The following is a 227255-nucleotide window of genomic DNA, read 5'->3' on the forward strand; positions in this document are numbered from 1 at the left end:
CTCGGGGCACCCGGTCCCGGCGAACTGCTGGTCCGCATCGAGGCCGCCGGGCTGTGCCACTCCGACCTGTCGGTGGTCGACGGCAATCGCGTGCGGCCGGTGCCGATGCTGCTCGGCCACGAGGCGGCGGGCCGCGTGGAGCAGGCCGGTTCGGGAACCGACCTGGAGATCGGGCAGCGGGTGGTGATGACCTTCCTGCCCCGATGCGGGAACTGCGCGGGCTGCGCGACCGGCGGCCGCACCCCGTGCGTGCCGGGCAGCGCCGCCAACAACAGCGGTGAACTGCTCACCGGCGGCCGCCGACTGCGGCGGCGCGGCGAACCGGTACACCACCACCTCGGCGTCTCCGGATTCGCGACACACGCGGTCGTCGACCGGCGTTCGGTCGTGCCCGTCGACGACGACGTGCCGCCCGAGGTGGCGGCCGTGCTCGGCTGCGCGGTGCTGACCGGCGGCGGGGCGCTGCTGAACTCGGCGCGGCCGGGTCCGGGTGATCGCATCATGGTCGTCGGCCTGGGCGGGGTCGGCATGGCGGCGCTGCTCGTCGCGGCGTCGCTGCGCGAGGAACTGGGCAGCACGGTGATCGCCGTCGACACGCTGCCCGAAAAGCTTGCGCTGGCAACGGATCTCGGTGCGGACCAGGTATTCACTCCCGCCGAACTGGCCGAACGGGACGTGCGGGCCGATGTCGTGGTCGAGGCGGCCGGCAATGTGCGGGCGTTCGAGACCGCCGTCGCCGCCACTGCGCCGGGGGGCGCCACCGTCACCGTCGGCCTGCCCAATCCCGAGGCGCGAGCGAGCATTTCACCGCTGGGATTGGTGGCGCAGGGCCGGTCGATCGTCGGCAGCTACCTCGGTTCGGCCGTGCCGGAACGCGACATTCCGGAATACATCGGGATGTGGCGCGAGGGGCGGCTGCCCGTCGAGCGCCTCGTATCCGCGCGGATCCGGCTCGAGGACATCAACGCGGCCATGGACGAGCTGGCCGCCGGGCACGGCCTGCGCCAGGTCATCGTGTTCGACTGAGCGGCTGTCGAGGGGACGGCTCCCGGCTCCCGATGCTGCGGCGGCTAGGCTCGGCTGCGCAGCAGAAGTCGACGCATGTGAGGAGTTCAGGGTGACTGCGAACCGGATCCGGGTGGGTGTGCTCGGCGCGCGCGGCAAGGTCGGGCAGGCGATCTGCGCGGCGGTCGAGGCGGCCGGTGATCTGGAACTGGTCGCGCAGGTCGACAAGGACGACTCGCTGGCGGCGTTCACCGACGCGGGTGCTCAGGTCGTGGTCGATTTCACCCATCCCGACGTGGTGATGCCCAACCTGCGCACTCTGGTGGAGAACGGCATTCACACCGTGGTCGGCACCACCGGGTTCGACGAAGGCCGGTTGGCGGAGGTCCGCGGCTGGCTGTCCGCCGCGCCGGGGGTAGGGGTGCTGATCGCCCCGAACTTCGCGATCGGCGCGGTGCTGTCCATGCGGTTCGCCGAGCAGGCGGCGCGCTGGTTTGACTCGGTCGAGGTGATCGAACTGCACCACCCGAACAAGGCCGACGCGCCCTCGGGCACGGCGTACCGGACGGCGGGCATCATCGCCGAGGCGCGCAAGTCGGCGGGTGTGGGCCCCAGCCCCGATGCCACCACCACCGAACTCGACGGCGCCCGCGGCGCGAACGTGGACGGCGTGCGCGTGCACTCGGTGCGGCTCGCCGGCTTGGTCGCTCACCAGGAAGTGCTGTTCGGCACCCAGGGCGAGACACTGACCATCCGCCACGACTCCCTGGACCGCTCCTCCTTCGCACCGGGTGTGCTGCTCGGCGTGCGGCAGATCGCCACCCGTCCCGGCCTCACCGTCGGCCTCGACTCCTTCCTGGACCTGTGAGCGGCATGGAGTTCGGCGGAGGGACATCGTGAGGGGCGGGGACGCCCGCCAGGTGTCGGTGAAGCTCGCCTTTCTCGCGTTTCTGGTGCTGGCGCTGGCCTTCTACTTCGTGCTGCTGGGGCGGATCGCGGTGGAGTTGATCCGGTCGGGCGGGGTGGCGGCGGTTGCCATCGGGGTCGGCGTGCTGATCCTGCCGATCCTGGGTGTCTGGATTGTCGCGACCAGTATTCGCGCCGCCCTCGCACACCAGCGGCTCGCTCGGCGCATGCATGAGGAGGGCGGCGAACTCGATGTTACCGACCTGCCGCGCCGACCTTCCGGACGGATCGAAAAGGCCGCCGCCGACGCCCTTTTCGAGCAGGTGCGGGGCGAATGGGAAGCCGACCCGGAGAACTGGCGCACGAACTATCGAGCCGCCCGCGCCTACGACTACGCCGGTGACCGCACCCGGGCCCGCGAGACCATGCGCCGCGCGGTCGCATTGGAACGTCTCGAGCGCGAAAGTGAGCGCTAGCGTTGCGTGACCACGCCGTTATTCCGCCCTAACGATTCGAAACCGTTGCGTGGCACGATCAGCGGAGCCGGTCGATCGCATCGGCGAGGCTGTACACGGGGGTCACCGAATCCGGTAGCAGCGCCTCGTCCCAGCCGGGGCCGCCGACGTACACCCGGGCGCGCCCGGCAAGGCAGGCCCGGACCGCCGATGTCAGCGCGGTCGATTCCTGCTGTGACCACAACACGATGGAGACCGGCCGGGGATGGCGGTCGAGGGTGTCGGTCAGAGCGCTCGTCGGCACGTTCGCGCCCAGCATGAGCGCGCCGATCCCGAGTTCGGCGAGTGCGGCGCGCAGCACCTCGAGCGGAAGCGCGTGGGTCTCGCCGCTGGTGCACGCGAGGACCACGGCCCCCGGATCCGCCGGCGGCGGAGCGACCCGGTGCAGCACCGCGGTGATGCACCACGACAGCAGATGCTCCACGTCGATACAACCCACGCCGTCTTTCTGCTGCGCGACAACCTCGGCGAATGTGGGGCGGCACAAGGCATTCCATGTGTCGGCCACGCCGAACGCCCGGAAATGAGCGGTCAGCAACGCGGTGGTCCGAGTGGCGTCCAGAGCGAACGCGGCCGTGAGCAGGGTCGCGCTGTCGCCGTGCTCTGCCACCGGAGCCCGTACCGAGGCGGCGGCGCCGGCGGGACTGGCGCCGCCACGGATCAAATCGACCATCCGCTCCAGCTGCGTGATGTCGGCCTCGGTGTAGAGGCGGTGCCGCCCGGGCCGATCGCGTGGCGGCCCGATGTCGTAGCGGTGGTTCCAACTTCGCAGCGTGGCCGTCGGGATACCGAGCCGTTCGGCGACCGCGCGCACGGTGTATCCCGCGTCCGAGTGGGGGCCGGAACCAGCGGGCATGGAAGACATTCTGCCTCCAGGCTTGGCGCGGGCCCGGCACGGTCCGGCGGTTCCGGGAGGTTTCGACGACGTGCAACGCTTATGCAACGTTTGTGCGTAGGATGGACGGCAATCGACTCAGGAGGTGCTCGTGACCGCTCGCAGTCCACACCGTTTCCGCTGGGGTGCCGCCGTGACCGCCCTGCTCGGTGCGGTATCGCTACTGTTCACGGCGGCGCCGATGGCGGTTGCCGCGCCGGCTCCGGTACCGCGACTCGACCTCCAGCGGTATCTCGGCACGTGGCATCAGCTGGCCGCGGTTCCGCAGTACTTCAATCTCGCCTGCGCACGGGACACTCGCGCCGAGTATGCCCTCGACCCGGCGGGCGACGTATCAGTGCACAACAGCTGCGTCACCTGGGCCGGCACAAGCAACGAGATCACCGGCACGGCCACAGTGACCGATTCGGTGACGGGCGCGCAGCTGCATGTCACTTTCCCGGGTGTGCCTACTCTCCAACAGCGATACGGTCAGCCGAACTATGTCGTTACCGGCCTCGCGTCGGACTATTCCTGGGCAGTGGTAACCGACCCCGCTTCGGTCTCCGGATTCGTGCTGTCACGTGGCCCGAGGCTGGACATGCCTCAATGGCAGGCCGTGCGAGACGCGATCGTGGCCGCCGGTCAGGACACCTGCCGTTACCTGACTTCGCCTACATCGGGCGGGGACACCGCGATCCGTCCCCTCTGCTCGATCTGATCCAGCCGATGGCGGCTGCCGCGAGGGTCGCGCCGGCGGTAGGTGGGTTTGAGCCGCCCGGCCACTGCCGACGCCACCCTCGTGGCAGCCGCCGACCGCGACAATCGATCGGAGGTCTCCGATGACCGTGACGGTCGCCCTGTTCACCCGTGATCTGCGCGTACACGACAACCCCACGCTGACCGCCGCGCAGCGAGAAGGCCACGCGGTGGTGCCGCTGTTCGTCGTCGACGACGGAATCGTCGCCGCGCGGGCGTCGGCGAACCGGGCGCGCTTTCTCGCCGCCGCCCTCGCCGAACTGGACGCCGAACTGCGGGCGGTTGCGGGACGCCTGGTGATTCGGCACGGGGACGTCGTGTCGGCGGTGGACCGGGTCGTCGGCGAGGTCGGTGCGACGAGCGTGCACATCGCCGCGGACGTGAGCTGGTACAGCCGCCGGCGAGCGGATGCGCTGCGGGAGCGGCTCGCCCGGCGCGATTGCGAACTGCGCGAACACGGCGGGTCGATCACCGCGGTCGACCCGTCCGAGCTGTCACCGGCGACCGGGCGCGACCACTTCGCCGTCTTCACTCCGTATTACCGGCGTTGGCTGGAGGTGCCGCTGCGGCGCCCGCTGCCGAAGCCCGCGCGGCTGTGTGTGCCGACGCTCGACAGCGAACCGCTGCCCGGCTCCGAGGCCGCGGCGGGTTCGCCACAACTGTCCGTCGGCGGCGAGACCACCGCGCGGAAGTTGTTGCGGCGCTGGCTGTCCGGGCCGATCGGTGACTACGCCTCGGCGGCCGACAGCCTGTGTGCCGAAGCCACCTCGCGGCTGTCGCCCCATCTGCACTTCGGGTGCCTGTCGCCGACGGAAGTGCTCGCCCGCGCCGACGTGTCGAGTGCGGGCGGCGCGGCGTTCGCCCGGCAACTCGCCTGGCGGGACTTCCACCACCAGGTGCTGGCCGCGCGCCCCGACGCCGCGTGGCGCGACTACCGGCCGGGTCCGCGCGCGTGGCGGGACGACCCACACGCGTCGGACGCCTGGCGGAGCGGGCGGACCGGCTATCCGATCGTCGACGCGGCCATGCGGCAACTGCGTGCCGAGGGCTGGATGCACGGCCGTGCCCGGCTGATCGTGGCCAGTTTCCTGACCAAGAGCCTGCGGCTGGATTGGCGCATCGGCGCCGACCACTTCCTGCGCTGGCTGGTCGACGCCGATATCGCCAACAACCAGCTGAACTGGCAGTGGGCGGCGGGCACCGGCACCGACACCCGGCCCAACCGGGTGCTCAATCCGCTGCGCCAGGCCGACCGGCACGATCCCGAGGGCGAGTTCGTGCGTCGCTGGGTACCGGAGCTCGCGGGCCTGCCGGGCGCCGCGGTGCACCGGCCGTGGCGTGCCGGCGTACCGGCCGAGCTCTATCCGCCGCCGATCGTCGAATGTCACGGGATGTGAGCAGCTCGCCGCGGGGAAGTCATTGCGGCGGATGCACTTTCGCCCAATGCTCGGCGATGTCGATGCGCCGCGCCAGCCATACCTTGTCATGTGACTGGACGTAGTCGAGGAAGCGGCCGAGGGCCGCCGCTCGTGCCGGGCGGCCCGCCAATCGGCAGTGCAGGCCGACCGACAACATCTTCGGCGCGCCGGCCGCGCCCTCGGCGTAGAGCACGTCGAAGGCGTCCTTCAGATACGTGAAGAACTCCTCGCCGTTGGCGAATCCCGCCGGGGAGGAGAACCGCATGTCGTTGGCCTCCAACGTGTACGGCACCACCAGGTGGTCCTGCCCGTGGACCCGAACCCAGTACGGCAGATCGTCGGCGTAGGAGTCGGAGTCGTAGGTGAAACCGCCGTGCTCGACCACCAGTTCGCGGGTCTGTGGCGAGTCGCGCCCGGTGTACCAGCCGCGCGGCGGCGCGCCGAACAGGTCGGTGAAGATGCGCACCGCCTCGGCCAGGTGCTCGCGCTCGATCTCCGGATCCACCAGCTGGTAGGAGATCCAGCGCAGCCCGTGGCAGGCCACCTCGTAGTCCAGCCGCCGGAAGGCCGCCACCGCCTCCGGATTTCGTTCCAGCGCACGAGCGACACCGAAGATCGTCAGCGGAATGCCGCGGCTCTCGAACGCCCGCAGCACCCGCCACAACCCCGCGCGCGAACCGTACTCGTAGAGCGTCTCCATGCTCAGATGACGGTTGGGAAAGGCTTGTGCCGGAACGATATCCGACAGGAACGTCTCCGATCCCTCGTCCCCGTCGAGGACGCAGTTCTCACCACCCTCCTCGTAGTTGAGCACGAACTGCACGGCCACATTGGCTTCGCCGGGCCAGTGCGGATGCGGCGGGTTGGGGCCGTACCCGACCATGTCACGGCCGTAATCGCTCATGCCGCAGCCTCTTTCGCCGCTCGCGGAGCACGGCATCGAACGCCGCCCGTCACGACGGGTCCTCGCGCAACCGGTCGAGCGCGTCGTCGGCCAGGTGCCCGAGCACCGGCTCCGCGGCCAAGCGCGTGCGGGCCGACTCGGTGAGCGTGCCGAACACGCGCAGCCGCGCGAAACCGCCGTCCGGATAGACGTCCAGGCGTACCTCGGTGACCGGGTCGGCCGTCTCGATCGGGAAGCGGTGCCGGGTGTCGGGCAGCAGGCTCGTGCGCGCGAGCAGTTCCACCTCGGTGCCGTCGGCGCGGATTCCGGTGAGGCGGGCGGCGCCCGGGCTGTTGAACAGGAAGTAGGAGGTGTCGATCTCGACGGCGTCCAGCACGCCCTCGCCCGTCAGCCGCACCCGCACCCAGTCGTTGCCGCCGCCGCGTCGCCGGGCGGTCTCCCAGCCTTCGCCCATGATCCGGGCCCGGTCGGGGAGCAGCAGGTTCTGCGGCGAGGAGTAGAAGCGGTCGGAGCAGTCCACCACGCGCCCGCCGTTCTCCAGCCCGGCCAGGTCGAACCGGCCCGAACCCAGCCAGCGCAGGTCGGGTTTCGCCTCCCCGTGCACACGCAGCCGCGCCACGCCGCCGTCGGGATACATCCGCAACCGCACGTGAGTGAAGCGCTGTTCGGAGTCGACGGTGAAACTGTTGGCGGTGTCGCCCTCGACCTTGGCGCGCGGGACGAGGGTGGTCCAGCCCGGCCGGGCCGCGATCTCGTCGGCGGGCGGGTAACCCTCGATCGCGATCGCCTCCACCGAGATCTCCGGCGGATAGTTGCCCTTGAACCACGCGGTGTCGACGACCACGCCGCGGATGACGCCGGGCACGCCGAGCCGCACGACGGCCTCGTCGCAGTCGTCGGCGGCCGGTGCGTCACCGCCCGGCCGTCGCCGCCGCCGGGTCTCCCAGCCGTCGTACACCTTGCCCTTGTGCCCGAAGCTCTCCGTGGAGAAGGTGGCGGGCTCGGGCCGGATGAGGTTCTCCTTCTCCGCGAACGACTCGTCGTTGGCCCAGACGACCGCGCCGCCGAGCGAGCGCAGTGCCAGGTCCGGCAGCAGGGTGAAATCGTGTGGCGCACCGCTCATGTGAGTGGCAGTTTCCTTTCTCGCAACTGGTGGAGGACGTCGACGGTGGCGGCCGGGGCCTGCGCCGTGACGTCGCCGGGTCCGAAGGCGCCGCAGTCGAGCCCGCGCAGCACGACCGTGGCCAGCGCCTGCGCGGTCGCCGGTTCGTCGACGACGGCGCCACCGCGGCGCTGGAGGTATCGGTCGATGCGCGGCGCCGCGGCTCGCAGCGCGCCCCGGAAGAAGGTGTAGGTCGCCAGCCAGCGGGTGACCAGATGGCCGGGGTGCATGTCCCAGCCTTGGTAGTAGCCGCGCTCGAGTGACCGGGTGACCAGGCGGAAGTGCCGCGACACCGCCGCCGCGACCTCTTCGTCGGTGCCGATCGGGGCCACTTGGGTGGAGCCGTCGCACACCCACACGCCCGTCTGCGCGGCCGCCGCCTGCATGACCGCCTTGGCGTGATCGGCGACCGGATGCTCGAGGGATTGGAATTGTGCGGAGATCCCGCAGGCGGCGCTGTAATCGTAAGTGCCGTAGTGCAGTCCGCTGCACCGTCCGGCGCTGCGATGGATCGCGCGGGCGACCGTGGCGGTGCCGTCGGGGGCGACGATGGCCTGTGGGCTCTCGATCTGCAGCTCGAAACGCAAAGCGCCCGAAGGCAAGCCGTGCGCCGACTCCAGCGCCTCGCACAGCCGCACGGCGATGTCGGCCTGTTCGGCCGCGCGGATCTTCGGCACGGTGAACACGAACCCGTCCGGCACGCCGCCCGCACCGTCGAGCACCCGCTCCAGCGTGCCGATCGCCCGGCGGTACTCCGCCCCGGTCAGCCCCTTGATTCGAATGCCGCGGGAGAACACCGACGCGGGCAGCGTCGCCAGGATCTGCCCGGCGCGCACCGCATCCCGGTCCTCGACGTCGTCACCGCGCGTACCGTAGCCGTCTTCGAAATCCAGCCGAATATCCTGAATGGGCCGCTGCGCCAAGGTTTCTCGCACACGGGACAGGACTTCTTCCCCGCCCAGTTCGGTCAGCGGCCCGGCCTGTCGTTCCGCTAGTTCCGTTGCCGCCATACCCCATTCGTACGGCAGCTCCTCGGTCGCCTCGGCGGCGGACACGTAGGCCGTGTGGACGGGTTGCCCGGGGCGGTCTCCGGGATAGCACCGGGCCAACTCGGCGTCCACGTCGCGCAAGCGGGTCGCGACGGCCGACAGGAAGTCCGGCGGCAGGGTCATGCTCGCCCCTCTCCGGCCGCGGCCCCCGCCAGGTGCGTACGTGGCCGGGCGGAGCCCGCGTGCCCGTGCCGAGCACGCGGGCATCGGCGGGTCGGTGCGGGGCGCACGGCGCGCGGTCGGCCCGCGCGGGTGTCCGGCGGCAGGGTCATTCGCGCACCTCCGCGCCGCGCCGGGGAGCGGTGGGCGGTGCCGCTGGCCCGTCGGTCCCGAATTCCGCCAGCAGCCCCGTGTAGTGCTTGGGAAGTGGGGCGGCGAATTCGCCGCGGCCGGACTTGCGCAGGCCGAGGGTCACCAGCGACTGCACCGCGAGGGTGGCCGCGGCGACCCCGTCGACCACCGGGACCCCGGCCTCCGCGGTCAGGTATTCGGACAGGTCGGCCATGCCCGCGCAGCCGAGCACGATCGCGTCGGAGCCGTCCGCCGCGACCGCGGCGCGGCAGGCGTCGGCGATCACGCGCCGCACCTGCGGATCCTCGAGTTCGAGCACGGGGATGTCGGTGGCGTGGATGCCACGGCAGAACCGTTGCATCCCATAGCGTTCGGTGAGATCCTCGGCCTGTCCGACGGTGCGGGCCAGGGTGGTGACCACGCTGAACCCGCGGCCCAGGTGGCTCGCGGCCTGCATGGCCGCCTCGGCGATGCCGATCACCGGTCCACGCGCCCGTTCCCGCGCGGCGTACAGCCCCGGATCGCCGAAACAGGCGATCACGTAGCCGTCGACGCCCTCGGCCTCGCCGCGCGCGATCTCGGCCAGCAGCCCGGGCACCGCGAGCGCCTCGTCGTAGTGGCTCTCGATGGAGGCCGGGCCCATGGCCGAGGTGACCGACTCGACCACCGTGCCGGGCGTGGCGACCGCTCGCGCGCACTCGTCGATGAGCGCCGTCATGGCAGCCGTCGTGTTGGGATTGACTACACGAATTCTCATGTTCCTCAACGGGTCTCGGAAGGGACTGGGACGGGTAGCCGGAACCGGCCGCGGGTGGCGAGCACCCCGTAGGCGAGCAGGCCCAGCCCGCAGCCGATGAACCAGCTGTACTGCGCGGCGGTGTACATCCCGGTGAGCCGGCCGGAGGCCAGGACCGGGAACATCGCGGCGACGGCGCCGATGGCGGTCGCGATGATCGCCGCCGGGTTGTAGCCCTTGCGGTACCAGTATGTGCCGCGCGTGGCCATGGTGAACAGGTCGTCGACCACGACGTGCTGCTTGCGCACCAGGTAGTAGTCGGCGATGAGCACCCCGAACAGCGGGCCGATGAACGCGCCCAGCGTTTCCAGCGTGTAGTGGATGACATCGGGGTTGTTGTAGAGATTCCACGGCGTGATGAGCAGCGAGCCGACCGCCGCGATCATGCCGCCCGCCCGCCAGCTGATCCGCTGCGGGCTCACGTTGGAGAAGTCGAACGCCGGGGAGACGAAGTTCGCGACGATATTGATGCCGATGGTGGCGATGGTGAAAGTGAGCGCGCCGAGCACGATGGCGAAGGTGTTGTCGATGCGGGCCACCGTCGCCACCGGATCGGTGACGAGTTCGCCGTACACGGGCACCGTCAGCGACGCGGTCACCACCACGAGCAGCGAGAACACCAGGAAGTTCACCGGCAGCCCGAGCAGATTGGCACGCCGCACCGCGGTGAACGACCGGCCGTACCGGGAGAAGTCGCCGAAGTTCAGCATCGGGCCGGAGAAATACGACACCACCAGCGCGATCGCGCCCAGCATCACCGGCAGCGCCGACCAGCCGTGATGGGTGACCGTGGACAGGTTCAGATCGATCGCGCCCCACCCGGCCTTCGCGATGAGATACCCGCACAGCGCGAACATCACGACGTAGACGGCGGGACCGCAGAAGTCGATGAACTTCCGGATGGATTCCATGCCGCGCCAGAACACGCACGCCTGCAGCACCCACAGCGCCAGATAGCTGCCCCAGCCCAGCGCCGACAGTCCGAGGAAGCCGTAATCGGCGGTCACCGCGTACGGAGCCAGCCCGGGAAACAGCTTGACCAGCACGACGTCCAGCGCCGCCGAGGCCAGGAAGGTCTGGATGCCGTACCAGGCCACCGCGATGAGCCCCCGGATGACGGCCGGGATGTTGGCGCCCAGCACGCCGAACGCGCTGCGGCAGATCACCGGGTACGGCACGCCCGTGCGCTGGCTCGGCTTGGCGACCAGATTGCAGAACACATTGACGATCACGATGCCGACCACGAGCGCGATCAGCACCTGCCAGCTCGCCAGACCGAGCGCGAACAGACTGCCCGCGGTGACATAGCCGCCCACGCTGTGCACGTCCGACATCCAGAACGCGAAGATGTTGTAGACGCCCCAGGTCTGTTCGCGCAGCGGGGCCAGATCCTCGTTGGTGAGGCGGGGGTCGTAGTCGGGACGGGAAGCGGTGCCCGGGATCGCAGGAGCTGCCGCCTCCTGGGTGGTCGCGAGCGCCGGTGCGGCGGTCTCGGTCATGTCGCACATCCGATCGATCTGTCCCGCGGCAGCGGGTGAAACGTGATTCGGACGACGTTAACCAGCCGGTATTGCCTGCTTGTTGCGGAAACTATATATCTTCCGGCGTGGTCGGCTCGGCGAACAGACCGGTGTCGGTCGGCAACCCCGACACCACGTGGTTGAGCCGGGCGTGATGCTGCTCGGTGGCCGCCAGCAGCGCCTCGGCGTCCCCGGCCAGGAACGCCGCCAGCTGGCGGCTGTGGTCGGCGTGCAGCACGACCCGCTCGCCGGTGCTGACGTGCACCATCGGCTGCACCGGTTCGGTGATGTTCCAGGCGTATTCGAGCATGTGCACCAGCCGGGCCATACCCGACGGGCGGGTCAGCGCCAGATGGAACACGCGGGTCTCGCGGTGATAGGCGGCCGGGTCGTCATCGAGCACCGCGCGCTCGAGCCGGGCGTGCGATTCGCTGGCGAGGCGATGATCCTCCGCGCCGGCTCGCCGCACCGCCGCGGCCAGCGCCGCCGACTCCAGCCGCTCCCGCACCACATACAACTCCCGCAACTCCGCGGCGGTCAGCCGGGTCACGGTGTAACCGAAGTTGGGCCGATGCTCCACCAGCCCTTCCCCGATCAACGTCTGCAACGACTCCCGCACCGGAATAGCGCTCACCTCGAACCGCTGCGCGAACTCCCGCAACGGCAACCCCGTCCCCGGCGGCAGATTCCCCGCCAGAATCAACCTCCGCAACTCCTCCAGAATCTCCTGCTGCGAGTATCCCCGGCGAGGGTCGGCCGCCGGGGTCAGCTCCGGCAGTCTGGGGAGACGGGAACGGGAAGGCACGCCAGTACGGTAACCGCCGGAACACCTGGAACGGCGCGAACACGACACTAGGCTCCCTGGTGTGCCCACGCTGCTGATCATTCACCACACGCCATCACCGTTCATGCAAGCGATGTTCGAGGCCGTACTGTCCGGCGCGACCGATCCGGAGATCGAGGGTGTAGAGGTCGTGCGGCGGGCAGCCTTGTCCGTATCGCCCACGGACGTACTGGAAGCGGATGGCTACCTCCTCGGCACCCCGGCCAACCTCGGCTACATGAGCGGCGCCCTCAAACACGCCTTCGACCTCATCTACTACCCCTGCCTCGACTCCACCCGAGGCCGCCCCTTCGGCCTCTACCTCCACGGCAACGAGGGCACCGAGGGAGCGGAGAAGGGCATCACTTCGATCACGACGGGGCTGGGGTGGGTGAAGGCATCCGAGTATGTGGTGGTGTCGGGCAAACCGTCCAAAGAAGACATCGAAGCGTGCTGGGAACTCGGCGCAACCGTGGCGGCCCAGTTGATGCGATAGGCGCCTCGGGATCGTCGTCGGTCTGGGCGATAACCTCTCCGATCTCTCCTTGCTCTTCCGCGCAGCGGGCGGTTCAGAACACCAGGTCGGACCACGGGATATTGATGGGAACGGATGATCCGACATCCCGGTGTGTCCGAAGAACACGTTGGTTTCTGTGCTTACCCGCCAGCACTTCTCGGGGTCCTGCGTCATAGCGGTTCCAGCGCAGGCACGCAGTCCGTTCCGGATGAGGTTGGTGAATTCCTGATGTTCGTGTGGACCGCGTCGCAGCCACACCACCCGACCGTCCCAGAGCTCGATCTGCTCGGCGATCTCCTCGGGAAGCGCCGACAGTTCTTCCCAAGTCATGCGCTCCGGGAGTTCGGGTCGCTTCGTCTCTGGACGGCCATACGGTCATGGTAATTCAGCCGCGCACAGCGGTAATCCAAGGTCGGACGACGGTCAGCCAGGCCGCTGCGGAACGGTGGTGGGAGACGCGACCGACCCCGCCCCCCGATTTCTTGTGGCTGACTCCCGACCACCCCTACCGGCATACTCGACGCAAGTAATCTCCGGTGCCTGGGCGGTATCTGTGCGCGGGGGTCGGTTGCCGGGCCAGGGTGTTCGGGATTCTGAGAAGGGGTGAGTGGCCGTGGACGCGATACAGCAGGGGACGCCGGAGCAGCCGGCGACGTCGCAGCCGCGCCGGATCGGGCTGGTGGAGGACCACGAGTCCGTGGCGCTCGGGCTGGCCTCGATGCTGGCGGGGGAGGCCGATCTCGAACTCGTGCTGACCGCCGGGACCGTGGGTGAACTGCTCGCGGCGGAACCGCGGCTGGATCTGGTGGTGCTGGATCTGCGGCTGGCCGACGGGTCCACGCCGCAGGACAATGTGCGCGCGCTGCGCGACCGTGGTCTGGAGGTGCTGGTGTTCACCGGCGCGGACAACCCGTTCCTGGTGCGTTCGGCCGCGCGCGCCGGGGTGCTGGGCGTGGTGCGCAAGTCCGAGGACGTGCAGACCGTCGTGTCGGCGGTGCGCGCGGCCGCCTCGGGGGAGCAGGTGGTGACCACCGACTGGGCCGCCGCCATCGACGGCGATCCGCAGCTCTCCGACGTCGGGCTCAGCCCGCGCCAGCAGGAAGTGCTCACGCTGTACGCCTCGGGGGAGAAGGCGTCGCGGGTGGCGCGGCTGACGGGCCTGTCGGAGCAGACCGTCAACGATTACCTCGGGCGCATCCGCCAGAAATACGCCGATGCCGGTCGGCCCGCCCCCACCAAGACCGACCTGTACAAGCGTGCGGTGGAGGACGGCTGGCTACCCGTGCCCGAACGCCACCCCCGGGCATGATCGCTGTCGGCACTACGGAGGCACCGATCGTCCGGGCGGGTCCGCTGGTGCGGGCGGGAACGTGGTGGCGCGGCCATTCGGTGAGCGAGGACGCCGGCGCGGTGGCCTTCGACCGGATCGTCCGGCGGCTGGGCCTGTCGATGGGTCTCGGCGGGGTGATCATGGGCCTGGTCGATCTGCCCGAGATTCTGGCGCAGAGCCGCCACGCGGCGGACTGGTGGGCGCCGGTGGCGGCGGCGCTGGTGTTCGGCGGATTCCCGGTGCTGGCGGCGGTATCGATCCGCATGCGGCCCTGGGTGATTCGCACGGTCGCCGGCGTCATCGCGGTGGGCTACCTGGCCGGCTTGGCGACGTTGCCGTTCGCCCTGCACACCCACACCGTGGACGCGGCCTCGATGTGGGTGTACCGGATGTTGCCGCTGGGCATGCTGACCGCCGCGCTGGCCTGGCCGGTGCTGCTGTCGGCCGGATATCTGCTGATCGGCTCGGTGGCGGTGGCCGCGAGCAACGTCTATCTGGTCGAGGACCTCACGGCGATGTCGGCGGTCAGCGCGTTCGCCCGCGCCTTCGGGCTGTCCACGCTGCTGCTGTGGTGCGTGGCCAGCGCGCTGGGCGCCACCGCGCGAGTGGACCGGGAGTCGGCGCGGGCCAGTCGGCAGGCGGCGTCGTCGGCCGCGGCCTCGGCCCGCGACCACGAGCGGTCGCGCTTCGCCGCGCTGATCCACGACGCCGTGCTGTCCACCCTGCTCGACGCCTCACGCGGCAACGAGCAGTCGGCTGTGCTGCGTCGCCAGGCCGAACGCACCCTCGAACAACTCGACGAGATCCGCGTCGCCGCCCGCGAACCCGACGTACTCGACGCCCGCGCGGCGGTCATCTTCCTGCGCTCGGCCGTGCACGAGATCAATCCGGGCATCCGCTTCGCCACCCGGACCTGGCCCGGCTTCGACGATCTGCGCATGCCGGTGCACGCGGCCACCACGCTGGCCTCGGCGCTGGGCGAGGCCGTGCGCAACAGCCTGCGGCACGCCGGGGTACCCGGACGAACCGTGCATCGCACCGTCACCTGCACCATCAGCGCGGGCAGTATCCGCTTGGTCTTCACCGACGACGGCGCCGGTTTCGATGTGCGGCGGGTGCCGTCGGACCGGCTCGGCATCTCGGTGAGCATTCTGGGCCGGATGCGGCAGCTCGCCGGCGGCGCGGGGTTCGTGGAGTCGCAGCCGGGGGAGGGGACGACGGTGACGCTGGTGTGGGGCGGCGATGGTTCGCACTGACTTCCCCGATCCCGAGGTCGCCGCGGGATTCGGGTTGCGGGAGTTGCTCGGCCTGCGCGGCGGTGCGGCCTGGCTGTTCCTGCTGATCCTGGAACTGACGATCGTGCTGTACATGCTGCGCAACCTGTCGGCCTCGCCGCTGTGGGCGGTGCTGGTCGCACTGGCGATCCAGGTGGTCGCGGGGGCGCTGGTGCTGGTGGTGCCGACCGATCCGCTGCCCTGGCCGGTGACGGCGTACGTGGTCGCGGCCGGGCCGGTCGCCACGGTGCTGACGGTCGCCCACCTGGGTGCCGACCACGCCGGGCACATGGTGTGGACGACGTTCGTCACCTCCTACGTGCTGGCGGTGCTGGTGCTGCGCGGCCGGTTGCGGGCGGCCTGGCTCGGCGTCGCCGGGGTGGTGGTGGTCGACGGTCTGGCCGCCGCCCGGATCGGCAGCGCCGACGGCGCGATCTCCGCGGCCCTGGTACCGGTCGGGACGGTCACGGCCATCTCGGTGTTCGCGGTGATCATGCGCCCGACCCAGCGCACGCTGCGCATCCTGCACGAGGACGTGACGATCCGGGCCGCGGCGGAGGCCACCATGGCCGCCGCCGACGGTGAACGCATCCGGCAGCTGGCCCGGCTGGACCGGGTGGCGCGGCCGATCCTGGAGCGCATCGCCGACGGCGCCGAACTCACCCCCGCCGAACGCGAGGAATGCCGGTTGCTGGAGGCGGAACTGCGCGACGGCCTGCGCGCGCCGAAGCTGGTGACCGAGGAGCTCAGCGGCGCGGCCCGCGGCGCCCGCTCCCGCGGCGTCGAGGTGGTGCTGCTCGACGACGGCGGCTTCGCCGGTGCGCCGCAGTGGGTGCGCCAGCGCGTGATCGATTCGGCGACAAAGGAATTGGACGCCGCCAATGGGGGTTCGATTACGGTGCGGGTGCTGCCGACCGGCCGCCGCGTGCTGGCGACCGTGCTCGCGCACGCCCCGGATCACGACCGCCGCACCGAGATCGACACCGCCGGGAACATCTCGGTGTCGACGTGAGAGCTTGCGGGCCCGCCGCTTTCGTCGGCTCAGTCGTCGCAGCGCCCGGGCCCGCCCCGGCGCATCTGGTCGCGCAGCGCGTCCTGCACCGTGCTGGACAGCCACGAATTCAATGACATCCCGCTTTGCGCGGCGGCCTGCTCGGCGCGCGACTTGATCTGGTCGACCAGGCGCAGCGTGACCCGGCTGATGTCGCCGGTCAGGTCCTCGAATGTGGGTGTCTCGTCCGGACGCTCGGCGGGCCGTACGTCGACGCGGGCATCGGTGCCGTCCATCGACACGCGCACCGTGCGATCGCCGAGCGCCGCGCTGATCTCGGCGGCCAGGTCCGACAGCGCCGCGAGCAGCGTCAACCGCGCGGAGTTCTCGGTGGCCGCGGCGAGAGCGGCGGCGGTGGCCTGCGTCTTCTCGTCGCCGAGAGCCGCCGCCGCGACCAGATCCTCGCGCAACCGCGCGGTATAAGTGTTCAAATCCATGACACCAGCATGACGTCAACAGTGATGTCATTCAAGCGGCAAAATGATGTCAATGTTGCTGTCGTGATGCTGGTGTGACGAGTGTCCCCGCTTCCAGGTGGACGACGGGTGCGATGTCGGTTCCCCTAACCGGGTAGCCTTGCTGACCATGACGAACGGTGATTCGACGCGGACAGAGCTGCGCGCGTCCGGCACGGTCGGAGTCGCGATGGTGACCCCCTTCACCGCGGAGGGCAAGCTCGACGTCGACGCCGGCGTCGCGCTGGCGAGTCGCCTGGTCGACCGGGGTGTCGACCTGCTCGCCGTGTCCGGCACCACCGGCGAATCGCCGACCACCACCGAGTCGGAGAAATTCGATCTGCTGCACGCCGTCGTCGAGACCGTCGGCTCGCGCGCCACGGTGATCGCCGGGGCCGGTACCTACGACACCGCGCACAGCATCGAACTGGCGCGCAGCGCCCAGCGGGCCGGTGCGCACGGACTGCTGCTGGTGACCCCGTACTACTCGCGCCCGGCGCAGGAGGGGCTGCTGGCCCACTTCCTCACCGTCGCCGACGCCACCGATCTGCCGGTGACGCTGTACGACATCCCGCCGCGTTCGGTGGTGCCGATCCTGCCGGAGACGATCCGCCGCCTCGCCGAGCATCCGCGCATCGTCGCGGTGAAGGACGCCAAGGGCGACCTCGGCGTCGGCGCGGAACTGATCGCCGAGACCGGCCTGGACTGGTACTCCGGCGACGACGTATTGAATCTGCCGTGGTTGTCGGTCGGCGCGGTCGGCTACATCAGCGTCATCGGGCATCTCGTCCCGGAGCGGCTGGTGTCGTTGCGCGACGCCTACCTGTCCGGGGATGTCGCGGGCGCCCGTGAGATCCACGTGAGCATGCTGCCGCTGATGCGGGCGATGGCCCGGGTCGGCGGTGTCGCCATGGTGAAGGCGTCGCTGCGGCTGCTCGGCGTGGAGGTGGGTGAGCCGCGGTTGCCGCAGCTGATGCCCGAGGGCGAGGTGCTGCATCTGATCGCTGCCGAACTGGAAGCCGGAGGAGTCTACGCATGAGTGATCCCGAAGGCCGTCGTCCTCGCCGCCGAGCCGCCAGCCGGGCCGCCGGGGCGCCCGAGCCCAAGCCCGTACAGACGTCACCGCAGTCCGGGTCGACCCCGCAGTCCGAGACGACCCCGCGGGCCGAGCCGACGCCCCGGGCCGAGCCGACGCCGCAGGTCGATTCGGTCGCCCAGGAGGCGAAGGCCGCAGCCCGCGAGGAACGACAGCTGGCCAAGGCCGCGGAGCAGGATCTGCGCTCCGCGGAAAAGGCCGCGCCGCAAGGTGTTCCGGCCGAATCCGGAAGGTCGGAGCGGCCCGACCGGCAGCGCCGCGGCCGGGGCAGGCAGGGCGGACGTGGCCGCGCGGAGCAAGCCCGCGGGCGTGCCGAGCAACTGCGTGCCGAGCAATCCGAACCCGCGCCCGGCCCGGCCCCGCTGGGCCTGCCCGAAGCGCCGCCGCGGCACGGCCTGCGCGTGTTCGCGCTCGGGGGCATCGGCGAAATCGGCCGCAACATGACCGTGTTCGAATTCGACGGCAAGCTGCTGATCGTCGACTGCGGCGTGCTGTTCCCGGAGGATCAGCAGCCCGGTGTCGATCTGATCCTCCCCGATTTCCGGCCCATCGAGGACCGGATCGAGGACGTGGTGGCCGTGGTGCTCACCCACGGCCACGAGGACCACATCGGCGCGGTGCCGTTCCTGCTGCGCCTGCGCCCCGACATCCCGGTCGTCGGCTCCAAGTTCACCCTCGCGCTGGTCGCCGCGAAGTGCCGCGAGCACCGGCTGCAGCCGAAGCTGCTCGAGGTCACCGAGGGCGAGAAGACCACTCACGGCCCGTTCGAATGCGAGTACTTCGCCGTCAACCACTCCATCCCGGATGCCATCGCGGTCGCGCTGCGCACCCCGGCCGGGCTGGTGCTGCACACCGGCGACATCAAGCTCGACCAGTTGCCGCTGGACGGCCGGCTCACCGATCTGGCCGGTTTCTCCCGCCTCGGCGACGAAGGGGTGGACCTGTTCCTGGTCGACTCCACCAACGCCGAGGTGCCCGGCTTCGTGACGCCGGAGCGTGAGATCGGCCCGGTGCTCGACAGCGTCATCGGCAAGGCCAGGGGCCGGGTGATCGTGGCCTCCTTCGCCAGTCACGTGCACCGCATCCAGCAGGTGGTCGACGTCGCCCAGCGCTACGACCGGCGGGTGTGTTTCGTCGGCCGGTCCATGGTCCGCAATATGCAGATCGCCCAGGACCTCGGCTATCTCGAACTGCCCGACGGGCTGGTGGTGGATCTGGACCAGGCCGCCAACCTGCCGGTGCACAAGCTGGTGCTCATCTCGACCGGTTCGCAGGGCGAGCCGCTGTCCGCGCTGTCGCGGATGGCCCGCGGCGACCACCGTCAGATCAACATCCGCGCCGACGATCTGGTGGTGCTGGCGTCCTCGCTCATCCCGGGCAACGAGAACGCGGTGTTCGGGGTGGTCAACGGCCTGGCCCGGCTCGGCGCGACCGTGGTGACCCAGCAGAGCGCGAAGGTGCACGTCTCCGGCCACGCCTCGGCGGGTGAGCTGCTGTACCTGTACAACGCGGTGCGCCCGACCAATGCGATGCCCGTGCACGGCGAATGGCGGCATCTGCGGGCCAACGCCGCGCTCGCGGTCGCCACCGGCGTTCCGGAGGACCGCGTCATGCTCGCCGAGAACGGCGTCGTGGTGGATCTGGTGGACGGCATCGCCGCGATCACCGGCCGCTTCCCGGTCGGCCAGGTGTACGTCGACGGCCTGTCGGTCGGCGACGTGGGCGAGTCGACGCTGTCGGATCGCTTGATCCTGGGCGAGGGCGGGTTCATCGCGATCACCGTCGCCGTCGACCAGACCACCGGCAAGGCGGTCAGCGCGCCGGAGGTCAGCGGTCGCGGCTTCTCCGACGATCCGGAGGCGCTGGTCGCGGCGCAGGAACTGGTCGAGGCCGAATTGCTGCGGCTGGCCGGTGAGGGCGTCACCGATACCCATCGCATCGCGCAGAGCGTGCGGCGGGTGGTCGGCCGCTGGGTCGCCGACGCCTACCGGCGGCGGCCGATGATCGTGCCGACCGTCCTCGGCGTGTAGGGGTTGTGTCGGCGGCCACAGTCCCGGTGGCCGCGAGTCGTTTAGGCTCGCACGTATGAGTATGGCCCAACGGGAGCGGCGCGCCCTGGTCGTGACCATGACCGCCGCGGGCCCGGACGCACCGACGCTGTGCGGCACGTGGACCGTGCGCGACCTGGCCGCGCACCTGGTGGTGCGGGAGCGCCGCCCCGACGCCGCACCCGGCATCATGCTGAAACCCCTTGCGGGCCACCTGGAATCGGTGCAGGAGCGTGCCGCCCGGCGGCCGTTCACCGCGTTGCTGGAGCAGATCCGCACCGGCCCGCCGTGGTGGTCGCCGCTGTATCCGGTGGACGCGGTGGTCAACCTCACCGAGATGTTCGTCCACCACGAGGACGTGCGCCGCGGCGAACCCGGTTGGGAGCCACGGACATTGAGCGGGTCCGACGAGGCCAAGCTGTGGAACGCGGTGCGCCGGATGGCCCGCATGGCCTACCGCAAGTCCCCCGTGACGGTGGTACTGACCACGCCGCAGGGCGAGCGCGTCACCGCCCACAACGCGGGGGGCGACGCGGTGATCCTCACCGGCCCACCCTCCGAACTCCTGCTGCACGCCTTCGGCCGCAACGAGGTACGCCTCGAAACCAGCGGCCCGGACGACGACGTCAAGGCGGTCTTCGCCACCGATCGCAGCGTCTGACCCAGCGCCCCGAAGGTCCACCCGCGAAGAACGCTTCCCATCCGACCTGGCCCGGGGTCGCTGATGCGACCGACACACAGCGACCGACCGCTGAAACGGCGTCTCGAATGCCCCCCGCGCCGACCTGGACGGTCTGCCCGTCGTGAGGCTTCACTGCCGGATACGACGTGGTCCGGGATGTCGGCGAGGCGGCCCACCGGCGCGAAAACGGGCTGTGAGCGGCGGGGGTCGACCATGTGATGTTCGTGGTGTGGGTGTTGCGGATGGTCTGGATGGGGCGATTGCGGCTAGCCTGAGGCTATGGCAGGTAAGTCCCGCGGCACCACGACCTCACGTGCGCGGGCGGGATCGACCCGGGGGAGGGCTCCGGCGCGGTCTCGTTCCGCCGGATCACGAACGGGGTCGACGCCACGCGGGTCGACCACGCGCGGGCGCACCTCCGCGACGCGGCGCCCGGCGCCGCGGGCGCGGTCGAATACGGCCCCGCTGGCCGTACTCGGGCGCGGGATCGGCAACGGCTGGTCGATGCTCGCCCGCGGGGTCGGCGCCACCACCCGCACACTGAGCCGGGCGGGGGAGATCGAGCACGGGCACCGGCGCGACGGAATCGCGCTGGTGCTCATCGCGTTCAGCGTGATCATCGCGGCCGCGGTATGGCTGGCGGCGGGCGGTCCGGTCGGGCACGCGGTCGATACCGCGATCCGCTGGATCACCGGATCCGCCTCGGCGGCGCTGCCGTTCGTGGCGGTGGCCGTCGCGGTCATCATGATGCGCACCGAACCGCGGCCCGAGATCCGGCCGCGGCTGGTGCTGGGCGGTCTGCTGGTCGGACTCCCCGCGCTGGGCCTGTGGCATATCGCCGCGGGCGCGCCCACCGACCCGCACGGGCGCGCGCACGCCGCGGGCTTCGCCGGATTCGTGGTCGGCGGCCCGCTGCGCGACGGCCTGACGGCCTGGCTCGCGGTGCCGCTGTTGTTGATCGCCATGGTGTTCGGCGTGCTGCTGCTGACCGGGACCACCGTGCGCGAGGTGCCCAACCGGCTGCGCGAACTGTTCGGCACCGGCAGCCGCGGCGACGAATACGACTCCTACGACGGCCGATACGGACTCTACGACCCGGAAAACTATGACGCCGACGGCTTCCCGCTGCACGAGGGCAGGTCCCGGCGGCGCGGCCGCACCCCCGCGGAGAACTACCCGACCGACGAATTCGGCGGCCCCGACGCGATCACCGAGGTCATCGGGGAGCCGCCGCTGCGCGACGCCAAGGACATCGCCGCCGAGACCACCGAGGCGGCCGCGGCCGAAAAGCCCGCCGCCAAGCCGAAATCCAAGAAAACCCCCAAGGTCGTCGACCAGACCCCGGAGCCGCCCGCCCCGCAGCAACTGGAATTCGTGACCGAGCGGCAGGTCGAAGGCGACTACCAGTTGCCGCCGATGTCGCTGCTGATCGACGGTGATCCGCCGAAACGCCGCAGCGCCGCCAACGAATCGATGATCGAGGCGATCACCGAGGTGCTGGTGCAGTTCAAGATCGACGCCGCGGTCACCGGATTCGTGCGCGGCCCGACGGTCACTCGCTACGAGGTCGAACTCGGTCCGGGCGTGAAGGTCGAGAAGATCACCGCCCTCGCCCGCAATATCGCCTACGCCGTGGCGACGGAGAACGTCCGGCTGCTGGCGCCGATACCGGGCAAGTCCGCCGTCGGCATCGAGGTGCCCAACTCCGACCGCGAGCTGGTGCGGCTGGCCGACGTGCTCAAGGCGCCCTCGACGCGAAACGACCACCACCCCTTGCTGATCGGCCTCGGCAAGAACATCGAGGGCGAATTCCTCGCCGCGAACCTGGCGAAGATGCCGCATCTGCTGGTGGCCGGTTCCACCGGTTCGGGTAAGTCCAGCTTCGTGAACTCGATGCTGGTGTCGCTGCTGCAGCGCGCGACGCCCGACGAGGTGCGGATGATCCTCATCGACCCGAAGATGGTGGAACTGACGCCCTACGAAGGCATTCCGCACCTGATCACCCCCATCATCACGCAGCCGAAGAAGGCCGCCGCCGCGCTGGCCTGGCTGGTGGAGGAGATGGAGCAGCGCTATCAGGACATGCAGGCCAGCAAGGTCCGCCACATCGACGACTTCAACAAGAAGGTGAAGTCGGGCCAGATCACCACGCCGCTGGGCAGCGAGCGGGTGTACCGGCCCTACCCGTACATCCTCGCCATCGTCGACGAGCTGGCCGACCTGATGATGACCGCGCCGCGCGACGTCGAGGACGCGATCGTGCGCATCACCCAGAAGGCCCGCGCCGCGGGCATCCACCTGGTGCTGGCGACGCAGCGGCCCTCGGTGGACGTGGTCACCGGCCTGATCAAGACCAACGTGCCGTCCCGGCTGGCCTTCGCCACCTCCTCGCTGACCGACTCGCGGGTCATCCTCGACCAGCCCGGCGCGGAGAAGCTGATCGGCATGGGCGACGGCCTGTTCCTGCCGATGGGCGCCAACAAGCCGACCCGCCTGCAGGGCGCGTTCATCTCCGACGAGGAGATCCAGGGCGTCGTCGACTTCGCCAAGAACCAGGCCGAGCCCGAGTATCAGGAGGGCGTCACCAGCGCCAAGACCGGCGAGAAGAAGGACGTCGACCCGGACATCGGCGACGACTTGGATCTGTTCGTGCAGGCCGTCGAGCTGGTGGTCACCTCCCAGTTCGGCTCCACCTCCATGCTGCAGCGCAAGCTGCGCGTCGGATTCGCCAAGGCGGGCCGCCTGATGGACCTGATGGAGACCCGCGGTGTCGTCGGTCCCAGCGAGGGGTCCAAGGCCCGCGACGTGCTGATCAAGCCCGACGAGCTGGAGGGCCTGCTGTACACGATCAAGGGTGGTGGCGAACTGCCCGCCGAGGAGCCCGCGGACGAGCCTTAGCGTCGCCGGAAGGTGTTGCGGTGAAGGCAGATCACCGCGCGGATACCACCGTTCGACGCTTCCTAACGCGCCGACGCCTTGTGAGTAGGTTCACCCACGTCCCCGGCTGCGTGCTCGCGGCGCCGCCGCGGTCCGCCGAAACCGCTGGGAGCGAAGGGGTTCGCCGGGCTCGCCGTCGGTGCGGCCGACCGTCGAGCCGACCGCGATCCGCGATCGCGGGGTTGCCTCGGGCCCCCGATCCGTAGGTAGCGTGGCTGGGAGGCACACCTGAACACCGCGCAAGGAGTTGGACGCCTTGGATGAAGTACTACGCCCGCTCATCGTTTTCGGCGGCACGCTCGCGGTCACGGTAGCGGTCGGCGTACTGATCGACCGGCTGCTGTGCTACGCCGCGACCAAGCACCCGCGGACCCGACTGCCCGGCCTGCTGCGCCGGGTGCAGCTGCCACTGCAGCTCCTACTGGCAACGGCCGGACTGCAATTCACCTATCCGATGGCGGAACTGCACCTGCGCCAGGACGCCGTGATACGCAATCTGCTGGCCACCGCGGCGATCCTGGCCGCCGCCTGGCTCACCATCCGTGCCGTCGACGCCGTCGCCGAGAACACTCTGGACAAGTACGCCGGCCGCACCGCCGACACCGCGCGGGTGCGCCGCCTGCACACCCAGCTCACCCTGGTGCGCCGCATCGTCACCACGGTCTTGGCGTTGACCAGCGCGGCCGTGGTGATGCTGCTGCTGTTCCCGAATCTGCGCACGCTGGGGACCTCGCTGCTGGCGTCGGCCGGCATCATCGGCATCATCGCCGGTGTCGCGGCACAGTCGACGCTCGGCAACCTGATGGCCGGGCTGCAGATCGCCTTCGGCGATTCGGTGAAGATCGGCGACACCGTGGTGGTCGAGGGGGAGTGGGGCACCGTCGAGGAGATCACCCTGTCGTTTCTGACCGTGCGGATCTGGGACGATCGCCGACTGACCATGCCCGTCTCCTACTTCAACAACAAGCCCTACGAGAACTGGTCCAAGGGCGGCCCGCAGCTCACCGGCACGGTCTTCCTGCACCTCGACCACAGCACCCCGGTCGCCGAATTACGCGAGCATCTGCACGACTATCTGCGGCAGCGCCCGGACTGGGACGGCCGCGACTGGAATCTGCTGGTCACCGACAGCACGCCGACCAGCATCGTGGTGCGCGCGTCCATGTCGGCCCGCAACGCCGACGATGTGTGGACGCTGCGCTGCGCGGTCCGCGAGGAGCTGGTGGCGTGGCTGGGCGCCTACCACCCGTACGCGCTGCCCAAGATCTCGACGGCCGTGGCGGCACCGGCGCACGCGCTGGCGGACTGAACCGAGCTGGACGCCCGCACAGTAGAACTCGTTGATTCGTCAGCGAATCTGCCTGCGCGACTGGGCGATCCGGAGGCGAAGACCACACTCGGATTCGATCGAAACGGACACCGCCGCAGTGGCCGGGCGGTATGGTGATAACGGTTGTCGATCGCGTTCTGGCACTCATGTTTTCGCGGCAGGTAGAGCGGTTTACCGAATCCGAAAGGTCACTGCATGATTCTCGCAGCCGTTCACGACACCCTTCTCGCTCAGATCGGAAATCCCACACCGGAGACCCCGCCCGCCGCCGACAAGCTGATGAAGCTGGTCCGGTACTTCACGTGGTTCGTGATCCTGGCCGGTGTCCTCGGAATCACCTACGCGGGTGGGCGTTTCGCCTGGGACAAATCGATCGGCGCGGGCCCGTCGCCGAAGATGGTCATCGGCGCCATGATCGGCGGCATCGTCGCCACCAGCGCGGGCACCATCATGAATGCCGCGATCGGAACCTGAGCCGCCCGCGTCCGCTGTGCTCCGGACTCAGTTCCGGCCCGAGGTGATGTAGTAGTACATCGGGTCGACCATGTCCAGCAGATGCTGAACTTCGCTGTCGGTGAAGCGGTTTCGGCGGCTCACGGTGATCAGGACCAGGTCGTTGATGGCCCGCACGATGCGGTCGAACTCGCCCTCGGCGGCTTCTTCGGTCTCGTGCGAGTCCGTGCCGAGAGGGTTCGTCTCGCGCAGGTCCGCTCCGGCCCGCGCGGCCTGTGCGCGCAGCACGCCGTCGGCGCCTCGGGTGCTGGTCACCTTGGCGGCGTGGTCGTAGTACCGGATCGCGGCCGCGATCAGCCCCTCCGGTTTCGGGCGCACCAGTGAGTCGTCCGCGCTCGCCGGTCGTTCCGGATCGCCTTGACCCAGAGCGAGGGCGCGGGCCTTGGCGGTGAGGTAGCGGGCGACGAGAATGTCACGGACGGTACCGAATTCGGTGGTCCGAAGGATGTCCACCGATGCCCGCTCGTAATTCTCGACGGCCGCGATCACCGCAGCCGGTTCGGTATCGTCGGCCATCTCGGCGAACCGGCGAGTGCGGTCGTCCAGCCGCAACAGCGCTCGCACATTGCCCTCGTGCCGTCGCCGCCCGCCGGTGCTGGCCGGGAAACACGCCAGCAGGGCCCGGGTCGTCCCGGCGACGTCCGCACCGAAGACGTCGCCGAACAGGTCGCGGTACTCCGGATGCGCGGCGTAGGCCATCTCCAGGCGGCGCAACTCGACGATGATTCCGCCGAGTTCTTCCGCGCGCAGCGCGTCCTGCGGATCGCGGCCCGGGGCCGCGTCGGGCCCGCACATCTCGAGCAGTGCCATCGTGACGGCCCGCATCGCCCGCATCTCGCGCTCGGGATCCGCCTCGGCCAGCGCGCGGGCGTGCTCGGCGTGGAACCGGGCGAGTTCCCGGTGCAACCGCCAGCCGAGAGTTTCGGCCAGTTCCAGCTCGGTCTCCTTGATCGAGCGGATCCGGCTGAGCCCGGTCGGCTCGTACTGCGCGTGCCGCGACAACACGGACTCGGCCTCGGCCGCCGCGCGGGCACAGCGGATGCCGATCATGCAGTCCAGCCGGGAGGTGACGTCGATCAGGCGCAGGCCCCGGCGCGCCCAGTCCCGGGCCGCCTCGATCGGCTCCCGATCGCCGCGGCGGCGCTGCCGCAGTCGGCGCTCGGCCAGTTCGGCGGACCAGTACAGCATGTCGGAGCGGTCGTCGCGGGCGGCGGCGTGCGCGAATTGTTCCTCTAGTTGCCCGATCTCGTAGTTGCGGCTGGAGTATCGTGCCTCCAGCCGTTTCATGTCGACAGTGGCGGGGCGGCGTTCGGTGTGTCCCGCGCTCGCGGCCAGCTCGATGACGGGGCCCGGCACGGGACGGTTCTCGGCGGTCAGCTTGTCGACGACCGCGGCCGCGAGGTCCGCGATCGTCTTGAAGTGCTTCCACATGGTGGCCTTCGGGATCGGCCCCTCCGTACCGTCGCGCCGGACGTAGCCGCGCGCCGCCGCGCAGATATCGGCGGTCGTGAGGCGGGCGATCGAATCGCCCGCGTCCGGCGCCGTCATCACCTGCTCCGCCGCGGCGACGATCATCGCCTTGGTGCGTTCCTCGAGCGCTCGCCCGGCTCGTCGCTGATAGGACGCGTCCGCGCCGCGATGCATAGCTGTAGACGACACGGTCGAGAGTCTATTGCAGTGCACATAGTTGTGAACGCGTCTCTTCCGGCTACTGTCGGAGGGACAGCGAACCGAGGGTTATCGAGGGAGGACGCATCGTTGGAGACGACCGCCGCGAAACTGAAGCTGCTGCAACACAGTCTGGAGATGGCGCGGGAACCGGCCGGGGCCGCCGGGATCGCCAAGCGGGCCGCGAAGGGGATACCCAGCCCGCGGGAGCGCATCGGCATGCTGCTCGACGCCGGGAGCTTCGTGGAGATCGGAGCGCTGGTGAAGCAGCCCGGCTCCCGCGACGCCCTGTACGGTGACGGCGTAGTGACCGGCCACGGTACCGTCGACGGCCGCCCGGTCGTGGTGATCGCCCACGACCAGACGGTGTTCGGCGGTTCGGTCGGGGAGATGTTCGGGCGCAAGGTCGCCGCGGCAATGGATTTCGCCGCCGAGATCGGCTGCCCGTTCGTGGCGATCAACGACTCCGGCGGCGCGCGGGTGCAGGACGCGGTCACCTCGCTGGCCTGGTACGCGGCGATGAGCCGCCGTCAGCTCGGGCTGTCCGGTGTGGTGCCGCAGGTCTCGCTGATGCTGGGCAAATGCGCCGCGGGCGCGGTGTACGCGCCGATCAACACCGACGTCCTGATCGCGACCGAGTCGGCCTACATGTTCGTGACCGGTCCCGACATCATCCGCGAGACCACGGGCGAGGAGGTCACCCTCGAGGAGCTCGGCGGCGCGTTCACCCAGGCCGAGAACGGCAACATCCATCATGTCGCGCCGGACGAAGCCGCGGCGTTCGCGTGGGCGCGGACGTATCTGAGCTATATGCCGTCGAATTGCTTCGAGCAGCCGCCGGTGGTCAACCCGGGGCTCGAACCCGAGATCACCGACTCCGACCGCGAACTCGACACGATCATTCCCGACTCCGACCGCGCCGGGTACGACATGTACGACGTGCTGCTGCGGATCTTCGACGACGGCGAGTTCCACGAGGTCGGTGACGCCTCCGCCCGCAATATGATCACCGGTTTCGCCCGTGTGGACGGCCGCAGCGTCGGCGTGGTGGCCAATCAGCCGCTGGTGTCCAGTGGCGCGATCGATGCTCGCAGTTCGGACAAGGCGGCGCATTTCATCCGGCTCTGTGACGCGTTCGGGTTGCCGCTGGTGTTCGTGGTCGACACGCCGGGCGTGCTGCCCGGTGTCGAGGAGGAGAAGATCGGCGTCATCAAGCGCGGCGGGCGGTTCTTCTACGCCGTGGTCGAGGCCACCGTCCCGATCGTCACCGTGGTGGTGCGCAAGGCATACGGCGGCGGCTACGCGGTGATGGGCTGCAAACAGCTCGGCGGCGACATCAATCTGGCCTGGCCCACCGCCCGCATCGCCGTGATGGGTGGTGAGGCGGCCGTCGGTCTCACCCAGCGCCGTCAGCTCGCCGCGGTCTCCGACGCGGAGCGCCCCGCAGTGCGGCAGCAGATGATCGACTTCTACAACGCCACCGTCGCCACCCCCTGGATCGCCGCCGAACGCGGCTACATCGATGCCGTCATCGAACCCAGCAGCACCCGCCTCGAGATCCGCAAGGCACTGCGCCTACTCCGCGACAAACGGGTCACCCACGGTCCGCGCAAACATCACCTGATGCCCCTCTAGCGCTGGGTGCTGGGCAGCAGCATCGCCTGATGTCGCAGTGCCGCGTCGAGCCCACGGTGCTCCCAGGGTGCGCAGTCGCCTCACCGATCTCGGCCTGTCCCCGGAAACGCCGCGGGCTCGGGCCGCGGAGCGCATGGCGGCAATCGACGCCGCTACCAGCGCAGATTGATGCCGCGCGTGAACAGGAATCCGTGGCCCGTGGCGTTGTTGGTGCAGGTGGCCCGCTGGTCTCGGGCGGCGCAGGTGAAATCGCCGACCGTGAGCGCGGTGTCGTCGGGGAGGATATAGGCGGGGCGGGCGCCGCTGAAGAGGCCCTCTTTCAGGCAGATCAGTTCGGCGGCGGCGTAGCCGAGCGTCATGGTGGGTTCGGTCGGCTGGTCCGTCTCGTTCGACTCGCAGCCGGTGCGGCTGCGCCCGTGTGTGGCGAGCTGCTGGCAACCCGCTGTCGCGGGGAGCTCGGACGACGGGGTGTCCTGGATACCGCAGCCGACGCTACCGTCCGCCGTGGTGAAGAAGTACCCGTCGGCGTGGCGGTAGCGGCCGGGGTCGACGGCCGCGACGGCGGCCGCCGAGCCGGCGAAAAACGTTGTGCTGATGAACATTCCGAGACCGGACAGTGCAACGGCACCGGCCAGAACGTGTGCGCGCAATGGAACCCCTCGAATTCGGCCCTGCTCCGGCATTGGCGGCCACCATACCTGCCACCGGCCGCGGACGGCGAATTACGAAGGGGTGAGTGCTAACAGCTAGTTACTCCAGGTTCGAACCGGACGGTCGCATGACGGAGCCGGGGTCGGTGGGGTCGAGATCGCCTCCGTCGCTGTAGGACCAGCCACGCACGGTTTCGGCGTCGATTCGAATCACCGGTCCCTGTGGCCGGTTGCCTTGGTACTGCGGGTATTTGGCGGTGAGCCAGGCGATCGGCTCCGCGCGATCGGCGGGCTCGGTGAGAATGCGCGCGGCACCGTCCAGCCGCACCCACCACAGTCGGGTCCAGTCCTCGTCGTACTCGTCGGCCAGCACGGACGCCCGGTCGCGGGCCGCGATATTGGACAGTCGCCGCAGCTTCGTCGTCGTTTTCGGTTTGTGGTCCACCGCGATCACGACGACCGGTGCGTCCGGGGCGACCGCGAAGGTGACCGGCACCAGATGTGGTTGCCCGGCGGCGCTCACCGTGGCCAGGCGCGCCACCCGGGCCGCCCGGAAACGCCGCAGGGCCTCCCGTTCGTCCAGTCGCACCCGTCCAGGTTAGGCGCCGGCCGCCTCGCGCTCGAGTTGCTCGGCCGCCTCGCGCTGGATCCGGTCGAATTGCGCGCCCATCGCCTCCGCGAGCGCGGTCGCCGCCGAGAGCGGGCGCACCATCACCATCAGGTCCGCTACCTTGCCCGCATCGTTCACTCGCACGAAGTCGCAGCCGGTGAGCCGCTTGCCCCGCACGGTCGCCTCGAACATCAGCGCCGCCTCGCGCCCGTCCGCATCGGCGATCTCACGGACGTAGCGGAAGTCCTCGAACACCCGCATCACACCGCGAATGATCGCCGCCGTGATGGCCTTACCCGGATACGGCTTGAATGCCACGGGGCTGGTGAACACCACGTCGTCGGCCAGCAGCGCCTCGATGGCCGCCGCGTCGTGGGATTCCACCGCTTGCCGGAACGGATGCATCTGGACCTCGCATATGCAACTGGTTGAATAGGTTTCGTCGCCATACTAACGAACGTCGTGTGCCCCGAGAGGACTCGAACCTCCAACCTGATCCGGAGTCAGGTGCTCTCTCCGCTGAGCTACGGGCACATGGCCTCTCGGTTCCCTCGGCGAGATCGAACTCGCACCGGCCGGTACCTGAGACCGGTGCCTCTACCATTTGGGCTACGAGGGAGGGACACGGAATCGAATTTCCCGGCTCTCAGTCGGCGAAGGCGCCCATGACCGGCTGCCACTGCACGAATCGCTTGGCGTCGATCACTCCCTGGCGCGCGAACGGATCCTCGGCCAGCAGCTTCTCCATGGCCGCGGCGTCGGCGGCGCGGAACAGGATCAGCGCGCCCGAGCCGTCCGGGTAGGGACCCGTCGACAGCACCACGCCCTGATCCACCAGCCCGGACAGCCACGCCCGATGTGCGGGCCGGTGCTCGTCGCGGGCGGGCGCGGTGGCCGCGGAGTAGGTGTAGTGGACGGCGAAGATCGGCACGGAGAACTCCCGGACGGCTAGAGGGTCAACAACATTCGAGTATTGCCGAGGGTGTTCGGCTTGACGTAGCTGAGATCGAGGAACTCGGCCACACCGGTGTCGTAGGAGCGGCACATCTCGGCGAACACCTCGGCGGTGACGGGTGTGCCATCGATCTCGGCGAACCCGTGCCGCTCGAAGAAGTCCACCTCGAAGGTGAGCACGAACAGCCGCCGCAACTCCAGCTCACGCGCCGTCGCGATCAGCTTGTCGACGATCAGGCGGCCGATGCCCTTGCCCTTGACACTCGGGTGCACCGCCACCGTGCGCACCTCGCCCAGGTCCGCCCACAACACGTGCAAGGCGCCGCAGCCGACCACCCGGCCGTCCACCTCGGCCACCCAGAACTCCTGCACCGCCTCGTACAGCGTGACGAGATTCTTCTCCAGCAGGATCTTGCCGGCGTAGACGTCGACCAGGGTCTTGATGTCGGGCACATCCGAGGTCCGGGCGCGTCGCACGATCGGGTCGCCCGCCCCGGCCCTCGAAGCCGGCTCGGGGGCCCGCGCGGTCACGGCGGGCTGGGGAGCGCGGTCGTCGGGCACGGCGTCGCCGATCGAATCACTGTGCGAGGCCCGTGTCGTCATGGGGTGCACAGTAGTCGGCTGGACAACCGATAGTCTGGTGGAGTGCCGCACCGCCAGCCCGTCTCCGAGCCCCCACATTCCGGGGTCCGGCATGGCGTGATCGGGCGGGGGTGCCGGTGAGCGTGCAGAGCGACGACATGGACAGTGCCTGGGTCGACGCGGGCCGAGTGCGGGCGAATCTGGTCTCCCCCACGCCTCGCACCGTCGAGCCGTCGGCGGTGCCGCTGATGAACATCGCCAACGTCCTGACCGTGCTGCGGATCCTGATCGTGCCGCTGTTCCTGCTGGCGTTGTTCGCCGCGGGCGGGCACGACACCGGCTGGCGGATCGCGGCCACGGCCCTGTTCGGGATCGCGGCCGTCACCGACCGCATCGACGGGCAGCTGGCCCGCAAATACGGCCTGGTCACCGACTTCGGCAAACTGGCCGACCCGATCGCCGACAAGGCGCTGATCGGCTCGGCGCTGATCGGGCTGTCGGCCCTCGGCGATCTGGCCTGGTGGATCACGCTGGTGATCTGCGCGCGCGAGATCGGGGTCACGCTGCTGCGGCTGGCGGTGGTCCGGCGCGGCGTGATCCCGGCCGGTCGCGGCGGCAAACTGAAGACGCTGGTGCAGTCGCTGGCGATCGGCGTGATGCTGCTGCCGCTGTCGGGCGCGTTCCAGACCGCCGGACTGCTGCTGATGTATGTCGCGGTGGCGCTGACCGTGGTCACCGGCCTGGACTATGTGGTGCAGGCCGCCCGGCTCCGATTCGGCCCGGTCCGGCGGTCGTGACCGCGGTGCTGCCGCCGAACAGCGATCCGCTGGTCGCGGCGATTCCCGCCACCGAACTGGTCCGGTCGCTGCGCCGGGCCGAGCTGACCCTGGCCACCGCGGAATCGCTCACCGCGGGCCTGCTCGCGGCCACCGTCGCCGGAGTGCCCGGAGCCAGCACGGTGCTGCGCGGCGGACTGATCGTCTACGCCACGGATCTGAAGCACACCCTCGCCGGAGTGAGCGAACACACGTTGGTCACCGACGGACCGGTCGCCGCGAGCACCGCCGAACAGCTGGCCGTGGGCGCGCGCACCGCCTGCGGCGCCGACTGGGGCGTGGGCCTCACCGGTGTCGCCGGACCGGATGCGCAGGACGGACACCCGGTGGGCACGGTGTTCCTCGGCCTGGCCGGGCCGGAGAGCACCGAGGTGTTGCGGTTGAAACTGTCCGGCGACCGGTGGACGATCAGGATGGAAGCGGTGCGTGCGGCCGTGCGCGAACTCGTCCGGAGTCTGGGATCGCCGGCACCCGGGAACCAACCGGGTGGCGGGTGACGTTGTCACTGCAGGAACTCGGGTCCGGCGAGTAATGAACGTGAGGAGAACGAGATGACGCTGCTGCGAGAGGCCATCGGGGAAAGTCTGCGGCGCGCTCGGATCGCGCAGCGCCGGACCCTGCGCGAGGTATCCACGTCCGCGCGGGTCAGTCTCGGTTACCTGTCCGAGGTGGAGCGTGGCCGCAAGGAGGCCTCCAGCGAACTGCTGGCGGCCATCTGCCAGGCGCTGGACCTGCCGTTGTCGCGGGTGCTGTCGGATGTGAGTGCGGCGATGGCCGAGGCGGACGGGGTGCCCGCGCAGCCGGTGCCCGCCGTCGTGCCCGCGGCTCCGGCCGCCGCGCCCGCCGACGCCGCGGTCGCGACCGTGTCGGTTCCGCTCGGCGCCATCGCCGAGGACACCCGCATCGTGATCCCGGCGCCCAGGGCGGAAAAGCTGGTACTGGTACAGGCGAAGTGAGCAGGAGTTGCCGGCGCCGACACCGTTCGGCGCCGGCAACGCTGTACGACGGAGCGGAAACGGATAGATTCTCTATAAGCGTTCGGTAACCGGCGGGGTCCTGCCCATACCGGTGCCGCGCGGTGGAGGATAGGGACAACGGGGTGCGTGACGGTCGCGCACTACAGTCGCGCGGGAGCGCGGCGTGTCAGATGGAGGCGGGATCAATCGATGGCTAATCCGTTCGTCAAGGCCTGGAAGTACCTCATGGCCCTCTTCGATTCCAAGATCGAGGAGCACGCGGATCCGAAGGTCCAGATTCAGCAGGCTATCGAGGAAGCTCAGCGCCAGCACCAGGCCCTGTCGCAGCAGGCCGCGTCGGTCATCGGCAACCAGCGCCAGCTGGAGATGAAGCTGAACCGCCAGCTCGACGAGGTGGAGAAGCTCAACGCCAACGCCCGGCAGGCGGTCATGCTCGCCGACCAGGCGCAGGCCGCCGGCGACTCCGAGAAGGCGATCCAGTACACCAACGCGGCCGAGGCGTTCGCCGCGCAGCTGGTCACCGCCGAGCAGTCCATCGAGGACCTCAAGGTGCTGCACGACCAGTCGCTGCAGGCGGCCGCGCAGGCCAAGAAGGCGGTCGAGCAGAACGCGATGACGCTGCAGCAGAAGGTCGCCGAGCGCACCAAGCTGCTCAGCCAGCTCGAGCAGGCGAAGATGCAGGAGCAGGTCAGCGCCTCGCTGCAGTCCATGGACTCCACGCTGTCCGCGCCCGGCAGCACCCCCAGCCTGGACGCCGTGCGCGAGAAGATCGAGCGCCGGTACGCCAACGCGCTGGGCGCCGCCGAACTCGCGGGCAACTCGGTGCAGGGTCGGATGCTCGAGGTGCAGCAGGCCAGCGTCCAGATGGCCGGGCACAACCGGCTCGAGCAGATTCGCGCCTCCATGCGCGGTGACTCGCTGCCCGCCGGTGACTCCGCCACCCCGCAGGCCGTCCCGAATCCGGCCGCACAGCCGCAGATCGACAAGGGCCAGACCGCGCAGCAGTAACGCTCGCCCGCCGGAGAGGTACGAGGTGATGGGTAGATCGCGGGCCCGCCACGAGCCCGCGGTCGACCGCGCCCGCGGACCGGAACGCGGTCGTCGGGCAGGCGGCAGTGCGGGCGGCGAGCCTCGTGGTCCCGGCCGTCCCGTGGTCGAGGAGTCCGCCGAGCCCGCTTGGAAGGGCTTGTTCCCCTCCGTGTTTCGGCGTTCCCCGGGCGAGCGCAGCGATGCCGCGACTACCGTCGAGAAAGGTCCCGCCTTCGAATCGGTTGCGAGACCGGGCAACCACGCAGTCGAAGACAGGGATGTCTTGCCGCCCAACCCTTCCCGTACCGACCCAGATCCCACCCTCGGCTGGATCCCCACGGGACCCTCGTCATCCAGCGGGGCCTCGCACGCCGATTCGCCCGGCACGAGAGCACCTTCCGACCCGCCTCGCCCATCCGGGCAGCGGCCGCCACACCCGGAACCGCCCGGCGGGGCCTGCCCCGACACACCTGGCGGGAGCGCGGGTTCGTCGGATCGCGAGCGGTCCGTCCGGTTCGGCGACGCCGGTGCTGTCCAGGGGACTACCGCTGTCGGAGCACACGCCGGACGGCATGACCGCGTGGTGCTCGACGACCAGCGAGTTCGCGGCGCGGCCGGAATCGGTACGGCCGCAGCAGACGCGAGCACCTCCGGCCGTAAGCGGTTCGGGCGTGGCAGTGGAGCGACCAACCGCGAGCGCATCCAGGACCCTTCTGCCACGGCCGCTCGACGCAACGAGAATAGTGCCGCCGACCGCGAGCGCAGCCATGGGAGTGCGGGGCGCGAGGAGGGGACTGTCGCGGGCCGCGAGCGCATCCAGGACCCGGCTGCCACGGCCGCTCGACGCAACGAGAGAAGTGCCGCCGACCGCGGACACAACCATGGGGGTACGGCGGCGGCCGGTCGGCGCCGGGAGGGGAGCGTCGCCGACCGCGAGCGCAACCGCAGAGGTGCGGCGGCTGATCGGAAGGCGGCCGAGCGCGCGGGGAATCGGAAACGGACTGCGCGCGAGAGGTTCGTGCGCGAGGTGCTGGCGCAGTCCGGTGTGGCGGAGGAACAGGTCGACCAGGCGCGGCGGTTGCCGGATACGTTGCGGGAGGTCGGGGAGACCGCTCTACACGCGGTGCGGAAGTGGGCCGATCCGCGAGAACGGGAATTGCGGCGGCGTCGGCGGGTGCGGCGGCGGAGTCTGCGGCTGAGTGCCGCCTCCGGGCTGACGGCGCTGGGCACGGCGGGACTGGTGGTCGTCTCGGCTCCGGCGTGGGCCGTCATCGTCGTCGGCAGCGGTGCCGCCGCCCTGGTGACGGGCGCGGCCGTGACCACCAAGCGATACTTCGAACTCCGGCGAAACCCGTTGCCGCCCGCGGCATTCGTACCGCGCAAGCTGCCGCCGATCCGCTCGGCCGCGCGGGACCCCATCGCCCGGCTGGTCCGGGCCGAGCGCGCGTTCTACGCCGTGGGCAGGCAGATCGCCCACGGCGGCCGACTGCCCGAGGACGATCTCACCGACACCGTCGAAACCGCCGATTCCGCCGCTGCCGCCCTGCACGCGCTGGCCGCCGACATCGTCGCCATGGAGCACGCCGCCGGGCTGGTGGCACAGTGGCAAACCCGGTCCGGATCGTCGCCGTCCGACCCTGTCCGCGCTACCGTGGCCCGGTTGCTGGACGGTGTCGCGGAGTACGAGGAACTGGTCGCGTCCGCGAGCCGGGTGCTCGCCGTTCCCGAAAGTCCGGCGTTCCCCGACGATCTGGGCTGGGCGATGGCCGACCTGCGCGACGCCGCCGATCGCCTCGACGGCTGGGCCCAGGCCCTCACCGAACTTGCCGACCGGCACTGACCGCGGTCTAAGGGACAACCCTGATCTTTCCCCGATATCGGTTGTGACCTGGTGATTTTCGGGCCTCGGCTTGCCAGTATGGAGGAGTCGGATCGCGCTGACGGCGGTTCGGAAACCTTCGGGAGGAAGTGGACATGTTCTGGAAGATCCTGGGCGTCGTCGCGCTCGTCTGGCTGGCGCTGATCGTGATCGGTGCGCTGGTCAAGGCGCTGTTCCCGATTCTGATTATCAGCCTCGTGGTGTTCGGGCTGTACCTGCTGTACAAGGCGATGTCGGGGTCGAACAAGTCGACGGTCAACAAACTGTAGACGTCCCTGTGCCAGGGGCCGCGGGCCGTTCGGTGTCGTCACCGGACGGCCCGTCGTCATGTGTGCCGGACCCTTCGTGAACCACGGGTTGTGGCGGGCGGGCGCGGGGAATGTGGCACCCTGGGGCGCATGCGAGTGGCTGTCATCGCGGGGCCGGACCCTGGTCATGCGTTCCCGGCGATCGCGCTGTGCCTGCGGTTTCTCGCGGCGGGCGACGAGCCGGTGCTGTTCACCTCGCCCGTCTGGTTCGATGCCGCCCGGGCGGCGGGTGTCGGGGTGCGGCGGCTGAAAGGACTCGCCCCGCGCCCGCAGGACGATCCGGGCGACGCCGGGCAGCGCATCCACCAGCGCGCCGCGCACATCTCCTCCGAGATCCTGCCCGAACTGAGCGCGATGCTGCCCGAACTCGTGGTATCGGACGTGCTCACCGCGGGCGGGGGCATGGCCGCCGAACGACTGCGGGTGCCGTGGGTGGAACTGTCGCCGCATCCGCTCTATCTACCGTCGAAAGCGTTGCCCCCCATCGGAAGTGGGCTCGCCCCCGGCGAGGGACTGCGGGGCCGGGCCCGGGACGCGGTGCTGCGCGGTCTGTCCGCCCGGGCGATCCACCGCGGCGAACAGCAGCGCTCCGCGGCCAGGGTGAGCGTCGGCCTGCCTCCGGGCGATCCCGGACCGCGGGCGCGACTGATCGCGAGCCTGCCCGCGCTGGAGGTTCCCCGGCCCGATTGGCCCGATCACGCGCACCTGGTCGGCCCGCTGCTGTGGGAACCGACCGACGATGTGCTGCCGCTGCCACCCGGCGACGATCCGCTGGTCATGGTGGCGCCCTCGACGGCACATACGGGCGTGGCGAACATGGCCGAGAGAGTGCTCGACGCCCTCGACGGCGCCGGTGTGCGGGTGGCGGTCTCGACCATCCACACCCCGCCCGCGCACCTTCCGCCCTGGGCCACAGCGGGTTTGGGCCGCCAGGACGAACTGCTCCGGCACGCCGACGTGGTGGTCGGCGGCGGCGGGCACGGCCTACTGGCGAAATCCCTGCTCGCAGGCGTCCCGATCGTGACGGTGCCCGGCGGCGGCGACCAGTGGGAACTGGCGAATCGCGCCGCCCGCCAAGGCAGTTCGACAGTCGTCCGCCCGTTCACCGACGAGGCGATCCGCTCGGCGGTCCGGCACCTGATAGACAACCCGTCGTACCGGCACGCCGCCGAAGCCGCCGCGGCCACCGCCACCGCCGTCACCGACCCGATCGAAATCTGCCACCGAGTCCTCCACACCGCCCGCGCCCACTGACCCCCGCTCCGGCTCGACACGCTGCCTCGGTTCGGGTGCGGGAGGTGGGGTGGGGCGGGGCGGGTACCCTCGGCACGGTGCGATTGACTGATTTTCGGGAACTGTTGCACGCGGAGTTCGGGGTGGTTCGCGGCGATTCGCTGCTGAACGACCATGTGCTGCTGTCCATGGGTGGGCGGACCGGTGCTCAGGCCATCGAGGCCGGGGTGGATCCGCGCGACGTGTGGCGCGCGCTGTGTGCGGAGTTCGACGTGCCGCGCTCCCACTGGTGAGCCCGCCGAGCCGGCCTCGAGGCCCGGCCGCGTACCGGCCGGACCCCGAGGCGTGAGCGCAGGTCAGGCGACCGGCACCCCGGTGTCGCGCACCGGGGCCTCCGGCACCCGGACTCGCCGGTGGAACAAGGCGAAGGCGGCGATTCCGAGCACCAGTCCCACTCCGCTCGCCACCACGACCGCCGCGTCCAGTCCGTCGACGAACCGGGGCAGGTCGGGCCGCCCGCCGCCGGCGACGCTGCGAAAGACCGTGCCCAGTATCGCGACTCCCAGCGCCATACCCAGCTGCCGGGCGGTATTCACCGCGCCCGCGGCGGTCCCGCTCAGCTGCGGCGGCACCGCCGCCATCCCGACCGCCACCAGCGACGGCGCCACCGACCCGACCCCGACACCGATCACGATGAATCCGGGAATCAATGCGGCCCAAGAGGATTCGGCGTCGATGCACCCGAGCAGCCCGGCGCCCGCACCGATCACGATCAACCCGCCGCCGATCGTCCACTTGGGCGCCAGATCATGCAGCAGCCGACCGAGCGCGCCCGACACCACGAACGCGGTGATCGCCATGGGCAGCATCGACAGCCCGGCATGCAGCGGCGAGAGCCGCAGCTGCTGCTGCAGCCACAGCGACAGCAGCGGACTGGCCGCGAACGCCGCGAAGTTGAGTCCTGCCGCCGCGAGCAGGGTCGCACCGAATTCGCCGTTGCGCAGCAGTGCCAACGGGAATATCGGTGCCGCACTCCGTGTTTCGACCACCGCGAACAATACGGCCGCGAGCACCCCCACGACCAGTGCGACCAGCGCCCGCGGATCGGCCCAACCGTGCTCGCCCCCGCGAATGATGCCGAAGGTCACCGCCGTCGCCGCCACCGCGAACGCCGCCATCCCGGCCACGTCGACACCGCGGTCGGTGTGCCGCGCCGAAGGCCCGAACACCAAGGCGGACAAGACGATCGCCACCGCCGCGATAGGCAGGTTCACGAAGAAGATCCACCGCCACGACAACAGATCGGTCAGCACGCCGCCCAGCACCACCCCGATGCCGGCCGCCGCACCCGCCACCGCACCCCAGGCGCCGAAGGCGACGCCACGATCGCGCCCGGTATAGGTGGCGTGCAGCAGCGACAGCGTCGTCGCGAACATGGCCGCGCCGCCGACGCCCTGAAAAGCCCGCGCCGCCACCAGGATCGCGGAGGACTGCGCGGTCCCGCAGGCCAGCGAGGCGGCGGTGAACACGACCAGTCCGGCCAGATAGGTGGGTTTGGCGCCGAGCCGGTCGGCCAGCGCACCGAGCACCAGCAGCAGCGCCGCCAGCGCCAGCGCGTAGCCGTCGATGACCCACGCCAAACCGGACAACCCCGTACCCAGATCGTCGGCGATGTCGGGCAGCGCGATATTCACGATGGTGACGTCGATGAGCAGCATCAGCGTGCCGAGGCACGCCGCGAACAAGGGGAGCCATTTCCGCATGGCGACCTCCGGAACCTCGAACGAACGATATCGACGCCCAGCGTGCGGCATGCTTGAATATCCACCTACTAATCCGCCACATCACGTTGGATTCCGCACATGCCCCTCGAAGATGACGAAGAAACCTCCGTGCTGGATCTGCTCGACAAACAGATCGTGCACGGACTGGTCACCGACCCGCGCATCCCGTTCGCCCGCCTCGCCGCGATTCTCGGCGTCTCCGAGCAGACGGTGGCGCGGCGCTACCGGTCGATGCGGCAGCGCGGCATGGTCCATATCGCCGGTCTGGTCAATGCCGTGCCGCTGGGAAGTACCCGCTGGATGGTGCGGGTGCGATCCACCCCGGACAAGGCGCTGCGGCTGGCCGAGTCGCTGGCCCGGCTGCCCGATGTGAGCTGGGTGTCGCTGCTGTCGACCGGATCCGAGGTGACCTGCATGAGCCGCCCGCGCACGCTCGAACACCGAGACCGGTTGCTGCTCGACACACTTCCGCGCACCAGCCAGGTGGTCGGGCTGGCCGCGTACGAGATCATGCACCGCTTCCCGCTGGACGAGGAGTGGCCGCGCTACGGACGGCTGCTGACCGAGCCGCAGCGGCGTGAGCTGGGCCCGCCGCGGCGGCGGAGCTACGACGCCGGTCCTGGGGAGGCGATGGATCTCTCGCCCGGCGACGAGGCGATGCTGGCGCTGCTGGCCCGGGACGGCCGGGCGTCCTACGCGCAGTTGGCCGCCGAAACCGATTGGAGCGCAACCAGAGTCGCGCGTCGAATGGCCGAACTCGAGCAGGCGGGAGTGTTGTATTTCGATCTCGACTTCGCCCTCGAGCGGATGGGCTACGCGACGCGCGGCATGTTGTGGCTGCGGGTGCGTCCCGCCGCGCTGGACATGGTGGGCCGGGCGTTGGTGACCTGCCCGGAGGTGACGTTCGTCGCGGCCACGACGGGTGCGACGAACCTGGTGGTATCGGTGGTCTGCCGCCACATCGCGCACCTGTACCGCTTCGTCACCGAGCGCCTGGGCCGGCTGGACGGCATCACCGACATCGAGATCACCCCGGCGCTGCGCGTGTTCAAACAGGCTCAGGCGCTGCTGCACACGGGCCACGTCACCCTGGTGCCGCAGGCGAAACGCGGATAGGCGGTCGCGTGTCGGGCGCGTCGCTTGCCTCGAACACGTGTTCGTCTAAGCTGTGCGGCAGAACTTGTCGGTGCCGCCCTCTAACGTGGGCGCCAACCACAGCACGAGACCCACCCGTCGAGAAGGGGACCAGACGATGGCACCACAGGCTTACGACCGCGACAAGGCGCTCGAACTGGCGCTGGCACAGGTCGAGAAGAGCTTCGGCAAGGGCGCCGTGATGCGCCTGGGCGAGGAGGCGCGCCAACCCATCTCGGTGATCCCGACGGGTTCCATCGCGCTGGACGTGGCCCTGGGCCTCGGTGGCCTGCCGCGCGGCCGCATCGTCGAGATCTACGGCCCGGAGTCCTCGGGTAAGACCACCGTCGCCCTGCACGCGGTCGCCAATGCGCAGGCCGCCGGCGGTGTCGCGGCGTTCATCGACGCCGAGCACGCGCTGGACCCCGAATACGCCCGCAAGCTCGGTGTCGACACCGACGCGCTGCTGGTCTCCCAGCCCGATACCGGCGAGCAGGCGCTCGAGATCGCCGACATGCTGGTCCGCTCGGGCGCCATCGACATCATCGTCATCGACTCGGTGGCCGCGCTGGTACCGCGCGCCGAGATCGAGGGCGAGATGGGCGACAGCCACGTCGGCCTGCAGGCCCGCTTGATGAGCCAGGCGTTGCGCAAGATGACGAGCGCGCTCAACAATTCGGGCACCACCGCCATCTTCATCAACCAGCTGCGCGAGAAGATCGGCGTCATGTTCGGCTCGCCCGAGACCACCACGGGTGGTAAGGCGCTGAAGTTCTACGCCTCGGTCCGCTTGGACGTGCGCCGCATCGAGACACTCAAGGACGGCAGCGACGCGGTCGGCAACCGCACCCGCGTCAAGGTCGTCAAGAACAAGGTCTCGCCGCCGTTCAAGCAGGCCGAGTTCGACATCCTCTACGGCCACGGCATCTCCAAGGAGGGCTCGCTCATCGATATGGGTGTCGAGCACGGCTTCGTCCGCAAGTCGGGCTCCTGGTACACCTACGAGGGCGACCAGCTCGGCCAGGGCAAGGAGAACGCGCGCAAGTTCCTGCTGGAGAACACCGACGTGCGCGACGAGATCGAGAAGAAGATCAAGGAGAAGCTCGGCATCGGGGCAGATGTCACCGCAGACGCGGGCGCCGAGGCGCCCGTCGACTTCTAGCCGATGCCCGACCGGGAAGCGTCGGGGTCTCGGGATGACCAAGACCCCGGCGCGACTCGGCTCGAAGCGGTAGAGCGGCTGCGCCGCCGGACGGAGCAGTCGGAGCGCGGGAGAGCCGGGGGCGCGGCTTCGGTGGGTGGCCAGGTGCTGGGGCGGGCCAAGGCGGTGTGCTTGCGGCTCTTGATCGATCAGCGAGGGGTCGATCGGGCGAGGTTGGCGGAGGCTTTGGCGGCCGAGGGATATGCGGACCAGGTGATCCGGCAGGCCCTCGACCAACTGGTCGAGGCTGGTCTGCTCGACGGCTGTGAAGTACCGCGTTTGGAAGTACCGCGTTTGCCACCTGCCGAGGGGCAGCGTCGGCGTGGTAGCGGTCGGTCCGTCCCGCGGAACCTCTCCGCTGCACCCGTGGCGGGAGATATTGCGCCACAACCAGTTCCGGATGCTTCGGCGGCTGGATCACCGGAGGTGGAGGAGCGGCGGCGTGGCAGGGCGAGGCATGGCCGGGAAAGGCGCAGTCAGGAAAGGCGCGGCGCCGATGAACAGGGGGCCGGGGGTGGGACCGAGGCTCAGGCCAAGGAGTTGTGCCTGCGGTTGTTGACCGATCGGGCGCGGAGTCGGGCCGAACTGGCTGAGAAGTTGGCGGGCAAGGGGTTCGCGACCGAGGTCGGGGAGCGGGTGTTGGATCGGCTCGCCGAGGTGGGGCTTGTTAACGACGCGGCATTCGCCGAGCAGTGGGTGCATTCTCGGCACACCTATGCGGGCAAGGGGAAGAAGGCCATCGCGCTCGAGTTGCGCCGCAAGGGCGTGGACCCGGCCGACGCGGAACCGGCGCTCGCGGGCGTCACCGCGGAGTCGGAGATCGACCGTGCCGCTGAACTCGTGCGCCGGAAACTCAATTCCCTGCCACCGGATCTGGACCGCGACAAGGCGACCCGCCGCCTGGTCGGCATGCTGGCCCGGCGCGGCTACAGCCAGTCGACGGCCTACGCCGTGGTGAAGGAGGAACTGTCCACCGTCGAGTTCGCGCCCACCCCGAGTGCTCCGGCCTCCCGGCCCGCAAGTACACCGCGACCAACTTCGGCCCCACCTCCGGGCGAAGATCCCAGCGAGAATCACGAACCCGAGGCCAGCGGAACAGTTACTCGCCGCACGGCCCGTAGCGGCGGCCTCGCCCGCGACATCCCGATGCAGCGCGGCAGCGGCGACGACGCTGAGGACGAGCACCGGTCCGCCACCGAGCTGGTACGTCGGAAGCTGCGCACCCTCTCGCCGAACCTGGAGCAGGACAAGGCGATACGCCGTCTGGTCGGCATGCTGGCCCGGCGCGGCTACAGCCGGTCGACGGCCTACACCGTGGTCCAGGCGGAGCTGTCCGCACGCGAGTCCGAGCGCTGATTCCGACTACCTGCGGGCACGCCACCTTCCCTGCCCGGCATCACCGCCGCGACAAACTGCCCGCGCTGGCCATGGGCCCCGGCGGCACTCGGTCCGCACCCCAGCTGCGATGCACGTAGCCGACCACACGGTCCAGTTCCTCGCGCCCCACCGCCGCCGACTCGCCCGGCTCCAGCGGATCGAAATGGAAGATATAGAGCCGCGACGCGAACTGCTCGAACGGCAGCGACGCCTCGCCGAACCGTTCCCCGTGTCCGGCGGTGCCGACGACCACACCGTCGCCCCAGTCCTGACCGCTGTCGTTGTTCGGGTTGTAGAAGTAGACCCGCATCGTGTCCTGCGGGTCGAGGCTCACCCGCAACACGGTGATCGCGTGCCAGCCGATGAACCGGGCCGCGCTGTCGGTGACGGCGACACCGGCCGGCTGTGGGTGGATCAACGGCTGATTGCCGTTGTAGAAGGGGTGATAGGCGGCGTAGAAGTGGCGGAGGAACTCCTCGAGATCGGTCAGATTACCCGTCGCCACATCGACATTGATGCGGAAGCCGCGCCCGGACCACCAGCCGTGGAACTCCGGATTGACCCAGCGGTGCGGATCGCCCTCGCGGTCGACGCAGCGCCGCCCCATCTCGGTATAGATCCGGTCCAGATGCGGAACCACCAGCAGTGACACCGGATCCAGGTCGGACGGCAGCCCGGCGGCCATGCCCGCACCACTTTCCCGCGACGAGATCGGCTGCCCTTCGAAATGCATGACGATCTCGTCGTCACGCGCCGCCCAGGCGACCGTCTGCAGCAGGTAATCCGGATCGTTGTACGCCCACATCGACAAGGCTCGCGCCGATTGACAGGTCGGATTGTCGCCCTGCCCGACCCCGAGCGGCTGACCCAGAATGGACAGCACGCCCGCCAGCAGCCACGCCCGCGGCTCGGGCGCGGGGCCGAACACCGCTGTCAACCGCTGCCGCGCGTGCGGCGACAGCTGCAATCCCAGCTGCCGCCACATCCCCGGCGCCACGGGCGGCTGGTACAGGATGCCGCGCTCCAGCAGCAGCGCCAGCCCGTAGATGCACTGCGCCGTCTCGACATGCACGACATCGTCGATGAGCTTGCGCACCAGTTCGTGATAGCAGAGCAGGCAATCGCGCCCGGTGTTGGACAATCCCAGCGCCTCGGCGAGCAGGTATTCGCCCTTCCCGAGCAGGAAACGCAGCAGCACAGCGTGATACGGCGAGACCAGTCCGGTGTCGTGCATGGACCGCGCGAAACCGGCCGCCTCGAACTGCAGCGTGCCGTCGTCCATCGTTTCCAGCCGGGCGCGGTACACCTCCACGCCCGGATCCTCCCGGCAGGCGTCGGTGGTGCCGTAGAGGCTGCTGATCAACCGGTCGGCGCCGAGTCCGGTGGCGCCCAGATCGATGTCCGGATTGCTGCGGGCCACGGCGATCTGGGTGATCATCCGCTTCACCGCGTCGACCTGGATCGGGCGCTGCCGCAGTATCCGCCAGATCTCGTCCACCAGGTGCTCGAGCACCTTCTCGTACCCGACCTCCTCGACCAGGTAGCCGAGCAGACTGCGCGACACCTGGGCCATCCGCCCCTGCTGCGTCCGCTCGACCTCCGTGGGCGGCGTCAGCAGCAGGGTCAGGTTGGCCGCCAGCACCTGCGAAAGATGCTGCTGCGCCTGCTCTGCGGTGATCAGGGGATGCGCGTAGGCGCCCTTGGCCACGGCCAGCAGGCGCAGGTCGCTCACCGTCTCCAGCACCACCGTGTCGGCGTTCGGACTCCGCAGTGACCCGGTGCTCAACGCCGGAATCAGAATCTGCGGAGACGCCCAGTCCGTGCCGAGGAACAGCCCGGAGTCCTCGATCTGCTCGGCGCGGTGCCGAATCGCGGCGCATCCGCCCGGGATGAGCAGCACTCGGCGCAGGGCGGCCAGCATCCGGGACAGTCTGGTCTGCTTGCCGAGATCGCTGGCGTCCGCGAGGGATCGCGTCGCGTCGTCGAGCTGGGCGAGCCGCCGGTCCAGGGTCGCGCTGTCGCTGCTGGGTGAACTCAATTACAGGACCCTCCCGTGATCCGATGCTGCCGCGGATCAGATGTAGAAATCGAGTTCTTCCTGCCGCTTCAGCAGATCCCGCAGAGTGTACGGATCGTCACCGAAGAAGTACAGTAGCCCCCAATGGTTTCCGAACGCGGTGCGCTTGGTGACCTTGTCGGTCAGGGGAGCGGTGAGCTCGTGTGATTCGAAGTAATCGTGATCCTCGGTCTCTTCCGGCATGGACAAATGGCTGACCACACGTCGACGTGGATACACGCCGAAACAGCCGGCGTGGCCTCGTGCGTCCACCACTTCCTTGGGGAAGAACGCGTCTATTTCCGCCTCGGTCGTTTTCGGATCGAAGGCCAGGACCAGCGCGTGATACGCGTTGAAACCGTAGGCCCGCTCCAGCAATTCGAACACCTTGAAACCCGGCGGCCGGTAGGCGACCTCGCCGAAGTACATCTCGCCGTCGCTGGTGACGAAGTACTCGGGATGGACGAAGCCGAACTCGATGTCGAACGTCTTGATCAGTTTCTCGACCTGCCGGGTGATCTCCGGCCGGTACCGTTCGAGTTCCGGTGTCGCCGGGACGAATACCGAGTAACCGAGCGTGACGTACTCGGAGATGTTGAGAAAACGGATGCGCCCCTTGTGGATCCAGGCCTCCACCGCGAATTCCCAGCCGTCCAGATGGGACTCCATCAGCAGCGGGAACTCGTCGTCGGGAATGGTGTCGATCTCGTCCGGGGTGCGGATGACCCGGTGCCCGAGGCAGCCGGCCTTGTCGAAGGCCTTGATGTGGATGGGATCGTTGGGGTCGCCGTCCAGCTTCAGCAGGGTCTGGTTGACCCGCTTGAGGAAACGGATGACGTCGTCGCGCTCGTGGGCCTCCTCGAAGATGCCCACGCGGATGCCGCCGAGCTGGGCTCGCCGCTTCATCAGCGACTTGTCCCGCAGCAGCATGGCCTGGCCCAGCAGGCGGGGGTTGTCGAGCAGTACGGAGTTGATCGCCCCGGCCCACTCCACGGTTTCCTCGTAGATCGGGATGGCGACGTCCACCCCGAGTTCCTGCAGTGTCTCCGCGATCTCCATCGAACGATCGTTGAGCCGCTCGAAATTCCATGGGATGTAGGGGATATCGTGTTCGACACAATATTCCTCGGCCCACTCGGGAGCGACCACGATATAGCGTCGGTCGAAGCGATCGACCGCCTCGACGGCGTTCAAACTCCAGCCCAGCAGGGCCACATAACCTTTGTCCGGATTCTTGGTCTTCGACCGTGGTGTTGAAGTCGGCAAAACCTGTCCCCTCTCGACCTCTGGTGTCGGTTCTTCTCGAGGCCGCCAGTTCGTCCACCGCGATATCATCGAGGCGTCGCGCGGTAATTCATGCTCTGGTCGTTCGTCTCGCAGCTCCTACTCGTGTGGCCGGTAAACGGGCGCGCGCGATCGGATGCCGAGACGATCGGAAGTCGACAAGCAAGCGCCGGCTACGCCGACATATTTCGAGGCGCCGGCGCAGAGCCCTGCTCGCCGTGGGCATTCGGCTCGGATCTCCGTGGCGCCGTCATTGTTCGCGAATACCCGGTACGTCGCTTCTTCAAACAGCGCCGCCGCGGCCGGCCCGCCGAATCCCCTGTTGGAGGCCACATTTGGACACCCGCTCCCCGGCCGCGGGCAGTGGCGTGACCCGACGAGCCAGGGAGCGGTGCACCTACAGAATGCTGTCCGCCCGCACCGTATCCGAGACTTGCGCTCAGCGAGATTTGGTCAGATCCATCCCGGGCGCCGCATCGGTGAGCGCCGCGGCGGCCGGGACCACCGTACGGCCCTTGCGCCGCGATCGCAGCCGCTTCTCCAGCCAGGTGGCGAATCTGGTCAGCGACCAGTTCAGCGCGATCATGATGACCGCCACGACGATCAGCGACGGGACGGTGTTCTGCTCCGCCGCACCGAGTTGCTGGCCTTGGCGCACGATCTCCTGATAGGTGATCTGATAGCCCAGCGCCGTGTCCTTCAACGCCACCACCATCTGCGACACGATGGCGGGCAGCATGGCCGTAATCGCCTGCGGCAGCAGAATGATCCGCATCATCTGGCCCTTGCGCAGGCCCAGCGCGACGGCCGCTTCGGTTTGGCCCTTGGGCAGCGATCGGATGCCCGAGCGGACGATCTCGGCGATGACCGAGCCGTTGTAGACGGTCAGCGCGATCACGACCGCGGTCAGCGCGTACTGGCTGGAGTCGGTGAGGTCGTACTTCGAGATCACCGCGTACAGGAAGATCATGAGAATCAGCACGGGGATGGCCCGGGCGAATTCGACGATCGCGCCCGCCACGATGCGTACGCTGCGGTGGTCCGACAATCGCAGCAGGCCGAAGATCATCCCGATCGCCAGCGCGAAGACGATCGACAGCGCCGCGGCCACGACGGTGCCGCGCAGGCCGGGCAGGATGTAGGTCTCCCACACTTCGCCGTCGATGAACGGCTTCCATTTCGCCGCGGTGAGCTGCCCTTTGTCGGAGAGCTTCGCGATCACGAGCCAGAGAAGTGCGGCGATCACCGCGGCGACCAGCACCGAGTAGACGGCGTGCCGCACCCGCGCCCTGGGGCCGGGCGCGTCGAACAGGACCGAGGCGCCTGAGCTCATCGCTTCACCTCATATTTTCTTGCCAGCCAACCGAACAGCAGGCCGACAGGCAGGGTCAGGATGACGAAGGCCAGGGCGAAGATCGCGCCCACGACGATGATGTCGGCTTCGTTCTCGATCATTACCGACATCAACCTCGCGGCCTCGGCGACACCGATCACCGCCGCGATGGTGGAGTTCTTGGTCAGCGCGATCAGCACGCTGCCCAGCGGTGCGATGACCGACCGAAACGCCTGCGGAAGGACGATATACCGCAAGTTCTGGCCGAACGTCAGCCCGAGCGAGCGACCCGCCTCCGACTGCCCCAGCGGCACCGTGTTGATGCCCGAGCGCAACGACTCGCACACGAAAGCCGCGGTGTAGATGGACAAACCGACTATGGCGAAGCGAAAGTTGTTGGTGGCCAGGAAGTTCAGATTGTTACTGTCGCCGGACAACTGAACGCCGAGGGTGGTGTAGACGCCCAGCGAGCAGAAGACGAGGATCAGGGTCAGGGGTGTGTTGCGGAAGAGGGTCACGTAGGCGGTGCCCACCCAGCGCGCCACCGGCACCGGCGATACCCGCATCGCGGCCACGATGACACCGAGGATCAATGCGCCGACCGTCGACAACAGGGTCAACTTGATGGTCATCCAGAAGGCGTCGAGCAGTTGGTCTTGGTATCGGGAGATCAAGTCGAACACGGCGGACGTGTCCCTCCGATCGTCATGGGTGAAACTTGTTGGGCGAGGGGCGATCCCGGTCGGAGACCGCCCCGCACGCGAAAGGTTCAGTACCGGTCGACCTGCGGCGGGGCCGAGGGCTGGAACCCGGTGCTACCGAAGTTCTTGTCCAGCGAGGCCTTCCAGGCGCCGTCGTTGATCATCGCCTCGATGGCGTCGTTGATCCTGCCGCGCGACTCGGTGTCGCCCTTCTTCACGCCGATGCCGTACTTCTCGGTGGTGAACGGCTTACCGGCCAGCTTCAGTTGACCCGGGTTCTGCGCGGCGAAGCCGGCCAGGATGATGTCGTCGGTGGTCAGCGCGTCCACCGCGCCCGCCTTCAGGGCCTCGACACACAGCGAATAGGTGTCGTACTCCTGCAGCTGCACGTCGTTGGCGTAATTCTTCTGAATGTTCTGTGCCGGAGTGGAACCACGCACCGAGCAGAGCTTCTTTCCGCCGTTGAGCGACTCCGGGCCGGTAATGGCGGTGTTGTCCGCGCGAATGAGCAGGCTCTGGCCGGCCAGGTAGTACGGCCCGGCGAAGTCGACCTTCTCCTTGCGCTGGTCGGTGATCGAGTACGTACCGACCACGAAATCCACCTGCCGGTTCTGGATCAACGTCTCCCGCTGCGCCGACGGCGCCTCCTTGAACGTGATCTCGTCCTCCGCCACACCCAGCTTGCCGGCGACATACTTGGCGACGTCGATATCGAAGCCGGAGAACGAGCCGTCCTTGTTGCGCAGGCTCAGGCCGGGCTGGTCGAACTTCACGCCGATGGTCAGTTTGCCGTCGGCGGCGTTCTCGACGGCGGTTTTGGAACTGCCTCCGCCACAACCTGTTGCGGCGACCGCCACGGCGAGGGCGCCTATTCCGATTTGCAATGCACGGGTGATCCTCATCGATTTCCTTTTCTCTCGTGCAGTACTAGGTTTCGGTCACCGGTCAGTGACTCAAGATCTTGCCGAGAAAATCCTTGGCACGGTCGGAACGCGGTGCGGTGAAGAACGCCTCCGGTGCGGCGTCCTCCATGATCCGACCGTCCGCCATGAACAACACCCGGTCGCCGGCACGGCGAGCGAAGCCCATCTCGTGGGTGACCACCAGCATGGTCATCCCTTCCTTGGCCAAGGACACCATCACCTCGAGCACCTCGTTGACCATCTCCGGATCCAATGCGGAGGTGGGCTCGTCGAACAGCATCACCTTGGGGTTCATCGCCAGCGCGCGTGCGATGGCGACGCGCTGCTGCTGCCCGCCGGACAGCTGGGCCGGGTACTTCTCCGCCTGGTCGGCGATGTCTACCCGTTCCAGCAGTTCCATCGCCTTCTCGCGGGCCTGCTTCTTGTCGACGCGGCGCACCTTGATCGGCGCGAGCATCACATTCTCGAGAATCGTCTTGTGCGCGAACAGATTGAACGACTGGAACACCATGCCGACGTCGGCGCGCAGCTTGGCCAGGGCCCGGCCCTCGGCGGGCAGTTCCACACCGTCGACGGCGATGGTGCCGGAATCGATGGGTTCGAGGCGGTTGATGGTGCGGCACAGCGTCGACTTCCCGGACCCCGACGGGCCCAGCACGATCACGACCTGCCCCTTGGGCACCTCGAGGTTGATGTCCTGCAGCACGTGCAGAGCGCCGAAATGCTTTTGCACATCACGCATCGAGATCATCGGTGGCGCGGCGGCGTCGGCGGGAGTCGGCTCGGCGGCAGTGCCGGGTGTTGCGTCGGCAGCGTCGGTCATGAAAACAGACCCTAGAGCGAAGGCGCTGGAAATGCGCAGTATTCGGGCATGCGTCGCGCGGTCGCCTCCTGGCTTTAACCCGAGCTTGACATCGGTGACCGGTATCACGCCCGCTCAGCGGCGGGTGGACGGGCCGATTCCGAATTTCCGTGAGCCGATACCCTGGACGGGTGAATTCGCAGCAGCGGACCTACGAGGTGCGCACGCACGGCTGTCAGATGAACGTGCACGACTCCGAACGCCTGTCGGGCCTGCTCGAGGACGCCGGATACGTCCGGGCCATGCCCGGCGCGACGGCGGATCTCGTCGTGTTCAACACCTGTGCGGTGCGCGAGAACGCCGACAACAAGCTCTACGGCACGCTGGGCCACCTGGCGCCGGTCAAGGCCGAGCGGCCGGGCATGCAGATCGCGGTCGGCGGCTGCCTGGCGCAGAAGGACCGCGACACGGTCGTGCGCAAGGCGCCGTGGGTCGACGTCGTGTTCGGTACGCACAACATCGGCTCGCTGCCGGTACTGCTGGAGCGCGCCCGGCACAACGAACAGGCGCAGGTCGAGATCCTCGAATCGCTCGAGGCGTTTCCCTCGACCCTGCCCGCCAAGCGGGAGTCCGCCTATGCCGGGTGGGTGTCGATCTCGGTGGGCTGCAACAACACCTGCACCTTCTGCATCGTGCCCTCGCTGCGCGGCAAGGAGGTCGACCGTCGTCCGGGTGACGTGCTCGCCGAGGTGCAGGCGCTGGTCGAGCAGGGTGTGCTGGAGGTGACGCTGCTGGGTCAGAACGTGAACTCCTACGGGATCAACTTCGCCGACCCCGACGAGCACCGCGACCGTGGGGCGTTCGCGAAACTGCTGCGCGCCTGCGGGCACATCGAGGGGCTGGAGCGGGTGCGCTTCACCTCGCCGCATCCGGCGGAATTCACCGACGACGTCATCGAGGCGATGGCGCAGACGCCGAACGTGTGCCCGCAGTTGCACATGCCGTTGCAGTCGGGCTCCGATCGCGTGCTGAAGGCCATGCGGCGGTCCTACCGCAAGGCGCGGTACCTCGGGATCATCGAGAAGGTGCGTGCCGCCATGCCGCACGCGGCCATCACCACCGACATCATCGTCGGCTTCCCGGGCGAGACCGAGGAGGACTTCCAGCAGACCCTGGATGTGGTGCGGCAGGCGCGGTTCACCAGCGCCTTCACCTTCCAGTACTCGATCCGCCCCGGCACGCCCGCCGCCACCATGGCCGACCAGGTGCCCAAGGCGGTGGTGCAGGAGCGCTACGACCGGCTCGTCGCGCTGCAGGAGCAGGTGTCGCTGGAGTCGAATCAGGCGCTGATCGGTACCGAGGTCGAGTTGCTGGTCGCCGCGGGCGCGGGCAAGAAGAACGCCGCCACCGCACGGATGAGCGGGCGGGCTCGCGACGGGCGGCTGGTGCACTTCCGGCCGCCCGCCGGCGACACCGGCCGCCCGGGTGACATCGTCACAGTCGACATCACCGGTGCGGCCCCGCATCATCTGATCGCCGACGGCGTACTCCACAGCCATCGCCGCACCCGCGCCGGTGACGCTCACGAACGCGGCATCCTGCCCAAGACCGCGCCCATCGGCGTCGGCCTGGGCATTCCGCGCATCGGCGCGCCCGAACCGGTGGCCGCGAGCGCGGGCTGCGACGCGGGCTGCGGGGTCTGAGCAATGGCCGATCGCGGCGAGGACGAGGCGAAGGACGACGCGGACGCCAACGACGGAGATCGTGCCCGGTCTACCGGCGATGCCCGGCCGGACGGGGATACGACGGCCGGTAGTATCTCGTCGGATGCCGATTCCGGAGCCGCGGGCGACGCGGCGGAGCGGCGAACCTCCGAGCCGAACGAGGAGCAGATGAATCCGGCCGAGTCCCAGGTGTTCGAGGAATTCCGCGACGATCTGGAAGCGGTGGAACGCAAGATCGCGGGGGAGATCGACCCGGGGGCGCGCGCCATGGTGGTGGCGGTGGCGGTCTTCGTGCTGCTGCTGTCACTGGTGCTGCCGCACGCGGGCAGCGCGCGCGGGCTCGACGTGATCCTCTACGACGCCACCGCCGAGACCGAGCACATCGGCCTGCCGTCGCGGGTGTTCGAGTGGTTCGTGGTGGTCTTCGGGATCTGCTTCTCGTCGCTGGCGCTGGTGACCCGCCGGTGGGTGCTGGCCTGGATCGCGGTGGCCGGGTCGGCCGTCGGCAGCGTGTTCGGCGTGCTGTCGATCTGGCATCGGCAGACCCCGGGACTGGGCAACTACGAGGGCGCCGGGCCGGGCATCGGCCTCATCCTGGCCCTCCTCGCGATCGTCGTGCTGACCTTCCACTGGGTGAAGGTGGTGTGGAGCCGCACCGCCCTGCACCTGGAAGCCGAGGAGAAGCGCCGCCAGGCCGCCGCCGCGCGGGAGAAGCAGGAACGCACGTGGTTGCTCGGCGACCAGGAAGACCGCAAGAACGACGAATAGCCCACGCGGCCTTCCTCACGGCATGCGGCGCAGCGCGACCACCGGGATCGTGCGACCGGCCTGCTTCTCGTGGTCGGCGAAGAATGGGTAGCGCCGGGTGATGTCGGCCCAGACTCGGTCGTAGTCCTCGTCCCGCAGCGGTTGCGCTGTGGCCGAATAGGTTTCGTCGCCGAGTTCCACCGTGACGGCCGGGTCGGCGGACAGGTTCAGGTACCACTCCGGGTGGCGGGGCGCGCCCTGGTTGGAGGCGATCACCAGTACCCGGTCGCCGTCGCGGTGGAACATCATCGGCGTCGTGTGTGGCGCGCCCGAGCGGCGGCCGGTCGTGGTGAGCAGCAGCAACCGGTCCCGGCGCATGCCCTCGATCTCGGCGCCCGCGCGGTACTGCGCGATCACCCGCTTGTTGATCTCCCGCACATCCATCCGGTCGGCCTCCTCAGCGCTGGCTGACCGCCCCCTCAGCGGCCTCCGCCCATTCTCGCCACTGCTTGGCTTGTTCGAGGGCCTTCTCCTCGTCGCGCGCGCGGCCGGCGGCACGCGCCTTGGCGGCCTGCTCCTCGAACTGCGCCACCCGCTCGCGGAACTGCGCGGCCCGGGCCACCGCCTCCGGATCGGTGCGTCGCCACTGCTGGTCGACCGCGTCGCGCACCCGCCGCTCGATTCCGCGCAGCTTGCCCTCCAGGTCCTGCATGCGCTCGCGCGGGACCTTGCCGATCGCGTCCCACTTCTCCTGCAGTTCGCGCAGGGCCGCGCGGGCGTTGTCGAGGGCCGCGGATCCGGCGTCCAGGTCGGCGGGGATCCGTTCCTCATAGGTGCGCAGCAGTTCTTCCTTGGCGGCCGCGTTCTCCTCGAATTCCGCGTCGCGCTCGGAGGCCGCGGCGTTGCGGGCGGCGAAGAACACGTCCTGCGCGCTCTTGAACCGGCGCCACAGCTGCTCGTCGGCCTCGCGCGGGGCGCGGCCCGCCGATTTCCATTCGGTCAGCAGCTCGCGGAAGACCGCGGCGGTACCGGCCCAGTCGGTCGAGCCGGACAGCTCCTCGGCCCGCCCGCACAGCTCCTCCTTGCGTGCCTTGGCCGCCGCCCGTTCCCGGTCCAGTTCGGCGAAGTGCGCGCCGCGCCGGCGATTGAACGCCTCGCGGGCCTTGGAGAACCGCCGCCACAGCGCGTCGTCGACCTTGCGGTCCACGCCGCGGATGGTCTTCCACTCGTCGAGGATCTCGCGCAGCCGGTCACCCGCGGCCTTCCACTGGGTGGAGTCGGTGGCGATCTGCTCGGCCTCCGCGCACAGCGCCTCCTTGCGCTCGGTCTGCTCGTGGCGGGTGCGCTCCTTCTCCTCCTTGGCGTGGGCGGCCGCCTCGTCGGAGTGCTCGATGATCGCCTGCAGGCGGCGGGCCAGACCGTCGATATCACCGATGACCGCCGCGGTCGGCAACGTTTCGGCAAGCGCGAGGGCGGCCGTCTTGGTCTTGCGGGCGTCGGTACCGGCCGCCAGCCGCGCCTCCAGTAGCGCCACCTCGGTGGCGAGGTCGTCGAACCGGCGGCCGAAGTGGGCCAGGCCCTCGGCCGCGTCGCCGGCCTGCCAGGAGCCCACGACGCGTTCGCCGTCGGCGGTGCGCACCCAGGCGGTGCCGTCCTCGTCGACCCGGCCCCACCTGCTGGGATCGCTGACGGTCGGCACCACGACGGGATGCGGATGCTCCTGCGCGGGGCCCGGGGCGGGTTTGATCGCATGCGGCTTGGGGGACTCCGGTTTCCGCGATCCCGGCTTCGGCACGCCCGGCCGGCGGGGGGTGGCGCCGGGCTTGGCCGCGTCGGCGGGCGTGGGCCGTTTCGCGACGGAGTCGCTGGACCGCTGCGCCGTGCCCGCGTCCGGATGGGTAGCCTTCTCGGTTCCGCTGTTCTCGGTCATCGCTCCTCGTCCCTGCCGCGCGTCACGGCTGCCTGGTTACGCCCTAGCTCATCCCATTCAACCAGGCAGCCGGAGGATTCGCCGTGTCTTGTCGGCGGTGGCGCGACTCGAACGGTTGCCGTGCGCCCCGACCCGCGTTACGGTGTGTGGCTTCGCCCGCCCGTCGGCCGCGCCCGGGCAACACCTTCGCCCCGCTCGGGGCACCTACCGCGCGGTCCGGCACATCTCCGTGACGACCGATCACCCGGCATGCGGATTGTTCGCGGCCTCTCCGAAACCGGCCACGCGGCGTCCATGGGGATAGGCGGCGTCCGCCGGGATAGCCGACGACGCGTCAGGCCGGATGAGGCGGCGTCCGCGGGGGATGGCCGACGATGTACTCCGGTCGGGCGAAGTAGGGACGGTGTCGTGGAAGGACGGTGCCGCGGCGTGGCGGACGGGGTGGTGTCTGCTGGGGTGGGCGACGAGGTGCTCCTGTAGGGCGAGGCGGAGGGGCGGTGTCGTGGAAGGGCGGCGTGGCGGACGGGGCGGTGTCTGCCCGGGATGGGCGACGAGGTGCCCCGGTGGAGTGAGGGAGGGCGGTGTCGCGGCGTGGGGCCCGGGGCGGTCGCTACGGTGGACGCGTGTTTCGCGTCGCGGTGTTGATTCCCTCGCCTCCTGTGCTGGTTCCCGAATTGTGCGGGGGACGGCCGGTGGGCGATGCCGGGCACGTGGCCGCGCAGGTGCCGCGGTTGCGGGCGGAGGTGCTGGCGGCGGGGCGCGCGCTGGCGGAGTTCGCGCGGCGCTGGACCGTGGTGGGAACGGGCGCGGCGGACGCGGTCGTCGAACCCGACGCCGCCGGGACCTTCGTCGGATTCGGCGCGGACGTGCGGGTCGGGTTGTCGGAGGCGGCGCTGTCGGGCGCGGCCGACCCGGAGCTGCCGCTGCCCGCACTGATCGGGGGCTGGCTGCGCGGGGAGGTGGCGCGCGACGCGGTGGCCGAGGCGCGGATCGTGGACGCGCGCGCCGATCCGCGGTACTGCGCCGAGGCCGGTGCGAAACTGCGCCGTGAACTGGACGCGAGCCCGGAGGACCGCGGGGTGCTGGTGGTCGCCGACGGCGCGGCCACATTGTCGACGCGGGCGCCCGGCTACCTGGACCCGCGCGCCGAGGGTGTGCAGGAGCGCATCGACCGCGCCTTGGCGGCGGGGGATCGGTCCGCGTTGGCCGCCCTGGACGATCGCCTGTGCGCGGAACTCGACGTGTCCGGGCGCGCGGCATTCCAGGTCCTGGCCGGGCTGTTCGATGTGGACGACACCGCGCCCTGTGTCGAAAGTCGTTACCGCGCGGCACCTTTCGGCGTGGGATACCAGGTGTCTGTATGGCGGCCGGGACCCCGGTCGTGACCACCCCGATCGCCGTGGTCGGCCCCACCGCCACCGGCAAGTCCGAGCTGGCGCTGGACCTGGCACAGCGTCTGGACGGCGAGATCGTCAACATCGACGCCATGCAGCTCTACCGCGGCATGGACATCGGTACCGCGAAACTTCCGGTGGCCGGGCGCCGCGGCATCCCGCATCACCAGCTCGATGTCCTGGAGGTGACCGAAACCGCCACGGTCGCAACGTATCAGGCCGCCGCGGCCGCGGACGTGGAGGCGATCCGGGCGCGCGGCCGGACTCCGGTGATCGTGGGCGGCTCGATGATGTACGTGCAGGCGTTGCTGGACCAGTGGGAATTTCCCGCGACCGACCCGCAGGTGCGCGCGAAATGGGAGGCACTGCTGGCCGACGGCGGCGTCGAGGCGGTGCACGCCGCGCTGCGCACCGCCGACCCGGCGGCGGCCGCGACCATCCTGCCCACCGACGCCCGCCGCATGGTGCGGGCGCTGGAGGTGGTGGAGCTGACCGGGCGCCCGTTCGCCGCGTCCCAGCCGCGCATCGGCGAACCACGCTGGGGCACAATCATTCTCGGCATCGACCGGGAGACCGCGGAACTCGACGCCCGCATCGCCGCCCGGACGGCGACGATGTTCGGCCTCGGCCTGGTCGACGAGGTACGCGGCCTCATCGAGCGCGGCCTACGGGAAGGCCGGACCGCGCGGCGCGCCCTGGGGTACGCGCAGGTGCTGGCCTATCTCGACGGTGAGTACGACCTCGAACAGGCCCGGGAGCGAACCCATTTCGGCACCCGCCGCTACGTCCGCCGCCAGCGCTCCTGGTTTCGCCGCGACCCCCGGGTCCACTGGCTGGACGGCGCCGACCCGGGCCTGACGACCACGGCACTGGCTCGCGTGCACGCCGAGACGCGCGGCTGCAGTACGGCGCCCGGCAGCCCTAATGGCAACCCCCGATAGCCGCCGGCTCCCGATCCTCGGCAGCCGGGAACGCCCGGGGCGGGCCGCGCCCATGCCACCTCGCCGAGCACCGGTCACGGCGCGGTATCGTGCGCGGGATCGATCGCCCCGTTACGAAATGTTCCGGTGTTGCCGGACGTTGGCGTGAGGACCATGGAGATGAGCGAGCAGACCGAATCGCGCGACGGCCGCACCGGCGTCGCGTTCGCGAAGGGGCACGGCACCCAGAACGATTTCGTCGTGCTACCCGACCCGGACGCCCGGCTGGACCTGCCGGCGCAGCGCGTGGCCGCCCTGTGCGATAGGCAGCGCGGTATCGGCGCCGACGGTGTGCTGCGGGTCGCGCGCGCCGGAGCGCTGGTCGCGAACGGCGTGCTGGCCGAACTGCCCGAGAACGTCACCGCCGACGACTGGTTCATGGATTACCGCAACGCAGACGGCTCCATCGCCGAGATGTGCGGTAACGGCGTGCGGGTCTTCGCGCACTACGTGGTGTCGACCGGATTGGACGCCCGCACCGAGTTCGTCGTCGGCAGCCGCGCCGGTGCGCGCCCGGTCACCGTGCACGCGGCGGGCCCCGTGCACGGCGAGGTCACCGTCGCCATGGGCCCGGTGCGAGTGCTGGGCGAATCCACCGCCACGATCGGTGGCCACGCGCTGCGAGGGCTCGGCATCGACGTCGGCAACCCCCATCTGGCCTGCGTGGACGCTGAGTCGACGGCCGACGGGCTGGCCAAGCTGGACCTGGGCGTGCCGCCCGGTTTCGACCCCGAACTGTTCCCGCACGGCGTGAACATCGAGATCCTCACCGCGCTGGACGCCGCGGGCGCGGTGGACATGCGGGTCTACGAGCGCGGAGTCGGCGAGACCCGCTCGTGCGGCACGGGGACCGTCGCGGCGGCGGCCGCCGCCCTGGCGCGCCAGGGCTTCGCGCTCGACAGCGATCGCGGCGAGGTGCGGGTGCGAGTGCCCGGCGGCGCCGTGGTCGTCACCTTCGACGGCGGTTCGGCGTGGCTGCGCGGTCCGTCGGAACTCGTCGCCTCCGGCCACCTGGCCGCGGACTGGTGGTACGGGGCCTGACCGATAGGCCCGCGGAATAACTCGGGTGCGCGGGCCCGTTGAGTCGTGGGACCATGGAGGCGTATGAGTAAACCAGAAACGTACGAGTTCACCCCGATCGAGGAGCTCGACGACACCGCAGCGGACCGCGACGGCTGGACTTCCGATCCGACCGTCGGCGAACTGCAACTCGAGGACCGCAGCGCCTTGCGCCGCGTCGCCGGGCTGTCCACCGAACTCGCCGACATCACCGAGGTCGAGTACCGGCAGCTGCGCTTGGAGCGCGTCGTGCTGGTCGGTGTCTGGACCGAGGGCACCGCGGCGCAGGCCGATGCCAGCATGAGCGAACTCGCCGCACTCGCCGAGACCGCGGGTTCGGAGGTGCTGGAGGCGCTCATCCAGCGTCGCGACAAGCCCGACCCGGCAACCTACATCGGCTCCGGCAAGGCCGAGGAGCTGCGCGCCGTCGTGCTCGACACCGGCGCCGACACCGTGATCTGCGACGGTGAGCTGACCCCCGCGCAGCTGACCGCGCTGGAGAAGGTCGTCAAGGTCAAGGTCATCGACCGGACCGCGCTGATCCTGGACATCTTCGCCCAGCACGCCACCTCCCGCGAGGGCAAGGCGCAGGTGTCGCTGGCGCAGATGGAATACATGCTGCCGCGGCTGCGCGGCTGGGGTGAGTCGATGTCCCGGCAGGCCGGTGGCCGCGCCGGTGGCGCCGGTGGCGGCGTGGGTACCCGCGGTCCCGGTGAGACCAAGATCGAAACCGATCGCCGTCGCATCCGCGAGCGCATGTCCAAGCTGCGCCGCGAGATCAAGGAGATGAAGACCGCCCGCGACACCAAGCGCGCGCGGCGAAGCTCCAGCGGGGTCCCGGCGGTCGCGATCGTCGGCTACACCAACGCCGGGAAATCCAGTCTGATGAACGCGCTCACCGGCGCGGGCATCCTGGTCCAGGACGCGCTGTTCGCCACCCTCGATCCGACCACGCGCCGCGCCGCCCTCGAGGACGGCCGCGAAGTGGTGTTCACCGACACCGTCGGTTTCGTCCGGCACCTGCCCACCCAGCTGGTGGAGGCGTTCCGCTCGACGCTGGAAGAGGTGACGGGCGCCGATCTGCTGCTGCATGTGGTCGACGGTTCCGATCCGCTGCCGGCCGGTCAGATCAAGGCCGTGCGCGAGGTGATCACCGAGGTGCTGCGGGAGTCGAACGCGACCAGCCCGCCGGAACTGTTGGTGGTCAACAAGATCGACGCCTTGACGCCGGGCGAACTGGCGCAACTGCGGGCCCAGCTGCCCCAGGCCGTGTTCGTGTCGGCACGCACCGGCGCGGGGCTCACGGACCTGCGCGACCGGCTGGCCGAGGTGCTCGGCGCGCTGGACGTGGAGGTGAGCGTGCTGTTGCCGTACACCCGCGGCGACCTGCTCGCCCGCATCCATGCCGACGGCCGGCTGCTCGACTCCCAGCACGAGGAGGGCGGCACCCGCATCCGAGCCCGCGTCCCCGCCTCCTTGGCGGCGGTGCTGTCGGAATACGCCCACGCGGGAACGGCGCACCTGCCGGGCTGAGCGGCCGTGCCCCTCGCCCCTGGTGGGCCGGCCCTCCTGGGTTATCGCAACCGCAAGCTGGCCGTCACCAGCGCGGTACCCGGTCGGCCGCCGTCCCGAGGTTTCGCGCCCGTCCGGTCGCGGTGCCAGGCCGCGCGCCTGTCTGATTGCGGTGCCGGGTTTCGCGCAGTCCCGATCCGCGTGCTGGGGCTTGCATTGTCCGGTTGCAGTTCGGGACATCCGCACCCGCCTGGCCAGCCGTCTTCGCCCGGCTGCCCCGTGCCCGAGGGGCACGCTCGTTTTCGTTACGATTCATAATCGAGAACGAGTGACAGGGAGGGTTCTCTTGGCCGACGATCCGTGCCATCAGCCGGGTCGCGCGGGTGCGTTGTCCGACGGCGCTCCGTTGCGAATACCGTTGCGTGACAGCGATATCCGCGCCTTCGAGGCACTGGTCGCGCCGATGCGGGCCTGGGTGAGCCCGGTGTTCCGCGGCTTGGACAACATTCCCGCCGACGGGCCGGTGCTGTTGGTGGGGAATCACAATTTCCTGGGTATCGACACCCCGCTGCTGTGGCCGGAGATAGCGCGCACCCGCGGGCGGCTGGTGCGCGGGCTGGCGGAGAACGTCCTGATCACCGTCCCCGGCGTGCGGCACGTACTGCACCGCATCGGATGCGTGCGCGGCAATCGGGACAATTGCCGGACGCTGCTCGAACAGGGCGAGATCCTGCTGGTGTTCCCCGGCGGTGGCCGGGAAGCCGCGCGCCGCAAGGGCGAGAAGTACGTACTGAAATGGGCCGGCCGCACCGGATTCGCCCGGATGGCGATCGAGACGGGTACGCCGATCGTCCCGCTGGCCATGATCGGCGCCGACGACGCCTACGACATCCTCCTCGACGGACAGGACGCCGCGCTGCGTCCGTTACGGGCCCTGGTGCAGGCCGTCGGCCTGCGGCCGAATCTCACCCCACCGCTGGTGACGGGCTTCGGGCCGACGTGGATCCCGAAGCCGGAACGGTTCTACTACTCCGCCGGTACGCCGATCGAGACCACGCCCTGGGCCGACGCCGACGATCTCGACGCGGCCGCCGAGGAGCTGGCCGCGGTGGTGCGCAAGGCGCTGGAGGAGGAGCTGACCTTCCTGCTCGCCGAGCGCGACAAGGATCGCGGCCGCACGCTGTTGGGCCGGGCCCGTGGTGCGCTCGGACTTTAGCCAGGTTTACCGGGGTTCAGGACTTCCGCGTCGGTCGCCTTCCCGCTGGTAGTGCAGTTCCGACCCGTTTTACCGGGTTCGAAGTGAACGGTGATTCGACTTCCGGGTACCGTATGGAGTGAGGCGATGACGCCGATGTGGCACTAGGAGGTTGGCGGTGGAGCGCACCCTTTTCGAACCGGAGCACGATCTGTTCCGGGAGTCGTACCGAAAGTTTCTCGACCAGCATGTCGCGCCGAATCATGCGAAATGGGAAGAGCAGGGCGTCGTCGACCGCGAGGTCTGGCTGGAGGCCGGCAAACAGGGATTCCTCGGCATGGCGGTACCGGAGGAGTTCGGCGGCGGGGGTGTGAAGGACTTCCGCTACAACGCCATCATCACCGAGGAGACCACCCGCGGTCAGTACTCGGGCCTGGGTTTCACCCTGCACAACGATGTGATCGCACCGTACCTGCTGGAGCTCGCCGACGACGAGCAGAAGCAGCGGTGGCTCCCGGGCTTCTGCTCCGGTGAGATCATCACCGCCATCGCGATGACCGAGCCCGGTACCGGTTCGGACCTGCAGGGCATCAAGACACGCGCGGTCCGCGACGGCGACGACTGGATCCTCAACGGCGCCAAGACCTTCATCACCAACGGCATCAACTCCGACATCGTGATCGTGGTCGCGCAGACCGATCCGGAGAAGGGAGCGATGGGCTTCTCGCTGCTGGTGGTCGAACGCGGCATGCCCGGCTTCGAGCGCGGCCGCAACCTCGACAAGATCGGCCTGAAGGCGCAGGACACCGCCGAACTCAGCTTCACCGACGTCCGGGTGCCCGGCAAGAACCTGCTCGGCACCGAGGGCCAGGGCTTCATTCACCTGATGCAGAACCTGCCCCAGGAGCGCCTGTCCATCGCCGTCATGGCCGCCGCCGCGATGGAAGGCGTACTGGACCTCACCTGTCAGTACGTCCGCGACCGCAAGGCCTTCGGCAAACCCATCGGCGCGCAACAGAATACGCGTTTCGTCCTGGCGGAGCTGGCCACCAAGACCACCGCGGTCCGGGTGTTCGTCGACCGCTGCATAGACCTGCTCAACCAGGAGAAGCTGACCGTCGAGGAAGCCGCCATGGCCAAATGGTGGAGCACCGAGGAGCAACTCGACCTCATCAGCAAATGCCTGCAACTACACGGCGGCTACGGCTACATGCGCGAATACCCGGTCGCCAAGGCATACATGGACGCCCGCGTCCAGACCATCTACGGCGGCACCACCGAGATCATGAAGGAAATCATCGGCCGCAGCCTGAAACTGGCCTGACACAAGGCGGTTCTCGGCTTCAGGACGACACGACCGCGCGGGATCACCTGCTGTGCACCGGATTATTGCCGGGTGTTGTCGGCTTGCTTCGGATTCCGCGACCGGTCAGCGGGGAGGGGGCCGCAGCACGCGAGCCCGCTGAATGTGGGCTGGGAGTTCGCTGAGGGCCAGTCCCTCGCCATGTGCCGTTGACCTGAACTTCGGTTCGGGTTCTACCGTCGTGCGGACCAGTAGTTCGAGTGGAGGTGGCACATGCAAGCCGGACCGATTCGGGTCGCGCTGATCTGCGGGAGCGTGCGGGAGGGGCGGTTCGGGCCGGTGGTGACGTCGTGGTTGCGGGAGCGGATCGAACGGCGTGACGACATCGACCTGGACGTGGTGGACCTCGCCGACCTGCCGCTGCCGCTGGCGCAGCAGGCGAAACCGGTGCCGTACGGCGACTACGACGCGCCGCAGGTGCGCGACTGGGCCGCCCGCGTGGACGCGGCGGACGCGTTCGTGGTCGTGACGCCGGAGTACAACCGCGGATACCCGGCCGGGTTGAAGCTGGCGATCGATTCGGTCCATCCGGAGTGGCGGGCGAAGGCCGTCGGTTTCGTGAGCTACGGAGGCGTCTCCGGCGGCCTGCGCGCGGTCGAGCAACTGCGGCCCGTCTTCGCCGAGCTGCGCGCGGTGACCATCCGGGAGACCGTCGGCATCGCGCAGTTCTGGGAGCAGTTCGACGACGCCGGACGGCCGCGAGACCGGGCGGTGAACCGCGCGGCGGATGTGCTGCTGGACGAATTGCTCTGGTGGGCAAGGGCATTGCGCTCCGCTCGGGCCGAGATGGCTTATCCGAACGTGTGATCGGTCACCGGTGTGACTCGAAGGTCCGGTGCCGCGGGGTCGTCAGTGTCTCGACGGCGATATTCTCGCGCAGCCGGGGCGAGGAGGAGGTTCCACTGCCGTTCTGCTCGGCGGCGGCCGACACTCGGTCAGGATCCGGCTAGAGCCGTTCCCACGTGGCGATGTCCATCAGTCGGCTCGCCAATTCCGTGTAGGCCGAGGCTGTTTCGGCATTCGCGATCTGCGCGTTGACGTCCGAGTCGAGGATGAGCTGTTCGCGCCAGTGCAGCACCGGTTCCATCGGGGTGGCGCCGAGCAGCGCCGTGGTGCCGAGCCGGTATGCGATGGCGAGGCGGCGCAGCGCGGCGTCCTGTTCCTGCAACCACGCCGATTGGGCGGCCCGCTGCGCGGCGACGGGGGAGTTGGTGACCGAGACGGCGGTGCGGACGTACCGGAGCGAGCCGAGTAGGTCGTCTCGATCGTGTCCGCAGTGGGTGCCCGTCCGCAGCAGTCCGTGCGGACCGTGCACCAGCCCGGCCGCCGCCATGATGTGCTGGCGGGTCCAGCGATGGAAGATCAACCAGCGTGCGGTCCGCTGCCGCAGCTGCCGCAGCGCCGTCGCCCGCAGCGCGATGTCGAGGGCGGCCGACCGTCCGGCGCTCAGATCCACCAGCACCACATGGAACTCCTGCTCGAGCGTGAGCAACAGCTCGGCGCACCGGCCGACCACCGCGTCGTCGTATCCGAGGAACTCACCGCCGCCCTCGTCACCGGGCAGCAGCACCAGGCGGCCGGCGCGAGATCCTTTGCGGCGCAACTGAGCCCGGTCGGTCGCGGTGCCGACATCGATCCGGGCGACGGTGCCGTGCGCACCGAGCAGGTACGAGTGCAGCCCGCCGTCGGGCACGCCGTTCCCGGCGGCGCCGATCTCGAAGACCGCGCCGGCGGTGGGTGAGCCGAAGTCGAAGTCGACATAGGCCACGTCGTGCCCGGCCAGGGTCAGCCGATAGGCGATATTGCAGCTGGTCACCGAGCGTCCGGTACCACCCTTGTCGGAAGTGGAGAACACCAGCACGACGCCTCCTCACCGCGTGGCGTCCTGGCGCGCGTACACCAGTTCGTCCAGCTGGATCAGTGCCTGGGTGGCCAGGCTGCACGCGGTGCCGGGCCGGTCGCGCAGCACCTGGCGCGCCCGGTCCAGCGATTGACGGATGCGGTCGACGGCGGTGCGGGCGGGGGACAGGTCGTCACCCTCGACCTCGAGTTCCTCCTGGTTCAGCAGACGCTCGGCCTCGCTCAGCAGATCCACCGCGCGCGCGATCATCGTCGGCGAGGACAGCGGCGGTTCCTGGTAGGCACGGTAGGCGAGCACCAGGCATTCCATCACCCGCTCGGTGAGAAACCAGGAGGGACCGTCGGCGACGATCGCCGCGGAGTCCAGCAGCCGGCCGGGGTCGTCCCACAGCCCGGTCGCGGGACCACGGCGCAGCGCTCGCCCGTCGAGGTTGTCCATGGCCGATTCGGCCAGCGCCATCAGCCGGTCCCGGGTGTCGACATCGGTGCGCAGGTGCGCAGCCTGCAGGCAGCGCTTCAGCATCATCGTGACGAAATCCGGTACATACCAATACAACCCGGGTCCGTCGCAGATGTCCTCGCTGCCGGTGAGCCGCAACCGGACGCCGGGATGGTGCAGGGTCGCCGCGGGGTCGGCGGTGGTGACCCGGCTGGTGATGCGGCCGCGCCGGGCGAGCTGGTCGAATACCGCCACCGCGCGAGTCAGGTCCTCGGTGCTGTCGCGGTAGATCAGGTCCTGGATCAGCATGGCGGTGACCACCAGGCTCGAGTACTCCGACTCCTCGCCGTCGGTGGTGCGCCAGGGAATGTCCTCCAGCGGCCAGCGACCGCTGTCGAAACGCGCCACCGTGGACCAGTACTTCCGGCTCAGCTCGAAGCGCAGTTGCAGCGCGTCGGCGAGTTTGCGCTGCGTGTCGGTCAGCAGGTCCAGTTCCCGGATGCGCTGCGACGACAGGTCGATGATGCCGTCCAGCGCCACCGCGGTGAAGTAGAGGTAGGGGCGCGGCTCGGCGTAGCCGGTCACCGTGCCGATCCGGCCGGGGACGAAGGTGACCGCTTCGGCGCCGCGGACGATGCCCCAGCTCCAGCCGCATTCGAACAGCCGCGCGTCGTCCGCGACATCGATGTCGGTGGTCCGGCCCAGCCTGACCTCGTTGGCGGCCTGCACGCGCAGCCGCTCCAGCCGGGCGGACAGTTGCCTGATGACCTCGTCGTCGGGCGCGGCACTCTGATTGATCATCTCCAGGATCGTCTGCCCCGCATCCGATTTCGGATCGGGCGTGTGAATGACGAAACTTCGCACCAGCCCCGCCATCGCGCCGGTGAGTCGCGCGCCGACCTGTTCGATCACCACCGGGATGCGCTGCCGCAGCCGACGCGCCTCCGCCTGGACCTCGGCGCTGACGGACCGCTCGAAGCCCCGCAGGAAGCGCAGCGCCGCGATGCACAGGCTCAGCGACATCGAGTACGAGTCGACGACTTCGATGTCCAACTGGGCAGCGGTGGGCGGCATTTCGTCCGCGCCGCGCAGGTAGCCGCCGGCGGCGAAGATCGGTTGACCGTCGGTGTCGGTATAGCGAGCGAGATAATCCTCGAGCAGGCCGACCAGGACGCCGCCGATGCGTCCCTCCGCGCCGAAGGGAGCGAGCGCGGCCCGGACGTCATCGGCGATGTCGTCGGGCTGGTCCAGCGCGAAGGCCTCGATCTCGGTCGCCGGATACAGCAGGCACAGGAGCTGTTCGGCGTCGCTGACCGAGTTGGCGCCGTCGCGCCCGCCCCAGGTCCACTTCTCGTCGCGATACGAGCAGTCGAGCACCGCCCGCCACAGATCCAGCAGCTGTTGCCGCGGGCGAATTCTCATAGTCCCCTGTCCCTCGCCCCGCATCCGGCCGTCGCCACCGGACGTCACCTGAAGTGTGCTCCGCCCCGACCGCGCCGGTCCAGGAAATGATCGAACCCGGGCCCGAGACACGCTGCGCACCACCACCTTCCGACGCCCGTACCTCCCGAGAAGTCCGGGTGGCGCGGCGCGGCTGCGGGTGATCGACGAGTCCGGGCGTACGGGGAGTCCGGAGATGGCGCAGGTGGTACGGGAGTCCGGGGAGGGCGCGCTAGGGTTGCTGGGGTCGGAGTGTCGGTGTGATGGCAGGGAGGCAGTGGTGGATTCCAAGTCGGTGCTGGGCAGGGTGGTGCGGGGGTTCAACGCCGGAGTCGTGGCGTTGACCGAGGCGCCCGTCGTCGGTCCGTTGCTGGGGAAGAGCTTCGTGACCATTACCTATGTGGGGCGCAAGTCGGGGAAGACGTTCAGTACGCCGGTGAACTACCGGCGGAAGGGGGACGAGTACGTCATCGGGGTCGCCATGCCGGACAAGAAGAACTGGTGGCGGAACTTCCTGGGCGAGGGCGGCCCGATCACCCTGCACCTCGCCGGCGCCGACCGGCACGGTCACGCCGTGGCCGACCGCGACGAACGCGGCCGCGTCACCGTGCGCGTGCGCCTGGACGAACCGAGCTGATCGAGGCGCCGCGAGCCGTCACGCGCGGATTGCCTTGTGACAGCGCCCCAACCGCGGGCCCGGCGATTCGTGAGTTGTCCATCCGGGGATGCGGCGGTCGACATCCGGGCTTAATGTTGTTGGTGCGCAAGGTTGTTGCTTCTACGGTCGCAGGGGGACCGGGCACAGTGCCCGCGCGGGGCGGGCACCAGCCGTGGATACGCGTGATCCCTGATACGAGCGTGGACGGTTTTCGGTCGCGTCAGGCGTGGTCGAATTCGTGGTTGCGCACCCCGTGGTGGAAGGCGTCGAGTTCGTCCTGGTCGAAGACGAGCTCGACGCCGTCCACCGGTTGCGGTGTGGCGGCGCGGAAGACGTACCGCCCGTCGGCGCGATGGGTGACCGTGAGCGGCGAGCGTGTGCCGTTGCCGCGCACGGTGTCCTGCAGGGCGTCGAACTGTTCATCGGTGAACAACAGCAACTCCTCGACCGGCAGCGCCGTGGCCGGGGTGGTGTGGTCGGTGGCGCGCTTGTCGTCCCAGACCGCGGTCCAGCCCTGCTTGCGCGCGACACGCACACAGTTCTGATTGGGTGAGCTCGCGCTCGCCTTGCGGAACTCGCCCGCGGTGAAGGTAGGTAGCAGCGTCATTGGTGGTGCCCTTTCTACAGAGTAAAGCTGCAGACGCGCGAAGCTGACGCCCGTGCGACTGCGGGTATACCTATGGCTTATAGCCAACCGCCGCGAAATTACACGGCCGTGCCGGATCCTGCGGATCCACCGGCCGCTCGGGCCGCCAGTCCGGCGCGTAGACGAGGCCGGGCTCGACGAGTTCGAGGCCGTCGAAGAAGGCGGCGAAATCGTCGCGGTTGCGGGGGATCGCCGGATCGGAGGTGTTGCGGTACAACTCCACGAGTTCGCCGATGCGCTCCTGAAGTTCCGGATCGGCGTCCTGCAGCGAGCTGTGACTCATGGCCACATAGCTGCCCGCCGGAATGCGTTGGCGCAGTTGCCGCATCAGCTCGTAGGGTCCGTCGCTGTCGGGGACGAACGGCCAGACGCTGACGATGAGCAGGCCCAGCGGCTCGTCGAAGTCGAGTAGACGGCGGGTCTCCGGATGATCGAAAATGATGTCGGGACAACGCAGATCGGCCTCGACGATGGCGGTACGATCCAGCACCTGCTGCCGTAGTAGCAGGTCGTGGGCGCGGTTGACCGCCTCCATGTCGTTGTCGACGTACACCACCCGGGCATCGGGCACGGTCGTGCCGACCACCTCGTGGGTGTTGCCGACCGTCGGCAGCCCGGAGCCGATATCGAGGAACTGCCGAATACCTTGGGACACCATGAATTTGACGGCGCGCTGCAGGAATTCGCGGTTGTGGTGGGCCCAGGTGTCGGCGTACGGGAACACCTGGAAGATGCGTTCGCCGAAGATCTTGTCGACATCGAACACGGCCTCGCCGGACAGGTAGTAGTGGTACATCCGGGCGGCCGACGGCCGGCTGGCGTCGATCTCGCGGGATTCGAAGTCGCTCATGACAACCCCCATTACTCGTTGATTACGGACGATTCGTCACGTGGTGAATGTCTTGCGGCGGAACGACCGGGCGATGTGCTCGATGAAGGTGCGGGAATCCTCGGCGCTCAACGCCGCCGCGGACAGCCGCGTCCACACCGTCTCCCGGGCCGTGACGGCCGGCTTGTCATCGATGTAGCGGATATCGCCCTGGCTCTCCGCGATCGCCATGTCCAGATCGCCTGCCGCGCCCGGTGACGGGACCCGCACCAGCGTGAAGCGGTCCTCCATGCCGGCGCCGTGTGTGGTCACGGTGAACGGCAGCACCTGGATGAGGATGTTGGACCGTTTGGACAGCGCGAGCAGATGCTCGAGCTGCTCCAACATCACTGTGCGGCCGCCGTATTCGCGGCGCAGGCACGATTCGGACAGGATCGCCCGGAACTGCGGCGGCTGCGGCCCGAGCAGGATCTCCTGCCGCGCCAGGCGCGCCTGCACCGAGTCCTCGATGGTGATCTGCTCGGCGCCGGGCTCGCCGGGCTGCTCGGGCTCGTGCAGGGCGCGGATGTAGGACTCGCACTGGACCAGTCCGGGCATGATCTCCGCCTCGGCGACGCGCAGCAGGCTGGCGTGCGCCTCCAGGTCGACCAGCAGCCGGAGGTCTTCGATGTAGGCGCGGCGGTATCCGGAGTTCCAGAAACCGCGCTTGTGATTGTCGCGGCGCAGTTCTTTGAGGGCCTCGAGATAACCGGGATCGGTGAAACCCAATTCGGTGGCAAGCCGCTCCAGATCGCCGACCGTGATCGACCCGACGCCGTTGGTGAGCATGGCGATTCGGCTCTGGCTGGTCTCGATGATCTTCGCGGCCTCGCTCTGACTGACCTCCGCCGTATTGATCATGTGCTCGATCTCGCGGCCCAGCAATAGTTTTCGCGCCGTGCGTAATCGTGTACCCATGCCGGTCGGCGTGCCGGCGAACCGAGACGCCTGAACCCCTTCCGCCCCAACCTCTTTCGCTATTGTGATAATCACGCTAGCATCTATCACGTTCAGAGTATCACAATGCAAGTATTTAGCGGGCGTCGTCGGCTGGGTTCGACAGCGTCTCGGTGGAGGGGAAGTCGCATGCCGACTACCACGCGAAGGTGTTCGGCGCCTTGCTGTTCGGATGAGGAACCGGCCTGTCGTGAGCCGGATGGGGAACTGACCGACGCGCTGGCGCGCCGGATCCTGTATGCCGAGCACGCGGTGACCTGTGGGCAGTGGCTGGCCGCGGTGGCATTCCTGTCCGCCGGGCTGGACGACGACTGACCGTGCGCGAGTACAGGAGTCCGTGGTGACGGCGGTGGTGACGGTGGCGATGGTGTGCGCGTCGCTGCTGGCGTTGTCGGCCGCCGCGCTGTGGCAGGGCCGGTGGCCGTGGCGCGCCGGTGACACCGAATTCGACGATGCGCCGGCGACACCCGTTCCCGGAGGAGACACAATGGACGTGTCCGTATGGCCGATCGGCTGGCCGCACGAGGCCCCGGACGAGCCGATGTCGGTGAGCGACGCGCATCTGGCCATGCAGCGGCACCGTTCCTGCCGGCGCGAGGAATGTCCGCGCAAGCGCGCCGCCTATCGAACTCTGGTGGCGGCCGGTCGCATGAAACCCGATTCCGGTCGGGTGCAATAACGAGTCCCATTGGGATTTGTCACAACGACGGCCCGCTGTCGTTCGGAGGTTTGTGTCAAGCCGTCGGGAGTGCTCGTAAACCCCGCCTGTCCCAGTTACTTTCGGTGCTGCCAAAGCGATTCGGTGGGGCGGAAGGAGCGCGATGCGAGGCAACGATTCCGGCGACGCCGACCTCCCGGAAAATGTCTGGGCCACAGTCGAATCCGAATCGGCCGCGGTGATGCGGCTGGGATTGGAATTGGCTCTGGTGCTGCTCGACGCGACGGAAGCGGCGGCCACCCAGGCCCTGCATCGACTCGAGGACGCGGTCGGGGACTGGGCACGAGACGGTGTCCCGATCGACACCGTGCAGCACGCGATTCACCGCGGCGTCAAGGTGAGCCTGGATCGGATCGATCCCACGGGTGCGTACGGCTACACCGATCCGGTGTCCGACCGCGCCTTCCTCGTCGACATGCTCGATCTGCTGACCTCGACCGTCTCGCGGGCCTACGTCGCCGCGATCCAGGCCCGGCCGAGCTGGTAGCCGATCGTCAGTCGCCGTAACTGCGGGCGACGAGGGCGGAGCGGAGATACCACAGACCGCTGGCCTGGGTCGGGTCGAAGCCGGTGAGTTGGGCGACGCGTTTGAGGCGGTAGTCGACGGTGTTGGTGTGGACGTGCAGCAGCCGGGCGGTCTTCTGGCGATTGAGGTTGTGCGCGATGTGGGTTCGGAGGGTCTGGAGGAGTTCGGGGTGGTGGTCGAGCGGGGTGAGCAGCGAGCCGAGGTATTCGCGGCCGGGGCCCGGGCGGGTGAGCTGGTATTCGAGGGCGAGGTCGTCGAATCGGTAGAGTCCCGGCTCGGAGTGGAGGCGGGTGACCATGTCGAGTAGCTGATGCGCTTGGTCGGCGGCGGTCGGGATTTCGTGCGTGGGGGTGGTGATCACGGTGGCCGTGACCGGGACGCGGGCGGCTTGGGAGAGGGTGGTGATGAGGTGGTGGAGGGTGTCGGTGGGTGTGGTGTGGGGGAGGAGGAGGGTGCCGCCGTCGGTGGAGAGGAGGTGCAGGGGTGTGGTGTGGGTGGTGGTGGCGAGTTGGGCTTGGAGGCGGCGGAGTTTGCGGCGGGCGACGATTTTGGTGTCGAGGAGGGGGTTGTGTTCGTCGGGGTGTGGGGGGATGTGGAGGGCGAGGGTGTGGTAGGTGTCGGTGATGTCGATGCCGCATTCGCGGGCCATGGTGGTGGTGGGGTGTCCGCCGAGGAGGGCGGAGGTGAGGGTGTGGACGGCGGTGTGGTGTTCGGTGACGACGGTTTTGAGTTCGCGGACGTAGGCGGTGGAGACGGTGGTGGTCATGGTGTCGAGCATGTCGACGATGAGTTTGGCGCCGTGGATGAGGTTGTGGTAGTCGGTGTGGGTGAGGGTGGTGTGGGGGGTGCCGGTGGTGGTTGTGGTGGTGTGGTTGGTGGTGTGGTTGATGACGAGGTCGAAGCCGATTTTGAAGCCTTCGTGGATGGCGTGGTGGATGGTGTCGATGGGGACGCCTTCGCGGGCCCAGGTGGCGGCGGCGTCGTGGAGGCGTTCGGTTTGCTGGGGGAGGTTGTGGCCGTCGAGGATGTTGATGGCGAGTTCGAGGCAGGTGCGGGTGATGGTGGTGATGTCGCCGTGGATGGCGTCGCCGGGGAGGGTGCCGCAGGGGGCGATGTTTTCGACGAAGTGGCCGACCATGTGTCGGGCGAGGGTGCGGACGTCTTTGAGGGGTGAGGATATGGGGTGTCCGGATACGGTGAGGCCCGGTCGGTCCGGAGTGGCTACAGACAAAGGAAAACTCCCTTTCACCCCCGATTACTACGCTGCGGTAACAATGTAACCGTTTCGATATGCGGCAGTGCAGGTTTCACAATCGTTCGTGACACCTGGGGAGAATTCCTCGGGCGCGCCTCGTGAGGGGTCACAGTTTCACGGAATCGTCTGATTCGCCGGGATGCCGGTGAGCATGCGCTTGAGTACCTTGCCCGTTTCCCCACGCGGCAGCGCCGGCAGGAAGGTCACGTCCCGCGGCACGGAGAAGCGGCTCAGCCGATGCCGCACGTAGGTCCGGATCATGTCCGGATCCAGCCCCGAGCCTTCCCGTTTGACGATGAAAGCCGCCAGGCGCTGGCCGAATTCGCGATCGGGCACGCCCACCACGGCGACATCGGTGATCTGCGGCAGATGCGCGAGCGCCTCCTCGACCGGGCGCGGGAAGACGTTCTCGCCGCCGGAGATGATCATCTCGTCGTCGCGGCCGGCGATGAAAAGCCTTCCGGCAGCGTCGAGATAGCCCAGATCGCCGGTATCGAGCATGCCCTCGGCCTCCTCCGGCGGCGCCGAGTTGACGTAGCCGTCGAACAGCATGTGATTGCCGACGTAGATGCGTCCGGTGACACCGACGGGCACCGGCTTCAGATCCGGGCCCAGCACGCCGACCCGGGTCCCCAGCGGCGGCCGTCCCGCGGTCGTGGGCGAGGTGCGCAGATCCTCCGGCGTGGCGATGGTGGCCCAGGAGACCTCGGTGGAACCGTAGACGTTGTAGAGGATGTCGCCGTAGGTGTCCATGAACCGCAGCACCGTGGCCCCGGCCAGCGGCGCACCGCAACTCGCGACGACCCGCAGGCTGGACGTGTCGAAGCGGGCGCGCACGTGGGTCGGCAGATCCAGGATCCGCTGCACCATCGTGGGCACCAGAATCAGTGTGGTGATCTGGTTTTCGTCGATCAGCCGCAGGGTGTCGCGCGCGTCGAAGTGCTCCGGTAGCACGACCGTGGACCGCAGCGGCGTGCTCAGCTGCAGCGCCGCCATGCCCCAGGTGTGGAACAGCGGTGCGGGAATCAGCATGGCCTCGTTCATTCGCAGCGGGATGCGCGACAGCAGCGCCGCGATGGTGGCGAAACCCTTCGGATGCGGGCGGCGGGCGCCTTTGGGCGTGCCGCTGGTGCCGGAGGTCAGCACGATCAACCGGCCGCCGCGTGCGGGTTTGCGAAAACTGCTGTGGCCCTGGGCGATCAGGTCGTCGATAGTCTCGTGGCCGGGGCCCGGCCCGCGGTCGGTGAACACCCGCAGGATGTCGGAGTGCAGATAGTGCACCAGCGATTCCAGCTCGGTGTCGACGAACAGGTGCTCGAGGCGGTGCCGCTGCACGATCTCCTCGATCCGCCGCGCCGACAGACCGGCGTTCAGCAGCACCACGTCGACGCCGAGTTTGCCTGCGGCGACCATGGTTTCGACCATGCCGGCGTGATTGCGGGCCAGCAGGCCGACGGCATCACCGGAGCCCAGACCGAGGCGGGCCATCGCCGCCGCGAGCGCGTGGCTGCGCTCGTGGATCTCGGCGAAGGTACGGGTGCCGTGGTCGTCGACGATCGCGGTCCGATGTGGTGCGTACGCCGCCGCGGCGGCATAACCCCCGGCCAGGTTGAATCCCCATTTGGCAAGGCGGCTCAGCTGTCTCGCGCTCCGCGCGGGCCGGTAGCTGCGCACCACGCCGGTGGCGACCATCTGACGCGCGACGTCGGCGCGTCGGCGCAGCGGCGTGTTCTCGCCGTTGACCACCACCGATGTCGGTGCGCCGACGATCAATTCGGTCATCCGGTGCAACCCGTCCTCGGCCCAGGCGATGATGTCGGCATTGGACATCTCGGCCACCGCGGGGTGCATGCGGCCGGGCGCGAAGAAGGTCAGGGTGACCCGGGTGCCCTTGCCGGAGTCGGTGTTGCGCAAACGGACTGCCGCGAAGCTGCCCGTCGCGGCGCACTCCAGCTCCAGCGTCTGGGCGGCCGGGGCGGCGATGACGGTGGCCGCGAAGGTGTGGATTCCGGTCGCGGGGGTGCCGATCCTGAACTGCCACAACGGATGACCGTCGATCGTCTCGAGCCGATGGCACGCGCCGATTCCGAGGAACAGTCGTGAATAACTCTGCGGATCTCTGAGTAGATTCCACACGGATTTGCGGGCGACCGGCAATTCCACGGTCGCGTCGATGACGTCGGTAGTCAACTCCGTACACTTCTCGCGGGCCGGTCCGAAGGGGCCGGACCGGCGGGAACTCATTTGTAACCGGCGGGTCCGAGCCGGTCAAGAACGGCTTTCCGAGCCGTATTCCGGGTACGAGTCGGACGTGTCACCACCTTATTCCTGCGCATTTTACCGAGCGGCCGACCTGCTGTGCGATGTATTGCGCACAGTTGTGACGACTCCCTGCCGAGCACCGTCCGGGTTTGTGAGCCGGTCGCGGAGGTCGTGCGCCCACTGTTTGCGGAAGCGGGTCTCGGCCCGCGCGCTCACTTGCCTGCGCACGCGGGAACATCCCTGTGCGACTGGGGTTCTCGCGCCCGCGTCGCGCGGTGACGCGCGGCAGCGCATAGTATTGTCGCGGATCGACGTTCCGCGGCCCGTCGGTGGTGAACCTTCCCAACGACGCCGTGAATGTTCGAGCCGCTCAGTAAGTTACGAAGCCGGGGGAGTGCAGGGGACGGGGTGCGAAGGAGCACGCAGTGGCACATCGAGTACTGGTCACGCGCGTCGATGATCTCGATGGCGAATCGACGGCCGACGAGACCGTGGTGTTCGGACTGGACGGGGTGACCTACGAGATCGATCTATCGGCCGGTAACGCGGCGCTGCTGCGGGAACAGTTGCGGCAGTGGGCAGAACGGGCCCGCCGGGTGCGCCGCACCACCATCGCCGCGCGGCAACCGACGACGATGATCGCCGTACAGTCGACGGCGGCTCGCAAATGGGCCCGCGAGAACGGGGTGACGGTGTCGGCCCGCGGCCGGGTGCCGGCGGAGGTGCTGCGCGCCTACCTCGACGCGGGCGCCGCGGCCGACTGACTCGATCCGGGCAAACGACCCAGCAACCGGGCAGCACCCATCCGGACCGGGTTTCGCGCCGAATATCGGGCAGTACCTGTGAATTCCATGTGAATCGCCAGGGCCGCAGTATCGATAACAGCAGCGCGAACGGGAAGGATGAAGGATGATCCCGCATTTCATCGATCAGCTCATGAGCACGGTTTCCGAATTCCTCGGCAAACTCCTGATCCCCTAGGTCGGTGAGCCTGGGCGGCCTTCGCGCCGCCCCGGTCAGCGGTGCCTCGGGATCGCTTGCGGCACTGGGCAACCGAGGTCGCACAGGTTCATCGTAAGCCGGGTAGCACCGCACCCGCGGTGATGTCGTGGTTGTGCAGTACCCAGCGGTTCGGTCCGGCCGCCTTGGCCCGGTAGAGCCCAGCGTCGGCGGCATCCAGCAATTGCTCGGCATCCGCGTCGGCCACCGGGGTGACGACCGCGCCGATACACGCCGAGATGGCGAGCCGGAGGTCGTCCACCGGGATCGGTTCGGACAGCGCGTCCAGCAGCGCGGTGGTCGCGGTCGCTACCCGGGCCGCGTCGCACGGCGGTGGGAACAGCACCACGAACTCGTCGCCGCCGACGCGCGCCAGCATCGCGTCTCCGGCCCGCTCGGCCAGCCGGGGTGCGACCGCGGCCAGCAGCCGGTCGCCGACACCGTGCCCGTAGGTGTCGTTCACGGCCTTGAAACCGTCCAGGTCGATGAAGCCCAGCCCGATGCGGTCGCCGGGGTGCGCGGTGGCGATGATCTCGGAGATGTTCTCCACCAGCCGGCGGCGGTTCGGCAGGCCGGTCAGCGGATCGTGGCGGGCCTGGCGGCTCAGCTCCGCCTGCAGCGCGCGGCGCTGGGTGGTGTCCTCGCCGACGACGAGCAGATACGCCGAGCGGCCGCCCGCCGCCGGGACCAGAGTGATCGCCCACGCCGCCCAGCCGTCGCCGTCGTCGGGCCGGTGGTAGCGCAATTCGACTCGCATGGTGCCGGACCCCGCGGCCAGCAGTTCGCCGGCGATCCGCGCCCGCAGTTCGGCGCGGTCGTCGGGATGCACCAGCTCCGAGACCTCCAGGCCGCGCAGCCGGTGTACCGGCAGGCCGAGCATGGTGGCCAGTGCCGGGTTGGCGTCGACGACCCGGCCCGCGGTGTCGCCGATGCCGATGGCGACGGCGGCGTTGTCGAACAGGACCCGGAAGCGGGCCTCGGCGGCCTGCCGCGCGTCGGCCATCGCCGCGTGCAGCATCTCCTGATGCCGGGCGCGAGTGGCGAGCAGCTCCACGGTGTATCCGTTGGCGAGGTCGCCGAGCGCGGTGATCACCCGGTCCGGCGGCACGGCCGTCGACTCGGCGAGCGGGGCCAGCGCCCGCGCGGTGCGGCCGAGGACCTCGGGGTCGGTCAGGTTCGCGTGGACCAGTTCGGCGCCCACCTCGGCGGCGGCCCGCGCGTCGAACGGTTCGGCGGCGATGGCCGTCATCAGGCGCTCGAGAAGCCCGGCCAGTAACGATTCCAATTCGGCGAGCGGCATCGGCACGAAGCCGGTGTCGGACACGGCAATTCGCCACCGCCGGGCCAGCGCGGCGACGGCCTGCTCGCGTGTCATGCCAACTACCCCCGCCCGGAATCAGACGTGCACTCGGTGACATGTGGGAACGGCTCGGTGCCGAACCATGATCACAGGCTACTCGCCTTGGATCCGGCTGGGCGAGCGTGTCTTCCGCGCCGGACCTCCGCCGAGACGACGGCCGGGTCCGGATTATCGCGCGCGGTGGCACGGTAATCCGGACCGGGCCGGAACCTCATTACCAGGGCAAAAGCCCCGGACCGGAGTTACTTGTTCGCTTTGTGATACGCGGCGACGATCTCGGAGGAAATTCGGCCGCGGGCGGACACGTTGTAGCCGTGTTTCTTGGCCCATTCCCGGATCGCGACGGTCTGTTCCCGGTCGGCCGCGGACTTCGGCCGTGCCACCGTGCCCGACTTGACGCGGCCGACCTTGCGGGCCTTTTCCGCCCAGGGTTCCAGAGAGCCCCGCAGCTTACCGGCATTCAGCGTGGAGAGATCGATTTCGTAGGCCACGCCATCGATCGAGAACTGCACGGTCTCATCCGCTTTGGACTTCCCGTCGTAATCGTCGATGAGCGTGACGGTGACCTTCTTGGCCATGAGTCAGCCCTTTCGCACGGACACTGCTCTACTCTGATTGTGTATACCGTACCGCAGCGCGGTCCCGAGTAGCGAATCCGGCGCTATTCGGCGTTTCTGGAGGGAATGTGCGAAAAGGCTGAAACAATCCGGTCCGGAAGGAATTCCCGAGGCTCGCGGGATTCGGAACTCCGTCTACATCCCGGTTCGTTTTCGGATGGAATCCCAGGTCAGCCGACGCGGTGACCGCCGGTCGGGTCGCCGTATCGGGCCTCGGCGCAGGCGTGCAGTAGTTCCGCCAGCGTGCCCATCAGCTCGTACAGGGCTTCCACCGCGGCGTTTTCCTCGGCGTCGGCGGACCAGGTGGAGGTGGCTGTCATCGGGGGCCTTTCACGAGGTGGTGGGTGGTCCGGCATTGATAGGCGTCCCCGGCGCGCAGCACGGTCGCCTCGTCGAAATGCCGGCCGCTGATCGACATGGACAGCGGCGTGGCGTCGGCGGACAAACCGATCGGTACGACGAGAGTGGGATTGCCCAGCGGATTCCAATAGGGCGTGTGCAGGGAGGAGAGCGCGCCGAGCGGACGCAGCGGATCGAGGGTGGACAGCGGCGGTGCGCCGAGGTGACCGGTCGGCGTGACGACCAGATCGACCGCGCCGAACAGCTCCGCCATCCGTCGTCGCGCCACGTGCCGGACCCGTTGCGCCTGAACATAATCCGCTCCGGTGACCGCGGCCCCGCCCGCGAGCACGATCCGGGTGCCGCGGCCGTAGTCGGTCCAGCGGTCGCGCAGGTCGCGGCGGTGGTAGGCGTGCGCCTCGGCCAGCATCACCACCAGATCGATGGCCACCAGTTCCGGGTACATCGGCACCTCGACCGGGACCACGGTGGCGCCCGCCGCGCGCAGCGTGTCGACGGCCTCGGCGAAGAGCCGGGGCTGCGCCGGGTCGATGCCGCCGTCGGCGTAGCGGTCGAGAGTGTCGACGCCGATCGTGACCCCGTCCAGCTCGCCGGTGAGCGCGGCCGGATAGTCGGCGACCGGAGCGTCGGCGCTGAACGGGTCGGCGGCGTCCGGACCGGCCAGCACGGACAGCAGCAGCGCGCAGTCGGCCGCCGACCGGGCCAGCGGGCCGACGTGGTCGAGCGTGTAGCCCAGGGGCACCACCCCGGATTTCGGCACCCGGCCGAAGGTGGGTTTGAGTCCGGTGACGCCGTTGAAGGCCGCCGGAATGCGGATGCTGCCCGCGGTGTCGGTGCCGATCGCGGCCAGGAAATGCCCGGCCGCGACGCCCGCACCCGAGCCGGAACTGGAGCCACCGGCCCAGCGATCGCGGTCCCAGGCGCAACGCGGTACGGGGAACGGCTTGTCCGGATCGGGGACGCCGATCGCGAACTCCATGGTGGTGGTCTTGCCGGTGATCACCGCACCCGCCCGCTCCAGGCGCCGGACCACCGCGCAGTCGCCGATACCCGCCGCCCAGGCCGGGTCGAGCACCAGGCTCTGCGCAGTCGTCGGGGCGCCGGTGTGCGCCAGAATATCCTTGACGCCCAACGGGATTCCCGCGAGCAGTGGCACCTCGGCACCGGCGGCCAACTGCCGGTCGACCTGCGCGGCGCGGGTCAGGGCGCGCTCGTCGCAGCGAGCCAGGTACACGCCGTGGTCGTCGGGTGTGGCGAGGGCTCGCTCGGTCAGTTCGGTGGCGGTGACATCACCACGCCGCAACGCGGCCGCCGCGTCGGTCACCGTGTCGAACGAAATCGGTTGGGCTGCTGTCTCGGTCATGCGGAATCCTTCCGTCAATGGGCGCCGGTGAGGTCGAGGCGGGGGATGTGGCCGATCTCGATGAGCAGCTCGTTGCGGCAGGCGCCGAGCGCGTAATCGACCACTCGGCCGGACCGGTCGCGGATGCGCTGCTGGACGAGCAACACGGGTTCGCCGGGGAGTACGTGCAGCAGCGCGGCGGTGTGCTCGTCGGCGCCGGCGGCCTGTACGCCGACATCGCAACTGGCGGTGTCGATGCCGCCGGAATGCAGCAGCCCGTAGAAGTCGCGCCGGAACCGGGACTGGTCCACCCGGGCGGCCTCGGGGGCGCGAATGTAGTTGGTGAACACCGCCATCGGCCGCTGGTCGGCGAGCAGGACGTATTCGACGCACAGGCAGTCGTCGCCGATCGCGGTGCCGTCGAGTTGGCCGGCGATCACCCGCGGTGCGGGGAGCCAGGCCCAGTGCAGCAGGCGCGGCGTGATCCGTCCGACGGCCAGATGGTCGTCCAGGGCGCGGCCCTGCGGCGGCAGCGCACCCGGGACCACGTACTCGGCGCGCACGGCCGAGGTGCCCAGCCCGCGGCGCCGCTCGATCAGGCCGTCGCGGCGCAGCAGATCCAGCGCCTCGCGCAGCACGTCCCGGGGGGCGCGATACTGCGCCATCAGCTCGGCCTCGCCCGGCAGCCGCCCGGTGCCGAACTCCCCGGCCCGCAGCGCCGCGCGCAACAGATCGCGCACTCGCCGGGCCGCCAGGTGCGACGCCGCGGGCAGCAACTCGCGCACCTGATCGCCGAACACCAGCCGCTCGCGCAGCGTGTCGGGCGTGGACGTCCGACTGCCGCCGGGCGCTGCGGGAGGAAGGTCGCCGGGGCCGGATCGGATCGCGCTGGAGGACATGGCCGTAGCGTGCCGATCACTTGATTACGCGGCGCGACATCGCGGTAAAGGTCCGGTTACGCGGCCCGGCGGACTGCCCTGTGGCCCGGCGACCAGCGCGTTCGCCGGTACAGCGCGGTGGTTCCGCGAGTCCGCGCAACCTCCCGTCGAGCCGCGGTGAGCCAGGTGCACCCGCATCCGCGAAAGGCGAGTTACCCGCACGGCAGGCGCGGTCGTAGGGCCGAGGGGTGGCGGACCGGGGCGAAGCGCTCTGACTATGTCAAGATATAGTCAGGTATCAGGCGAGTGTTCTCGGAGGACGAATGGATTCGGTGCGGTCGGCTTACGACGCGGTGCAGCGGGCCTGGACCGGGCAGGACTGGCGGGCGTGGGAGGACACCTGCGCAGCGGGCTATCGGTTCGATCCGTTCGCGGGGTTGCGGCTGGATCTGCCTGGGACACTGGCGTGGAGCCGCGCCTGGTTCGCGGCCTATCCCGACTACACCGAGGAGATCGCGGCCGTGCACGTCGGCGGCGGCACGGTGGTGGCCGAACTGGTCGGGACGGCGACCTCGGCCGCCGACTTCGCGCTCGGCGGCACGACACTGCTCCCCGCCACCGGACGCCGGTTCCGGATCGCCTACGTCAAGGTGCTCGAGTTCGACCACGAGCTGAAGGTCGTGCGAGACCGGCAGTATCAGGACCGGCTCGACCTCTACCACCAGCTGGGCGTGCCGATGCCGGGGCAGGGCGCTCGTTGAGGATGTGATCGCGGATGAACCGTCCAGCCTCTTGTATATATAGCGATGCGTGCATATGATCGCGAACGGCGTATCCGAACGAATAGGGGAGATGATGGGCGCAGGACACGCACACGGCCATGCTTCGGCGCACTCGCACGCGCAGGCATCGCCGGACAGCGACAAGCGCTGGCTGGCGGGGGCGCTGGCGGTGATCGTGGTGTTCCTCCTCGGTGAGGTCGTGGTGGGTGTGATCGCGGGATCGCTGGCCCTGCTGTCCGATGCGGCGCACATGCTGACCGACGCCGCCTCGATCGCGTTGGCGCTCTGGGCCATTCGCCTGGCCGCCCGTCCCGCCGCCGGACGGATGACCTTCGGCTGGAAGCGGGTCGAGATCCTCTCCGCACAGGCCAACGGGCTGACCTTGCTGCTGCTGGCGATCTGGCTGGGCTACGAGGCGATCCGGCGTCTGGCCGATCCGCCGGAGGTCACCGGCGGCCTGGTGCTGGGCACCGCGTTGGTCGGCATCGTCGTCAACCTGGCGGCGACCTGGATGATCTCGCGCGCCAATCGCACCAGCTTGAATGTCGAGGGCGCCTTCCAGCACATCCTCACCGACCTGTTCGCCTTCATCGCCACCGCGGTCGCCGGTGTGGTCATCGTGGTGACCGGTTTCGCCCGGGCCGATGTGATCGCCACACTGGTGGTGGTGGCTCTGATGGTGCGTGCGGGTATCGGGCTGGTCCGCGCGTCCAGCCGAATCTTCCTCGAGGCCGCGCCCGCCGACCTCGATCCGGCCGAGATCGGCCGGGCCATGGCCGCCCGCGACGGTGTCGTGGAGATCCACGATCTGCACATCTGGGAGATCACCTCCGGGTCGCCCGCGCTGTCGGCGCATGTGCTGGTCGAGCCGGGCCGCGACTGTCACGCCGTGCGGGAGGACTTGGCGCAGTGGCTGATTCGCGCGCACCACATCGAGCACGCCACGCTCCAGGTGGATCACGCGCAGCCCGAACTGATCGAACTCGGCAGCCGCTCCCCGGCGCATTGCGAGGACGCCCACGACGCTTCGCGGGCGCGTCCGGATTCGATGGCCGCCCGGCACTGACCCCGAACACGCGGCGCCGCCGCCGTTGCGCGGAATTGCGCCGGTGCGGGTGGACGATGAGGGCATGAAGCGATCTCGCCAGATCGAGTTCCGCATCGTCTTGGTCGCCGGGTCGGCCGCCGGGTTGCTCACGGCCGGCACGGGGCTCGCGTCGGCGGCGCCGACCGTCACCTTCGCGGGCGGCGCCACCATCACCGCGCACGTGGTCGGAGCGAAGCCGGGCTACGACTGCCAGATCGCGGCGCGGCACATCGATGGACCGTGGCGGCGAGTGCCCGCCCACGGGGTGGTCGATCTCGAGTCGGGGCCGGTGCCGGCCGGACGGCACGTGGTGCGAATCCTGTGCGAGAACCGCGAGCGCGGTGACGCCGCCACGCACCTGGTCGGCCGGGCGACCGAGGTGCTCACCGGCTGATCCGGCTCAGATCTTGCGGATCACCGTGACGACCTTGCCCAGGATCTGGGCGTCGTTGCCGGGGATGGGCTCGAACAGCGGATTGTGCGGCAGCAGCCAGACCTGCTTGCCCGCCCGCTTGAACGTCTTCACCGTGGCCTCGCCCTCGATCATCGCCGCCACGATGTCGCCGTTGTCGGCGACGTTCTGCTGGCGCACGACCACCCAGTCGCCGTCGCAGATGGCGGCGTCGACCATCGACTCGCCGACGACCTTGAGCAGGAACAGCGAGCCCTCGCCGACCAGCTCGCGCGGCAGCGGGAAGACATCCTCCACGGCCTGCTCGGCCAGGATCGGACCACCGGCGGCGATCCGGCCCAGCACCGGCACGTAGGTCGGGATCGGCTGGTCGGCCGACTCCGCCTCCAGCGGGCGCAGTTGCGCCACCTCACCGGCGGCCGCGCGCAGCGCCGTCTCGTCCAGGCCCCGGACATCCACGGCGCGTGGGCGATTCGGGTCGCGGCGCAGGTAGCCCTTGCGCTCCAGGGCGCGCAGCTGATGGGCGACCGAGGAGGTCGAGGTGAGCCCGACCGCGTCGCCGATCTCGCGGATGCTGGGCGGGTAGCCGCGCTCGCTGACCGAGGTGCGGATGACCTCCAGCACCTTGCGCTGGCGGACGGTGAGGTCCGCCCCGGTGCCGGGCGAATCGGCCCCGTCCGTTTCGGTGGCGGGGTCCTCCACGTCGGGGTGCCCGCCTACCGTGCGTTCGCTCACTGTCGCCGTCCTCCGTTCCTGGATGTTCTCGGTTCGTCCCCGGCGCCGCGGAACCGGCTGCGGGCGCTCGTCATGGGTCTCACCGGGTTTCGTGCCTCGAATGTAGTCCGCTCGTCACCAGGTATCAAACATCTGTTCGACGCATGTCGCGGGAAGCCGTGACTTTGTCGGTGCCCCATGGTAAGAATCGAACATCAGTTCTTCGAACACATGAGCGAACGCCGTTCCGTCCCGCCATATCACCTGGAGGTCTGTCCGATGCGCACCGCGATCAGCGAAATCGACTCCACCGGAGGCGATCTGGGCTTCGACACCGTCCCGCGCGTCCCCGGCGCCCCCGAACGTTCGCGGCCCGCCGAGGTCGCCCGCCCGGATCCGGATCCGCGGCGGCCGCGCGGCGACCGTCCCCGGGCCGCGGTCGTGCGTTACGACCGGCCGCGCACGGCGCGTCCCCGGGGCCCGCACCCGGCCGAGCGGGTGGAGCGGGCGCGGGTGGGCTTCGCGACGCTGGCGGTCGCCGCGCTGGTGAGCGCCGCGGTGGTATGCGGCCTGATCGGGGTGGCGCACCTGCGCGCGAGCGCGCCGGCCGGCGAGTCCACGGCGGTGGTGCAGGTCGGCGCGGGGGAGTCGCTGTCCGAGGTGGCGGCGCGAGTGGCGCCCGGCGTCCCGGTGCGGGACACGGTTCGAAAGATCGTGGAACTCAACGGTTTACGTGGCGCCGAGGTGTCCTCGGGGCGCACGCTGATCGTGCCGGCGTCGGGCCGTTGACCGGTGTGGCGTGGCCGCCGCGGGGCGGTCGCCGGCGCCGGGCCCGGTCCGCCCGATGCCGTCCGGGCCGGTCCCGAGCGGGGTTGTCCGGGGTGTACCCGGTCATCGTCGCTGTCCTGCGGGTATCCTCGAGGTTGCTGCACACCGACGCAGCAGGCGCTGGACCCATACGGTGATGTTCGATGTCGCCGTGACCGATGCAGGCATCGACGAAGGATCTCGGATGCATTGCCCGTACTGCCGGCACCCGGATTCGCGGGTCGTCGACTCGCGTGAGGCCGAGGAAGGCTCGGCCATCAGGCGTCGTCGTGCCTGCCCGAAATGTGGGCGGCGCTTCACCACTGTCGAGACCGCGATCCTCTCCGTGGTGAAGCGCAGCGGCGTCACCGAGCCGTTCAGCCGTGAGAAGGTGATTCGTGGCGTGCGCCGGGCCTGCCAGGGCCGCGAGGTCGACGACGACGCCCTGAACCTGCTCGCGCAGCAGGTGGAGGACGCGGTGCGGGCCAAGGGGTCGCCGGAGGTGCCGAGCCACGAGGTGGGGCTTGCCATCCTGGGTCCGCTGCGCGACCTGGACGAGGTGGCGTACCTGCGTTTCGCCTCGGTGTATCGATCCTTCAGCTCCGCCGAGGATTTCGAGCAGGAGATCGCCGATCTGCGACGCCACCGCGCCGAGCACGCGGTCGGCGTCAGCGCGGACTGAGCCCGGACCGGACCGGTCAGCCCGCCGATTTCCGGGCCGGTGTCGCGTTCCGGGCCGGCGTCGCCCGCACGGCGGCGATCACCTTCTCGATTCGCTTGGCCGACACCGGATATGGCGTGCCGAGCTGCTGCGCGAACAGGCTGACCCGCAATTCCTCTGTCATCCACCAGATCTCGGTGACCTCGCGGGCGGTGCGGCGGGCCTCCGGTAGCGCGTCGAGCAGTCGCTGGTAGGCGGCGTGCACGCGATCGAGTTCGGCCATGCCGCGCCGATCCCGGTCGGCCGATGCGGGCAGTGCCTCCAGCCGGGCGACCGCCGCCTGCAGGTAGCGGGGCAGTTCCCGCAGCCGGGCACTGCCGAACTCCCGGACGAACCCGGGAAAGACCAGCTCGTCCAGCTGATGAGTGACATCCTCGGCGACCTCGCGATTCGTGGTCTCCGACAGCGCCGTACGCACCCGATGGGCCTCGGCGAGTACCGGAACCACCAGCCGGACGATCCGCGCGACGGTCTCGGAGAACCGCGGGCGGATCCGGTCGACCAGGGCCCGGAACTCCTCGGGCGCGCGGACCGGACCGCCGTTCGCGGCGATCAGCTCGTCGGCGGCGCAGGCGCGGCAGTCCTCCACGAGCGCGTCCAGCGAGCCGTACGGGTTCTGGGTCAATGCCAGCCGGTCGGCCGGGGACAGGCCCGCGGTGACCGCGCGCGGCGAGGACGGCAATTCGCTCAGCACCAGCGCGCGGGTGCCCGCCCGCATGGCGGCGGCCTGCTGGACCGGTGAGGACAGCACCCGAACGGCGACCCCGTCACCCTCGGGGACCAGAGCCGGATAGCCGGTGATGGTCTGCCCGCCCACCTCGCGGCGCACGGTCGGCGCCAGGGTGCCCAGCGACTCCGACGTCCACACCGTCGCGGGCGCCCGTTCGGCGGCCGCGGTGGCGCGTGCGACCGATTTCGAGACCTGGTCGGCCAGCGCGGATTTCAGCGCCGCCAGGCTCTTGCCGCGATCGAGCACCGTGCCGTCGGGCGCGATGGCGGCGAAGGTCATGCGCAAGTGGTCGGGCAGCGCCGCGGGGTCCAGGTCGGCCGGGGCGATCGGCACCGAACCCAGCCGGGACAGCTCCCGGGCCAGCCCGGTGCGCAGTGGTTCGGCCCGCGGCGTGAGCCGGGCCAGTGCCGCGCGGGCGAAGTCCGGGGCCGGAACCACGCTGCGGCGCAGCTGTTTCGGCAGTGTTTTGATCAGGGCGGCAGCCAATTCCTCGCGCATTCCGGGCACCAGCCAGTCGAACCCGACGGCGCGCACGTGCGCCAGCTGCGCGACCGGAATGTGCACGGTCACACCGTCATCCGCCTGCCCGGGCTCGAATTGATAAGTGAGAGCGAAGGTCAGCTCGCCCTGCCGCCAGCTGTCCGGGAATGCGGTCGGGTCCAGCCGCGCCGCGTCCTCGTTCACCACCGTCGAGGCCGAGAAGTCCAGTAGTGTGGGATTTTCCCGTTTCGCTTTCCGCCACCAGCTGTCGAAATGCCGTACCGAGACGATATCGGCGGGCAGGCGCTGATCGTAGAACTCGAACAGCACCTGATCGTCGACGAGAATATCGCGGCGCCGCGCGCGGTTCTCCAGATCGGCGACATCGTCGAGCAGTTCCCGGTTGCGATGGAAGAACTCGTGGCGCGTCTGCCATTCCCCTTGCACCAGTGCGTGTCTGATGAACAGTTCGCGGGAAAGGGGCGCGTCGATGCGACCGAAATCGACACGCCGCTGGGTCACCAGCGGAATGCCGTACAGGGTCACGCGCTCGTACGCCATCGCCGCGCCGCGCTTGGCCGACCAGTGCGGTTCTGAGTAGGTGCGTTTCACCAGATCGCCGGCCAGCCGCTCGGCCCATTCCGGTTCGATGCGCCCGGCCATGCGTCCCCACAGGCGCGAGGTCTCCACCAGTTCGGCGGCCATCACCCAGCGCGGCGGTTTCTTGGCCAGCGCGGAGCCGGGGAAGATCATGAACTTGGCGTTGCGCGCGCCCAGGAATTCCCGGGTCTCGGCCTCCCGCACGCCGATATGGGACAGCATGCCCGCCAGCAGCGACTGGTGGATGGCCGTGGCGTCCCAGGGCAGCGGGTCGGTCTCGTCCCGCACCGCCGCGACCTTGCCGTCACTGTGCCAGCCCAGGCCCTTGGTGATGGTGCGCAGCTGACCGTGCAGGTCCTGCCATTCCCGGATGCGCAGGTAGTGCAGGAATTCCTCGCGGCACCGCCGCCGGAACTGATTGGACGACAATGTGTTCCGCTGCGTCCGCAGGTAGTCCCAGAGTCGCAGGTAGGCCAGGAAGTCCGAATCGCCCACGGTGAACCGGGCATGTTTGGCGTCGGCGGCCTGCTGGAACTCGGCCGGGCGCTCGCGGACGTCCTGGATCGACAGTGCCGCCACGATCACCAGCACCTCGGGCAGGCAGCCGTTGCGGTTGGCCTGCACCAGCATTCGGCCCATGCGCGGATCGACCGGAATCTGCGCCATCTCGCGGCCGACCGCGGTCAGCATCAGATCGCCGACCATGGCCGCGCGGTGGCGACGGTGCTGCGGCCCGGATTTCGTTGTGCTCTGGGCCTTCTCGTCGTCGGCCGCGGAGTTGCGTGCCAATGCGCCGAGCTCCTCGAGCAGTGCGATGCCATCGCGGATGGCCCGCTGATCCGGCGGTTCCACGAACGGGAAGCTCTCGATATCGCCGAGGCCGAGCGCGGCCATCTGCAGGATGACCGCGGCCAGATTGGTGCGCAGGATCTCCGGCTCGGTGAACTGCGGACGCGCCTGGAAATCGGCCTCGGAGTAGAGCCGGATGCAGATGCCGTCGGCGACGCGGCCACAGCGGCCGGACCGCTGCCGGGCCGACGCCTGCGAGATCGGCTCGATCGGCAGCCGCTGCACCTTGGTCCGCATCGAGTAGCGCGAGATGCGCGCGGTACCCGGGTCCACGACGTAGCGGATGCCGGGCACGGTCAGCGACGTCTCGGCCACATTGGTGGCCAGTACCACGCGACGACCCGTGTGCGACTGGAACACTCGGTGCTGTTCGGCCGCCGACAGCCGCGCGTACAGCGGCAGTATCTCCGTGCGGGGCAGTTTCAGATCGCGCAGCGCGTCGGCGGTGTCGCGGATCTCGCGCTCGCCGGACAGGAACACCAGCACGTCACCGTCGCCCTCGGCGAGCAGTTCGGTGACCGCGTCGCCGACAGCGTCGACCGGATCGCGGGCCGTCACGGAGTCGCCGCTGGCGGATTCCTCCGCGTCGTCGTCCTCGGTCCGCGCGGGAGCGTCCGGCAGCAGCGGGCGGTAGCGGATCTCCACCGGATACGACCGTCCCGACACCTCGACGATCGGCGCGGGCCTGCCCTGGTCGTCGGAGAAGTGCCGTGCGAACAGCTCCGGATCGATCGTGGCCGAGGTGATGATCACCTTCAGATCCGGCCGGCGGGGCAGCAACTGCTTCAGATAGCCGAGCAGGAAGTCGATGTTGAGACTGCGCTCGTGGGCCTCGTCGATGATGATCGTGTCGTAGCGGCGCAGCAGCCGGTCGCGCTGGATCTCGGCGAGCAGGATGCCATCGGTCATCAGCTTGACCAGGGTCCGGTCGGAGGCCTGGTCGGTGAAGCGGACGGTGTAGCCGACCACGTCGCCCAGTTCGGTGCCCAGTTCCTCGGCGATGCGCTCGGCGACGGTGCGCGCGGCCAGCCGCCGCGGCTGGGTGTGCCCGATGGTGCCGCGAATGCCGCGACCCAGTTCCAGGCAGATCTTGGGGATTTGGGTGGTCTTGCCCGAGCCGGTCTCGCCGGCCACGACCACGACCTGATGTGCGGCGATGGCCGCGGCGATGTCGTCGCGGCGTGCCGATACCGGTAGCTGCTCGGGATAGCGGATCTCCGGTACGGCGGCGCGGCGGGTCGCGATGCGCTGTTCGGCGGCGGCTATGTCGGTCTCGAGGTCGCCGAGGTCGCCGCCGCGGGCCTTGTCGAGCCGCCGGCGCAACCGGTGTTCGTCGCGGATCGAGAGATCGGCCAGGCGGGTTCGGAGCTCGCGGGGAAGGGCGGCGGTCCTGGTCATTGCATCAACCAGGGTAGCGAAGTCGGCGCCGGGGGATCGCGTCGCGGGGGCGGCGCAGATCACCGAACGATTGCTATCGGGTCGCTGTCATTCCTCGCGTACCGCCCGGTATGCCACCATCGGTCCATGACCGCTGGTTTCGGAACGCCGATGTGGGTCCGTGCCCTGCGCGTTGTCTCCGTGCTGCTGGGGATCGCGGCCCTGCTCCGTACTCAGGTTCGCGCGCTGGGAGCGGGCGTTTCGGCCGCACTGCGCCGCCCGCTCGCCCGGCTGCGCGGTGACGTCGGGCGGCAGCGGTTCGCCGGTTCGGCCTGAGTAGTCGGTGGCAACCGAGGGGTCCGGAGCCACCTGGCCCCGGGCCGGAATGTGCCGGAGGTCTGCCCAAGGGCTGTCGCGGGTGTGAGCCTCATGGTGGTGGCCTCGGTGTGCCGGTCTCCCCGATCGCGCCCGGGTAGTCTGGCGGCGCGGTATTCGCGTCGGCCGGGGTTCGAATAGCCGGAAATTCGCTCGAGATCGGGCGGGGTGCCGTCAGCGGGGGCGCGGTGAGTAACGTGCCGAGGAGAGGAGCCTGAGATGGGTGCGCTGTGGCACGGTTTCGCGGATATGGGCGCCGTCGAGCGGGACGGAGCCTTCGTGGTGGCTCGCGGTGCGGGCGCCTACGTCTGGGACCGCGCCGGGAACCGTTACCTCGACGCCACCGCCGGGCTGTGGTTCACCAATGTCGGGCATGGCCGGCGCGAGATCGCCGACGCGGTCGCGGCGCAGCTGTCCGAACTGGCGCACTACTCCAACTTCGGTGACATCACCGCGCCGGTGACGCAGGAGCTCGCGCGGCGGCTGGCCGAGTTGGCGCCGGTGCCGGGGAGTAAGATCTTGTTCACCTCCGGCGGCTCCGATTCGGTCGACACCGCCGCCAAGTTGGCTCGCCGGTTTTGGCGCGAACTGGGGCGGCCGGACAAGACCCTGATCGTCGGACGCCGATTGGCCTACCACGGCATGCACGTCGCGGGCACGGCGCTCGGCGGCATCGCGGTGAACCGGGAGGGGTACGGCGAGCTGATGGCCGACGCCCGCACCGTCGAGTGGCACGATCCGCGGGCGCTGCGGGAGTTGATCGACGAGGTCGGCGCCGAGCGGATCGCGGCCTTCTTCTGCGAGCCCGTCATCGGCGCGGGCGGGGTATATCCGCCGCCGGAGGGATATCTGGCCGAGGTGCGCCGGTTGTGCCGCGAGCACGACATCCTGTTCGTCGCCGACGAGGTGGTCACCGGGTTCGGCCGGATCGGCGGATCCTGGTTCGCCTCTTCGCGTTTCGGACTGGAGCCGGACCTGATGACCACCGCCAAGGGCCTCACCTCCGGCTACCTCCCGATGGGCGCGGTGTTCGCCGCCCCGTGGGTCGCCGAGCCGTTCTTCTCCGGCGGCGTGTGGTTCCGCCACGGATACACCTACGGCGGTCACGCGGGCGCCGCGGCGGCCGCGATGGCGAACCTCGACATCATCGAGCGCGAGCACCTACTGGATGCCAGCAAGAACCTGGAAACCCTACTCCACGAACACTTCTCGCCTCTGGCCGCGCACCCGCGCGTCGCCGAGGTCCGCAGTGGACTCGGCGCGGTCGCCGCGGTCCAGCTCGCCGACCCCGCCGAGGCTCCGGCGATGGTGCGCGCGTTGCGCGCCCAAGGCGTATCGGGCCGCGCCGCGGGCCAGGGCGCACTACAGCTCTCCCCTTCCTTCGTGATCACCGAGGAACAGGTCGCCGAGATGGCAGCGGCGTTCGGCCGCGCACTGGGCTGACCCGGCCGGACCTGAATCGGCACCGAATCATGTGGCTTCCGCCGTCTCGGTGGTGCGAGTGCGTGCTCGAGCCGGATCGCCCTGGCGTCAACGCTTCGAGATTCGTCGTGCGACAGCGCGGGACGTCGTCCGGTGATGCGGGGGTGTGATGCGGCGGCGTGGGAGGTCGTCCGGTGATGCGGGGGTGTGATGCGGCGGCGTGGGAGGTCGTCCGGTGATGCGGGGGTGTGATGCGGCGGCGCGGGACGTGGTCCGGTGATGCGGAGTGTGGTGCGGCGGCGTGGGACGTGGTCCGGTGATGCGGAGTGTGGTGCGGCGGTGTGGGACGTGGTCCGGTGATGCGGAGTGTGGTGCGGCATTGCGGGACGTTGTCCGGTTGATGCGGGAGTGTGATGCGGCGGCGCGGGCCGTTCGGGCAGGCCGGATTCCATGCGGGACAACCGTCCGGGCTGGGCAGCCGGGCAAAGGCGCTACTCCTGCCTTCGATCGGCGTTGTGGGCGGGCCGGATCCGGCGCGCGGTCCCGGTGCGGAATGCGGCCGGGCACCCGGTGCTACTTCTCGCCTCGATTGTCGCGGGCGTGGTGCCGACTCGTTGCGCGGCAGGGGCAGTGCGGGGACAGTTCAGAGGCAGCGATGGCGGCAGGCGGGCGGTGGCCGGGGGCGGCACGGGGGTGCGAGCATGGAGGGACGGCCGGTCGGAGGTGTGGGCGTGGGCGCTTTCATGGTGGAGTACGAAGCACTGCGCTGGGGTGTGACGGCGGCGTTCGCGGTGACGGCCGTGCTCGTGGCGGCGCGGTTCGCGGCGGCGGGTCCGGCGTCGAATCGCCCGTCGAATTGCCATGGGGAAGTGGCAATTCCGGTACCTCCGGCAGACCGTGAGGCGGACGCCGCGCACCTGCTCATGTGCGTGGTGATGCTGGCGATGCTGATGTTCCCGGTCGCCGCGGCGCCCGCCGCGGTACACGGCGTGCTGACGGCGATGGTCGTCGTGTACAGCGCGTTACTGGCCGGACGCGTGCTGCGGCGCCGCGCCGCCGGCCCGGGCACGATCGCCGTACCGGTGGCCCCGCTCGTTTACCACGTGCTCGCCGCCGGGGCGATGCTCTGGGCCATGTCGGGGCACGCGTACGGTGCCCACCACACCGCCCCGCGACTGCCCATGATCCTGCTGGCCGCGCTGTTCACCGCCGACGCCGTCCTCATGCTCGTCCCGGCCGCGAAAAACCTTCTCCCGCACGCACTCCCGCATCGGTCGGGGCGCGCGGCCGTCGTCCCGCACCTGGTCATGGATCTCGGCACGGCCTACATGCTGCTCGCCGCGGCGGTCGGCTGACAGGCCCCGGGGCCTGCGGGCCACCGGGTTACAGGACTACGGGGTGGTCGGCGACGGTACGGCCGCCGAGGCGGACCCAGCCGTCGGAATCCCATTCGGTGAACAGCTGGGAGCCCTGGCCCTGGGTGATGATCAGCCCCCGGCGGAGCTGGGCCGTGAGTGCGATGGCGGCGGCGCCGGTGGCCTCGTCTTCGGCGATGCCCATGGCCGGGGCGAACATGCGGGTGCGAACGGCGCCGCGGCCCTCGTCGGTCCAGGACCAGACGTAGTGCTGGCCCGCGGGGAAGTCGGCCGGGTCCAGTGTCGCGACCAAGGCGGGATCGCCGAATTCGTGGAAGCGGAAGGCGGGGGCCCACTCCGCGCGGGCCTGCACCCAGATCAGCCCCTCGACCGGCGCGACCGCGACCGGTCCGGCCGGGACCTCCAGCACCTTCACCGGCGTGCCCTGTTCCGACAGCCACCACGCGGTCCCGACGGTCGGATGCCCGGCGAACGGCAACTCGACGGCGGGGGTGTAGATGCGCATCCGCGCAGTGTCCTGGACCGGCTGCTCGACCACCACCGTCTCGCTGTACCCGGCCCGCGCCGCCAGCGCCTGGTGATCGACGTCGACGACATCGGCGGCGCGGGCGATGCCCAGTGGATTGCCGAACCGTCCCGTCGCGTCGGTGAAGACCCGAACCACCTCGACCTGCGTACCGTCGCTTTCGAGTGCGCCCATGGTGCCCCAGCCTACTCGTGGCAACCCCGCCCACCGGGGGCGTGAGTGACGAGCATCTCGCTCCGTGTAGCACTGTGATCAGGCAGGTCGCCCGCTCGCTGCCCGCCGATAGCCACGCCTGTCCCCGCAGCGGCAGCCACGCCCATTACCGCCATGACGGCCGCATCCCCCGGGCACAGTCTTATCGTCGTCGTCGCCGAGTGGGCGGGTTACGCAAGCAAAAGTGCCCTGCCCCAAGCGGTCCGGGGCAGGGCACCTCGCGTGCCGGGTCAGGCGTCGACGGTCGCCAGGGACTCGGTGGTCTGGACCGCCTGGGCCACGCCCGCGACGATCGCGGCGGCCCGGAGGGCTTCGAAGATCGCCTCCCGGGAGACGCCTGCCTCGCGCAGGGTGTGCTCGTGCGCCTCGAGGCAGTGCTGGCAACCGTTGATCGACGAGACCGCGAAGGACCACAGCTCGAAGTCCGCCTTGTCGACGCCGGGGTTGCCGATGATCTGCATGCGCAGGCCCGCTCGCAGGTCGTCGTAGCGACCGTCGAGGAAGGCCTTGCCTCGATAGAACACGTTGTTCATGCCCATGATCGAGGCCGCGCCGAGGGCAGCGTTGTAGGCCTCCGCCGACAGGGTGTCGGCGGCCTCCTCGGCGATCTCACGCAGCGTGCTCGGCGAGCGGGTGGCCGCGGCGGTGGCGAGCAGGGTGCCCCACAGCTGCTGCTCGTTCAGCACGGTGGTCCGCGCGATCGAGGACAGATTGAGCTTGAGGTCCTTGGCGTACTCGGGAAGCGAGTTCTTCAGGTTCTCGACAGACAACTGTTGCTCCTGGGTCGGATGGATCAGACGCTCGCGGCCAGCAGCTCGCCGGCGTCGATGGTCGGGTCGCCCTTCTTCCAGTTGCACGCGCACAGCTCGTCGGACTGCAGCGCGTCGAGGACCCGCAGCACCTCGTCGACGTTGCGGCCGACCGAACCGGCGGTGACCGACACGAACTGGATCTCGTTGTTCGGGTCGACGATGAAGGTGGCACGGTCGGCGACACCGTCGGCGTTGAGCACGCCGGTGGCGGTGGCCAGTTCCCGCTTGATGTCCGACAGCATCGGGAACGGCAGCGTCTTCAGGTCCTCGTGCTGCGCCCGCCACTGGAAGTGCACGAACTCGTTGTCGACCGAGGCGCCCAGCACCTGCGCGTCGCGGTCGGCGAACTCGTCGTTCAGCTTGCCGAACGCGGCGATCTCGGTCGGGCAGACGAAGGTGAAGTCCTTCGGCCAGAAGAACACGATCCGCCACTTGCCGGCGTAGTCGTCGCTGGAGACCTGGGTGAAGTAATCGTCGGGCTGCTGAGCATTCACCTTGGACAGATCGCCACCGATCACCGCGGTGAGGTTGTAGGCGGGGAACTGGTCGCCGATGGTCAGCAGGGCCATGCTTGCTCCTTCTTCGTGTGTCGGGATTGCCGTGCGAAGTCTTCGCGGTTGATCTTGCCCGGAGGCCGGTAAAAGGTAAAGGTGATCAGTCGCACTACACTGATAGGCGTGACTGATCAGACTTATCAGCCCACCCTGTCACAGCTGCGTGCGTTCGTGGCGATCGCCGAGTATCGCCATTTCGGCACCGCGGCCGCCCGGCTATCTGTGAGCCAACCCACGTTATCGCAGGCGCTGGCATCACTGGAAAACGGGTTGGGGCTCCAGCTGATCGAACGCAGCACGCGCCGCGTCCTGGTGACCGCCGCGGGCAAAAGGCTACTGCCACAAGCGATGGCGACGTTGGAAGCGGCCGACCGGTTCGTCGCGTCGGCCTCGGGTGACGGGCTCGGCGGCACCCTGCGTCTCGGCCTCATCCCGACCGTCGCGCCGTATGTGCTGCCACGCCTGTTACCCGAGTTACGCAGGCAGCTACCGGCATTGGTGCCGCACGTGATCGAGGACCAGACCGCGCGGTTGCTCGACGGGCTGCGCAGCGGGGTGCTCGACGTGGCGCTGCTGGCGCTGCCGAACGAGGCGACCGGACTGGTCGAGATCCCGCTCTACACCGAGGAATTCGTGCTGGTGACCCCGCGCGGCCACGAGTTGGCCGGGCAGACCGGCGTCGCGCCTTCGGCCCTCGACAGCCTGCCGCTGCTGCTGCTCGACGAGGGACACTGCCTGCGCGACCAGACCCTGGACCTGTGCCGGTCGCAGGACGTACGCCCCGGCCCGGTCGGCGACACCCGCGCGGCGTCGCTGGCGACCGTGGTGCAGTGCGTGGCCGGCGGGCTGGGCGTGACGCTGATCCCCGAGATGGCGGTGGCATCCGAAACCGCGCGGGGCACATTGGATATCGCGCGGTTCGCGCAGCCCGCGCCGGGGCGCACACTCGGTCTGGTGTTCCGCGGGTCGACCGCCCGTGCCGAGGACTACGAGCGGCTGGCGGAGATCATTCGCGCGCACCGCCCGATGTGAGCGCCCCCGCTGCCAGTGCGATTGACCGGTGGCGGAGCGTCTGACACGCTCTCGACGTGCGGATTCATCACCTCAACTGCGGCAGCATGTCCCAGGGCATGGTCGATCACTGCCTGCTCCTCGAGACCAAAGCGGGTCTGGTCCTGGTGGACACCGGGTTCGGGCTCGACTGCGTGCGCGATCCGCGACGCCTGGTGGGCCCGAGCCGGCATTTCCTGGGCGCGCAGTTCGCCGAGCACGAGACGGCGATACGGCAGATTCAGGGCCTCGGTTACGACCCGGCGGATGTCCGGCACATCGTGCTCACCCACCTCGACCTCGACCACGCCGGTGGGCTGGCCGACTTCCCCGAGGCCACGGTGCACGTGCACGGGCCGGAGTTCCGCGCGGCGACGGCGGGCCGCACGGCCTCGGAGCGGATGCGCTACCGGGCCGCGCAGTGGTCGCACGGGCCGCGCTGGATGGTGAACGAATTGGACGGCGGCGACGAGTGGTTCGGGTTCCGCGCGGTGCGCGACCTGCCCGGTCTGCCGCCGGACATCCTGGTGGTGCCGTTGCCGGGACATACCCGCGGGCATGTCGGCGTGGCGGTCGACACCGGCACCGGCTGGCTGTTGCACGCGGGCGACGCGTTCTATGTGGTCAGCGAGATCGACCCGGCCGGGCCGCGCACGCCGCTGCGGTGGCAACTCTACGAACTGGGTTCGATCGTGCGCGGCGCCTATCGCGAGAACCAGCGCAGGCTGGTCGAGCTCAATCGCGACTACGGGCATCAGATCACCATCTTCTGCTCGCACGACCCGCACGCGTTCGCGCGATTGTCGGGGGCGACGGTGCGTCCGGCGGGCTGAGCCGACACTGTCAGCAATTATGTAGCGTGCGTGAATTGCCCGGCGCGGCGGAGCATTCGGCGTGCGGCGGGCGAATGGGCGCGAATCGTGGCAGTAGGACGTCTGCCATGCGGTTATGTCGCACGATGTGCTGTCGTGAGAGAGGTCACGCCCCTATCCGCCGCGGCGGCGCGTGCGCGTTCGGCACAGTGGAGACATGGGATGTACGTGCGCGAAGGGGTCTGTCGGCAGGGGTGTGGCAACGAGACAGCGAACCGGTGAGCTGTCGTGGCGGGCGGCATGAACGCCCCGTCGCGGGCGCGTCGGTCACCTCGGCTCGACGGCGTCCGGGACCGGCTGTTCGTGTACGGCACGCTGCAATTCGCTCCGGTGCTCGAGGGGCTGCTCGGCCGCACCCCCGATCACGATCTCGGCGTGGCGCCGGATCGGCGGGTGGCGGCGCTGCCCGGACGGTTGTACCCGGGCCTGGTGGCCCAGCCGGGCCGGATGGCGGGCGGGCTGGTGCTCAACGGATTGACCCCGGCCGAATGGGAGATCATCGACGCCTTCGAGGACGACGAGTACGAACTGCGCACGATCCCGCTGATCGGATACGACCGGCCCGTGCCGACCTACGTCTGGACCGCCGACGTCACCCGCAACGACTGGCACGCAGAGGTTTTCGCCACCGACCATCTCGACCGCTACCTGGCCCGGCTCGCCCGCTGGAGTGGCGGACCGGAAGCGGCCCGATGAGCGTCGGCCTGGGCGCGAAAAGCGCTGGGGCTCATGCCGCGATGCCGTTTGAACGCGGCGCTGAAGCCGAATGCGTCCGCGTAGCCCACGGTTTCGGCGATGCGGGCGATGGTGAGATCGGTGTCGGACAGTAGTACCTCGGCCTCGTCCATGCGGCATTCGGTGAGGTAGGTCAGCGGCGGGCGGCCCATCACCGCGGTGAAGCGTTTGGCGAAAAGCGCTCGGGAGACGCCGGATTCGGCGGCGAGAGCGGACACCGTCCACCCTGCGGACGGGCGGTCGTGGAACGCCCGCAGCGCGGGCGCGAGCATCGGGTCGGCCAGGCCGCGATACCAGCCGGGAGCGTCGGCGCCCGCGCGGTCGAACCAGGTGCGCAGCGTGCAGACCAGCGCCCAGTCGAGCAGCCGGTCCATCAGCGCCTGCGAACCGGCCGAGCGCGCCGCGGCGTCGGCGGCGGCGGACTCGAGCCAGTCGCACACCTCGGTGTCCTCGGTGACCACCAGCACCGGCGGCAGGGCGCGCAGCAGTCGTTCGTGGCGGTGACCGGAGGCCCGGTAGGCGCCCGCGATCAGGGCCGTCGCCCCGTTCGGGTCGTTGCCCCAGCGGATGCCGCCCAGATCTTGGGCGGTGCATTCGACATCCGGTGTGAAGCAGGCTATTTCGTACTCCACGGGCGGCCGGCCGGCAGCGTCCGGGCAGTCGGCGAGGCGGAAGGGCTCGGGGCCGCGCACGATGGCGGTATCGCCCACGCCGACCGCGCGCCGGGTGCCGTCGGACAGGATCAACGTGCCCGCCCCGCGCAGCACACTGATCATCGTGAGCGGCGCCCGATCGGCGAAACGAATGGTCCACGGTGCCTCCAGCACGGCGTGACTGACCACCGAACCCTCGGCCCGGATGCCGCCGAGTAGCGAACTCAAAGGATCCACGACCACCATCGTAGACGATCACCTATGAATCGGAGCGTTTCTCCCATGGATCATCCATGCGCGCGCGGGTGTACTGAAACGGACGTATCACCGCGAAACCAGGAGAAACCGTGCAGCACAACGGCAGTGAGACCACCCGGACGGCCCTCGTGGTCGTCGCGCACCACCGGACCGATTCGCTCACCGCGCACACCGCCCGGCGCACCGCCGCGCAACTGGAGTCCGCGGGCTACCGCGTCGACCTGCTGGACCTCGAGGCCGAGGGTTTCGACCCGCGCATGACGGTGGCCGACCAGCCGGATTGGGGCAACCGCGACAAGCAGTACTCCGAGCAGGTGCACGCGCACATGCGCCGGCTGCTCGCCGCCGAGATCGTCGTCGCGGTCTTCCCGGTGTATTGGCAGAGCCTGCCCGCTCTACTGAAGGGCTGGATCGATCGGGTGTGGAACTACGGCTTCGCCTACGGCCGCAGCAAACCCCGCCTGGCGGGCAAGCGCATGCTGTGGCTCGGCCTGGCGGGCGCGACCTCCGACGATCCCATCAACGAGGGCATGCAGCGCATCCTGGAGACCACGCTCAGCGAGGGCATCGCCTACTACTGCGGGTTCTCCTATTCGGCGGTCGGCCTGCTGCCCGACGCCGAGGAGCGCCCCCAGCGCATCGACGCCGCGGGCAACCTGCTCATCGGCGACGCGGTGGCGGGCACCGAACGCGAGGCTCAGTATGCCGAGTTCGACCGCCGCGCAACGGAATTCGTGCAGAAGTTCCTGGCCGCGGAGACGGTGGCCGCCTGATCAGGCCGCGACGGCGGGCTCGAGCACCTCCTCGCACCACTGCCGGAAGCCGGTGGGCGTGCGGTACTCGTCCAAAGCCGCCTCGGCATCGTAGATGCCCTGGTCCACGGCATTCGCCATGTCGAGCAGGCCCTGGGCCCAGGCGTCGGAGAGGCCGTTGCCGGTGAGATTCGCCTTGAACGCGTCGGGGTCCACCTGCTGGTAGCGCACGGGCCGTCCCAGCACCTCCGACACGATCTCGGCCATCTCGTCGGACGACAGATCCGCCGGGCCCAGGATCGGCACGCTCGACTGTCCGGTCCAGGAATTGTCGAGCAGCAGTTCCGCCGCGACGGCCGCGATGTCGCGGGTGGAACACTGCGGCGCCCGGCGATCCCCGGCCGTCGGTCCGAAGAACACGCCCTGGTCGCGGATCGTCGCCACCTGGCGAAGCAGGTTCTCCATGAATCCGGGCGGGCACAGCGACCGATAGTGCACGCCGGTGCTCTCCACCAGGTGGTCCATGGCGAAGATGGCCGAGATCTGCCCGGCGTTGCGGGCGGTGGCACGGCCCAGGCTGGACACCGCGACCACGCGCTCGATCCGCTTCGTGGCGATCGCGTCGCACAGGGGGCGGGTGAATTCGATGACGTGGCCCGCGATGCCCCCGGCCCGGGGGTCCGGCGGCACCACCCAGAACACGCTGTCGGCGCCGGTGAACGCGTCGGCGACGACACCGGAATCGGCCATCGAGCCGCGCACGATCTCCGCCTCCGCCCGGGCCCGCTCCGGCAGCCGGGCGGGATCGCGGGCGATCACCCGGACCGGTCGTCCGCTGTCGAGGACGGCCGTGAGCACCTGGTGACCGATACTGCCTGTAGGTGTCGTGACGACGATCATGCGCATCTCCTGAGTGAGGAACGAAAGTAAACTAAACCGTACCGTTTACTTGGCGGGAAGGGAAGAGGCATGGCGAGGCGCGGTAGCGAGCTGCGAGAGCACATCCTGTTCGCGGCGAAGGAGGTCTTCCTCGAGCTGGGCTACGACCGGGCGTCGATGGATGTGGTGGCGGCGCGGGCGGCGACCTCGAAGCGGTCGGTGTACGCGCACTTCGAGAACAAGGACGCGCTGTTTCGGGCCGTGATCGAGTTCGTGCGCGAACTGCACCTGGACAAGCTGAAGGAGCCCGGCCACTACAGTCCGGACACGGTAGAGGCGGTCACCCTGTTCTGTGGCCGTTTCCTGCAGACCCTGCTGTGGCGGCCCATCGTGCGCACCTGCCGGTTGGTGATCACCGAGGCGGAACGGCTGCCCGACGCCTCGGCGCGCTACCACGAGACGATGTTCACCGATACCTGCGACCGGCTGGCGGCGTATATCGCGCAGCGGCAGGGCTTCTCGGAGTCCGAGAGCGCCGTGGTCGCGGGCCGGATGCTGGCGCGCACGGTGTATCCGGTCTTCGTGCGAGCGCTGTTCGGCGCCGAGAAACTCACCGACGAGTTCCCGCGGGAGGAGTCGATCGCCGTCGAGGTGGATCTGACGCCGATTCGGGATGCGGCCGCGGATTTGCTGGGTGCGGCGGCCGCCTAGAGTAGTGTTACGGGTCACAATACAGCCCGCACTCTGCATGGTTGGTGCCCACTGCGCGTGGCACACTTTGCGCATATTGCTCAATTTTTGGTCTGTCTATTGTTCATTCAGCGCTACAGAGACAGGATGACGGCGACGAATGCTCAACTAGGGAGGCGCCCGATCGGCGCCGAACGGACGGGTGGATCAGATGACCGAACTCGCCGACCGCGAACTGTTCGCAGCACCGTACGACCTCGCCGATCGCTACCGCGTCGGCGCGGGCACCGTCGTCCTGACCGGCGTGCAGGCGATCGCGCGGCAGCTGGTCGAGCAGCACGTGCGTGACCTGCGCGCGGGGCGCCGGGTGGGCACGTTCGTCTCCGGGTATCAGGGCTCGCCGCTGGGCGGGGTGGACCGGATGCTGTCGGGGATGCCGGAAGTGCTGGCAAACCACGACATTCGCTTCGTGCCGGGATTGAACGAGGAGCTGGCCGCGACCGCGGTGTGGGGTAGTCAGGGGCAGTTGCCGGCGGGTAAGGCCACCCACGACGGCGTGGTCGGGGTCTGGTACGGCAAGGGGCCCGGACTGGATCGGGCGACCGACGCGCTGCGGCACGCGAACATGTACGGCGCCGACCCGAACGGCGGCGTGCTGCTGCTGGTGGGCGACGATCCGGCGGCGAAGTCGTCGACCGTGCCCGCCGTCTCGGAGCGGTCGCTGGCCGCGTTGCACATCCCGGTGCTGTTCCCGCGCAACGCGTCCGAGATCGTCACGATGGGCCTGCACGGGGTGGCGTTGTCGCGGGCGTCGGGGTGCCTGGTGGCGTTGAAGATCGTCGCGGATGTGGCCGACGGCGCGTGGACGGTGGACGGCCGGGTGGGCGAGGTGAACATCTCCGTGCCGGAGATCGACTGGGAGGGAAAGCCTTTCACCTATCGGCAACGGCCGATGGCGGCGCCCGCCGACAGCATCGCGGCCGAGGCCGACCTGTACGGCCCGCGCTGGGAGATCGTCAAGGCGTACAGCACGCGCAACGAACTCGATGTGATCGAGGTGAATCCGGGGCGCGCGACGGTCGGGATCGCCGCCACCGGAACCACTTTCGATGCCGTCCGGCAGTCGCTGCTCGACCTCGGCGTGGACGACGACGCGCTGGCACGCGCCGGGATACGACTGCTGCGCATCGGCATGCCCTATCCCGTCGCCGCCGAACGGGTCCGGGAATTCGCCACCGGACTGTCGCGGGTGATCGTGGTCGAGGACAAGACCGCGTTCATCGAGACCCAGATCCGCGACATTCTCTACGGCGCCGCCGACGCGCCGCGGGTCCTCGGCAAGCGCGACGAGTCGGGACGGCCGCTGTTCGCCCACGACGGCGAGCTGACCGCGGGCCGGATCGCCGGACCGCTGCGCCGGGCGCTGGACGGCTGCGTCGAGACGAAACGCCCGCTGCCGCAACCTTTGTCGCTGTCGGTGCTGCCGACCAAGCGGGCCGCCTACTTCTGTAGCGGCTGCCCGCACAACCGGTCCACCGCCGTCCCGGACGGCTCGCTGGCCGGTGGCGGTATCGGCTGCCACACCCTGGTGACGATGTCGGGCCGCACGGACAGCCGGGTGACCGGCCTGACCCAGATGGGCGGGGAGGGCGCGCAGTGGATCGGGCAGGCGCCGTTCACCGATGTGCCGCACCTGTTCCAGAACATCGGTGACGGCACGTATTTCCACTCCGGCCAGCTGGCCGTACAGGCGTGCGTCGCGGCGGGGGTGAACATCACCTTCAAACTGCTCTACAACGACGTGGTCGCGATGACCGGCGCCCAGGACGCCGAGGGCGCGCTCGCGGTGCCGCGGCTGACGCACAAGCTGAGCCTGGAAGGAGTCCGGCGGATCATCGTCTGCGCGGACGAACCGAAGAAGTACCGCAAGCGGGATCTGGCGGCGGGCACCGAGCTGTGGCACCGCGACCGGCTCGACGAGGCACAGCGCGTGCTGCGCGAGATCCCGGGCGTGACCGTACTGATCTACGACCAGCACTGCGCCGCCGACGCGCGCCGCAAGCGCAAGCGCGGCGCCCTGCCGGTGCGGCGCACCCGGGTGATCGTCAACGAGGCGGTGTGCGAGGGCTGTGGCGACTGCGGGACGAAGAGCAACTGCCTGTCGGTGCAGCCGGTGGACACCGAATTCGGCCGCAAGACCCGCATCGATCAGACCTCCTGCAACACCGACTACAGCTGCCTCGACGGCGACTGCCCGTCGTTCGTGACCGTGGAACTGCCCGATCCGGCAAGGATGCCCCGGCGCGAGCCGAGTCGGCCCGAACCGCCCGAGGTCGACGACATCGTCCGCGCCGCACCGGCTTCCACGCAGAACGTCTTCCTGGCCGGGATCGGCGGCACCGGCATCGTCACCGTGAACCAGGTGCTGGCCACCGCCGCGCTGCGCGCCGGATACGAGGTGGCGAGCCTGGACCAGATCGGGCTGAGCCAGAAGGCCGGGCCGGTGGTGTCGCATCTGCGGTTCGCGCCGGATGCGCTGGAGCCGTCGAACCGGCTCACCCCGGGTTCGGCGGACTGCCTCATCGCCTTCGACCTGCTCGCCGCCGCGGACCCGAAGAATCTCGCCTACGGGTCCGGTGCGCACACGCTGTCGGTGGCGTCGACGAGCCGCACACCCACCGGAGACATGGTGTACGACAAGTCCGTTCGCTACCCGGAGACCGAATCACTGCTGGCGCGGCTGGAACAGGTCTCGCGCACGGTGCGTTCGTTCGACGCGCTGGCCGCCGCGCAGGCGCTGTTCGGCGACACCGCCGCCGCCAATTTCCTGCTCGTGGGCGCGGCCTGTCAGCTCGGCGGGCTGCGACTGCCCCCGGCGGCCATCGAGGAGGCCATCGAGATCAACGGCGTGGCGGTGCGGGCGAATATCGCCGCGTTCCGCTGGGGCAGGGCCGCGGTGGCGCGGCCCGCGGAATTCGCCGCCGCGACCGCGACCCGGCGTCCGGGCCGGGCCGCGGCCGATGTCCCGTCCGATCTGTTCGACGGACTCACCGCGACCGGTGAGACGCGGCGGCTGGTCGAGCTACGGGCCGTGGAGCTGATCGGCTTCCAGGGCCCGTGGGTCGCCCGCGACTACGTGCGGACGATGGAACGGATCTGGCAGGCGCAGCGGCGGGTCACCGGCCGCACCGAGTTCAGCGAGCAGGTGGCGCGCGGGCTGTACAAGTTCACGGCATACAAGGACGAGTACGAGGTGGCGCGCCGCCTGGTCGATCCGGCGTTCCTGGCCGAGGTGCGAGCGCAGGTGCCCGGCGGCTCCCGGCTCACCTACCGCCTGCACCCGCCCGTACTGCGGGCGCTGGGGCGCACGAAGAAGATCGGCATCGGTCCGCGCGGCCGGGTCGCGCTGCGGGTACTGGCCGAGGGAAAGCGCCTGCGCGGCACCAGGTTCGATCCGTTCGGATACACCCGCGTGCGCAAGGTCGAACGTGCCCTGCTGGCCCATTACACCGCGATGGTGACCACGCTCGCGGACACCCTCGCCACCGACTACGACCGCGCGGCCGAGGCGGCCGCCCTGCACGACGTGGTCCGCGGTTACGAGGACATCAAGCTCGCCAATGTGGAGATCTACCGGAATCGGCTGCGGGAGTTGGGTATCGAGGCTCCGGAGCTGCCGTAGCGGGCGCTAGGGGTTCTCGCCGGGGTTGACCCCGCGGGCGGTTCGCGGGTCAATCGGAGGACCGACCACACCGGCGATCGGAGTCGTCATGACCTGCCCCGACGAGATCGTCCGCGCCATGTGCGCCGCCTGGTCGCATCCGGATCGCGATCCGGAACGTGTCGGCGCCTACTCCGCGAAAGACGCTGCGGCGGAATCAGCCCCGGCGCCGGCGGGTGTCGCCGTGGCCGAGCTGAGCGCCGCCGAATATCGCGTGGCGGAACTGGCCGCCAAGGGCGTGCCCAACCGTCAGATCGCGGACACACTCGGCGTGACCGTGAGCACCGTGGAACAGCATCTGACCCACACCTACCGCAAACTGAAGATGCGGCGGCGCACGGAACTGCGCTACGTACTCGGCCGCGAACCCGCCCACTCCGAGCGCGAAAAGTTCCTGCCCGCAGCGGTTCTCGGGGCATACCTGTCCTGACGCCGGGCGCTCTCCGTCCGGCGTCGCACACCGAAACGCCCGCCCGGGCAAGCTATCCGGGCGGGCGCGAGGCGAATTCCGCGAGACCTCGGAGTCAACCGACGGCGGCGCCGATCCGTAGCGCGTGCGGCTCGATGGCGCCGCGCACCAGGGCCCGCTCGTCGATGGTCGCCGCACGATACGGCAACTGCGACAGCTTCTCGGTCATCACCGCGACCGGATCCGCGATCGGCTGCGCGACACCGAACAGGAACGTCCACTCGTGTTCGTCCGAGCCGTAGGGCACGACGGTGTCGAACAGGTCACGGAAGCGCTGCCACGACCGCTTCAGGGTTTCGTTGCGCCACATGGTCGCACAGCCCGCCTGCGCGGCCAGCACGCCGCCCTCGGACAGCAGCGCGCGACATCGACCGAGGAACTCCTCCTCGTACAGGCGGTTGTGCTGGGCGTCCTCGACCCGCTCGTCGGGCAGATCGATGACGATCACGTCGTAGCGCACCCCCTCGGCCTCGGCCCGGCCCAGGAAATCCCAGCCGTCGGCGTAGTGCATCCGGATCGGCCCGGTCGCGGCCACCGCCGCCGCCAGGTCGGCCTCGGTGTAGCCGTAGGGCAGATGCCTCGCGCACAGCTCCACCTCGAGCTGGTCGATGTCGACGTGATCGACGCGCGACGCGCCCGCCGCCACCGACATCTGACTGGCCACGCCCTCGCCGGAACCGATGATCAGCACGTTGTCCAGCTTCGCCGCCAGCGCGTACGCCGGCACCAACATGGCCTCGTGGTAGGTCAGCTGGGAGAACTCGGTGGACTGGCGGTCGTCGTCGGAGAACAGCGAGACGCCCTGCTCGGTGCGCGCGATCACCATGTGCTGGAACGGAGTTCGGGTGTCGACCAGCACCTCCCGCAGGTCCCACACCCGGGTCAGCCCGGCGCCCACCGGCTCGTGGATGCGCCGCGCGCTGTGGCCGCGCTGGATCACCTCGGTGTGCACCGTCCGCGGCGACAGTTCCGCGGCCAGCAGGTCGACCGCCTGCCGCGCGCCGGCGCCGATACTGCCGCAGGTGAACACGTCGACGAAGATGTCACCGGACTCCGGATAGGTGTGGATCGACGCGTGCGACTCCGACAGCAGCGCCAGCACCGTGACACCCATCGGCTCGAACTTCTTGTGCACCACATCGCAGATCGTCACGCCCGCGGCGACCAACGATTTTCGAAGTGCGGCTTCGAGGCGTTCGAGATCGTCGCACAGCGCTACGTCGACACCACCGAACTCGGCCAGCACGTGCCAGCCGGTGAATTCTGCCGTCATGGGCAAACTCACTCTCGCTCAGCGCCGATGACATGAACAGTCAAAGGCGGAAAACCGTTGAAGGACACCGACGAATAGCTCGCCGTATAAGCGCCGGTATCGAGGATCCGAACGGGATCACCGGCTCGCAACGTGGTCGGCAGCAGGACCCGTGTGCGTTGATAGAGTACATCGTCTCCGTCGCAGGTCGGACCGGCGATCACGGCCTCGTCGCGAGGGTCACCGTCTCGTAAGGTCTCGATCCGGTAGGCGATGTACTCGTTCTCGGTTTCGGCCATGCCGTTGTAGCGGCCGATATCGAGGTATACCCAGCGCCGTCCGTCCGGCGCGACGCGGACGTTGACGACCTCGGCGTGGATCACGCCCGCGTTGCCCACCAGGGCGCGGCCGGGCTCCACCACCAGGTCGGCGTGCTCGGGGAGATGGCGCGCCGCCGCCGCGGCGATCGTCGCGCCCAGCTCGGACAGCGGCGGGGCCGCGTCGGCGTACGAAATCGGCAGGCCGCCACCGATATTCACCGAACGCACCGCAATGTCCTTGACCGCCAACGCTTCCGCGATGGCGCCCGCCTGCTCGATGCCGATCTGCCACGCCGCCGGATCCAGCTGCTGGGAGCCGACGTGGAAATAGGGGCCCAGCGGCTGCAACCCCAGGTCGCGGGCGCGAACCAGGAGCCGGACGGCCTCGCCGGGCGCGCAGCCGAACTTGGCGCCGAACGGTGTCCGCGACTGCGGCGCGGCGGCCAGGAAGCGGCACTCCACCTCCGCGCCCGGGGCGTGCGCGGCGATGCGGTCCAGATCGTCCTCGGTGTCGAAGGCGAACCGGCGCACGCCCGCGGCGTGCGCGGCGGCGATGTGGCTCGCCTTCTTGAGGGTGTTGCCGTAGGACAGCGCGGCCGGGTCGACACCCAGGCTCAGGCCCTGCTCGATCTCGCCGACGCTGGCGACGTCGAACTCCGCGCCCAGGGCGTCCAGCAGCCGGATGAGCTCCGGAACCGGAGAAGCCTTGACCGCGAACCGGATTCGCGCCGTGGGCAGTGCCGACCGCAAGGTGTGGAAGTTCTCGCGCACCCGGGCGAGATCGATGACGAGAAAAGGCGACTCGGGCGCGTTTGATCCGAACAATCTAAGGGAACTCTCTTTCTTCTGGGCAGCCTCCCGCTGCGGGCAGCGAGCGAGAGAGTATCAGCGGGGTGCCGGGGAAAACGGGACGGGTCTTCGGAGCGCGGGCACCGCTGTGACGGCGGTCATCCGGCCGTCACCGTCACCTCGTCGAACACCACCTCGCCGGCGGCGTCGGACTCGGCCAGATCCACGATCGCGTCGACCGACCAGCCGTGGTCACCGGCCGGATCGTCGAGCACCTGGCGCACATGCCAGAAGCCGGGGCGCTGCTCGACCTGGAACAGCCGCGGTCCGCGCGCGTTCGGTCCGGTGCCGATCTCCCCGTACTCGGCGAAGTACGGCGCGAGGTCGCGCTCCCAGTCCGGGCCGTCGTCGAGTTCGGCCAGGGCCTGCCAGCGGTGCAGCGCCGCCAATTCGACGCGGCGGAACACGGCGTTGCGCACCAGCACCCGGAACGAGCGCTCGTTGGCCGAGATCGGCCGCACCGTCTCCGCGCCGAACGCCAGCTGCTCGGCGTCGGTCTCCGTGCCCGGATCGGTGAGCTGCTCCCACTCGTCGAGCAGGCTCGAATCCACCTGGCGGACCAGTTCGCCGAGCCACTCGGTCAGGTCCTCGAGTTCCTCGGTGCGCGCGGACTCGGGCACGGTGCGGCGCAGCGCGCGATAGGCGTCGGCCAGGTACCGCAGCACCAGGCCCTCCGAGCGGGCCAGCTCGTACTCGCTCACCAGTTCGGCGAAAGTCAATGCGCGCTCGATCATTTCGCGGACCACGGCCTTGGGCGCCGGGCTGAACTCGGAGACCCAGGGATGGCCCGCGCGATAGGTCTCGAAGGCCGGTTCGATCAGTTCGGCGAGCGGTTTCGGCCAGGTGATGTCCTCGATGAGCTCCATGCGCTCGTCGTACTCGATGCCGTCGGCCTTCATCTCCGCGATGGCCGCGCCGCGCGCCTTGTGCTGCTGGGCGAGCAACAGCTGACGCGGGTCCTCCAGCGTGGATTCGATGATGGACACCACATCCAGTGTGTAGGTCGGCGCGTCCCTGTCAAGGAGCTCCAGCGCGGCCAGGGCAAAGGGCGACAGCGGCTGGTCGAGGGCGAAATCGCGCTGCAGGTTGATCGTCAGCCGGGCGCGGCGGCCGTACTCGTCGGGTTCGTCGAGCTGCTGGACGACACCGGCGTCGCGCAGCGCCCGATACAGCCGGATCGTCTTCAGAATGTGTTTGCGCTGCGCCGGGCGCGGTTCGTGATTGTCCTCGAGCAGGTGCCGCATCGAGTCGAAGCAGTTGCCGGGGCGGGCGATCACGTTGAGCAGCAGGGAATTGGTGACGCGGAAGCGCGACACCATCGGCTCGGGCTGCGCGGCGACCAGCCGGTCGAAGGTCTCCTCGGACCAGGACACGAAGCCCTCGGGAGGCTTGCGCCGCTGCACCTTTCGCTGTTTCTTGGGGTCGTCGCCGGCCTTGGCGAGCATCCGGGTGTTCTCGATCTCGTGCTCGGGCGCCTGCACCACGACCGTGCCGGTGGTGTCGTATCCGGCGCGCCCGGCCCGCCCCGCGATCTGATGGAACTCGCGCGCCTTGAGGCGGCGGGTGCGCACGCCGTCGAATTTGGTGAGCCCGGTGAGCAGCACCGTCCGGATCGGCACATTGATGCCGACGCCGAGGGTGTCGGTGCCGCACACCACCTGCAGCAGCCCCTCCTGGGCGAGGCGTTCCACCAGCCGCCGGTACTTGGGCAGCATGCCCGCGTGGTGCACGCCGATCCCGTGCCGGATCAGCCGCGACAGCGTCTTGCCGAAGCCGCTGGAGAACCGGAACGAGCCGATCGCCTCGGCGATGGCATCCTTCTGCGCCTTGCTCGCGAAGTTGACGCTGGTCAGCGCCTGCGCGCGCTCCAGGGCGGCGGCCTGGGTGAAATGCACGACGTAGACGGGGGACTGATGGGTGGTGACCAATTCCTCGAGCGTCTCGGTGATCGGCGTGCGCCGGTACGAAAAGGTCAGCGGCACAGGGCGTTCGGAGCCCGCGACGATGGCGGTGGAGCGGCCGGTGCGGTGTTCCAGGTCGCGGGCGAAGAAGTCGACCTCGCCCAATGTCGCCGACATCAGCAAGAACTGTGCGCGCGGCAGTTCGATCAGCGGCACCTGCCAGGCCCAGCCGCGGTCCGGGTCGGCGTAGAAGTGGAACTCGTCCATCACCACCTGCCCGACATCGGCGGCCGCGCCCTCGCGCAGCGCCAGATTGGCCAGGATCTCCGCGGTCGCGCAGATGATCGGGGCGGTCGGGTTCACGGCCGCGTCGCCGGTCACCATGCCGACTCGGTCGGCGCCGAACACCTCGCACAGCGCGAAGAACTTCTCGCTCACCAGCGCCTTGATCGGCGCGGTGTAATAGCTGCGCTCGCCGCGGTTGAGGGCGGCGAAATGCGCGCCGACCGCCACCATGGACTTGCCGGAACCGGTGGGCGTGGCGAGGATGACGTTCCCGCCCGTCATCAGCTCGAGCAACGCCTCCTCCTGCGCCGGGTACAGCGTGAGGCCCTGCTCGCGGGTCCAGTCGGCGAAGGTCTCGTACAGCCAGTCCGCATCCACGTCGGGCACGACACGGTCGGGGATCAGATCGGACAGCTGCACGTGCCGCAACGTTACCGGGACAGACCCGGGCCTTCGCAAACCGCGTACTCAGCGCAGGTGGTCGCCCTCGGACCCGTCGCCGTCACCGAAACCGGACTGCTCGGCCAGGAAGCGCTCGAACTCGGCGCCCAGCTCGTCGCCGGTCGGCAGGTCGGCCTCGCGGGCGAGCAGGCTCGACTGGCGCTCCTGCGCGGTGACGAAGCTGTCGTACTGCCGCTCCAGCGCGTTCACCACCGTCTCCACCTCGGTGTTCCCGGCGATGTGCTCGTTGACCTGCTCCCGCACCCGGGCCGCGGCCTCGCTCAGCGCCGCCAGCGGCAGCTGCAGGTCGGCGTTCTCCGCGACGTTCTCCAGCAGCGTCTGCGCGGCCTCGGGGTAGGCGGTCTGCGCCAGGTAGTGCGGCACGTGCACCGAGAAGCCGATCGATTCGTGGCCGTGCTGGGCCATCCGGTACTCCAGCAGCGACGACGCGCTGCCCGGCACCTGCAACTCGCCCGGCCAGCGCTGGTGCTCGCCGATCAGGTCCCGGTCGCTGGCGTGGGCGGTCACACCCAGGGGCCGCGTGTGCGGGATCGCCATCGGAATCGCGGACAGGCCGATGGTGCGGCGCACGCCCAGCTGTTCGGCCAGCAACCGGGTGGCCGTGACGAACTTCTCCCACCGCAGATCCGGTTCCAGCCCGGCCAGCAACAGGAACGGGGTGCCCGCGGTATCGCGCAGCGCCCACAGATTCAGCTCCGGCTCAGCGTAATCGGAGAAGTGATCGGTCTTGAACGTCATCAGCGGCCGCCGCGACCGGTAGTCGAGCAGCTCGTCGACGTCGAACGAGGCGACCAGTTCCGACTCCAGGCTCTCGCGTAGATGCGTGGTGGCCAGGCGTACCGCGTGACCGGCGTCGGTGAACCCCTCCAACCCGTGCACCAGCACCGGACCAGCGCCGTCGGCGGACGACAGCTGCGGAGCGGGGAACTCCAGCTCGTACATTCGCGACTCGTAGTCCATCGCGTACTCCTTCCTGCGTGGTCCGCCCGCATCCGGCGCGCCGGGGCGACCGTCGCCGAGATGAAATCCGGCGTCACCGGTGTCGTCCGGGCTCGTCGTCACCACCGACGGCGGATGTGAGGTCGCGGACCACCTTCATTGTCTCTCATGTTCTTCGGAGGCCGCGCCGGGTGGGGGCATCACCGCACCGAACAACCGGCCGGGGGCGGTTCGCATTCCCGCGTGCGGGATCGCGGCGTGGCGGTTCCGGCGAACGGCGAGCGTTCGGCATAGTGAGTCGGGTGATCGTGCCGGACTCGCCTGGCCCGCGGCCGCGTCTCGAGGACCGTGCGGTCGCGCGCGCACTGGGCGGCGTGCTGCTGGCCGGACTGCTCGCGGGGTGCGGGTCGACGGTGGCCGGGCATCCGGAAGCGCTGCGGCAGACCACGATCACCCGGCGCGTCGGCACCGCGCTGCCGGAGCTGCTGCCCCGGCCGGACAGCTTTCCCGCGGGGTATACGGCCTTGGTGCTTCCGGCCGACCAAGCGCGCAAGGCGGTCGGCGACGTGGTGGGCATACCCGCGGGCGCGCGCGCCGACCCCGGGGACTGCGCTCCCGCGCCGCCGCGGTTCGGCGCCGATCGCACCGCGGTCGTGGTCGGCACGCACGGCGACACCCGCGCGACCATCACCGTCGAACTGACCCGGTCCGAACAGCCGCTGACCGCGCTGCGCGAGCAATTGCGGCACTGTCACGCCGTGCGCGTGCAGCGCGGGCCGCTCGCGAATGCCGTTGTCACCCAGCTGGATCCGGCTCCGGCGGTGGCGGCCGACGACGCGCTCGCGGTGCGGCGCACGGTGTCCGGGCCGATCGACGCGCCGGGGCTCACCCAGTCGATGCGCACTCGGCTGGCGCAGATCGGTGACGTGCGCGTCAACGCCACCTACATGACCTTCGGCGACGTGCCGCCCGACACCGCCGCGCTGGATCATGTCTTCGGTGTCGCGGTCGGGAATGTCGGCAGGGGTTGAGCGTACGGCGTCGTGGCCGGCGGTCGTGCGCGCCGTTTCCGCTGCGCGAGGCGGGGTACGTTCGTGATCATGGCCCAACTCGGTACGACCGATCTGGATGTATTCCCCCTCTGTCTCGGCGGCAATGTCTTCGGCTGGACCGCGGACCGGGACGGTTCGTTCGCGGTACTGGACGCCTACGCCGCGGCGGGCGGGAACTTCGTCGACAGCGCCGACGTCTACTCCGCGTGGGTTCCCGGCAACAGCGGCGGCGAGTCCGAGACCATCCTCGGCGAGTGGATGGCCGCGCGCGGCAACCGCGAACGCGTCGTACTCGCCACCAAGGGCGGGCGGCTGCCTCCGTTCGACGGCCTGTCATCGAAGGCGATCCACGGCGCGGTCGAGGCGTCGCTGCGGCGGCTCGGCACCGATTACATCGATCTCTATTACGTCCACTACGACGACCCGGACGTCTCGGTGGCCGATATCGTCGCCGCCCACGACGCGCTGGTGCGCGCGGGCAAGGTGCGGTACGTGGCGGTGTCGAACATGGCTCCCGCCCGCATCCGGGAGGCGCTGGCCGTGGCCGATCGGGAGGGCCTGGCGCGGTTCGTGGCCGTGCAGCCGCACTACAACCTGATGGAGCGGACCGGCTTCGAACACGACGTGCTGCCACTGGCCGAGGCCGAGAATCTCGCGACCGTGCCCTACTACGCCCTGGCCAAGGGATTCCTGACCGGCAAGTATCGTCCCGGCGCCGAAGTGGACAGCCCCCGCGCCCAGGGCGCCGCGGCCTACCTCGACGAGCGCGGCGCGCGGGTGCTCGCCGAGCTGGATCTCATCGCCGCCGCCCACGGTGTCCCGGTCGCCGCGGTAGCCCTGGCCTGGCTGGCCGCCCAGCCCACGGTCGCCGCCCCCATCTCCAGCGCCCGCACGCCGCGACAGCTGGCCGACCTGCTGCCGATCGGGGAGCTGCGGTTGTCGGAGGAAGAGCTGTCGGCGCTGAACTCCGTGTCGAACTGAGAAGTCGTTGCGGACCGGGATTTTCCGCGCCGGTCTGTGAATGTGGTTGCCCGCGTGGACTGTAGCAAGGGCGGGCGACAGAACGGCGCGGTCCGGGGCTTCGGTGGTCGCACCGTCCACAGCATGCCGGTTGTCCACAAGGCGGGTGAACGCCCAGTTCGGCACGGGGGAGGCTGAGGTGGGCCGGAGCACGCTGGGCCACATGACATCTCCCGCCGAACCCGCATCCGCCGGTAACGACTCCGCTTCCGGCGCCGAACGCCGCAGTGCCGACCACCCGCCCCGCGTGCACACCGGATCGGGCGGACCGATTCCGTCCGCAGGGCCGGATCCCGATGCCACGGCACCACTCTGGCAGTGCCCACGGCTGCGTATCGACGAGGCGGGCGAGTTCGTCGCGGCCGTCCCGGCGCTGCTCGGATTCGTGCCGCGGCGGTCGCTGGTGGCGTGCCTGCTGCAGGAGGATCCCGCTCGGCCCGGATCGGTTCACCTCGGCGCGCTGGCGCGCCACGACCTGGATGTGCCGGGCTGCGGGGCCTGGCTGCGCGTGGCCGGGCAACTGGCCGCGATCTGCGCGCAGGAGCGCGCGTCCGGGGTGCTCGCGCTGATCGTGGACGACCGCGCCGCCCCGCCCCGGGCCGGTCGGCCGGGCGCCCGCGCGGCCCGCCACCGCGATCTGGTGTCGCTGCTCGCCGGTGCGCTGCACGCCGAGGACATCGAACTGGCCGATGCCTGGGCGGTGCGCGAAATCGTCGCCGAGGGGCCGTGGTGGAGCCTGCTCGATCCCGCCTGCACCGGCGTGCAGGCCGATCCCGCGGCGTCGCCCATCACCCTGGCGCACGTACTCGACGGCCGCCCGATCCGATCGTCCAGGGAGGAGATGACCGCGATCGTCGCGGCCGACCCGCGGTCCCGTGCCGCGGTGGCCGAGGTGCTCGGCGAGATCAGCGAGGCCGCGCGGGAGCGCTACGGCCGGGCGGTGGCCCGGTCCGAACCCGACTCGTACGCCCGTTCCGCCCTGGAGCTGGTGTTGCGGCGGATCTCGGACATCGACGACCCGGGCGGCGGTATCGGGCCCGTCGAGATCGCGGAAGTCGCTGTCGCCCTACGTGATCTCACGGTCCGCGACGCGATGTTCGCGCTCGCCCTGAGCGACCGGGCCCCCGCGGCCGAGGTGTTGTGGTCGATGGTGTGCCGCTCGCTGACCGGCCCCGACCGGGCCGAGGCGGCCACGCTCCTCGGCTACAGCGCGTACGTCAACGGTGACGGCCCGTTCGCCGGGGTCGCGCTGGAAGCGGCCCTCGACGCCGACCCTCGACACGGCCTCGCGCAATTGCTCGACACCGCGCTGCGCACCGGTATGCGCCCGAGTGAGATACGCAAACTCGCGCTGTCCGGGCTGGCCAAGGCCGCCGAACTCGGCGTCGAACTCCCCGTGGACACGTCCCGGTGCGGTCCGTGAAAGCGATTGCGCGCGAGCCGGTTACCGCGCGCTGTGGGCACGATCGCCGAGGACGCGCAGGAATTCCCAGGCGTCGGCGACGATCTCGTCGAGGTCGTTGTGCCGCGGCTCCCAGCCCAGTTCCGCGATGGCGCGCTCGCTCGAGGCGATCAGCACGGCCGGATCACCGGCGCGGCGCGGCGAGTCGACCGCGGCGATCGGGCGGCCGGTGACCCGCTCGCACGCCGAGATCACCTGGCGCACCGAGAAACCCGTGCCGCTGCCCAGGTTGAAGACGCGGTGCTCGCCCGGCCGCGAATCGGCCAGCGCCAGCAGGTGCGCCTGCGCCAGATCACGAATGTGGATGTAGTCACGGATCGCGGTGCCGTCGGGGGTCGGGTAGTCGGTGCCGAAGACCGAGATCGACTTCCGATGGCCCAGCGCCGTCTGCAACACGAGGGGGATGAGATGCGTTTCCACCACCCGGTTCTCGCCGAGCCCGCCGTAGGCGCCGGCGACATTGAAATAGCGCAGGCTGGTCGCGCCCAGCCCGTGCGCCACCGCGTAGGAGGTGATGGCGTGGTCGATGGCGAGCTTCGACGCACCGTACGGGTTCGTCGGGCGGGCGGGCGAATCCTCGGTGATCGGCACCTGTTCCGGCTCGCCGTACACCGCCGCCGTGGAGGAGAACACCAGCCGCGGAGTTCCGGCGCGGCGCATCGCCTCGAGCAGGCTCAGCGTCTTCACCACGTTGCCGTGCCAGTACTTCTCCGGCTGCTGCACCGATTCGCCGACCAGCGACTGCGCGGCGAAATGCAGGACGCCGTCGAAGGATTCGGACTCGATCAGCTCCACGCCGACGGTCGCGATATCGCCGTCGACGAACTTCGCTCCGCTGGGCACACCGTCGGCGTTGCCGGTGGACAGATCGTCGACCACCACCACCTCGTGGCCGTCCTCGATCAGGACCTGCGCGCACACTCCGCCGACGTACCCGGCGCCACCCGTCACCAGAAGTTTCATACCTCAGACCAGCTTCACCTGGACGGCATGCGCCATCTCGTCGGACAGTTCGTACCCTTCGTGGCCGGGCACCGAGATGGTCACCACACCCGGCTTGGTCTCCACGGTCACGCGGGCGTCGGGCACCACGCCCGCCTCGCGCAGCTGGCCGATGACATCGGGGTCGGTCTGGATGTGCTCGGACAGCCGCCGCACCACCACGGCCGACACCTGGCCGGCGGGCAGATCCGACAACCGGATCAGCTTCTCCTCGTCGGAGGAGTTCGGGACGACGCCGAGCTCGTCCAGGCCCGGGATCGGGTTGCCGTACGGGGAGGTGGTGGGGTTGTTGAGCACCTCGACGAGGCGGCGCTCGACGTCCTCGCTCATCACGTGCTCCCAGCGACAGGCCTCGGCGTGGACGTTCTGCCAGTCCAGGCCGATCACGTCGACGAGGAGCCGCTCGGCGAGCCGGTGTTTGCGCATGACCGCGATGGCCATGGCCCGGCCCTTGTCGGTGAGCTCGAGGTGCCGGTCACCCGCCACGGTCAGCAAACCGTCGCGCTCCATCCGAGCGACCGTCTGACTCACCGTCGGGCCGCTCTGCTCGAGGCGTTCGGCGATCCGCGCGCGCAGCGGTGTGACGCCTTCCTCCTCGAGGTCGTAGATGGTACGGAGATACATCTCCGTGGTGTCGACCAGATCCTTCACCTGTTACCCCTTCGTCGGCACGAATTCTACCTACGCGCGGCTGCGACCCCGCGCGTCAGCGTCTTTCGCGGGTTCCGCGGCAACCCGGAGGGCACCGGAGCGCCCTCGGTGCGCGCCTGCCGCGGCGCGCGTCCGCGCTGTCTTGCATTTCTACTGCATGACAACGACAAATGGGGTCCGCTGCTTCCCCGTGTTCGGCCGCGGCCCGCGACGGGCCCGGACCGGGCCCGGGCGTGCATTAGCGTGGCAAGCATGGCAAGCGACGCCACCGTGGTGTGGACCGACCGGTTCCTGGACTACAGCTGGACACCGACGCACCCGATGAAGCCCGCTCGCCTGCGCTTCACCATGGCCCTGGCCCGCGGTCTCGGGCTGCTCGAGGGCATCGAGACGCTGTCGCCCGAGCCGGCGGCCGAGGCCGACCTGCTGCGCGTCCACGCACCCGCCTACCTCGACGCCGTCCGCCGGGCCCGCCCCGCCCCGCCGGGCAGCGGGCCACCGGTCGCGCCGCCGTTCGGGCTCGGGTCCGACGACAATCCGGTGTTCCCGCGCATGCACGAGGCGGCCTCGGTGATCGTCGGCGGCACCCTGGCCGCCGCGGGCGAGATCGCCGCCGGTCGCACCCGGCGGGCGGTGAGCATCGGCGGCGGCATGCATCACGCGATGCCGGCCGCGGCCGCCGGGTTCTGCATCTACAACGATGTGGCCGTGGCCATCTCGTGGCTGCTGGATCACGGTTTCGACCGCATCGCCTACGTCGACGTCGACGTTCACCACGGCGACGGCGTGCAGCGCGCGTTCTACGACGACCCGCGCGTGCTGACGGTCTCGATCCATCAGCATCCGGCCACGCTGTGGCCCAACACCGGCTGGCCGGAGGAGTCCGGTGGCGGCGCGGCCGAGGGCACGGCGATCAATCTGGCGATGCTGCCCGGCACCCGGGATGCCCAGTGGCTGCGCGGTTTCCACGCCGTCGTGCCGGGCGCGCTGGCGGCGTTCCGGCCACAGCTCCTGATCAGCCAGTGCGGTGTCGACACGCACCGCGAGGACCCGCTGGCCGACCTGGACCTGACCGTGGACGGCCAGCGCGCGGCGTTCGTGGCCATGCGCGAACTGGCCGACCGCTACGCCGAAGGACGCTGGCTCGCAGTCGGCGGGGGCGGCTACGGCCTGATCCGCGTGGTGCCGCGCGCCTGGACGCATCTGCTCGCCACCGCCCTCGATCGAGACCTGCACCCGGGCACCGAGATTCCGGCCGAGTGGCTGGAACAGGTGCGCGCCTACGCGCCGGCCGTGCGGCCCCCGCACACCATGAGCGACGGTGGCGACACCGACTTCGCCCGCTGGGACGGCCCGGGCGGCGCCCCCGAGACCGGTGACGCCCGGGCGGACCGCGCCCAGCGCGCCGTGGACACGGCCGTGCTGGCCACCCGCCGAGCGACGTTCGGACTGCTGGGCCTGGACCCGGAGGACCCTCGTGACTGAACCCGACCGACCCGACACCCCACGGCAGCCGCCGCCTCCGCCGCAGCACTGGGTGGCCGATGTGCTGGCGGCCGACGGCGGTGTCGTGCGCCTGCGCCCGATCACGCCGGACGACGCCGAGGCGTTGCAGCGGTTCCACGCCGGGCTCTCCGACCGGACCCGCTATCTGCGGTATTTCGGCCCGTACCCGCGCATGACACCCAAGGACCTGTACCGCACCACGCACGTCGACTACCGCGACCGCGTCGGGCTGGTGGTCGAGCTGGGCGAGAGCATCATCGCGGTCGGGCGCTACGAACTGCTGTCGGACCGGGCGGGGCCGCGCGCGGCCGAGGTGGCCTTCGTGGTGGCCGACGGGCATCAGGGCCGCGGGCTGGGTTCGATCCTGCTCGAGCACTTGGCCGGCGCGGCCGCCGAGAACGACATCGCGACCTTCGTCGCCGAGGTGCTGGCGGAGAACAACGCGATGGTGACGGTCTTCCGCGACGCCGGCTACCAGGTGCAGCGCAGCCGCGACGGCTCGGTCCTGCATCTGGAATTCGCCATCGATCCGACCGAGGCGCTGCTGTCGGTCCGGGATTCGCGGGAGCGGGCGTCCGAGGCACGCAGCGTCGGCAATCTGCTCAGCCCGGGGTCGATCGCGGTCATCGGCGCCACTCCGTCCGCGGGGCGGGTCGGTGGCGCGGTGCTGGCGAATCTGCTGTCGGGGGTGTTCCAGGGGCCGGTGTACCCGGTCAATCCGAACCGCGGCTCGGTGCGGGGGGTGCGTGCCTACGCGACGGTGCGCGACATCCCCGACGAGGTGGACCTGGCGGTCGTGGCCGTGCCGGCCACCGAGATCCAGTCGGTCCTCGACGACTGTATGGCCAAGGGGGTCAAGGGCTTGGTCGTGCTGACCGCGGGGTTCTCCGAGACGGGCCCGGCGGGATTCGCCGCGGAACGCGATCTGGTGGCCGCGGTGCGCGGGCACGGTATGCGCGTCGTGGGCCCGAGCGCGCTGGGCATCGCCAACACCGATCCCGCGGTGTCGTTGAACGCCACGCTGGCCTCGGTGCTGCCCGGCCGCGGCCGGGTGGGCTTCTTCTGCCAGTCCGGGCCGCTGGGCGCGGCCATCCTGGGCGAGGCGGCCGCCCGCAAACTCGGCCTGTCGACCTTCGTCTCCGCCGGCAACCGCGCCGACGTCTCCGGCAACGACCTGCTGCAGTACTGGGATACCGATCCCGACACCGATGTGGTGCTGCTGTACCTGGAGACCTTCGGCAATCCGCGCAAGTTCTCCCGGATCGCGCGGCGGGTGGCGCGCAGCAAACCCATCGTGGCCGTCAGCAGCGGCCGCAACGCCACTCGCACGGTCCCGGTCAGCGCGCTGGAACGCTCGGTGGAACGAGACCTGTTCGCCCAGGCGGGCATCGTGCAGGTGGACACCATCTCCGAACTGTTCGACTGCGCGATGCTGCTGGCCTACCAGCCGCTGCCGAGCGGGCCGCGGCTCGCGGTGATCGGCAACAGCGCCGCACTGGGCTGGCTGGCGGTCGACGCGGCCCGCGGCGAGGGACTGGCCGTGCGCGCGCCGACGGATCTCCGACCGCAGGCCACGCCCGCCGATTTCCTGACGGCGGTGGCGGCGGCGATGGATTCGCCCGATATCGACGCGGTGATCGTGATCTTCGCGCCGCCGGTTCCGGTGTCGGTGTCGGCGTACGCGGAGGCGATCCGCACCGGCGCGCAGACAGGCACGAAACCCGTGCTCACCACGTTCGTCGCCGATCACGGCATGCCGAATCTGCTGACGGTGCGAGGCGCCGGCGGCACCGTCGAACGCGGGTCGATCCCGTCGTATCCGGATCCCGAACGGGCCGCGCGGGCGCTGGCCCGGGTGCGCCGCTATGCCGACTGGCGCACCCGGCCCGCCTCGCTCATCGTGCGGCCCGCCGACGTGGATACCGAACGGGCTCGAAACCTGGTGGGGGAGTGGATGTCTCGCGCGCCCGAGGGACAGTGGCTCGGCGATCTCGAGGCGGTGGACCTGCTGGCCTGCTACGGCATCCGGGTGGTCGAATTCCGCGAGGTGCGCGACGAGGACGGCGCCGAGCAGGCGGCCGCGGAGCTGGGATATCCCGTGGCGGCGAAGGCGACCGGCGAACTGTGGCGCAACCGGCCCGACCTGACCGGCGTGCGCCTGGATCTGTGGCGGCCGTCCGCGGTGCGGCGCGCCTATACCGACCTGGCCGAGGTCTCCGGCAACGAGGTGGTGCACATCCAGCGCATGGCGACCAAGGGCGTGGGCTGTGTGCTGCGCGTGCAGGACGATCCGTCGTTCGGCTCGGTGATCAGCTTCGGCCTCTCGGGCACCATCATCGACCTACTCGGCGACCGGGTCTACCGCGCCCTGCCCCTGACCGAGGCCGAATCGGTCGCACTCATCGACGCGCCCCGCGCCGCCCCCCTCCTGGACGGACAGACCGGCGTTCCGGGCAAGACCATCGGCGAACCGGTCGACAAACAAGCCCTTTCCCAACTGGCACAACGCATCTCGGCCCTGTGCGACGACCTCCCGGAAATCCGCGAACTGTCCGTCGAGCCGATCCTGGCCTCCCCCCGAGGCGCCGAAATCCTCTACGCCCGCGCCCGAATAGGCCCCGAACCCAGCCGCTTCGACATAGGCCCCCGCCGCCTGGCCTGAACCAACCGCCCAGCCTCGCAGCCGTGGTCACACCGGAGGGTGAGCGATTCTCTCGACGGCCGCGAGAACTCGAGGAAAGGTGGTGAAGCCCTCGGCGGCGAGGAAGTGGCCGCCGCCGGGTAGTTCGATGCGCTCGGCGGAGAGGGCGGTGGCCAGGGCGCGAGAGGCGGCCGGCGGGACGATTTCGTCGTTGTCGGAGTGAATCATGACGCGGGCGGCGATCCGCGGCGCCAGGGCGGCGGCGTCGGGGCTGTCGGTCAGGTACTCGTCCAGCTCGGGGACGGCGGCGAGGGGGCGCAGGAAGCCGGAGACAGCGACGAGACCGCCGAGCCGCCAATCGGTTTCGAGCCCGGCCAGAAATCGCAGCGCCGTGATCGTGCCGAGGCTGTGGGTGACCAGCACGGTATCGAGGTCCACCGTCGCTATGTCGGCGGCGAGCCGGGCATCCCACTCCGCCCGGACCGGGGCGTCCGGAGTGGGCAGCTCCAGGATCGAGACGCGGTGCCCGTCGGCGGCGAGCCGCGCGGCGAGCCAGGGGAACCAGTGGTCGTCGACTCCGGCCGAGTAGCCGGGCACTATGTAGATTCGCACGCCTGCGGAACCGACCGACCGGCATCGGCTATTCCGTGGCATCGCGGTGATCGTGTGCACGCCGTCCCGGCGTGACCGGTGCCACCCTGGTGCGCGGGCGCCGATGGTCGATACTGGCCCTATGCGCGAAGATCAGATCGAGGCTGCGACCGCGCCACTACGGGACGACATCCGCTTCCTGGGTGCCATCCTGGGCGAGACGATCCGCGACCACGAGGGCCCCGAGGTGTTCGAGCTCATCGAACGGGTCCGGGTGGAGGCGTTCCGGGTGCGCCGGTCCGAGGTGGAGCGCAGTGCCGTCGCGGACATGTTGCGCGACACCGACATTCGGGTGGCCCTGCCGCTGATCCGGGCCTTCAGCCACTTCCTCCTGCTGGCCAATCTGGCCGAGGACCTGCAGCGCGACCGGCGGCGCGCGGTGCACGTGGCGGCGGGGGAGCCGCCGCAGGAGTCCAGCCTCGCCGCCACCTACCGCAAGCTCGACGCGGCCCGGCCCGACGGCGACGCGGTGGCCGAGCTGCTGGCCGACGCGCTGATGTCCCCGGTGATCACCGCGCATCCCACCGAGACCCGCCGCCGCACGGTCTTCGACGTGCAGGCCCGCATCACCGAACTGATGCGCCGCCGCCAGCGCTACACCGAGGGCGAGCCCGAGTACGCCGACATCGACACTCAGCTCCGCCGCCAGATCCTGCTGCTGTGGCGCACCGCCCTGATCCGCTTGGCGCGCCTGCGCATTCAGGACGAGATCGAGGTCGGCCTGCGCTACTACGACCTGACCCTGCTCGAGGTCATCCCGCGCATCAACGCCGAGGTCCGCGACGCGCTCCGCGCCCGCTGGCCCGGCCGCGACCTGCTCGCCCGCCCCATCCTGCGCCCGGGCTCCTGGATCGGCGGCGACCGTGACGGCAACCCCAACGTCACCGCCGAGGTGGTGCATCGGGCCACTCATCGCGCGGGTGCCGTCGCGATCGGCCACTACCTGAAAGAGCTTGTGGGACTGGAGAAGTCGCTGTCGCAATCGGCGCGGCTGGTGCCGATCACGCCGGAGCTGGCGGAGCTGGCCGACGCCGGTTTCGACGATTCCCCGCAGCGCGCCGACGAACCGTACCGGCGGGCGCTGCGCGGCATCCGGGCGCGGCTGACGGCCACCGCGCTCCGATCGCTGGGCGAGGTCCCGGGCGAAGGCGTCGGGCCGGTCGGAGCACAGGCCCGTCCGTACACCCTCCCGCGGGAACTGCTCGACGACCTGAACACCGTCGACGCCTCGATGCGCGCCTCGGGTGACGGCCTGCTCGCCGACGACCGCCTCGCCGGGCTGCGCGGTGCGGTCGAGACCTTCGGCTTTCACCTGCAGGGCCTGGATATGCGCCAGAACTCCGAGGTGCACGAACAGGTGGTCGCGGAGCTGTTCGCCTGGGCGGGAGTGCATTCGGACTACGCGAGTCTGCCCGAGCCGCAGCGCGTCGAACTGCTGGCCGCCGAACTGAGCACCCGCCGCCCGCTGCTCGGACCCACCGCGCGACTGAGCGAACTGGCCGCGAAGGAACTCGGCGTCCTGCGTGCGGCGAAGGCGGCCCTGGACGATCTCGGTCCCGACACCGTGCCCAATTCGATCATCAGCATGTGCACCTCGGTCAGCGACGTGCTCGAGGCCGCTCTCCTGCTGAAGGAGTCCGGCATTCTCGATCCGGGCGACGCCGACACTCCGCCGGCCAGCCCGACAGGTGTGGTACCGCTGTTCGAAACCATCGACGACCTGCGCCACGGCGCCGACACGCTGGTCGCCGCCCTCGAGGTGCCGGCCTATCACCGGCTGGTCGCGGCACGCGGCATGCAGCAGGAGGTCATGCTCGGTTACTCCGACTCCAACAAGGACGGCGGCTACCTCGCCGCCAACTGGGCGCTGTATCGCGCCGAACTCGATCTGGTGGACGCGGCACGCAAGACCGGTATCCGGTTGCGGCTGTTCCACGGTCGCGGCGGCACGGTCGGTCGCGGCGGCGGCCGCAGTTACGACGCCATCCTCGCCCAACCCGCCGGTGCCGTACGCGGCTCGCTGCGCCTCACCGAACAGGGCGAGGTGATCTCGACCAAGTACGCCGAGCGCGGCACCGCCCACCGCAACCTGGAGGCGCTGGTCGCGGGCACGCTGGAATCGACGCTGCTGGATGTCGAGGGTCTGGGCGCCGACGCCGAACCGGCCTACGAACTGTTCGACGAGCTGGCGGAGCTGGCGCGGCAGGCGTACGCCCGGCTGGTGCACGAAACACCCGGCTTCGTCGACTACTTCCGCGCGTCCACCCCGATCGCCGAGGTGGCCGACCTCAATCTGGGCAGCCGCCCCGCCTCCCGGAAGCCGACCAGTTCGGTCAGCGACCTGCGCGCAATCCCGTGGGTGATGGCCTGGAGCCAATCTCGGGTGATGCTGCCGGGCTGGTACGGCACGGGCTCGGCGATCGAGCAGTGGGTGGGCGACGACCCGCAACGCCTCGCCACGCTGTCGGACCTCTACCGGCGCTGGCCGTTCTTCCGCACGGTGATGTCGAATCTGGCGCAGGTGATGGCCAAGGCCGACCTGGACATCGCCGCCCGCTACGCCGAGCTGGTGGACGATACGGCCTTGCGCGACACCATCTTCGGCATGATCCGCGCGGAATTCGATCGCACCGCCCGCATGCACGCCGCCGTCACCGGCAGCGATCAGCTCCTCGCCGACAACCCGGCCCTGGCCGAGTCGATCCGCAACCGGTTCCCGTACCTGGAGCCGCTGAACCAGATGCAGGTGGAGCTACTGCGTCGCCGCCGCGCGGGCGACGACTCGGAACTGGTGGAACGCGGCATCCTGCTGACCATGAACGGCCTGGCCACGGCGCTGCGGAACTCCGGATAGCGAAAACCGATGTAGCGCCGACCGGTTCGCGCTCTGCCCGGAGGGGACGGGCCGCGCGGGCGCCGGCCGGCGCTCGTGATGATCACCAACCCACGTGATCATCGCGGGGGTGCTGGGCCGGATTCCGGACGGCCCAGCGTCTGCGGGGGCGTTGCTGCCCCGGTTCGCTCAGCTGGCGTAGGCACGCAGGCGATCGGCGCGCTCACCCTTGCGCAGCTTCGCCATGACCTCGCGCTCTATCTGGCGCACGCGCTCGCGGGACAGGCCGAACAGCTTGCCGATCTGGTCCAGCGTGCGCGGCTGGCCGTCGTCCAGGCCGAACCGCAGCCGGATGACCTGCTGTTCACGCTCGTCCAGCGTGGCCAGCACACTGCGCACGTCGCGGTGCATCAGTCCGGCGATGACGGCACTCTCGGCCGAGGTGGCCTCGGAGTCCTCGATGAAATCGCCGAGCGGGGCCTCTTCGTCGCTGCCCACCGGCATGTCCAGGCTTACCGGGTCGCGGCTGTGGTCGAGCAGATCGGCGATCTTCTCCTCCGGGATGCCCGACTCGGCTGCCAGTTCGGCATCGGTGGCCTCGCGGCCCAGCTGCTGGTGCAGTTCACGCTTGATCCGAGCGAGCTTGTTGACCTGCTCGACCAGGTGCACGGGCAGTCGGATGGTGCGGCTCTGGTCGGCCATGCCGCGGGTGATGGCCTGCCGGATCCACCAGGTGGCGTACGTGGAGAACTTGAAGCCCTTGGTGTAATCGAACTTCTCCATCGCGCGGATCAGGCCCAGGTTGCCCTCCTGGATCAGGTCCAGCAGCGGCATGCCGCGGCCGGTGTAGCGCTTGGCGAGCGACACGACCAAGCGCAGGTTCGCCTCGAGCAGATGCTGGCGCGCGGCCTGGCCGTCCCGTACCAGGATCGCCAGGTCCCGTTTGCGCGTCGCCGACAATCGCTTGCCTGTCTCCAACAGGTGTTGGGCATAGAGGCCCGCCTCGATGCGCTTGGCCAGCTCGACCTCGTCGGCGGCCGTGAGCAGCGCCGTCTTACCGATCCCGTTCAGGTACACCCGTACCAGGTCGGCGGCGGGGCTCTGGGCGTCGAGGTCCTGTTCGCTGGCGCGCACTCCAGTGGTGGCGGGGCTTGTCATGACTTGCCTCCTGTCGGTGGTGTCTCACTCCGAACAACGGACCCGACACTGGGAAAGTTCCCCGCCACAGTCCCGGTAAACCGCAGCTGAGCTGCGGGTTTCACCACTTCCATCTGAGAAGTTCCTAAGAAGCAAGTGGTCCGGGGACGCCGGGTGCGCGCTGTTGCCGGGTGGCTACCCGCGACGCCCCCGACTACACGGGGCGGATCAGGCCGTGCCGCACCAATCCGGTCGTGAGGGAGAGGGCCGCGGCGCGCAGTTCCGATGTGGCTGTGGTGCCGGTGTGGCCGATTGCCAGCAATTCGACCAGTTCTTCCAACGGCAGGCCGTCCGCGCGCATTCCCGCCAGCAGGGCGGCGGCCGTGTCATCGATCTCGTGCTGCCAGCGCGGCCCGTTGCCGCGGTGCAGGCGGGCCACGGCCTGAGCCCAGCCCTCGGTTCCGGGCAGGAAGACGCGTTCCAGCGCGGTGGCCGGGTCGACCTCGAATCGTGAAGTCCACGCACGGTTCTCGTCCGCCGCGACAGCGCGCAGCCAGGCCGATCGCCGGAAGTACGCGGTGGCCTCGGCGCCCAGCGGATCGTCGAAGCCGTGCGTCAGGTCCTCGGCGACGACCTCGGTGGGGCCGTCCATGGCACGCAGGTAGACGAATCCGAAACCGATGCCCTCGACCTGTGCCGCCGCGAAGGCGTCGAGCCAGCGCTCGGCCCGCCGCTGCGCCTGCGGGTCGCGCGGGTCCAGCCCGGCGTCGCGCAGCCAGGTTCCGACGTAGAGGGCGGGGTCGGCGACGTCGCGCTGCACGATCCAGGCGTCGACGCCGCGGTCGGGCAGCCAGGACGCCACCCGGGCGCGCCAGTCCTCGCCCGCCACGTGTACCCACGAGGCCAGCATGGCCGCGGTGCCGCCCGGGTTCAGCGACTCGGGCGCGCGGGAGACGACCAGTTCGCTGGCGCCGTCGAGGGCCAGCCCGGAATCACGGTAGGTGTGTTCGACGCGGGCCGGGCCGACCACGAACGGGGGATTGGCGACGATCTGATCGAAGCGCCGCCCGGCGATCGGCTCGAACCAGGGCCCTTCCAGCAGTTCGATATCGAGGCCGTTGAGCGCGGCGGTCGCCCCGGCCAGCCACAGCGCCCGACCGCTGACGTCGGTGCCGGTGACCGTGTCGGCGTACGCGGCGGCGTGCACGGCCTGCACCCCGCACCCGGTGCCCAGGTCCAGCACGGTGCCGACGCGTTCGGTCGGGGTGGCGCGCAGCAACGACAGCGAGGCCTGCCCGACGCCGAGCGCATGGTCGGCGCTCAGCGTGCGCCGCCGCATGCTGTCGTCCAGATCCGACAGCACCCAGCGGGCGCCGGCGCCGAGATCGAGCGGGCGCAGATCGAGGGCGGCGCGGATCTCCGCGCCGTCGCGGTCGAGCAGACCCGCGGCCACCGCCCGGTCCAGCCCGACGGGTGCGAGCGCCGCGCGCGCCTCGCCTTCCGGGACCGGATCGCCGAGCAGCAGCAACCGCACCAGCGTCCCCAACTCCCCGGCGTCGCGGACGGCCCGCCGCACCGGCACCGGTTCGGAACGCCCGAGCGCGGTATGCGCATCCTCGCCCAGCACCTCGAGCAAGGTGTCGGCGTCGTAGCGCACGCGCGTCAGAGCGGTGCGCAGCTCCGGAGCCAAGTCGGCGAGCGGGGACCCGGCGCCGGTCGCGTCGTGCACCCTGGCGCCCCCACCGGACACCCCTGTCGGATTCGTCGGCATGACTCAGAACTCTGCCACCGCCGTCGCCGAGACTCCGCGCTGCCCCGCAGCACCACCCTCCACCCGGGTCGATATCCGCCCCCGGCACCCGCGTACCTACTCGACCTGCCTTGCGGCACCCGGCAACAGCGTGGGCGTGGCTGTTCCTCGCTTCGGCGCAACCGCTCGTCACCCCGGCAGGTGGGTGGCGGAGGTCGTGCTCGCGCCGGGCTGCGGGGCGGATCGGAAGGTCTTGCGGTAGGTGAGGGGTGGGACGCCCAGTTCCGCGCGCATGTGGTGGCGTAGGGACGCGGCGGTGCCCAGGCCCGCGGCGCGGGCGACCTCGTCGATCGGAAGGTCGGTGGATTCGAGTAGGTGGCGGGCGTGGCGGAGGCGCTGTTGCAGTAGCCAGGCACCGGGGGCCAGGCCGGTTTCGGCCTTGAAACGGCGGGTGAAGGTGCGGATGCTCATGCGGGCGTGGGTGGACAGGGTGGACAGGTCCAGGTCGTGGTCCAGATGGCGCAGTGCCCAGGCGCGGGTGGGGGCGGTGCCGTCGGAGCCGTCCTCGGGCACGTGGCGGTCGATGAACTGCGACTGGCCGCCCTCGCGCCACGGCGGCACCACGCAGTAGCGCGCCACCCGGTTGGCGATGTCGCTGCCGTGATCGGTGCGCACCAGGTGCAGGCACAGGTCCAGCCCGGCGGCCAAACCCGCTGAGGTGCACAGGTTTCCGTCCTCGACGAACAGCAGGTTCTCGTCCAGCAGCACCCGCGGGAACAATCGCCGGAAGTCGCCGGCGAACGACCAGTGCGAGGTCGCCCGCCGCCCGTCGAGCAACCCCGCCGCGGCCAGCACGAAGGCGCCGGTACAGATGGAGACGATCCGGGCGCCGGGCCGGATCGTGGCGAGAACCTCCTCGAGTTCCGGCGAGAGTGTTCCGTGTCGCCGCGGGCCCGGCATCTGCGTCCCGGGCACGATCACCGTGTCGGCGGCGGCCACCCACTCCGGACCGGCCTGCGGGACGATCGCGTAACCCATCGTGGTGGGCACGGCGTCGGTGCTCAACCCGCAGATCCGCACGTCGTACAGCTTGGTCCCGTCCGCCGTCGCGGCATTGCCCAACACGGTCGGTGGAATCGTCATATCGAAGCCCACCACCGGCGCCAGTGCGAGCACCGCCACCCGATGCGCGCCGGTCACAGCCGCTCCGCCTGCCCCCGGCACAGGCGCATCCCGGCCTGCTCCGGCGTCGAATCGGCGACTGTCCGGGCCAGGTGGCGCAGAGTGGTCGAAGCGGTGCGGCGACGGGGTCCCGCGACTGTCCGGAGCGGTGGCGTCCGACGGTTGTGCCCACGGTGCTCGTCGTCGTCCGGTCGCCGGACCGCCGGACGCTGCGCGATGCGGTGCGGCGCGCTCACTGCGGCAGCCGCCCCGTGACCGGGTGGCGGCCGGTGAGACAGTAGACGCCGCCCGTCGGGTCGTGCATCACCGCCCAGTGCGCGCCGCGGGAAACCCGGCGGGCGCCCAGCGACTCGTGCCACGCGGCGACGGCGTCGACGTCGGCGCAGGCGATGTCGAGATGTGCTGCCGACGGACCCTCGGTGTCCTTGCGCTGCAACAGGATTCGGATGGGCAGTGGCTCCGGCACGGTGATGCCGGTGAACTCCCGCAAGGCACTGGGCCGGGGCGGCCACCCCGTCAGCGCGGTCCAGAACTCCACCTCGCGGTCGAACGCGCTGGGCGCGATGTCCAGGCACACCTGATCGAGGCGGCTGAGTACGCCGCCGGGCCCGGTGATCGGGTCGGGCGCCGCGCTGCCGTCGCCGGTGGTCAGGCAGAACGCCGTGCCGCTCGGCGAGCGCATCGACAGGAAATGGCCGCGATCGGCGACGAGCGCCGCGCCCAGGCCGAGCGCGTGCTGTCGGGCCGCGTCGAGATCCTCGACATCGAGATCGAGGTGAGCGCCGCCGGGACCGCCGACACGCTGGCCGTGGACACACGGGTCACCCTGCGACGGCAGCAACGTCACGAATTCACCGTCCGCGCCGTGCGACTCGGACAGGCGCGTGCCCGTGACCGCGGTCCAGAAGGCCATCGCGGTCTCGAAGCGCTCGGTCGGCCGATCGATGAAGGCACTGTTCCAGCGAATCATTCGGTCCTCCCAGGCTGTGGCCGGATATTGACGGATTGTGGCATTCAGGCCACTCGCCGGGCAACCGCTCATACCGCACGATCTTCGGGTGACCGAATTGCGAGACCCCGCCGCCACGGTTACCCCGGTGCGGCGCAAGCGTTTCCCTCTCCCGCATCCGGCCTGGGCAGTCGCGGTGGCCGGATTCGTGGCGCTGATCGGCGCGGCCGGATTCCGGTCGGTGCCGAGCGTGCTGATGGATCCGCTGCACGAGGAGTTCGGCTGGTCGCACGGCACGATCGGCTCGGCGGTCTCGCTGAATGTCCTGCTGTACGGCCTCATCTCGCCGTTCGCCGCGGCGCTGATGGACCGGTTCGGCATCCGCCGCGTGGTGGCGAGCGCGCTGCTGCTGGTGGCGGCGGGCAGCGGACTCACCGTGTTCATGACCGAGGCGTGGCAACTGCTCGCGACCTGGGGACTGCTCGTCGGAATCGGGGTGGGCTCGATGTCCATGCCGTTCGTCGCCACGATCACCGGCCGGTGGTTCGTGCGCCACCGCGGGCTGGTGACCGGCGTGCTGACCGCCGCCGGAGCGACCGGGCAACTGGTCTTCCTGCCTCTCGTCTCGGCGCTGGCGCAGGCCCACGGCTGGCGAGTGCCGTCGCTGGTGGTGGCCGGGACCGCGCTGGCGGTCGTCCCGCTGGTGCTGCTGTTCATCCGCGACTTCCCCAGCGACGTGGGCGCGCGGGCCTACGGCGCGGAACCGGGCAGCGCCGCAGGGGTGCGGACGGCGGTGTCCGGCGGGGCGGCACGCGCGCTGACGGTGCTGGCGAGGGTGGGCCGAACGCCTCAATTCTGGCTGTTGGCAGGGGGTTTCGCCGTGTGCGGGGCCTCCACGAACGGTCTCGTCGGCACCCATTTCGTCAGCGCCGCGCACGATCACGGCATGCCGCCGACCACCGCGGCCGGGTTGCTGGCCGTCGTCGGAATCTTCGATGTGGCCGGGACCATCGCGTCGGGCTGGTTCACCGATCGGGTCGATTCGCGGTATCTGCTGGTCGCGTACTACTCGCTGCGCGGGCTGTCGCTGCTGATCCTGCCCGCGTTGTTCGCGCCCGACACCCGCCCCAGTATGTGGGTCTTCATCATCTTCTACGGTCTGGATTGGATCGCCACCGTGCCGCCCACGGTTGCGTTGTGCCGCAAGCACTTCGGTGACGACGGGCCCATCGCGTTCGGCTGGGTCTTCGCCTCCCACCAGGTCGGCGCCGCGCTCGCCGCGACCGGCGCGGGCGTCATCCGTGACCTGCAGGGCAGCTACGACCCGGCCTGGTATGTCGCCGGTGGGTTGTGCGGCGCGGCGGCGGTAATGTCGGCGGTGATCCGGCGCGGCTCAGCCGTCGATCGACCGGTGACCGCCTGACTCGAGCGCCTTGGCGGCGCGGCGGCCGTCCCAGCGGCTGGGTTCGTCCTTGCGGCGCGGCGGGCGGTCGTTGGCGATGAGCACCGCGATCCACGGCAGCGGGATGGACACTCCGATGATGGCCAGCGAGATCAGCGGGTTGGCCCACAGGCCGTAGGCGATCGCCGCCAGCACCAGGCACGGAATGCGGAACGCCATGATGATCGTGTACCGGCGCACCCGGTCGCGATGCTGCTGCTCGAGCGACGGAGCGGCCTCGGTGATCAGGGCGGGGCGCTGGTCCTCGCCCGGGAAATAGCCGCCGGACCGGCGCGACGGGCGGGGGATCGAACCGGGTGGACGCATTTCGAACTCGGGGCGAACCTTGCCGTCGCGGTCTTCGGCATCAGGGGATTCGCCGTCACGCTGCATACCTCGAGTCTTCCACTCGACGCCACCGATTGCACACACGGACCGCCCCGGCTGGCATCATGGAACCCGTGAGCACAGACACCCTCGTGCGTCCGGACACGACCACCGACGAGTCGACCACCGACGACACCCCCAAGTACTTCCACTACGTGAAAAAGGAAAAGATCGCCGAGAGTGCCGTCATGGGCACCCACGTGGTAGCCCTCTGCGGCGAAGTCTTCCCCGTCACCCGCTCCGCCAAGCCCGGTTCCCCCGTCTGCCCGGAGTGCAAGCGCATCTACGAGATGATGAAGAAGGACTAGGTCTTCGGCCTCGGTGTCACTTTCGCCGGGTAACACTGATCAGGCGTGGTGTCGGCAGCCCGGCCTCAGCGGCTGGTGGCCTCCCGGAACCTCGGGAGGGCGGTGACCGCCTGAGCCAGGAGGTCATCAATCGCCTCGCCGTCGATGTCGTGGGCCGACTCGGCGCTTATCCGCCGCACGAACTTCGCAGTGGCCTTGTCGAAGACGTTTCTGTGGTCATCGAGCAGGGCACCGAAGTGAAACGCCACACTGACGCGATTCGCGGTCGCCGCCACGGCACAAATCCAGTGGTCGAAGTCGTTGTCGACGGCGAAAGTCAGCTGCCGCCAACGGATCCCGGCGTCGAACCGGCGATGCGTGGCGATGACCGCGACAGCACGTTCGGCGACCGGCCGGGTCTGCGGGGTGAGGCCATCGAGGAAGGTCTTGATCGGGTCCTGATCCATCACCGGCCACGATAACGCGGCCCTCCGACATGTTCCGTGGAGTCGGCTCCTCTGATAATTCCGAACATATCCTGACGCTGTTCGCCTCGCTGGTCACTGGTGCGTCGGCGATCGGCGTTGGCGAAGCGCAGCAGCTCATCGACCGTTGTTGACGGCTGGGGAGCTTCGAGGCGGAACAGCCACCGATAGCGCTTTTCGACGTCGGCGCCGAAGGATTCCTGACGCGAGCCCGGGAAATGCGCACCGTAGGCCGGATCCAGTTCGGCGACAGCGCACGTGCCGGTGCGCGTGCTCGGGATCGGCCGCAACATTCCCACGGTCGGCGAGGTCGCCGGTGGGCGTGTCAGTATGGGGCCGGACAGGAGGACGCGAGGCGGCGGAACGGGGTCGGGCTGTTGTCGTCGGCGTTTCGGGAAGGATCCGCGCATGGCAGTCGAGACCGTGCGGCGCGGCGGAGGCGGTCGTCGGTCGAGCGTGCTGGGTGGCGCGGCGATCGTTCTGATGGCGGGAACTGTCGCGCTGTTGTTCGTCAGCGCGGTCATCGATGGATTGCGGCTCGCGGACTTCGAGCGTTATTGGGCGCATCCGCAAGGGGTGCGCAGGCAGTGGCATTCCGATACGTGGGCCGGGAGTGCCGCGTCGTTCCTGCTGGTGGGCGCGGGAGCGGCGGTCATCGCGTGGTTCTGGTACGCGCGGCGTGGCGCGCAGACGCGATGCGCTGCACGGCACACGCTGCACGCCGGCTGGGCGATCGGTGGCTGGTTCTGTCCCGTGGTGAACATCTGGTTCCCCCACACGGTGCTCGCCGACGTCGTGCGCGCGAGCGATCCGCATACGCCGGTGGACGCGCCGGACCTGCGGGGGCGTCCCGCCGGAGCGCTGGTCACCGTGTGGTGGTTGTCTTTCCTGTCCAACTGGGTGCTGGCGATCCTCGTCGTGCGGTTGAGCGCACCGGAGCCGAGATCGAAAACGACCGGTGAGTACGTCATGTCCGGCGTCGCCCCGGTCGGCGGCTGGGGACTGATCGCGGCGGAGCTGGCCCAGACCGGTGTTCTCGCAGTCGCGGCAATCTGCTTGGCGGTCATCATTATTCGAGTCCAGCGGTGGCAGGGAACCAGTGGTGGACGACCCGTCACCCTGACGGGCGCAGCGGCTGCGTCCACGTCGGCGACCCCCTGGGCGGTGCGGGGAAACAGTGGTGCGGCACCGGTCTCGGCGAGCGCGCAGGCAGCCGACTCCGGCACGCCACCGGCCGGGCCGCCCGCGCTGCCCGAGGGCCGCAGGCCCGCACCGAACAACTCCGTCCTGTTCATCGCCGGTGCGCTGATCGCTGTCGTGGTAGTGACGGCGGTGATCGGGATCGGAATCGCGTCGGTAGACCGTCCCACCGACGGGTTCACCCGATCCAGCGCCACCGCGACGACGTCGGCCTCCGGTGCCACCCCGGCCTGGGGCGCGACGCAGTGGATAGCCGACATGTTCCCGCAGTTGCTGCCCGTCAAGCCCATGCCGCACGCCGACCAAGGATCCCCCGAGGCCGCCCACATCGGATACCACCGCCTCACCTGCGAGGCGGATGCCAGCACCGATACGAGAATCGAATGCGCGGGCGATACGCGGGCCAACCGGAATCCTTTCATGGGCATCGATTGCTTCCGGGGCCCTCCACGCAGTGGCGCGGCCGAGAGATATCCACTCGTGGAGACGTGGTCACGCCGGTCCGGAACCGTCGGTGTCCGGCGCGCGACTCGCGACGGGCAGGACGCGATCTGGCTCACCTTCGACGACCTGCCCCGCAGCCAATGCACGATCTACTCCACGTGGAGAGACCACCGCATGGACGAACTGCTGGCGTGGTGGCGCTCCACACCGCTGTAACCGCTCATTGCTTCCCCCGACATGTGACGATCGGGCCGACTGGGCACGGCGTGATGCCCGTGTCGTCGGACTGTCGGCCGCCCAGCGCTCGCCCACCTCGCCGCCGTGCAACAGCTCCCCCGCCGACGGCTCGGCGGTGCCGGATAGCGTGGGGCGCGGGCTACTTGTCGAAGGCGTCCTTGATCTTCTCGCCCGCGTCCTTGATGTTGGACTTCGCCTGGTCGGCCTTGCCTTCGTTCTCCGTGTCGGCATCGCCGGTCGCTTTGCCGAGCTTTTCCTTGGCCTGTCCGGTGAGGTCGTCGAGCTTGTTCTTGGCCTTGTCCGTGGCGCCCATTGCGGTCTCCTTTCGTGAGGAGTCCGGTGGCAGTTGCCGCCGGTCCACCACCGGCATTGCCCGGGAAGCTGTCGTCAAACACCGCGCGGGGGAGGGTCCGGCTCGGATCCAGGCGGTCGCGGTTCCGGCCTCACCCCGAGAAGCAGCGCGTCAGGAGACCGCTGAGTCGGTGTGGGCGCGTGCGCGCCAGCTCCGATTCTTCGCGCGATTGCCGCACAGCGTCATATCGCACCAGCGGCGGGAGCGGTTGCGTGAGGTGTCGAGGTAGGCCCAGCGGCAATCGTCGCCGGCGCAGGCCTTGAGCCGCAACCAGTTTCCCGAGGCGCGGAGCGCGAGATAGTCCTGTGCGATGGCGGCGACGCAGTGACCGGCGAGATCGGTGCCCGCGGCCTGCAGTCCCGGCGTCCGCCGCTCGTCGCCCAGCTGGAGATGCAGCGGCACGGTGGCCAGTATCTCCTGCGCCGCGGCCACGATTCGACCGTCGGGCCGCTGACCGTTATTGACGGCGGCGAGCTGGCGTATGCCTTCGCGTAGCGTCCGGAGGTCGCGCAGTGCCGAAATCGCCTCGCGCTCATCGGGTTCGGATCCGGTTATCCCGGCCAGCCACACGCGGCCGCGCGCATCGGCGAGGGCGTCGTCCTCGTCGGGGCAGTGTCGGGTGTTGATGAATGCCACCAGCCTGCCTGCCGCATCCTCCGCAATCACGAGACCATCATACCCCGTTGACCGGTTAGCTCACCTCTCGTAAGCTAACCGGCATATCTAGTTAGATGGTCACCGCCAGTCGTGTCATGCGGCGTTGTAGCGGAATTGGAGTAGAACCATGCAGATTACGATCCTCTCGCGCCCGACGAGAACGGCTGCGGCACAAGCACTTACCGCCGGAGCGGTCCGATACAGCCTGGTGCTGGTGCTCGCCTGGCTGGGTGCGATGAAGTTCTTCGCCTACGAGGCCGAAGGCATCCAGAGCCTGGTCGCGAATTCGCCGCTGATGTCGTGGCTCTACCGATTCCTGAGTGTGCAGGGACTGTCGAATCTGTTGGGCGTCATCGAGATCGGGCTGGCCGCCCTGATCGGGCTCTGGTGGCTGACGCCTCGGATCTCGGCTCTCGCCAGCGCCGGCGCCGCGGTGATGTTCCTGACGACGCTCAGCTTCCTGATCACCACCCCGGATGTCTGGCAGCCCGGTTACGGATTCCCCTTCCTGGGCGCGGGCGCGGCATTCTTGATCAAGGACGCGGTACTGCTCGCCGCGGCCGCCCGCACCGCCGTGGAGTCGTTCGCCCGGGGTGCGAGTTCACGGTGACTTCCCAACCGCGCCGATCAGTCGTTGCCGCCGGCGAGTTCGAGCGGCGCCGGATAGGTGAAGAGCCCGAGGAAACGCTGCGCCACGGCGGTCGACCCGGTCATCGTGAGAGCATCGGACCGCACCGCATCGTCCAGTGTCCGATCGCCGTAGAGCACATCGTCGAAGACATGCGAATCGGTTTCGATCACGACATCCGGGTCGTCGACATCGCCACGGCCGACCTGTAGTCGGCCGTCGGCCACCCGGACCCGAAATCGGTTGTCGCCGAAGCGCAGTGCGACGGCGGCAGAGAATCCCGCCGCCGCCTCCGCGTCGAAGGTGGCGTGCAGCGACAACATCAGGGAGTCCACACTGCTGTGAATGTCGCGCTGCAGCAAGGGCGATTTCGCCGCCCAACGCGCGAGTTCGGTCACCGCGGTCGACAACTCCGCACCCCATTCGGTGAGCTCGTAGACTCGCGCGGCGGCCGGAGGCGGCAGGCGATGTTGCCGGACGATTCCGGTTTCCTTCAGCTCGCGCAATCGTTGCGAGAGGATATCCGCGCTCGCACCCGGCAACCCGACACGCAGATCCGTGAAGCGCTTCGGCCCCAGCATCAGCTCACGCACTACCGGCAGGGCCCATCGGTCGCCGATGAGATCGAATGCGTGCGCTGCCGCGCAGCCGTCGTGGTACCACCGCTTGCCCGCCATGGCGACGAGTCTAGCAACGGGATCATAAATCCTGACCTCTTGGTCGAAATATCCAACTCATTGATACCGACTTGTCGAGTCGCGAGGGCGGAGATCAATCGGACATGATGTCCGGATCGGCGATTAGGCTCGACCGGGTGGATTCGAACGACCTGCTGGCCGCCGGAACGCCCCGCGAACGCGCCGACGCGGCGCGGAACCGTCGACGCATTCTGCGGGCGGCCGAGCGGTTGTACGCCGAGCGCGGAGCGGCCAACGTGACCATGGGCGACATCGCCGAAGCCGCGGGCGTGGGTCGCGGAACCCTGTACCGTCGATACCCGGACCGAGCGTCGATCGCGGTCGCCCTGCTCGATGAACACGAGCGGGAACTGCAGGAACGGATTCTGCGGGGGCCGCCGCCGGTCGGGCCGGGCGCGGCCCCGGCCCAACGGCTGGCCGCCTTCTACGGCGAGATGGTCGGATTACTCGACCGGCATGCTCATCTGGCGCTCGGGGCCGAAGTCGGGCAGTCGCGCTTCACCACCGGTGCCTACGGGTTCTGGCGGATCCACGTGCGCGAGCTGGCAATATCGGCCGGCTGGGTGGACCCGGATGCCGCGGCGGATCTGCTGCTGGCGCCTCTCGCTCCGGAGGTGTTCGTGTATCAGCGGGACACCTTGCGGATACCCGCCCGACGGATCGCCTCGTCGCTGCGGACGTTCGCGGAGCGAGTCTTCGGACCCGTCGCCTGACTTAACGGTTTGCCGAGCAGCGGCACCACCTCACCGGCCGCTCGGTCCGGCGCGGCCGTTCAGTCGTGTTCCGCCGCGATGATCTGTTCCAAGGTATTTCGCAGGGCCGCAAGGTTTTCGGGTCCCACCAGGCGTGCTCGGCGGGCGTCGATCTCGGCGAGGATCCGTTCCGCGGCTGCCCGGGCCGCGCGCCCGCGCCGTGTCAGGCGAATGATTTTCACGCGCCGGTCCGCACTGTCGGCCGCGCGTTCGACGAAGCCCAGCTCTTCGAGTTCGGTGACCGCTTCGCCGACCGCCTGCTTGGTGATCCCGGACCTCTCCGCGAGGTCGGTGAGCCGGGCGCCGGTGTCGTCGATGAAGCGGAACACCACACCGTGCCGGGGTTGTATCGCGGCGAAACCCTCCGCGGCCAGCCGACGGTGCAGCTCGGTCACGGTCATCACCTTCACCTGATCCAGCAGGGCCGGAAGAGGGCGCTGCCGTTCACCTTTCGTTCGCTCGGCCACTCCGGACTCCCGTCTCCCTTTCATCAGGCTACTTTATCAGGTCACTTGACTATAATAGTCAGGTGACCTTATCTTCTTGTCATCCCGGGTTCGACACAGCGGCGATCGGAGACGCGATGAAAGCGATGCGCTACCACACCTACGGCGACAGCGACGTGCTCGTCCACGAGGAGGCGAAGCGGCCGGCGGCCGGGCCCGGGCAGGTACTGCTCCGCGTGGCCGGAACCTCGTTCAACATGCTGGATGTTGCACTGCGCGCGGGCATTCTGCGTGCGACCGTTCCGTTGACCTTTCCGCATGTGCCCAACTGCGACGTGGCAGGCGTCGTCGTCGAGGTAGGGGACGGCGTCGCCGGGTGGCATGCCGGAGATCCGGTGATCGCGCTCCTGCCGCCCGACGCACCGGGCGCGGCCGCGGACTATGTCGTCGCCCCCGCGGAGGCGCTGGCCGCCGCACCCGGCGCGGTGGATCTCGCCGATGCCTCGGCGTTGCCACTCGCCGGACTCACCGCGTGGCAGGCGCTGTTCGAGTACGCCGAACTACGTTCCGGCCACCGCCTTCTGATCAACGGCGCGGGCGGCGGCGTCGGTGGATACGCCGTTCAGCTCGCGGTCCGGGCCGGTGCCGTCGTGACCGCCACGGCGAGCGCGCGCAGCCGCGACCGTGTCACGGCATACGGCGCCACCCGGATCATCGACTACGCCACCACGCCGATCCGGCGAGCGGTCGGGGACCAGCGGTTCGACACGGTCCTGCAGCTCGTGCGTGATACCCCCGAACAGACCGCGCTGCTGGCGGACCTGGTCGCCGACGGCGGAACCTTCGTCAGCACAGCCACTCCCGGGCCGGGCGATCCGGGACGCGATGTGCGGGTCCGTCAGGTGCTCGTGCGCAGTGACGCCGCCCAGCTCGCCGAACTCGCCGCCCGGGTCGATGCCGGACAGATACGGATCGACGTGGCTCGCAGGCGGCCGCTGCGGGAGCTGGCCACCGTCCACGACGAGGCCGTCGCCGGCCGCCTCGCCGGTAAGACCGTCCTGATCCCTTGATGTACTGCTGCGCCGCGACAACTCGAGGAGTGCGATGACCGAATCCGAACCTATTGCCACACAGGCGAATCGATCGCGCGAGGTGGCCCGAAGAACCCTGCTCGCCGCGGGCAGCGCGGCCGTGGTCGCGGCCTGCGCGAACCTCGGCGCCCGCGCGCCGGCTTCCGGGAACGGGAACCTCCGCGCGGCAGTCCGCGGGCGGGTGTCGCTACCGGGCGACGCGGAATTCGACCGCGCCCGCGCACCGTGGAATCTGGCCGTCGAGCAACCGGTCGACGCCGTGGTCGAACTCGCTGATGCCGCCGACGCCGCCGCCTTGGTGCGATATGCCCGCGGCACCGGCCGCAGGCTGGCGATCCAGCCCAACGGCCACGGCGCCTCCGGAGACACCGCCGGCGCGATCCTGGTGCGCACCAATCGTCTCGACGAAATCCGCGTCGACCCGGCCCGCCGGAGCGCGCGCGTCGGCGCCGGTGTGGCGTGGGGCCGACTCCAGGAGGTCGCCGGTACGCACGGGCTGACCGGGATGGTCGGCAGTTCCCCGGCGGTCGGGGTCACCGGGTACGTGCTCGGCGGTGGGCTGAGCTGGTTCTCGCGCGAATACGGTTGGGCCGCCGACAGTGTCACGGCTTTCGAGGTGGTCGACGCCGAGGGCCGTGCGCAGCGGGTGACGCCTGGTCACGAGCCGGACCTGTATTGGGCCTTGCGCGGCGGAGGCGGTGATTACGCTCTGGTCACCGCGGTCGAACTCGACCTGCGCCCCGCCCCGGCGCTCTATGGGGGCGGACTGCGCTGGCCCGCCGAGCGCGCGCCGCAGGTGCTGGCCGCGTTCCGAGAGATCACCGCGACGGCGCCGCCGGAGCTCACAGTGTGGTGCAGCCTCACGCAGATCCCGTCCCGCCCGGCCCAAGTCGGCATCGACCTGCTGTATCTCGGCGATGCCGACCGGGCCCGCGCCCTACTGGTACCACTCGAACGCGTCACCGGCCTGGCTTCCGACACCCGCAGGGCCTTGACGCTCGTCGACCTCGGCACCCTCAGCGCCGAGCCGACCGGGCCCACCGCTGCCCGGTCACGCACCGAACTGCTGACCCACCTCGAACCGGCCGTACTCGACGGCCTCTCGACGGCACCGATCGCGCCGCTGATCACCATCCAGATCCGCCACCTCGGCGGCGCCCTCGCACAGGCGACGACCACTGCGGCGGGGACGTTGACCGAGCCCTATCAGATCACCTTCGTCGCACCGCGGCCCACGCCACAGACCGCGGCGAGCATCGAATCGAGCATCCGCGCACATCTCGACCTGCTAGGCGAAACCCGCAGCAACAGAACACCGTTCACCTTCTTGGCACCGGGACAGACAGCCGCGGACGCCATCGCGTCCGACACACTGTCGCGGCTGCGCACCATCAAACTGCGCCTGGACCCGGAGGGCACCTTCCGCAGCAACTATCCCGTCGGCTGACCGCGCACGCCCCGGCATGTGATGGTGCGGCAGCCGCGGTGGCCGTTTCCGCTTGCTGCGCTGTAGCTTGGCAATGCGTTACATGGTTACGCCCGAACGAGGTGGATGAGTCGTCATGGTGTCACGAGGTTCGCTGGTGGCGTGGTTCCTGCTACCGGCGGGCATACTCGGCGTCCTTACCATGCTTCTGCTCGACCTCGACTCGACACGGGAATTTCGGACGCGATGTCGATCGCGGGGAGTCTCACACGATGTCCTCTTGGTGCATCCTTACGGCCTGTGGCTAGCGGTGACCACCGCCGTATTCCTTGTGCTGTCCATCGCCAGCGCCATCGGCTTGTCGTGGGTCGCGTGTAAGCGGGGCAAGCGTTTACGAGCCGCCGTGGTGCTGGTGGCTGTGGCGGTACTGTGCGCCGATATCCTGGGCCTGGTCATAACCTCGAACATCATCGCCTAACTACCCGGGTCCGGACATGTCCGCGCCGAATGGATTGCATTGTGCTCAGCTGCGCTGACGCGGATCTCCACCAATCACACGAGCCGAGCCGGTGGCGGCTCGTCACCAGGCTTGGTTTCGGGGGCCGAGGTAGAGTCCGCCGTTGACTTCGATCGTCTGGCCGGTGATCCAACGGCCGTCGTCGGAGGCCAGGAAGGCGACGGCGTCGGCGATGTCCGCACCGGAGCCGACCCGGTCGAGGGCGGTTATCGAGGCGATTCCCGGTGCGGCGGAGTCGCTTTCGTGCAACCACGCGTTCATCTCGGTATCGGTGACGCCGGGGGAGATGGTGTTGACCGTGATTCCGCGGGCGCCGAGGGTGTTGGCGGCGGAACGGGTCAGCGCGTTGAGGGCGCCTTTGGTCATCGCGTAGACGGTTTGCGGCACGGCGAACCAGGTGACGCCGGAGGAGATATTGACGACCCGGCCCCCGTCGGGCAGCAACGGCAGGGCTCGCTGCAGGATGAAGAACGGCGCGCGTGCGTTGACGGCGAAGAGCCGCTCGAATTGCTCCGATGTCGCCTCGGCGAGGGTGGCTTCATAGGTCATGATCGCCGCGTTGTTCACCACGATGTCGAGCGGGTCACCGCGCAGGTGCTCGGTCAGCGAATCGAACAGGAGGTCGATACCGCGATCGGTCCCGAGCTCGGCACTGAGTGGGAAGGCCGCGCCGCCGGCCGCTCGGATCGCCTCCACCGTCTCCGCGACCGCGCTCTCGTTGCTGGCGTAATGAACGGCGACGCGGGCACCGTCGGCGGCCAACCGCTGGGCGATCGCCCGCCCGATGCCGCGGGAAGCCCCCGTGACCAGCGCGAATTTGCCTGTGAGATCGGACATCTCGAACTCCTCCATGGTAAGGGAACGATCCCTAACAACTTGCCGTCCGGTGGGGCTATTCCCTTGCGCCGGCGGAATCGCTGATCGGTATCGGTATCGGCTGACGAGGCCGGGGCTGTGGCCGGGGAGGACGCGTTGTGCGGCCCTGCCATGCTGTGGGCATGTCGTTGCGATGCGCCCTGCTCGGGCTTCTCGAGGACGGTCCAGAGCTGGACCCATTCCTAGGCGAGCGTGGTTTCGCATGACAGCGGACGCACCGACGCCGAGACGAACCGCTGCGGACACTCGCGAGCATGTGCTGCACATCGCTGGAGACCTGTTCTACAAAGAGGGCGTCCGCGCTACCGGAGTCGACCGCGTCGCGGCCGCGGCCGCGATCGCGCCGACCACGCTGTACCGGTTGTTCGCGTCCAAAGACGATCTCGTGGCCGCCTACGTCGAGCGGGCGGATCGCCACTACCGTGCCTGGTTCGAGGCGGCCGTGGCTACCGGACGCGATGCGCGCGAGAGCATTCTCGCCGTATTCGACGCGCTGGCGGAGCAGGTCGCTGCCCCGGACTGCCGCGGATGCCCGTTCCTGATCGTGCTCGGCGAATTCCCTGACGACCACGTGCCCGCTCATCGACGCGCGGTCACGATGAAGCGGTGGGTCCGGGCGCAATTCGGCGCTCTGGTCGACGCTCTCGCCGAGACCTCGCCCGTGGCGGACCGGCTCGGCTTGGCCGACGACCTGTTCTTGATCATGGAAGGCGTGTACGCCACCGTGCAGTCCCTCGGCCCGCACGGTCCGGCGCGACGGGCCCGCGCGCTGGTCGACAACCTGCTGCCGAACTGACGGCCTCGCAAAGGCATTCGGTGCGGTGACGGGAACGATCAGTTTCCGAAGTCGTATTCGTAGGGGCCGCGGGTTTGCAGGCCCGCGGCAAGCGCGTCGCGGATGACGGCGCTCGTTTCCGGCGACCGGAGCAAGTTTCTGAATGCCGCCACATCCAGCTCGAAGTCCGCTATCGGCGACAGGTACCGGCGGTCTACGGCGGCCTTCGCGTGTTCCAGTGCGACACTGTCGAATTCGGCGATCCTCGCCGCCAGCGTATCGACGTATTCGTCGAGATCCCGGTCCGGGATCGCCCGGTTGATCACGCCGTACCGTTCGGCGGTAGCGGCGTCGATATTGTGTCCGCCGAGGATCAGTTCCAGCGCCCGAGCCCGCCCGATCAGGGCCGGGAGCAACTGGGCCGCGCCGCCACCCGGGAACAAGCGGAGGGTGACCTCGGGCTGCCCGATGATCAGCGACTCGGCGGCGCCGAAGCGCATGTCGCACAGGAGGGCCAGTTCGTTGCCGCCGCCGCGGGCCCGGCCGCGCATCTTGGCGATACTGACCAAACGAGGGGACCGCAGGGCCCGCATGATCGTCGCCAGTGCCGGACCGACCCGGCCGGCTTGTTCCGGTGTGAGGGAAACATCGAAGTGCGCCGAAAAGAACTCCGGATCGGCGGATTCCAGCACCACGACGTGGATCTCCGGATCGGATTCGAACCTTTCCAGCGCGACGGCCAATTCGCCGTAGACCCGGTCGTCGAGCAGGTTCAGCGGCGGGTTGTCGATCCGTAGCGTCGCCCAATGGCGAGGATGCTCCGTCACCGTGACGGTGCTGGTCTTTCGAGTTGTCATCGAAAGCTTCCTTCTGTCCGCGATCCCGACTCGCCGAGGCCGGCAAAGGTGGCGTCCGCTCGGCTCGTTCTTCGTTTGGAAGCTACTATCTATTGGTCGTAATAGTCAATCAAGAAGTCGTAATTTACGATCAAGCCTCGTAGGGTTAGCGACGTCGTGGGAACGAACTCACGGGCGGCAACTCGCTCGAGTGGAAGGAAAACGGTGTCGGACAAGACATTCGCGGACAAGCACATCCTGGTCACCGGAGGTGGCAGCGGAATCGGCCGCGCTGCGGCGCTGGCGTTCGCCGAACAGGGCGCGGCGAGCGTCACGGTCACCGGTCGGCGGCGCGAACCGCTCGAAGAGGTCGCCGCATCGCATCAGGTCGTCGTGCCGGTGGTCGCCGATGTGACGGCCGAGGCGGGAGCGGCGGCCGTGGCCGAGTCGATCACGGAGCGCGGCGGAGTGCTCGATGTGATCGTGCACAATGCCGGGGTGTTCCGGCGCACGCCCCTGGCCGACCTTGATCTCACGGCCGTGCGGGAACTGTTGCGGGTCAACGTGTTCGGCCCGGTGCTGCTCACCGCGAAGCTGTTGCCGTCGCTGCGATCGCCGGGCGGCGCCGTCGTCGTGGTGTCCAGCATCAACGGGCGAGTCGCCGCGGCGGGAACATCGGTGTACAGCGCTACGAAGGCGGCCGCGGACAGCCTGATCGCGAACTGGGCGATCGAGTTGGCGCCCAAGGGGATTCGCGCCAACGGCGTAGCGCCCGGAACAGTGCCGACACGAATCCTCGCCGCGGGCGGCGTGACCGAGAACGACGCGGACGAATGGCGGGACGACTATGCCCGGACCGCGCCCGCCGGTCGGATCGGTCGAGTCGAGGATGTCGTTCCGTGGATCACCCGCCTCGCCGAGCCCGCGTCGTCGTGGGTGACCGGCGAGGTGATCGTCGTCGACGGCGGCAAGACGCTGGTCGGATTCTGAAGACCCGCGGTATCAGGTGAGGGTGGGTGGGCCCGCCGCGATGCGGGTGCGGAGTTGCTCGGGGGTGACGGTGGAGCCGTCGCTGAACCACCAGGTCGCGCCGGCGGCGGCGTACTGGCTCGCGCGCTCGGCGGACGGTTCGGTGCTGGGGGACCAGATGGCGATGTCACCGTCCGCGCGACCGCCCGCCGCCACGAAGTCCGCTCGGATTCGGACCAGTTCCTCCGGGGTCGGCAGCCGGAAGTCGTTGTGCGGGTCGCGGATCTGCGGGAACAACCCGTCCGCGTCCCGGGCGGCGCGGACCGGCGTTCGCCGGGGCCAGAACCCGCTGGTCCACACCGGCACCTCGATCGGCGCGAAGCGGGCGCCCGATACGCGGTAGTGCTCGCCGGCGTGCTCGATCTCCCCGCCCGCCAGGATGCGCCGGAGCAATTCGGCGGCCTCGTCGAGCCGCGAGCCCAGCCGGGCGGCGGACTCGCCGAAATTCGTGTAGTCGGTGGCCACTCCCGCGCCCAGGCCGAGAATCAGCCTGCCGCCGGACAAACGCTGCAACGTGGCGGCCTCGAGCGCCAGTTTCCACGGTCGCCGCCGCGGCACCGGGACGACCATCGGTCCCAGCGCGATGGACGTGGTCGCCTGCGCGATCGCCGACAGCGTGACCCAGGGATCCACCACCGGTGGCGGCGCGTCGTCCAAGGGACCGATCAGGTCGTATACGAAGAACCCGTCCCAGTCGGCATTTTCGGCCGCGACGGCGAGATCGCGCAGCACCCGCGGGTCGCCGTAGGGGCCGTACGAGGGAACGTAGACACCGAATCGCATAGCGCGTGCAACCCGCGGCGGACGGCCGCCTATTCCTGACCCGAGCCCACGCCGCCGCGCATGTCGATCGGCGGCCGGGTTGTGTTACTGTTCGCCTATTCGACAATGACAATCGTTTTCGCTGGATGGTTGCTGTCGATGACATGACGGACAGGAGCCGGGATTATGGGTGGTGCCGGGGCGGCGCTCCAGGTGGACGAGGCGGGACAGGAAGTCGTGGCGGAGGGTGCGGCGAAGCCCGGTAGCGCCCTGTATCGAGTGACCGAGCCGGTGCGCGGGCGGCTGGCGGCGGCGCTGGCGACAGCCGCGCTGGGGGCGGTCGCCGGGGTCGTCGGGTTCGTGGGCATCGCGCTGGCGCTGCGGGAGCTGTTCGCCGCCGACGTCGACACCGCGCGGGTGGTGGCGCTGCTGGTGCTCGCGGCGGTCGGGTTCCTCGTCCGATTCGCCTTGCGGGCGTGGTCTTTCCTGCTCTCGCACCTCGCCTCCTTCGATCTCGAGCAGCGCCTGCGGACCGACCTCGCCGCGCATCTGGGCCGGGTTCCGCTGGGGGAGGCGCAGCGCCTGGGATCGGGGGCGGTGAAGAAGGTCGTGCAGGACGATGTCCGCGGCCTGCACATGGCGGTGGCCGATGCCGTACCGCTGGCCGGCTTCACGGTGGCCCAGCCGGTCGCGGCGCTGCTGGCACTGGGTTTCGTGGATTGGCGGCTGCTGCTGGCGGTCCTGTTGTTCCTGCCCGTGGTGTTCGTCGGCATGCAGCTGACGCTGCGGGACTACGCCGAGACCAGGCGGCGCTACGACGAGGCCAACGAGGCCATCAACGCGGCCGTGGTCGAATTCGTGCAGGGCATGCCGGTGGTGCGGACCTTCGACGACGGCACGGTGTCGTTCCGGCGCTTCGTCGACCGGGTCCGGGACTTCAACGTGGCGACCACCGCCTGGCAGAACAACAATCGCAGCGCGATGATCTTCGCCAACCTCACCGTGGCGCCACTACCCACGATTCTGATCGTGCTCGCGGTGGGCGGCTGGCTGACCGCGGCCGGGTCGATGTCTCCGGCGCAGCTGCTGGCGGCGATCTTGATCGGGACGCTGCCGGTGGAATCGGTGGTGCCGCTGATGAATCTGTCCAATCTGGTCAATCAATCCAAGGCCGGGGCCGCGCGCATCGTCGAACTTCTCGACATCGCGCCCCTGCCGGAGCCCGACCGGCCGCAGACCCCGGCCGACGGGTCGATCGAGTTCCGTTCCGTCCGTTTCGGTTACGCGGGTACCGACCGGGTCGCGCTGGACGGCGTGGATCTGACAATTCCGAGCGGTACCGTCTGCGCGCTGGTCGGCCCGTCGGGCTCGGGCAAATCGACTGTCGCGCGGCTGATTCCGCGGTTCTGGGATGTGGACGAGGGACAGGTGCTCGTCGGTGGCGTGGACGTCCGCCGCATCGCCTCGGCGGACCTGCTCCGCCACGTGGCGCTGGTCTTCCAGGATCCGTTCCTGCTGTCGGACACCATCGCGGAGAACATCCGACTCGCCCGCCCGTCGGCGACCGACGCCGAGGTAGAGGCCGCGGCGCGGGCCGCCCAGGCCCACGACTTCATCGTCTCGGAACTGCCGCAGGGCTACGCCACGCCGGTGGGTGAACGCGGCGCCCGGTTGTCCGGCGGGCAGCGGCAGCGGATCACCATCGCCCGCGCGCTGCTCGCCGACGCACCGATCGTAATTCTCGACGAGGCAACCTCTTTCGCCGATCCGGAGAACGAGGCGGCCATTCAGGACGCGATCGCCGCGCTGACCCGGGGCCGCACGGTGCTCGTGGTCGCGCACCGCCTGTCCACGATCGTCGACGCCGACCAGATCGTGGTCCTCGAATCCGGCCGGGTGTCCGAATCCGGCACCCACACCGAACTGCTCGCGTCCGGCGGCCGCTACGCCCGGCTCTGGGAGCATCACCAGCGCGCCCGCGGATGGGGTCTCGGCAGCGGCAAGAACAAGGAGGCCACGAACCGATGAGAAGAATCCTGCGGCTGATGCTGCTCGCCGCCGGGGATTATCGGGACGAATTCCGCCGCACCCTGTGGTGGGCGTTTCTCGGTTCGGTCACCCAGGCCGCGGCCTACGCCACACTGATCCCGCTGCTGTACGAGCTGAGCCGGCCGGAGGTGAACGCCACCGCCGCGTGGAGCTGGTTCGGTGTCCTGGTGGCCTGCTACGTGGTTCAAGCCGTATTCCATTACGGCCAACTGCGATTCGAGTTCGGCCGCTGGGCCGATGTGCTCGCCGGCGCGCGGCTGCGGCTGGGGGAGAAATTGCGGACCATGCCGCAGGCCGAACTCGAGCGCCGGGCCGCGGGCGACCTCACCACGGTGATCGGCGGCAATGTCGCCAACGCGACGATGAGTTCGTCCTCGATGGCACTGTTGTTCATTCAGATGGTGACGGTCCCGGCGGTCATCGGCGTGGTCATCGTCTGCGTCGACTGGCGCCTGGGAGCCGTTCTCGCCGTGTCGATTCCGTTCGCGGTGCTGTTCGTCCGGCGGATCCAGCAGATCTCGGGCGCGGGCTCGCGCCGGCTCGACGCCGCCGACGCCGCGGCCGCGAGCCGGGTGGTCGAATACGTGCAGGGTCTGCCGGTGCTGCGCGCGACCGGACAGGTCGGCAGCTCGTCGCAGCGGCTGGTCGAGACCCTCGAGGAGCAGAACGAGGCCATGTCCGCAATGCAGAAGCGGCTGACCTGGCCGGGGCTGCTGGCATCCAGCGTCGTGCAGTTGTGCCTGGTGGGGATGGTGGCGCTCGGTGCGGCCCTGGTGCTCGATGTGCGGATGTCCGCGGCGTTGCTGATCGCCGTGGTGGCCGCGGCGGTGCGATTCGCCGAGCCGATGTCGACCATGTCCAATCTGTCGGCGATCTTCGAGATCACGGACGCGGCGCTGGAACGTGTCGGTGAGGTGCTGGACACCCCGGCGCTTCCGGTCGGCGACCCGGCGGCCCGGATCACCGGCTACGACATCGAGTTCGACGACGTGCACTTCGGTTACGCCGGCGGGTCCGCGGTCCTGCGCGGGGTGTCGTTCACCGCTCCGGCGCGTTCGCTCACGGCGCTGGTGGGTCCGTCGGGATCGGGCAAGACGACGGTGACCAGGATGCTCACCCGCTACGCGGACCCCGACAGTGGCAGCGTCCGCATCGGGGGCCTGGACCTGCGGCAGGTCGACCCCGTGGAGATCTACCGGCATATCGCGGTGGTCTTCCAGGACGTGTACCTGTTCGACGACACCATCCGCGCCAATATCGCGATCGCCGCGCCGGAGGCCACCCAGGCCGAGATCGAGGCCGCGGCCCGTGCCGCCAATGTGCACACCTTCGTCGAACGGCTGCCGCACGGCTACGACACCCGGGTCGGCGAGATCGGCGGGGCGCTGTCCGGTGGTGAGCGCCAGCGCATTTCGATCGCCCGCGCGATCCTGAAGAACGCGCCGATCGTCCTGCTGGACGAACCGACCGCCGCGCTGGACACCGAGAGCGAAGTCTATGTCCAGGACGCCATCGACGCGCTGGTCGCGGAGAAGACGGTGATCGTGATCGCGCACCGCCTCTCCACGGTGGTCGCGGCCGATCAGATCCTCGTCCTGGAGGACGGCCGGGTGAGCGAGCGCGGCACCCACGACGAACTACTGGCACGCGACGGCCGATACAGCGCCATGTGGTCCGCGCAAACCAAGGCACGCCATTGGCGGGTCGCCGCCTCGGCATAGGCCCGAGTCGCCGACCCTCCCGAATCCGACACTCCCACAAGACGACTGCCCCACCACCACAAACCGGTGGTGGGGCAGGTGCGGAATGGTGGGGCGGAGGGGTCAGGTTGTGGGGTGGGCGGGGACGAGGTAGGGCGCGACGCAGGCGAGTTTCTCGCAGGTCTCCTCGTGCTCGCGTTCGGGGGTCGAGCCGGTGACGACACCCGCTCCCGCCCGTAGCCAGCTGCGGCCGTCGCGTTGGTACACGGCGCGCAGAACCAGTGCGGCATCGAGGTTTCCGGTGCTGTCGGCTCGCACGACGGCACCGCTGTAGAGGCCGCGCGTACCGGGTTCGAGGTCGCCGATCGCGGCGCATGCGGCCGCCTTGGGGATGCCGGAGGCGGTGATGGCCGGGTAGACGGCGGCGAGCGCGTCCCAGCAGGTCCGATCGGCGCGCAGCAGCGTCTCCACGCGCGACGCGAGGTGCTGCACGCTGCCGCGCTCCTTGACGGTGAGGAATTCACCGACCCGCGTGGCGCTGCCGATACCGTCGAGTTCGGTGTAGGCCAGCCGCACGGAGGTGGCGTGCTCATAGATCTCCTTCGGATCGCTGAGCAGATCCCGCCGCAGACCTTCGTCGCGCGCGGCGTCGCCGGTGCGGGCGCGCGTACCGGCCAGTGGCTGCGTGGTGACCAGCCCGGTGCCGTCGGCTTCGAGCACGGTTTCCGGACTGACCCCGGCGGCCTGCCAGCCGCCCAGATCCAGCAGGAAGGAGCGGGCCGGGGTGTTCATCCGGCGGATCGCCGCGTAGGTGGCCGGCATGTCCACCGCGAACGGCAGCTCCACCCGGCGCGACATGATCACCTTGTCGAACTCGCCGTCGTGAATCCGGTCCAGCGCGAGTCGCACCCGCCGGAGATAGTCGGAGTCGACCGCGTCCACCGGCACCGCCGTGGGCGTGGGCGTGGACGCCCAAGCGGCGGCATCGGGCAGGTCCAGGTCGAACGGCGCGCCGACACTGTGGGTGACCACGGCGGTTTCGGTGATCTCCAGTTCCACGCCGGGCACCATGAAGTGGGCGAGGACGTCGTCCGGGCCCACGGTGTCCGGGCGGTACAGCTCGAAGCACGCCCAGCCGTAGGCCCGCCAGCGCGGTACCGGCGCCCGGTCCAGCGCCGCCCGGATCCGCTCCCACGGTGTGCCGCTCCAGGATTCGAGGCGGTCACCGCCGAGGGTGCTGTGCACGTGGTCGCGGCGGACGGTCACCGCGCCGATCGGATTTCCGGCCACATACCAGCGTCCCGGCTGTTCGTAGACGACGTAGTCGGTGAGCTGTCCGGAGGCCGCGACGGCGGCCGCCAGGGTCAGCGGGTCGGCGTGGTGCTGCCGCACGGTCCGCGCGTAGCCGGGGCCGAGGGTGGTGGGTGGGTTCATCGCGCTCTCATCCGGGTCAGGCGAAGGTCTGGGTGATCCACCGGGGTGCCTCGGTGCGGGACCACCGCATGAACTCCATCGCCTTGTCCTGGCTGATATCGACGTAGCGCAGTTCGGGATTGCCGTGGGGCAGGTAGTCGGGGAAGAACCGCTCGCGGTTGATCCGGTCGATGATCGCTGTCGCGGCGGCCGCGGGGGACAGCTCACCCCGCTCGACCGCCTCGCAGGTCTCGCGCGCGGTGGTCAGCAGGCCCCGAATGGCTTGGGCCAGTGCGGAATCGCCGCGCTCCAAGGTCCGGAACACCTGATCGTCCTGACCGGCGACATACCGGGACAGCGTGTGTTCCAGCGCGGCGTCGGAGTAGAAGCTGTAGGTGTGCCACACCCGGAAGATCGCGTCCCACAGCGCGTAGTCGCGGAAGCCGACGTACGACGAATAGGCGAGATCGTCGTGCACGTCGAACATCCGCTGCTGTAGGGCGTCGAGACCGGCGAACCGCGCGGTCGACCAGTCGTCGTCGCGGGCCGCCTCGATGATCCGCCAGGCCAGCGCGTTCACGGTCTGGAAGGAGTTCGCGAGCCCCCGGGAGAACAGCGCGTCGATCGCTCCGGCGGACTGTGCGGTCAGGCAGAAGCGGTCACCGACCGTGCCGGAGGCGGAGTACTGCAGCCGCCCGGTGCTCACCCACGGCCGCACGGCCGCCGCGGACTCGAACTGCTTCGCCACGGCCGGGAATCGCTCCAGGAAGTCGGCGAACTCCCGCTCGGGCGCGTCGCGGTCCTCGGTCACCGCGTCCCCGGTCAGGGTGAGACCCACACTGCACAGCGGGTTCGTCGAACGGTCGTTGTTGTCGAACGGAATGACCCAGAGCCAGCCGCCGTCGAAGATGTGGTGCAAGGTGCCGTTGTGCCACCGGCTCGGCTGGCCGTATCGCACCGGGGCGACCTCGTCGAAGGGCTCGACGCCGATCATGTGGGTGAACAGCGAGCGCGAGTGGGTGCGCGCCCGCGTGGGTTGTTCGCGCAGCCCGAACCGCTCGGCCAGCACGGAGCGGAAACCGGTGGCGTCCACCAGGTATCGGGCGTTGAACGTCTCGCCGGATGCCGTGCGCAACTCCGCGCCACGATCCGCGTCGATGTCGATGTCGTGGATTCGGGTGTTCAGCCGGGGCACCGCGCCGTAGCGCACGGCGAGATGGAACACGTACGAGTCGATGTCCTGGCGAAACCAATGCGCTTCGGCGCGGCGGTAACCGGAGGCCAGGACTACCTGGTTGGCCTTGGCCGGGTCGGCCGGGCGGCCCTGCTCGTGGTAGACGAAGCCGAAGTTCTGCTTCTGCCCGCAGGTCTTGGCGACATGCTCGGCGGTGTCCTCGAAGTTGGCCAGCGCCTTGAATTCCGGGATGTCGTAGCGCTCGGCCAGCACGTGCATCGTGGCCGTCGCGTGCGGAATGGTGGATTCGCCGACCACGAAGCGCGGATGTACGCCCGCGTCGATGAGCAGCACCTCGAGGCCGTGGCGGGCCAGGATCGTCGCCAGGGTGCTACCCGCGATCCCGGCTCCGAGGATGGCGACGTCGTAGGGGGTGTCGGTCGGGGGTGTCATGGCTCGAACTCCTAGTGCTGTCGTGTGTGCGAAAGACGAGAGGGCCGGGTCAGGGCCGCACCGGCAGGCGGCGCAGGCCGCGCAGTCCCATGCCTGGGCGCCAGCGCAATTCGGCGGGGTCGGCGGCCAGGCGCAGCGCGGGCCAGCGCGCGACCATTGTGGTGAGCGCGACGGTGACCTCCGTGCGCGCGAGGGCGGCCCCGAGGCAGTTGTGGATGCCGCCGCTGAACCCGAGATGGGGGCGGGGCTCGCGATGGATATCGAAGCGGTGGGGATCGGGGATATGGGCCGGGTCGCGGTTGGCGGCGGCCGGGAACACCAGCACCCGCTCGCCCGTGCCGATGTGGCGGCCGGCGAGTTCGAACGGCTCGACCGCGTAGCGCGCTGTCGCCGATTCCACCGGGCCCCAGTAGCGCATGGTCTCTTCGACTGCGGCAGCGGACAATTCGGGGTCGGCGCGCAGGGCCGCCCACTGCTCGGGGTGGGTGAGCAGGGTCAGTGCCGCGCTGGCGATCAGGCTGGCGGAGGTCTCGAAACCGGCGGCCATGAGCAGGCCGAGCATGGCCATCAGTTCGCCGTTCGACAGCGTGTCCCGGCCGGACGCCGGATGCACCAGCCTGCTGACCAGATCGTCGCCGGGGTCGTCGCGCTTGAGCAGGATCAGGTCGCGGGCGTAGCCCTCGAGTTGCGCGCGCAATTCGGGATCGGGGGCCGACAGTGGGGTGGAGGCGGACGCCGCCCGCACCGCGAGGACGTGCAGGCCGGGATGCCACGCCTCGGGGAAGCCGAGAATCTCGCCGAGCACGGTCAGCGACAGCGGATAGGCGTAGGCGTGCAGCAGATCCACGGTGCCGTCACCGGCCGCTGCCGTCTGCTCCGCCGCGCCCAGCAGTCGTTCGGCGTGCCGGATCACGGTGGGGCGCAAGGCCGTCACCGACCTGGACGTGAACGCCTGCTGCGCGGCGCGGCGCAGCCGGGTGTGCTCCGGCGGGTCGGACAGCAGCATGGTGTGCGGGGCGCCCGGCAGCTGGGCCGCGGCCCGTGCCGCGCGCTGCGCGGGGGACAGCAGCGTGCGCGGATCGTTGGCGAGCCGGGTGTCGTGCAACGCGGCCTTGGCCGCCGCGTATCCGGTGACCATCCAGAACCCTCGCCCCGGTTGCTCGGGCAGTTCGACGAGGGTGACCGGGGACTGCGCGCGTAGTTCGTCGTAGAGGGTGTGGGCTCGTTCGTGGAAATCCTCGGCCAGCAGGTCCACCACGATCGGGCGGGGTTTGTCGAGCATCGGGTGACGTTCCGTTCAGGCCGGTGTTGCCTCGATCAGCGAGTACGACGTGGGCAGGATGGTCGGGTGCATCGCGGTGACCGTGAAACCGGCACGGCGGCAGAGGCTTTCGTACTCGGCGCGGGTGCGTTCCTGCCCGCCCATATTGACGAGCATGCTGATATCGGTGAGGTACGGGGCCGGGTTCGAGGTGTCGACCACGTCGGGCAGGACGGATTCCACGATCAGCAGCCGCCCGTGCTCCGGAATCACCGTGCGGCACCGCTCGAGGATGGTCACGCAGCGGTCGTCGTCCCAGTCGTGCAGGATGTTCTTGAGTACGTAGGCATCGCCGCCCTCGGGGACGGCGGTGAAGAAGTCACCGGACTCGACGCGGCAGCGGTCGGCGACGCCCGCGGCGCCGAGGGTGGCGGCGGCCTCGGCGACGCCGGTCACCGAGTCGAACAGGATGCCGCGCAAAGTGGTTGTGCCGCGCAGGATTTCCGACAGCAGGGTACCGTCGCCGCCGCCGATGTCGACGACGGTGTGGTGCCGGGTGAAGTCGTAGCTCACCGGGACAAGTTGCGCGATGGGCAGGCTGACCTGCCGCATGGTCGCGTTGAACCGCTCGGACAGCTCGGGTTTCGTGGCGAGGAAGCCGAAGAAGTCGACACCGTACAGCCCCTCGAAGGTCGGCTGCCCCGTGCGAACCGCCTCCTCGGTCAGTTTCCAGGAGTCCAGCAGGGCGGGGTCGGTGAACAGCAGTACCGCCGCGGCCTGAGAGTCGGGGCGGTCGGTGCGCAGTGGCTGGCCCGCCTCGCCCAAACGGAATGTGCCCGGCCGGGTTTCGACGACCAGCTCCAAGGCGGCCAGGGCCCGCAGTAGCCGGGCGAGCGAGCCGGGGTGGGTGCCGGTGGCCTCGGCCAGTTCGGTGTAGCCGCGTTCGGCGTCACCCAGATGATCGGCGAGTCCGAGGCGGGCGGCGGTGCCGACCACCTGGGAGCAGATCGTCCCGAACATCATGTTCATCAGTCGCAGATGAGCTGCCATGCCTGTCTTTCTGTGCCGCCGAAGCTGTTTGCCGCGTGTGTGTTTCGTGTCTCCGCGCCGGGGAGCCCGTCTTGACCGGCCCTGGTCGGACGTCGTAGATTGTAGCACTAATGAAAATGGTTATCGTTTGCTGGTTGGGATTGTGATGCGGGAACAGGTCCGTTTGCCACTCGTACGCACGACGAAAAGGGTGGATTGGACTCACGACCCGGACGGATTTCGGCGCGAGGTCAGCGAGCTGACCGGCGTGCCGGTGGCGGAGTTGACCGACGACGCCGACCTGCTGGAGCTGGGGCTCGATTCGGTGACCGTCATGCGCATCTCCGGGCTCATGCGGCGCGCGGGCAGCCGCGTGGAGTACCGGGATCTCGTCCGCGAACCCACGCTCGGCGCATGGTGGAAGTTGCTGCGCCGCAACGCCTCCGACGCCGCGCCGGAGGCCGTCGGCGTGACCGGCTCGGATCCCTTCCCGCTGGCGGTGATGCAGCACGCCTTCTGGATCGGACGGGCGCCGGGCCAGCAGCTCGGCGGCGTCGCCGCGCACTTCTACAGCGAATTCGACCATGCGGGCGGCGTCGAGCCGCAGCGGCTGGCGCGCGCGGCCCGCGCCCTGATCGCCCGGCACCCGATGCTGCGGGTGGCGATCGACGCCGAGGGTTTGCAGCGGGTGACCGACGGTGGCTCGTGGTCCGGGCCGGTCGTCCATGATCTGCGGGAATTGCCTGAGCCGGAACGTGTTCGGCGATTGGCCGAGCTTCGCGACCTGCTCTCGCATCGGAGCATGGACGTCGGCGCGGGGGAGGTGTTCGATCTCCAGGTCTCGCTGCTGCCGGAGGGCCGCACCAGGGTGCACCTCGACCTGGACATGATCGCCGCGGACGCGCTGAGCCTGCGCAATATCCTCGCCGACCTGACCACACTGTACGAGCGCGGGCCCGCGGCGCTGCCCCCGCTGGGATACAGCTACCCGCAATACCTCACCGACCGCGGCCGAGCCCGCGCGGCGGCCCGCGAGCAGGCGCGCGCGTGGTGGCAGGAGCAACTGCCGAAACTGCCTGCCGCGCCGGAACTCCCGCTGCTGACCGCGGCGGAGGCCGACAGCGGCGCACGGGTGGACCGGCGCCGTCACTGGTTGTCCCCCGAGCGCGCGGCGCGGCTGCGGGAACGGGCCCACCGCGCCGGACTGACCACCGCGAGCGTGCTCGCCACCGTCTTCGCGGAAACGGTCGGCGCCTGGAGCGGTACCGACCGGTTCCTGCTGAACCTGCCGGTGTTCGATCGGGAACCCCTGCACGACGACGTGGATCGCATCGTCGGCGACTTCTCCAGTTCGGTACTGCTAGACGTGGACCTGTCCGCCTCGATGTCGGTGACCGCGCGGGGGCGGGCGATCACCGAGCGGCTGCGCGAAGTGCTCGGATATGCCGCGTACACCGGCGTCGAGGTGCTGCGGGACCTGAGCCGGGCAGGCGGCGGGGAACGGGTGCTGGCGCCGGTGGTCTACACGAGCGCGCTGAGCCTGGGCGAGCTGTACGCCCCCGAGGTCCGGCAATGCCTGGGCGAGCCGAGCTGGACGGTCTCGCAGGGGCCGCAGGTCTGGCTGGACGCGCAGGTGACCGAGTTCGACGGCGGCATTCTGCTCAATTGGGATGCCCGGGTGTCGTTGTTCCCGGCCGGAATGCTGGACGCGATGTTCGACGCCTACGTGAGTTTCGTCGAGCTGTTGCTCGCCGACGACGAGGCGTGGGACCGCGAGGCGCCGTGGCCGGTCGCCGGGCGACGCTACGGCGAGGTCACCCTCGCCGCGGCTGCGCCGTTGCACCAGCGGTTCTTCGGCCGGGCCGCCGCCGAACCGCAGCGAACGGCGTTGCTCGCCGACGGCGCGGAGATCTCCTACGGCGAGCTGGCGCTGCGGGCCCGCCGCATGGCTCGGCTGTTGGCAGACAAGGGAATTCGCCGCGGCGACAGTGTGGCCGTCACGTTGCCCAAGGGGGTCGAGCAGATCGTGGCGACCCTGGGTGTGCTCGCCGCGGGCGCGACCTACGTGCCCTCGGGTATCGATCTCCCGCTCGCGCGGCGGGAGCGGATCTATCGCACGGCGGGGGCCCGGCTGGTGGTCACCGACCGGGAGACCGCGGCCGCGGGATCGTGGCCCGGCGACATCGAGGCGGTCTTTCCGGAACAGTCCCGCGACGTGGACCCGCTCGCGGAGATCGTCGAGGTGGACCCCGAGGACGTGATGTATGTGATCTTCACATCCGGTTCCACCGGCGCGCCCAAGGGTGTCGAGGTGCCCCACCGGGCCGTCGCCCACACCGTCGACGCGGTCAACGATCGGTTCGGCATCGGCGCGGACGACCGCACGATCGCCTTGTCCGCCTTGGATTTCGACCTGTCGGCCTACGACCTGTTCGGCTTCCTGGCGTTCGGCGGCTCGGTGGTGGTGGTCGAGGAGGCGCTGCGTCGCGATGCCGCCGCCTGGGCGGAGTTGATCCGCCGGTGGGACGTGACGGTGGTCAGCGCCGTCCCCGCGCTGCTGGACATGCTGTTGACCGCCGCCGCGGACGCCGGGCTGGGAACGGCGCTGCGGGTGGTGATGCTCGGCGGCGACCGGGTCTCCGTCGACCTGCCCGATCGGCTGCGCCGGCTGGCGCCCGGATGCCGGTTCGCCGGTCTCGGTGGGATGACCGAGGCCGCCATCCACGCGACCGTCTGCGAGGTCGGCACGGTCGACCCCGGCTGGTCGAGCGTGCCGTACGGGGTTCCGCTGCCGCACGCCGACTGCCGGGTGGTCGACGCGCACGGCCGGGACTGCCCGGACTGGGTGCCCGGTGAGCTGTGGGTCACCGGCGGCGGGCTGGCGCACGGCTACCGCGGCGACCCGGCGCGCACCGCCGAAAAGTTCGTCGAGCGGGCCGGGGTCCGCTGGTACCGCACCGGGGACCTGGTGCGATACCGGCCCGGCGGAACACTGGAGTTCCTCGGCCGCACCGACCACCAGGTCAAGATTCGCGGGCACCGGATCGAACCGGGTGAGATCGAGGCGGTCCTGGCGGAACATCCGGAGATCGTCGCGGCGGCGGTCGCGGTGGTCGAGCATCCGACTCGGGCGCTGGGCGCGGTCGTCGTCGGGGACGGCCCCGCCGACGCGGCGCTGCGGGCCTGGCTGGGTGAGCGGCTGCCCGGCTACATGATTCCCCGCCGCTTCGTCCGCGCGGCGAGCCTGCCGATCACTCGCAACGGCAAGATCGACCGCGCCGCCGTGCGGGCCGCACTCGTCGCGGCCGACAGCGGAACCGGTGCTGCGGCAACGGCAGAACCGGCTCGCGGCGGGCTGCCGTCGAGCCGTGCCGAGCACATCGTGGCCGAGGCGTGGGCCGCGCTGCTCGGCACCGACCGGATCCGGCGTGACGACGACTTCTTCGCGCTCGGCGGCGACAGCCTGCTCGCCACCCGGCTGGTCCGGCGCCTCGCCGCCGACGGTGTGGCGGCCGACCTGGCGCAGCTGTTCACCAACCCCACGCTCGCCGCGTTCGCCGCGACCCTGACGTCCGGCCCGGCCGCGCCGGCTCCGGCGATCACCGCCGACCCCGAGCATCGGTACGAGCCGTTTCCGCTGACCGATATTCAGACCGCGTATTGGCTGGGCCGGTCGGCGGATTTCGACCTCGGTGGTATCGGCGCACACCTGTACATCGAGTACGACTGGCCCGATCTGGATCCGGAGCGGCTGGAGCGGGCCTGGAACCGGCTGATCGACCGGCATGCCATGCTGCGCGCGGTGATCGGGGCCGACGGGACGCAGCGGGTGCTGGAAACCGTTCCCGCATATCGGATTCCGGTGGTCGACGACGATGTGGTCGCCGTCCGGGAGCGGCTCTCGGGCAGTACCCTCGACGCCGCGACCTGGCCGTTGTTCGATGTGCGGATCGTTCGCGACGGTGAGAACACGCGTGTCTGCGCTGTTTTCGACACGCTGATCGCCGACGGTCTGAGCGCGCTGGTGCTGCTGTCGGAGTGGACGCGGCTGTATGCGCATCCGGACAGCGAATTACCCGGGCTGGGACTCGAGTTTCGCGACTACGTAATCGGCTGCGCCCCTACCGAAGAACAGATTCAGGCCGGTTTGGCGTATTGGCGTGCGCGGGCGGCGGAGTTGCCGCCGGGGCCGCAGTTACCGTTGCGGGTCGCTCCGGCGGCGGTGCGGCGGCCCCGGTTCACCCGCCGGGAAGTGCGACTGGAACCGGAGCTCTGGCAGCGGATCGTGAAGCGCGCCAGAGGTTTCGGAGTGACACCGAGTGTGGTGTTGCTGGCGTGTTATACGTGGGTGCTGGGCGGGTGGAGCGCGCAGCGGGAGTTGACCGTCACGCTGACCCGTTTCGACCGTCGCGAGGTGCACCCCGACATCATGCGGGTGGTGGGCGATTTCAGTTCGCTGCTGCTGGTGGCGGATCATCCGGCCGAGCAGGAGAGCTGGCTCGGGCGGGCGCGGCGGCTGCAGCGGCAATTGTGGAGTGACCTGGACCATCAGCAGGTGTCGGCGGTGCGGGTGCTGCGGGAACTGGCGCGCGAGAGCGAGGCGGCCGCCGAGCCGGTGCCGGTGGTCTTCACCTCGATGCTGGGCGTGGACGACGAGCTGGCCCGGTCCGTGCGGTGGCCGGATCACCTGCGGACCCAGACCCCGCAGGTGTGGCTGGATCATCAGGTCGTCGAATTGCCCGACGGCCTTGTGCTGAGCTGGGATTCGGTGGACGAGCTGTTCCCCGACGGGATGGTCGAGGAGATGTTGGCCGCTTACCACCGGCTCGTCTGTCTGCTGGGCGAGGTGGATTGGGAGCAGCCGCTGAGCGAAGCGCTGCCGTTGCTGCCGCTCGAGCAGCGGACCGTCCGTGATCGGGTCAACGACACGGCGGGGCCGGTGCCGGGCGATGTTCCCGGTGGCGGGTTGTTGCATACGTCGATGTTCGATGTCGCGGGCGCGGATCCGGATCGGGTGGCGGTCATCGACGGTGAGATTGTCGTCCGTTTCGGTGAATTGGCCGAACGCAGTCGGCGGATCGCGGCGCTGCTGGTCGCGCACGGGGTGCGCCCTGGTGATGTGGTCGCGGTGTCCATGGCTCGGGGGGCCGGGCAGGTGGCGGCCCTGTACGGCGTTCTCGCCGCCGGCGCCGCGTATGTTCCGATCGCGAAAGACCAACCGGCGCAGCGTCGTGACGCGATCCTGGCGCAGGCGGGCGTGGCGGTCGTGCTGACCGATGACATCGCCTCCGAGGCCGATCGGCGGGTTGCGGTCGAGGAAGCGCGGCACCATGATCCGGCCCCGGTATATCGCGGGTCTGTCACCGATCTCGCGTATGTCATCTTCACGTCCGGTTCCACCGGTGTGCCGAAGGGCGTCGAGATCGAGCACGGCAGTGCGGTGAACACGCTCGACGATGTGCGATGCCGCTACGGCATCGGCGCGGGGGATCGGGTATTGGCCGTCGCCGCAACCGATTTCGACCTGTCGGTGTTCGATCTGTTCGGTGTGCTGGGCGCCGGTGGCAGTGTGGTGGTCGTCGCCGATGAGGAGCGGCGGGATCCGGCTCGGTGGCTGGCGTTGGTGCGGGAACATGGTGTGACGGTGTGGAACAGCGTTCCGGCCATGCTCGATATGTTGCTCACCGTCGCCGAGGCTGGGGCCGGTCTGCCGCCGACGATGCGGTTGGCGCTGGTGTCCGGCGACTGGGTGGGACTGGATCTGCCGGGCCGCCTCGCCGCGATGTCGGACAGGTGCCGTTTGATCGCGCTGGGCGGTGCGACCGAGGCGTCGATCTGGTCGAATTTCTTCGAGGTAGAGACCGTGGATCCGGAGTGGACGTCGATCCCGTACGGTCGGCCGCTGCGTAATCAATGTTTCCGGGTGGTGGACGAGTACGGCCGGGACCGGCCCGATTGGGTGCCGGGTGAGTTGCTGATCGGTGGCGCCGGGGTTGCCCGCGGCTATCGGGGAGATCCGCGGCGCAGCGCGGCCGGTTTCTTCGACGACGGCGGCATCCGCTGGTATCGCACCGGGGATCTGGGCCGGTATCGGCCGGACGGCGTGCTCGAATTCCTCGGCCGGGCCGACCGCCAGGTGAAGATCCGTGGACACCGGGTGGAACTGGGGGAGGTGGAGCACGCGATCAGTGCCCACCCCGACGTCCGTCGGGCGATCGCACTCGCGGTGGGGGAGCGTTCGCGGGCGCGGCTGGTGGCTTTCGTGGAACCCGCTGTACCCCAGGACATGCCGGGCTTTCTGGCCGACCGGGTGCCGTCGGGGTGGATGCCCGAACTGATCGCGTTGCCGGACCCGCCGCTGACCGCCAACGGGAAGGTCGATCACGCCGCACTGGTACGACACGCCGAGACGGCGGTAGCCGCGAATGCGACCGAATCGCGGGCGCGAGAGCTGTTGCGGCCGGGCCTGGAGACGCGGATCGGAGCGATCTGGCAACAGGTGCTCGGGGGCGACCTGCCCGACCGGGACACCAATTTCTTCGGCGCGGGCGGCGATTCGCTCTCGGCCACTCGGCTGGTGAGCCGGGTCGGCCCCGAACTCGGCCGCATCGTGACCCTCCGGGAATTTTTCACCAGCCCGACCATCGCCGGGCTCATCGACAACAGCCCGCACACCCTGGATTCCGCATCGGACGAACGGCCGCGAGGTTCGGCTCCGGTCCGCTCGCTGACGACCGACGCGGCGCACCGGCTGGATCCGTTCGCGCTGACCGATATCCAGGTCGCGTACTGGCTGGGCCGGTCGCGCGAATTCGACCTCGGCGGTATCGGCGCTCAGTTGTACTTCGAATACGACTGGCCCGATCTGGACCCGCAGCGGTTGGAGCGGGCCTGGAATCGGGTGATCGACCGGCATGCCATGTTGCGCGCGGTGGTCGGTGCCGACGGGACGCAGCGGGTGCTGGCCGACGTCGCGGAGTACCGGATTCCGGTCATCGACGCCGGTGCCGATTTCGACGGCGTGGCCGCGGCGCTGCGAGAGGAGATGGCGGGCGGGACTCTCGATGCGGCGGTGTGGCCGCTGTTCGACGTGCGAGTCGTGCGCGATGGCGAAAAGGCCCGCGTGTGCACGGTTTTCGACAGTCTGGTAGTCGACGGCCTGAGCGCGCTCGTGCTCATCTCCGACTGGCTGCGATGGTATGCCGACCCGGAGCTCGAGTCCGCGCCGCCGGCCCTCGAGTTCCGCGACTATGTGCTGAGCTGTGCCCCCTCGGACGACGAGGTCGAAGCGGCGCTGTCGTACTGGCGGGCACGGTTGCCGGAACTGCCGCCCGGTCCGCAACTGCCACTGCGAATTCCACCCGCCGCGGTGGAACGCCCCCGGTTCCGGCGCCGGGAAGTGCGGCTGGCGCGGGAGCCGTGGCGTCGAATCGTCGAGCGCGCCCGGAGTTTCGGCGTGACACCGAGCGTGGTGCTGCTCGCGTGCTACACCTGGGTCCTCGGCGGATGGAGCGCCCAGCGCGACCTGACCGTCACCTTGACCCGCTTCGACCGCCGCGACGTGCACCCCGACATCATGCGGGTGGTCGGCGACTTCAGTTCGCTGCTGCTGGTGGCCGATCGCCCGGCGGCGCACGAGAGCTGGCTCGGCCGCGCCCGCCGGCTGCAGGAGCAGCTGTGGAGCGACCTGGACCATCAGCAGGTGTCGGCGGTGCGGGTGCTGCGAGAACTCGCCCGCGACAACGCGGTACCGGTCGAGCCCGTACCCGTGGTGTTCACCTCCATGCTCGGTGTCGACGACGAGCTGGCCCGGTCCGTGCGCTGGCCGGACTACACCCGTACCCAGACTCCGCAGGTGTGGCTGGACCATCAGGTCATCGAACTGCCGGACGGCCTGTTGCTCAGCTGGGATTCGGTGGACGAACTGTTCCCCGACGCGATGGTGGACGACATGTTCGCCACCTACCATCGGCTGCTGGATCGGCTCGGCGAGGTGGACTGGGAGCGGCCGCTGAGCGAGACACTGCCCGTGCTGCCGCCCCATCAGCAGGCAATCCGCGAACGGGTCAACGACACCGCGGGGCCGGGCGATGTCGCGGGCGGCGGGTTGCTGCATACGTCCATGTTCGATGTCGCGGTGGCGGATCCGGACCGGGTCGCGGTGATCGATGGCGACGTCGCTGTCGGTTTCGGCGCCTTGGCCGAGCACAGTAGGAGGATCGCGGCGTTGCTGATCGCGCACGGCGTGCGTCCTGGCGATGCGGTGGGGGTGTCCATGCCACGGGGTGCGGCGCAAGTGGCGGCGTTGTACGGCGTCCTCGCCGCCGGGGCGGTGTATGTCCCGGTCGCTGAAGACCAACCGGTGCGGCGTCGGCACGCGATTCTCCACCAGGCGCAGGTCTCGGCCGTGCTGACCGACGACACCGGAAGTCCCGATCGACACCCCGGTGACGTGCCGGTGGTGGCCATCACCGACGCGCGACTGCACGATCCCGCCCCGGTGTATCGGGGCGCGGCCACCGATCTCGCGTACGTCATCTTCACCTCCGGTTCGACCGGGACGCCGAAAGGCGTGGAGATCGAACACGGCAGCGCCGTGAACACCCTCGACGACCTCCGGGGCCGTTACGGCATCGGCGCGAAGGATCGCGTGTTGGGCGTCGCGGCAACCGATTTCGATCTGTCGGTGTTCGATCTGTTCGGTGTGCTGGGTGCGGGTGGCAGTGTGGTGGTCGTCGCGGACGAGGATCGGCGTGACCCGGGCCGATGGGCCGCCCTGGCACTGGAACATGGTGTGACACTGTGGAACAGCGTTCCGGCCATGCTCGATATGTTGCTCACCGTCGCCGAGGCCGGGGCCGGTCTGCCGCCGACGATGCGGTTGGCGCTGGTGTCCGGCGACTGGGTGGGCTTGGACCTGCCGGGCCGCCTCGCCGCGATGTCGGACAGGTGCCGTTTGATCGCGCTGGGCGGTGCGACCGAGGCGTCGATCTGGTCGAATTTCTTCGAGGTCGAGAGCGTGGACCCGGAGTGGACGTCGATCCCGTACGGCCGCCCGCTGCGTAACCAGCGTTTCCGGGTGGTGGACGAGTACGGCCGGGACCGGCCCGATTGGGTGCCGGGTGAGTTGTGGATCGGTGGCGCGGGAGTGGCCCGCGGCTATCGTGGCGAGCCCGGCCGCACTGCTGCCGTCTTCTCCGAGGTCGCCGGTGTGCGCTGGTATCGCACCGGGGATCTGGGCAGGTATCGGCCGGACGGCGTGCTCGAATTCCTCGGCCGCGCCGACCGCCAGGTGAAAATTCGCGGGCACCGCGTGGAACTCGGCGAGATCGAGCAGGCGATCGGCGCACATCCCGACGTCCGCCGGGCGATCGCCCTCGCAGTGGGTGAGCGTGCGCGGGCGCGGCTGGTCGCCTTCGTGGAACCTGCCGTGCCCGAGGAGCTCCCGAACTTCCTCGGTGATCGCATCCCCGCCGCCTGGCTGCCCGAGCTGATCCCGCTGCCCGAACCACCGCTGACCGGCAACGGGAAAATCGATCACGCCGCCCTGCTGCGTCGCGCCGAAACCACTGTAGACACAACGATTTCCGAGCGGGACGAGCCGATACGTCCGGGCCTGGAAACCCGGATAGCCGAGGTCTGGGCGGACCTCCTCGGCGACCCGCCGACCCGACGGCACACGAGTTTCTTCGCCGCGGGCGGCGATTCGCTGTCGGCCACCCGACTCGTCAGCCGCCTCGGCCGTGAACTCGGCCTCACCGTGAGCCTGCGCGACTTCTTCGCCGACCCGACCCTCGCCGGGCTCACCCATGACCAGCCCCAATCCGGTATCGACCTCGAAGAAGGTGTGTTGTGAACGTCTCCGACCTGGTAACCGATCTACGACAGCGCGGAGTTCACCTCTGGGTCGACGGCGCGCAGTTGCGGTTCCGCGCCCCCCAGGGCGTCCTGACCGCCGAACACCGGGACCAGTTGGTGGCGCACAAGCCCGCCGTGCTGGAGTACCTCGCCCAGGACCAGTCGGTGATCGAGGTGTCCGCCGATCCCGCCGCCGCGCACGAACCGTTCCCGTTGACCCCGGTGCAGTCGGCGTACCTGATCGGCCGCGACCCCACCTACCCGTTCGGGGGTGTCGCGTGTGCCGCCTATCTCGAAATCGAGTATGCCGGTGTCGATCCCGAGATTCTGGAGCGGGCGTGGAATGCCCTCGTGCGCCGGCACGACATGCTCCGGGCGACCGTGCACAGTGACGGCTACCAGCAGGTCGCCGCCGCCGTGCCGGAGTATCGGATCCCGGTGACCGATGCCCGCGGCGCGGACCCGGCCGCCGTCGACACCCTGCGCGACCGGCAACGCGACGAGCTGCTGGGCCCGGCCACCAGCACCGATACCTGGCCGCTGTTCGCCCTGCGCATCACCCGCACCGACACCGCGAGCGTGCTGCATCTGCTGGTGGAATTGCTGGTGGTCGACGCCGCGAGCGTGCAACTGCTGCTGGCCGAACTCGACGAACTGGTCCACGCGGCCGGGGACGATGCGGCGCTGCGGCCCGCACCCGCGATCGGTTTCCGCGACTACATCCTCGGTGTGCAGCAGCTGCGCAACGGATCGCGGTACCAGCGCGACCGCGCCTATTGGCAGCAGCGGATCGAAACCTTGCCCGCCGCACCGGAACTGCCCACGCGGCCGACCGACGACGGCGCGAACACCGATCCCGGTTTCGACCGGTTACAGCAATGGCTGCCCGGCTCCGTCCTGGCCGGATTGGCCCGCAACGCGACCCCGCACGATCTCACCCCGTCCGGGGCGGTGCTGGCCGCCTACGCCGAGGTCATCGGGCGCTGGAGCCGGAGGCGGCGGTTCACACTGAATCTGCCGGTGTTCAACCGCCTTCCGGCACACCCCGAAATCGGCGCGGTGCTGGGCGATTTCACCTCCGTCAACCTGCTCGGCATCGACCTCGACGAGCAAGATACCTTCGTCGGCCGGGCCCGCCGGATCGCCGCCCGGTTGTTCACCGATCTCGACCACCGACTCTTCGACGGCGTGGAGGTGCTCAGCGAGCTGACCCGCCGCGCGGGCAACCCGGTGCTCATGCCCGTGGTGTTCACCAGCACCCTCGGCGGAGCCGACGCCGGCGCGGGCTCGCCTCGTGGCCGGATTCTGCGCGGCCTCACTCGCACGCCGCAGGTATGGCTCGACTGCCAGGTGACCCCGTACGACGACGGCCTCATGATCGCCTGGGACGTGCGCCGCGACGTGCTGGCCGGAACCACCGCGGCCGACGCCTTCGCGGCCTTCATCGATCTCGTCACCCGGCTGGCCGACGACCCCGCGGCCTGGACCGAGCCGTACCCGGTGGCGCTGCCGCCCGCGCAGCGCAGCCGCCGCGACGCCTACAACGACACCGCCGCCGCGGTGCGGCCACGCCTGCTGCAGCAGCGGATTCTCGAGCGGGCCGACACCGATCCGGACGCCCCCGCGGTGTTCCATCGCGACGAGGTGATCGGGTTCGCCGAATTGCGCCGCCGCGCAGCCGCTTCGGCCGTCGCCCTGCGCGAGGCCGGTGTACAGCGCGGTGACCGGGTGGCGGTCCTGATGGAGAAGGGACCCGAACAAGTCGTGGCCGTGCTCGCGGCCTTGGTGGCCGGGGCGGCGTATGTCCCGATCGAGGTCACGCAGCCGATGGCGCGCCGGGAGCGGATCATCGACCGTGCCGGCGCGGCGGTCGTGCTCACCCAGTCCTGGCTGGCCGAGGCGGGCGAGGTGCCCGCGGCCGCCCGGCCGGTGGCCGTCGACCTGCTGCCGGGGATCGACACCGTGCCCGAACCGACCGGCGATCCGGAGGATCCGGCGTACGTCATCTACACCTCCGGTTCCACCGGGGAACCGAAGGGCGTCGTCACCACCCATCGCGCGGCGGCGAACACCATCGATGACATCAACGAGCGGTTCGCCCTCGCGTCCGGCGATCGGGTCCTCGGGGTGGCGAGCCTGGCCTTCGATCTCTCCGTGTGGGACATCTTCGGTGTGCTCGCGGCCGGTGGTGCCGTGGTGCTCCCGGAGCAGAACCGCGCGACCGATCCGTCGCATTGGCTGGAGCTGGTGCGGCGGCATTCGGTCACCCTCTGGAACAGCGTGCCCGGGCAGTTGCAGATGCTGCTCGACGTCCTCGACGGCGAGCCCGCAGCCGACTCACTGCGCCTGGTGTTGTTGTCCGGCGATTGGATTGCGCTGGACCTGCCCGACCGGATGCGCGCGAACCACCCGGGTGTACAGGTGGTGGGCCTGGGCGGGGCCACCGAGGCGGCCATCTGGTCGATCCATCACCCGGTCGGGACAATCGACCCCGAGTGGCGCAGCATCCCCTACGGCACCCCGTTGCGCAACCAGACCATGCATGTGCTGGACGACGCGCTGCAGGACTGTCCCGAGCATGTCACCGGCGAGATCTACATCGGCGGAATCGGCTTGGCCGAAGGGTATCTGGGGGAGGCCGAGCTGACCGACCAGCGATTCCGGCGCCATCCGCGCACCGGCGCCCGCCTGTACCGCACGGGCGACCTCGGACGGTTCCACCCGGACGGCCGGCTGGAATTCCTCGGGCGCGAAGACACTCAGGTCAAGATCCGCGGCCACCGCGTCGAATTGGGTGAGGTGGAGTCGGCGCTGCGCCGCCATCCCGCCGTGGCCGACGCCGCGGTGCTGGTCGACGGCCGGGGCCCCGCCGCGCGGCTGCTCGGCTTCGCCGAGATCGCGACCGACGGCTCCGGCGATCCCGGCCTCGGCGAGACGGCCGCGGCCGAAGTGCTCGCCACCGCCGAAAACGCCGCTGCCGCAGCTCACGACGACATCGACGGCGAATCGTTCGTGGCGCTGATGCAGGCGGTCGACGAGATGGCCATGTTGTCCATCGCCGCCCAGCTGCGCGCCGCCGGTCTGTTCGACGATCGCGAGCGTGCCTACGACATCGCCGAAATCGCCGCTGCCACAGGCGTTTCCGATCGACAGCACGGCCTGCTGAAACGCTGGCTGGCCGCCCTCGCGGACGGCGGCGCGGTGGTGCACGAGCCCGGAACCGGCCGCTACCGCGACCTGATCGCGGCCGGTCCGCGAGCGGTCGAGGCGGCGTGGCGGCGCATCGACGAGCTGGAGGAGATCGTCGGCTACGGCAGCGAAACCCTGTCCTACATCCGGGCCTGTAGCAGCCGGCTGGACGAGCTGTTGCGCGGCGAACTCGACGTGCGGGAATTGCTGTTCCCCGCCGGGAAACCCGGCGCCGCGCATGCCGTCTACCGGACGAATCTGGTGGCGCGCAGTGCGCACCGCATCGTGATCGACACCGTGCGGGAGGTGGCTCGACGCACGCCGCACCGGTTGCGGATGCTCGAAGTCGGCGCGGGTATCGCGGGTACGAGCACCGATCTGATCCCCGCCCTGGCGGAGTTCGAGCCGGACTACCGGTTCACGGACGTGTCGGAGTACTTCCTCGGTGAGGCCCGGAAGAAGTTCGCCGAGTATCCGTGGGTTCGGTACGGACGCTTCGACATCAACGCCGACGCGCTGGAGCAGGGGCTGCGGCCCAATTCGGCCGACGTGATCCTGTGCGCGAACGTTCTGCACAACTCCGTCGACGCCGACGAGGTCCTGGCGCGGCTGCGGGACCTGCTCGCGCCGGGCGGCTGGCTGATCTTCCTCGAACCCACCCGGCAGCACAACTACGCGCTGCTGGTGTCGATGGAATTCGAATTCTTCAGCGAACTCACCGCCTTCACCGATGTGCGCGCGGGCACCGGGCAGGCGTTCTTCACCCGCGAGCAATGGCTGCGGCAACTCGACGACGCGGGCGCCGATCACGTGCGTGTACTGCCCGCCGAGAACGAGCCGCTGGCGGCCTCCGGCCAGGGTGTCTTCATCGCCCGGTTCAAAGGTGAGCGGCGTACGGTGACCGAACAGCAGCTCACCGAGCACGTGGCGGCACTGCTTCCCGACCATATGGTCCCCGGCGAAATGCATCTGCTCGACACCTTGCCGCGCTCGGCGAACGGGAAACTGGACCGCAAGGCCCTGGCCGGGCGCGCCGCCGCCGTCCCGGCCGCCGCCGCGGACTCGGCCTATGTACCGCCCGCCGACGAGATCGAGCAGCGGATCGCGCAATTGTGGCAGGAAATGCTCGGCGTCCCACGGGTCGGGCGTGACCAGAATTTCTATGCCCTGGGCGGTGATTCGCTGCTGTTGTCGCAGATGGTCGGGCGGCTGCGGGAACGGGTGCCCGAGGTCGCCGACATCGAATGGCAGGAACTGCTGCGGGATATGCTGCGCAATCCCACCGTCGCCGCGCTCGCCGCCCGCCGCCACCGTGCGGAGGCCGCCGCGTCGCCGGCGGTGCCGCGGACAGCCGTGCGGTCCCTGGGCGGTGTGTCCGGGCACGACAGCGGCGCCTGGGTGCTCGTGCACGGCGGTACCGGCACACTGGCGCCCTATCAGGCGCTGCTGCCACACCTGCGCTCGGCGCATCCCGGCGCGTTGCTCGGTCTCGAGGTGACCGACCCGGCACGGTATCTGAATCTTCCCGCGGACACCGTGATCGCCAGGCAGGCAGCCGATTACGCGACGGAGCTGCTCGAGCACGATCGCCGCTTCCGGATCATCGGATACTCGGTCGGCGGCCTGCTCGCCGCCGAGATCGCGCGCACCCTCACCGAGGCGGGCGCGACGGTGGACGAGCTGACGGTGATCGGCTCCTATCAGCCGCCCGCAGTGCATGACGAACTGCTGGTCGAGTACATCTTCGCGCAGGCCGTGGGGGTCGACCCGGCGGCAGCCGGATTCCCGTCCGACACAGCGGCGTTCGAGACGGCGCTGCGCATTGTCCTCGACCGCACCCCCGACCGGGTGCCCGCGGGCGCACTGACGGATCTGAACGGCGCCGCGGCCCCGCTGGCCGCGAAACTCCGTGATCTGGCGAGGGTGCCACGAGCCGACCGCGTCGCCGCCCTGCACGCCGCCGCCACCGGCGCGACCGGACCGTACGTGTCCGGCGGGGTCGCGCTGGACGAATTCCGCAGGCAGTTCGACATTTTCGCGCACAACCTGCGGGCCATGGGCGCTCACCGTGCCGAACCCTATTTCGGCCCGATCCGCGTACTGCGCAACAGCGAGTCGGCGACAGCGCTCGGCGCCGGCTCGGAGGTGGACCGCTTCTGGTCGCGGATCGGTCTCGGCGAGCTCGTCATCGAGGACATCCCCGGCGACCACCTCAGCGCCATGTCCGCCACCCACGCCGCCACCCTGGCCGCCCGCATCACCACCCCGCTCCCGGCCTCCAGCATCGAGCAACCGTGACCGGGCAGGACGCGGGAACGGTGGAATCGCTTGTGGGCCGGGTGAAGTCGTGACGGTGGCGGTGCTCGGGGCGACGGGGGTGGTCGGCCGGGCCGCGGTGCGGATGCTCACCCGGCTGGGCATCGGCGGGCTGCGGGTCGGCGCGCGGGATCCGAGCCGGGCCGAGTGGGGCGCATTGCCGCGTGATGTGGAACCGCGGCGGGTGGATGCGCGGGACGCGGGCTCGCTGGCGGAGTTCTGTGCGGGGACGAGCCTGGTGCTCAATTGCGCGGGACCGTCCTACCTCCTGCTGGATCGGGTGGCGCGGGCGGCCCTCTCGGCCGGAGCCGACTATGTCGACGTCTCGGGTGACGGGCCCACCTATCGGCTGCTCGAAGGGTCACCACTGGTGGCCGGCGGGCGGACCGCCGTGCTGTCCGCCGGGATGCTGCCCGGCCTGGCCAATGTCGTCCCCCGGGTGCTGTCCGACGATCTCGCCGGGGCGCGGCTGGTCGTCTACGCGGGCGGCATCGAGCCGTTCGCGGCGGCGTCGGCAGGAGATCTCGCCCTGTCGCTCGACAGCTCCGATGCCACCGACGGTCACTGGTACGGCGAGACGCTGGCGGCGTGGTCGGGCGGCGAGCGACGGCGCAATGCCCTGCCGGTGCGCGAGGATGTCGAGGTCGCCGGATTCCCCGGCCGGGTGACCACGATGCCGTTCCTCACCGCCGACGCCGAGCGGCTGGCCCGGTCGGCCGGACTGCGAGAACTGCACTGGCACAACGTCTTCGTGGGCAACGCGCTGCGCCTGACGCTCACCCGGCTGCGCGGCCGCGTCCCCCGTGACGCCGCGGCGCTGCCGCCGGTCGTCGAGGAGATCCGCGCGGCGGCCGAACTCGATCTGGCCGGACTGGACCCGTTCTACCTGATGGCGTTCACCGTCTCCCGTCCGGATCGCACCGACACCGCCGTGCTGCGCGCCCCGAGCAGTTTCGAATTGACCGCCGCCACCGCCGCGTACACGGTCGACGCCGTGCTGTCCGGAACCGTACCGCCGGGCCTGCACTACGCCGACGACGTCCTGGACCCCCACGGTCTGCTCGACGGCGTGTCCGCCCTCGGCGCGCTGCCCGTCCGGCAGATCCATGGTCACGCCCACGACGAACCGATGGAGACAGGGAGCCTGTGAACGACTCACCACAGCCACGCGGCAGCCTGCCCGCGAAACCGAAGGTCGTCGTGTGCGGCACATCGTTCGGCCGGGTGTATCTGCAAGCGGTGCACGAGGACCCGGAGGTGGAGCTGGCGGGAGTCGTCTCGCGCGGCAGCGCCGCCTCGCGGGAGTACGCGAAAACCTATGGGGTACCGCACTATATCGGTGTCGAGCAGGTGCCCGGCGACATCGACATCGCCTGCGTCGCCGTGCGCGCGGGCGCGGCGGGCGGTGAGGGCGCGAAGCTGGCCCAGAGCCTGCTGGCCCGGGGAATCCATGTGCTGCAAGAGCATCTGCTGCACCCCGACGAACTGACCGACTGCCTGCGGACCGCCCGTGAACACGGGGTTCGCTACCGGCTCAACTCGTTCTACCCGCAGCTGCGGCCGGTTCAGCTGTTCTTGCACGCGGCCCGGATCCTCCGGGAGCGGCAGCGACCGCTGCATGTGGACGCCGCCGCCGGCAGCCAGGTGGTCTATTCGCTGCTCGACATCATCGGCCGGGCCGTCGGTCGCCTGCGGCCGTGGGCGATCGGCGACCCGGCTCCCATACCGCCCGAGTTGGCCGCACTGGCCGATCCGCCCATGCCCTACACCCACTTGGCCGCGGTGATCGGCGGCGTCCCGGTGTCGTTGCGGGTGCAGAACCAGATCCATCCCGCGGACCCGGACAATCACGCGCTGCTGCTGCACCGGCTGGCGATCGCGTTCGACGGCGGGGTGCTGACCCTCGCCGACACCCACGGCCCCGTGCTGTGGAGCCCGCGGCTGCACACCGACCGCGATGCGACCGGGCGCTTGCGCATGGCCGGACCGGGCACCGAACGCCTGGCGGTGCCGAGCACCGAAACGCTGGATTCCGCTGTCGCGCCGACATTTCGGGCCATCTTCGACGACCTCTGGCCGGACAGCGTGCGTGTCGCGCTGGCACAGTTGCGGGCCGATATCGCCGACCCGCACCGATCCGTCGGCGCGGCCCAGTGGGCGGTCACCGTCACCGCCCTCTGGCAACGCCTCACGACCGTTCTCGGCCAGCCCGAACTGATCCGGCCCTCGACGCCCGCACCGGTGCCACTGCCGGAGCTGCTCGCCGCCCGGCCCCCGCGGATCGGAGACCTGCCGTGACCGTCCCCGCCCGCGAATCGACCGACCTGCAGGACTTCTCGGCCGACCCGTACGCGACGATGCGGCGTCTGTACCTGGAGAACGGCGCGATCTCCCGGCTCGGCACGGGCCCGATGAGTTTCCGGCTGGCCCTGGGCACCGAGGCGTGCGAGTTCATCCTCGCGAACAATCACCTGTTCAGCTGGGAACAGGCCTTCGCGGCACTGGCACCGCTGACCGGGTCCGCCGCTCTGCTGGTCAACGACGGTGACCGGCACCGTCGGCTGCGCCGTTTGGTCACACCGGCTTTCACCGTTCGCCGGGTCGCCGAGCATCGCGAGACGGTCGTCCGCCACGTCGAGGCGGCCATCGCGGGATGGGCTCCGGGTGATGTCGTCGACATCTACGTCCCACTGCGCCGGGCACTGCGCCTGGCGACGCTGGAGAGCCTGTTCGGCGCGGCCGCCATGGAACGCTCCGAGGGGCTGGACGACTGGCTGCACGACATCCACCGCGCCATCGACACCGATGTGGTCGGCGGCGCCCTCGAACGCGGCTCCGGATCACCGGTCTGGCGCCGGGCACTGCTCGCCCGCTCCTCGGTCCATCGCTGGGTCGTCGCGGAGATCGAACGGCGCGATCGGGCCGAACCCGGTAGCGACGTCCTCGGCGTGCTGCTGCGCGGGGTCGACGGTACCCGGCTCACCGCCGACGAGATCACCGACCAGCTGGTCAGCCTGCTCGAGGCGGGCGCCGAAACGACTGCGGCGCAACTGTCCTGGATGATCTACTGCACGATGCGCGAGCACGAGGTGTGGGCCGATATCCGGTCGGTGGTCGCGGATCCGGTCCGCCTGGACCACATCGTGTCGGAGACCATGCGGCTCTACCCCGCCACGGCCGTCATCTCGCGCAAGGTCGCCACCGGTTTCACTCTGGCCGGGCAGCGGTTCCATCCCGGAGATCTGTTGCTGTTCAGTCCTTTTCACACGCACCGGCTGCCCGCGGTGTGGCCGGACCCGGAACGGTTCGACCCGCGGCGATGGGATCCGGGCGCCGAGCATTATCGCCGACCGGCACCGTACGAGTTCCTGCCGTTCGGCGTCGGCACGCACCGTTGCGTCGGCGCGAACTTCGCCGTGATGGCGGTCAAGGCCGCCTTCGCCGCGATCGTCGGGCGCGTCGACGGCGAATTGCTGACGACCGAGGCGCGTCCGGCGGGACTGATCGGAATGCGTCCGAGTGCCGGAATCACCGTGCGGATCACCGAAAAGCGCTGAACCACAAAGGATCTTCGCCGACCGGCATACTCACCGGCCGGTGGTGGTGGCGCCGTTGCGGTAGCGGCCCGGTGACATGCCGAACTGTTTCTTGAACGCGTGGGCGAAGGCATAGGTGGTGGCGTACCCGACCTGCTCGGCGATGGCGGACAAGGGGTCGGTGGTCTCGCGCAGCAGGCCCGCGGCCCGCGTCAGGCGCCACCAGGTCAGGTAACCCATCGGCGGCTGGCCCACCAGCGTGGCGAACCGGCGGGTCAGGGTGGCGCGGGAGACGCCGACCTCGGCGGCGAGCCGGTCGTTGCTCCAGTGCGCGGCCGGGTCGGTGTGCAGCGCCCGCAGGGCGGCGGCGGTGACCGTTTCGGTGAGCGCGGCAGGCCAGACACCGGTCCCGCTCTCGGCCATCCACGCGCGGATCATGGAGACCAGCAACAGATCCAGCAGACTCGGCACGGCGATGCAGGCACCGGGGCGGCGCTGGTCGGCTTCCAGCGCCAGCAGGTCGATGGCGGCGCGGAGTTCCGGGTGGTCACCGAGCCGCGCCGGAGGCGGTTTCGGCTCTCACCGCCGCGCTCCACTGCTCGAACGGAACGGTCTGCGCGACCGTGCGGGTGTCGGCGGCCCGATCGGCGAGCACATGCCCGGTTCCGTGCGGCAGCAGGACGGCGTCACCGGTTCCCAACGTCACCGGTTCCCAACGTCACCGCATCGCCGTCGTCGGGCAGCACCCAGCAGTTGCCCCGCAGGACGATGTGGAACGCGGCGCCCGAGTACGAGCCCTGGAATCCGCGCCCGGCCACACGCCGGGTTCCGCGGTCGTGCACCTGACATCCGGCACCGACCGTTGCGATCTTCGTCGGCGATATGGTGCACAGCCCGATGCAGCTGCTGCACCCATCGCACAGCAGCTGCCTGTGCCTGGACCCGCGCCGGGCCGCGACCACCCGGCGCCGCGTCCTCGAACGCGCCGCCGACCAACGGCAATTGGTGATCCCCGCGCACTTCTCCGGCCCGGGGGCGGTGGAAATCCGGCGCGCGGGAACCACTTTCACGCTGGGCGAGTGGGCGCCCGCAGGACACCCGCCTGTGCGGTGAGTTGCTCACCGGCCAGCCCGGTTTCCGCCGCCAGGTCGTCGATACCGAAGGTGTGCCACTCGCTGACGTTGCGCACCACCCTGGTGGGCGCGGCATCGCCGCTGATCCGCCACGTCGAGGTGATCCGGATCAGGTCGCCGCCGATCGGCTCGGCCTCGATGGACCCCTCGTAGGCCAGATCCCCGATCTGCTCGCGAGCCAGATCCATCTTCGGCATGGCCATCGGGCGGGTGACCGGCAGCAGTTCCACCAGCACCGGCGCGCCGGGGGCGAGCCGGGGCAGGACCCGGTCCCACAGTGCCCGGCGGCCTTCCGCCCCGATATGACCGAGCACGCCGAAAAGCACCAGCGCCGAAATGGTTTCGGGCAGTACGACCGCTTCCGCCGCCTCCGGCACGATGGTCACCCGTCGCCGGAGGTCCTCGTCGGCGAGCACGTCGTGGGTCAGGACCGCCCGCATCGCCGGGGCGGGTTCGCAGGCCAGGATCTTCGCCGACGGCAGCACCTCGGCGACGATGCGGCACGCCCGCCCCGTGCCCGCTCCGATGTCGACCACCGGACCCGCGCTCGGATCGACCTCGGCCAGGATCTTGCGCAGGGCGGCTTCACCCTCGGCGTGGGCGCGGGGCACCAGGTCGTAGAACTCGGCGACCGGCGAGTAGAAGTCTTCCATGCACATCTCCTGTGTTGCGATCGAGCGGGCGTCTTATTGAAAAAGGTTATCATTAACACTCGCTCGACGGCCGCCGGATCGATCGCCGCCAACCCGACGGGCGATCGATCCGGCAACGCACGATCGGCGGTCGGTGGGCAGAGCCACCGACCGCCGTCGTGCTTATGGATGTGTCACCGCGAGAGCGTGTTTCGCAGCTCGGTGAGGGTGGCGCGGCGCTGGTAGGCGATCCAGACGAAGATCGCTGCGAGTGCCAGCGGGAAGATCGCCATCGCGGGCTTGTCGGCGATGAAGGCCTGGGTTCCGGCGGCGAGCACGGTGAGCACGGCCAGGCCCGCGGCGGCCAGGGCGCTGAGCCGCGGCACCATCAGGCCGATACCGCCCGCGACCTCCGCGAGCCCGATGAAGATGAGCAGCCCGAGCGGCATGGACAGATTCTCGGAGGTGTTCTCCGCCAAGGAGGCCGGCATCACGAGCTTGGGCCCGCCGGAGGCGATGACGAAGAACAGGCCGAGGAAGATCTGCAGCGTCCACAGGACACGGTTCACGATCTTGCCGGGACGGTCGGTAACGGCGAAGTCGGCGGAGGAGGTGGCGGTGGTCATTTCTGGTCCTTCTGGTCGGTCGCGCCGGGTTGGTAGCGCGTTCAACACATACGACGGAGCACCACTCGCGGACTCATCGCTGTCGACGAAGAATTTTCGACAGGGTTCAACGGTGCGTCGGGAACCCGCAGTGGTCGAGGAGGTTCGGGTCGTCGAAGACGGTGATGTGGGTGATGGCCTCGGCGGTGGTGGCGAGGACGGCGATTCCGAAGGGGACGTAGGCGCCGGTGGTGCCGCGGAAGTAGGCCGCGGCGGCAAGCTGGCCGTTGACGGTGGTGGGCAGCAGTCGCCAGGTCCCGGGAGCACCGAGGACCTGGTGTGCCAGGAAGGCGACGCAGGTCCGCTTGCCGGAGAACCAGGTTCGAGACGGGGGCATCTCGATCACCGCGTCTCGGTGCAGGATCCGCTCGAGCAGGGTGGCGTCGGCAGTTTCGAAGGCCGTGATGTATTCCTCGAGCAGGGCGCGGCCGCGCGGATCGGTGGGTTCGCCCCGGTGTGCCGCTGCCCGGGCGAGATCGCCGACGCGGGCGCGGGCGCGCTGCAGGGTGCTCTTGACCGCGGCGGTGCTGGTGTCGAGCAGATCGGCGACCTCGGCTGCCGGGAAGTCCAGCACGTCGCGCAGGATCAGCACGGCACGCTGGCGCCCGGACAGGTGTTGCAGCGTGGCGATCAGTGCGAGCCGGAGGCTGTCGCGGGTGACCGCCACCGCCGCCGGATCGTCGGATGCGGAGGTCACCAGAGCGTCCGGCAGGGGCCCCAGCCATGCGACGCCGTCGTCGGCGGAATCCGGTGTGGCATAAGGGTTCGCACTGGCGGCGTCCAGGCCGGAGGGCAGGACGCGGCGGCCGCGGTGGGTCAGCGCCGTCAGGCACGCGTTGGTGGCGATGCGGTAGAGCCACGTCCGGACCGAGGAGCGGGACTGGAACCCGTCGTAGCCGCGCCATGCCCGCAGGTACGTCTCCTGCACCAGGTCCTCGGCGTCCTCGTGTGAGCCGAGCATGCGATAGCAGTACGCCAGCAGCTCGCGCCGGTACGGCTGGGTCAGGTCGGCGAACTCGGCGTTCGGTGATCGATCCTCCGGCTGCACGGCGACCTTCCTTTCTCGGGACATCGGACTGTATCGCGGCCGGAAGGCGCGAAATTTCTCGCGCGCCACCCGATTCCTTTCCCGCCCGGCCCTGGTCCATATCCCCGCAACCCCCAACCGGAAGGACCGAACACTCATGACCACCGCACTGGACCAGGCGGCTCGCACGCTCATCGACGGCCCCCACGCGGCGATTCTCGCTACCACCAACGCCGACGGGCGCCCGCAATCGTCGGTGATCTTCGTGAAGTACGAGGGCGACGCCATCGTATTCAGCACCATCGAGGGTCGGTTGAAGACCCGCAACATGCGCCGGGACCCGCGCGTCAGCTTGCTGCTGTACGGCCGGAACGACGGCCGCTACGTCGAGGTCCGCGGCCGCGTCGACATCACCGCCGACCCCGGCAAGGTGCTGCTGCACGAGATGTACGGCCGCTACATGAACGGCGCGACCCCGCCCCCGGAACCGGACGCGGAACGGTTGATCGTGCGGATCACGCCGGAGCGCTGCTATGTCTGGCCACCCGCGAACAACTAGGTTCCGGCGTCCTCGTCGACCGGCGTGCCGCGGATGCGGAAGATCAGCCGCCGGTGCCCGGCCCGCACCGCGCCGCCCGAAACCGACTCGGATCGGCGGCGCCGCGGGGCGGCGGTCGAGGTGACCGGTGTCGTCCGCACGCCGCTCGCCGCAGGCGCGGGCACACCCGGAAGTCCCGCGCTCACTGCGGCATTCGGTCGCCCTCGCGCAGCAAACCGGACAGGACACCCCCGGCGCACGCGGTGGAGCGGCGGGTTGCCCGAACACCGGACCGCCGCTACTCTGGAATTTGCTCGAAAGTTACTGAAGTGTCCGGTTTTTGGTTTGTGTCCGATCTCCGAGGGATGGACTGAGACTATGACGTTTCTGGCACTCGGTTACCTGCGCACCGACATCTCGCGGCAGCGCCAGCAATGGGACGAAGCGCAAATCCGCAGCCTGGCACGGCGATTGGGTTACAACCTGTGCAAGACGATCGCTTTCAGCCACCGCACCGACGACCGTATGCGGCAGCTGGCGGACGCGGCCGTCGCCGCACGAGCGGACGCCGTCATCGTCCCCAGCGTCGATCACCTGGACTCCGGCACGGTGCCCGCCGGGCTGGTCGCGGCCACCGACATCATCACGGTGTCCCCGCAGCACACCTATGCCCGATGGTCCACGGGCGAGCTACCTTACGCGGGCGGAATGTAGCCCGAGCGGCACCGCGCCGGATGGGAGCGGCGCGTTCACAGTGTGTCGTATACCTCGGTGACGAGGTCGTAGGCGCGGCGATCGCCGGATAGCCAGTCCCGCCGCAGATTCGGGATGAAAGCGATCGCCACCTGATTGTCGATGTCCCCGAGGCCGACCGAACCGCCCGCGCCCGGATGTCCGAAGGCCGTCGGCCGCGCGCTGTGCGGCAGCACGAAATTCTGCGAAGGCAACATGTAGCCGAGGCCGAAGGCGCTTTCCAGCAGCAGCACCGCGTCCGGTCCGCGCACGTGTTCACGCGTCGCCTCCGCGAGCAACTCCGGGGCCAGCAGCGCGCCTGTGACGAGGTCGCTGTAGAAGCGGGGCCAACGCGCGTGCGGTGGTGACCAATCCGGTCGCGGGCCAGCCCCCGGCCAACACCTCCGGCTGGTTGTACGAGCCGGCCGGATTGGTCGATGCCCGGATCGCGAGCGAATCGGGATCCTGGTAGGCGCGCGCCATCGCGGCGACCGTTTCCGCGTCGATCGGCCCCGGATCGGTCCACCTCCGCTGCGGGGCGGGCGGGAATCCGACCCGTGCGGCTGCGGCGGCGACCTGTGGCGGCGCACCGATCCACAGCTCGTCGCCGAGGTGGCGGCGCACGTACTCACCGACGGTGGAACCTGTTGTCCTGCGGAGGAATTCGCCGACCAGCCAGCCGAAGGTCAGCGCGTGATAGCCGTGCCGGGCGCCGGGCGCCCAGAGGGGTCGCTGCCGCGCCAGCAGTGCGGCCATCGCCGCGGGGTCGGCGGCCTCGGCGACCGACACGGCCCGGTCGAAGGCCGGGAGCCCGGCACGGTGGGTCAGCAGATCCGCCAGTGTGGTCGAATCCTTGTCCGCGCCACCGTATTCCGGCCACCAGGTCACCACGGGGTCGTCCAGGTTCACGCCGGCCCGGGCGGCCACCAGGAGGGCGGCCGTGGCGGTGACGGCCTTGGTGCACGAGAACGTCACCGACGGCGTGTCCCGCTGCCAGGGCCGACCCGTCCGCGAGTCCGCGACGTCGCCCCACAGATCGGCGACCACGATGCCCCCGACGAACACCGTCACGGCGGCCCCGCTGTACTGCCCGTCGGCGAAACTGGCCTCGAACACCTCGCGCACCGACCGGAACGCCGGATCGACCCAGCCGTTCACGCATTCCTTCACGACAATATTAGAACACGTTCTAGGATTGCCGGTCGTCGTACCCGGTCCGCGCCGTGGCTCGCGGTACCCTGCGATACACTGCTCGCAGCGGCATCGCCCGCCGCGCGACGATCGCGGTATCGGCACAGTTCCACCGCGCTCCGTGCGTAATTCGTGCGACGAGTTCAGCACTTCCTTCCCTCTTTCCGGTCATTTCCCGATGCCCGACGTGCTGCCTCGCCCGAATTCTCGATCACCCGCCGGGATGCCGTTCCGGCCCGGCCCACTCACCGAAATGGAGTGAAACACCATGAATGCCAACCGCATTGCCATCGGAACCGAGCGAGCGATCCTCGAACACCTACTCGACCGCAATCGCGAAGCGCTGATCGAGACGGTCCGGGGCCTGTCCGAGGCCGACGCCCGCCGACGGCTCGTCGCGTCGCTCACGACCCCGATCTCCCTGATCAAGCACGCCGCCGCCGCGGAAAGGATCTGGTTCCAGCGATTCTGGGCCGGACTGGACGAATCCGAATGCGACGGATATTCCCGCCGCGACGAGGGCACGTTCGCCGCCGCCGACGACGAGTCGCTGGCCGATGTCATCGCCGAGTTCGAACGCGCGAGCCGCCGCTCCCGTGAGATCGCGTCCCGCTTCGCACTGGACGACACCAAAGACGTTCCGCGCGAAGGGAGTATCAGCATGCGCTGGACCCTGCTCGTGATGATCCAGGAGTTCGCCAGGCACGCGGGTCACGGCGACATCCTCCGCGAACAGATCGACGAGCCACTGCGTTAGCGGGACCCCTCCCGGCGGACCGGCCGTAGCGTGGGCGGGCCTCGAACGGCACGGAACGTTCGAGGAACGCATCGACAGAATCGAGGTACCGCAGTGGATTCCGTTCGGACATTCGACGACGACAATGTGTACGAACCGCCGATGCTGGTGGAGGTCGGGACGTTCGCCGAGATGACACAGGGATCGAGTTACGTGATCATCGAGGGCTACCCGAGCGCCTGGGGCTCCAACTACTAGTCCGTGTTCCGCGGTGGCCCATGGCCGCGCCGGTCGTGGGCCATTCGCCTTCCTGTGCAAGGGAGATCGATCATGCGCGGTGAAACACCATGCTGGTTCGTCTGCGTGCCGGACAGCGCGATCGGCGACACGCTCGCGCGGCTGCGCTCGCGGGCCGACCGGGTCATTGCCCATCCGTCCGGACGGCCCTGGTTGCTGGGCAATTGGCGCGACGATCAGATGACGGTGGCGCGGGCCGCGAACGCGGTCCTGGCCGTCATCGGCAGGTCCGCCACCTCACCCGCCGAACTCGAAAGGCGCGTAGGGAAAGTGCGCGGACCGGCCGACGTGGAGGCGGCCGCCGGTGCCCTGCCCGGCAGCTACCACCTGCTCGCTGCCGTTGCCGGCCAGTGTTATCTGCGTGGGTCGGCGTCGGGCTCGCGCAGGTGCTTCCACGCCACGGTCGACGGTGTGACCGTGGGCGCGGACCGGGCGCGCACCCTGGCCTGGTTGATCGACGCCGACGTGGACGACCGGCAAGTGGCGGCCCAACTCGCCTATCCCGTGCTGCCCGCTCCACTGAGCGGCCGCGCGATGTGGCGCGGCGTGCACGCCGTCGCACCCGATCACGCGCTGGTGCTCGCACGCGAGGGCACCCATCGGACGACGCGGTGGTGGCGGCCCCCACCCGCCGACGCGGGATTCGCGCAGGGCGCTGCCGCATTGCGCCGCGCCCTGCGCGAGGCGGTGGCGTTGCGTGCCCGTCCGGGAGAGGTCGTCGGCGCGGATCTGTCGGGCGGAATGGATTCGACGTCGGTATGTTTTCTCGCCGCGCAGGCCGGAGCGCGCCCGGTCACCGCCACCCTGCACTGGTCGGCTCCGGGCAATGAGGACCACGCCTACGCCGATCACGCCGCCGATCACCTCCCCGGGGTCGAACGACTCGTCTTTCCCTCGGCCGAATTACCCGAGTTCCTCGCGGGTCTGACCCATCGCCATCAGCCCGCGGACGAGCCCATGGGCATCGTCCGCGACCGCGCGCAGCAGCGAGCGATAGCCGAACTCATGGTCGCGCGCGGCGCCTCGGTCCGGTTGACGGGCCACGGCGGCGACTATCTCGTCGTGCCGCCTGCCCTGTATGTGCACGATCTGCTGCGCCGCCGTCCCGTGGCGGCGCTGCGGCACCTCACCGGATTGCGGGCGCGCGGGCGCTGGAGTCCGAGCGCGACCATTCGCCTGTCGGCCCATCGGAGTCCCTACTCCCGCTGGCTCGTCGCGGCGAGTGGCCGGCTGCGGGATACCGATACCGTGTCGACGCCGGACGAATGGGGTGAGAGATTCCGGCTGCCGCCGTGGGCCGGCGAGGCAGCCGCCGAAATGCTCGGTGAACTCTTGCGTTCCGCCGCGGCCGCGGCGACACCGCTGTCCGACGAGCGCGGGAGACACGCCTGGATACAGCAGATCCGCGAAGCCGGTCGCGGAGCCAGGATTCTCGCCCAGCTCTCCGAGCCGATCGGCCTCGACACCGACAGCCCGTTCTGTGACGACTCGGTAGTCGAGGCGTGCCTGAGCGTTCACCCCGAACTGGCGCGCAACCCGTGGTCGTACAAGCCGCTGCTCGCCGAAGCCATGCGGGGGCTCGTCCCGCCGCGAATACTCCGCCGCAGCACCAAGGACCACTGCACCGAGGAATGGTTCGGGGGCCTGCGGGCGCACCGCCGCGACCTCATGGACTGGGCCGAGGACGCACGTCTGGTCGCCATGGGCCTGGTCGACGCATCCGCACTGCGCCGCGCGGTCGCCGGTCCCGCCATGCTCACCGGCGGTTTCACCCAGCTGGACAACACGCTGGGAGCCGAGGAATGGCTACGCGATCTCGCCGCGCACCCCGTCCCCGCCTACTTGTCCCGCACCGACACCTCCGTGCCCCGATGACACCCGGACCGCCTCGAAGGAGCGCCTGGAAATGAACCGACTCCGCGACGACGTCAGCCTGTGCGTCACCGCAGACGGCACGATTCTCCTCGATGAACGAAGCGGCCGATACTGGCAGCTCAACACGACCGGTGCGGAGATCCTGACCGCCCTGCTGGACGGTGTCGCCGAGGACGAGGTGGTCCGCAGGCTGACCGAAACCCGGCCGGTCAGCCGCGAACGCGCGGCGGCCGACGTCGCTGACCTACTGGCCCAGCTGGCCCGTGCCGACCTGTTCAAAGCCTCGTGAACCACGACCAGACCCTGGCCGGGTCCACTCCGCTGCCGCTGTCCCGGCGCCTCGGTCCCTACACCGCCGTCGTCGTCGCCGGAGTCCTCGCGCGGCTCTCCCCGCGCCGCCTGCGCGCGGTGCTGACCCTGCTGCGGCGCGGCGCGGCACCCGCCGACCACAGCCGGGCGCTGTGGGCGCGCGAGGCCGTCACCGCGGTCAGTACACGGTGCGCCGGTAGGTACTGCCTGCAACGTTCCATCGCCACCGCGGTGCTGTGCCGTCTCACCGGCACCTGGCCGACCTGGTGTACCGGAGTGCGCACCGCACCCACCGCGGCACACGCCTGGGTCGAGGCGGAAGGCCGCGCCGTCGGCGAACCACCCGACACCGCCGCCTATCACGTCCTCCTCGCCGTCCCGCCGATGCCCAGCCCGCGATAGGCGCGCACATCTATTGGAATGGACCATTCCGTTCTGATAGAGTGGAGTGCAGCAGGCCGCCGAGAGGGTGGTCCGAACGAGAGGCGAGATCGATGGGCGAGAACACCGTGACCGAATGGGCCGTGCTGAACGAGGCGCACGCCGCGCTGCGAAACGTGGTACGCGGGCTGACGGCGGAGGATCTGGGGCGTCCGACGCCCTGCGCGGAATGGACTGTGGCGCAAGTGATTCAGCATGCGGCGGGGGATCAGGTGGCGTATGCCGCCTTCCTCACCGGCGGTCCGGGACCGGACGAGAATCCGTTCGCGCCGTCGGGCACTCTCGCCGAATCCGCCGAGGTGACCATCGAGCGCGCGATGGCGGCGGCCGCCGCGGCGTGGGCGACGGTTCCCGCTGCGACCGAAGAGGTTTCGGTGCCCATTCCGCCGAACAAGCTGACCGCCGAACTGGGTGTCGGGGCCTGCGCGCTCGATGCCGCGGTGCACGCCTGGGATCTGGCCGTCGCCTCCGGTCAGCCGTCACCGCTCACGCCCGAGCTGGCGCGGCGATTGCTGCCGGTCGCCCACGTGCTGGCCGACCCGCTGCGCGGTTTCGCCTTCGCGGAAGCGCTGCGCGGCAACGACTCCGGTGACCCCGATGCGCTGCTGCGCTACCTCGGGCGCGATCCGCGGTGGCGGGCCTGACCGGACCGCCTCAGCTCGGCCGGGGCCGCTCCGGCAGCAAACCGTCGAGCATCCGCCGCGCCGCCGTAGCGGTGTCGTAGCGGGCCGTGCTCCGTGCCCAGTGTGGCAACAGCCGGACGACGGCGGGGAATCCGGCGAGGAGTTCGGGGGTGGCGGCCTCGGTCCAGTGCGCGGGCGGGCGCCCGTCGGCGGCGGCCTGATCGCGCTTCTCGGCCGCGCGGCGGGCCATCAGCTCGCCGAGGGCGAACCGCCACATCACCCCGTAGAGGACCACCGCGTCCTCGTCGGACGCACCGAGTTCGTTCGCGGCGCGGACGAATTCGTCGAGGATCCACATCGCCGCGCGGCCGAAGGTCTCGCCGGTGACGAGAATGTCGAGGACCCAGGGCAATCGGTGCAGGGTATCGATGAGGTACACCACGATCGTCACCAGGCGCTCGCGCGGATCCTCCGGCAGTGCCGGCCGTTCCAGCTCGTCGGCGCGAGCGCTGAGTACCGCGAAGAACAGGGCGTTCTTGGTCGGGAAGTGGTAATAGATCGCGGCCACGCTGACATCGAGTTCGCGGGCCAGTCGACGCATGGTGAATCCGTCGACGCCGGCCGTGGTGAGTAGCCGCGTCGTAGCGGCTACCACGGTCTCGCGGTCGACCCGGACCGGGCGGCCACGTTTCGGGGTGGTGGGGGACGACAAGGCGCTCCTTTCTGCGGAATCGAAGCTCTCGACAGCATGGTTAGGGTGTGCTAACCCTATTAAAAATACATGTTCGGAAATTATGAGAGGTTGCTCCTATGCCCGCACGCGAGTCCGAGCATCCGAAGGCGGTCCTGCTGGTCGTCTTCCTGGTGATGTTCCTGGTGTCCCTCGACCTTTCGATAGTCAACGTGGCGTTACCCGATATCGACGCCGCGCTGGAGTTCGGTCCCTCGGCGTTGAGTTGGGTGATCAACGCGTTCATGCTTCCCTACGCCGGCCTGATGCTGCTGGGCGGGCGGCTGGCGGACCTGACCGGCCGCCGCCGGCTGCTGCTGGCGGCCCTCGTCCTGTTCGCGGTCGCCAGTGCCGCCGGTGGCGCCGCGCAGGAAGGCTGGCACCTGATCGCGGCGCGGGCGGTGCAGGGGCTCGCGGCGGCGGTGTTGTCGCCGATGTCGCTGGCGCTGGTGACCTCGGAGTTTCCGGAGGGGCCCGCACGGTCGAAGGCGATGGCGGTCTGGGGCGGTGCCGGTGCGGCGGGTGGCGCGTTCGGTGTCGTCATGAGCGGCGTGCTGACCGACAATCTCGACTGGCGCTGGGTGATGTGGGTGAATCTGGTGTTCGTCGCCGTCGCGCTGGCCGCCGTCGTGCGCGGCGTGCGGGACAGGCCGGTCGCCGGGCGCGGGCCGATCGATCTGCTCGGCGCGGTGGCGGTCACCGTCGGGATGACGGCGCTGGTGGCGGCGGTCATCGCCACCGAGCGGCAGGCGTGGGGATCACCGGTCGTGCTGGGCTGGTTCGCGGGTGGGATCGTGGCGCTGACGGTGTTCGTCCTGGCCGAACTGCGCGCGGCCGACCCGCTGGTGCCGCTCGGCTTCCTGCGGCGGCGGTCGCTGATCGGCGCGACCGTGTTCGGGTTCATGCTGGTGTCCGGACAGGTCGCCAGCTTCTACTTCGTCTCGCAGTTCCTCCAGCGCGTGCTCGAATACAGTTCCACCGCAACCGGTTTGGCGTTCCTGCCGTTCTGTGTGGGAGTTTTCGTCGGCCTGCGCGCGGCGCAGGGAGTGATCGGCCGCGCCGGGGCCCGGCACGTCATTCTGGCCGGCGGCCTGCTCGGTGCGCTCGGACTGCTGTGGTTCGGGCGTGCGACGGAGTCGAGCGGATTCCTCACCGCGGTACTGGGGCCGTCGCTGGTGTGCAGCATCGGCGTCGGTGCGGCCATGGTGGCCATGGGTGTGGCCGGAGTGTCCGGGGTGGCCGCGGAACAGGCCGGGCTGGCGTCCGGAGTCCTCAACAGCTCACGGCAACTCGGCGGCTCGCTCGGTCTCGCGGTGCTGGTCACCGTATCCGGCAACATCATCGGCGACTCGCACGCGAAAACCGATCTCGCACACGGCTATACGACCGCGCTCACGATCGCCGCCGGGCTGCTGGCGGTCGGCTCCGTCGCCGCGGCGATCATTCTGCCCGGCCGCTCGGCGCCCGCCACCGCGCCGCCGGCGCCTGCCGCGGTACCCGTCGAGTAGCGGGGTGGGCTAGGCGAGATTCTCGACCGTGACGGGCTCGATGCCCTCGGCAGCGGGCAGGTCGAAACCGAATACCTGGCCGTAGAAGCTCAATTCGGCGTCCAGCGCCCGGCGGATGTTCTCCGCGCGCCGGAAGCCGTGTTGCTCGCCGTCGAAAACCAGGTACGCCACCGGGATGCGCCGCTCCCGCAGCGCATCGACGATCATCTGCGACTGATTCGGCGGTACCACCGGATCCGCACTGCCCTGCAACACGATCAGGGGTTTGCGGAACCGGTCGACGTGATGGATCGGCGAACGGTCGCGGTAGATGTCGCGCCTGGCCGGATACGCACCGACCAAGCGGTCGAGATAGCGGCTTTCGAACTTGTGGGTGTCGGCGGCGAGTGCCTCGAGATCGGCGATACCGAAATGGTCGGCTCCGGCGGCGAACGGGGTGTCCGCGCGGGCCAGCGCGGCCAGCGTGGTGTAACCGCCGGCGGAGCCGCCGCGGATGGCGAGCCGTCGCGGATCGACCCGGCCGCGCTCGCTCAGCCAGCGGGCCGCGGCGACGCAATCGGCCACGTCCACCACACCCCACGCACCCTCCAGCAGTTCGCGGTAGGCGCGGCCGTAACCGGTGGAGCCGGCGTAATTGACGTCGACCACGGCGAAGCCCCGACTGGTCCAGTACTGGGTCTGCGGTGTCAGCGCGGGCAGCGCGTGCGAGGTCGGCCCGCCGTGCATGAGGACCAGCAGCGGCGGCAGTTCCCCGGCCGGGCCGCGATACCGGCTGTTCGCGGGCGGGTAGAACAGCGCGTGCGCGGTGCGCGGCGCACCGGTGCGGTCCACCGAGGGAAAGCGGATCGGCTCGGGCACCGAGACCGAGGCGGAGTCGAGACCGAGCTCACGCGGTGCCCGCAGGGTCTCCACCCGCGTTGTGCCGCCTACGAATTCGATGCGATAGATGCCGAGTTCGGTAGTGGGCGTGGCCGCCACGACGACCACACTGTCGGCGCCGGCGCGCTCGACCGCGGTGATGACCGAGAAGGGCAGGTCGAGATCGGTCACCGAGCCGTCCGTGCGGCGCAGGCCGAGGCCGTCGTAACCGTCGCGCCAGCGGGCGAACACGATGCGGCCGTCGGCGAGCACAGTGTAGCGGGCCGAGCCCAACTGCCAAGCGGGCATGCCGATTTCGGCGTCCAACTCGATCACGGGCGTGACCGTCGTGCCGGGTGTCCAGCGGTAGAGATTCCACCACCCGCTGCGATCGGACAGGAACAGCAGCGAGCCGTCGACCTGCCAGCGCGGCTCCAGGACCGACTCGCCCGGCCCGCCCGCGACGACGGTGTCGGCGCCGGTGGCGAGATCGCGTACCCGCAGCACGGTGTCGTCCCACGGCATGGACGGGTGGTCCCAGGACACCAGCGCGAGCGCGCTCCCGTCCGGGCTCAGCCGGGGCGCGGCGACGAAATCCGGCCCGCTCACCAGCACTTCCGGCGGCGACGGCCGATCGGCGGCCAGCCGCACGATCTCGTTGCGGACATCGACCGCGCCGCGCCCGCCGTCGGGGTGGTGCTCGCGGACGGCCACGACGGTGGCGCCGTCGGGACCGAGGTCGCCGTCGCCGTACCGGTCGCCGCGCGGTGTGGCGGGGACCGGGGTCAGGGGTGACGGCACGCCGCCGGGCGCGAGCCGGTACAGCCGCTGGTCGGACCAGTTCGCGAACCAGACCACGCCGTCGCGGACCCACCAAGCCGCGCCGCCGTATTCGTGCACCGCGGTGCGCGCGTCCATGCCTTCCGGCAGCAGATCGGTGACGGTGCCGTCGGCGGCGCGGCGCACGATCTGGGTCCGGCCGCCCTCGCCGGGACGGCCCTCCGACCAGTAGACGTCGGTGCCGTCCACGTGGACGTCCCACAGCCGCACCGCGGCGGCGACGACCAATTCGGAGGTGACGGGGGTCGGCCACGAGCCGAAGGGCGATTCGGTGATGGTCACCGGCTCAGGTTAGATCAGGCGCGCCCACCCGCATCGGCGGCGCGGGGCACGAGGTGGCGGGTGTGGGCGTAGACCGCGGCGTGCACGCGGTCGCGGACGCCGAGTTTCGACAGCACGTGGGAGACATGGGTTTTGACGGTCTGCTCGCCGATGCCGAGCAGTTCGGCGATCTCCGGGTTGGTGTGGGCGCGGGCGATCAGCTGCAGGATCTCGTGTTCGCGCGTGGTGAGCGACTCGGCTTCCGGCGCGGGCGCGAAGGGCTCGATGCCGTGGGCCAAGCGGGTGACCAGGCGGCTGGTCAGGCGCGGGTCGATCAGCGCGTCCTGGTGCGCGGCCCGGCGGATGGCCGCGACGAGCCGGTCGGCGGCCAGGTCCTTGGTGAGGAACCCGCTGGCGCCGAGACACAACGCGCGATACAGGTTCTCCTCGGTGGCGTGCTCGGTGAAGGTGAGCAGCCGGGTACGGTCGGCGAGGGCAGGTTCGGCGGCGAGGGCGTCGTCCGGATCGGGGGTGTCGAGATCCAGGACCGCCACATCGGGCCGCAGCCGCCGGATGTCGGCGGATGCGGTGGCCGCGCGGACCTCCGCGACGCAGTGCAGGTCGGGCTGCGCGCCGACGACGGCTCGCACACCGGCCCGGAAGACCACCTGATCGCCCGCGATCACCACCGAGATCGTCGAGGTCCGGGTGGCGGGCCGGGGAGCGGTGTCGGAGCTTGCGGAAGGCGTTGGCGTACAGCCGGTTTCGCCTTGCCCCTGAGCGCTCTCGGTGCGACCCCCGAGCGTGGTGTCGGCGTGCGCGCAGCCCGCCGTGAGCATCGTGGCGGTCGCCGCGAGCGCCAGCGAGGACGCCGCCCGGGCCAGCAGACGTCGCGAGGAATTGGTGGCCATGGTCGTCCGACTGCCCCTCCGGTTCAGCGCAGGAAGCCGGTGTAGTTCCTGCTCATCAGTTGGCTCTCGATCTGCTTGATCGTATCCAGCCCGACGCTCACCACGATGAGTGTCGAGCTGCCCGCGAACATCAGATTCTGCGCCGAACCGGTCGCGCCCAGGCTCAACACCAGATTCGGCAGCACCGCGACCGTGCCCAGATAGAGCGAACCGGGCAGCGTGATCCGGCCGAGTACCCGGCTCAACCGGTCGGCGGTCGGCGCGCCGGGGCGGTAGCCCGGGATGAAGCCGCCGAACTTCTTCATCTCCTCCGCGCGCTCCCGCGGGTTGAAGGTGATCGCGACATAGAAGTAGGTGAAGAACAGGATGAGCGCGAAATAGACGGCGATGTACACCGGGCTGCCCGCGTCGGCCAGATACCGCCGCACCATCGCCTGCCATCGGCTCGAATCATGCTGCGCCAGTTGGGTTATCAGGTTCGGCAGGTACAGCAGCGAGGACGCGAAGATCACCGGGACGACACCGGCCTGGTTGACCTTCAACGGCAGATACGTCGAGGAACCGCCGTACATCTTGCGGCCCACCACGCGCTTGGCGTACTGCACCGGAATCCGGCGCTGCCCCTGCTCGACGAAGATCACCGCCACGATCACCCCGAACGCGCCGAAGCAGACCAGGCCGAAGATCAATCCGCCCTTGCTGTCCAGGATCGCCCTGCCCTCGCCGGGGATGCGGGCCGCGATGCCCGCGAAGATCAGCAGCGACATGCCGTTGCCGACACCGCGTTCGGTGATCTGCTCGCCGAACCACATCACCAGCGCCGCGCCGGCGGTCATCACCAGCACGATGATGATCATTCCGAAGATGCTGTCGTCGGCGAGAATTCGCTCCGGGCAGTTCGGCAGGAGATGCCCGCGTCCGGCCAGCGCGACCAGGCCGGTGGCGTGCAGGATCGCCAGCGCGACCGACAGATACCGGGTGTACTGGCCGATCGTGGCCTGCCCGGTCGGGCCTTGTGTGCGCAGCTCGTCGAAGCGCGGGATCACGACCGTGAGCAGCTGCGTGATGATGCTCGCGGTGATGTAGGGCACGATGCCGACCGCGAACACCGACAGTTGCAGCATGGCGCCACCGGAGAACAGGTTGATCAGCTGGTAGATCCCGGTGTCCTCGCCGCCGGAGAGCTGATCGACGCAGTGCCGGATCGCCCGGTAGTCCACGCCCGGCGAGGGCAGTGCGGCACCGAGCCGGTACGACGCGATCAGGCCCAGCGTGAAGAGGATCTTCCGCCGCAGGTCCGGGGCACGGAAAGCCGACACCAAGGCGGAAAGCACGGATCCTCCTCATGAACGATGGTCACGAGGTCCCGACGGTACGCAGCGGGCGCGGCCGCCGACGTCGCCCACGAGGTCGACTTCCGCCTCCCCCGACAGCGGGAGACGCACGCGCGCAGGCGGATCCGTTCCGCGTCGGCGGGACCACGGGGACAGCGCCGGTGGTGTCACCCCTTCGCGTCGATGAGCTGCCGGTAGCGCGGATTTCGGGCGAGGAGTTCGGTGTGGGGGCCGGTATCGCTGATTCTGCCGTCCGCGAGGAGGACGACGGTGTCGGCTTCGCGGATGGTCGACAGGCGGTGGGCGATGACCAGCAGCGCGCACTCCGCTCGAACGGCCTGGATGGTCACGTGCAGGGCGCGTTCGGTCTCGGCGTCGAGCATGGCGGTGGGTTCGTCCAGCAGCATCAGCACCGGGCGCCGGATCAGCGCGCGCGCCAGGGCCACGCGCTGCCGTTCGCCGCCGGAGAGGAGTACGCCGTGCTCGCCGACGGAAGTGTCGAGGCCGCGGGGCAACCGGGCGACGAGGTCGGACAGACCGGCGAGTTTCAATGCGCGCTCCAGCTCGTCGTCGGACAGGCCGGGTTCCCGGTAGGTGAGATTGTCTCGGAGACTTCCGAACAGCAGCGGGGCGTTCTGTTCCAGCAGGCTGATATCCGAGCGCCATTCCCGCCGCGAGCGCTGCGAGTACGAGCGGCCGCTCAGCAGAATGTCACCGCCGTCCGGTTCGTAGAATCTGCTCACCAAGGAGAACACCGTGGACTTACCGGCGCCCGAATGGCCGACGAGGACTACGTGGCCGTGTGCCGGTACCGAGAAGGTCACGCCGTCGAGAACCTTTCGCTCGCCGTAGGAGAAACGCACGTTGCGGAATTCGAGGGCGGCAACGCCGTTCTGCGCAGTGTTCTCGAATGTCGTGGGCGCCGGGCCGATGTCGTCGTGTTTCTCTGCGGGCAGTTCGAGTGTCGAAGTTATCCGGCGGAGCGCGCCCAGGGCTCTTTGCAGCTCGACGGAGCCGTTGAACAGATCGCCGACCGGGATCAGCAGGTTCATCGCGAGCAGCATCATCGATACGAGATCGCTCAACTCCATCTGCCGATGCGCTACCCGGACGCCACCGACCAGCAACGACACCACGAACGAACCCGTCACCGCCAGGTGCATGGCCGGATTGCCCAGCGCCTTCAGCCGGGCGGCCCGCAGTCCGGCGGAGAACGCCGCGCCGGCCAGTTCGGTCAAGCGCTCGTGCTCCCGGTCCTCGGCATTGTTGACCTTGACCGTGCGCAGCCCGGTGAGCGCCCGCTCGATATCCGCCGACAGCGCCCCGACACTGTCCTGCAGGCGCGTCGAGGCCACCTCGATCCGCGTCATCACCAGCAACATCGCGCCCGCGGCCACACCGACGGTGACGATCACGATCGAGAACAGCACCCAATCGAGACAGATCATCACCGCGACGGTCCCGACCAGCGTGATCGTGCCGGTGAGCAGCTGCACGAGACTGGTGCCCACGGCATTGCGCACCACTGTGGCATCCAGTGTCACCCGCGAGATCAGATCCCCGACCCGCAGCGATTCCAGGGTAGGAATCCGCAACCTCAGCAGGTGCCCGGCCAAGCGGTCACGAACCGTCAAAAGGACGGATTCACTGGACCTTTCGAGAATGTAGACGCCACCGGTATCGACGACAGCGTGCAGCAGGTACGCTCCGACGAGCGCGGCAAGAGACCACGCCATGGTCTCACCCGCCACCGCGTCCCGGACCACACGTCCCGCCAGCAGCGGCTGCGCCAATGCCGACCCGGTACCCGTCAGCAGCAGCGCCGTCGCCACCAGCAGCGATTTCCGCTGCGGCGCAATCAATTCGAGTAACTCGCGCATTCTGCGCAACCACGAATCGCCCGGCCGGACGTCGTCGCCCCTCGCGGTCTCCCCCTGAACAGCCCTGTCTCCCACCACATCCCACAACGTAGCCGACCGCCGAGCGGTACGGGCACGGTCGGCACCCGGCTCATACGCTCCGGCCGACGGCGGCGCGCCATTCCCAACGAACGCCGGGACCGCTAGCATTGTCCGCACGGCACGCTCGGGTGTGGTCTGTAACGCGTCGCCGTAAGTATCTGCCGCATGACTGTTCGGTGCACCGACTCTTCCGCACTACGAGAATGCGATCAGGGGGAATTATGTTCACAGGACGTACGTCTTGGCCTTCGCACCGTCCGCTCGCCGCGCCCGCGCTGGCGGAGTACAAGAACAGGCTGGTGCTGGTGTGGTCCACCCGGGACGGCACCATGTACATGGCGTCCGGGATGGAGACCGACGGTGTAGTCGATGCGAAGCCGCTGCCGGCCGATACCAGCCTGCAGCGGCCGTCCCTGGCCGCCCACCCCGACGACGGCAGGCTGTATCTCGGCTATACGCGCACGGACGGCCGGATATGGCTGGCGTGGTCGGACAACGGCGTCGACTACAACGATCGCCGCCCCTGGCTGCAACCGCCGATCGGCGGCCCCGCGATAGTGTCCGACAATGTCACTTTCTGGCTCGGCTATACCGAACAGGGCAGTCAGGCCGTACAGGTGGTGCAATCGCAGAATCCGACGTTCTTCGAAACATACGTGAGTCCCACCCCCACCGAATACAGCGTGGACACACCGGCATTGCTGCTCCATCCGTCCAGGGGTGGGCTGCTGGCGTGGACGAGCGTCGACGTCGCCGGTCGGCACCTCAACGCGCGCTTCCTCGGTATCGGCGCACCCCCGACCCTCGGCATCTTCAGTGACACGCTGATCGGCGGGCCCAACCTGTTCACCATCGGCGGCCGCAGCGTAGCTGGATACACGGGCCGCAACACGAACATCTACATGGTCTTCGATATCGACAATCTGGACGAGGCACGGTCGGAGCGCTGGAAATTCGCCGACACCAGCCCGTGGCCGCCCGCCGTCGCCACGGTCGACGGCACGACCTACGTCGCCTGGTTCAGCACCGGCGGCGACAACGACCTCAACTTCGCCGATCTCGGCTCGATGCCGACCATCTACCGGGGTGACAGCGGGTGAGCGAGCCCGCGGGCACTGCCCGAATCTGTGAGCGTGGCCTCATGGTCCAGGGAGTCGCGGCGGTGCTCGGGCTTGACCTTGTCACTGTGACAAGGCCTTCACTGGGTGCCGGAGGTGGTTCCCATGGCATCGATGGACGGAAACGCACAGGACGTGCGGCTGCTGGAGGGGTTGGCGGCCGCGAATTCGTCGACACGGCTCGCGGCGGCGCTGGCGATCGGCACGCGAGGGGAGGGCGATTTCGCGGATGCGCTCGTGGCGCGGTGCGCGGTCGAGCCGGACTTCTTCGTGCGCGACATGCTGACGTGGGCGTTGACCCGCCTGCCGACGGAGCGGACGCTGCCGAAGCTGCTCGCCGAACTCCGGTCCGAGCGTGCGCAGGCGCGCAGCCAGGCATTGCATACGCTGTCCAAGATCGGGGACGGCGCGGCGTGGCCGGCGATCACGCCGTCGCTGCTGCGCGACCCCGACGACGAGGTCGCGCGCAGTGCGTGGCGGGCCGCGGTGGTGCTGGTGCCGGACAACGAAAAGGAAAGGCTGGCAAGCGAACTGGCTACCCAGATGGGGCGCGGTGACCGGGAGGTACGGCTGAGTCTGAGCCGTGCCCTGGTCGCGCTCGGCGACGTGATCGAGCCGGTCCTGCACACGGCCGCGACCGGCGCGGACCCGGAGGTGCGCGCGCATGCGCGAGCCACCGAGCGGTTGCTGCGTGATCCGGATGCCGGATTCGACCTCGCCGTGGACCAGGCCAGGCGGGTGGTCGCGCTCGGCCCCGAGCGAGCGGAGTCCGCGTGCTGATCGGCGAGGTGGCGCGGCGCTCGGGCGTGAGCGCCCGGATGCTGCGCCACTACGATTCGCTCGGGCTGGTGCGGCCGACCGGCCGCACCGTCGGCGGCTACCGCGAGTACGCCCCCGCCGACATCCGGCGGATCTTCCAGGTGGAGGGGCTGCGGTCGCTGGGACTGTCGCTGAGCCAGATCGGCCGCGCCCTCGACGATCCCGGCTTCACCTTCGCCGCGCTGGTCGGTGACCTCATCCGCCGGTCCGAGGAGCGACTGAGCCGCGAGCGCGAGCTCCTCGACCGGCTGCGCGCGGTCGACGCGGCCGAGCCCGCCGACTGGCAGGACGTCCTGCGCCTGGTCGCGCTGCTGCACGGCCTGGGATCCCGGGACGCCGCCCGGCGACAGCAGGCCGTCCTCGCCCCGGCCGAGGACGCCGCGGTGCCCGCCGAACTGCTCGCCGAAGCGGTACTCGCCGAACCGGATGCGAACGTCGCGGGGGCGCTGCGCTGGGCGCTGGCGCGCACCGGCGACGACGGGGTGGCGACCGTGGCCGCCGGAATGAACTCCCCGGACGCCGATGTCCGGCGCCGTGCGGTCCTGGCGCTCGCCGAGCTGCCCGGCGAGCGAGCGAACGCGGTGCTCACCGACGCGCTCACCGACGACGACCCGGTGATCCGCCGACATGCCGCGCTCGCGCTCGGCGCCCGCGGCGAGACCCGGGCCGTACCGGCGCTGGTGGCCACGATCGTCGCGGGCCCCAACGACGTCGAGGCCGCCGAACTGCTGGGCGCGCTGGCGTCGGACCCCAACTGGGCGCAGCGGATCATGACCGCGCTGACCGCCGAACTCGCCGCGCCGACCGCCGCCGCCGCGGCCCGGATCCGCCTCACCCAGGCCCTCGCCGAGATGCCGGGAACCATCGCGCTGGGCACCCTCCGGCAACTGACCCGCGACCCCGACCGCGCCGTCTCGTTGATCGCCACGGCACTCGTGGACCGGCTGGAACAGTCTTGATCCCCGCGACCGCGACCCGCTGGAACAGGCTCGATCCCACGCGATCGTGGCCCGCTGGAGTGGTCTCGGCGCTACGTGATCGCGGCTCGTTGGAGCGGTCTCGAACGCACGCGATCGTGGCTCGCTGAAACCGTCCCGGTCAGACGCGATTGCGGTCCGCTGGAGCGGTCTCGGCGCTACGTGATCGCGGCCCGTTGGAGCGGTCTCGAACGCACGCGATCGTGGCTCGCTGAAACGGTCCCGGTCAGACGGGATCGTGGCCCGCTGGAGCGGTCTCGGCGCTACGTGATTGCGGCCCGCGGGAACAGTCTCGGCGTTACGTGATTGCGGTCCGTAGGAACAGGTGAAACACCACGGTCGTGCGCCGTTCGACCGGGCCGTCCGGTTCGGCGTGGGCCGGGCGGGTATGTGGCGGTTATGCCTACTTCCCTGAGACGGGCCGTGAGCACGCGCCTGCTGTACTTCTTCATCCTGGGCGATGTGCTCGGCGCCGGGGTGTACGTGCTGATCGGTTCGGTGGCGGCGGCGTCGGGAGGTGCGGTCTGGTTGCCGCTGGCGATCGCGCTCGGGCTGGCGACGCTCACCGCGGGGTCGTATGCCGAACTCGCGACGAAGTATCCGCGGGCGGGTGGTTCGGCGCACTACGCGACCCTGGCGTTCGGGCCCGCGGCCGGATCGCTGGTCGGGTTCTGCATGCTCGCGGCCGGAGTGGTGTCGGTGGGCGCGCTGGCGCGGGCGTTCGCGGGGGAGTATCTGCAGGCGCTCGTGTCGGCGCCGACGGCCGTGGTGATCGTCGTGTTCCTGGTCGCGCTCGCGCTGCTCAACATTCGCGGGATCAAGGAGTCGCTGCGCGCCAACGTCGCGGCGAGTCTGGTCGAACTCGGCGGGCTGCTGCTCATCATCGGGCTGGGGGCGTGGCTGGTCGTCCGGGGTGACGCCGATCCGGAGCGGCTCACCCACGTGGGGACCGCCGAGCAGGGCGCCGTCCCGGCGGTGCTGGCCGGAACCGTGCTCGCCTTCTACTCCTTCGTCGGCTTCGAGACCTCGGTGAACCTCGCCGAGGAGGTGCGCGACCCCCGGCGCTCCTATCCCACGGCGTTGTTCGGCGCGCTGCTCACCGCGGGCGCGGTGTACGTGCTGGTGGGTGTGGTCGCCAGCGCCGCCGTGCCCACGGACGAACTCGCGCGCTCCAGCGGTCCGCTGCTCGAGGTGGTGCGGCGCGCCGGTGGCGTGCCCGAGCGGCTGTTCAGTGTGATCGCGCTGGTCGCGGTCGCCAACGGGGCACTGCTGACCGGCATCATGGCCTCGCGGCTCGCCTACGGCATGGCCCGCGACGGACTGCTGCCCGCGGTCCTGACCCGCTTGCTGCCCGGCCGCCGCACACCGTGGGTGGCGGTCGTCGCGACCTCGGGCGTCTCGCTGATCCTCGCGCTCACCGGCGAGGTCGCCGCGCTGGCCGAGACGCTCGTGCTGCTGCTGCTCGTCGTGTTCGCGGCGGTGAACTGCTCGGTACTGGTGCAGCGGCGGCATCCGGTCGGCAACGACCATTTCCGGATCCCCACCGTCGTCCCGTGGCTCGGACTCGCCTCGTGCCTGTACCTGTTCACCCGCATCGAAGCCGCGGTGTGGGCGCGCGGGCTGATCCTGGTCGGCGTGGGCATCGTGCTCGCTGTCGTGAACGCGTTGCGGGCCAGGCGGGGCAGCGCGCCGAATTCCCATGACGGACAACGGGTCCGACGCGACCTGGACGACGGTGGCCCCGGTGACGGCGACGGTGGCCGGACGAGCGTGTCACCGGTAGCGTAGTTACGCGAACGAGTGGACACAGTGCGGCGCGAGTGTGGTTGGCAGACAGCACTGTTCGAGGGAAGGCGGCGGTATGGACCCGCGGTTCCGGCTGGATGACACCATCGACATGAACACGCCCAGTATCGCGCGGATGTACGACTACGTCCTCGGCGGCGGGGCGAACTTCGAGACCGACCGGCAGGCCGCGGACGCGATCCCGGAGGGCATGCCCGGCAGCCGGGAGTGGGCGCGGGCGAACCGGTTCTTCGTCGGCCGGGCCGTCACCGCCCTGAGCGAGCTGGGTTTCGACCAGTTCCTCGACCTCGGCTCCGGCGCGCCGACGGTGGGCAGCCCGCACGAGATCGCGTTGCGGCACAACCCCGCCGCCCGGGTCGCCTACGTCGAACGCGAGCCGGTGGCCGTCGAGTACGCCAACAAGATGCTCGCCGACCAACCGCAGGTCTCGATGACCTGGGCCGACCTGCGCGACATCGACAGCGTGCTGGCCGCGCCCGGCGTGGCGGGCCTGCTCGACTTCGACCGGCCCGTCGCCGTGCTGGCCATGGCCGTGCTCGACCTGCTCGAGGACATCGACCCCGCCGAACTGACCGCCGCGTACCGCGATGCGTGCAGCGCCGGTAGCGCCCTGGGCATTTCGCACGCCGTCGGGCTGACGCTGACGCTCGAACAGCAGGAACAGGTGCTGTCGGTCATGCGGCGCACCAACACTCCCGGCGCGGGCTTCGGCACCATCGACGACGTCGCCGCCTTGCTGGACGGCTACACGCTGCTCGAGCCGGGCATCGTCCCGGTGGGCGCCTGGCGGCCGCTGGATCCGGTCGACGAGGCGGACGCGCGGCGGGCCAACTACGTGGGCGCCGTCGGCGTCAAGGCGTGACCACCCCGGCGATCTAACAGAGCCGGCCGGCCTCGGCTTGGGAAAACTCACAGTGTGGGTGGTGGGCGTCTCAGGTGTGGTGACAGAGCACGCAACACCCGCTGGGAAGGCCCCTTGACGATAGCTACGCTGTGCGAGTTCATCCGACTCGAGGACGAGGTCCGTGAAAACCCTTCTGGCAGTTCTAGCAACCGTGCTCGTCAGCACCGCGGTGCTGGCCACCCACCCCGCCACCGCGGCACCACCCCCACCCGCCGCACCCGGCCCCTCCCCCCTGCAGGAATGGATCGACAACACCATCCCCGCACCCCCACTCGACCCCGCACCCCCCGCCGCCCCCACCCCCCAGCACCTCACCAGCGACGACCAGACCACCCTCTGGAAATCCGTCCTGTCCACCCCCACCGGCGACCCCACCTTCGACACCTGGCCCACCGGACTCGACACCCTCACCCCCGGCCACATCATCGAAACCCGCGACGTCACCGCGACCGCGGCGATGCGCATGGCGACGCCCATCTCGCGCGCGCTGCTGCTGAAGTACCGCTCCACCTCCGCGACCGGCACGCCGTCGTTCGGCACCGCCACGCTGATCACCCCGGCGGCCCCGTGGACGGGTCCCGGCCCGCAGCCGGTGCAGGTGAACGCGCTGCCGATCAATTCCCTCGGCGCGCACTGCACGCCGGGGTACCAGATGTCGCACGGCCTGCTGGAGAAGCCCAATACCGATCTCACGGTGTTCATGCCGTCCATCTGGTGGGCTCTCGGCCAGGGACACGCGGTCCTCGTGCCCGATCACGAAGGTCCCCTGATGGCCTACGCCGAGCCCAACGTCGCCGGGCACATGATTCTCGATGCGATCCGGGCCACCCGGACGGTGGACGACAACGCGTTCGGCGCGAGCCGTTTCGTGGTCAGCGGCTACTCGGGTGGCGCGATCGCCTCGTACGCGACGGCCATGCTGCTCGACGAGTACGCGCCGGAACTGGCGGAGGTCGTCGTGGGCGCGGCCGCGGGCGGGGTGGTCACCGACAACCGCAATGTCGCTCACCGGTTCAACGGCAACATCTCCTCGGGGATCCTGCTGTCGGTGGCGCTGGCCGTGGCCCGCGAGCACCCGGAGATGTTGCAGTACACCAATCATCTCGCGCAGTGGGTGGCGTCCTCGCCGATCAAGGACATCTGCGGCGACGCCGACGGCCCGCTCGGCGTGGTCGGTTTCCCGATGGATGTCGTGGCGAATGTCGGCAATTCGCTCGACGGCGCCTTCGCCGACGAGATGTTCGCCCGGCTGGATCTCGTCGGCCGCACCTCGGCGGTGCCGCTGTACATCTACCACGGCGCCCACGATCCGTGGATTCCGCTCGACGACGCTCAGCGCACGCATCGCCAGCAGTGCGGCCGTGGCGTCGCGTCCGTCTTCCGGGTGGTGCCCGGCGAGCATCTGATCGGGTACGCCACCGGCTCCCCGGGGCTCGACGACTGGCTGCTCGCGCGGTTGCGCGGCGAACCGGCGCCGCGCGAATGCTGAGGGGCACAACGGAATAGGTAGGTAAGAGAGCGCCCACCCGGCCGCTCGTCCGTGGACGAGTACGGCGGGTGGGCGCTCGACTATCGGGCTACGCGCATTCGTTCGGCGCGGGCTCGCCGCGCAGCCGGGCGTCGATCCAGTCGGTGGATCCGGCGCCGCCGTTGAGCATGGCGGAGACGTGTTCGCCCGGCACCGTGCGGAACTGCGCCGCGACGCCGAGCGCGCACTGCCGCTGATACATCTGCCGCGGGCCCTGGATCGGAATCCAGAAATCGTCGGCGCCATGGTAGATGTACAGCGGCACAGCCGATGTGCGGTCGGTCAGGTCGGTCAGCCGCTCGATGTGCTCGGCGATATCGCTCTCGAGCGGTTGGTCGATGTTCGTCGCGACCTCCATCGGGATGCCCACCGCGCCGAGCGGGCCGTCCGCCTCGCCGCAGATGTTCTTCAGTGGCGAGGTCGCCACCCACCGGGCGAGGTTGTTCATGTACTGCAGCATCTCGGGATGTTCGCGCGAGATCGCCAGCGACACCGAGAGCAGGATTCCGGAGGCGCTGCGGCCGTTGAACACGTGGGCGACCGCGCCGTAGTCGGTCACCAATCCGCCCACGGACGCGCCGACGAGCACATCCGCCAGTTCGGGTGCGTACTCCGGCAGCAACATCGCGGTCGCGTAGGAGGCGATCGATCCGCCCGAGTAACCGGCGACCGCGAAACGGCTGGCGCCGAACTCTTCCGGGAACAGCGATCGCACGGCTCGCATGGCATCGAGGGTCATGTGCCCGGCGACGGTGGGCTCGGCGTAGGCCACCAGCGGGCCCTCGTGGTCGGGCACCAGGATGGCCTGGCCCTTGTTCAGCGCGTCCGCCACACCCGGCAGGAAGACGTTGATGCCGTTGTTGTCGCGACGGCCGTGCGCGATCGTGTAGCCGGGGGTGCACTGCAGACCGAGTGCGTTGATCGGCATGGTGTCCACCCGCACCGGCCGCGGGTCCGGACCCGGCCACGCGACGGCGGGCACGAGGAATGTCGCGGTGCCGAACGAGGGTGTGCCCGTCGCGGAGGTGGAGCGGTACTTCACCAGCAGCGCCCGCGCGATCGGGGCGTTGACGAGCGTGGCGGCGGTCGCGGTGACGTCGCGGGTTTCGATGATGTGGCCGGGGGTGAGGGTGTCGAGTCCGGTGGGCCAGGTGTCGAAGGTGGGGTCGCCGGTGGGGGTGGACAGGACGGATTTCCAGAGGGTGGTCTGGTCGTCGCTGGTGAGGTGCTGGGGGGTGGGGGCGGCGGGGGGTGCGGGGTCGAGTGGGGGTGCGGGGATGGTGTTGTCGATCCATTCCTGCAGGGGGGAGGGGCCGGGTGCGGCGGGTGGGGGTGGTGCCGCGGTGGCGGGGTGGGTGGCCAGCACCGCGGTGCTGACGAGCACGGTTGCTAGAACTGCCAGAAGGGTTTTCACGGACCTCGTCCTCGAGTCGGATGAACTCGCACAGCGTAGCTATCGTCAAGGGGCCTTCCCAGCGGGTGTTGCGTGCTCTGTCACCACACCTGAGACGCCCACCACCCACACTGTGACCGGCCCCAACAGGGCTGTGGTCGCTCATCACGGCCGGGTCCGCGCGGTTCCCATCGTTGACAAGTGTCGGATGTCACGCGCTGCCGCGCGGCCTGTGGGCCGGACCGCGCCGCCGGTCATGCCGAAGGTTTGCCCGGCCCCATCGAGCGCTAGCGGAGTTCGTCGGGCGAGGCGACGACGACCCCGTACAGGTCGGTGATGGTGGCCAGGGCGCTGTGGTGCACCTCGTCGGCGGTCAGATCGGTGCTCGCGACGGGCAGTGAGCGGGTCGCTGTGGCCTGCGCGACGACCGTGGGGCGGTGACCGCGCAGGAAGGCGCCCTGCGCGGTGAACGTCACGCACATGTGCGTCATCCAGCCCGCGATCACCACGTCGCCGCCCGCCGGGAGATGGGTGTCGAGGTCGGTGTCGTGGAAGGCGTCCGGGGCGTGCTTGACGACGACGGGCTCACCATCGATCGGCGCGAGGCGGGGATGGATCGCGCCGATCTCGGCGCGGATGTCGTAGGGCGTGCCGGGGCCGCCGTCGTGCATCACGTGCACCACCCCGGCGCCCTCCAGACGGGCGCGGTCGAGCAGGCGGGCGGCGGTCTCGAGCGCGGCCTCCCAGCCGTCGAGTTCCATCACGCCGCGGGTGTAGGTGTTCTGGAAATCGATCAGCAGCAGGGTCGAATTCGCCAGTTCGGCCGGAGTCTGGTCGAGACCCTGGATTTCGCGCAGCGTGGTTCGGGACATGGGTAAACCGCCTGGAAGTAGTAGGGAGGGGGAGCGGCACGCCGGGGGCGTCGGCCGTGATCACCACGGTATGCACCGCGGCGAGTGTCGGCAATGACGCATAACATGCAGATACCGACATCATCGGGTGAAGGAGTTTCCGTGCCGCACATGCCGCGACGCCGCATCGTCATCGTCGTCTTCGAGGGCGTCGACCTGCTCGACATCACCGGCCCGCCAGAGGTTTTCGCACTCGCGCGGCGCGAGACCGAGGACGCGGCGGACTACGAGGTCGTCCTGGCCGCGCGCACCCTGGACCCGGTCACCACCGGCGCCCGCGTGCGGGTGCTGCCCGACATCACCTTCGATCGCGCCGCGGCCGAGCACATCGACACGCTCGTCGTGCCCGGTGCCGTGGAGACCGACGGCGCGGGCCGGGTCCGCCCGGTCATCGATCCGGACCTGGTGGCCTGGGTGCGCAAGCTCGCCGACCGCGCTCGCCGGGTGGCCTCCGTGTGCGTCGGCGCGCACCTGCTGGCCGCAGCGGGTCTGCTGGCGGGCAAGCGCGCCACGACGCACTGGTCCACCGCGCGCCAACTGGCCCACGACCACCCGGAGATCGAGGTCGACGCCGACCCCATCTTCATCCGGCACGGCGATGTCTGGACCGGCGCCGGAATCAGTGCGTGCCTTGACCTTTCGCTCGCGCTCATCGCCGACGACCTGGGCGAGGACGTCGCCCTGCGGGTGGCGCGGCAGCTCGTCATGTACCTCAAGCGCCCGAGCGGGCAGAGCCAGTTCAGCGTCCCCCTCGAACAGGTCTCCGCCACCAGGCGCATCGAAGACCTGCGGCACTACATCCTGCGGCACCTGGCCGATCCGCTCACCGTCGCCGACCTCGCCGCGTACGCCCACGTCAGCGACCGCCACCTGACCCGGCTGTGCAAGACCGAACTCGGCACGACCCCGCACGCCTACATCGAATCGCTGCGCGTGGAACAGGCCCGCCGCGAACTGGAAACCTCGGATGAGACCCTCGACCGCATCGCCGCCCGCTGCGGCTTCGGCACCACCGACACCCTCGTCCGCGCCTTCCGCCGCCGCCTGAACACCACACCCACCGACTACCGCCGCCGATTCCGGACCACGGCACCGCCGCGCGCGGCGACGGCCTGACAGTCGGTCGGCACCCTCACGCCGCCCCGCGCGGCAACGGCCTGGCGGTTCAGTCGGTGCCATCACGTCGCCTTGTGCGGCAACGGCCTGGCGGTTCAGTCGGCACCCTCGCGTCGCTCTGTGTGGCGGCGGTCCGGTGTTTCGGGCGGTGCCCTCGCGTCGCCCTGTGTGGCGGCGGTCCAACGGTTCAGTCGGTAACACCACACCGCCGCGTGCCGCGACGTTCAGGCGGTGGTCCAGGGGCGCAGCTTGTGCGGGTTGCGGATTACCCAGATTCGGGTGATTCGGTCGTCGGCGATGTCGAAGGCGTAGACCGAGACGACGGCGCCGTCCTGCTCGGCCACCAGGCCCGGCTGGCCGTTCACCGTGCGTTCCAGCAGGGTGATCTCGGGGGCGCGGGCGGCGATGGCGAGCCAGGTGTGGGCGATCTGCTCGCCGCCCTCGATCGGGTGTAGGAAGGCGGGGGCCAGGCCGCCGCTGTCGGCGGTCGCGGTGGCGTGCGGGTCGAGCAGGCCGATCAGTGCCTCGATGTCGCGAGTTTCCCACGCGCGCTTGAAATCTCGCACCACCTCGGCGCGCTGCGGCGTGGCCGGACCCGGCGCGGTGCGCAGGCGGCGGCGGGCGGAGGAGGCGAGCTGGCGGCAGGCCGCGGGGGTGCGCCCGACGATGCCGGCGACCTCGGCGAAGGAGTAGCGGAACACGTCGTGCAGCACGAACGACACCCGCTCGGCCGGCGTCATGGCATCCAGTACGACGAGGAAGGCCATGCTGATCGACTCGTCGAGGGTGACCCGATCGGCCGGATCGGCGGGCGCCGGACCGCCCAGCCACTCGCCGCGGTCGGGCACCGGCTCCGGAATCCATTCGCCCACATAGCGTTCGCGCCGGGCGCGGGCCGAGCCGAGCAGATCGAGGCAGATGCGGCTGGCGACGGTGGTGAGCCACGCGCCCGGCGCGGCGACCTCGCGCCGTTGCGCTTCCGGCAGCGCGTACCACCGCGCGTAGGTCTCCTGGACCACATCCTCGGCCTCGGCGAGCGAACCGAGCAGCCGGTAGGCCAGATTGATCAGCTGGCGGCGCTCGCTGATCACCGCGCGCAGGTGCGGGTCGGTCATGGTTCGGCTCCTTCGGTCGGTGCGGCCCTCACCCGATACGACGAAACGGCGACCCGGACTGTGAGGCGGCCTGACATTCCGGCGGGCCGCGTCGTCGGAAGGTCGTGACGCATTCAGCAGAACAGGAGTTCCGGCCATGACGCGAATCGGCATCATCCTCGGCAGTACCCGGCCCAACCGCAACGGCCCGCAGGTCGCCCGGTGGGTCCTGGACACGGCCGCGCGGCGCGGCGACGCCGAATTCGAACTGATCGATCTGATCGACCACCCGCTGCCCCATCTGGACGAGCCCGTGGCCCCGATGTTCGGGCCGTCGGTCCACGAGCACACCCGCGCCTGGGCCGCGCGGATCGCTCCCCTCGACGGGTTCGTGATCGTGACCCCCGAATACAACCATGCGGCGCCCGGTGTGCTGAAGAACGCCATCGACCACCTGTACGCGGAGTGGGTGGACAAGGCGGTCGGGTTCGTCTCGTACGGGGCCGGTGGCGGCGTGCGGGCGGTGGAACAGCTGCGGCTGGTCTGCGGCGGGCTGGGGATGGCCGCCGTGGGCCGCCAGGTCGCCCTCTCGGTACTCACCGATTTCGAGAACTACACCACCTTCGTGCCCCGCGACGACCACGTGACGGCCCTGAACGCGCTGCTGGACCAGGTGATCGTCTGGACCGACGCGCTGGCTCCGCTCCGGCAGGCCGCACGCACCGCCCCCGTGGGAGCCCGATCATGATCAGCGACAACGACTTTCGATCCCTCGCCGACCGTGTCGAGATCGAGGCACTGCGGGCCGCGTTCCCCGACGCGGTGATGCTGCGCGACTTCGACCGTCTGGCGGCGCTGTTCACCGACGACGCGGTGCTACGCATCCCGGACGCGCACATCGAGGTGGCCGGGCGCGCCGCCCTCCGGGCGGCCATGCCGCGCATGCAGGACGCGTGGGAGTACTTCGTGCAGCACACCCATCCCGGCGCCACCGAGATCGACGGCGACACCGCGTCCGGCCGCGCGCACATCTGCGAATTCGGCCGTTTGCGCGGCGGCGGTTCGCATCTGAACTACGCCATCTACCACGATCGCTACCGGCGCACCCCCGACGGCTGGAAGTTCACCGAGCGCACCTACGAGATCCGCTACCTCGACAACTCGCCGCTGCCGGGCTCGCTGCCGGGACCGGACGGGATCGATCCGGAAGCGATCAGCGGTCAACGGTAACGCCGGGCGCTGCCTTCCCTACCGATGCCCCGCGGGCGCGACCGCGGGGCATTCGTCCGGCGCGGGCTCCCCCCGCAACCGTCGATCGAGCCAGTCGACGGCGCCGGAGAAACCGGCGAGCAGGCCGATGACGTGTTCACCGGGCACCTGGCGGGAAACGGCGGGAATTCCCCGCGCGCACTGCTCCCGATACAGGGCCTGGGATTGTTCGGCGGGAATCCAGATGTCGTGTGCCCCGTGATAGATCAACAGCGGCGCGCCGGAGGTTCGGTCCCGCAGATCCGATTGCCGGAATATCGCTTCGGCGATATCGCTGCCGAGCGGATCGGCGGTATTCGCGACGACCTCGATCGGAATTCCGACGACACCGAGCGGGCCGTTGCTGTCGCCGCAGGTCTCTTTTATCGGCGAGGTCGCCAGCCATTGTCCGAGGTGATTCAGGTACCGCAACATATCCGGATGTTCGCGGGCCATGGCCGCGGCCACCACCAGCAGAATGCCGGAGGCCATATTGCCGTTGAAGCGCTGCGCGATCGCACGGTAATCGGTGACCAGCCCGCCCATCGAGGCACCGACCAGCACTCCGGCCAGTTCGGGCGCGTACTCGTGCAGCAGCATGGCGGTGGCGTAGGAGGCGATCGCGCCGCCGGAGTAGCCACCCACGGCGAACCGGCTGCCGCCGAACTCGCCCGGCGCTACCGCCCGCGTCGCGCGCATGGCGTCGAGCACGACGTGCCCGGCGACGGTCGGCTCGGCGTAGGACATCCACGGGCCCTCGTGATCGGGGATCAGCACGGCGTATCCGCGGCTCAGTCCCCACCAGGTGGTGGGCGGGAACAGATCGCCGGCGCTGAACTTGCTGTGCGGGCCGTGCGCCATCGCGTAGCCGGGCGTGCAGCGCAGCCCCAGCGAGTTGATCGGCAGCGCGTTCACCAGGACCGGGCGGTCGCCGGACCATTCGGCGGCCGGAATCACCAGTGTCGCCGTGCCGAACGACGGCTCGCCCGACGCGGCGGTGGTCCGGAACTTCATCAATACCGCGCGCCGGATCGGAACCACCGCCAGCGGCGCGGCCGTCGCCGTCACGTCCCGCCATTGGATGATGTCGCCGGGAACGCGCCGGTCGAGGTCGGCGGGCCAGGCGTCGAAGATCGGGTCGTTCGCCGGGGGCGACAGCACACCCCGCCACAGCGCCGACAGTTCCCGCGTCAGCTGGGCGCCGGGTGGCGACGGTGCCTGCGGCAGCAGCGGCGGCGGCACGGTGCGATCTATCCAGTCCTGCACGCCGTCCGGGCCCGCGTCGGCGCTCGCGGGGCCGTGTGGTCCCAGCAGCAGACATCCGGCCAGCAGGCCGACCACGATCGCACGTACCGATCTCGATGGTCCCCACATTGTTCGCGCTCCCGGTCTCGAACCGACACCACCATCGTCTACCCGGCCATACGGTAATCGCCACCTATGCGTGCATCCAGTGCACACCCGGATTCGGTGAACCTCACGGTCGGGGTGAAAGCCGCGTGAGGATATCGCACTGCGGCCGTTACCCGAGTTCGCGGAATTGTGGCATTTACCGGAGCGGGCAGTGCCCGGCTACCGAGAATTCTCAGAAACGCGGGCGGACCTTGCCGGTCCGCGTCCGCGCGTCCTAGCGTCGGCGCGGTCGGGTTTCCGGCAGGGAGGTCGTCGTATGAGGGTCCGCGCTCGGCAACGGTCGGTCCGCCGCGGGCATGCGCGGCGGCTGGCCGTGCTGTGCTGCGCCACCGCGTTGACCTGTACCACCGGCCCGGCCGTGGCCGACCCCGCGCCGGACGTCCCGGTGGCCGTGCGCGCCCTGGCCGCCGCGGAACCGGCCGCCGACGGATCCCGGCTGCTCACCGCCGTGCAAGGTCCGGGCCGCGTGGTCGACCTGACCGTCCACTCCGCCGCCATGGGCCGCCCGCTGACCGTGGAAGTTCTTCCGGCAGTGGATGGTTCGCGTCCCGCGCCGACGCTGTATCTGCTGAACGGAGTCGACGGCGGCACCGACACCGGCGACTGGCGCGAGGGCAGCAACTGGCTGACGAAGACCGACGTCGCCGAGTTCTTCGCCGACAAACAGGTCACTGTGGTCGTTCCGATCGGCGGGGCGGGCAGCTTCTTCGCCGACTGGCGCGCCGACGACCCGGTGCACGGGCGGCAGCGCTGGACCACCTTCCTCACCCGTGAACTGCCACCGGTCATCGACTCCGCCTTCCACGGCAGCGGCGCCAATGCCATCGCCGGACTGTCCATGGCGAGTATCTCGGTGTTCCAACTCGCGCTGGCCGCGCCGGGGTTGTTCCGCGCGATCGGGTCCTACAGCGGTTGCGCGCGCACCAGCGATCCGATGGGCCAGGTCATGGTCGACGCCATCGTGACCGCGCGGCGCGGCAACACGCTCAATATGTGGGGGCCGCCGACCGACCCCGCCTGGGCGGCCAACGACCCGTACCTGCGCGCCGCCGAACTGCGCGGCACCGCCATCTACGTGGCCAGCGGGAACGGCGCTCCCGGACCGCTGGACACGCTCGACGGGCCGGGCATTCACGCCAACCCGGTGAAGCTGATCGATCAGCTCGTCATCGGCGGCCTGCTGGACGCGGTGGCCGGGCGCTGCACCGCGCAGTTGCGGGACAGGCTGCGGGAGCTGGATATTCCCGCGACCTTCGATCTGCGACCCAACGGCACGCATTCGTGGGGTTACTGGCAGCAGGATCTGCACAACTCGTGGCCGGTGCTCGGCGCGGCACTGGCCGACTGAACCGGCCGTCAGCGCACGGTGCCGTCGACCATCGGCAGCGTCAGCATGCCCGGCCACGCCCGCGACCACGGCTCGTCGGGAAACATGCAGTGCCACACCGTCACTCCGCGATCGACACCGGGAAAGCCGAGGCGCTCATCGAGCCGCGCCACGGGGGTGGCCGCGGCGAACCTCGTCCGCAGCGCCGTGCCCGGATCCTCGACGCCGACGTACAGCACGGTCGTCGCGCTGTCCGGCGGCGGGCCGAAATAGCCGTAGCCGCGGTGGGGGCTGTACACGTCGGGCAGGGTGCCGGCGCCGAACCGCTCCAGTGCCGCTGCCTGCCAATAGTTCTGGGTCACGATCACCAGGTCGCGGCGCTCCCCGGGTGGGATGCGCCGCACCGTATCCGTCACGGTGGCCACCAGCCGGTCCCAGCCGTTGGACCCGTAAAGCCGGCTGCGCCAATCGATCTGAGCGTACCTGTCGGTCGGCTCGGTCAGCCGCGCGGAGGAAAGCGGGAGCACCAGCACCGCGGCCACGGTCACCGCCGTGGCGAGCGCCAGCAGTCCGGCACCGGCCGCCCGCGCGCGCCGGGACAGTTCGCGATCGGCCAGATACACCGCTCCGGCGGCGAACAGCCCGGGAAAGGCGCCGGCCACGAAGTACGGCCGCAGCCCACCGGCGACCACGCCGACCAGCCCGATCGCGACCATCGGGATCACGAAGCGACAGGGCCGCAGGCGATCCCACCGCAGCCCGGCCCACATGCCCGCCAGCAGCAGCAATCCCAGCGGCCCGGTCACCAGGACGATCTGCACCGGCATGCCGATCAGGCCGCTGGTCGCCAGCTGCTCCGCGCGGACCACCGCGCCCATCGCCAGCTGCGGCCAGCCGTGGGCTTGCTGCCACAGCGCGGTCGGTATCGCCGAGACCGCCAGCAGCGCCGACCCGCCCCACCACGCCGGGCGCCGCATCATGTCGCGGGGACCGAAGACGGCCACGCCCAGCGTCAGCCCCGCCCACACGATCGGAATGAGCCACTTCACCTGGAAGTCCACGGCCGCGACGGCTCCGGCCAGCCACAGCAGGTGGTCGGCGCGGGTGCGCACCCAGCGGATCCACAGCCACGCCACCAGCGCGGTAAGTGTCACGTCGACGGCGAAGGTGCTCAGCATCGCCGACTGCGTCACCGCCATCGGCGTCGTGGCGTACGCCGCGGCCGCCAGCACCTGCGGCCACCGGCCGCCGCCGAACTCCCGCGCGGTCGAGGCGCTGAGCAGGATCGCCGCCACGGTCAGCAGCACCGCGGGCAACCGCAACGCCACCGGCGAACCCGGTGCGACGAGATCCGCGGCCGCCGCCAGCAACGGTACGACCGGCCCCTGATCGGCATATCCGAATGCCGGACGATGGCCCGCCGCAATGAAATACAGTTCGTCGCCGCCGAAGGGATAACGCCCGGCCCGAGCGGCGAACAACACCGCGGCGAGCGTCGCGACGAGGCCGACCTCGCGCCACGCGAAGGGCGGGAGAGTGACCGCCGACCGCACCTCGGCCGATAATCCGATGACCGAATTCCCGTCCCGCGCAACGACAACGCTGTCCGGCATGCTGTTCCTCCCGGATTCGGACGTGCGAAATCACCGAAATTCCGATCCGAAATCCTTCGGTGCGCACAGATGCGCCGAAAAATGAAGTGTCCGCGCAATTCTCACCACTTCCCGACCATTCGATCGTAATACTCCCGTGATCGTCACAGAACAGTCCGATCCGAAAACCGGCCACCACACAACCCGTCGCCACAACCGGCTGTGAGTGTGCACCACGTGAGATCGGTGACCATGGACCCTGGACAGCGGACGGTGGGGTGCCGAAGCTGGGGACGACCGAGCGACGCCGGGACGGCCCGGCCGAGTGGGAAGAGGTTTCGCGTGTCATCGGAAAAGCACAGTGCGGCAAGGCTTCCGCCGCGGTGGTTCATCGTGCTCGCCTGGTACACCCATCGTGCCCTGTATCGCGTGTCCCGCGGCCGGGCCGGGCTGTGGCAGCCCAAGGACAGCGCGCACTGGGGGACGATGCGGCTCACCGTCACCGGACGGCGTACCGGCCGGGCGCGCAGCGTGCTGCTCGGATACTTCGAGGACGGCCCGAACCTGGTGACGCTCGCGATGAACGGCTGGGGCGAGGGGGAACCGGCGTGGTGGCTCAATCTTCTGGCGAATCCCGACGCGACGGTGGAGCTGAAGGGTGGTTTCCGCACGGTGCGCGGCCGCGCCGCCGAGGGAGCCGAGCGTGCGCGGCTGTGGGAGCAGTGGCGGCAGCGGGAGCGCGATCTCGATGGTCATGCCGCCCTGCGCTCCGGGGAGACGGCCGTCGTGGTCCTGGAACCGCGCACCGCGAGTACGGCCGCCGGTGGCCGATAGGTTCGGAAACGGTTCACCTGGGTTTTGTTGTCGCGGAAGGCAGTCGGTGTCACGCTGAGTTCCGTGGCTACGTCCGAGCGGACCCTCCGGGCCGGATACGCCGAGATCACTCCGGCGTACCGGCTGCTCGACATCGTGCACGCCACCGCGCTCGCGCGGGCCGAGCGGCGGCTGCAGCGCGAATTCACGATCCTGTTCGACGCCAACACCATTCACCGTTTCCTGCACGAGTCCTACGCGCAGATCGGGGCGCGGGCGCCGGTGAAGCTGTACCTGCCGCTGCTGGCCGAACGCTTCGCCCGCCAGCAGTTGCACGCCCGCGCGAAGGTGGAGGGCCGCGTCGAGCACGCCATGCCGGTGGTGCTGTTCCTGTGCACGTTCAACGCCGGACGTTCGCAGATGGCGCTCGGCTTCTTCGAGCACTACGCGCGGGGCCGGATGCTGGCCTGGTCGGGCGGATCGGAACCGAGCGGCGCGCTCAACCGGGCGGCCGTCGCGGCGATGGCCGAGGTGGGGATCGACATCTCCCACGAATTCCCGAAGACCTGGACCGACGAGATCATCCGGGCCGCCGATGTCATCGTCACCATGGGCTGCGGCGACCTGTGCCCCCAGTTACCCGGTGTGCGGCACGAGGAGTGGATCGTGGACGACCCGGCCGGGTTGCCGGTGGCCGAGGTGCGGCCGATCCGCGACGAGTTGCGCCGGCGCGTGATCGACCTGCTGACCAGCCTGGGTCTCACGATCGCCGCCTGATTTCCGCGCCCGCGCCCGCGCGCCGCTGCGGTAATCTCTGGCGGGGCAGGAGGAGGTTCCAGCGGTGAGGTTGGCGGCGGGGGACGTATTCGCCGGATACCGGGTGATCCGGCTGCTGGGCGCCGGTGGGATGGGGCGGGTGTACCTTGCCGAGCATCCGCGGTTGCCCCGGCGCGATGCGCTGAAGATCCTCGATCCGGTGCCGGGCGCCGACGCCGAGTTCCGGCTCCGCTTCCTGCGCGAGGCGGAACTCGCTGCGCGACTGGAACATCCGAATGTGGTCTCGATCTACGACCGTGGCGCCGAGGGCGAGATGCTGTGGCTGGCGATGCGCTACGTCGAGGGCACCGACCTGGCCGGACTGATCCGGCAGGGCCCGGGGGCGCTGCCCGCGCACCGGGCCGTGCGGATCATCGGCGCGGCCGCTCGCGGCCTGGATGCCGCGCACCGGGCCGGGTTGCTGCACCGGGATGTCAAACCGGCCAACATTCTGGTCGCCACCGGTGACGACGGATCCGATATCGTGCGGATCACCGACTTCGGCATCGCCCGGCCGCTCGACTCCGGCACCTCGGTGACGGCCACGGGGTCGATCGCGGCCAGCCTCGCCTATGCCGCACCCGAACAATTCGAGGGCCGGCCGCTGGGCCCGCGCACCGACGTCTACGCCCTGGGCGCCACGCTGTTCGAAACACTGACCGGCCGTGTGCCTTTCGCCGGCCGGTCGATGGCCGCGGTGCTGCACGCCCATCTCAGCGAGCCGCCGCCGCGGCCGTCCGCGGTCGCCGCGGTGCCCCCGGCGCTCGACGCGGTGATCGCCCGCGCGATGGCGAAGGATCCGGCGGAGCGGTTCGGCAGTTGCGGTGAGCTCGCCGCGGCCGCCGAACAGGCACTGGACCCGCCGCCCGCGGTGCGCGGAGCCCGCCCGGTGGCGGTGCCCGCCCTGATCCTCACCCTCGCGGTGGTGATGATCGCGGCCGTGATACTCCTCGCGACGCGGCCGGGTGACGGCGTCACCGGTAACGCGGTGGCCGCGAACACCACCACCGCCCCGGCTGCCCCGCCCGCATCGTCGGTGCCGACCACACCGGCGGCCGCGGCGTGGGGTCCGGCCGCCTACATCGTCGCCGCCTTTCCCGGGCTGCTGCCCGCCGACCCGGAAGGCGCCGGGTACCAAGGCATGCGCTGTGCGCTGAACGACGATTCGGGTACCTGGCTGCACTGCCCGAACACCGACCCGGACCGGTTCAGCGTCAATATCCACTGCGCCGCGGACCGGAGACCGGTGACCTATCGGGCCGATCGCACCGGACTGGCCGATCTGCACGAGGAGGCCTGGACCCGGCCGTCCGGGACCGGCACCGTCCGCTGGGCCTCCGACAGCATCGCCGGATTCGGCCTGCTGGATGTGGCGTTCGACGATCCGGCGCGCAATTTCTGTGTCGTGTCCGCGTCGGGCGGTACCGGGGGACGCGACGTGTACGACAACTGGTGGGCCGCCGCCCCGGTGTGATCGAGGATGACAATCGTGACGCTGCAACCGGATTCGCTGCTGGCCGGGTACCGGATCGAACGGGTGCTCGGCGCCGGCGGGATGGGCACCGTGTATCTGGCCCGCCATCCGCGACTGCCCCGGTCGGTGGCGCTGAAGGTACTCGACCGAGCCGCCGACGCCGAGTTCCGCGCGCGCTTCGACCGCGAGGCCGAACTCGCCGCCCGGCTCGATCACCCGAACGTGGTGGAGATCTACGACCGGGGCGCCGATGCCGGGCATCCCTGGATCGCGATGCGCTACGTGCCGGGCACGGACGTCGGCGGGCTCATTCGGCAAGCCGCGCAAGGGTTGTCGCCGCAACGGGCGGTGCACCTGCTCGCGCAGGCCGCGGCCGGGCTCGACGCCGCACATCGCCGCGGGCTGATCCATCGCGACGTCAAACCGGCGAATCTGCTGGTCGGTTCCGACAACGGCGCCGAGCACGTCTTCGTCACCGATTTCGGCATCGCCCGCGCGGGCGACGACGCCGTGCGGCTCACCGCTACCGGGGCCGTCGTGGCCACGCTCGCCTATGTCGCGCCGGAGCAGATCCTCGGCGCGCCGATCGACCACCGCGTCGATGTCTACTCGCTCGGCTGCACCTGCTACGAAATGCTCACGGGGACAGTTCCCTTCGGCGGCAGGACACCCGCGGCGATGGTGGCCGCCCATCTCGACGCACCGCCGCCGCGCCCGTCCGCGGTGCGGCCGGGGCTGCCACCGGCACTCGACGAGGTGATCGCGCGGGCCATGGCGAAGGATCCGCACCGGCGGTATCCGAGCTGCGGCGCGCTGGCGGCCGCGGCCCGCCAAGCGCTCGACGCGCCACCGCCGACCGGACCGGCGCCGAATAGCGCTGTGCCGCAACGAGTCCGCCGCACGACAGTCGCGGTCGTGGCGGCGGCTGTCGCCGTGATCGCCGCAGTCGCCGTCGCCGCGGCGGTCCTGCTGACCGAGCGCGGCGCTTCCGATCCTGCCGTCACTCCGGTTATCTCCGCGTCGGCCGAGCCCACGGCGACGCCGTCCCCGGGCGCCACCGTCTCCGGCGGACCGCCGCCGATCACGGCGTGGGGCCGCGACAACGATCTCGTCGCCCTGTTTCCCGGCCTGCTGCCGGCTCGACCGGACGGCACCGGCTATCAGGGCGCCCGGTGCGCTGACCTGAACGTCCTGAACAACGGCGGTGCGCCCGCGGTCAGCTGCACCCAGGACAACGGCATCACCTGGACGGTGTGGTCGTTCCGCCGCGGCGACCCACGCCGAGATGCCATGTACACCACCAAGATCGAGAACGACACCACCCGCGAGCAGCCCTGGACCCGGGCGTCGGGCACCGGACGGCTCCGCAGCAGCTACTATCCCGGCGGCGGGAGCGGCCTGCTCACCGTGGCCTTCGACGACCCGGCCCGCGCCTGGACGATCATCGACGTCGGCTGGGACGGCCACACCGGCCAGGACCTCGTGGACACCTGGTGGGCGACCGCGCCCCTCTGACACACCCGGCTAGCGCGCCGACCGCGAGGAATCCGGTTTGATGCGGCCGTGCTGCACCAGGACCGAGAAAGCGATCGCCTTGCTGATGCAATTGTCCGTGCCGCAATTCAGGTGCCGTTGCATTACGCGATGCGCCTCGTCCACCGTCAGCGGGTGGCCCGGCGGCCGGTGCATCGAGGAGGGTAGCCACGTGTCCTCGGAAGGGATTTTTCGGCGGGCCGCCGTGGTGTTCCGGGCCGGAGCGCCGGGCAATTTCCGGCGGCGGCCGTCGGCGCGCAGCGCGGCCAGGTTTATCGCGACGAATGCCGCCAGAAGTGTTCCGGCAACCGCGATGACGGAGAGAGGCCAGTGGAGCATGGCATCGTTCACCTTCTTCCGTGTGGAACGGACTCGACCACCAGTCTCCCGCCCGTGTCACGGCCACCCCTTCTCCGCGATGGGAATGCGCTGACCCGGAATATTCACCTCCCCGGCGAATCCGGTGCAATTTTCAACCAGTCGGATCGATTCACCGCGTGGCGAACTCGGCCAAACGCGTGGACACCACTTCGGGTCGGCCATTGTTCTGATGTTCGGCGGCCGTGAGTACGTCCAGGTGGTTGTATCCGGGCAGGAATATCCGCGTGTCGCGAGGATTGTCCGATTCGGTCACCGGGATTCCGCCGCTGCCGTGGAAAGTGAGGGTGGGATGGCGGCCGATCCCGTCGGGGTGCAGGTGTTGTGCGGCGATCGAGGGCGCCGTGCCCTGCTGCAGATCCAGCGCCAGGCGCGACGGGAAATACCACTCGGTGAAGTCCAGTGGCGACTCGCAGAGGCTGCGCGCGAGCTGGGCGATCGAGGTCACCTCGCTACCGGGCGTGATCGCACCGCCGGAGTCAGCGCCGCCGGAGTCAGCATCGCCGGAGTCAGCGCCGACGGCGTCGTAGTCGATCCAGCGATAGACGGTTCGCGCGTCGAAGCGCGTGGGGGAGACCTTGGGCGCGTCGCCGAAGAAATTCATGGCGATCGGGCTGCGCGCCACGGCGTCGGGCAGCGGAAAGTTCTTGGGGCCCAAGGGGCCACCCGCGACGAAGCCCGTGCTGGCCTGCAGGAATCCCAGCGGTTGCGAATTGTCGTCCAGCAGCGCGCCGAGCACGGCTTCGTTGGTGGCCGACAGCGTCCGCACGTCCGGGCTGCCGGTGGCGAACATGGCCGGGTCCTGCGAGAGCAGAGTGCGCAGGGTGAGGGCGATGTTCGCGTTGTCGGGCAGGCGGCGGACCAGGTCGTCGACGCCCTGCGGGGCCAGCCGGGCGGCGAGCCCGGCCAGCGCCAGCAGGTTGGTCGTCTCCGGGTTGATCACCGCGGGCAGCGCGAGGACCGGCAAGGCGGTGTCCAGTCGCAGCGACAGGTTCTCCAGTCCGGCGGCCACGGCCGGTGGTGGAGACGGAAACTGGAAGCCGCGCAAGGAGATTCCGGCCCGGATGCTGGTGTCCAGGGCGAAATATCCGCCGCACTGGTTGTATCCGGCGTCGTCGGTGGTGGCGGGATCGCCGTCGAAGTCCCAACCCGCGAAGTAGCCGGTCAGGAAACCGCCCAGGGAGTGCCCGCCGCACAACACCTTTCGCTTGCGCAAACCGGGGTCGGGCAGTTCCAGCCGCAGCAGGTCGTACTGGTCGCGCAGGGTCTGGGCCAGGCCCTGATCGCCCAGCCAGCGCGTGGCGTCGCCGGTGGCGTATCCGGCGAAGCGGCGGCCGTCCACCGGCGCGCCGTGGAAGTAGTAGTCCGTCGCGGTATCGAACGAGCCGGAGCGCAGGGCGGCCGCCGTGCCGGTGTGGTCCTCGAGGCAGTTGGATCGGCGGTCCAGCGCCCAGAACTCGATGTGCGCGCCGTGTTCGGCCGCCCGCGCGACCGTGTTGCGCGCGACGCTGTCGAAGGCGCCCGCGCCCTCGAAGATGCCGGGCTGGGCGACCAGGATGCGGTCCGCGTCGGCCGCGTCCGCCGGTCCGTCCACCGAACGCCAGCGCAGATACGACAGGCTGTCGCACGCGGCGGGATGTGCGGGCGCTCCGGCGGGCAGCGGCACCGTCCGGGTCACGGCGGTCGCGACCACCGAGGTCACCGGCGCGGACGAGGCATATCCGAACTCCGTCCGCCCCGGCTCCGCCGTGGCCACCGCGTGTCCGCTCAGACAGCACACGGTGAGTGCCGCACACAGCACGCCCGCCCGATTCTTCCGCGACATCCGAGACTCCTTCGCCGACCGATGACATGGAACCGGACCGGGTCGTGCGGCAGGACAGGTGCGGCGGACATGGTCACTACTCACAACGACAGGCCGAAAACATTGCGGCGGAACACAAATGCTGACGAGCCACCGGCCATCGGCGCACCCGGGCCATACTGGGCCGACCACGTGCCGGTGGCTGCGCGCGAGGTGTCCCGATTGCCGGGCGCGGACGGGGGAATCGCTGCGATATGGCACTGATCGTGGGCACCTCGGGATGGCAGTACGCGGACTGGCGCGGCGTGTTCTACCCCAAGGGCGTCGCGCAGCGGCGCTGGCTGGAGCACTACGCGCGCTCGTTCGCCACGGTGGAGTTGAACGCCGCCTTCTACCGGCCGATGCCACGGACGACGTTCGAAGGCTGGCGGGCGCGCACTCCCGACGATTTCGTCATGGCGGTCAAGGCGACGCGGGTGCTGACGCACAATCGGCGATTGCTCGATCCGCAGATCCCGCTCGAGCGCATGATCGAGGCGGCCCGCGGCCTCGGGGACAAGCTCGGCCCGCTGCTGATCCAATTGCCGCCCAATCTGCCCGCGGCGCCGGACCGGCTGGCCGCCGTGCTGAGCCCGATCCCCGACGATCTGCGCGTTGTCGTCGAGCCGCGCCACGAGACGTGGTGGACCGACGAGGTGCGCGCCGTGCTGGAACGCCACAACGCGGCCCTGTGCTGGGCCGACCGGCTGAACCGGCCCGTCACGCCGCTGTGGCGCACCGCGGACTGGGCCTACCTGCGTTTCCACGAGGGCACCGGGACGCCGTGGCCCTGCTACGAGGAGGACGTCCTCGCCGACTGGGTGCACCGGCTGAACGAGACCTGGGACGCGACTCGGGACATCTACGTGTACTTCAACAACGATCCCGGCGGCGCGGCCATCCACAACGCCATCCGCTTCGCCGACCTGGCCCGCGCCACGGGCAGATGCGTCACCCGCACCCCCGCGCCGCTGCCCCCGGCCGTCGACCCGCCGGAGGTGTCCCGGGAGTGGAACACGCCCTGGTGATGCGGGACTACCTCCGCATCGAGGATCGTGCCCGCGCGAGTTCCGTGATCGCGCTGGTGGCATGCCGGTCGAAGCGCTCGCGGGTAATCCCCAGCGCTCCGTCCAGCCATGGCCGGTACAGGAACGCCATGGCGCCGAAGATGGCGTGCGCGTTGAGGCGGATGTCGGTCTCGTCGGCGGGATGGTGCTGCTGCTCGGTACCGGCGAGACTCATGGCGATGGGCGCGGTGAACTCGACCACGAGTTCGTTGCCGCGTTCCCCGAGCACCCGGGTGGCCTGCGACTCCACGAACATGACGCGGCCGCGCCGCGGGTCCTCGTCCATGTAGTCGGTGAAGCGCGCCACCACGTGCGCGAAGATCTCGCCCGGATCCGGCGGGGCGGTGGTGAGCGCGGTGAGCAGCCGGTCGCGCGCGCCCAGCACCACCTCGTCGAGCACCGCCAGCTGCAGCGCGTCCAGATTCGTGAAACTCTCGTAGAAGTACCGCTCGGTCAGACCCGCGGCACGGCACACCGCGCGCATCGACATTCCCGCCGCGCCGATGCTGCCCATCAGCTCCAGCCCGGCGTCGAGCAACTGCCGGCGGCGGGTCGCGGTGCGGTCGGCGGGTTCGCGGCCCCGCCATCGTCGCGACTCGCCCCGGGGCTCCTCGGTGGCGGTGGACATGGCCCGCATCCTCTCACAACATCCGCGCCGACAGATGTTGACATCGCATGCTGTTGACATCGCGTGATGTCGACAACTAACCTTCGGAAATTCGCACGTGATCGGCGTTTCGAGGAGAACGCATGAAGTTCGGGCAGGCGGCGCAATCGCTGGTGTTGAACATTCTTCGCCCCGGCGGCCTGCTGTCTGCGGTGCAGATCCAGCGACAGGCTCGGTTGACGAGCTGGAGCACTCGCACCGCGCTGGCACGGTTGCAGGAACGCGGCCTGATCGTGGCGATTCCGTACAAGGGCTGCTGGCAGATCAGCGACCGCGGACGCGTGACCCCGACGGGTTCGAGGTGAGCCGGTGGCAGCGCTACGGCCGCTGATGTTCGGCTATCTCTGCGACCATCTGGTCGACGATCCCGGTCACTGGGAGGCGCTCATCGCGGAGACGGCGGCCGCCGAGGGCTTCGACCTGGGCGAGATCTTCCACGAGCGGCGACTGGACAACGGCCTCGTCCCGCCGCAGTTCCTCGCGCTGATCGACGCGCTGCGCCGGGCCGACGCGCACGTCGTCGCGATACCAGCCGGGCACCTCAGCGGACACGCGGTGCCGGAGATGTGCCTGGTGGATCGGCTCATGGACGGCGCGGGCACCCGGATCCACGAGGTCCGCGAGAGGTCGCTCGCCGGCTGAATCCCGCGTCGAGCGCGGCTACTGCGCCGCGCGGGTCTCCGCCCGGCCCGACATGTGCACGAGAATCAGCCCGACGGCCGCCAGCAGGAAGTTCTGCAAGGCCGCCGAGGACGCGTTGACCTGTTTGTTCGCCCACATCCGGAACCATTCGCCGCCGATGGTGAGGAAACCGCCCGCGAACAGTAGCACCGCCATGGTCCAGCCGAGGCTCGACAGCTTGGCCGCCACCGCGGTCCGCGCGGCGTCGCGTCCGGCAAGTGCTCGCCAGCCCGTCGCCGCTCCGGCCAGCAGCGCGAACGCGATCAGGTACTCCCAGATCACCACGAGGATGTAGGCGACGAGCAGGACCGTTCCGTTGGTGATCGCGCGCCAGTCGGTGCCGGAATGGTGGATGGTGGCGTGCATCGACAGCACGGCCTCCACCCCGCGGCGGTTGGTGTCGGTGTCGATGCAGTTGGTGACCGCGACGATCAGGTAGTACAGCCCGGTGATCGTCGCCAGTACCGTCACGGCCGTTTCCCTGCTCCCGGCCACGTCGAGGAACCGCTTACCGCTGAGACTCAATTTCGCCACCTGATTCGACGGGTACCGCGCTCGTGGGACGGCGGCATCGTACTTCGAAGCGAGCCCTCGCGCCATCGGAACGCATTTCGCACGGCTCGGGATGCCTTGTGGCACAGCGGGTCCAGCGTGCCCAGGTTTGACCGCCACCGCAGGGGCTATGCCGGTGCGGGCGGGACCCGTCGTCCCACCCGGAAACGACCGTGGGTAAGGAGTCGCGCATGCCGAGGGCGGTGACATGACCGACGACCGTCCCCGCCGGACCGTGGTGGTCGGCATCCTCGCCGACCCCGATCTCCCCGCGCGGCTGGCCCAGTACCTCGGGCGCACCCTGCCCGGCGTGCTGGCGAACCGCGTCGACGACCGGGTCACCTGGCGGGCGGAGGTGGTCGACGATCCGTTCGAGGCCATGTACCCCGACTACGACCGGCTGGTGGACAAGGCACACGAACGCGTCCGCACCACCGACTGGGACCTGGCGCTGTGCGTGACCGACCTGCCGTTACGCGGACCGCACGGCTTCGTCATGGCAACCGTCGACCTCGACTCCCGGGTCGCGCTGATCTCCCTGCCCGCGCTCGGCGGCCTGCGGCTGCGCCGCCGCCTGACCGATCTGGCCGCGGCCCTGACCGCCCGGATGGAACCCGGTCATCGGCCGCAGACCGGTCTGGTCCGGGATCTCGCCCGGCGGCTGGGCTCGCGCTCGGTGCGCGTCGAACGGGCCCGCACCGACAACGAGGTCCACGTGTTCGGTTCCCCGACGCCCGGGACGGTCCGCCTGCTGGCCGGGATGGTGCGGGCGAACCGGCCGTGGCAGCTGCTCGTGGGCCTGTCCTCGGCGCTGGCCGGTGCGATCGCGGGCACCGCGTTCGGGGTGCTCTACTCCTCGATCTGGCAGCTCGCCACCGCGCTGGGCCCGGCCCGGCTGGCGGGGAGCACGGTCGCCGCCCTGGCGGTGCTGACGGTGTGGATCATCGCGGGCCACGGGCTGTGGGAGCGTGCCGAGAACACCAGCGGCACAAGGGATCCCGATCGGCGACTGCGCAACGCGGGCACGGTCGCCACCGTCCTGGTCGGCAGCGCGGCCTTCTTCGCCACGCTCTACCTGCTCGCCCTGGCGGCCGTATTGCTCGTGATCCCGCCGGATTTCCTCGGCAAGACCCTGGGGCACTCGGCGGGCGTGCGCGATTATCTGACGATCGCTTTGACCGCGACGATCCTCGGAACCGTCGCCGGTGCGGTCGGCTCCGGCCTGGAGGACGACACGACCGTGCGCAAGGCGGCCTACAACCACCGCCGCCGCGAGCGCCACCGCTGGGTCGAGCAGCGCGGCGACAGCTGACGCGATCCAGGGGCGCTGCGGGTTCGCTGCCCGGCGAGTGGGCCGGGATGGTCTTCGTACCGGTTGGTTGCCGGGGCAACGGGTACGCGCAGGGAGACGGACCGCGCACGATCACGACCGAAGGAGGCCGAGATGACGGCGAACGACCCCGACCCCCACGACGGCGACACTCGCGACCTGACCGCGGTCGCCCTGGTCTGCACGCTGAAACCCTCGCCGGCCCCGTCCAGCAGCGACCTGCTCGCCCAGCAGGTGCTCGCCGAACTGGCCGAGCACGATGTCGCGGGTTCGGTGGTGCGGGTCGCGGACTACGACGTCCGACCCGGCGTCACCGCCGACGAAGGGGACGGCGACCAATGGCCGCGGATCCGCGAGCGCGTCGCCGCGGCCGACATCGTGCTCATCGCCACGCCGACCTGGGTCGGGCACATGTCCTCGATCGCGCAGCGGGTGCTCGAACGCCTCGACGCCGAATTGTCGAACACCGACGACGCGGGCCGCCCGGCGATGTACGACAAGGTCGGCCTAGCCGCCATCGTCGGCAACGAGGACGGCGCGCACAAGATCGCGGCCGACCTGTTCCAGGCGCTCGGCGACATCGGTTTCACCATCCCCGCGCAGGGTTCGACGTATTGGAACGACCAGGCCATGGGCGGAACCGACTACAAGGACCTGGACAGCACGCCCGAGGCGGTGGCGAAGACGACCGCCACGCTGGCCCGCAACGCCGCCCACCTGGCCCGGCTGCTGCGCGCGGACGGATATCGGTAACCACGGGAGAACTGTCGAGGGAGAGAACATGGACACGAGCCGCCTCGCCGAGGAAATCGCCGCGTCGGTGCGGGACAAGGGGTCGACGGTTGCGGTCGCCGAATCGCTCACCGCGGGCAGGCTTTCCGCCGCGCTGGGCGCGGCCTCGGGCGCGGGGGACTGGTTTCGTGGCGGCGTGGTCGCGTACTCGACGCAGGTCAAACGTGCCGTGCTGGGTATGCCGGACTGCTCGCCGGTGTGCGAGGAGGCCGCGGTCGCGATGGCGCGCGGGGTGCGGGAGCTGATGGGCGCGGACATCGCCGTCGCGGTCACCGGCGTCGGCGGCCCGGACAAGCAGGACGGCGAGCCGGTCGGCTCGGTGTGGTTCGCGGTCGCCACGCAGGCGGGGGTGCGGCCGCTGCACCTGCACTTCGACGGTGACGCGCCGGAGATCGTCGATGCCACCGTCGACCACGGCCTGGAACTGCTGCTGGACTCGGTGCGCGGGAGTTAGCGCCGCGACCGGCCCCTTTCGTCCGATTTGCCCTGTGCTGCTTATTGATTCGGCATCGTGGCGCCGCCGCGTTTGTTAAGATCGGCGGCACCGGCGTCGGCCGGGGCGGGGCACGGTGCGGCGAAGGGAGTTCGGCTGCTCATGACGGCTGATTTCGCCGAACGCCTGAACAAACTGTTCGAGATGGTGCATCCGCCGGGACGCAAGCCGCATACCAACGCCGAGGTGTCCGACATTCTCACCGCCGCCGGCCACCCAATCTCCAAACCGTATCTGTCCCAACTGCGTTCGGGCCGGCGCAAGAACCCCTCCCCGGAGACCGTCGCCGCGCTGGCCCGGTTCTTCAAGGTCGACCCGGCCTACTTCACCGACGACGTCTACGCCGCCAAGATCGACCACGATCTCGAACTGCTGTCCCGCCTGCGCGGTTACGGGTTGCGCCGGTTATCGAACCGCGCCTTCGACCTCTCCGAGGAATCGCTGAACCTGCTCACCTCCATGGCCGACAAGCTACGGGCGAGCGAGGGACTCCCGGCAACCGATCCCGAGTACGGCGAATAAGGCCCGTCACCTGCACCTGAGGTCCGATTACGCGGCGAATCCGGAATGCGGCCCGATCCACCCCCTGAAACAGCGGATGTTTGCTGACTAGTGACTATTGGCCGAGTGTCCGGTATGTTCCTGGGCATGGCGGATGCTAGCGAGTTGCTCACCTACCAGGTGACGATCTCCCGGCCCGACGACTACGGCGTTTCGTGGTGGCAGGTCGGTAATGCCGGCAGCCCCGCGCAGGCTGCCGCGGCGTTGTCCGAGCTGGCTACTCGCTGCGCCCTGGAACTACCGGCGCCCACCGGTCACTGCTGGTTCGCCTGCGATGTCCGCCGCGCCGACGACACCCAGGTGGACTATTTCGTCGGCTCGATCCGCACCGCCCAGCTGTGCGAACTGCTCCGCGAGACGGCGGCCCGGATTCTCGATGTGACCTCGGCGGCCTCGCGGGGTGCCGGTGAGGTCGGGCATTCGGTGCCGCCGCGGCGGGGCCGTCGCTGACACCGGCGCGCCGGATCAGTCCCGCGTGCGCAGCGCGAGGATTCCGGCGAGGACGACCCGCAGGCCCTGTTCGAATTCGGCGTCGGGATCGATGCCGAAGACGGCGGTGACCATGCGGGCGGCGCGGGGGTAGCGCTCGGCGTCGACGGCGCGGGCGAGGTGGTCGGCGTCGTACGGATTGCCGCGGGTGTACTCGGTGCCGGAGCGGGCCTGCTCCTCGATGACGAAGCCGACCGTGTAGTGCAGCATGATCGGGAAGACCCGGTGCGCCTCGGCGGGACCGAAACCCGCGTCCTCCAGCGTGCGTAGTGTCAATTCGACTGTGCGCCACATGGCTTCGTCGCTGATGAAGGTACCGGCCAGTACCTTCGCGCCGTCGCGGTGCCGCAGCATGGCGTGACGCAGGCGGCTCGCCAGCGCGATCACCCAGTCCTGCCAGTTCTCGCCCTGTCGCGGCGCCTCGACGCCGGTGACGGCGGAGACGAACACGGCCTGTGCCATCGCGTCGAGCAGTTCGCGCTTGTTCTTCACATGCCAGTACAGCGCGGGCGCCTGCACGTCCAGCGCCGCGGCCACCTTGCGCATGGTGAGGCCGTCGAGGCCGACCTCGTCGAGCAGCCCCAGCGCGGCCTCGGCGATCACCGCGGTGTCGAGCTTCACCGCCACCTCCCTCCGTCCGATTGCTTGACAAGTTTAACAACGTTCTGCTCTCCTTAACATAGTTAAATCGACCTTAATGTTGTTAAGGAGACGGTCATGGAGACGACGGACGTGGTGGTGGCAGGTGCCGGTCCGACCGGGCTGATGTTGGCGTGCGAACTGCGGCTCGCCGGAGTCGACGTGGTGCTGCTGGACGGGCTGCCCGCGCGGACCGGGGAATCGCGGGCCGGCGGCATTCACGCCCGCACCATGGAGATCTTCGATCAGCGCGGCCTGCTCGACGAGCTACTGGCGCAGGGCCGCCCGATCCAGGCGGGGCACTTCGGCGGTCTGCCCTTGGATTTCAGCGATCTCGACACCCGCTACCCGTACACGCTCGCAGTGCTGCAGTCGGTGATCGAGCGCGAATTGGACAGGCGCGCAACCGAAACGGGTGCTCCGGTGCGGTGGAGCGCGCCGGTCACGGGGCTGTCGCAGGACGAGGCGGGCGTGACGGTGCAGGTCGGCGGTGCGGCAGGTGCCCGTTGTGTCCGAGCGGCCTATCTCGTCGGTTGCGACGGCGGCCGCAGCGCGGTGCGCAAGCTCGCCGGTATCGGCTTCGCCGGGACCGACGCCACCATGACCGGGATGCTGGCCGACGTCGAACTGGCCGCGCCGCCGGACGGCCCCGTCTTCGCGCGCCGCCGCGGGGTGGGCGACTTCTCGGCACTGCAGTTCCAGCCCGGCTGGTACCGACTCATGGTGCAGCGGCACGATCGGGTGCTGGAACGCGGCGCGACGCTGAGCTTCGAGGACTTCCGCGCGAGCTTCACCGAGATCGCGGGCACCGACTACGGCATGCATTCCCCGCGGTGGGTGTCGCACTACGGCGACGCCGCCCGTCAGGCCGCCCGATACCGCGCGGGGCGGGTCTTCCTCGCCGGAGACGCCGCGCACATCCACTTCCCCGCGGGTGGTCAGGGCCTCAACCTGGGGGTGCAGGACGCGGTGAATCTCGGCTGGAAGCTCGCGAACGCAGTGCGCGACAACGAATCCGGCCACCTCCTCGACACTTACGAGACCGAGCGCGCCCCTCTCGCGGCGCGGGTACTGCACAACACCCGCGCGCAGACGGCACTGCAACGGCCCGGCCCGCACACCGACGCGCTGCGCGAGGTCATGAGCGAGCTGATCGGCGGCGACCCGGTGCGACATCGGCTCGGCCGCATGATCACCGCCCTGGACATCCGGTACGAGACCGGCAGCGATCACCCGCTGGCCGGTCGGCGGATGCCCGACGTCGACCTCGTCACCGCGTCGGGCGAGACCCGGGTGTGCGAATTGCTGCGCACCGGTCGTCCGATACTGCTGCGCCGCAACGGGAATCGGGAAACCGACGGATCCGCGTGGTGCGACCGGATCGATATCGTCGACATCGTCGGCGGCGACGAGCGCTGGGCCGTTCCCGGCGACGGTGAGAGCGCCGCGCCCGCCGCCGTTCTCGTGCGGCCCGACGGCTATGTGGCCTGGGCCGCCGACGAACCCGGTGCCGCGGGACTGACAGCGGCGCTCAGCACCTGGGTCGGCGGCCGGGTCACACGGGAAACCCCTTGCCGCTAGGCGGTTTCCGCTTCGGGATCCTGAGGTGTCCGGCCGACGCGGGTGTGCGCGGTGAGCAGGATGTGGTCGAAGTCGCTGCGGACCGAGGCGGGTGTCGGTTCGGCGATCTCCAGATCCGCGAGCAATTGCGCGGACAGATCACGCAGCTTCACGTTGGTCTCCTGCGAGCGCCAGCGGAGCACCTCGAAGGCTTGGCGCGCGCTGATGTGGTAGACCCGCATCAGCACCCCCTTGGCCTGTTCGATCACGGCCCGCGACTCGTACAGTCCGGGCAGCGTCTCGTCCAGCACCTCCTGCCGCTGCGCGGCGAAGGTGTCGGTGAGATCCAGGTAGTAGCCGGCCGTGCCGATCACGGTGCCGGTGTCGTCGATGATGCGGTCGGCGATCACCATGGCCTGGTGCTCCCCGCCCTTGGTGTCGATGAATCGGTGGTGGCTGGAGAAGGATCCACCCGAGCGCACCGCCGCCGCGAGAATCTCCTCGACGTGTGCGCGGTCCTCGGGGTGTTTGTGGGCCAATAGCAGGGCCGTTGTGGGCACGATCTCGCCGGGCGTGTAGCCGTGCATGGCGAAGATCTCGTCGGACCACTCCCACCGCTGGTCGGCGAACCAGAAGCGGAAGCTGCCCACTGTCCGCGTCGGTGAGAGGTAGGTGTCTGGGTTGTCGCCGTCCGACGCGTCGACGACTTCCCCGGTCTGCTCCGTCACCGGGCAAGTATTACCGCACCACCTCCGAAAATCCATTCTCACCAGCACTTTCGATTCGCGTCTGCCAGCAGGTGCGCACGGCCACTGCCAGCGCGAGAGGTGGAAAGGGTTCATTTCTGATAGCGGAGCCGCTAATATAAGTCAAAACTTATCAAGGAGGTAGTCATGTCCCTGCTCACCGATCCGGCCGCCATCGCGGGACTGGTGGCCCGCGAGGTCCGCACCGGTTCCCGCGACGGCGCGCCCACCCGCATCGCCGTCGCCCGCCGCATCTACGGCACCGATCAGCCGGATCTGTGGGATGCGCTCACCGACGGCGAGCGCATCCCGCGCTGGTTCCTGCCGATCAGCGGCGAATTGCGGGTAGGCGGGCGCTACCAGATCGAGGGCAACGCCGGGGGCGTCGTCGAGGCATGTGAGGAGCCTTCGCGGTTCGCCGTCACCTGGGAGATGGGCCCGCAGATCTCCTGGCTCACGGTCACCCTCACCCCGGTCGGGGACGGCACACAGCTCGAGCTGGTGCACGAGGCGTTCGTCGATCCGGAGCTGTGGACGCAGTTCGGGCCCGGCGCCGTGGGTGTCGGCTGGGATCTCGCGCTGATGGGGCTGGGCCTGCACCTGTCGAGCGGAGAGCCGGTGGATCCGGCTGCGGGACTGGCCTTCCCGACGACTCCGGAGGGCGTGGCGTTCGTGCGGGCGGCGTCGAGCGGCTGGGCGGAGGCGGCCGTCGCGGACGGTGACGATCCGGAGACCGCCCACGCGGCCGCGGCCCGGACGGTGTCGTTCTACACCACCGTCCCCGAGGACGATCAGCAGTCCTGATGGGGCAGTCTCCGGCGCAGGTCTTCGAGGCCCTGGCCGACCCGGTCCGGCGCGACATCCTCGAACTGGTCGCCGCCGCGGAGCTGTCCGCGGGCGCCATCGTGACGGCCGTCCAGCGCTACACGCGGATCTCGCAGCCCGGCGTCTCGCAGCATCTGAAGGTGCTGCGAGACGCCGGGCTGGTGCGGATGCGGGCGGACGGCACGCGCCGCCTGTACGCCCTCGACCGCGCGGGCCTGGAGACCGCCCGAGCCTGGCTGGCCGAGCTGGCCGACCCGCTGGCCGCGTTCGCCCAACCGCTCGACGCCCTCGCCACCGAGGTCGCCCGCGGCAAGCGCACGCGCCGCGCGGCCGCCCACGGCGCACCGGAGGCGCAGGATGCGAACGTCCGCCGTGACGATCACCCGAACCGGGACACCCGCCCCGCATGACCGCACCTGCTGCGGCCCGGCTCGCCGAGCATGACCGTGCCGAAGCATGACCGTGCCGAAGCATTACCGCGCCGAGCACCAGCTCGCCGGGTGAGCCCGGCTTGCCGATCACCGCGCGCGTCCCGCGTCGAGCCACGTGCTGCTGACCGCGGGTCGTGTCGCAAGACCGCGCCGTAGCGTGCCCTCCAAGTCGGGGGATGAGCCTTGGTTGGCCGTCGCTGATGTGCGGGGGGTGAGGTACGCCATCCTGACCGCCGGGCGTGGTGCCAGGGGTGCCTCTCGACTTCTGATCACGCGGTGTGATCGGCGAGCAGACGGGCGGCGCCGTCGCCGGTGAGGTGTTCGCGGGCGGCGTGCCTGCCGGTGAGCAGCAGGAGCAGGGCGGCGGCGGGGCCCTCGATGCGGGGGCCGCTGCCGACCGCCCACTCGGTGTCGGTCGCCGCCAGTCGGAAACCGCCGAAGGTCTTGCGGCAGTGGGACATTCCCGTGTCCCAGACTCGGTCCAGAGCCACGTGGGTGGCGGCGATCGGCATGGTTCGGGTGATTCCGAGTGGGACCGCGATGTCCTGACCGTGTACCAGCAGGTCCATCAGGCGGTCGGCGGGCGTGGTGCCCGGGGCGGTCCGGCGCTGTCCGATGCTGTCGCGCAGCTGGCCGAGCAACGCTGCGGTGGGCGTGCGGTCGGCGTGGCGGATGGCGGTGTCGCGGATCATCCGGTGCAGGTTGCCGCGGGCGCGAATCAGGCTGACCAGCAACACGCCCGGCCCCGCGCCGGCGGACAGCACGACGTGCGCGACCACATCGCGCACGCGCCAGTCCGCGCAGAGCGAGTCGCACTCCCACTGCTCTTCCGGCAGCGTCTCCAGCAGGTCGGCCAGGGTCGTCCGCTCGGCGGCCACGGCGCGCCAGAGGTTTTCGGTGGTCATCGTCATCGCTCGCTCCATCGTCCGGGTATACCGGTACGGTAGGAACTCCACCGAGGTGGAGGTTCCAGCGAACGTGATCGACGACACACCCGGCGGCGGCTCGATCGGTATCGGGGAGCTGTCGCGGCGGACCGGGGTCCCGGTGCGCACCATCCGTTTCTACTGCGACGAAGCGGTGCTGGAGTCGCGCCGCACCTCGGGCGGGCACCGCGTGTTCGACCCGGCCGTCGCTGTCGATCGGCTGCTGCTGGTGCGCCGACTCCGAGCGCTCGGTCTCGGCCTCGGCGCGATCGTGGACGTCCTCGCCGGCGCCACCACGATCGAGGACGCGGTCGCCACCGAACGCGCCGCGCTCGACGCCGAGCTGGCCGTGCTGGCGTGGCGCCGCGCCGCCCTGCTCGCCGTCGAGTCCGCGCCACCGGCCGCCCGGCTCGGACACCTGGAACCGCTTGCCGCCGTGGCGGATCGGGGCGGCGCCCAGGATGCCGTCGTGACGTTCTGGCGGCGCGTGCTCACGCCCTTGCCACCCGCGACGATCGAGGCGTTCCTCTCGATGCACGTCCCCGCCCTGCCGGTCGCCCCGCAACCGTGGCACGTCCTGGTCTACGCCGAATTGTCCACGCTGGCAGCGGATCCCACTTTCCGGGTCGCGATGTCGCGGCGGTTGCGGCAATCGGACGGCGGCCGGATCCGGCACGAGCGGGAGTTGCTGGGCGGGGTGGGGGAGGCGTGCGAGGCCGTGGGCCGGCTGCTCGCCGCCCACCAGTCGCCCCGGCCCGGCCCCGAACTCGATCGGTTCGTCGCCGCGCACGCCGCCGCGCGAGAGGAACGCGACACACCCCGGTTCCGGCGGCGATTACTGTGCGGCGCAAAGGTTCCCGACCACCGTATTCCGCGCTACTGGCAGCTCACCAGTGAGGTCACCGGCACCGTCACCGTCGGTGACGCGCAACACTGGCTGCTCCAGGCCCTCGCGCTGGGGCTCGACGACCGATAGCACCCGCCGACACCGAGAACACCACGGCAGTCCCTGCATGCGGCGATCCCGCGACGAGAACGCGGACACCGTTCGTACCGCGCGATACCATGTGCTGCGGCTCGTGGCGACGGGCCATACCAACGGTGAGATCGGCGCCCGGCTCGGGCTGTCGAACAATACCGTCAAGTCCTATTTGTGCACGGTCATGCAGAAGCTCCAGGCGCGGAACCGAGCGCAAGCGGTCGCCAATGCGCGGCGGTACGGCCTGTTGTGAGAGCCGTCTGCCGCAGGATCGGATATGTGTGCCGGGCGGTAGCGAATAAATGTCTCGTCCGCCGGTGAACGCCCGATTTCCGGCCTGACGACATTCTCAAGGTTGCGTTATGAATGTTGCATGAGTAAAAGTTATATACCGGCTCGGCTAATTCTGCGATAAGGGGCGCTCTGTGATCGCGACAGGCAAGGCTGAAGTGAAAGCCCGGGCCCGTGGGGTCGAGAAGGGGTCTGTCGTGCTGTCTCTGCTGGTCTGCTCGATATTGACGGGTGGAATAGCCGCACTCACGCAATCGTGGTTTACATCTGCAATTGCATTTGTGTTGATAATTTTGGGATTGGCGGTGACCTTCCGCATCCTGCGCCCCGGGCGCTGACTCGCACATCCGCCGCGACACGCCCCTCCCGCGATGCCGCGCGGTTATAGCCGTGCCCGCACCCCAGCTACGCCTCGGCACACGGAAAACGGGCTCACGGAATGATGCGCAGTGGCTGCGAGGTGTCCGGCCGCGATTCGGGCTCGGGCGGCGCGGCTGTCGGCGAGCCGGGGGCGGACGTGTCGTCGTCGCCCGGGCCGGACGCACGCAGATGCCGGGTGAGCCAGCGCTTCAACTGCTCGACCCGGGTGGCGCGCGCCGGCCAGAACTCCTGCACGGTGGCATTGAATTCCGCGCCGAGAATCACCGCGAAGCCGAGGAAGAAGGTGAACAGCAGGAACGCGATAGGGGTCGCCAGCGCGCCGTAACTGATGCCGGTGCGGGTCACCCAGGCCAGATAGCGGCGCAACCCGTCGCTGGCGGCCATGAAGAACACGCCCGCCACCACCGCGCCCCAGAACAGTCGATGCCACGGCAGCGATCTGTGCAGGGCGAGCTTGTAGAGAGTGGTCAGGCCGACGATGAGCAGCAGCCCGGTCCCCGGGTAGTAGAAGCTGTCGAGCAACCGCAGCCCCGGCTCGCGCCAGCCCTCGGGCAGCGCCCGGCCGATGAGCGCCGGGCCCAGCGCCACCAGCGGCAGCACGAACACCGCCACCACCAGGAACAGCACGTACAGCAGCAGGGCGAAGATGCGCTGCCACACCGGATGCCGGGCGTCCTGCTGGTCGTGCGCGGCCACGATCGAATCGACGAAGGTCGCCATCGCCGACGAACCGGCCCACAGCGACAGCACGAAACCGACCGAGACCACCGCGCCGC

The 227255-nt window shown here is 69.8% G+C and carries 209 protein-coding genes, 2 tRNA genes and 2 pseudogenes (2 of these 213 running past the window's edge); 117 read left to right on the forward strand and 96 right to left on the reverse strand.

The genetic code is table 11. The features are described from left to right. The 3 genes from NWFMUON74_RS11305 to NWFMUON74_RS11315 form a co-directional block, all read left to right on the forward strand. On the forward strand, positions 1–1026 hold the 3' portion of the coding sequence (locus tag NWFMUON74_RS11305) for an alcohol dehydrogenase catalytic domain-containing protein (protein WP_187687765.1). It extends 87 nt beyond the left edge of the window; 1026 of the gene's 1113 nt are visible here — the last part of the coding sequence; its start codon lies off the left edge, out of view; it ends in the stop codon at positions 1024–1026. A gap of 91 nt (positions 1027–1117) precedes the next feature. Beyond that, positions 1118–1873 carry a 4-hydroxy-tetrahydrodipicolinate reductase gene (dapB, locus tag NWFMUON74_RS11310; protein WP_187687766.1) on the forward strand — a complete coding sequence of 252 codons (756 nt, stop codon included), beginning with the start codon at positions 1118–1120 and terminating at the stop codon, positions 1871–1873. A 28-nt stretch (positions 1874–1901) separates the two neighbouring features. Continuing rightward, positions 1902–2387 carry a hypothetical protein gene (locus NWFMUON74_RS11315; RefSeq protein ID WP_187687767.1) on the forward strand — a complete coding sequence of 162 codons (486 nt, stop codon included), beginning with the start codon at positions 1902–1904 and terminating at the stop codon, positions 2385–2387. Positions 2388–2445: 58 nt separating this feature from the next. Here the strand turns inward: NWFMUON74_RS11315 and NWFMUON74_RS11320 are convergent, their stop codons facing one another. After that, the gene (locus NWFMUON74_RS11320; protein WP_187687768.1) at positions 2446–3282 is read right to left on the reverse strand and encodes a MerR family transcriptional regulator; all 837 of its coding nucleotides are present in this window, start codon (positions 3280–3282) and stop codon (positions 2446–2448) included. 220 nt (positions 3283–3502) lie between these two features. Here NWFMUON74_RS11320 and NWFMUON74_RS11325 point away from each other — a divergent pair, with 220 nt between their 5' ends. Together NWFMUON74_RS11325 and NWFMUON74_RS11330 are read left to right on the forward strand one after the other, a co-directional pair. Beyond that, positions 3503–4021 carry a lipocalin family protein gene (locus tag NWFMUON74_RS11325; RefSeq protein ID WP_187689084.1) on the forward strand — a complete coding sequence of 173 codons (519 nt, stop codon included), beginning with the start codon at positions 3503–3505 and terminating at the stop codon, positions 4019–4021. 121 nt (positions 4022–4142) lie between these two features. After that, the gene (locus NWFMUON74_RS11330; RefSeq protein WP_187687769.1) at positions 4143–5456 is read left to right on the forward strand and encodes a cryptochrome/photolyase family protein; all 1314 of its coding nucleotides are present in this window, start codon (positions 4143–4145) and stop codon (positions 5454–5456) included. Positions 5457–5475: 19 nt separating this feature from the next. On the opposite strand, the gene puuE is transcribed toward NWFMUON74_RS11330, so the two are convergent. From puuE to NWFMUON74_RS11360, 6 genes are all read right to left on the reverse strand, one after another. Further along, a complete protein-coding gene (gene puuE, locus NWFMUON74_RS11335) occupies positions 5476–6381 on the reverse strand; it encodes an allantoinase PuuE (protein ID WP_187687770.1) in 906 nt (301 codons plus the stop codon). 49 nt (positions 6382–6430) lie between these two features. Continuing rightward, positions 6431–7504 (reverse strand): allantoicase, encoded by a 1074-nt coding sequence (gene alc / locus NWFMUON74_RS11340; protein ID WP_187687771.1) that lies wholly within the window; start codon positions 7502–7504, stop codon positions 6431–6433. Beyond that, a complete protein-coding gene (locus tag NWFMUON74_RS11345; RefSeq protein WP_187687772.1) occupies positions 7501–8715 on the reverse strand; it encodes a DUF6986 family protein in 1215 nt (404 codons plus the stop codon). Before NWFMUON74_RS11345 ends, alc begins: the two co-directional genes overlap by 4 nt. A 145-nt stretch (positions 8716–8860) precedes the next feature. Continuing rightward, positions 8861–9640, reverse strand: coding sequence for an aspartate/glutamate racemase family protein (locus tag NWFMUON74_RS11350; RefSeq protein ID WP_187687773.1), 780 nt, complete (start codon positions 9638–9640; stop codon positions 8861–8863). A 5-nt stretch (positions 9641–9645) separates the two neighbouring features. Next, positions 9646–11178, reverse strand: coding sequence for an NCS1 family nucleobase:cation symporter-1 (locus NWFMUON74_RS11355; protein ID WP_197987002.1), 1533 nt, complete (start codon positions 11176–11178; stop codon positions 9646–9648). A gap of 91 nt (positions 11179–11269) precedes the next feature. After that, positions 11270–12004, reverse strand: coding sequence for a GntR family transcriptional regulator (locus tag NWFMUON74_RS11360; RefSeq protein WP_425300386.1), 735 nt, complete (start codon positions 12002–12004; stop codon positions 11270–11272). Between the two features lie 61 nt (positions 12005–12065). Here NWFMUON74_RS11360 and NWFMUON74_RS11365 point away from each other — a divergent pair, with 61 nt between their 5' ends. The 4 genes from NWFMUON74_RS11365 (at position 12066) to NWFMUON74_RS11380 (ending at position 16155) form a co-directional block, all read left to right on the forward strand. Further along, positions 12066–12518 (forward strand): flavodoxin family protein, encoded by a 453-nt coding sequence (locus NWFMUON74_RS11365; protein ID WP_232110965.1) that lies wholly within the window; start codon positions 12066–12068, stop codon positions 12516–12518. A 634-nt stretch (positions 12519–13152) separates the two neighbouring features. Next, positions 13153–13848, forward strand: a complete 696-nt coding sequence (locus NWFMUON74_RS11370) for a response regulator transcription factor (RefSeq protein ID WP_187687776.1) — start codon at positions 13153–13155, stop codon at positions 13846–13848. Between the two features lie 80 nt (positions 13849–13928). After that, the gene (locus NWFMUON74_RS11375; protein WP_232110966.1) at positions 13929–15125 is read left to right on the forward strand and encodes a sensor histidine kinase; all 1197 of its coding nucleotides are present in this window, start codon (positions 13929–13931) and stop codon (positions 15123–15125) included. Further along, positions 15112–16155, forward strand: a complete 1044-nt coding sequence (locus NWFMUON74_RS11380) for a hypothetical protein (protein ID WP_187687778.1) — start codon at positions 15112–15114, stop codon at positions 16153–16155. The genes NWFMUON74_RS11375 and NWFMUON74_RS11380 overlap by 14 nt, the downstream gene beginning before the upstream one ends. A 29-nt stretch (positions 16156–16184) precedes the next feature. Here NWFMUON74_RS11380 and NWFMUON74_RS11385 read toward each other — a convergent pair whose 3' ends face one another. Next, on the reverse strand, positions 16185–16631 hold the full coding sequence (locus NWFMUON74_RS11385; RefSeq protein ID WP_187687779.1) for a hypothetical protein: 447 nt from the start codon (positions 16629–16631) through the stop codon (positions 16185–16187). 148 nt (positions 16632–16779) lie between these two features. On the opposite strand from NWFMUON74_RS11385, the gene dapA reads away from it, so the two are divergent. The 6 genes from dapA to NWFMUON74_RS11415 all read left to right on the forward strand — a co-directional run bounded on the left by dapA (position 16780) and on the right by NWFMUON74_RS11415 (position 25216). Further along, positions 16780–17688, forward strand: coding sequence for a 4-hydroxy-tetrahydrodipicolinate synthase (dapA, locus tag NWFMUON74_RS11390; RefSeq protein ID WP_187687780.1), 909 nt, complete (start codon positions 16780–16782; stop codon positions 17686–17688). After that, positions 17685–19775: a ribonuclease J gene (locus tag NWFMUON74_RS11395; protein WP_187687781.1), complete on the forward strand. Its 2091-nt coding sequence runs from the start codon at positions 17685–17687 to the stop codon at positions 19773–19775. Before dapA ends, NWFMUON74_RS11395 begins: the two co-directional genes overlap by 4 nt. Before the next feature lie 55 nt (positions 19776–19830). Beyond that, positions 19831–20454, forward strand: a complete 624-nt coding sequence (locus NWFMUON74_RS11400) for a TIGR03085 family metal-binding protein (RefSeq protein WP_187687782.1) — start codon at positions 19831–19833, stop codon at positions 20452–20454. 300 nt (positions 20455–20754) lie between these two features. Continuing rightward, complete coding sequence (locus NWFMUON74_RS11405; protein WP_187687783.1) at positions 20755–23373, forward strand: DNA translocase FtsK; 2619 nt, start codon at positions 20755–20757, stop codon at positions 23371–23373. Between the two features lie 295 nt (positions 23374–23668). Continuing rightward, the gene (locus NWFMUON74_RS11410) at positions 23669–24721 is read left to right on the forward strand and encodes a mechanosensitive ion channel family protein (protein WP_187687784.1); all 1053 of its coding nucleotides are present in this window, start codon (positions 23669–23671) and stop codon (positions 24719–24721) included. A 216-nt stretch (positions 24722–24937) separates the two neighbouring features. Next, positions 24938–25216 (forward strand): hypothetical protein, encoded by a 279-nt coding sequence (locus NWFMUON74_RS11415; RefSeq protein WP_187687785.1) that lies wholly within the window; start codon positions 24938–24940, stop codon positions 25214–25216. Between the two features lie 27 nt (positions 25217–25243). Here the strand turns inward: NWFMUON74_RS11415 and NWFMUON74_RS11420 are convergent, their stop codons facing one another. Beyond that, positions 25244–26914, reverse strand: a complete 1671-nt coding sequence (locus NWFMUON74_RS11420) for a hypothetical protein (protein WP_187687786.1) — start codon at positions 26912–26914, stop codon at positions 25244–25246. Positions 26915–27061: 147 nt separating this feature from the next. Here NWFMUON74_RS11420 and NWFMUON74_RS11425 point away from each other — a divergent pair, with 147 nt between their 5' ends. Next, positions 27062–28558, forward strand: a complete 1497-nt coding sequence (locus NWFMUON74_RS11425) for an acyl-CoA carboxylase subunit beta (RefSeq protein WP_187689086.1) — start codon at positions 27062–27064, stop codon at positions 28556–28558. 152 nt (positions 28559–28710) lie between these two features. On the opposite strand, the gene NWFMUON74_RS11430 is transcribed toward NWFMUON74_RS11425, so the two are convergent. From NWFMUON74_RS11430 to NWFMUON74_RS11460, 7 genes are all read right to left on the reverse strand, one after another. Then, a complete protein-coding gene (locus tag NWFMUON74_RS11430; protein WP_187687787.1) occupies positions 28711–29160 on the reverse strand; it encodes a hypothetical protein in 450 nt (149 codons plus the stop codon). A gap of 148 nt (positions 29161–29308) precedes the next feature. Then, positions 29309–29791: a TIGR03668 family PPOX class F420-dependent oxidoreductase gene (locus NWFMUON74_RS11435; protein ID WP_197987051.1), complete on the reverse strand. Its 483-nt coding sequence runs from the start codon at positions 29789–29791 to the stop codon at positions 29309–29311. Positions 29792–29806: 15 nt separating this feature from the next. Further along, on the reverse strand, positions 29807–30223 hold the full coding sequence (locus tag NWFMUON74_RS11440) for a nuclear transport factor 2 family protein (RefSeq protein WP_187687789.1): 417 nt from the start codon (positions 30221–30223) through the stop codon (positions 29807–29809). Positions 30224–30281: 58 nt separating this feature from the next. Then, positions 30282–30352, reverse strand: a tRNA-Arg gene (locus NWFMUON74_RS11445). A gap of 12 nt (positions 30353–30364) precedes the next feature. Then, a tRNA-Leu gene (locus NWFMUON74_RS11450) sits at positions 30365–30437 on the reverse strand. Between the two features lie 27 nt (positions 30438–30464). Further along, positions 30465–30749 (reverse strand): YciI family protein, encoded by a 285-nt coding sequence (locus tag NWFMUON74_RS11455; protein ID WP_187687790.1) that lies wholly within the window; start codon positions 30747–30749, stop codon positions 30465–30467. Positions 30750–30766: 17 nt separating this feature from the next. Next, a complete protein-coding gene (locus NWFMUON74_RS11460) occupies positions 30767–31375 on the reverse strand; it encodes an amino-acid N-acetyltransferase (RefSeq protein WP_187687791.1) in 609 nt (202 codons plus the stop codon). Positions 31376–31491: 116 nt separating this feature from the next. Between NWFMUON74_RS11460 and pgsA the strand changes: the two genes are divergently transcribed. From pgsA to NWFMUON74_RS11500, 8 genes are all read left to right on the forward strand, one after another. After that, a complete protein-coding gene (pgsA, locus tag NWFMUON74_RS11465; RefSeq protein ID WP_425300543.1) occupies positions 31492–32151 on the forward strand; it encodes a CDP-diacylglycerol--glycerol-3-phosphate 3-phosphatidyltransferase in 660 nt (219 codons plus the stop codon). Beyond that, the gene (locus NWFMUON74_RS11470; protein WP_425300542.1) at positions 32148–32687 is read left to right on the forward strand and encodes a CinA family protein; all 540 of its coding nucleotides are present in this window, start codon (positions 32148–32150) and stop codon (positions 32685–32687) included. The genes pgsA and NWFMUON74_RS11470 overlap by 4 nt, the downstream gene beginning before the upstream one ends. Before the next feature lie 54 nt (positions 32688–32741). Next, complete coding sequence (locus tag NWFMUON74_RS11475; protein WP_187687792.1) at positions 32742–33146, forward strand: helix-turn-helix domain-containing protein; 405 nt, start codon at positions 32742–32744, stop codon at positions 33144–33146. Positions 33147–33356: 210 nt separating this feature from the next. After that, positions 33357–34175, forward strand: a complete 819-nt coding sequence (locus tag NWFMUON74_RS11480) for a PspA/IM30 family protein (RefSeq protein ID WP_187687793.1) — start codon at positions 33357–33359, stop codon at positions 34173–34175. A gap of 1039 nt (positions 34176–35214) precedes the next feature. Then, positions 35215–36036: a phage shock envelope stress response protein PspM gene (pspM, locus tag NWFMUON74_RS11485; RefSeq protein WP_187687794.1), complete on the forward strand. Its 822-nt coding sequence runs from the start codon at positions 35215–35217 to the stop codon at positions 36034–36036. Between the two features lie 134 nt (positions 36037–36170). Further along, positions 36171–36344: a hypothetical protein gene (locus NWFMUON74_RS11490; RefSeq protein WP_187687795.1), complete on the forward strand. Its 174-nt coding sequence runs from the start codon at positions 36171–36173 to the stop codon at positions 36342–36344. 129 nt (positions 36345–36473) lie between these two features. Beyond that, entirely contained in the window at positions 36474–37637 is a 1164-nt protein-coding gene (locus tag NWFMUON74_RS11495; RefSeq protein WP_187687796.1) for a glycosyltransferase, read from the forward strand. A gap of 77 nt (positions 37638–37714) precedes the next feature. Next, complete coding sequence (locus tag NWFMUON74_RS11500; protein WP_187687797.1) at positions 37715–37909, forward strand: DUF3046 domain-containing protein; 195 nt, start codon at positions 37715–37717, stop codon at positions 37907–37909. 63 nt (positions 37910–37972) lie between these two features. On the opposite strand, the gene NWFMUON74_RS11505 is transcribed toward NWFMUON74_RS11500, so the two are convergent. Beyond that, positions 37973–39379, reverse strand: a complete 1407-nt coding sequence (locus NWFMUON74_RS11505; protein ID WP_232110967.1) for an MFS transporter — start codon at positions 39377–39379, stop codon at positions 37973–37975. 99 nt (positions 39380–39478) lie between these two features. Here NWFMUON74_RS11505 and NWFMUON74_RS11510 point away from each other — a divergent pair, with 99 nt between their 5' ends. From NWFMUON74_RS11510 to NWFMUON74_RS36865, 4 genes and pseudogenes are all read left to right on the forward strand, one after another. Next, the gene (locus NWFMUON74_RS11510; RefSeq protein ID WP_187687799.1) at positions 39479–40516 is read left to right on the forward strand and encodes an Lrp/AsnC family transcriptional regulator; all 1038 of its coding nucleotides are present in this window, start codon (positions 39479–39481) and stop codon (positions 40514–40516) included. Positions 40517–40652: 136 nt separating this feature from the next. Continuing rightward, the gene (recA, locus tag NWFMUON74_RS11515) at positions 40653–41696 is read left to right on the forward strand and encodes a recombinase RecA (RefSeq protein WP_187687800.1); all 1044 of its coding nucleotides are present in this window, start codon (positions 40653–40655) and stop codon (positions 41694–41696) included. Positions 41697–42161: 465 nt separating this feature from the next. Further along, positions 42162–42710 (forward strand): annotated as a pseudogene (recX, locus tag NWFMUON74_RS35990) (recombination regulator RecX); the annotation flags it as partial. A gap of 171 nt (positions 42711–42881) precedes the next feature. Then, positions 42882–43091, forward strand: coding sequence for a RecX family transcriptional regulator (locus tag NWFMUON74_RS36865; protein WP_232111152.1), 210 nt, complete (start codon positions 42882–42884; stop codon positions 43089–43091). 40 nt (positions 43092–43131) lie between these two features. Here the strand turns inward: NWFMUON74_RS36865 and NWFMUON74_RS11525 are convergent, their stop codons facing one another. The 6 genes from NWFMUON74_RS11525 to NWFMUON74_RS11550 form a co-directional block, all read right to left on the reverse strand. Next, entirely contained in the window at positions 43132–45150 is a 2019-nt protein-coding gene (locus NWFMUON74_RS11525; protein ID WP_187687801.1) for a hypothetical protein, read from the reverse strand. 36 nt (positions 45151–45186) lie between these two features. Then, positions 45187–46227 carry an ATP-grasp domain-containing protein gene (locus NWFMUON74_RS11530; protein ID WP_425300424.1) on the reverse strand — a complete coding sequence of 347 codons (1041 nt, stop codon included), beginning with the start codon at positions 46225–46227 and terminating at the stop codon, positions 45187–45189. Between the two features lie 664 nt (positions 46228–46891). Next, entirely contained in the window at positions 46892–47785 is an 894-nt protein-coding gene (locus NWFMUON74_RS11535) for an amino acid ABC transporter permease (RefSeq protein WP_187687803.1), read from the reverse strand. Further along, positions 47782–48417, reverse strand: coding sequence for an amino acid ABC transporter permease (locus NWFMUON74_RS11540; RefSeq protein ID WP_232111153.1), 636 nt, complete (start codon positions 48415–48417; stop codon positions 47782–47784). Before NWFMUON74_RS11540 ends, NWFMUON74_RS11535 begins: the two co-directional genes overlap by 4 nt. Before the next feature lie 137 nt (positions 48418–48554). Then, the gene (locus tag NWFMUON74_RS11545) at positions 48555–49388 is read right to left on the reverse strand and encodes a glutamate ABC transporter substrate-binding protein (RefSeq protein WP_187687805.1); all 834 of its coding nucleotides are present in this window, start codon (positions 49386–49388) and stop codon (positions 48555–48557) included. A gap of 43 nt (positions 49389–49431) precedes the next feature. Then, a complete protein-coding gene (locus NWFMUON74_RS11550) occupies positions 49432–50160 on the reverse strand; it encodes an amino acid ABC transporter ATP-binding protein (RefSeq protein ID WP_187689089.1) in 729 nt (242 codons plus the stop codon). A 290-nt stretch (positions 50161–50450) separates the two neighbouring features. On the opposite strand from NWFMUON74_RS11550, the gene miaB reads away from it, so the two are divergent. After that, entirely contained in the window at positions 50451–51914 is a 1464-nt protein-coding gene (miaB, locus tag NWFMUON74_RS11555) for a tRNA (N6-isopentenyl adenosine(37)-C2)-methylthiotransferase MiaB (protein WP_232111154.1), read from the forward strand. Between the two features lie 189 nt (positions 51915–52103). Then, positions 52104–52703 carry an Rv2732c family membrane protein gene (locus NWFMUON74_RS11560; RefSeq protein WP_187689090.1) on the forward strand — a complete coding sequence of 200 codons (600 nt, stop codon included), beginning with the start codon at positions 52104–52106 and terminating at the stop codon, positions 52701–52703. 15 nt (positions 52704–52718) lie between these two features. Here NWFMUON74_RS11560 and NWFMUON74_RS11565 read toward each other — a convergent pair whose 3' ends face one another. Next, on the reverse strand, positions 52719–53126 hold the full coding sequence (locus tag NWFMUON74_RS11565) for a nitroreductase family deazaflavin-dependent oxidoreductase (protein ID WP_187687807.1): 408 nt from the start codon (positions 53124–53126) through the stop codon (positions 52719–52721). Between the two features lie 13 nt (positions 53127–53139). Next, positions 53140–54612, reverse strand: coding sequence for a DUF349 domain-containing protein (locus tag NWFMUON74_RS11570; RefSeq protein WP_187687808.1), 1473 nt, complete (start codon positions 54610–54612; stop codon positions 53140–53142). Positions 54613–55235: 623 nt separating this feature from the next. Here NWFMUON74_RS11570 and NWFMUON74_RS11575 point away from each other — a divergent pair. The 7 genes from NWFMUON74_RS11575 to NWFMUON74_RS11605 all read left to right on the forward strand — a co-directional run bounded on the left by NWFMUON74_RS11575 (position 55236) and on the right by NWFMUON74_RS11605 (position 62922). Next, positions 55236–55997 carry a class III extradiol ring-cleavage dioxygenase family protein gene (locus NWFMUON74_RS11575; RefSeq protein ID WP_187687809.1) on the forward strand — a complete coding sequence of 254 codons (762 nt, stop codon included), beginning with the start codon at positions 55236–55238 and terminating at the stop codon, positions 55995–55997. Next, the gene (gene miaA / locus NWFMUON74_RS11580; RefSeq protein WP_187687810.1) at positions 55973–56947 is read left to right on the forward strand and encodes a tRNA (adenosine(37)-N6)-dimethylallyltransferase MiaA; all 975 of its coding nucleotides are present in this window, start codon (positions 55973–55975) and stop codon (positions 56945–56947) included. Before NWFMUON74_RS11575 ends, miaA begins: the two co-directional genes overlap by 25 nt. A 159-nt stretch (positions 56948–57106) precedes the next feature. After that, on the forward strand, positions 57107–58027 hold the full coding sequence (gene dapF / locus NWFMUON74_RS11585; RefSeq protein ID WP_187687811.1) for a diaminopimelate epimerase: 921 nt from the start codon (positions 57107–57109) through the stop codon (positions 58025–58027). Between the two features lie 63 nt (positions 58028–58090). Further along, on the forward strand, positions 58091–59578 hold the full coding sequence (hflX, locus tag NWFMUON74_RS11590) for a GTPase HflX (RefSeq protein WP_187687812.1): 1488 nt from the start codon (positions 58091–58093) through the stop codon (positions 59576–59578). 325 nt (positions 59579–59903) lie between these two features. Continuing rightward, positions 59904–60773 (forward strand): lysophospholipid acyltransferase family protein, encoded by an 870-nt coding sequence (locus tag NWFMUON74_RS11595; protein WP_232110968.1) that lies wholly within the window; start codon positions 59904–59906, stop codon positions 60771–60773. A gap of 157 nt (positions 60774–60930) precedes the next feature. Then, on the forward strand, positions 60931–62076 hold the full coding sequence (locus tag NWFMUON74_RS11600; protein WP_187687813.1) for an acyl-CoA dehydrogenase family protein: 1146 nt from the start codon (positions 60931–60933) through the stop codon (positions 62074–62076). Between the two features lie 252 nt (positions 62077–62328). Beyond that, on the forward strand, positions 62329–62922 hold the full coding sequence (locus tag NWFMUON74_RS11605) for an NADPH-dependent FMN reductase (RefSeq protein WP_187687814.1): 594 nt from the start codon (positions 62329–62331) through the stop codon (positions 62920–62922). Between the two features lie 139 nt (positions 62923–63061). On the opposite strand, the gene NWFMUON74_RS11610 is transcribed toward NWFMUON74_RS11605, so the two are convergent. Both NWFMUON74_RS11610 and NWFMUON74_RS11615 read right to left on the reverse strand, forming a co-directional pair. Next, on the reverse strand, positions 63062–63976 hold the full coding sequence (locus tag NWFMUON74_RS11610) for an SCO2523 family variant P-loop protein (protein ID WP_187687815.1): 915 nt from the start codon (positions 63974–63976) through the stop codon (positions 63062–63064). 9 nt (positions 63977–63985) lie between these two features. Next, complete coding sequence (locus NWFMUON74_RS11615) at positions 63986–65836, reverse strand: SCO2524 family protein (RefSeq protein ID WP_187687816.1); 1851 nt, start codon at positions 65834–65836, stop codon at positions 63986–63988. 298 nt (positions 65837–66134) lie between these two features. On the opposite strand from NWFMUON74_RS11615, the gene NWFMUON74_RS11620 reads away from it, so the two are divergent. Beyond that, on the forward strand, positions 66135–66491 hold the full coding sequence (locus NWFMUON74_RS11620; RefSeq protein WP_232110969.1) for a nitroreductase/quinone reductase family protein: 357 nt from the start codon (positions 66135–66137) through the stop codon (positions 66489–66491). Between the two features lie 241 nt (positions 66492–66732). Here the strand turns inward: NWFMUON74_RS11620 and NWFMUON74_RS11625 are convergent, their stop codons facing one another. The 3 genes from NWFMUON74_RS11625 to NWFMUON74_RS11635 all read right to left on the reverse strand — a co-directional run bounded on the left by NWFMUON74_RS11625 (position 66733) and on the right by NWFMUON74_RS11635 (position 68944). After that, on the reverse strand, positions 66733–67119 hold the full coding sequence (locus NWFMUON74_RS11625) for a hypothetical protein (RefSeq protein WP_187687818.1): 387 nt from the start codon (positions 67117–67119) through the stop codon (positions 66733–66735). 70 nt (positions 67120–67189) lie between these two features. Continuing rightward, positions 67190–68008 carry an SAM-dependent methyltransferase gene (locus tag NWFMUON74_RS11630; protein ID WP_187687819.1) on the reverse strand — a complete coding sequence of 273 codons (819 nt, stop codon included), beginning with the start codon at positions 68006–68008 and terminating at the stop codon, positions 67190–67192. Between the two features lie 36 nt (positions 68009–68044). Further along, on the reverse strand, positions 68045–68944 hold the full coding sequence (locus NWFMUON74_RS11635) for a helix-turn-helix domain-containing protein (protein ID WP_187687820.1): 900 nt from the start codon (positions 68942–68944) through the stop codon (positions 68045–68047). A gap of 168 nt (positions 68945–69112) precedes the next feature. Here NWFMUON74_RS11635 and NWFMUON74_RS11640 point away from each other — a divergent pair, with 168 nt between their 5' ends. The 3 genes from NWFMUON74_RS11640 to NWFMUON74_RS11650 all read left to right on the forward strand — a co-directional run bounded on the left by NWFMUON74_RS11640 (position 69113) and on the right by NWFMUON74_RS11650 (position 70188). Then, entirely contained in the window at positions 69113–69298 is a 186-nt protein-coding gene (locus NWFMUON74_RS11640; protein WP_187687821.1) for a hypothetical protein, read from the forward strand. A 25-nt stretch (positions 69299–69323) separates the two neighbouring features. Further along, the gene (locus tag NWFMUON74_RS11645; protein ID WP_187687822.1) at positions 69324–69662 is read left to right on the forward strand and encodes a hypothetical protein; all 339 of its coding nucleotides are present in this window, start codon (positions 69324–69326) and stop codon (positions 69660–69662) included. Between the two features lie 142 nt (positions 69663–69804). Then, complete coding sequence (locus tag NWFMUON74_RS11650; protein WP_187687823.1) at positions 69805–70188, forward strand: RsbRD N-terminal domain-containing protein; 384 nt, start codon at positions 69805–69807, stop codon at positions 70186–70188. A 7-nt stretch (positions 70189–70195) separates the two neighbouring features. Here the strand turns inward: NWFMUON74_RS11650 and NWFMUON74_RS11655 are convergent, their stop codons facing one another. After that, on the reverse strand, positions 70196–71365 hold the full coding sequence (locus NWFMUON74_RS11655) for a PucR family transcriptional regulator (RefSeq protein WP_187687824.1): 1170 nt from the start codon (positions 71363–71365) through the stop codon (positions 70196–70198). A 231-nt stretch (positions 71366–71596) separates the two neighbouring features. After that, positions 71597–73672, reverse strand: a complete 2076-nt coding sequence (locus NWFMUON74_RS11660) for an AMP-binding protein (RefSeq protein ID WP_232110970.1) — start codon at positions 73670–73672, stop codon at positions 71597–71599. Between the two features lie 497 nt (positions 73673–74169). On the opposite strand from NWFMUON74_RS11660, the gene NWFMUON74_RS11665 reads away from it, so the two are divergent. After that, positions 74170–74508, forward strand: a complete 339-nt coding sequence (locus NWFMUON74_RS11665; RefSeq protein ID WP_187687826.1) for a histone-like nucleoid-structuring protein Lsr2 — start codon at positions 74170–74172, stop codon at positions 74506–74508. A gap of 305 nt (positions 74509–74813) precedes the next feature. Here the strand turns inward: NWFMUON74_RS11665 and NWFMUON74_RS11670 are convergent, their stop codons facing one another. The 5 genes from NWFMUON74_RS11670 to NWFMUON74_RS11690 all read right to left on the reverse strand — a co-directional run bounded on the left by NWFMUON74_RS11670 (position 74814) and on the right by NWFMUON74_RS11690 (position 79321). Continuing rightward, the gene (locus NWFMUON74_RS11670; protein WP_187687827.1) at positions 74814–76118 is read right to left on the reverse strand and encodes a sensor domain-containing diguanylate cyclase; all 1305 of its coding nucleotides are present in this window, start codon (positions 76116–76118) and stop codon (positions 74814–74816) included. Between the two features lie 227 nt (positions 76119–76345). Next, positions 76346–76681: a histone-like nucleoid-structuring protein Lsr2 gene (locus NWFMUON74_RS11675; protein ID WP_187687828.1), complete on the reverse strand. Its 336-nt coding sequence runs from the start codon at positions 76679–76681 to the stop codon at positions 76346–76348. Positions 76682–76890: 209 nt separating this feature from the next. After that, positions 76891–77040: a hypothetical protein gene (locus NWFMUON74_RS11680; protein ID WP_187687829.1), complete on the reverse strand. Its 150-nt coding sequence runs from the start codon at positions 77038–77040 to the stop codon at positions 76891–76893. Continuing rightward, the gene (locus NWFMUON74_RS11685) at positions 77037–78443 is read right to left on the reverse strand and encodes an amidase (RefSeq protein WP_187687830.1); all 1407 of its coding nucleotides are present in this window, start codon (positions 78441–78443) and stop codon (positions 77037–77039) included. The genes NWFMUON74_RS11680 and NWFMUON74_RS11685 overlap by 4 nt, the downstream gene beginning before the upstream one ends. Positions 78444–78457: 14 nt before the next feature. Then, entirely contained in the window at positions 78458–79321 is an 864-nt protein-coding gene (locus NWFMUON74_RS11690; protein WP_187687831.1) for a GntR family transcriptional regulator, read from the reverse strand. 302 nt (positions 79322–79623) lie between these two features. Between NWFMUON74_RS11690 and NWFMUON74_RS11695 the strand changes: the two genes are divergently transcribed. From NWFMUON74_RS11695 to NWFMUON74_RS11705, 3 genes are all read left to right on the forward strand, one after another. Next, positions 79624–80061, forward strand: coding sequence for an ester cyclase (locus NWFMUON74_RS11695; RefSeq protein ID WP_187687832.1), 438 nt, complete (start codon positions 79624–79626; stop codon positions 80059–80061). A gap of 91 nt (positions 80062–80152) precedes the next feature. Beyond that, on the forward strand, positions 80153–81148 hold the full coding sequence (locus NWFMUON74_RS11700; RefSeq protein ID WP_425300379.1) for a cation diffusion facilitator family transporter: 996 nt from the start codon (positions 80153–80155) through the stop codon (positions 81146–81148). A gap of 64 nt (positions 81149–81212) precedes the next feature. Further along, a complete protein-coding gene (locus tag NWFMUON74_RS11705; RefSeq protein WP_187687834.1) occupies positions 81213–81563 on the forward strand; it encodes a hypothetical protein in 351 nt (116 codons plus the stop codon). A 6-nt stretch (positions 81564–81569) separates the two neighbouring features. On the opposite strand, the gene lexA is transcribed toward NWFMUON74_RS11705, so the two are convergent. Next, entirely contained in the window at positions 81570–82283 is a 714-nt protein-coding gene (gene lexA, locus NWFMUON74_RS11710) for a transcriptional repressor LexA (protein ID WP_187689092.1), read from the reverse strand. A gap of 291 nt (positions 82284–82574) precedes the next feature. Between lexA and NWFMUON74_RS11715 the strand changes: the two genes are divergently transcribed. Further along, positions 82575–83084: a lytic transglycosylase gene (locus NWFMUON74_RS11715; protein ID WP_187687835.1), complete on the forward strand. Its 510-nt coding sequence runs from the start codon at positions 82575–82577 to the stop codon at positions 83082–83084. A 223-nt stretch (positions 83085–83307) separates the two neighbouring features. Beyond that, on the forward strand, positions 83308–83784 hold the full coding sequence (gene nrdR, locus NWFMUON74_RS11720; RefSeq protein ID WP_187689093.1) for a transcriptional regulator NrdR: 477 nt from the start codon (positions 83308–83310) through the stop codon (positions 83782–83784). 16 nt (positions 83785–83800) lie between these two features. Here the strand turns inward: nrdR and hrpA are convergent, their stop codons facing one another. Next, positions 83801–87880 (reverse strand): ATP-dependent RNA helicase HrpA, encoded by a 4080-nt coding sequence (gene hrpA, locus NWFMUON74_RS11725; RefSeq protein WP_187687836.1) that lies wholly within the window; start codon positions 87878–87880, stop codon positions 83801–83803. A 126-nt stretch (positions 87881–88006) separates the two neighbouring features. Here hrpA and NWFMUON74_RS11730 point away from each other — a divergent pair, with 126 nt between their 5' ends. The 3 genes from NWFMUON74_RS11730 (at position 88007) to NWFMUON74_RS11740 (ending at position 91011) form a co-directional block, all read left to right on the forward strand. Continuing rightward, positions 88007–88195, forward strand: coding sequence for a hypothetical protein (locus tag NWFMUON74_RS11730; RefSeq protein ID WP_187687837.1), 189 nt, complete (start codon positions 88007–88009; stop codon positions 88193–88195). 258 nt (positions 88196–88453) lie between these two features. Beyond that, on the forward strand, positions 88454–89677 hold the full coding sequence (locus tag NWFMUON74_RS11735; protein WP_187687838.1) for an aminotransferase family protein: 1224 nt from the start codon (positions 88454–88456) through the stop codon (positions 89675–89677). 710 nt (positions 89678–90387) lie between these two features. Beyond that, positions 90388–91011 carry a DUF5134 domain-containing protein gene (locus tag NWFMUON74_RS11740; RefSeq protein ID WP_197987003.1) on the forward strand — a complete coding sequence of 208 codons (624 nt, stop codon included), beginning with the start codon at positions 90388–90390 and terminating at the stop codon, positions 91009–91011. A 28-nt stretch (positions 91012–91039) separates the two neighbouring features. Here NWFMUON74_RS11740 and NWFMUON74_RS11745 read toward each other — a convergent pair whose 3' ends face one another. From NWFMUON74_RS11745 to NWFMUON74_RS11755, 3 genes are all read right to left on the reverse strand, one after another. Next, positions 91040–91732 carry a PhzF family phenazine biosynthesis protein gene (locus tag NWFMUON74_RS11745; protein WP_187687840.1) on the reverse strand — a complete coding sequence of 231 codons (693 nt, stop codon included), beginning with the start codon at positions 91730–91732 and terminating at the stop codon, positions 91040–91042. A gap of 269 nt (positions 91733–92001) precedes the next feature. Beyond that, positions 92002–92541: an alkyl hydroperoxide reductase gene (locus tag NWFMUON74_RS11750; RefSeq protein WP_187687841.1), complete on the reverse strand. Its 540-nt coding sequence runs from the start codon at positions 92539–92541 to the stop codon at positions 92002–92004. Between the two features lie 23 nt (positions 92542–92564). Further along, positions 92565–93152, reverse strand: a complete 588-nt coding sequence (locus tag NWFMUON74_RS11755) for a peroxiredoxin (protein WP_187687842.1) — start codon at positions 93150–93152, stop codon at positions 92565–92567. A gap of 108 nt (positions 93153–93260) precedes the next feature. Here NWFMUON74_RS11755 and NWFMUON74_RS11760 point away from each other — a divergent pair, with 108 nt between their 5' ends. The 3 genes from NWFMUON74_RS11760 to NWFMUON74_RS11770 all read left to right on the forward strand — a co-directional run bounded on the left by NWFMUON74_RS11760 (position 93261) and on the right by NWFMUON74_RS11770 (position 95755). Next, positions 93261–94169, forward strand: a complete 909-nt coding sequence (locus tag NWFMUON74_RS11760) for a hydrogen peroxide-inducible genes activator (RefSeq protein ID WP_187687843.1) — start codon at positions 93261–93263, stop codon at positions 94167–94169. 56 nt (positions 94170–94225) lie between these two features. Then, entirely contained in the window at positions 94226–95020 is a 795-nt protein-coding gene (locus NWFMUON74_RS11765; RefSeq protein WP_187687844.1) for an MBL fold metallo-hydrolase, read from the forward strand. A 279-nt stretch (positions 95021–95299) separates the two neighbouring features. Then, positions 95300–95755: a gamma-glutamylcyclotransferase family protein gene (locus NWFMUON74_RS11770; RefSeq protein ID WP_187687845.1), complete on the forward strand. Its 456-nt coding sequence runs from the start codon at positions 95300–95302 to the stop codon at positions 95753–95755. On the opposite strand, the gene NWFMUON74_RS11775 is transcribed toward NWFMUON74_RS11770, so the two are convergent. After that, positions 95704–96684, reverse strand: a complete 981-nt coding sequence (locus NWFMUON74_RS11775; RefSeq protein ID WP_197987004.1) for an AraC family transcriptional regulator — start codon at positions 96682–96684, stop codon at positions 95704–95706. The two genes, NWFMUON74_RS11770 and NWFMUON74_RS11775, sit on opposite strands and share 52 nt — an antisense overlap. A 110-nt stretch (positions 96685–96794) precedes the next feature. On the opposite strand from NWFMUON74_RS11775, the gene NWFMUON74_RS11780 reads away from it, so the two are divergent. Then, positions 96795–97478 (forward strand): NAD(P)H oxidoreductase, encoded by a 684-nt coding sequence (locus NWFMUON74_RS11780; protein WP_187687847.1) that lies wholly within the window; start codon positions 96795–96797, stop codon positions 97476–97478. On the opposite strand, the gene NWFMUON74_RS11785 is transcribed toward NWFMUON74_RS11780, so the two are convergent. Continuing rightward, the gene (locus tag NWFMUON74_RS11785; protein ID WP_187687848.1) at positions 97479–98357 is read right to left on the reverse strand and encodes an NmrA family NAD(P)-binding protein; all 879 of its coding nucleotides are present in this window, start codon (positions 98355–98357) and stop codon (positions 97479–97481) included. A 69-nt stretch (positions 98358–98426) separates the two neighbouring features. Here NWFMUON74_RS11785 and NWFMUON74_RS11790 point away from each other — a divergent pair, with 69 nt between their 5' ends. The 3 genes from NWFMUON74_RS11790 (at position 98427) to NWFMUON74_RS11800 (ending at position 103177) form a co-directional block, all read left to right on the forward strand. After that, on the forward strand, positions 98427–99047 hold the full coding sequence (locus NWFMUON74_RS11790) for a TetR/AcrR family transcriptional regulator (protein WP_187687849.1): 621 nt from the start codon (positions 98427–98429) through the stop codon (positions 99045–99047). Positions 99048–99237: 190 nt separating this feature from the next. Next, positions 99238–102708: an indolepyruvate ferredoxin oxidoreductase family protein gene (locus tag NWFMUON74_RS11795; RefSeq protein WP_187687850.1), complete on the forward strand. Its 3471-nt coding sequence runs from the start codon at positions 99238–99240 to the stop codon at positions 102706–102708. Positions 102709–102796: 88 nt separating this feature from the next. Further along, positions 102797–103177: a helix-turn-helix domain-containing protein gene (locus NWFMUON74_RS11800; RefSeq protein ID WP_187687851.1), complete on the forward strand. Its 381-nt coding sequence runs from the start codon at positions 102797–102799 to the stop codon at positions 103175–103177. 94 nt (positions 103178–103271) lie between these two features. On the opposite strand, the gene speD is transcribed toward NWFMUON74_RS11800, so the two are convergent. The 4 genes from speD to NWFMUON74_RS11820 form a co-directional block, all read right to left on the reverse strand. Continuing rightward, positions 103272–104489, reverse strand: a complete 1218-nt coding sequence (speD, locus tag NWFMUON74_RS11805) for an adenosylmethionine decarboxylase (RefSeq protein ID WP_187687852.1) — start codon at positions 104487–104489, stop codon at positions 103272–103274. An 8-nt stretch (positions 104490–104497) separates the two neighbouring features. Continuing rightward, the gene (locus NWFMUON74_RS11810) at positions 104498–105613 is read right to left on the reverse strand and encodes a type III PLP-dependent enzyme (RefSeq protein ID WP_187687853.1); all 1116 of its coding nucleotides are present in this window, start codon (positions 105611–105613) and stop codon (positions 104498–104500) included. Positions 105614–105735: 122 nt separating this feature from the next. After that, a complete protein-coding gene (locus NWFMUON74_RS11815) occupies positions 105736–108243 on the reverse strand; it encodes a DEAD/DEAH box helicase (RefSeq protein ID WP_187687854.1) in 2508 nt (835 codons plus the stop codon). A 48-nt stretch (positions 108244–108291) separates the two neighbouring features. Then, the gene (locus NWFMUON74_RS11820) at positions 108292–109245 is read right to left on the reverse strand and encodes a proteasome assembly chaperone family protein (RefSeq protein WP_187689094.1); all 954 of its coding nucleotides are present in this window, start codon (positions 109243–109245) and stop codon (positions 108292–108294) included. Between the two features lie 281 nt (positions 109246–109526). Between NWFMUON74_RS11820 and NWFMUON74_RS11825 the strand changes: the two genes are divergently transcribed. The 3 genes from NWFMUON74_RS11825 to NWFMUON74_RS11835 all read left to right on the forward strand — a co-directional run bounded on the left by NWFMUON74_RS11825 (position 109527) and on the right by NWFMUON74_RS11835 (position 112719). Then, entirely contained in the window at positions 109527–110255 is a 729-nt protein-coding gene (locus NWFMUON74_RS11825; protein WP_187687855.1) for a DUF5642 family protein, read from the forward strand. Positions 110256–110324: 69 nt separating this feature from the next. Further along, on the forward strand, positions 110325–111257 hold the full coding sequence (locus tag NWFMUON74_RS11830; RefSeq protein WP_187687856.1) for an aldo/keto reductase: 933 nt from the start codon (positions 110325–110327) through the stop codon (positions 111255–111257). Positions 111258–111459: 202 nt separating this feature from the next. Beyond that, positions 111460–112719, forward strand: coding sequence for a DUF4192 domain-containing protein (locus NWFMUON74_RS11835; RefSeq protein ID WP_187687857.1), 1260 nt, complete (start codon positions 111460–111462; stop codon positions 112717–112719). A gap of 21 nt (positions 112720–112740) precedes the next feature. Here NWFMUON74_RS11835 and galE read toward each other — a convergent pair whose 3' ends face one another. Continuing rightward, on the reverse strand, positions 112741–113721 hold the full coding sequence (gene galE, locus NWFMUON74_RS11840) for a UDP-glucose 4-epimerase GalE (protein ID WP_187687858.1): 981 nt from the start codon (positions 113719–113721) through the stop codon (positions 112741–112743). Positions 113722–113724: 3 nt separating this feature from the next. Continuing rightward, positions 113725–114411 (reverse strand): iron-dependent transcriptional repressor DtxR, encoded by a 687-nt coding sequence (locus tag NWFMUON74_RS11845; RefSeq protein ID WP_187687859.1) that lies wholly within the window; start codon positions 114409–114411, stop codon positions 113725–113727. A 252-nt stretch (positions 114412–114663) separates the two neighbouring features. Between NWFMUON74_RS11845 and NWFMUON74_RS11850 the strand changes: the two genes are divergently transcribed. Together NWFMUON74_RS11850 and NWFMUON74_RS11855 are read left to right on the forward strand one after the other, a co-directional pair. Continuing rightward, positions 114664–115896 (forward strand): acetoin utilization protein AcuC, encoded by a 1233-nt coding sequence (locus NWFMUON74_RS11850; RefSeq protein WP_187687860.1) that lies wholly within the window; start codon positions 114664–114666, stop codon positions 115894–115896. Next, positions 115889–118579, forward strand: coding sequence for a bifunctional acetate--CoA ligase family protein/GNAT family N-acetyltransferase (locus NWFMUON74_RS11855; RefSeq protein ID WP_187687861.1), 2691 nt, complete (start codon positions 115889–115891; stop codon positions 118577–118579). The genes NWFMUON74_RS11850 and NWFMUON74_RS11855 overlap by 8 nt, the downstream gene beginning before the upstream one ends. Before the next feature lie 27 nt (positions 118580–118606). Here NWFMUON74_RS11855 and NWFMUON74_RS11860 read toward each other — a convergent pair whose 3' ends face one another. Continuing rightward, positions 118607–119170 (reverse strand): RBBP9/YdeN family alpha/beta hydrolase, encoded by a 564-nt coding sequence (locus NWFMUON74_RS11860; protein WP_197987005.1) that lies wholly within the window; start codon positions 119168–119170, stop codon positions 118607–118609. A gap of 121 nt (positions 119171–119291) precedes the next feature. Here NWFMUON74_RS11860 and ppc point away from each other — a divergent pair, with 121 nt between their 5' ends. Then, positions 119292–122063, forward strand: a complete 2772-nt coding sequence (gene ppc / locus NWFMUON74_RS11865; protein WP_187687863.1) for a phosphoenolpyruvate carboxylase — start codon at positions 119292–119294, stop codon at positions 122061–122063. Between the two features lie 168 nt (positions 122064–122231). Here ppc and NWFMUON74_RS11870 read toward each other — a convergent pair whose 3' ends face one another. From NWFMUON74_RS11870 to NWFMUON74_RS11885, 4 genes are all read right to left on the reverse strand, one after another. Then, positions 122232–123200, reverse strand: coding sequence for a sigma-70 family RNA polymerase sigma factor (locus NWFMUON74_RS11870; protein ID WP_187687864.1), 969 nt, complete (start codon positions 123198–123200; stop codon positions 122232–122234). Between the two features lie 193 nt (positions 123201–123393). After that, entirely contained in the window at positions 123394–124950 is a 1557-nt protein-coding gene (locus NWFMUON74_RS11875; RefSeq protein ID WP_187687865.1) for a DUF7782 domain-containing protein, read from the reverse strand. A 168-nt stretch (positions 124951–125118) separates the two neighbouring features. Beyond that, on the reverse strand, positions 125119–126129 hold the full coding sequence (locus NWFMUON74_RS11880; RefSeq protein WP_187687866.1) for a GlxA family transcriptional regulator: 1011 nt from the start codon (positions 126127–126129) through the stop codon (positions 125119–125121). A gap of 214 nt (positions 126130–126343) precedes the next feature. Beyond that, the gene (locus NWFMUON74_RS11885) at positions 126344–127081 is read right to left on the reverse strand and encodes a VOC family protein (protein WP_187687867.1); all 738 of its coding nucleotides are present in this window, start codon (positions 127079–127081) and stop codon (positions 126344–126346) included. 97 nt (positions 127082–127178) lie between these two features. Between NWFMUON74_RS11885 and NWFMUON74_RS11890 the strand changes: the two genes are divergently transcribed. Beyond that, positions 127179–128483 carry an MFS transporter gene (locus NWFMUON74_RS11890; protein WP_232111156.1) on the forward strand — a complete coding sequence of 435 codons (1305 nt, stop codon included), beginning with the start codon at positions 127179–127181 and terminating at the stop codon, positions 128481–128483. Here NWFMUON74_RS11890 and NWFMUON74_RS11895 read toward each other — a convergent pair. Further along, positions 128454–128810, reverse strand: coding sequence for a DUF3099 domain-containing protein (locus NWFMUON74_RS11895; protein ID WP_425300590.1), 357 nt, complete (start codon positions 128808–128810; stop codon positions 128454–128456). The genes NWFMUON74_RS11890 and NWFMUON74_RS11895 overlap by 30 nt on opposite strands. A 152-nt stretch (positions 128811–128962) precedes the next feature. Between NWFMUON74_RS11895 and NWFMUON74_RS11900 the strand changes: the two genes are divergently transcribed. After that, a complete protein-coding gene (locus NWFMUON74_RS11900; protein WP_187687870.1) occupies positions 128963–129196 on the forward strand; it encodes a DUF3039 domain-containing protein in 234 nt (77 codons plus the stop codon). A gap of 65 nt (positions 129197–129261) precedes the next feature. Here NWFMUON74_RS11900 and NWFMUON74_RS11905 read toward each other — a convergent pair whose 3' ends face one another. Together NWFMUON74_RS11905 and NWFMUON74_RS11910 are read right to left on the reverse strand one after the other, a co-directional pair. Continuing rightward, complete coding sequence (locus tag NWFMUON74_RS11905; RefSeq protein WP_187687871.1) at positions 129262–129642, reverse strand: DUF1801 domain-containing protein; 381 nt, start codon at positions 129640–129642, stop codon at positions 129262–129264. Beyond that, positions 129642–129959 (reverse strand): hypothetical protein, encoded by a 318-nt coding sequence (locus NWFMUON74_RS11910; RefSeq protein WP_187687872.1) that lies wholly within the window; start codon positions 129957–129959, stop codon positions 129642–129644. The genes NWFMUON74_RS11905 and NWFMUON74_RS11910 overlap by 1 nt, the downstream gene beginning before the upstream one ends. A gap of 109 nt (positions 129960–130068) precedes the next feature. On the opposite strand from NWFMUON74_RS11910, the gene NWFMUON74_RS11915 reads away from it, so the two are divergent. Next, complete coding sequence (locus NWFMUON74_RS11915; protein WP_187687873.1) at positions 130069–131520, forward strand: DUF4328 domain-containing protein; 1452 nt, start codon at positions 130069–130071, stop codon at positions 131518–131520. A 160-nt stretch (positions 131521–131680) separates the two neighbouring features. Here NWFMUON74_RS11915 and NWFMUON74_RS11920 read toward each other — a convergent pair whose 3' ends face one another. After that, entirely contained in the window at positions 131681–131854 is a 174-nt protein-coding gene (locus NWFMUON74_RS11920; RefSeq protein WP_187687874.1) for a CsbD family protein, read from the reverse strand. A 150-nt stretch (positions 131855–132004) separates the two neighbouring features. After that, a complete protein-coding gene (locus NWFMUON74_RS36000; protein ID WP_232110971.1) occupies positions 132005–132559 on the reverse strand; it encodes a CGNR zinc finger domain-containing protein in 555 nt (184 codons plus the stop codon). 118 nt (positions 132560–132677) lie between these two features. Between NWFMUON74_RS36000 and NWFMUON74_RS11930 the strand changes: the two genes are divergently transcribed. After that, entirely contained in the window at positions 132678–133160 is a 483-nt protein-coding gene (locus NWFMUON74_RS11930; RefSeq protein WP_187687875.1) for a YkgB family protein, read from the forward strand. A 17-nt stretch (positions 133161–133177) separates the two neighbouring features. Here NWFMUON74_RS11930 and NWFMUON74_RS11935 read toward each other — a convergent pair whose 3' ends face one another. Further along, positions 133178–133855: a winged helix-turn-helix transcriptional regulator gene (locus NWFMUON74_RS11935; protein WP_187687876.1), complete on the reverse strand. Its 678-nt coding sequence runs from the start codon at positions 133853–133855 to the stop codon at positions 133178–133180. A 137-nt stretch (positions 133856–133992) separates the two neighbouring features. Between NWFMUON74_RS11935 and NWFMUON74_RS11940 the strand changes: the two genes are divergently transcribed. Next, positions 133993–134589, forward strand: a complete 597-nt coding sequence (locus NWFMUON74_RS11940) for a TetR/AcrR family transcriptional regulator (RefSeq protein WP_232110972.1) — start codon at positions 133993–133995, stop codon at positions 134587–134589. Positions 134590–134648: 59 nt separating this feature from the next. On the opposite strand, the gene NWFMUON74_RS11945 is transcribed toward NWFMUON74_RS11940, so the two are convergent. After that, complete coding sequence (locus NWFMUON74_RS11945) at positions 134649–135119, reverse strand: MarR family winged helix-turn-helix transcriptional regulator (RefSeq protein WP_187687877.1); 471 nt, start codon at positions 135117–135119, stop codon at positions 134649–134651. A gap of 38 nt (positions 135120–135157) precedes the next feature. Here NWFMUON74_RS11945 and NWFMUON74_RS11950 point away from each other — a divergent pair, with 38 nt between their 5' ends. The 3 genes from NWFMUON74_RS11950 to NWFMUON74_RS11960 all read left to right on the forward strand — a co-directional run bounded on the left by NWFMUON74_RS11950 (position 135158) and on the right by NWFMUON74_RS11960 (position 138069). Continuing rightward, a complete protein-coding gene (locus NWFMUON74_RS11950) occupies positions 135158–136144 on the forward strand; it encodes an NADP-dependent oxidoreductase (RefSeq protein WP_342212909.1) in 987 nt (328 codons plus the stop codon). Positions 136145–136178: 34 nt separating this feature from the next. Further along, positions 136179–137612 (forward strand): FAD-binding oxidoreductase, encoded by a 1434-nt coding sequence (locus NWFMUON74_RS11955; protein ID WP_187687878.1) that lies wholly within the window; start codon positions 136179–136181, stop codon positions 137610–137612. A gap of 259 nt (positions 137613–137871) precedes the next feature. Continuing rightward, entirely contained in the window at positions 137872–138069 is a 198-nt protein-coding gene (locus tag NWFMUON74_RS11960; RefSeq protein WP_187687879.1) for a hypothetical protein, read from the forward strand. Positions 138070–138171: 102 nt separating this feature from the next. Here the strand turns inward: NWFMUON74_RS11960 and NWFMUON74_RS11965 are convergent, their stop codons facing one another. Further along, positions 138172–138945, reverse strand: coding sequence for an SDR family oxidoreductase (locus NWFMUON74_RS11965; RefSeq protein WP_187687880.1), 774 nt, complete (start codon positions 138943–138945; stop codon positions 138172–138174). Positions 138946–139186: 241 nt separating this feature from the next. Here NWFMUON74_RS11965 and NWFMUON74_RS11970 point away from each other — a divergent pair, with 241 nt between their 5' ends. Continuing rightward, positions 139187–139780 carry a TetR/AcrR family transcriptional regulator gene (locus NWFMUON74_RS11970; RefSeq protein ID WP_187687881.1) on the forward strand — a complete coding sequence of 198 codons (594 nt, stop codon included), beginning with the start codon at positions 139187–139189 and terminating at the stop codon, positions 139778–139780. A gap of 38 nt (positions 139781–139818) precedes the next feature. On the opposite strand, the gene NWFMUON74_RS11975 is transcribed toward NWFMUON74_RS11970, so the two are convergent. Continuing rightward, positions 139819–140616 carry an enoyl-CoA hydratase/isomerase family protein gene (locus NWFMUON74_RS11975; protein ID WP_187687882.1) on the reverse strand — a complete coding sequence of 266 codons (798 nt, stop codon included), beginning with the start codon at positions 140614–140616 and terminating at the stop codon, positions 139819–139821. Between the two features lie 204 nt (positions 140617–140820). Here NWFMUON74_RS11975 and NWFMUON74_RS11980 point away from each other — a divergent pair, with 204 nt between their 5' ends. Next, a complete protein-coding gene (locus tag NWFMUON74_RS11980; protein ID WP_187687883.1) occupies positions 140821–141585 on the forward strand; it encodes an SDR family NAD(P)-dependent oxidoreductase in 765 nt (254 codons plus the stop codon). A gap of 12 nt (positions 141586–141597) precedes the next feature. Here the strand turns inward: NWFMUON74_RS11980 and NWFMUON74_RS11985 are convergent, their stop codons facing one another. Beyond that, complete coding sequence (locus NWFMUON74_RS11985) at positions 141598–142407, reverse strand: LLM class flavin-dependent oxidoreductase (RefSeq protein WP_187687884.1); 810 nt, start codon at positions 142405–142407, stop codon at positions 141598–141600. A 165-nt stretch (positions 142408–142572) separates the two neighbouring features. Here NWFMUON74_RS11985 and NWFMUON74_RS11990 point away from each other — a divergent pair, with 165 nt between their 5' ends. Beyond that, complete coding sequence (locus tag NWFMUON74_RS11990; RefSeq protein WP_187687885.1) at positions 142573–144414, forward strand: ABC transporter ATP-binding protein; 1842 nt, start codon at positions 142573–142575, stop codon at positions 144412–144414. After that, positions 144411–146156, forward strand: coding sequence for an ABC transporter ATP-binding protein (locus NWFMUON74_RS11995; protein ID WP_187687886.1), 1746 nt, complete (start codon positions 144411–144413; stop codon positions 146154–146156). The genes NWFMUON74_RS11990 and NWFMUON74_RS11995 overlap by 4 nt, the downstream gene beginning before the upstream one ends. Before the next feature lie 102 nt (positions 146157–146258). Here the strand turns inward: NWFMUON74_RS11995 and NWFMUON74_RS12000 are convergent, their stop codons facing one another. The 4 genes from NWFMUON74_RS12000 to NWFMUON74_RS12015 are packed head-to-tail and all read right to left on the reverse strand — an operon-like array spanning position 146259 to position 151486. Next, positions 146259–147569 (reverse strand): salicylate synthase, encoded by a 1311-nt coding sequence (locus NWFMUON74_RS12000; RefSeq protein WP_187687887.1) that lies wholly within the window; start codon positions 147567–147569, stop codon positions 146259–146261. A gap of 16 nt (positions 147570–147585) precedes the next feature. Beyond that, positions 147586–149175 (reverse strand): NAD(P)/FAD-dependent oxidoreductase, encoded by a 1590-nt coding sequence (locus NWFMUON74_RS12005; RefSeq protein ID WP_187687888.1) that lies wholly within the window; start codon positions 149173–149175, stop codon positions 147586–147588. Positions 149176–149224: 49 nt separating this feature from the next. Beyond that, on the reverse strand, positions 149225–150457 hold the full coding sequence (locus tag NWFMUON74_RS12010; protein ID WP_187687889.1) for a cytochrome P450 family protein: 1233 nt from the start codon (positions 150455–150457) through the stop codon (positions 149225–149227). Between the two features lie 15 nt (positions 150458–150472). Further along, positions 150473–151486, reverse strand: a complete 1014-nt coding sequence (locus NWFMUON74_RS12015; protein ID WP_187687890.1) for a methyltransferase — start codon at positions 151484–151486, stop codon at positions 150473–150475. Between the two features lie 190 nt (positions 151487–151676). On the opposite strand from NWFMUON74_RS12015, the gene NWFMUON74_RS12020 reads away from it, so the two are divergent. From NWFMUON74_RS12020 to NWFMUON74_RS12040, 5 genes are read left to right on the forward strand one after another with little or no spacing between them, the layout of a single operon-like run. Further along, positions 151677–161321, forward strand: coding sequence for a non-ribosomal peptide synthetase (locus tag NWFMUON74_RS12020; protein ID WP_232110973.1), 9645 nt, complete (start codon positions 151677–151679; stop codon positions 161319–161321). Beyond that, positions 161318–166810, forward strand: a complete 5493-nt coding sequence (locus NWFMUON74_RS12025; RefSeq protein WP_232110974.1) for a non-ribosomal peptide synthetase — start codon at positions 161318–161320, stop codon at positions 166808–166810. Before NWFMUON74_RS12020 ends, NWFMUON74_RS12025 begins: the two co-directional genes overlap by 4 nt. 49 nt (positions 166811–166859) lie before the next feature. Then, positions 166860–167978 carry a saccharopine dehydrogenase NADP-binding domain-containing protein gene (locus tag NWFMUON74_RS12030; RefSeq protein ID WP_197987006.1) on the forward strand — a complete coding sequence of 373 codons (1119 nt, stop codon included), beginning with the start codon at positions 166860–166862 and terminating at the stop codon, positions 167976–167978. Further along, positions 167975–169126 (forward strand): Gfo/Idh/MocA family oxidoreductase, encoded by a 1152-nt coding sequence (locus NWFMUON74_RS12035; protein WP_232110975.1) that lies wholly within the window; start codon positions 167975–167977, stop codon positions 169124–169126. The genes NWFMUON74_RS12030 and NWFMUON74_RS12035 overlap by 4 nt, the downstream gene beginning before the upstream one ends. Beyond that, the gene (locus NWFMUON74_RS12040; protein ID WP_187687892.1) at positions 169123–170385 is read left to right on the forward strand and encodes a cytochrome P450; all 1263 of its coding nucleotides are present in this window, start codon (positions 169123–169125) and stop codon (positions 170383–170385) included. The genes NWFMUON74_RS12035 and NWFMUON74_RS12040 overlap by 4 nt, the downstream gene beginning before the upstream one ends. Positions 170386–170415: 30 nt before the next feature. On the opposite strand, the gene NWFMUON74_RS36005 is transcribed toward NWFMUON74_RS12040, so the two are convergent. The 6 genes and pseudogenes from NWFMUON74_RS36005 to NWFMUON74_RS12060 form a co-directional block, all read right to left on the reverse strand. After that, positions 170416–170835: a helix-turn-helix transcriptional regulator gene (locus NWFMUON74_RS36005; RefSeq protein WP_232110976.1), complete on the reverse strand. Its 420-nt coding sequence runs from the start codon at positions 170833–170835 to the stop codon at positions 170416–170418. A gap of 6 nt (positions 170836–170841) precedes the next feature. Next, positions 170842–170889: pseudogene (locus NWFMUON74_RS36720) on the reverse strand (hypothetical protein); the annotation flags it as partial. A gap of 22 nt (positions 170890–170911) precedes the next feature. Next, positions 170912–171070, reverse strand: a complete 159-nt coding sequence (locus NWFMUON74_RS36015) for a cupin domain-containing protein (RefSeq protein WP_232110977.1) — start codon at positions 171068–171070, stop codon at positions 170912–170914. A 360-nt stretch (positions 171071–171430) separates the two neighbouring features. Beyond that, complete coding sequence (locus tag NWFMUON74_RS12050) at positions 171431–172150, reverse strand: class I SAM-dependent methyltransferase (protein WP_187687893.1); 720 nt, start codon at positions 172148–172150, stop codon at positions 171431–171433. A gap of 173 nt (positions 172151–172323) precedes the next feature. Continuing rightward, entirely contained in the window at positions 172324–172755 is a 432-nt protein-coding gene (locus NWFMUON74_RS12055; RefSeq protein WP_187687894.1) for a DoxX family protein, read from the reverse strand. Between the two features lie 106 nt (positions 172756–172861). Beyond that, entirely contained in the window at positions 172862–173842 is a 981-nt protein-coding gene (locus NWFMUON74_RS12060) for a sigma-70 family RNA polymerase sigma factor (RefSeq protein ID WP_232110978.1), read from the reverse strand. A gap of 136 nt (positions 173843–173978) precedes the next feature. Here NWFMUON74_RS12060 and NWFMUON74_RS12065 point away from each other — a divergent pair, with 136 nt between their 5' ends. Then, positions 173979–174380 carry a PPOX class F420-dependent oxidoreductase gene (locus NWFMUON74_RS12065; RefSeq protein WP_187687896.1) on the forward strand — a complete coding sequence of 134 codons (402 nt, stop codon included), beginning with the start codon at positions 173979–173981 and terminating at the stop codon, positions 174378–174380. Here the strand turns inward: NWFMUON74_RS12065 and NWFMUON74_RS12070 are convergent. Then, positions 174377–174565: a hypothetical protein gene (locus NWFMUON74_RS12070; protein WP_187687897.1), complete on the reverse strand. Its 189-nt coding sequence runs from the start codon at positions 174563–174565 to the stop codon at positions 174377–174379. The two genes, NWFMUON74_RS12065 and NWFMUON74_RS12070, sit on opposite strands and share 4 nt — an antisense overlap. A 172-nt stretch (positions 174566–174737) precedes the next feature. Here NWFMUON74_RS12070 and NWFMUON74_RS12075 point away from each other — a divergent pair, with 172 nt between their 5' ends. Next, positions 174738–175073, forward strand: a complete 336-nt coding sequence (locus tag NWFMUON74_RS12075) for a hypothetical protein (RefSeq protein ID WP_187687898.1) — start codon at positions 174738–174740, stop codon at positions 175071–175073. 35 nt (positions 175074–175108) lie between these two features. Here the strand turns inward: NWFMUON74_RS12075 and NWFMUON74_RS36020 are convergent, their stop codons facing one another. Together NWFMUON74_RS36020 and NWFMUON74_RS12080 are read right to left on the reverse strand one after the other, a co-directional pair. Further along, a complete protein-coding gene (locus NWFMUON74_RS36020; RefSeq protein WP_425343085.1) occupies positions 175109–175363 on the reverse strand; it encodes a serine hydrolase family protein in 255 nt (84 codons plus the stop codon). Positions 175364–175367: 4 nt separating this feature from the next. Beyond that, the gene (locus NWFMUON74_RS12080) at positions 175368–176261 is read right to left on the reverse strand and encodes a serine hydrolase domain-containing protein (protein ID WP_232110980.1); all 894 of its coding nucleotides are present in this window, start codon (positions 176259–176261) and stop codon (positions 175368–175370) included. A gap of 289 nt (positions 176262–176550) precedes the next feature. On the opposite strand from NWFMUON74_RS12080, the gene NWFMUON74_RS12085 reads away from it, so the two are divergent. From NWFMUON74_RS12085 to NWFMUON74_RS12110, 6 genes are all read left to right on the forward strand, one after another. Further along, positions 176551–177039 (forward strand): DinB family protein, encoded by a 489-nt coding sequence (locus NWFMUON74_RS12085; RefSeq protein ID WP_187687899.1) that lies wholly within the window; start codon positions 176551–176553, stop codon positions 177037–177039. A gap of 93 nt (positions 177040–177132) precedes the next feature. Continuing rightward, positions 177133–177276, forward strand: coding sequence for a lasso RiPP family leader peptide-containing protein (locus tag NWFMUON74_RS12090; RefSeq protein ID WP_187687900.1), 144 nt, complete (start codon positions 177133–177135; stop codon positions 177274–177276). Between the two features lie 72 nt (positions 177277–177348). After that, positions 177349–179190 (forward strand): asparagine synthase, encoded by a 1842-nt coding sequence (locus NWFMUON74_RS12095; RefSeq protein ID WP_187687901.1) that lies wholly within the window; start codon positions 177349–177351, stop codon positions 179188–179190. 31 nt (positions 179191–179221) lie between these two features. Then, complete coding sequence (locus NWFMUON74_RS12100) at positions 179222–179479, forward strand: lasso peptide biosynthesis PqqD family chaperone (RefSeq protein ID WP_187687902.1); 258 nt, start codon at positions 179222–179224, stop codon at positions 179477–179479. Beyond that, complete coding sequence (locus NWFMUON74_RS12105) at positions 179476–179901, forward strand: lasso peptide biosynthesis B2 protein (protein WP_197987007.1); 426 nt, start codon at positions 179476–179478, stop codon at positions 179899–179901. Before NWFMUON74_RS12100 ends, NWFMUON74_RS12105 begins: the two co-directional genes overlap by 4 nt. 92 nt (positions 179902–179993) lie before the next feature. Next, positions 179994–180584: a TIGR03086 family metal-binding protein gene (locus NWFMUON74_RS12110; protein ID WP_187687903.1), complete on the forward strand. Its 591-nt coding sequence runs from the start codon at positions 179994–179996 to the stop codon at positions 180582–180584. 10 nt (positions 180585–180594) lie between these two features. Here NWFMUON74_RS12110 and NWFMUON74_RS12115 read toward each other — a convergent pair whose 3' ends face one another. Then, positions 180595–181275, reverse strand: coding sequence for a TetR/AcrR family transcriptional regulator (locus tag NWFMUON74_RS12115; protein WP_187687904.1), 681 nt, complete (start codon positions 181273–181275; stop codon positions 180595–180597). A 98-nt stretch (positions 181276–181373) separates the two neighbouring features. Between NWFMUON74_RS12115 and NWFMUON74_RS12120 the strand changes: the two genes are divergently transcribed. Further along, entirely contained in the window at positions 181374–182801 is a 1428-nt protein-coding gene (locus NWFMUON74_RS12120) for an MFS transporter (RefSeq protein ID WP_187687905.1), read from the forward strand. Positions 182802–182810: 9 nt separating this feature from the next. Here the strand turns inward: NWFMUON74_RS12120 and NWFMUON74_RS12125 are convergent, their stop codons facing one another. The 4 genes from NWFMUON74_RS12125 to NWFMUON74_RS12140 form a co-directional block, all read right to left on the reverse strand. Then, complete coding sequence (locus NWFMUON74_RS12125; RefSeq protein ID WP_197987008.1) at positions 182811–184781, reverse strand: S9 family peptidase; 1971 nt, start codon at positions 184779–184781, stop codon at positions 182811–182813. 14 nt (positions 184782–184795) lie between these two features. After that, a complete protein-coding gene (locus NWFMUON74_RS12130; RefSeq protein WP_232110981.1) occupies positions 184796–185671 on the reverse strand; it encodes a LuxR C-terminal-related transcriptional regulator in 876 nt (291 codons plus the stop codon). A 23-nt stretch (positions 185672–185694) separates the two neighbouring features. Next, on the reverse strand, positions 185695–187005 hold the full coding sequence (gene secY, locus NWFMUON74_RS12135; RefSeq protein ID WP_187687906.1) for a preprotein translocase subunit SecY: 1311 nt from the start codon (positions 187003–187005) through the stop codon (positions 185695–185697). 167 nt (positions 187006–187172) lie between these two features. Beyond that, positions 187173–188885 carry an ABC transporter ATP-binding protein gene (locus tag NWFMUON74_RS12140; protein WP_187687907.1) on the reverse strand — a complete coding sequence of 571 codons (1713 nt, stop codon included), beginning with the start codon at positions 188883–188885 and terminating at the stop codon, positions 187173–187175. Between the two features lie 302 nt (positions 188886–189187). Here NWFMUON74_RS12140 and NWFMUON74_RS12145 point away from each other — a divergent pair, with 302 nt between their 5' ends. The 6 genes from NWFMUON74_RS12145 to NWFMUON74_RS36545 all read left to right on the forward strand — a co-directional run bounded on the left by NWFMUON74_RS12145 (position 189188) and on the right by NWFMUON74_RS36545 (position 196079). Then, positions 189188–190066 carry a hypothetical protein gene (locus NWFMUON74_RS12145; protein WP_187687908.1) on the forward strand — a complete coding sequence of 293 codons (879 nt, stop codon included), beginning with the start codon at positions 189188–189190 and terminating at the stop codon, positions 190064–190066. Between the two features lie 123 nt (positions 190067–190189). Further along, positions 190190–190864 carry a HEAT repeat domain-containing protein gene (locus NWFMUON74_RS12150; RefSeq protein WP_187687909.1) on the forward strand — a complete coding sequence of 225 codons (675 nt, stop codon included), beginning with the start codon at positions 190190–190192 and terminating at the stop codon, positions 190862–190864. Then, positions 190858–191862 (forward strand): HEAT repeat domain-containing protein, encoded by a 1005-nt coding sequence (locus NWFMUON74_RS12155; RefSeq protein ID WP_187687910.1) that lies wholly within the window; start codon positions 190858–190860, stop codon positions 191860–191862. Before NWFMUON74_RS12150 ends, NWFMUON74_RS12155 begins: the two co-directional genes overlap by 7 nt. Positions 191863–192303: 441 nt before the next feature. Then, complete coding sequence (locus NWFMUON74_RS12160; RefSeq protein ID WP_232110982.1) at positions 192304–193668, forward strand: APC family permease; 1365 nt, start codon at positions 192304–192306, stop codon at positions 193666–193668. Positions 193669–193741: 73 nt separating this feature from the next. Continuing rightward, positions 193742–194548: an SAM-dependent methyltransferase gene (locus tag NWFMUON74_RS12165; protein WP_187687912.1), complete on the forward strand. Its 807-nt coding sequence runs from the start codon at positions 193742–193744 to the stop codon at positions 194546–194548. Positions 194549–194711: 163 nt separating this feature from the next. Beyond that, a complete protein-coding gene (locus NWFMUON74_RS36545; protein ID WP_269475332.1) occupies positions 194712–196079 on the forward strand; it encodes a lipase family protein in 1368 nt (455 codons plus the stop codon). Positions 196080–196167: 88 nt separating this feature from the next. Here NWFMUON74_RS36545 and NWFMUON74_RS36550 read toward each other — a convergent pair whose 3' ends face one another. Next, positions 196168–197532, reverse strand: coding sequence for a lipase family protein (locus tag NWFMUON74_RS36550; RefSeq protein ID WP_187687913.1), 1365 nt, complete (start codon positions 197530–197532; stop codon positions 196168–196170). Between the two features lie 266 nt (positions 197533–197798). Beyond that, positions 197799–198383: a cysteine hydrolase family protein gene (locus NWFMUON74_RS12180; protein ID WP_187687914.1), complete on the reverse strand. Its 585-nt coding sequence runs from the start codon at positions 198381–198383 to the stop codon at positions 197799–197801. A gap of 150 nt (positions 198384–198533) precedes the next feature. On the opposite strand from NWFMUON74_RS12180, the gene NWFMUON74_RS12185 reads away from it, so the two are divergent. Further along, positions 198534–199538, forward strand: coding sequence for a GlxA family transcriptional regulator (locus tag NWFMUON74_RS12185; protein WP_187689105.1), 1005 nt, complete (start codon positions 198534–198536; stop codon positions 199536–199538). Positions 199539–199762: 224 nt separating this feature from the next. Here the strand turns inward: NWFMUON74_RS12185 and sigJ are convergent, their stop codons facing one another. Then, positions 199763–200653 (reverse strand): RNA polymerase sigma factor SigJ, encoded by an 891-nt coding sequence (gene sigJ, locus NWFMUON74_RS12190; RefSeq protein WP_187687915.1) that lies wholly within the window; start codon positions 200651–200653, stop codon positions 199763–199765. A 136-nt stretch (positions 200654–200789) separates the two neighbouring features. On the opposite strand from sigJ, the gene NWFMUON74_RS12195 reads away from it, so the two are divergent. After that, positions 200790–201380: an NADPH-dependent FMN reductase gene (locus NWFMUON74_RS12195; protein WP_187687916.1), complete on the forward strand. Its 591-nt coding sequence runs from the start codon at positions 200790–200792 to the stop codon at positions 201378–201380. After that, positions 201377–201862: a nuclear transport factor 2 family protein gene (locus NWFMUON74_RS12200; protein ID WP_187687917.1), complete on the forward strand. Its 486-nt coding sequence runs from the start codon at positions 201377–201379 to the stop codon at positions 201860–201862. Before NWFMUON74_RS12195 ends, NWFMUON74_RS12200 begins: the two co-directional genes overlap by 4 nt. An 18-nt stretch (positions 201863–201880) precedes the next feature. Here the strand turns inward: NWFMUON74_RS12200 and NWFMUON74_RS12205 are convergent, their stop codons facing one another. Further along, complete coding sequence (locus NWFMUON74_RS12205; protein WP_187687918.1) at positions 201881–203254, reverse strand: lipase family protein; 1374 nt, start codon at positions 203252–203254, stop codon at positions 201881–201883. 295 nt (positions 203255–203549) lie between these two features. On the opposite strand from NWFMUON74_RS12205, the gene NWFMUON74_RS12210 reads away from it, so the two are divergent. Further along, the gene (locus NWFMUON74_RS12210; protein ID WP_187687919.1) at positions 203550–204641 is read left to right on the forward strand and encodes an alpha/beta hydrolase; all 1092 of its coding nucleotides are present in this window, start codon (positions 203550–203552) and stop codon (positions 204639–204641) included. Positions 204642–204649: 8 nt separating this feature from the next. On the opposite strand, the gene NWFMUON74_RS12215 is transcribed toward NWFMUON74_RS12210, so the two are convergent. Then, positions 204650–206233 carry a glycosyltransferase family 39 protein gene (locus NWFMUON74_RS12215; RefSeq protein WP_187687920.1) on the reverse strand — a complete coding sequence of 528 codons (1584 nt, stop codon included), beginning with the start codon at positions 206231–206233 and terminating at the stop codon, positions 204650–204652. Between the two features lie 321 nt (positions 206234–206554). Here NWFMUON74_RS12215 and NWFMUON74_RS12220 point away from each other — a divergent pair, with 321 nt between their 5' ends. The 4 genes from NWFMUON74_RS12220 (at position 206555) to NWFMUON74_RS12235 (ending at position 210830) form a co-directional block, all read left to right on the forward strand. Beyond that, positions 206555–207046, forward strand: coding sequence for a nitroreductase/quinone reductase family protein (locus NWFMUON74_RS12220; protein WP_232110983.1), 492 nt, complete (start codon positions 206555–206557; stop codon positions 207044–207046). A gap of 105 nt (positions 207047–207151) precedes the next feature. Then, positions 207152–207802, forward strand: a complete 651-nt coding sequence (locus NWFMUON74_RS12225) for an arsenate reductase ArsC (protein WP_187689107.1) — start codon at positions 207152–207154, stop codon at positions 207800–207802. A 64-nt stretch (positions 207803–207866) separates the two neighbouring features. Further along, positions 207867–209315 carry a serine/threonine-protein kinase gene (locus NWFMUON74_RS12230; protein ID WP_187687921.1) on the forward strand — a complete coding sequence of 483 codons (1449 nt, stop codon included), beginning with the start codon at positions 207867–207869 and terminating at the stop codon, positions 209313–209315. A 15-nt stretch (positions 209316–209330) separates the two neighbouring features. Then, the gene (locus NWFMUON74_RS12235; RefSeq protein ID WP_232110984.1) at positions 209331–210830 is read left to right on the forward strand and encodes a serine/threonine-protein kinase; all 1500 of its coding nucleotides are present in this window, start codon (positions 209331–209333) and stop codon (positions 210828–210830) included. Positions 210831–210839: 9 nt separating this feature from the next. Here the strand turns inward: NWFMUON74_RS12235 and NWFMUON74_RS12240 are convergent, their stop codons facing one another. Both NWFMUON74_RS12240 and NWFMUON74_RS12245 read right to left on the reverse strand, forming a co-directional pair. Then, positions 210840–211187 carry a hypothetical protein gene (locus NWFMUON74_RS12240; RefSeq protein ID WP_187687923.1) on the reverse strand — a complete coding sequence of 116 codons (348 nt, stop codon included), beginning with the start codon at positions 211185–211187 and terminating at the stop codon, positions 210840–210842. A gap of 151 nt (positions 211188–211338) precedes the next feature. Next, positions 211339–213051: a hypothetical protein gene (locus NWFMUON74_RS12245; protein WP_232110985.1), complete on the reverse strand. Its 1713-nt coding sequence runs from the start codon at positions 213049–213051 to the stop codon at positions 211339–211341. A 233-nt stretch (positions 213052–213284) separates the two neighbouring features. On the opposite strand from NWFMUON74_RS12245, the gene NWFMUON74_RS12250 reads away from it, so the two are divergent. After that, complete coding sequence (locus NWFMUON74_RS12250) at positions 213285–214097, forward strand: DUF72 domain-containing protein (protein WP_187687924.1); 813 nt, start codon at positions 213285–213287, stop codon at positions 214095–214097. A gap of 7 nt (positions 214098–214104) precedes the next feature. On the opposite strand, the gene NWFMUON74_RS12255 is transcribed toward NWFMUON74_RS12250, so the two are convergent. After that, entirely contained in the window at positions 214105–214764 is a 660-nt protein-coding gene (locus tag NWFMUON74_RS12255) for a TetR/AcrR family transcriptional regulator (RefSeq protein ID WP_187687925.1), read from the reverse strand. 122 nt (positions 214765–214886) lie between these two features. On the opposite strand from NWFMUON74_RS12255, the gene NWFMUON74_RS12260 reads away from it, so the two are divergent. Together NWFMUON74_RS12260 and NWFMUON74_RS12265 are read left to right on the forward strand one after the other, a co-directional pair. Further along, entirely contained in the window at positions 214887–215108 is a 222-nt protein-coding gene (locus NWFMUON74_RS12260; protein ID WP_187687926.1) for a hypothetical protein, read from the forward strand. A gap of 4 nt (positions 215109–215112) precedes the next feature. Then, on the forward strand, positions 215113–215445 hold the full coding sequence (locus NWFMUON74_RS12265) for a hypothetical protein (protein ID WP_187687927.1): 333 nt from the start codon (positions 215113–215115) through the stop codon (positions 215443–215445). A gap of 18 nt (positions 215446–215463) precedes the next feature. On the opposite strand, the gene NWFMUON74_RS12270 is transcribed toward NWFMUON74_RS12265, so the two are convergent. Beyond that, positions 215464–216009: a DUF2165 domain-containing protein gene (locus NWFMUON74_RS12270; RefSeq protein ID WP_187687928.1), complete on the reverse strand. Its 546-nt coding sequence runs from the start codon at positions 216007–216009 to the stop codon at positions 215464–215466. 235 nt (positions 216010–216244) lie between these two features. Here NWFMUON74_RS12270 and NWFMUON74_RS12275 point away from each other — a divergent pair, with 235 nt between their 5' ends. The 5 genes from NWFMUON74_RS12275 (at position 216245) to NWFMUON74_RS12295 (ending at position 219662) form a co-directional block, all read left to right on the forward strand. Then, on the forward strand, positions 216245–217348 hold the full coding sequence (locus NWFMUON74_RS12275) for a hypothetical protein (RefSeq protein ID WP_187687929.1): 1104 nt from the start codon (positions 216245–216247) through the stop codon (positions 217346–217348). A 132-nt stretch (positions 217349–217480) separates the two neighbouring features. Next, positions 217481–218119 carry a flavodoxin family protein gene (locus NWFMUON74_RS12280; protein WP_187687930.1) on the forward strand — a complete coding sequence of 213 codons (639 nt, stop codon included), beginning with the start codon at positions 217481–217483 and terminating at the stop codon, positions 218117–218119. Positions 218120–218147: 28 nt separating this feature from the next. After that, positions 218148–218612 (forward strand): CinA family protein, encoded by a 465-nt coding sequence (locus tag NWFMUON74_RS12285; protein WP_187687931.1) that lies wholly within the window; start codon positions 218148–218150, stop codon positions 218610–218612. Positions 218613–218753: 141 nt separating this feature from the next. After that, positions 218754–219173 carry a helix-turn-helix domain-containing protein gene (locus NWFMUON74_RS12290; RefSeq protein WP_187687932.1) on the forward strand — a complete coding sequence of 140 codons (420 nt, stop codon included), beginning with the start codon at positions 218754–218756 and terminating at the stop codon, positions 219171–219173. Positions 219174–219299: 126 nt separating this feature from the next. After that, positions 219300–219662, forward strand: a complete 363-nt coding sequence (locus NWFMUON74_RS12295; protein WP_187687933.1) for a hypothetical protein — start codon at positions 219300–219302, stop codon at positions 219660–219662. Between the two features lie 15 nt (positions 219663–219677). On the opposite strand, the gene NWFMUON74_RS12300 is transcribed toward NWFMUON74_RS12295, so the two are convergent. Continuing rightward, positions 219678–220322: a TetR/AcrR family transcriptional regulator C-terminal domain-containing protein gene (locus NWFMUON74_RS12300; protein WP_187687934.1), complete on the reverse strand. Its 645-nt coding sequence runs from the start codon at positions 220320–220322 to the stop codon at positions 219678–219680. Between the two features lie 96 nt (positions 220323–220418). On the opposite strand from NWFMUON74_RS12300, the gene NWFMUON74_RS12305 reads away from it, so the two are divergent. Further along, entirely contained in the window at positions 220419–221921 is a 1503-nt protein-coding gene (locus NWFMUON74_RS12305; protein WP_187687935.1) for an FAD-dependent monooxygenase, read from the forward strand. On the opposite strand, the gene NWFMUON74_RS12310 is transcribed toward NWFMUON74_RS12305, so the two are convergent. Beyond that, entirely contained in the window at positions 221918–222550 is a 633-nt protein-coding gene (locus tag NWFMUON74_RS12310; RefSeq protein WP_232111160.1) for a PAS and ANTAR domain-containing protein, read from the reverse strand. The two genes, NWFMUON74_RS12305 and NWFMUON74_RS12310, sit on opposite strands and share 4 nt — an antisense overlap. Before the next feature lie 243 nt (positions 222551–222793). Here NWFMUON74_RS12310 and NWFMUON74_RS12315 point away from each other — a divergent pair, with 243 nt between their 5' ends. Together NWFMUON74_RS12315 and NWFMUON74_RS12320 are read left to right on the forward strand one after the other, a co-directional pair. Then, positions 222794–223450 (forward strand): SRPBCC family protein, encoded by a 657-nt coding sequence (locus NWFMUON74_RS12315; protein ID WP_187687937.1) that lies wholly within the window; start codon positions 222794–222796, stop codon positions 223448–223450. Beyond that, entirely contained in the window at positions 223450–223881 is a 432-nt protein-coding gene (locus tag NWFMUON74_RS12320; RefSeq protein WP_187687938.1) for an ArsR/SmtB family transcription factor, read from the forward strand. Before NWFMUON74_RS12315 ends, NWFMUON74_RS12320 begins: the two co-directional genes overlap by 1 nt. Positions 223882–224171: 290 nt before the next feature. On the opposite strand, the gene NWFMUON74_RS12325 is transcribed toward NWFMUON74_RS12320, so the two are convergent. Further along, on the reverse strand, positions 224172–224813 hold the full coding sequence (locus NWFMUON74_RS12325) for a maleylpyruvate isomerase family mycothiol-dependent enzyme (RefSeq protein ID WP_187687939.1): 642 nt from the start codon (positions 224811–224813) through the stop codon (positions 224172–224174). 49 nt (positions 224814–224862) lie between these two features. Between NWFMUON74_RS12325 and NWFMUON74_RS12330 the strand changes: the two genes are divergently transcribed. From NWFMUON74_RS12330 to NWFMUON74_RS12340, 3 genes are all read left to right on the forward strand, one after another. Further along, positions 224863–225804, forward strand: a complete 942-nt coding sequence (locus tag NWFMUON74_RS12330) for a MerR family transcriptional regulator (protein WP_232110986.1) — start codon at positions 224863–224865, stop codon at positions 225802–225804. A gap of 37 nt (positions 225805–225841) precedes the next feature. Continuing rightward, complete coding sequence (locus NWFMUON74_RS12335) at positions 225842–226060, forward strand: LuxR C-terminal-related transcriptional regulator (protein WP_187687941.1); 219 nt, start codon at positions 225842–225844, stop codon at positions 226058–226060. A gap of 172 nt (positions 226061–226232) precedes the next feature. Next, positions 226233–226436, forward strand: coding sequence for a hypothetical protein (locus NWFMUON74_RS12340; protein WP_187687942.1), 204 nt, complete (start codon positions 226233–226235; stop codon positions 226434–226436). A 94-nt stretch (positions 226437–226530) separates the two neighbouring features. Here NWFMUON74_RS12340 and NWFMUON74_RS12345 read toward each other — a convergent pair whose 3' ends face one another. Further along, positions 226531–227255, reverse strand: the 3' portion of a protein-coding gene (locus NWFMUON74_RS12345) for a YihY/virulence factor BrkB family protein (protein WP_187687943.1). 361 nt of this gene lie beyond the right edge of the window; the window shows 725 of its 1086 coding nt (coding positions 362–1086); the start codon falls outside the window, past its right edge; the stop codon is at positions 226531–226533.

This window comes from Nocardia wallacei, assembly GCF_014466955.1.
GTDB lineage: Bacteria > Actinomycetota > Actinomycetes > Mycobacteriales > Mycobacteriaceae > Nocardia > Nocardia wallacei.

What these genes read in the sequence shown, in the direction of transcription:
- NWFMUON74_RS11800 (WP_187687851.1), top strand. Translation starts at nt 102,797, where the DNA reads ATGACCTGCCCCGACGAGATCGTCCGCGCCATGTGCGCCGCCTGGTCG.
- NWFMUON74_RS12315 (WP_187687937.1), top strand. Translation starts at nt 222,794, where the DNA reads ATGTCCCTGCTCACCGATCCGGCCGCCATCGCGGGACTGGTGGCCCGC.
- NWFMUON74_RS11530 (WP_425300424.1), bottom strand. Translation starts at nt 46,227, where the DNA reads ATGGAGATCGCGGAGACACTGCAGGAACTCGGGGTGGACGTCGCCATC.
- NWFMUON74_RS11835 (WP_187687857.1), top strand. Translation starts at nt 111,460, where the DNA reads ATGACATCTCCCGCCGAACCCGCATCCGCCGGTAACGACTCCGCTTCC.
- NWFMUON74_RS11635 (WP_187687820.1), bottom strand. Translation starts at nt 68,944, where the DNA reads ATGGGTACACGATTACGCACGGCGCGAAAACTATTGCTGGGCCGCGAG.
- NWFMUON74_RS11345 (WP_187687772.1), bottom strand. Translation starts at nt 8,715, where the DNA reads ATGACCCTGCCGCCGGACTTCCTGTCGGCCGTCGCGACCCGCTTGCGC.
- NWFMUON74_RS12305 (WP_187687935.1), top strand. Translation starts at nt 220,419, where the DNA reads ATGGAGACGACGGACGTGGTGGTGGCAGGTGCCGGTCCGACCGGGCTG.
- NWFMUON74_RS11955 (WP_187687878.1), top strand. Translation starts at nt 136,179, where the DNA reads ATGACCGAATCCGAACCTATTGCCACACAGGCGAATCGATCGCGCGAG.
- NWFMUON74_RS11625 (WP_187687818.1), bottom strand. Translation starts at nt 67,119, where the DNA reads ATGACGCTGCTACCTACCTTCACCGCGGGCGAGTTCCGCAAGGCGAGC.
- NWFMUON74_RS11490 (WP_187687795.1), top strand. Translation starts at nt 36,171, where the DNA reads ATGTTCTGGAAGATCCTGGGCGTCGTCGCGCTCGTCTGGCTGGCGCTG.
- NWFMUON74_RS12240 (WP_187687923.1), bottom strand. Translation starts at nt 211,187, where the DNA reads ATGCTCCACTGGCCTCTCTCCGTCATCGCGGTTGCCGGAACACTTCTG.
- miaA (WP_187687810.1), top strand. Translation starts at nt 55,973, where the DNA reads ATGGCGGCCGGGACCCCGGTCGTGACCACCCCGATCGCCGTGGTCGGC.
- NWFMUON74_RS11745 (WP_187687840.1), bottom strand. Translation starts at nt 91,732, where the DNA reads ATGGGCGCACTCGAAAGCGACGGTACGCAGGTCGAGGTGGTTCGGGTC.
- NWFMUON74_RS11930 (WP_187687875.1), top strand. Translation starts at nt 132,678, where the DNA reads ATGCAGATTACGATCCTCTCGCGCCCGACGAGAACGGCTGCGGCACAA.
- NWFMUON74_RS12120 (WP_187687905.1), top strand. Translation starts at nt 181,374, where the DNA reads ATGCCCGCACGCGAGTCCGAGCATCCGAAGGCGGTCCTGCTGGTCGTC.
- NWFMUON74_RS11650 (WP_187687823.1), top strand. Translation starts at nt 69,805, where the DNA reads ATGCGAGGCAACGATTCCGGCGACGCCGACCTCCCGGAAAATGTCTGG.
- NWFMUON74_RS11935 (WP_187687876.1), bottom strand. Translation starts at nt 133,855, where the DNA reads ATGGCGGGCAAGCGGTGGTACCACGACGGCTGCGCGGCAGCGCACGCA.
- NWFMUON74_RS11790 (WP_187687849.1), top strand. Translation starts at nt 98,427, where the DNA reads ATGGCGAGGCGCGGTAGCGAGCTGCGAGAGCACATCCTGTTCGCGGCG.
- NWFMUON74_RS11475 (WP_187687792.1), top strand. Translation starts at nt 32,742, where the DNA reads ATGACGCTGCTGCGAGAGGCCATCGGGGAAAGTCTGCGGCGCGCTCGG.
- NWFMUON74_RS12180 (WP_187687914.1), bottom strand. Translation starts at nt 198,383, where the DNA reads ATGTCCCGAACCACGCTGCGCGAAATCCAGGGTCTCGACCAGACTCCG.
- NWFMUON74_RS12085 (WP_187687899.1), top strand. Translation starts at nt 176,551, where the DNA reads ATGAATGCCAACCGCATTGCCATCGGAACCGAGCGAGCGATCCTCGAA.
- NWFMUON74_RS12210 (WP_187687919.1), top strand. Translation starts at nt 203,550, where the DNA reads ATGAGGGTCCGCGCTCGGCAACGGTCGGTCCGCCGCGGGCATGCGCGG.
- NWFMUON74_RS12095 (WP_187687901.1), top strand. Translation starts at nt 177,349, where the DNA reads ATGCGCGGTGAAACACCATGCTGGTTCGTCTGCGTGCCGGACAGCGCG.
- NWFMUON74_RS11675 (WP_187687828.1), bottom strand. Translation starts at nt 76,681, where the DNA reads ATGGCCAAGAAGGTCACCGTCACGCTCATCGACGATTACGACGGGAAG.
- NWFMUON74_RS11830 (WP_187687856.1), top strand. Translation starts at nt 110,325, where the DNA reads ATGGCCCAACTCGGTACGACCGATCTGGATGTATTCCCCCTCTGTCTC.
- puuE (WP_187687770.1), bottom strand. Translation starts at nt 6,381, where the DNA reads ATGAGCGATTACGGCCGTGACATGGTCGGGTACGGCCCCAACCCGCCG.
- NWFMUON74_RS12290 (WP_187687932.1), top strand. Translation starts at nt 218,754, where the DNA reads ATGACGGCTGATTTCGCCGAACGCCTGAACAAACTGTTCGAGATGGTG.
- NWFMUON74_RS12015 (WP_187687890.1), bottom strand. Translation starts at nt 151,486, where the DNA reads ATGGCAGCTCATCTGCGACTGATGAACATGATGTTCGGGACGATCTGC.
- alc (WP_187687771.1), bottom strand. Translation starts at nt 7,504, where the DNA reads ATGAGCGGTGCGCCACACGATTTCACCCTGCTGCCGGACCTGGCACTG.
- NWFMUON74_RS11820 (WP_187689094.1), bottom strand. Translation starts at nt 109,245, where the DNA reads ATGGACTACGAGTCGCGAATGTACGAGCTGGAGTTCCCCGCTCCGCAG.
- sigJ (WP_187687915.1), bottom strand. Translation starts at nt 200,653, where the DNA reads ATGACCGACCCGCACCTGCGCGCGGTGATCAGCGAGCGCCGCCAGCTG.
- recA (WP_187687800.1), top strand. Translation starts at nt 40,653, where the DNA reads ATGGCACCACAGGCTTACGACCGCGACAAGGCGCTCGAACTGGCGCTG.
- NWFMUON74_RS12010 (WP_187687889.1), bottom strand. Translation starts at nt 150,457, where the DNA reads ATGCTCGACAAACCCCGCCCGATCGTGGTGGACCTGCTGGCCGAGGAT.
- NWFMUON74_RS11915 (WP_187687873.1), top strand. Translation starts at nt 130,069, where the DNA reads ATGGCAGTCGAGACCGTGCGGCGCGGCGGAGGCGGTCGTCGGTCGAGC.
- NWFMUON74_RS12130 (WP_232110981.1), bottom strand. Translation starts at nt 185,671, where the DNA reads ATGGCCACCAATTCCTCGCGACGTCTGCTGGCCCGGGCGGCGTCCTCG.
- NWFMUON74_RS11560 (WP_187689090.1), top strand. Translation starts at nt 52,104, where the DNA reads ATGAATCCGGCCGAGTCCCAGGTGTTCGAGGAATTCCGCGACGATCTG.
- NWFMUON74_RS11795 (WP_187687850.1), top strand. Translation starts at nt 99,238, where the DNA reads ATGACCGAACTCGCCGACCGCGAACTGTTCGCAGCACCGTACGACCTC.
- NWFMUON74_RS11400 (WP_187687782.1), top strand. Translation starts at nt 19,831, where the DNA reads ATGAGTATGGCCCAACGGGAGCGGCGCGCCCTGGTCGTGACCATGACC.
- NWFMUON74_RS12260 (WP_187687926.1), top strand. Translation starts at nt 214,887, where the DNA reads ATGAAGTTCGGGCAGGCGGCGCAATCGCTGGTGTTGAACATTCTTCGC.
- NWFMUON74_RS11640 (WP_187687821.1), top strand. Translation starts at nt 69,113, where the DNA reads ATGCCGACTACCACGCGAAGGTGTTCGGCGCCTTGCTGTTCGGATGAG.
- NWFMUON74_RS12295 (WP_187687933.1), top strand. Translation starts at nt 219,300, where the DNA reads ATGGCGGATGCTAGCGAGTTGCTCACCTACCAGGTGACGATCTCCCGG.
- NWFMUON74_RS12050 (WP_187687893.1), bottom strand. Translation starts at nt 172,150, where the DNA reads ATGGAAGACTTCTACTCGCCGGTCGCCGAGTTCTACGACCTGGTGCCC.
- NWFMUON74_RS11425 (WP_187689086.1), top strand. Translation starts at nt 27,062, where the DNA reads ATGGCGCGGGAACCGGCCGGGGCCGCCGGGATCGCCAAGCGGGCCGCG.
- NWFMUON74_RS12280 (WP_187687930.1), top strand. Translation starts at nt 217,481, where the DNA reads ATGACGGCGAACGACCCCGACCCCCACGACGGCGACACTCGCGACCTG.
- NWFMUON74_RS11700 (WP_425300379.1), top strand. Translation starts at nt 80,153, where the DNA reads ATGATGGGCGCAGGACACGCACACGGCCATGCTTCGGCGCACTCGCAC.
- NWFMUON74_RS11325 (WP_187689084.1), top strand. Translation starts at nt 3,503, where the DNA reads ATGGCGGTTGCCGCGCCGGCTCCGGTACCGCGACTCGACCTCCAGCGG.
- NWFMUON74_RS11380 (WP_187687778.1), top strand. Translation starts at nt 15,112, where the DNA reads ATGGTTCGCACTGACTTCCCCGATCCCGAGGTCGCCGCGGGATTCGGG.
- NWFMUON74_RS11945 (WP_187687877.1), bottom strand. Translation starts at nt 135,119, where the DNA reads ATGAAAGGGAGACGGGAGTCCGGAGTGGCCGAGCGAACGAAAGGTGAA.
- NWFMUON74_RS11460 (WP_187687791.1), bottom strand. Translation starts at nt 31,375, where the DNA reads ATGACGACACGGGCCTCGCACAGTGATTCGATCGGCGACGCCGTGCCC.
- NWFMUON74_RS12320 (WP_187687938.1), top strand. Translation starts at nt 223,450, where the DNA reads ATGGGGCAGTCTCCGGCGCAGGTCTTCGAGGCCCTGGCCGACCCGGTC.
- NWFMUON74_RS11565 (WP_187687807.1), bottom strand. Translation starts at nt 53,126, where the DNA reads ATGGATGTGCGGGAGATCAACAAGCGGGTGATCGCGCAGTACCGCGCG.
- NWFMUON74_RS11545 (WP_187687805.1), bottom strand. Translation starts at nt 49,388, where the DNA reads ATGAGGATCACCCGTGCATTGCAAATCGGAATAGGCGCCCTCGCCGTG.
- hrpA (WP_187687836.1), bottom strand. Translation starts at nt 87,880, where the DNA reads ATGACCAGGACCGCCGCCCTTCCCCGCGAGCTCCGAACCCGCCTGGCC.
- NWFMUON74_RS11885 (WP_187687867.1), bottom strand. Translation starts at nt 127,081, where the DNA reads ATGATTCGCTGGAACAGTGCCTTCATCGATCGGCCGACCGAGCGCTTC.
- NWFMUON74_RS11985 (WP_187687884.1), bottom strand. Translation starts at nt 142,407, where the DNA reads ATGCGATTCGGTGTCTACGTTCCCTCGTACGGCCCCTACGGCGACCCG.
- NWFMUON74_RS11615 (WP_187687816.1), bottom strand. Translation starts at nt 65,836, where the DNA reads ATGAGAATTCGCCCGCGGCAACAGCTGCTGGATCTGTGGCGGGCGGTG.
- NWFMUON74_RS11630 (WP_187687819.1), bottom strand. Translation starts at nt 68,008, where the DNA reads ATGAGCGACTTCGAATCCCGCGAGATCGACGCCAGCCGGCCGTCGGCC.
- NWFMUON74_RS11875 (WP_187687865.1), bottom strand. Translation starts at nt 124,950, where the DNA reads ATGCCGACGAATCCGACAGGGGTGTCCGGTGGGGGCGCCAGGGTGCAC.
- NWFMUON74_RS11550 (WP_187689089.1), bottom strand. Translation starts at nt 50,160, where the DNA reads ATGATCTCGATGCGTGATGTGCAAAAGCATTTCGGCGCTCTGCACGTG.
- NWFMUON74_RS11695 (WP_187687832.1), top strand. Translation starts at nt 79,624, where the DNA reads ATGGATTCGGTGCGGTCGGCTTACGACGCGGTGCAGCGGGCCTGGACC.
- NWFMUON74_RS12000 (WP_187687887.1), bottom strand. Translation starts at nt 147,569, where the DNA reads ATGAACCCACCCACCACCCTCGGCCCCGGCTACGCGCGGACCGTGCGG.
- NWFMUON74_RS11975 (WP_187687882.1), bottom strand. Translation starts at nt 140,616, where the DNA reads ATGACAACTCGAAAGACCAGCACCGTCACGGTGACGGAGCATCCTCGC.
- NWFMUON74_RS12185 (WP_187689105.1), top strand. Translation starts at nt 198,534, where the DNA reads ATGCCGCGACGCCGCATCGTCATCGTCGTCTTCGAGGGCGTCGACCTG.
- NWFMUON74_RS11430 (WP_187687787.1), bottom strand. Translation starts at nt 29,160, where the DNA reads ATGTTCATCAGCACAACGTTTTTCGCCGGCTCGGCGGCCGCCGTCGCG.
- NWFMUON74_RS12140 (WP_187687907.1), bottom strand. Translation starts at nt 188,885, where the DNA reads ATGCGCGAGTTACTCGAATTGATTGCGCCGCAGCGGAAATCGCTGCTG.
- NWFMUON74_RS11735 (WP_187687838.1), top strand. Translation starts at nt 88,454, where the DNA reads ATGGGTGCGCTGTGGCACGGTTTCGCGGATATGGGCGCCGTCGAGCGG.
- NWFMUON74_RS11770 (WP_187687845.1), top strand. Translation starts at nt 95,300, where the DNA reads ATGAACGCCCCGTCGCGGGCGCGTCGGTCACCTCGGCTCGACGGCGTC.
- NWFMUON74_RS11505 (WP_232110967.1), bottom strand. Translation starts at nt 39,379, where the DNA reads ATGCGGAAATGGCTCCCCTTGTTCGCGGCGTGCCTCGGCACGCTGATG.
- NWFMUON74_RS12255 (WP_187687925.1), bottom strand. Translation starts at nt 214,764, where the DNA reads ATGTCCACCGCCACCGAGGAGCCCCGGGGCGAGTCGCGACGATGGCGG.
- NWFMUON74_RS11755 (WP_187687842.1), bottom strand. Translation starts at nt 93,152, where the DNA reads ATGGCCCTGCTGACCATCGGCGACCAGTTCCCCGCCTACAACCTCACC.
- NWFMUON74_RS11655 (WP_187687824.1), bottom strand. Translation starts at nt 71,365, where the DNA reads ATGGTCGGCCACTTCGTCGAAAACATCGCCCCCTGCGGCACCCTCCCC.
- NWFMUON74_RS12200 (WP_187687917.1), top strand. Translation starts at nt 201,377, where the DNA reads ATGATCAGCGACAACGACTTTCGATCCCTCGCCGACCGTGTCGAGATC.
- NWFMUON74_RS11785 (WP_187687848.1), bottom strand. Translation starts at nt 98,357, where the DNA reads ATGATCGTCGTCACGACACCTACAGGCAGTATCGGTCACCAGGTGCTC.
- NWFMUON74_RS11970 (WP_187687881.1), top strand. Translation starts at nt 139,187, where the DNA reads ATGACAGCGGACGCACCGACGCCGAGACGAACCGCTGCGGACACTCGC.
- NWFMUON74_RS12065 (WP_187687896.1), top strand. Translation starts at nt 173,979, where the DNA reads ATGACCACCGCACTGGACCAGGCGGCTCGCACGCTCATCGACGGCCCC.
- NWFMUON74_RS12285 (WP_187687931.1), top strand. Translation starts at nt 218,148, where the DNA reads ATGGACACGAGCCGCCTCGCCGAGGAAATCGCCGCGTCGGTGCGGGAC.
- NWFMUON74_RS11705 (WP_187687834.1), top strand. Translation starts at nt 81,213, where the DNA reads ATGAAGCGATCTCGCCAGATCGAGTTCCGCATCGTCTTGGTCGCCGGG.
- NWFMUON74_RS11905 (WP_187687871.1), bottom strand. Translation starts at nt 129,642, where the DNA reads ATGGATCAGGACCCGATCAAGACCTTCCTCGATGGCCTCACCCCGCAG.
- NWFMUON74_RS11995 (WP_187687886.1), top strand. Translation starts at nt 144,411, where the DNA reads ATGAGAAGAATCCTGCGGCTGATGCTGCTCGCCGCCGGGGATTATCGG.
- speD (WP_187687852.1), bottom strand. Translation starts at nt 104,489, where the DNA reads ATGACGGCAGAATTCACCGGCTGGCACGTGCTGGCCGAGTTCGGTGGT.
- NWFMUON74_RS11540 (WP_232111153.1), bottom strand. Translation starts at nt 48,417, where the DNA reads ATGACCATCAAGTTGACCCTGTTGTCGACGGTCGGCGCATTGATCCTC.
- NWFMUON74_RS11480 (WP_187687793.1), top strand. Translation starts at nt 33,357, where the DNA reads ATGGCTAATCCGTTCGTCAAGGCCTGGAAGTACCTCATGGCCCTCTTC.
- NWFMUON74_RS12100 (WP_187687902.1), top strand. Translation starts at nt 179,222, where the DNA reads ATGAACCGACTCCGCGACGACGTCAGCCTGTGCGTCACCGCAGACGGC.
- NWFMUON74_RS12195 (WP_187687916.1), top strand. Translation starts at nt 200,790, where the DNA reads ATGACGCGAATCGGCATCATCCTCGGCAGTACCCGGCCCAACCGCAAC.
- NWFMUON74_RS12325 (WP_187687939.1), bottom strand. Translation starts at nt 224,813, where the DNA reads ATGACGATGACCACCGAAAACCTCTGGCGCGCCGTGGCCGCCGAGCGG.
- NWFMUON74_RS12005 (WP_187687888.1), bottom strand. Translation starts at nt 149,175, where the DNA reads ATGACACCCCCGACCGACACCCCCTACGACGTCGCCATCCTCGGAGCC.
- NWFMUON74_RS11670 (WP_187687827.1), bottom strand. Translation starts at nt 76,118, where the DNA reads ATGACACGCGAGCAGGCCGTCGCCGCGCTGGCCCGGCGGTGGCGAATT.
- NWFMUON74_RS11690 (WP_187687831.1), bottom strand. Translation starts at nt 79,321, where the DNA reads ATGTCCTCCAGCGCGATCCGATCCGGCCCCGGCGACCTTCCTCCCGCA.
- NWFMUON74_RS12055 (WP_187687894.1), bottom strand. Translation starts at nt 172,755, where the DNA reads ATGACCACCGCCACCTCCTCCGCCGACTTCGCCGTTACCGACCGTCCC.
- galE (WP_187687858.1), bottom strand. Translation starts at nt 113,721, where the DNA reads ATGAAACTTCTGGTGACGGGTGGCGCCGGGTACGTCGGCGGAGTGTGC.
- NWFMUON74_RS11605 (WP_187687814.1), top strand. Translation starts at nt 62,329, where the DNA reads ATGCAAGCCGGACCGATTCGGGTCGCGCTGATCTGCGGGAGCGTGCGG.
- NWFMUON74_RS11495 (WP_187687796.1), top strand. Translation starts at nt 36,474, where the DNA reads ATGCGAGTGGCTGTCATCGCGGGGCCGGACCCTGGTCATGCGTTCCCG.
- NWFMUON74_RS11350 (WP_187687773.1), bottom strand. Translation starts at nt 9,640, where the DNA reads ATGAGAATTCGTGTAGTCAATCCCAACACGACGGCTGCCATGACGGCG.
- NWFMUON74_RS11685 (WP_187687830.1), bottom strand. Translation starts at nt 78,443, where the DNA reads ATGACCGAGACAGCAGCCCAACCGATTTCGTTCGACACGGTGACCGAC.
- NWFMUON74_RS12250 (WP_187687924.1), top strand. Translation starts at nt 213,285, where the DNA reads ATGGCACTGATCGTGGGCACCTCGGGATGGCAGTACGCGGACTGGCGC.
- NWFMUON74_RS11965 (WP_187687880.1), bottom strand. Translation starts at nt 138,945, where the DNA reads ATGTCCGATCTCACAGGCAAATTCGCGCTGGTCACGGGGGCTTCCCGC.
- nrdR (WP_187689093.1), top strand. Translation starts at nt 83,308, where the DNA reads ATGCATTGCCCGTACTGCCGGCACCCGGATTCGCGGGTCGTCGACTCG.
- NWFMUON74_RS12215 (WP_187687920.1), bottom strand. Translation starts at nt 206,233, where the DNA reads ATGCCGGACAGCGTTGTCGTTGCGCGGGACGGGAATTCGGTCATCGGA.
- NWFMUON74_RS11440 (WP_187687789.1), bottom strand. Translation starts at nt 30,223, where the DNA reads ATGCATCCGTTCCGGCAAGCGGTGGAATCCCACGACGCGGCGGCCATC.
- NWFMUON74_RS11715 (WP_187687835.1), top strand. Translation starts at nt 82,575, where the DNA reads ATGCGCACCGCGATCAGCGAAATCGACTCCACCGGAGGCGATCTGGGC.
- NWFMUON74_RS11680 (WP_187687829.1), bottom strand. Translation starts at nt 77,040, where the DNA reads ATGACAGCCACCTCCACCTGGTCCGCCGACGCCGAGGAAAACGCCGCG.
- NWFMUON74_RS11355 (WP_197987002.1), bottom strand. Translation starts at nt 11,178, where the DNA reads ATGACCGAGACCGCCGCACCGGCGCTCGCGACCACCCAGGAGGCGGCA.
- NWFMUON74_RS36865 (WP_232111152.1), top strand. Translation starts at nt 42,882, where the DNA reads ATGCAGCGCGGCAGCGGCGACGACGCTGAGGACGAGCACCGGTCCGCC.
- NWFMUON74_RS12245 (WP_232110985.1), bottom strand. Translation starts at nt 213,051, where the DNA reads ATGTCGCGGAAGAATCGGGCGGGCGTGCTGTGTGCGGCACTCACCGTG.
- NWFMUON74_RS11850 (WP_187687860.1), top strand. Translation starts at nt 114,664, where the DNA reads ATGGCAAGCGACGCCACCGTGGTGTGGACCGACCGGTTCCTGGACTAC.
- ppc (WP_187687863.1), top strand. Translation starts at nt 119,292, where the DNA reads ATGCGCGAAGATCAGATCGAGGCTGCGACCGCGCCACTACGGGACGAC.
- NWFMUON74_RS12145 (WP_187687908.1), top strand. Translation starts at nt 189,188, where the DNA reads ATGTTCACAGGACGTACGTCTTGGCCTTCGCACCGTCCGCTCGCCGCG.
- NWFMUON74_RS11535 (WP_187687803.1), bottom strand. Translation starts at nt 47,785, where the DNA reads ATGAGCTCAGGCGCCTCGGTCCTGTTCGACGCGCCCGGCCCCAGGGCG.
- NWFMUON74_RS12150 (WP_187687909.1), top strand. Translation starts at nt 190,190, where the DNA reads ATGGCATCGATGGACGGAAACGCACAGGACGTGCGGCTGCTGGAGGGG.
- NWFMUON74_RS11570 (WP_187687808.1), bottom strand. Translation starts at nt 54,612, where the DNA reads ATGACCGAGAACAGCGGAACCGAGAAGGCTACCCATCCGGACGCGGGC.
- NWFMUON74_RS11395 (WP_187687781.1), top strand. Translation starts at nt 17,685, where the DNA reads ATGAGTGATCCCGAAGGCCGTCGTCCTCGCCGCCGAGCCGCCAGCCGG.
- NWFMUON74_RS12075 (WP_187687898.1), top strand. Translation starts at nt 174,738, where the DNA reads ATGACGTTTCTGGCACTCGGTTACCTGCGCACCGACATCTCGCGGCAG.
- NWFMUON74_RS11385 (WP_187687779.1), bottom strand. Translation starts at nt 16,631, where the DNA reads ATGGATTTGAACACTTATACCGCGCGGTTGCGCGAGGATCTGGTCGCG.
- NWFMUON74_RS12165 (WP_187687912.1), top strand. Translation starts at nt 193,742, where the DNA reads ATGGACCCGCGGTTCCGGCTGGATGACACCATCGACATGAACACGCCC.
- hflX (WP_187687812.1), top strand. Translation starts at nt 58,091, where the DNA reads ATGAGTAAACCAGAAACGTACGAGTTCACCCCGATCGAGGAGCTCGAC.
- NWFMUON74_RS12335 (WP_187687941.1), top strand. Translation starts at nt 225,842, where the DNA reads ATGCGGCGATCCCGCGACGAGAACGCGGACACCGTTCGTACCGCGCGA.
- NWFMUON74_RS12205 (WP_187687918.1), bottom strand. Translation starts at nt 203,254, where the DNA reads ATGTGGGGACCATCGAGATCGGTACGTGCGATCGTGGTCGGCCTGCTG.
- dapF (WP_187687811.1), top strand. Translation starts at nt 57,107, where the DNA reads ATGAGCGAGCAGACCGAATCGCGCGACGGCCGCACCGGCGTCGCGTTC.
- NWFMUON74_RS11510 (WP_187687799.1), top strand. Translation starts at nt 39,479, where the DNA reads ATGCCCCTCGAAGATGACGAAGAAACCTCCGTGCTGGATCTGCTCGAC.
- NWFMUON74_RS11870 (WP_187687864.1), bottom strand. Translation starts at nt 123,200, where the DNA reads ATGACAAGCCCCGCCACCACTGGAGTGCGCGCCAGCGAACAGGACCTC.
- NWFMUON74_RS12110 (WP_187687903.1), top strand. Translation starts at nt 179,994, where the DNA reads ATGGGCGAGAACACCGTGACCGAATGGGCCGTGCTGAACGAGGCGCAC.
- NWFMUON74_RS11415 (WP_187687785.1), top strand. Translation starts at nt 24,938, where the DNA reads ATGATTCTCGCAGCCGTTCACGACACCCTTCTCGCTCAGATCGGAAAT.
- NWFMUON74_RS11990 (WP_187687885.1), top strand. Translation starts at nt 142,573, where the DNA reads ATGGGTGGTGCCGGGGCGGCGCTCCAGGTGGACGAGGCGGGACAGGAA.
- NWFMUON74_RS11320 (WP_187687768.1), bottom strand. Translation starts at nt 3,282, where the DNA reads ATGCCCGCTGGTTCCGGCCCCCACTCGGACGCGGGATACACCGTGCGC.
- NWFMUON74_RS11920 (WP_187687874.1), bottom strand. Translation starts at nt 131,854, where the DNA reads ATGGGCGCCACGGACAAGGCCAAGAACAAGCTCGACGACCTCACCGGA.
- NWFMUON74_RS11330 (WP_187687769.1), top strand. Translation starts at nt 4,143, where the DNA reads ATGACCGTGACGGTCGCCCTGTTCACCCGTGATCTGCGCGTACACGAC.
- dapA (WP_187687780.1), top strand. Translation starts at nt 16,780, where the DNA reads ATGACGAACGGTGATTCGACGCGGACAGAGCTGCGCGCGTCCGGCACG.
- NWFMUON74_RS11730 (WP_187687837.1), top strand. Translation starts at nt 88,007, where the DNA reads ATGACCGCTGGTTTCGGAACGCCGATGTGGGTCCGTGCCCTGCGCGTT.
- miaB (WP_232111154.1), top strand. Translation starts at nt 50,451, where the DNA reads ATGAACGTGCACGACTCCGAACGCCTGTCGGGCCTGCTCGAGGACGCC.
- NWFMUON74_RS12275 (WP_187687929.1), top strand. Translation starts at nt 216,245, where the DNA reads ATGACCGACGACCGTCCCCGCCGGACCGTGGTGGTCGGCATCCTCGCC.
- NWFMUON74_RS11405 (WP_187687783.1), top strand. Translation starts at nt 20,755, where the DNA reads ATGGCAGGTAAGTCCCGCGGCACCACGACCTCACGTGCGCGGGCGGGA.